This window comes from Agathobaculum sp. NTUH-O15-33, from assembly GCF_033193315.1.
GTDB lineage: Bacteria > Bacillota > Clostridia > Oscillospirales > Butyricicoccaceae > Agathobaculum > Agathobaculum faecihominis_A.
On sequence record NZ_CP136187.1, the window covers coordinates 3,828,593 to 4,005,854 of the forward strand.

A 177,262-nucleotide genomic window follows, 5' to 3' on the forward strand; every position below is an offset into this window, starting at 1 on the left:
CCGGAAACCGAGATCGTCGTCGACAGCGAGGGCAAGCCGGTCGATCTGCAATACCGTGAGCGCGGTCAATCCGAACGGCTGATCGAGGAATTCATGCTGCAAGCGAACGAAGCCGTGGCCGAATACATGGTGCGGCGCGAGCGGCCCACCGTTTACCGCGTGCACGAAAACCCGGACCCTGAAAAGCTGCGCGTATTCGCAACCTTTGCGCGGCCGTTCGGCTACCGGGTCGATCCCTCCAAGCCGCAGGACACCGCCCAGCTGCAAGCCGTATTGAACGGCGCCAAGGGCGATCCCAAGCAGCGCATCCTGCCCATGCTGCTGCTGCGCAGTCTGGCACGCGCGCGCTATTCCGAGGAATGCATCGGCCACTACGGCCTGAAAGCCAAGTACTATCTGCACTTTACCTCGCCTATCCGCCGCTATCCCGATCTGATCGCCCACCGTATGCTGCAAAAGAGCCTTTTGGGCGAAGAAATAACGCCCGCGGATGAAACGATGTGCGAGGACGCGGCTCAGCAATCGACGGCGCGCGAATTCGCGGCCGATACCTGCGAACGCGACATCGACAAGCTGTACACCGCCGCCTATATGAAGCAGTTTATCGGCGAGACCTTTGAGGGCGAGGTATCCGGCGTCGCGCCGTTCGGCCTGTTTATCGCGCTGGAAAACGGGTGCGAGGGCCTTGTGCGCGTCGAGCTGCTGGAGGGCGACTATTATGAATACGACGAGCAGCACATGAGCATGCAGGGACGGCATACCGGCAAGCGCTTTACAATCGGCACGCCGCTCACCGTGACGCTGCTCGCCGCGAGCGAGGTCACCGGCCAGATCGACTTCGGCCCGGCGGAGGGCGTGCTGCCTGCTTCCGACAAGGCGCGTCAGCCCGCCGAGCGGCCGCCGTACCGCACCGGCCCCACAGGCAAGGGGGCCGGTAAGGGATCGTCCGGCGCGCACCACAGAAAGCGCCGTCCCGCGAAGCGGGGGCGTCGGTGACCCAAACGCCCTACCACATATCCTTGGAGGTCTTTGTCTTATGCCCGGACTGGTTTTAGAGGGCGGCACGTTCCGCCCGGTGTTTTCGTGCGGCGTGATGGACGCGCTGCTCGACCATGATCTGATGTTTGACTATGTGATCGGCGTTTCCGCCGGCATCACCTACGCGTTTTCCTATCTTTCACGCCAGCGCGGACGCAACCTTGAGGTGCTGCGCCGCTATCGGAACGATAAGCGCTATATGGGCCCCCGTAACCTTGTGCACGATCACAGCATCTTCGGCGTTGATTTTGTGTTCAGCACCATCCCGAACGAACTGATCCCCTATGATTGGGACACGTTCCACGCCTATCGGGGGCGGGTCAAGGTGGGGGTGACGAACGCCCGCACCGGCAAGGCCGAATTTCTCAACGGCATGGAGCTTGACAAGCCGAGCACCATGCTGCGCGCGACCTGCGCCATTCCGGGCTATTTCCCGCCCGTTTCCATCGGCGGGGAAATGTATTATGACGGCGGCTTGGCCGATCCGATCCCGATCGTTCAAAGTCTTCACGACGGCAACCGTAAAAATTTGATCGTGCTGACCCAACCGGCAGAATACCGGAAAACGCTGACGCGCGGCAGCGCCCTTGCCTCTCGCGCGCTGCGCCGCAAATATCCGCAGCTCGCGGATACCATGGAAAGCCGGCCGAAGCGGTATAACGACACGGTTTGCTTTTGCCATCGGCTCACCGAAAAACGGCCCGCCGATACCGTGCTGCTTCAGCCATCCGCCAAGCTCGAAAGTTTTGAAAAGGATGTTAATAAGCTTACTTGGGGCTATCAAATGGGGTACGACGCGGCAAGCGCCCGCATGGATGAAATAAAGCGTCTGTTCACAAATAAAGAGGAAATTTAATCCCGGCAAAATAAAAGAAAAGAAGGGGTATAAAGAGCATGCATTCCAATCGAATTATTCAGGTGGAGGACCGGGTGCCCGCGAAGCTGCTGATTCCGCTGTCCATCCAGCACATGTTCGCTATGTTCGGCGCGTCGGTTTTGGTACCATTCATTTTCCACATCAACCCGGCGATCGTGCTGTTTATGAACGGCGTGGGCACGCTTTTGTTCATTTTCATCACCAAGGGCAAAGCGCCCGCGTACCTCGGTTCTTCCTTCGCCTTCCTCGCGCCCGGCCTGCTGGTCATTGATAAATGGGGGTATTCCTACGCGCTCGGCGGGTTCGTTGTGGTGGGCGCGGTCGGCTGTCTGCTCGCTTTCATTATTTACAAATGCGGCACCAAGTGGATCGACGTGGTGCTGCCGCCCGCGGCCATGGGCCCGGTCGTCGCGCTGATCGGTTTAGAGCTTGCGGGGAACGCGGCGGAGACCGGCAAGGTCGTCGGCCCCGAAATGACCACGGCGACCGTCATCACCTTCTGCGTGACGCTGGGCGTGGCGGTTTTGGGCAGCGTGCTGTTTCGTAAGTTCCTGTCCGTCATCCCGATCCTGATCGCCATTATCTGCGGTTATGGGGCCGCCCTTCTTACGAAGGTGGTAACGGTGGGCCAGATCATGGACGCGTTTCGCCAGCCGCTGTTCCAGCTGCCGAATTTTCAAACGCCGAAGTTTAATCTGGAAGCCATCCTGATCATTCTGCCCGTCATTCTGGTTATCGCCAACGAACATATCGGCCACCAGCTCGTGACCAGCAAGATCGTGGGCCGCGACCTTTTGAAGGACCCCGGCTTGCACCGCTCGCTGTTTGCGGACAACTTTTCCACCATGGTCTCCGGCCTGATCGGCTCGGTGCCGACCACGACCTACGGCGAAAACATCGGCGTGATGGCGATCACCAAGGTGTATTCGGTGCGCGTCATCGGCGGCGCGGCGATTCTGTCGCTCGTTTGCTCGTTCATCGGCCCGTTCGCGGCGCTCATTCAAACCATCCCCGGCCCGGTGATCGGGGGCATCTCGTTCCTGCTGTACGGCATGATCGGCACCTCCGGCCTGCGCATTTTAGTGGACAACCATGTGGATTATGGCCGCAACCGCAACATGATCCTGACCTCGGTCATCTTTGTCACCGGCTTGTCGGGCGTAACCCTACAGCTCGGCAATGTATCCCTTTCCGGTATGACGCTGGCCGCCATCGTCGGCATGCTGCTCAGCCTGCTGCTCTACGCGTTCGATAAGCTCAAGATCTCCAACGATCTCGCGGAAACGTAAGAGTAAAAAAACTGTTGCAAAATAGAAGAGTATCCAAATGTCATTCTGAACGAAGTGAAGAATCTCGCGCGAACGCGCGTTCGCGCGAGATTCTTCGTCGCTTCGCTCCTCAGAATGACAAAATTGGTAGCATTCTTCGCTTTGCAACAGTTTTCTATTTATTTGTGGAAACTTATTTTACAGCCCCTTTTATTTGCTGCATTAACAAGTAATATGCGCCCGCCATGCCGGCGTCGTTTCCAAGTTCCGCGAAGGAAAGGGTGGTATGCGCTAAAATGTAGGGGTTGGCGTACCGCTGCAAATACTCCATCAGCCGGGGCCGTAAGAACGCGGCCTGCGCCATGACGCCGCCGCCCAGCACGACCATGCCGGGATCGAGCACGCACAGGCAGTTTGCAATGCCCTGCGCCAGCACGGCGCACATGGTATCGATCGCTTGGTTACAGGCCGCGTCGCCCTGCCGCGCGCGCTGAAAGATCTGCCTGCCGTCCAGCGATTGTCCGGTCGCCTGCGCCACCTGCCGTATCAGCGCGGAGGTAGCCGCCTGATCCTGAAACGGCTTGCCGTTCACCAGCATATAGCCGATTTCGCCCGCAGAATACGCATGGCCGTGCCAGATCTCGCCGTTCAGCACGGCGGCGCCGCCAATGCCGGTGCCGACCGTCAGGCACAGCATACTGCCGCGCCCCCGGCCCGCGCCGTAGGCGTACTCGCCCAGCGCGGCGGCGTTCACATCGTTTTCGACCGCGCAGGGCAGATGGACCGCCCGCTCGACCGCCGCCTTCACATTGCAGCCGGTGTAGCCGGGAATGTTCTCATTGGCGTACACGATCTTGCCAGACGCGGGATCGACCATGCCCGCGGTCGATACCGCGACGCCGCGCAGCTCCTGTCGGCCGCTTAACGCGGCGGTCAGCTCGACGATTTTGCGCTCGATGCCCGGGCCGCGCAAACGCGCCGCTTCGGTGGGTATTTCCCAGCGCTCCGCGAAGCGGATTTCATTGCCCGGGTCATACGCCAGCCCGTATTTGATCGATGTACCGCCGATATCGAAGCATAGGACCATCTCACTCACCCGCGAGCAGCTTTAAAAACGCTTCCGGCGAAGGCGCTGCGCACAGCTTTTTCCAGCCGGCCGTCGTCCATCAGCACGTCGGCCAGCTCGCCCAATAGGTCGAGGTGGCTGTCGTTATCGGTCGCGGCCAGCGTGATAATCAGGCGCACCGGGTCGTTATCGCCCGCGCCGAACGCAACGCCGGGTTCCAGCGTGGTGAACTGCAACGCCAAGCGGTTAACGCCGCATTCCGGCCTTGCGTGCGCGAGCGCGAGCCCCTTGGACAGCACATAGTACGGCCCGTTTTTATGCACCGATTCCACCATCGCGTCGATGTAGCTCTGTTCGATCGCGCCGTTCTCCAGAAGAGGGGCCGCGGCTTTGCGGATCGCGTTCTCCCAGCCCTCGGCCCGGACGCCGATCCGTATGTCCTTTTCCGTGATATTTTCCAGCATTTCCGGTTCCTCCAAGCCTTAAAACTCAGCCATCAGCGCGTTAAAATCCACTTGCGCGAGAGAATCGCACACACGAAGATCGCCTTCAAATTTGCAGTGCTTTGTCACATCGTTCGGCACGACCAACACGCGCATGCCCGCGTTCTGTCCCGCCTTTAACCCATTGAGCGAATCCTCCACGACCAGACATTCGACCGGCGAAAGCGCCAGCTTGGACGCGGCGGTCAGGAACAGGTCGGGGAAGGGCTTGATCCGGGTCACGTCCTCCGCCGTGACGAACAAATCAAAATCCTCCAGCAGACCGAGACGGCGCAGGTGCGTTTCCGGCTTTTTGCGCCCGGAGGAGGTCGCGAGCGCGACCTTAACCCCGTTGTCCCGCGCCGCGTGGATAAAGTCGGCCACGCCGTCCTTGGCGGGCAATGCGCCGCTTTCCTCGATGAAGCGCTGCTGGGTATCGCGGACAAAGGCATCGCGGTCCACATGGATGCCCTGCCTGTCGAGCTTTTGGAAAAGCTCCTCCGCGTTGGAGCCGACGCAGGTCAGGAATTCCTCTACCGACATATCGTAGTTTTTATGCTTTTTAAACCATTCGACGTAAATATGGTACCATACGACCTCGGTATCCACGATCAGGCCGTCGAAATCCATTATAATCGCTTTCAGCATACGTACATCCTATTCTCTACAGGTAAGGGGGAAGGCCGGCCATCGTGCGCGGCCTTCCCCTTGCGTTTTTTTATTTGCCCTTTGCAGCCTTGACCTTTGCGATCAGCTCGTCGTATTCCGGCGCGTTCAGGAAATCGGTCACCGCGATGCAGTACGCATCGGGCTGCGCGCCCTTGACGCGGTCGAGCAGCAATTCCTGCGTGACGACGACCTGACAATCCGTCGGCAGGTTTTCCACCGCGATATGGAACACCTCCACATCGCCGAGACCGGCGGCCTTGAACTTCTTCTGCAAAACGGTGGCGCCCATGGCGGAAGAGCCGATGCCGGCGTCGCACGCATAGGCGACGCGGGTGACGGAAGCAAAATCAAACGCAGCGCCGTCGCCTTCAAACACGGCGGAGATGCGGCTCTTCTTGCCCTTGAGCTCGTTCATGGTCTTAGCGGCTTCCTTGAGGGAGGAATCGTCGCCGCCGCCCGCGCGCTTGACCAGCGGGATCGAAAGCAGAAACGTGACCGCGCAGGCCGCCGCGACGGCCAGACAGATCTTGAAATGATCGCCGGGGGAGGACATGATCATGATCGAGATGATGGAGCCCGGGGACGCCACGCCGACCAGACCGACGCCGAGCAGGTTGAACAGGAAGGTGCCGACCGCGCCGCCGAGGATCAGCGGCAGGATCAGGATCGGGTTCATCAAAACAAACGGGAAATAGATCTCATGGATGCCGCCGAACAAGTGGATGATCGAAGCGCCCCAAGCGGACGATTTCGAGGTGCCCTTGCCGAACAGCATATAGGCGAGCAGCACGCCCATGCCGGGGCCGGGGTTGGATTCGAGCAGGAACAGCACGGATTTGCCCAGCTCGCCGAGCTGCGTCGTGCCCATGGGGGTGAGGATGCCCTGACCGATGGCGTTGTTCAGGAACAGCACCTTGGCGGGCTCGATCAGGATAGCGGTGAGCGGCAGCAGGCCGTTCTTGACCAGAAAATCAACGCCGCCCGCGAACACGGTGGTGAGCGAGGAAATCGCGGGGCCCAGTACGACGCAGCCGAACACGCCGAGAATCGCGCCCAAAATGCCGATCGAATAGTTGTTGACGAGCAATTCAAAGCCCATCGGCACCTTGCCGTCGATCAGCTGATCGAATTTTTTGAGCAGCCACGCGGAAAGCGGGCCAAGGATCATGGCGCCGATAAACATCGTCACGCTGGAACCGATGATGACGCCGATTGTCGCGACCGTGCCGATCACGCCGCCGCGATAGTCGTACACCATCTTGCCGCCCGCAAACGCGATCAAGATGGGGAGCAGGTAGTTGAGCATGGGCGTGATAAAGCTGCGCATCATGTCGTTGTTGATGGCGATGCCCACCGCGGTGAGCAGGCCCCAAGCGATGAACGCACCCAAGTTAGGGATTACCATACTGCTGAGCTTACTGCCGAACTTTTGTATTTGTACTCGTACTGACATCTCTTTTACCCTCCTTCAAAACAGCCCTTCTCTATCTTTTGTGCGGGGCCGCGCCCCGCGGGATCACAGGGATACTTCGACGCCCTCGGCGATCGACCGCTCGATCGCATCCACCACGCGCAGCGAGCCGAGCGCGTCCTCCGGCGTGATGATGGACTTGGTGCCGTTCACGATGTTGCCGATAAAGGCCATGATCTCCTCGGACAGGTCGCCGGACGGCGCGCCGTTGACGTTGTACCAGTGGCGGGAATCCGGGTAGCAAACGCGCTGGCCGGTGACGAACCGCACGCCGTTATCGCACGCGTCCACATAGACCGTGCCCTTGGTGCCGACCAGCTCGACCTTGTCGTCGATGATCGTGGGCGAATTTTCCGGCAGCACCCAGCAGGCTTCCATGCACGCGATCGCGCCGTTTTCATAGGTCACAAGGGCGTAGATCACATCGTCCATGCCGTGCTCCTTGAGCATGACGCTGCGCGCCTTGGCATACACCTTGACCGGCTTGCAGCCCATGAACCAGTTGATGTAATCGATATCGTGGATCATCACGTGCATCGACAGGTCGGACGCGCCGATATAACGGCGGGGCCCGACAATCGGGCTGTTGCGGCGGCAGTATAAATGGATGATATCGCCCAGCTCGCCCGCGTCCAGCGACTGCTTGATGAGGTTGAAGCGCGGATCGAAGCGAAGCAGGAAGCCGACGGTGAAAACCTTGTCATAATCCTTGGTGATCTCGTACATGGCCTCGCCGTCCGCGAGCTCCTTGGCAAGAGGCTTTTCCAGCAGGATGTGCTTGCGGTTTTTCACCGCGATCTCAACCGCCTCGCGGTGCATGTTGTCCGGCAAAACGATCGATACGGCCTCGATCGAGGGATCTTCCAGCAGGTCCTTGTATTCCTTGTAGGTTTTGCAGCCGTATTGCTTTTCCGCCTCGGCGCGCCGCTCGTCGCTATACTCACACACCGCGGCAAGCTTTACGCCCGGCAGCTTGTTGTAAATGCCCGCATGTACCTGACCCATCTGGCCAAAACCGATTACGCCGACCTGAATCTCGTTACTCATGATGAAATCTCCTTTTTATGTGTGATCGTATTTTAAAAGCGCTGCGAAAACGCTTTGTCCGACAGGGAACCATGCTATTTTCCACTTTTCTGTTGCAATCCGGCGCGCCGTATACTATCATGATGTGTAGGGACTGATGAACAGGAGGGTGAACATGGCTGATCTCAGTTTTCAAAACCGGTTGCAGGTCTATGGAAACCGGCTATCCAAGAGCGAACAGCGGATCGCCGCATACATTACCGCCCATCCTGCAGAAGCGGCCGGTATCTCTAGTATGGAACTGGCGCAAGCGACCGGCACCTCGAATTCGACGCTTACCCGGTTTTGCCAGAAGCTTGCTTACCGCAATTATATTGAATTTCAAACGCTTTTATCCGCCGAAGGCGCGCCCATGCAGGCGCCCGAGGAGACCATGCAGCGCATGTGCCACTATTACCAGCGCACGCTGGAAGCCGCGTCCGAACTGGTGACCGCCGCCGACCTCGACCTATTCACCGCGCAAATCCACAGCGCGAAAAAAATCCTGATCTTCGGTCTGGGCAGCTCGGGCCTGACGGCCAACGAATTCAACATGCGGCTGGTGCAAATGGGCTTTACCTCGACCGCGATGACCGACAGCTTCCTGATGATGGTGCAGACCAGCCTGTTCTCGAACCGCGACCTGATCATCGCGGTATCCAACTCCGGCGAAACGCGCGAGGTCGTCAGCGCCTGCGAGATCGCCAAATCGGTGGGCGCGCATGTTTGCGCGCTGACGCAGGCTCGCCGCGCCCCGCTCGCCCGCATCGCGGATACGATCCTGCTGGCCGGCGATATCCGCCAGACCGGGGATGAAAACTTTATCGATTCGCAGCTCCCGCTGCTGTTTTTGATCAACGCCATCACGTACCGGCTGCTTGAGGACCCCAAGTGCCGTGAAAACCGAAAAAAAGCGCTGCAAGCATTATTCAACCGGTAATGCTTGCTTTTTTTCGCTCAGGCCATCGCTTCCACGAACGATCTTGTGATCAGCTGCGGCCGCGTGATCGCTCCGCCCACAACGACGGCGTGCACGCCCAGCTCTAAGCACCGCTTGGCCTTGGCCGGGGTATCGACGTGCCCCTCGGCAATGACCGGCACCCGTACCGCTTGCAAAATCGCTTGCAGGCGGGCAAACTCATTGTCCGCGATATTATGGCCTTCCGATTGCGCGGTATAGCCCATCAGGGTGGTGGAAACGCAGTCGAAACCAAGCGCCTCCGCCTGTACCGCCTCTTCCAGCGTCGCGATATCCGCCATCAGCAGCTTGCCCGGCGCGGTGCGGCGCGCTTCGCTCACAAAGTCCGCCAGACTCTGCCCCGCGTGACGCGGTCGGGCCGTCGCGTCCAGCGCGATCATGGCGCAGGGCGTGGCGGCAAGCTCTTCTATTTCGCACAGGGTGGGCGTAATGTAAATCGGCGTATCCGCATAGTCGCGCTTGACGATGCCGATGATGGGAAGCGCCGTGTTGCGGGCGATCTCCTCGATATCGGCCGCGGTATTCGCCCGGATGCCGACGGCGCCGCCCTCTTCCGCCGCGCGCGCCATGCGTCCCATGATAAACGAGGAGTGCAGCGGCTCCTCCGGCAGCGCCTGACAGGATACGATCAGCCCGCCTTTGACCCGATCCAGCATGTTATGCCTCCTTAATATTTCTGGTACTGTTTTCATCTTTATTATATTTTATGAAAATACTTTCGTCAAGATGGAAACAAGCTGTTCCCTGTACAAATCATCCAGTCGTTTTTGGACATTTTGCACGCGAATTCAGCTAATTGCCTAATTTATGACCCGGAAACCAATACAGGTAGCCCAAAAACCCGTATAAACGCAAAAAACACCCGCTTTCCATATTTGGAAAGCGGGTGTTTGATTATATCACTTAGGCGTTGTCAACAGAAGCCATGTGCTCAATGAGCATCAGCAGCTTGTTGGAATAGCCCCATTCGTTGTCGTACCAGGAAACGACCTTGACGAACGTGTCGGTCAGCGCGATGCCGGCCTTGGCGTCGAAAATGGAGGTGCGCTCGTCGCCCAGAAAGTCGGAGGAAACAACGTCCTCGTCGGTGTAGCCCAGAATGCCCTTCATCTCGCCCTCGGAAGCCTTCTTCATAGCGGCGCAGATCTCGTCGTAGGAAGCGGGCTTGGCCAGATTGCAGGTCAGGTCAACAACGGAAACGTCCAGCGTCGGAACGCGCATGGACATGCCGGTCAGCTTGCCGTTCAGCTTGGGGTAAACCTTGCCGACAGCCTTCGCAGCGCCGGTGGAGGAAGGAATGATGTTGCCGGTAGCCGCACGGCCGCCGCGCCAGTCCTTCTTGGAGGGGCCGTCAACGACCTTCTGGGTGCCGGTAGCGGAGTGAACGGTGGTCATCAGGCCTTCGGTGATGCCGAACGCTTCGTCCAGAACCTTGGCGATCGGAGCGAGGCAGTTGGTGGTGCAGGAAGCGTTGGAAACAAAGGTCATATCCTTGGTGTAGGTATCCTGATTGACGCCCATAACGAACATCGGCGTGTCATCCTTGGACGGAGCGGACATAATAACCTTCTTAGCGCCGCCGTCGATATGCGCCTGCGCCTTTTCCTTGGTCAGGAAAACGCCGGTGGATTCAACAACGTAGTCTGCTTGGGCCTCGCCCCACGGAATATTCTTGGGATCCATCTCGGCGAAGAACAGAACCTTCTTGCCGTCTACGGTGATGGAATTGTCGTCATAAGCGATGGTGCCGTCGTACCGGCCATGCATGGTGTCGTACTTGAGCATGTACGCCATGTAGTCCGGAGTCATGAAGGGGTCGTTAACCGCGACGAACTCGATGTTCGGGTTCTTCAGACCCGCGCGGAAAACCATACGGCCGATACGGCCAAAGCCATTGATACCTACTTTGATAGCCATTTGCAGTGATCCTCCTAAAAAAATACTGATTCTCTGTCGATGTTCTTATTATACACTATCGCCACACTATGCCGCAAGGTGTAATATTTGTGAAAATTTTATCATATCTATGCCGGTTTTTGTTTATTTTTCTTTGCAATACTGTGGTTCGTAGTGGTATAATAAGAGTACGCCACAAAATATAGTATTGCTGCATGGGAACGCCGTTATACACACGAAATTGGCGCTCTCTTATTTTTGGAGGATAAAGATGGCCGAAACTTTCTTTGCCCAGCTCGACAGTGATACGTTGCGCGCGCTGCTCGGACGGACCGCCCTTTCGGATGCGGCTCTCGTCATGGTCGGGCCGACGATGCACATTGAATTTTGCAATCAGGCTGCCGCCCGGCTCACCGGCCTGCACCCGCTTGAACGGGTCGATCAGCTGCTGAGTGAAACCGCCGCCGCCGCGTTGCGGGACTGCATCGAACGAAAAGCTGCGCGAACGGTTTTGGAAGAGCTTGACGGCGCGGAATACCGCTTGGAACTATTGCCGCACCGCGAGGGCGCGCTTCTGGCATTTTTAAAGGACGACCGCGTCCAGTACGATGGAAGCCTGCGTGTGCTGCACATGCAAACCGCGCAGTTCCTTCTTTCCATCCTGCCCGATATCGAGCAGGTGGGCGACCCCGCGCTTGCCCAGCATATGCGGCGGCAGTGCATGCGTATGCTGCGCACCTACAACCACTCCGACACGCTGCACGAACCCTTTTCCACCGAGCAGCTCAACCTGCACTGGGAGGATCTCTCCGTTTTATGCGGCGAGGCGGTGCGCAACACGCAGGAACACACGAACCGCCGCATCGTGCTCAACGCGCCCGCACAGTGCCGCCTGATCGCCGAACCCGACCTGATCCGCCGCGCGGTGTACAACCTGCTGACCAACGCGGTGCAGGCTTCGCCGGCGGACGGCCTGATCGAAGTGACCGTGCACGACGATCCGGCGCGCCCCTCCGTTACCGTGGCCGACCGCGGCCCCGGGCTGGACGCGGCCCTGTTCGACACTTTGCTGAGCGGCTGGCAGCGCCCCTTTTCCTATGAAGAATATCTTGCCCTCGGCCGGGATAACGTAAAGCTCGGCCTTGGCCTGCCGTATGTGCAGCACGTCGCGCGGCTGCACGGCGGTAGCCTGCTGCTTTCGCCGCGCGACGGCGGCGGCAGCGAGCTGCATTTGGTGCTTTCGCATTTGTCGCCGTCGCTTGCCGATACCGAATTGCACGCCCCGCCGATCGTTCCCAGCTTTCCGCCCGAAGTGCTTGAGCTTTCGGTTTTATAAGAACGAAAAAAGCAAGGATTTACGCGCCTGAGCGCGTGAATCCTTGCTTTTTCTATCGGTATTTATGCATTTTACGGCTGTGTCAGCTCGATCTGTTCGTCAAAAAAGGTAATGGATCGGATCGCTTTGTCGTTTATCACATTTTCAAAGGTCTTGATTGTCAGCAGTTCGCCGGATAAGTAATCCGCGTTGGTCAGGCCGTTAAAAATCTTGGTGGTCTCCGTTGTCCCATCCGCATAGTGGATGGTGATGGGGAAATCATCCAGATATTCATTGGGCGCGACCTCCTGCCAGCGGTGGTTTTCCGCGTAGATCTGCCGCAGCGCCGGGCTATCAACCCGCAGCGTGATCGCAATGGGGGATACCGTGACCGAGCGGACCGTCGCCGCCTCGCCCAGCATGGTCATTGCGCGGTTCACCTCGTATTGGGTAGAGCAATCGGTAAAGTCCAGCGGGAACGAAACCTGCCACTCGCCCGCCAGCACGGTTTCAAATTCGCCCGGAAAGGCATCGGCCCCTTGCAGGTCGGAAAGGGTCAGTCGCGCCTTTTGCCCCGCCAAAGAACGGTCTGTCATGATCTCCATGATTAGGCTGATCTGATTGTCCGCGCCGTTCTCGTCCTCCAGTTTGATAAAGCCCGTGCTGCGCATGCCCCGCATGTCCTCGCCCATATCCAGATCAAAGTCCGCGTACCGGTAGCGCGCTTTATCCAAAACCGTGCCCTCGGGCGCGGTCAGCTCCATGAGGATATACACAAGGTTGCTGTCGCCGACGACCTGCTTTATGGTAACGGCCCCGCTTGCGTTTTGGGCCGTTTGGTCTACGAGATAGGCCCCGCTCTCCAGTTGCTGCTTTTGCTCGTCGCTCGATGGATGGAGAAAGCGGACAAACGCGGCGTCCAGCCCCAACTGTACCGCGGCGAACGCGGTTGTCGTAATCAGGCAGCAGGCGATGGCCGCCGCGAGAACCGCCGTGCGCCAGCGTTTGCGCGGCGGCTTGCGCGGTTCTCCACAGGCTGTGTACTGTTCCATGATGCCGCGCAGCATGCGCTGTTTTTGTTCCTCTGTCGGGTCAAGCTTTTTCAACATTCTTTCCATCTGTCAGCCCTCCTAGATCCAGCTTTAATTGGTTGCGGCCCCGTTGCAGCCGGGAACGTACCGTGCTTTCCGTGCTGCCCACCATGGCCGCGATCTCCTTGACGGAATATTGCTCCCAGTAAAAAAGATATAACGCGACGCGGTATTTCCCGGGAAGTACGAAAAGCCGTTCCAGCATCTCGCCTTCCGCCCCGCCGCCGTCCGGCGCGGCGGGTTCGGGCAGCGTTTCCAGATCGACGCGCTGCCGCCGCCACCAAGATTTCAGCATATCGCGGCAGCAGTTTTTTGCCGTTGTAATCAGCCACGCCCGTTCATGCGCGCGGTCCGCAAAGCTTGTGCCCGAACGCAGCAGTTTTAAAAACACCGCCTGTACGGCGTCCTCCGCATCGGCACGGTTTTTGAGATACACATAGCATAGCCGGTATACCGCGTCGACGTTGCGGCCATATATTTCGGTAAAAAGCTGCGCCTCGCCGGGCGGTGCATGGTTTTCCATCTGTCCCACCTCCTTACCTATCAAACGATCGGAGGGCGCAAAAAGTCCCCGCGTGCCCATAAAAATAAGAGGGACGGCTTTTCCTTTGGCAAGGAAGCCGTCCCTCTGTGTATTGGATTTTACCAGCGGCCCGAAACCATCAGCCCCAAAATGGAGCAGTATTCGCGGCAGCGCAAAACGAGGCGCTGGGCCAGATAGGGCGTTTCGGCGGGGATGGCGTAAGGCTCCAGCCCCGCGTGCACCATCAGGCGGCGGGCGCGGGCGCAGTGAAAATCACTGGACACGACCATGGTCGTGTAAGAATCGCCCAGCTCGTCCAGCATGGCCTTGGCGTTTGCAATGTTTTGAATGGTGTTGCGCGAGGCTTCCTCGATCAGCAAGCGATCCTCCGCAACGCCGCTAGCCAGCAGATAGGTCTGCATGGCGCGGGCCTCGGGCAGGGGCTCGTTATCGCCCTGACCGCCGCAGAGCACGGCCTTGGCGGCCGGATACTGCTCTAAATAGTCTTTTGCCCGGTCGAGTCTCGCGACCAACGCGGCCGAGGGACGACCATCCTCATAAACGCGCGCGCCGAGGACGAACAGGTAATCGGCTTCTATCTCGTCGTTCTCCTGCATGCCCTGCTGAATCACGAACTGAATGCCCGCAAAGGAAAGGACAAACAGGGAAAACAACACGGCCCCGGCGATTGCGATCATACGGTACCCCTTATTTTTCCCACGGCGGTGCATAAAGTACGCCTCGCCCGCGCTGCCCACGGCAAGCGCGCCGAAAAACACCGCGCCAAAGCGGGTGGGCGCCCACGGAATGCAAGCGACCGCACAGACGGCGAAGGCGAGCGAAAGCCACGCCCAGCCGTTTACAAAAATCTTTTTCATTGCAGCTCCTCCAGCTCGGTCGACACCGCTTCCCACTCTTCCATTTTCGCGGTGAGCTGCTCGTCGCACTGCTCTTTCTCCGTCATCAGTTCCAAAAGGCGCTGAGAATCGGACGAAGCCTCCACCATCTGTTGTTCCAGCTCGGCGGATTGCCGCTCGAGCTGCGCGATCTCGCGCTCGATGGAGGAAAGCAGCTTTTGCAAATTCTTGGTGCCGCCCGTTTTGCGGGGCTTTGCGGGCGGCGGGGGCACGTCGTCCAGCGTCGGTGCCGACGGCCGTTTGGCCCGCTGCGCCGGTTCGGCCTGCGGCGGCGGGGCGGCGCCCTTGTCGCGGTAATTCAAAAACGCTTCGTAGCTGCCCAGAAAATCGGTAAAGGCGCCGTTTTCCAGATACAACACGCGGGTGGCGAACCGTTCGACGAAATACCGGTCGTGCGAAACGAAGAGCAGCGTGCCGTCGAACGCTTCGACCGCCTGCTCAATCCATTCGCGGGAAGCAAGATCGAGGTGGTTGGTCGGTTCGTCCAGAATGAGCAGGTTGAGCGGATCATACATCAACTCGCACAGGCGCAGGCGGCTTTTTTCGCCGCCGGAGAGCATATCCACCGTTTTATACTGATCCTCGCCGGAGAAATGGAACGCGCCGAGGCGCGACCGCGCGGTCTGCATGGTGACGTTCTTATCGTAGATCAGCGTATCGATCAGGTTGCGGTGCGGGTTTAAAAAGTGCACCTGCTGCGGCAAATAGGCGGGCCGCAGGCCAATGCCCTTGCGCACCGTGCCCGTATCCGCCGTTTCTTCGCCCAGAAGGACGCGCAGCAGGGTCGTTTTGCCCGCGCCGTTCGGCCCCAAAATGGCGACGCGCTCGCGGTTGCGGATGTTGAACGACAGCTCTTTAAAAATCGTGCGTCCCTCGTAGCTTTTGGACAGGTCGCGGATTTTGAGCACTTCCTCGGTCTCGTAATTGGGATCGCCGAAGGAAACGCTCATCTGTTTATCCGTTTTGGGTCGGTCGGTCACCTTCATGCGGGCAATGCGCTTTTCAATGGACGCGGCGCGCTTGGCAAGGTGCTCGGTGCCATGCTCGTGCATTTTGCGGGCCACATCCTCCAGGCGGCGCTTTTCGGCGGCCTCGTTTTCATGGTGGCGGAGCTGTTCCTCGCGGCGGCGCTCGCGCTCGACCGCGTAGAACGAATAGTTGCCCGCGTAAAATTCACAGGTGCAGTCGTGCAGCTCGATGATGCGGTCGCAGCACTGGTCAAGAAAATAGCGGTCGTGCGAAATGGTGAGCACGGTGCCGCGGTAGCTTTCCAGATATTCGCCCAGCCAGTTCACCGCGTCCATGTCGAGGTGGTTGGTCGGTTCGTCGAGCAGCAGGATATCGGTCTTTTCCAAAATGATGCGGGCCAGATTGATGCGCGTCTTTTCGCCGCCCGAAAGCAGGCGGAAGGGCTGGCGGCGCTGCTCGGCGGGAATCTCCAAACCGTTGCAGACGCGGTCTACCTCGTAATCGCGGTTATAGCCGCCGAGCGCGTCCAGCCGGGTCTCTAGCGCGGCGTAGCGCTTGAGCAGCGAAGCGTCCTCCGGCTTGCGGAGCATTTCGTCGGTCGTTTCGTCCATGGCCGCGAGGATCTCATCCGATTCGCGGAACGCCAGACGGAGCACATCCTCCACCAGAGCATTTTCCGGGAAATCCGGCATCTGGTCGATAATGCCCGCCGATTTTCCCGCGCCAAGCGAGACCGAGCCGCCGTCGTACGGTAGGCGGCCGGTCAGAATATTCAGCAGGGTGGTTTTGCCCGTACCGTTCGCGCCGAGGATCGCGACCTTTTCACCGGGCTGGATGTCAAACGTAAGCTCCTTCAGGATCAGGCGGTCGCCGTAGTATTTGGTTAAATTCTGTACGGAAATGTCGGCCATGGGCCGGCCTCCTTTCTTGGGGAATAGAAAATCGCCGCCGGAGCGGCGATTGTTGGTTGCATGACGTTCTTCGCGCCGCAGCGCGCTGTAAAATGTCAAATTGGAGCGAAGCTTCAATTTGACAAAAAACCGGGGGCATGTATCCAATGTCATTTAGTTAAGGGAAACGCATAGGAAAAAACAAGAGAATCACCGAGCTAGTAGGCCAAGAGAAGCTGGTCTGGACCACGCCCTCGGCGCGCCGTCCCGAAGGGACGTAACACTATCTGAGAAACCATGTCCCTTCGCTCGGCTGTACCAGCCTGTTTGATGCTCTCACTAATCCCGGTGCTTCGCTCTCGGCGCGCCGAGGGCGTCGCGCCCTACATTTCCTGTGTTTGCGATACCTTCTTGTCTTGCCTGACGAAGTGCGGCCCAGACTGGCCTCTCTTGGCCTGCGGCCAATTCACCTTCTGCCCAAAGATGTGTTAAAACCGCATCAATGGAATCTGGTGCGGGGTGGCTTCGCCCTCGGGCAGGAGCATGGCGGTCATATCGGGCCGCCCGGTCTCAATGAAATTAACGCCGTCCTTAATCAGCCGCGACAGCGTATCCATATGATCCGTGGGCAAACTCATGGTAAACAAGCCCGCGCGCTTGCAGGCGGAAAGGAGCGGCGCGGTCAGGTCGCTCGGCGCGGCGCGAAGGCCGAAAAGCCCCGTCGTCTGCGCGGCGCGCACCAGCGCGTCGATATTATCGGGCAGCGCGGGCAGCTCGCCCATGATATGCAGCTCCGGGTTGGCGACCGCAAGGCGCGCGGCTTCCACCAGCCCAAGGCCGACGAAGATGGTTTCATCTAAGTACTCCGCGTGGCGCAGCGTCATGCGAAGCTGCGGCAGCAATGTTTGGTTGCGCACCGTGATGGCGATCTTGGCCTGACAGGTCTTGGCCAATTCGATCGCCTGCCCGGCGGGCACCAACTGGGAGGACGCCGTGTGGAGCTCGGCGTAGCTGTAATCGCTGATGGCCATCTGCGTGCCGTCCGCCGCGACGCAGTAGCCGTCGCTCGATAAAACGGCAATGCCGTCCGCCGACATATCGACGGTCAGGCAGCAGCCCTTCGCACCCTCTTCGTTTCCGGCGAGGATGGATTCCAGCCCGTCCCGCTCCGTGCCCATGCAGCCCACCGCGGAAAGCACGAATATATCTTTATTGGTATAATACAATACCGTTCCCCTCTTTCTCCGTTTACAGGGTTTCGGGAGGATCGAACGTAGCGCCCCAAGTTTCCACCGTCACGGTCTTCATGCGCTGATCCTCGCGCGGACGGTCGTTCCAGTCGCGCGCGGTGGACACGATCGCGTCGGCCACTTCCATGCCTTCGATCACCATGCCGAAGGAGGCGTACTGGCCATCCAGATGCGGCGCGTCCGAGGTCATGATAAAGAACTGGCTGCCGGCGGAATCGGGCACCATGGTGCGCGCCATAGATAAAACGCCGCGGCTGTGCTTGAGATCGTTCTGGAAACCGTTGCCGGTGAATTCGCCGCGGATCTCGTAGCCCGGGCCGCCCGCGCCGGTGCCTTCGGGGTCGCCGCCTTGGATCATAAAGCCGGGAATGACGCGGTGGAAGATCACGCCGTCATAAAAGCCCTTTTGGGCCAGAGAAATAAAGTTGCGCACCGTGTTGGGCGCGACTTCGGGATAAAGTTCGGCGCGAATAATGCCGCCGTTTTCCATTTCGATCGTAACGATAGGATTGTTCATGTTCATTTCACTCCGTATTCTGCCGCAATGCTGCGTCGTTTTACACGCATATATATTTATTATATTGTAACAAAGATTCGGGCAAACGGCAATACATGTTTCCATATTGAAACTGCGGTCAGTTACGCGCCGCACCGAAGTTATACACATATCAAGAGAATATTACCCCCGCGCATGGGGATAACTCTGTGCATAAAGTGGATAACTACTTGTATTCTCCCCACCATGCCCACGGAATATGGGGCGCGGCTGTTTACAAATTGTAATATTTGATTTTTTACCATGCACATGCCGCATAAATTCCGTTTTTTTGCGGCACACTTTTGTTAAACGAGCGTTTTATGGGAAAGGGAGAGCGAACGCATGGCGGAAGAATTAGAGAATATAGAAGCACCGGAACAAAATAGTATTGCACAGACCGGCTCCATCACCGCGCACACCTCGCGCGGCACGGTGCACTGCATCACGATTATCGGACAGATCGAGGGACACATGGAGCTGCCCTCGCAGAACAAAACGACCAAATACGAGCACCTGATCCCGCAGATCACGGCGGTGGAGCAGGCGGAAGAGATCGACGGCCTGCTGATTTTGCTGAACACGGTGGGCGGCGACGTGGAGGCCGGGCTGGCGATTGCGGAGCTGATCGCGGGCATGGAAAAGCCCACGGTTTCGCTGGTGCTGGGCGGCGGTCACTCAATCGGCGTGCCGCTCGCGGTGGCGGCGAAAAAAAGCCTGATCGCCTCTTCGGCGGCCATGACCATTCACCCGGTGCGCATGAACGGCACCATTATCGCGGTGCCGCAGGCCTTTGAGTACTTGGCCAAAATTCAGGAGCGGATCGTGGACTTTATCACCTCGCACTCGCACATTTCGGCGAGCGTATTGCAGGACCTGATGCGCGAGACCGGCCAACTGACGAGCGATATCGGTACGGTGATATCGGGCGAACAGGCGGTGCAATTCGGCCTGATCGACGAGGTAGGCACGCTGAAAGACGCGTTGCAAGCGCTTTATGATCAGATAGAGGAAAGAAAAAAAGAGAAGGAAGCCGAAGCCCCTTCTCAGTCATAACGTGCAAAAGGGCGGGGAAACCTTACGGTATCCCCGCCCTTTACCTATACCGAGCAATCATATCTCGATCACTCTGATTTCACGTCCCAAACTGGCCAGCGAAACCTCGCGACGCAGCCGCGCTTCGACGGTTTCTTGCTTCTCCATCGGTATATTCCGGTGCCCCGTTACGCAGCAGGTTTTAAACTCCATGTGTTTGTCGCGGAGCAAGCGCAGCGTAACCCCGGCGTTTGCTTGGAAGCGGCCATTCCCTATCCCAACCGGCTGCATGCAAAAGACGGAAAATTTCAAAACGTATTGCCCCTTTATTTTATAAATCTAACAGCGCGTCCGGCAGATCTATATAGAGCCGGTCAAAAAGCTGATGTAACCCTTGCAAAAAGTCTTGCTTGACCGGATATGCTTGGTCAAAGGCGATGAACTGCGCCACCTCTTGCTCATAACCGGCGATAACGTCCAAATAGCAGCACGAAAGCCTGCGTTTAAGCAAAGCGATTCGATACCGCCGGTTTGTATCCGGGTGTTTGGTAAGCGCGGCGGCGCGGGCAAGTCCCTCCAGCGCGCCACGGCGCCGCGCAGCCATATAATCAGACTGCAAAAATGTGCCCAGCTCGCTGTTTATTTGCGCCATAAGCTGTTCCGGGCTGCTTTGCAGCCCCATATATTCATGCAGCGCGGCGCTCGCGCCCTGATAAAAGAAAAACTGCTGAATATCAGCCAAATAATGAGAGTACTCATAGTGATGGTTTTCAACCTCGATGTAGTCGATCCCCTCATCACAGGTTTCCATCATATCATCCCAAGCGTCGTTCAACTCTTGCAAAAGCTTTACGTATGCAGGAAAGTGCTCGTTCACATATTTGCACACATGATCGAAGGGGTCATAAAGATCATCTTGCTTGTACACAGATATTTCGGTGACTAGGCGGGGGAAAAGGAACTGATTATATTTCATGTTTTAGACCTCCGTTAATGATTTTAAATCCCCATACCGTGCTAACGAATGATTATATACTCATTATCGTTCTAAAGAACGTTTTTTAATGTAAAAAAATAAGATAACATAGAAATAGAGATTTTTAACAAGGTGGTGTTATACGTTGGCAAAAAAATTAGTGCCTGATAATCTTGCGCAGAATATTGGAAAACGTATACGCCAGTGTCGAGATGCAGCCGGATTAACACAGGATCAGTTAGCTGAAATACTTGGCAAAGATGCGAAATACATTTCAGTCATTGAAAATGGAAAAAAGAAGGTTCAAATTGACACCTTCGTAAGTATTTGCAATGCTCTTCAAGTTGATTATACCTATATTATCACAGGGAATCCTACCAATTTTAAAAGCAAAGAGATACAAGATAAGCTTTTACAGCTGACCGAACGACAATTTAATGCTTCTATGGAGATAATTGATACTTTTCTCAGCAAGGATTGATTCTCTTTCATTATATAAAATGTTTTTTATCGTGTAAACTGTTATTTGAAATAATTCTACATTTTCCACCATGCAAGGTAACCGTTTTTATTATGATATAATTTTTATCATAAACGACGTTATGATAGGACATGTTGCTTGTGATTGGCGAAATTTTACAAGAGCTACGAAAGGATCGACACTTAGAACAAGCCGAGCTTGCGGAGGCTTTTGGTGTAAGTCGGTCTACTATTAGCTCATATGAAGTGGGCCGAACAGAACCCCCAATTGAAATATTATGTAAATACGCATCATTTTTTAATGTTTCTCTGGACTATATATGTGAAATGACACGTGACCTTCCTAATACATACTCGGCAGGTACACAATTTGAGCTGGAAAATAAGGAAATCTATCCTTTAAGTGATTTTGTGAAAGCCATGAATTTTCTGTCTTTGCCAAAGCGAAGTCATTTGATTCAACACTTAAACTACTTGACGCAACTAGAGTTGTACGAAAAAAAGAATAAAAAGCCGCCTAAAAGCAAGTAATTTCATGTGCTTTCAGGCGGTTTCATTTGCTTTTAGTCTTAGAAACTTCGCAATACAATAAAAAGGAGATGCCATACAATGTCCAATGAAAAGAAAAAGCTTGCAGTCGAAGTGGGGCAACGAATTGGTTTCCTTCGGCAGAAAGTCGGCATGACGCAGGAGCAACTGGCGGAAAAAATTGAAACAAATGCTAAGTATATTACTGTTCTTGAATCCGGAAATAAAGTTATGCGCATAGATACTTTCGTAAACATTTGTAACGCGCTCAATGCTGATTATTCGTATTTACTCACAGGAAATGAGCTATTACAACAGAGCAAACAGTTACAGCAAAGGCTAGAAAAGCTATCTACAGACGAATATGCGGCGTTAATCGCCTTTCTCGATGCCATTACAAAGGATAGGTAGAATATGTATTGAAGCGTGAAACTCGCTGATTATGATGCAGTCAGGTGATTTTATGAATTATAGCAGATTAAAAGATTTAAGAATATACGAGGATCTATCACAGCAAAAAATTGCTGATATGATACAATGTCATCTTCATTCCTATCGTAACTACGAGAATAAATCATGGGATACTATGCCTTTGTCCAAGGCGCTGGTTTTAGCCAAATTTTATAATGTTTCAATACGCTATTTATTTTGCGAAACAGAGGTATCGGAAAAGTATGCTATTCAGCAAAACGAAATAACAAAACGGATGCGATATATGCGAAAAAAGAATGGATTTAATCAAGAAGAGATGGCTGCTAAGTTATTTTGCAGCACCTTAACTTACAAACGGTATGAAGCAGACGCACTTGATATGCCAATGGGCCCTGTAATATCGCTTGCCCGCATATATCACATCACGCCTGACTTTCTAATTGGGGAAGGAAATATTCTTGAATTTTGAACTGCCACCCTTACATTAGCCTATATCGGTGGCTCGCTTTGCTCGCTCATTAAAAACGCGGCAGTAGCCGCGAGCGGCCGCGTGGGGTCACGCGGCCCTACATGCGCGCGCTTCGCCATGCGTAGGGCAAGGTGACCCCACCAATGTTATTAAGATAAGGGAACAAGGGATTCACCGAGATTGTAGGGCGCGACGCCCTCGGCGCGCCGAGAGCGAAGCACCGGGATAAGTGAGAGCATCAAACAGGCCGGTACGGCCGAGCGAAGGGACATGGTTTCTCAGGAAGTATTACGCCCCTTCGAGACGGCGCGCCGAGGGCGTCGCGCCCTACTAGCCCGGTGATCCCCTTGTTTTTCCTATGCGTTTCCCTTACTAAATGACATTGGTGACCCAACCCTCCGTCCCGCGGCTACTGCCGCGCATTTTATCGCGAGCGCAGCGAGCCACCTGAAATATCGGTGGCTCGCTTTGCTCGCGCATTAAAAACGCGGCAGTAGCCGCGAGTGGCCGCGTGGGGTCACGCGGCCCTACATGCGTGCGCTTCGCCATGCGTAGGGCGGGGTGACCTCACCCCGCCCTCCCGCGGCTACCGCCGCGCATTTTATTGCGAGCGCAGCGAGCCTCCGATCCCGGGTAGGGCGGGGTGACCTCACCCCGCCGCCTCGCGGCTACTGCCGCGCATTTTATTGCGAGCGCAGCGAGCCACCTATTGACAAGCCCCCGTTTGTTCGGTATGCTTGAGTATATCGTGATTGTCGGATTTAGGAATAGAGGGATTGATTTTGATGAATGAAAAGGAATTATTAGCTTCCATTTCCGAGCTATTTGAGCAGCAAAATGAGCGAATAGACAAAAAATTCGACAAGATTGATCGAAGGTTCGAGCAGATCGATCAGAAAGTTGAGCAAATGAACACAGCGCTTTCCAAGCTACAGATCAATCAGGAAGGCATCATCATGCCGCGCCTTGATCTGCTTTTTGAAGGACACACCAGCATATTGGAAAAAATGCAGCACGATACCAGACTGCAACTGATTCAAGACCGTGTCGATACGTTGGAAAGTGCCGTGAAATACCTTTCCACCGAGCTAAAGCATTTAAAAAAAGCGGAATAACTACATAGAAAACGCCTGAGAGCATGTTTATAACTTGCTCTCAGGCGTTTTTTTCATTCTTTAGTCGCTCGCCGCCGCGCGCCGCGCGCCGCCTATCCGTTCCGGCAGCTGCGCCAGAACGATGGCGGCAAACATGAGCACGCACCCAAACAGCTCGCGCACGCTCAGAGTCTGCCCCAAAATCAGCCAACCCGCCAAAACGGAAATCACCGATTCCAGACTCATGATGAGCGAGGCCACGGCCGGGTTCATGCCCTTTTGCCCGACGATCTGCAGCGTATAGCCCACGCCGCTGGACAGCAGGCCCGCGTACAAAACAGGCGCCCACGCCGCGAGGAGCTGCTCCCACGAGGGCTGCTCGAACACCAGCATGCCGACGGCGGCAAAACCCGCGCACACAAAAAACTGGATGCACGACATTTTAACGCAATCCACCTTGGGCGAAAAATGGTCGATGACCAGAATATGCAGCGAAAACAGCAGCGCGCAGATCAGCACCAAGCCGTCCCCCAAGCTGATGGAGAACCCATCCTTGATGCAGAGCAGGTACAGGCCAACGAGCGCCAGCCCCACCCCGCACCACACCTTTGCGCCGCACCGGCGGCCAAACAGCAGGCCGATCAGCGGCACGATCAGGATATAGCACGCGGTTAGAAAGCCCGCTTTGCCTACCGTGGTGTACAAGATGCCGACCTGCTGAAACACGCTGGCAAAGCACAGCACCGCGCCGCAGCACACGCCGCCGAGCAGCAGCGCCCGGCGGGCTTTTCGCCCTTCCTCCCGCGTTTGCTTGGGATTTGTTCCCGTTTGGCGCAGCACGGCGATCACCGGTAAAAGCGCAAGCCCGCCGATGACCGAACGCGCGCACACAAACGTAAACGGGCCGACGTGCTCCATGCCCACGCTCTGCGCCACAAAGGCAACGCCCCAAATGGTGGCGGTCAGTAACAATAACAGTGAATTTTTTAACTTCATAGAGACCCTTTTATTTTACCTTTTCAATCTGCCAGATATCGCGCGCGTATTCCGCGATTGCGCGGTCGGAAGAGAATTTGCCGCACATGCAGATGTTGTGCCAGCCCTTTTTCGCAAAGGCAAGCTCATCCTGCGCGTCGCGGTTGACCTGCTTCTTCGCATCCAGATAGCGGCCAAAGTCCAGCATAAGATAATACTGGTCCGGGCGCTGCCAGTCCGCGCCGTGCAGGATCGAATCGTACAGCTCGCGGAAATCGCCAGAGCCGCCGTCGTTCAGCGTGCCGTTGACGAGCGCGTCCATCACGCGGTGCACGCGGCCGTCGGATTCGTAAATGCCGTGGGGATTGTAATCGTTCGCGCGGTCGTTTATTTCTTCCACATGCGCGCCGAAAATGTAGTTGTTGCTTTCGCCCGCTTCCTCGACGATCTCGACGTTCGCGCCGTCCAGCGTGCCGAGCGTGACCGAGCCGTTCGCCATCAACTTCATGTTGCCGGTGCCGCTGGCTTCGGTGCCCGCGGTGGATATCTGCTCGGAAACATCGGCCGCCGCGACCATATACTCCGCGCAGGAAACATTATAGTTGGGCACAAAGACGACGCGCAGCTTTTGCCGCACCTGCGGATCGTTTTCTATCACGCGGGCCACCTCGCCGATCAGCTTGATAATCGCCTTGGCGCGGCGGTAGCCCGGGGCCGATTTGCCCGCGAAGAAATAGGTGGTGGGCTTAAAATCGTTTAGCTGGCCTTCCTTGATCTCGTAATACAGCTCCAAAACAGCCAAAATGTTCAGGAACTGGCGCTTATACTCATGGATGCGCTTGATCTGCACATCAAACAGGCGGGTCGGGTCGACGGTGATGCCGTGCGTCTTTTGCAGCCAATCGGCAAATTCGCCGCGGCGGGTGCGCTTAATGGCAAGGAATTCGCGCATCACGGCTTCGTCGTTCTCATAACGCGTCAGCTCGGTTAGGGCGGAAAGGTCGGTCAGCCACCGGTCGGAACCGAGCAAGCGGGTGAGCAGCGCGGCGAGTTCCGGGTTGCACAGGGCAAGCCAGCGCCGCTGGGTCACGCCGTTGGTCTTGTTCTGGAAGCGCTCGGGATAGACGGAATACCAATCGCGCAGCACGCGGTTTTTGAGAATCTCGGTATGCAGGCGCGCCACGCCGTTGACATAGCGGCCCGCGAACACGGCCAAATCGGCCATGTGGGCGCAGTTGTCCCGGGTAATAGACAGGCGGCCCACCACATCGCCGGGCACGCCTTTTTCCGAAAGCTCCTGCCGCAGCTTGCCGTCGATCTTCTCAATGATCGGGTACAGGCCGGGCACGGCGCGTTCCAGCAAATGGCGCGGTAAGGTTTCCAGCGCTTCGGGCATAACGGTGTGGTTGGTGTAGGAGAAAACGCCGCGCGTAATCGCGAAGGCGGCTTCAAAATCCAGCCCTTCCTGCATCAGCAGGCGCACCAGTTCGGGAATGGCAAGCACGGGGTGCGTATCGTTGAGCTGTACGGCGTGCAGGGCGGCAAACTGCGAAAAATCGTTTCCGTGCCGCTTCTTATACTGCCGCAGCATATCCTGCAAGGACGCGGAGGAGAAGAAATACTCCTGCTCCAGACGGAGCACCTTGCCCTCGTCACCCGAATCGTTCGGGTAAAGCACGCGGGAGATATCCTCCGCGCGGTTCTTTTCCGCGACCGAGCCGTCGTAATCCTGATTGTTGAAGCGGACAAAATCGAACGGCTCCACCGGCTCGGCCTGCCACAGGCGCAGCGTGCCGATGTGATCCGTGCCGTAGCCCAAAACCGGCATATCATACGGCACGGCGCGCACGGTGCGGCAGCCGTATTCGATCAAAACCGTCTCATCCTCGCGGCGGATCGACCACGGATCGCCGTATTTGGTCCAATCGTCCGGCACTTCCTTTTGGAAGCCGTTATCGATCTGCTGCTTAAACAGGCCGTAACGGTAGCGGATGCCGTAGCCGTCCAGCGGCAGTTCCAGCGTGGCGGCGGAATCCAAATAGCACGCGGCCAAGCGGCCAAGGCCGCCGTTGCCGAGCGCGGCGTCCTCTACCTGTTCCAGATCGGCGAGGGATACGCCCTCGGCCCGCATCATCTCGTCGACCTCTTTCGTCAGGCCGAGGCAGAGCAGGTTATTGAAGATCGCGCGGCCCACCAAAAACTCCGCGGAAAAGTAAAGCGCGTGGCGCGCGTTTAAATGCTGCTCGCGGCTCTTCTGCCAATCATCCGTGATCACGCCCACCAGCGAGCGCGACAGCGCCGTGTGCAGCTCCGCCGGGGTGGCGGTCGCAAGGGTCTTGTGATAATCGGTCTTGAGCGCGAAATTCATCGCTGCCTTTACGGCTTTGGTTCGTTCATTCATCTGTGTGTCCTCCTTATCCTCCAAAAGCGGCAAGCGGCGGTACAGCGCCGTTTCGCGCCGAAGCCGCGCCGCTAATGTTCCATCAAATTGGCCGGCGCAAAGGCGCCAGACCCAGTTGCCCCCGAGCGTCGAAGGCGTGTTCATCCGCGCTTCCGACGATAGGCCGAGTATATCCTGCATGGGCACGATGGCAAGATCGGCCACGCTGGCCCATACCGAGCGCAAAACGCCCCAGTTCAGGCCCTCCCGCTCGTTTAGGCGCAGATAGGCCTTGGCAAAGGCCACGTCCGCGGGCGGCGCGGCGCGCATCCAGCCCATGATCGTATCGTTATCGTGCGTGCCGGGGTAGACCACGCAGTGCTTTTCGTAGTTATGGGGCAGGTAATCGCTGTTTTCGCGGCTGTCAAAGGCGAATTGCAGCACCTTCATGCCGGGGTAGCCGGTCCCGCGCAGCAGGGCGCGCACCGAATCGGTCAGGTAGCCGAGGTCCTCCGCGATCACCGGCAGCGGGCCGAGCGCTTTTTCCGCCGCGCGGAACAGGCGGATGCCCGGCCCCTTGCGCCAGCGGCCGCGTTTTGCGTCTGCATCGCCCGCGGGCACGGCGTAATAGCTGTCAAACCCGCGAAAATGGTCGATACGCAGCCGGTCAAACCGGGAAAGCAGCACGGAAAGCCGCCTGATCCACCAGCGAAAGCCGTCCTTTTCCATCACGTCCCAATCGTACAGCGGGTTGCCCCAAAGCTGCCCGCCGTCCGTAAACCCATCCGGCGGCACGCCCGCGACCTCGCGCGGCAAGCGGTCGCCGTCCAGTTGGAACTGGACCGGGTCGGCCCACACCTCCGCCGAATCGAGCGCGGCATAAATGGGCAGATCGCCGATCAGGCGAACGCCCTTTTGCGCCGCGTATGCGCGCAGCGCGTTCCACTGGCGGAAAAATAAGTACTGCACCGCGCTCCAAAAGGAGGTCTGTTCAGCCAAGTCCCACTCGGCACGCCGCATTGCGGCAGGCTCGCGAAAGCGAAAATCGCGTTCCCACGCCGTCCACGGCGCGCCGCCGTGCGTTTCCTTTAGCGCCATGAACAGCGCGTAAGGCCGCAGCCAGTCGGCGTTTGTTTGCTTAAACCGCCGCAGATCGGCGGGCGGACTTTTCAGCAGGCGGCGAACGGCCTGCCTCAGCACCGGGAACCGGTTTCGATACAAAAGCCCATAGTCGACCCGCGCGGGGTCACATCCCCAGTCTATGCCCCGCAGCTCGGCCGGAGTGAGTAACCCATCCCGGACCAGCTCATCCAGATCGATCAGGTAGGGGTTACCGGCAAGCGCGGAAAAGGACTGGTACGGCGAATCGCCGTAGCCGGTGGGGCAGATGGGCAAAAGCTGCCAGTAGGACTGCCCGGCATCGGCCAAAAAATCGATAAAGCGCCGTGCCTCGCGTCCCATGGCGCCCACGCCGTGGGGCGAGGGGAGAGAGGTCAGATGCAGTAAAATACCGCTTTGGCGCATGCGGTCACCCCCTTTCCAGTGAAAACTCCATAGAGCAAGCATATAACATTTTTCGGTAAAATGCAAGGCGCGGGGCGTGAACAGCGCAAAAAGCTGTTGCAGTTTTCGGGAAAAAGTGGTAAGTTAAAGATACCGAAAGCCGCGCCGTATGGCGGCGCGCCAACCGGTGCAGACTATGTTTTGGAAAAGAGGCGGTTCTTTATGATGGAAAAGTTAAGCGACGACTTAAAGAAGATCTTCTTGGCCGGCGTGGGCGCGGTCAGCGTGACGGCGGAAAAGTCTGGCGAACTCATCGATAAGCTTGTCGAAAAGGGCCAGCTTACCGTGGAGCAGGGCAAGGTGCTCAACGAGGAGCTCAAGCACACCGCCAAGGAAAAGGTGAAAAGCGCGCTCGATATCGACGACAGCGCCGAAGGCATAGCTGCCCGTATGGACAAAATGACGCCCGAGGAGCTTGCCGTCCTGCGCGCAAAGCTCGATGCACTCCAAGGCGGGGACGCATCCAAGGAAGGGTAAAACCTGCCCGCGGCTTTTCCCCAAACGGGAAAGCCGCGGGCGATTTTCTATTGTAAAGTGGAGAAAAAAATGGACGAGAAAAAAACCGGCCGTGGATCGCGCCTCGGCGAGATCCTGTCGGTTCTGCGCCGGAACGACGTCATGCACGGGCTGGACCCCAAAAAGCTGCGCACGATCTTGGAGGAGCTTGGCCCCACCTTTATCAAGCTGGGGCAGATCCTGTCCATGCGCGCCGACCTGATCCCGCGCAAATATTGCGACGAGCTGGAAAACCTGCGCACCGAAGTAACCCCCATGCCCTTTGAAGAGGTGGAGGCCGTGGTGACCGAGGAATACGGCGCCGCGCTTACCGACCTATTTTCCTCGTTCGACGCAAAGGCCTTGGGCTCGGCCTCCATGGCGCAGGTGCACAAGGCCGTGCTGAAAAGCAGCGGCGAAACCGTGGCCGTCAAAGTGCAGCGGCGCGGGATTTTTGAGACCATGCAGCGCGACATGCAGCTGCTGCGCCGCGCCGCGGGCATGCTCAAGGCCGTCACGGGCGAGGGCATGCTGGACGATCTGCTTACGATCTTAAACGAAATGTGGGTCGCCGCGCTGGAGGAAATGGATTTTATCATAGAGGCCGAACATATGGAGCGCTTTGCGCGCGATAACGAGGGCATTGTTTACACCGGCTGCCCGGTGGTAAAGCGCAACCTGACCACGCGGCGCATTCTGGTGATGGAGTATATCGACGGCATTCCGATCAACGATCTGGATGCGCTTAATAGCGCCGGGTACGATCCGGAGGAGATCGGCGCCAAGCTGGCCGAAAGCTATGCCCGGCAGGTGCTGGACAACGGTTTTTTCCACGCCGACCCGCACCCGGGCAACTTATTTGTGCGCGGCGGTAAAATAGAATGGCTCGATCTGGGCATGATGGGCGAACTGACCGGCCGCGACCGGCAGCTGTTCGGCAAGCTGATCTTCGCCTTTGTTTCGGGCGATGTGTACGCCCTCAAGGACGCGGCGCTGCTGCTCGGCGTGCAGCGCGGCGAGATCGACCACGCGGCGCTGTACGGCGATATCGACCTGCTGCTTTCCAAGTACGGCACGGCGGCCTTCGCGGAGATCGATCTGGGCGAAGCCTTGCGCGACCTGACCGATATTTTCAACCGCTACCATCTGGGCCTGTCGCCCGGCCTGAGCATGCTCGCGCGCGGCGTGATGACGATCGAAGGGGTATTGAGCCGCGTCAGCCCGTCGATCAATTTTATTCAGATCTTCTCCGGCCATATGACGGAGGCCGGCTTTGAACGGGAGGGCCTCGCGCACGAGCTGCGCGAGCAGGGCATGCGCCTGCTTCACACGCTGCACAAGGCCGTGGATATCCCTTCTTATATGGCGGATGTGCTGAAAATGACGGTCAAGGGCCAGACCAAGGTCAATCTTGAGCTGACCGGCTCGGAGGAGCCGCTCCGCCGCATTGACCGCATGGTGGACAAGCTGATCCTCGCGATCATCACCACCGGCCTGCTGGTCGGCTCCAGCCTGATCTGCACGACCGATATGAAGGGCAAGCTGTTCGGCATTCCCGCCCTCGGCGCGGTGGGCTATCTGCTCGCCATCCTGCTCGGCCTGCGCCTTTTATACGATATCGCACGGAAACGGTAGAAAGACTAAAAAAAACAAGCCCGATTTGGCGATACCAAATCGGGCTTGTTTTTATGGAGCTGTTGACGAGATTCGAACTCGTGACCTCATCCTTACCAAGGAGAGCAAACTCGCATATTTTCTGGGTTTCGAGGCGTAAAGCAACCAATGTGTAACCAATAACATCGGATTGACTACACTAAACTGGACAAAAAAGATAATATCTTGCTACAATAGAGAAAAAGAATGAAGGAAAATGGCAGCCATCTGCACATCCCAGAAACTTAGCTTTTTCTGACCGGCCCTATGCCGCGTCTTTGTAAATCACCAGCTTGCGGATGATGTAATTATAAAGGAAAACAACACCGGTCGCAATGATTTTTGCAATCATTTGCTCCAGTAAAAACTGTCCTTTCTTAATAGGTAAAAGCTGTTGTGTTTTATCAGTTGCCGTTATATAGTAAAGATAAGATCACTGCGCGAAAGGAGGGCTATTATGTTTTCAACTGTAAAAAAGCCAGAGACCGAGGTCGTACAGAAAAAGCCCATGCCAAATCGAACTGGCATACCAAGCCCCATGAAGCAGCGCTTTGAAGCTGCATCCGGCTTTTCGCTGGATGATGTGCGCGTGCATTACCATTCGGATCAGCCCGCCCGCCTTCATGCGCTGGCCTATACGCGAGGCACCCAAGTACACATCGCCCCCGGACAAGAGCGCCATCTGCCGCACGAGTTAAGCCACGTGGTACAGCAGAAGTCAGGGGTTGTGCAGCCAACCGCATTTATCAATCATATTCCAGTCAACGCAAGTCCCGCATTAGAGCGGCAAGCCGAGCGAGGAATCAGCGGAGTGCATTTTACCTCCAGCGCCGCCAGAACCGGCTGCACCGTTACCCAGCGGCTGGCCATCATGGCGCAGGTTCCACTAAGCGAGGGAGAAAAAGTGCAGTTTGATAAGTTAATAAAGGTCGCGGAGGCTGAACAATGCGGTTCAGGCGCAGTAGATTATGCATCTGTGCGAAGGCTCTTGCATAATGATGCTCCCGAGATATGTGTTAATGATCCCTACGAAATAATCGCTTTTTTGGGCCACGCGGGCCCGGAATTTATTGGATATATGACTCCTGACAGCATTGTGACAACTGTGAAAACAATTTTAGATAACAGTGAACCGCTGCTGAAAAAGGATGAATCGGCGCATAGTGTCGGACCCGCTTCCCCCGATTCCGCAACAAAGATGCAAACCAGCTGGCGCGGAGCGATTTATCTGATGGGCTGTCAAACAGGACGGGCCTACCGGCAAGATGAGTCACAGCCTTTGCCGCCTGATCAGGAGTCTCTCGCGGACAAGGTGAAAAATTGTTATAACAAAAGCATCTCCCCCGATGTCACGGATGTGGTAGGTACATTTTTACGGTTATTTGCAGTATCGGAGGATCCCGATAATGAACCTTTTCACGGAGCCTATATAGACTATACAAGTCAGCCGAATATCACAGCACTTTTCGGCGAGGCATCCGTCAACAATTTGGCACACACCCCCGAACTGGTACAAGTATTACGTCTGATTCATGATATCAATGGCGCGTTTGGTACCATTACTAAGATAGTAAATGTCTATTTACACACAAATGCATCCCAAACGATCTGGCCAATGACAGGCAGTGATTCCAGTAAGATGCGGCAATCAGCTCTCGATTATGCATTCGACAGTCTTCCTGTATTAGTGAATGGCCTTCGCGTTGCGAAGGATAAACTTCCAAAAGGCTTTTCTTCTAATAAAGCCTTATGTTCCGCTATGAATGCAGATATTAAAACAATTGAAGACTGTGTACAACGTTTGCAGGCTGCCCTAACGCAAATTAATGCACTGATCCATGAAATTGCATCAACGAATCATAATCCGTGTGAAAGCACAGATCCGAATTGGCAACCGTCCGAAAAAAATTTAGATGAGTTTATCCAAAATTGCAACTTGGCTCCGATATCATGGCGGGACAGCTTTCCTGTGTTTTTTCATGCTTCTTATCAATATCGTTATAAGCAAGCCGTCGATTCACTCGTAGCCGCTATACCAAAGGATGATTCCCTCATGTACCGAAACTATATGTCTCTGGACCCATCAGATGTTAATTCGTCAATCTCTACAATTTCCATGGAATTTAGTTCAGTAAATGAATCGTACCATACGAAAGAAGCGGCCCTTGGCGCATCCTACCCCAGCACTTGAAATCCAATAGCGATCATTGTGAAGAAATCCCCCTTCCTTGAGCCCAATACGTTATGACCAATAGATTATAGAAAGGCCAGCGCCTCAAAGACGCTGGCCTTTCATTTCGTTCGGGTCTAATATCTTATTGGAGGTAACGTTCCCCCCTCGCTGTATAAAGCCACGGCCGCTGCTTATTTCTTTTCTACCCTTCAGTAGGATCCTTCGGGGCAGGAGTCGGCGCCCGTTCCACCTGAGAAATGAATATCCACGGATTATACTCAATAGGAAACGGTGGAATATTCGCGTAGCTGAGAATTTCTTGAGCCAGCGTATACGCATCCTTTACCGTAAACACGCCTTCATTCGGATCGAAAAAGTATAGCTCGCCCTTTTTATCGCGCCACAAAGCCATTTCGTGAGCAAAACCCGGATACGTATGGTTGTTCGCATCCGTACCGCTTTCATATACAGTTAGCCACAGGAGCATTCCGCAGCCCGGTCGTAGGCTCGTCATGCGCGTGGCGAGAGCATGAACTTGATCCGAGTAAGTGCAATCCACCACTTGCATTTTTTTGTTGCTGCATAGCGAAACATACCAACGATCTACATCTTCCATTATGCTGCCGCCGCTTTGGGGAATATCCGCAATGGATGGATATGGGCTTACTGTTGTCAGTATTGGATAGTTGTACTCATAATCAGCAGAAAACTTGCAGTAATTGTTAGCAATCTGCTTAAAGTACATTAAGTTATTGGTATCTTCAAAATTATTGAAAAAAATGCTGGCGGGATAAACGTCAGGGGTTTCAAACAGGCATCGGAGCCATTCCATGGAAAGCATATAGCAAATACCGCCGCTAATCAGCGCATAGTCTGTAGGCCGTATTGCGTAGCTTGGCTGCAGTTCGTGCAAAAGTATGCTTTGATCGAATACAGATTGCTGAATCTGTGTAGTATATCTGGACATTGTTTTCTCCTCCATTCATCAGTCTTTTGTTTCGCGGCGCTTTAGCCCAATCGCCAGCCACCGCCATGCCCGGAGGATTCGCACTCGTCTATTTCGACCACGCGGCCCGCAAGGGTTATCATGCGATCCACCCGGTTTTGGCGCAAATCCCATTCGTCGAAGGAACAGTTTTTGTTTCCTCCCCAGCCGGTGGAAGCCGCCGCTACCATAGTAAATATTTTGAGTATACCAAAATGCTCCTTTACCGCCTTGCAGACCGCGTTCGAGCCATATACGCCGATTAAATAGTGATTCGGATTTTCCGCCGGGTCCGCAAAGCATGCGCTTACGCCACTGAAATAGGACATGATTTGATTGCGTATTTCATCGGCGTCGGCGTCGAAATCCACAGCGAAGTAAATCGGTGTATCATGCGGTTGCTTTAAGCTTGCTGCCAGTTTGAGCGCCCGTTTTGCCTGTGAAATACCCGTCTGATCGGAAAAGCACTTGGCTTCGTTGTTATACTCCTGATAAAGGGACACCACATACAGGCTGTTATCGGAAATACGTCTGGCTTCCTCATAATGCATTTGCTTCCATCCCCCGTTAATATAACGCGCGACGAATCCATAGTTCTGCTGCTTTAAATCCTGCAACTGCGCGAAGGATAAGCTTTCCGTTGTATCGCAACCTTTGGCCATGTTATTCATCCTCCTTTCCATTTTATAGAGATATTTATATGAAATACACACGGCCGGGCGCGGCGCCTTTCGGCGCCTGCGCTCACGGACCGCGCGTATGGGAAATATAAAAGAAACAGAGATTTGTGCGGTATTGCGGAAAAGACGAGGTTTACTTACTTCTGATCCTCGATCTTAAAGGTATAACCGTCCTCAGCGTTGCCATAGAGGGCAACCGTAACCTCGGAGACGCCTTCCAGATTCTGCTCAAAGAAGGAATCGGAGTTAAGTACAGCGGAGCTAAGCTGATCGCCTTCCTGAATTTCCGAAGCAACGCCCCAGTACAGCTTGGGATGCAGCACGAAGGTTGCCTTTTGGCCATACGCAACGGTCTGCTTGGTCATCATCAGCTTGCCGTCCTTGTACAAATCCACGCTGACACCGTTACCAACATGTACGTTGTTGGATACGTCGATGGAGCGGGTATTGCCCGCGGTGCCGTCGGCCGCGATCGTGATGCCGGTCTCGTCCTCCTCGACGACATAGCGGCTGCCGATGGAGCTGATGAGCGTCTTGGTCTTGCAGGTGTGGTCATTCCACGAAGCAGAAATCATGGTTTCGATCGGGTATGTGATCGCGCAGGAAGAGCCGCGGCCAATCCGGTCGATGACCTTCCATGCCACGCCCTCATGCAGGCAGTCGAACGTGGGGATTTCATTCTTCAGAAACAGAAAGATCTTGGGCATATCACGATTCATGGATTTGTTGACATAGTTGATCTTAATCAGGTTACTCATAGCTAAAACAATCCTTTCAAATTAAATAGTTGTATATTATGATGGGTGGGTTGATCGGCCCTCTGTACCGAAGGCCCCGATACCCATAAACGCGGGTATCCATCAGATCAAACCGCGGTTAAGACTGCGATTCGACCTTGAACATATAGCCGTCCTGCGCATTGCCGTATAGGCCGATCGTCGCCTCGGTAATGCCCTCAAGATTCTGTTCAAAGAAGCTGTCCGAGTTAAGTACGGCGGAGCTAAGATCCTCGCCCTCCTGAATCTCCGAGGCAACGCCCCAGTACAGCTTGGGATGCAGTTCAAATGTGGCCTTCTGACCATAGGCGACGATGCGCTTGCTCATTAAAATGCGGCCGTCCTTGTACAAATCCACGCTGATACCGTCGTGGGTATGGATATCGCTGACCACATCAATAGAGCGCGTGTCCGTTGCAGAGCCGTCCGCCAGCAGGACGATACCCGTATCATCCTCTGTAACGATATAGCGCTGGCCAGTGCACACAGACAGGCTTTTGGTGTTGCAGGTGCCGTTGTCCCAGCTGGCCCTGACCATCGTTTCGATGGGGAAACTGAATGTGCAGGCGGATTCGCGCCCGACCTTATCGATGACCTTCCACGCAATTCCATCTTTCAGAGCGTCAAAGGTAGGCAGCTCGTTTTTGGCAAAGACAAAGATCTTAGGCTTGTCCAAGTTCAGCGAGCGGTTCACGTAGTGGAGCTTTACGGTTGAGTTCATGAAATAACCTCCTAAAAATTTTGATTCGCTAAGGCGACGTCTCCTTCGCGAGTAGAAAAGCGGCAGTGTATGTTTTTCACTGTCCGCCAGTGGCTTAAACCATGATCAAAGTATAGAAGACATTGGGAATATCCGCAAGATACCTAAAAAGGTAGCTTGCTAAAGAAGTACCGTATCCTACCCAAATAGGTCTGTTTCAATCGATCGGTCCAATCTCCTCCAGCCTGATCAGACCCGACTGCAGTGCCTTTACCACAGCGGCGGTACTGGAATTCACTCCGAGGCGCGCAAATAGGGCCTTTTTATGATAATGTATGGCATCGCGGCTTATATGTAAGCCAGCGGCCGCCGCTTGCTCAGTAAGGCCCTTGGCCATACAGAGCAGCACATATCGCTGCTTATCGCGGAGTGCATTCGTTTGCTGCGCTTTTCGTGGTGACGCCTGTAATTCACACTGCACGCAATGCACAAGAAGTCTATGTAGCGCAATATTTTCTCCTGACAGGGTTTTCTGCTCAGTGAGCAATGCCACACATTCCGCATCCGGCGTAAGACGTATCGGCGCCGCGCAGCAGGAGCAACCATTTAGAAAGGCGCAGTAGTGTTGCTGCGCACTGGTTTCCACCGGCTCCAGCACCCGCAAGGAAAGAGCGACAGCGTTTGCGCCGCTGTACCGTTCATCCAGAGAGTCTCCTTCCGTCAGGCAGCAAAAGCTATCTCGTTTGGTATGCAGCCGAAGAATCACACCGTGGCAATCGGTCATCAGGAATGCCGTTCGCGGCGAGAGCGATGGAAGCGCTGCGGCCGCCGACCGATCGAACGCGGCAAGAACTGTCTGATCATGTTCCTGCGCTCGCTCGCGCCGACCGGCTGCCAATGGTGCTCTCAGTTCAGGCGAAAGCCCACTTTTCGCGCATCTTTTCCACGCGAGCAAAAGTTCCTTTTCTAACGTCTGTTTTTTCATTTTTGCATCTCCTTTACATTTGCGGGGTAAGGAGCAAATGTAAAGGTCTGAAAAAGTCAGCGCCGGATACGGGTGATTGGTCCGAGAAACTCTCATAGCGCATCTCCCAGCCGATTCCCGCGATTGAGTGGTCATCAGTCAAACATGCACAAGCCAGCAGCTTTACCGCGAGCAAAGCCGCCTTCGATTAAAAAAATTGACGCTTTAAAAAAAGCGTCGATAAAGCTGCCGGACAACGTGGTTTGTTCCGTTGATTCTATGGTTTCATAGTAATTGATATATGTAAGGCAATCAAGTATTTGGCATAAAAGGTCATTTTTTGGCGTTAAAAGGTCTCTGTAAACAACGGTATGCGCATACTGGTATATCCACACGCCTCTAATTTAATATCCACATAAAAATCGACAGAGGGCAGGAGTATGCATAGCAATACTCCCGCCCTCTGTCATATAAAGCTGCGTCTGCCGCTTATTTATGCGCTCTTCTTCTCAAGTCTACCATCAGTTTTTTGTTCAGCGGCGCTTCAGTCCAATCGCCAGCCACCGCCATGCCCGGGAGCCTCGCACTCGTCTATTTCGACCGCGCGGCCCGCAAGATTTATCATACGGTCCACGCGGTTTTGACGCAAATCCCATTCGTCGAAGGAACAGTTTTTGTTTCCTCCCCAGCCGGTGGAAGCCGCCGCTACCATAGTAAATATTTTGAGTATACCAAAATGCTCCTTTACCGCCTTGCAGACCGCGTTCGAGCCATATACGCCGATTAAATAGTGATTCGGATTTTCCGCCGGGTCCGCAAAGCATGCGCTTATGCTACTGAAATAGGACATGATCTGATTGCGTATTTCATCGGCGTTTGCGTCGAAATCCACAGCAAAGTAAATCGGTGTATCATGCGGCTGCTTGAGACTTGCCGCAAGCTTGAGCGCCTGTTTCGCCTGTGCAATACCCGTCTGATTGGAAAAGCACTTGGCTTCATTGTTGTACTCCTGATAAAGGGACACCACATACAGGCTGTTATCGGAAATACGTCTGGCTTCCTCATAATGCATTTGCTTCCATCCCCCGTTAATATAACGCGCGACGAACCCATAGTTCTGCTGCTTTAGCTCATGCAGCTGCACGAAGGATAAGCTTCCCGTTGTACTTAAGCCCTTTGTCATATCATCAATCCTCCCATAAATTTTATATTAAAACCGAGTATCCTGCAGTGAAGGGATCATTCCGGTGCTTCCACATCTTCATAGTAAGCGATGCATTTGTTGTAATCAAGCGTTTGGCATGATAGGACACTTTTTGGCGTCCAAGAGCTGTTGCAGACAATTTATTTAAGCCTGCCTGTCAGCGGCAGGCAGACCGAAGCGTGAAATTGCGTGCCATCGCCCCAAAGCTTGGCGACACCGTGATATTTTTCGGTTATTTGGCGCACCGATGCCGAACCAATACCCAAGCGGTCACTTTTGCTGGAACGGAGCGTGTCACTGTCCGACAGCGGCTCGCCGGTGTAGCTATTGTCCATCACAATGATCAGCGCGCCGCCTTCCAGACGAATTGCTAAGCGGATAAACCGTTCCGGCCCTGCTTGCCGTTTGCAGGCCTCCACAGCGTTTTCCAGCAGATTGCCGAGTAAAACCACCATATCGGTATCGGGGATACACGCCGATTCCGGGTGCTCTACCTTGGTCTCGAATGGAATGCCCTGCTCGGTCGCGCTTCGCGCATAGTAGGACAGCACGGCGTTGACCGCGGGTTCCCTGCAAAAGAGAAGCGGCTCGTCTGCGGGCAATGCTTCACAATAACGGGCTGTGTATTGCTTGAGGGCCTCCCGGTCATCGCTTTGCAAAAAGGCCTGAATTGCCACCATGCTTTGACGCAAATCGTGCCGCGCACGCCGCGTTTCTTCGATGCGGCTTTGCAGATTTTCGTATTGCAGCGCCTGAAGCGATAGCTGGTAGTTTTCCTGCTTGAGCGTTAAAACCGTATCATTCTCCCATACCAAACGCAGCACCAAAGAAAGCACGAAGCAGAAGCCCGCACTGATCACCATAGCGAATGCGAAATTTCGTGTATCGGCAGAAAAATGGAGATAGCCGCCGGCTGTCAATAGATTATAGTAGAAAAATACACAGAAGGTCGCGGGCACCAACCATAAAAAGCGCCAACTGCCGTCGGTGGTATGTAGGGAGATCAGCGTGGCAAGCCGGTGCGCCATGAAGTAGTGGCAAGGTGGGAAAAAAACAGCCCATACGAGCGCAAGAGACAGGCATGCTTCCATGCCGTACGGCGCGCTGCTAAAGCGGCTGCCAAATAGCTTATCCCCCAAAAAGCTGTACAAAATAGCGACAAGGCTGGCGAAATTCAGTACCGTCAACAAAACAAAAAGGCTTTTGGAAAGCGGCACGCGGTAGACCAGTAGGAACGCTAATACATACAGCACAATCCATAAAACGGAGAGCGGCGCTCCTGTCGCAGGGTGCGCCGCAACCATCAGGCGGCGACCGATGCCCAAAATATACAACACGGCGGCTGCCGCCGCCGTATGGCCGCGCACATGCGGTTCATGACGCAAAGGGGCGGCGGCCAGCAGCGAACAAGGAATGATATCCAGCAGTTCATATACCATAAGCTGAAACAACAGAGACATATTCATAGCGTCTCTGTTCTCGTGCGCACAAACAGATAGTCCGCGTACTTCTGCATCAGCCTTTTGTGCTCCTTCCGGCGGAAGGGCACGCGCTCATCTGTGTCCATCACAAAGTCGTATTCGTCTATTTGCTTTACATGTCCCATATGTAATATACAGCCGCGGTAAGAGGTCAAAAACTGCCGGTATGGCGCGAGCATGACGCTTAACGCGGCAAAGGTCATACGGCTGCGGACGATATGTCCATCGCCCAAATGCAGGCGGCAATAGTGCCCCGCCATATCGCAGTAAACAATATCATCCACCATGACCCGTCTGCCTTCGTCCGTGCAGGGCAACACGATATAATCCGGCCGGCCGCCGGTGCCGCCGAACGCCGCCGTGAACGTGCGGTCAAACCGTTCCTCTGTAAAAGGCTTCACCAGATAGCCCGACGCGCCGACTAAATACCCGTCCACGGCATAGTCCAAACTCGTCGTAATAAATACCAGCTTGGCGTGCCGATCGCATAAGCGCAGCCGTTCGGCGGTCTGCATGCCAGTCAATCCGTTCATGACGCAATCCAAGAGGACCAGATCATAGCGGTTTATTTCAAGCGCTGCCAAAAAGCTTTCGCCGCTTGCGTAGCAGGATAAAAGGGGCGGCTGTTCGCCCTGCTTTTGGCACCAGCGCTGAATACCGGCGGCAATGCGTTCGCGGTCTCCTACTTCGTCGTCCACGACAGCTACCTTCATCAAAACACCATCCTTCCCATATTGACACATCTATTGTAACATATTGTCTATTTTCTGTCACCCTTCGACGCCAAAATGCGTCCTTTAATGCCAAGAACTTGTATCCCAGTAAATGTTATGGTATTTTTATAAAGAGACGGCCGCGCGCGGCCGACAGAGCGAACGCAGTCCGCCGCGTATGACGGCCGATGCAGAAAAGGAGATTGAACATGGAGCAACAATTACACACCGGTGATATCCTTATTTTTCAGGCGGAGGATAAATGGATCAGTAAGCTGATTGCCTGGGGCACGTTTTCCGATGTCAGCCATGCCGCCATGGTAATGGCAAATGGACAAATGGTCGAAATGGGGCTGGACGGCATCATGTTGAACCTGATCGGATCAAACGGCGGCGATCCGGCCTATCAGCTTCGCTTGGATCCCCCACAGGATACTGCGCCGCTGGCCGCGGCGGCGGCGCGGTATCTGGATCAGCGGATCTGCTATGACATACCCGCGCTTATATTGCTCGGCATCGCATTGATCTTCCGGCACCTGCATCCGAGTGGACCTGTTTACAGCCTGCTCGATCAGTTGATCACCGCCGCCTGTGTGGAGCTGGATAAGTTGATCAATAAAATACTGGGCCATCCAGACGCAATGGTCTGTTCCCAGCTTGTCTATCAAATATATCAGGACTGCGGCACTCTCTACCATCTTCAGGTTCGAAACGGCGCGCTGCAAGCGAAAGACAGTGCCGACACGATATGCCTTGCGGATTGCGCCGCCTCGCTACGTATGGAAGATTACAGCGCGGCGAAGCTTCCGCAAAACTCAGTTTCGGACATCGAAAAATTGTCTCGCGAGTTGATGCTCGCACTATATGATGCGGAGGATATAAAGGAATACATGGCTCCGCCGCAGCAGTTGGTCGTACAAACAAAAACCCTTCTAACGCAGTTAGAGAAGCTGGCAAAGCTGACTGACCAGCCGCTGGAATCGCTGCTTGTCATGCCGTCCGACCTTGTCTATCACACGGATAATCTATGCCGTGTGAACACAGTTTCCGTAAAACGGCTGGAACGCCTCCGTTGAACCGGTGTCCAAAAACATTTCCGTACCATGCACTAGCTTTATCAAGCGCCCCTCCGCACCGCAGGCTCTCGGTGCGAAGGGGCTTTCCATATACCCAGACGATCGTCGCCCATAGCGTTTGCGATAAGGCCTCGCCCTGAGTGCCCCCCTGCCCTGCACTGGACACACGCTACATGAAAAGGTATAATATACAGAAAGACTACGTGTTAAAGGGTTGACATTATGCAGCAAATCAATGTAACAATGGATGCTTTCAGTATTGTATTATGTCTGATCCTAATTGGCTGCTCGTACTTTGACCGCAGGAGCGACAGCGCCGCAAGGTATTTTTTCATGATGTGCATTTGCAATTTGGGAATGTTGATTGGCGACCTGCCAAACTGGACCTGCGAAGGCACAACCGCTGTCTTTGCTGTATTGGCGCTGCAATGGGGATCTCTGCTTTATTTTGCTTTTTCAGCGCCGCTGTTGCTGTTCTTTACCGGCTATCTCATTCACTATCTGATATCCAAGGTGCATGTGCGCCCGTTTTATTGGCGCGCGGCCTGCATCCTTTGTATCATGCAGCTGATATGCAGTCTGGTATCGCTGCAAAACGGGATGTATTTTCACATTACCGCAGATAATTATTACCGGCGCGGTGATTGGTTCTGGCTTTCGCAAGCTATTCCCATTGCGCTATTTCTGCTTAACGCAGTACTTATTTATCGCTACCGCGCGCAGCTGCGCCGCCGCGAACTGTTTTTTCTGGCCAGCTATATCCTTCTTCCGATCGCGGCAGAGGCGATTCAGATCCTCTTTTATGGCGTGGCGCTCATGAACACCGCCACCACGCTTGCGCTGCTGCTCGTTTACATCAATATTCAGTTGCAGCGTGAGCTATATCTGGAGCAGCAGGAACGCCGACTCGCGGAATCGCGCATTGACATTATGCTGAGCCAGATTCAGCCCCACTTTCTTTACAATACGCTTACCGCAATTCAACAGCTCTGCGAAACCGATCCACGGCAGGCCAAGCAAGCGACGCTTGATTTCTCCCGTTTTTTGCGAGCCAATATGAATTCGCTGACAAGCAAAGCGCCTATTCCCTTTGCGCAAGAACTAAACCATGTAGAAACATATCTTTCGCTGGAACGCCGCCGCTTTCCCAACCGCTTGCAAGTATGCTATGAAACCAGTGTGAATAACTTTAGCTTGCCGCCGCTGACGCTTCAACCCATTGTGGAAAACGCAGTGCGCCACGGTGTGCTGCGGCGCGAGGAAGGCGGCTGCGTCACGATCCGCACGGAGGAGACCGACCGCGCCTTTCTCATTATCGTTTCGGACGACGGCGTAGGCTTTCAGACCCCGACGGACGATCGGCTGCACGTGGGTATTGAAAACGTACGCAGCCGTCTGGAGGCGCTTTGCGGCGGCGCGCTTTTTATCAACAGCACGCCCGGCGTAGGCACGCGCGTGACCATTACCCTGCCGAAGGAGATAAACCCATGAGATTTCTTGCTGTAGATGATGAAGACCTTGCGCTTCAAAATTTAATGGACGCGATTCGCGACGCGGCGCCTACATGCGAGCTGACAGGCTTTACTTCACCGCGCGGAGCGGCGGCGTATGCACGGGTCAATACGCTGGATGTGGCGTTTCTCGATATTGAGCTGGGCAGCGCCAATGGCCTGACGTTCGCGAAGGAGCTGAAGGAGCAGCAGCCTAACCTACGCATCATCTTTGTCACCAGTTATGATCAATATGCTGTGGATGCATTCGCGGTTCGCGCGACCGGCTATCTGTTAAAACCTGTGACAAGCGAGGATATTCGGCGCGAACTAACCTTTGCATACGGCGCGCCGCCACGGGCGGCGCAGGTACGCGTGCAGACCTTTGGCGGCTTCGACGTATTCGCGGACGGCAAGCCGCTCGTATTTAACCGGGCCAAAGCCAAAGAGCTGCTCGCGTTACTGGTCGACCGGCGCGGCAACGTTGTGACCACACGCGAGGCCTGCGCTGTGCTTTGGGAGGATATACCCTATACGCGCATGCAAAAAAACTATTTTCAGACCGTTGTAAGCGATCTGCGCGCTACCCTACGCGACGCGGGCATGGAGGATATTTTGGTGAAAAGCCGCAACGCGCTTTCTATCGCCCCCGCAAGGCTGGACTGCGACAGCTACCGCTTTCTGGACGGCGAAGTACGCGCCATCAACAGCTACCGGGGCGTCTATATGCGCAGTTATAGTTGGGCAGAGTTCCGCATAGGAGAATTTGAATGGCAGCTTTAGCGGGCATTGAATTTTAAGCTTGCTGCAAAAGACAAACAGGAAATAGAGCCGACAGGCTGTCAAAAAAACTATTTTTGACAGCCTGTCGATCACAAATTCACAGCCACTGCTGTTTCTCACTATAATAGGCCGCTTGTTCAACGTTGCCTGATGCCTGATAATGCTCGATCAGACGGTCTAGGACATTGAGATACGGTACTTCATATAGTAACCCGGTTTCAGTTGTCCATTCGTAATACTCTTGGTGCAAAAGTCCAATTTAATCTTCCCTTTGTTCAGCATGACAATCGGGTATTTTATTTTCTGTTTTGCAACGCGCTCAGTTCGCTTATTTGTTTTCTAAAAACCGCTGCAGGATGGCGGAGACCTCCGCGCGGGTCGCATGACCAAGCGGGTCCAAAATGCCCCCGCCTTTACCATTGATCAGCCCAGCGCCCACAGCCCACTTGACATTTTCTTTTGCCCAGTCGGAGATCTGGTCCGTGTCAGTAAACTGCGACAGGTCTCCGTTTTTTTCGGTTGTTTTACCCTGAAGCTTCGCGTAGCGTTCCAGAATCGCAGCGATCTGCTCTCTGGAGATCTCCTGATTCGGCGCAAAGATTTCATCGGAATAGCCGTTTACTATGCCGTTCTTCCTCGCCCAGTATACCGCTTTGCCATAAAAGCTTTCGGCGTTCACATCAGCAAAGGGATAGCCCCAGTTTTCGTCCGCCATATCGGGACTGCCCGCGGCACGGTACAAAACCGTCACCAGCATGGCGCGCGTCATCGGATTTTGCGGGGCAAATCGGGTCGCTGAAACACCGGCAAAGAGCTTATTCTCATAGACGTACTTCACGCTGTCATAGAACCAGTCGGACGGCTTCACATCCGTGAAGGGGTTGTTCCAAAAGCCTTCGCTCCATTTTGCGTACAGCGTGAAATCAGTCGTTACCTTTCGGCTAAAATCATAAGCCTTGGTGCAACCCTTGTCTGTAAACCAGCCGGCAAAGGTGCGGCCTTCCCAGATTGGGTCCTTGGGTTTAGACAGAAGCGCGTTTTTGTCCACGCGAACGCTGTCAACTTTGCTGCCGCCCTGAGAATCGAAGGTAACGGTATACGAGACGCTTCCGCCGCCGGAACGGTCGGAGACGGTAACCGCGATTTCTTGCGACCGTATCATACTGTCCGGTATGCTTCCGCGCATATCTCCAGTTTTAGTCGTGCCATCCGTCGAGATCGTCACACATTCCATGATTGGCAATGCACAGGCGGTGACCACCGCGCTGCCGCTGCCAACGGCGGTCAAGGTACCATCCGCCGAAACCCTTACGACGCTTTCATCGGAGCTTGCATAAGTCACCCGATTTTTATCCGCCGCGGTTGCCGGCTGTATTTCCGCCTGAAGAAACGCCGTTTCGTTTTTGTTCAGCGCGATACTGCTCTGCGCAACGCTTAGCTGCTCCACCTCGGCGATATCCCGCATAGCGCTTTCGCTGTACGAAATACTGCCCGGAATTTCGAGGCTGTAAAACGGCTCGTTGTTTTCCGCGCCCTCTTCGGTCAGCTCCAGCACCGCGGTGAAGCGGCCTTCCCCGTTTGCGATCTTCTGATACCGCTCCGCGACAGGGACAAGAATTTCCATGGGATATGTTTCAAGCGGGTTGATTTCTCCAAAATCCTCGCGCGTCGCCTCTACTCTGTTGCCCGCGTTGTCCAGCAGATATACCGCGGCCGTGACGCCCGCCGGTATATTGCCGCTGTTGCCTAAATTGCCGGTAAGCACCGCGCTGCTTTTCCCGATGCTGCTGAGTTCAATTTGACCCGCTTCAAAATCGGCCGCCTTCCTTATGGGGAAAGTGTAGCCATACAGCGTTTTACCGTCTTCATCGGTCAGCTCTATCGAAATTTCGGTATTCTCCGCAAGCTTTTCAGGCGTCCATTCGCATACGGCGGACAGACAGTCGCCCGAATTCCACAGCCCGGCTGATGGATAGCTGCCAAGCTCCTCCTTCACCTCGCCGTTTTCCAGCTTTCTGAAGGTTACGGTGTAGTCGCCGCTGACAGCTTTCCACGTAGCATTTCCTTCGCTTGTGTTTTGGGTCTTTACCGCCTTTAGCCCTTCGTTGATAATGTTGGCGGACAGAATAACCGGTTCATTCTCATAGGCGTATTTGGTATTCATAATATTTTCGTTCATATCAAATACCGCCTCGGGCGCGCGCACATGCAGCACGAGCTGCGATTCTTCCGCATCCGCGTCGCGCTTTGCCACAAATACAATCGCGTTGTCACTCAGCATGTTTTGTGCCGTGAACGCGGTGTAATCCCCCTCGTAGGAGGTCATCAGCAAGGGCACGCCCCAGCGCGCGCTGCTCATGCCGGACACCGACCAATCGTCCTCGCCGTCCTCATAAACGCCGTTGTAAACAACGGAATAAAGCTGCACGCTGCTTGTCCCGCTGTCATTTAACGCGCTTTCCGTCCACATGACATACATTCTGCCCGCAATATCGCGGAACACATCGTAATCCTGAACCGTGCCCTCCATCGATATGATATAGTCCGGCTGGTACAGCGCGCCATCCATACCGTTTACATGTACCTCGTAATAGCCCGCCTCTTGATTTTTGACAATGTCATAATCCTGCTTTTCCAGCAGATCGGACAGATTGATAAACGCGATGCCGCCAAGATTTTTCTCGTTCCCGTCCGCGTTAAACGTTTTGATCCGATCCGTTTTGAACATGAGGAACAGCTCCGAGCCGGTATAACAGAATTTCAGATCGTCGTACGCGCCGCTTTCGGGCGTCAGGCATATGGGCATGGACTCATTGGGCAGCTTGATAAAGACCATGCGGTCGTCCGCTGTTTGATAGTTGTTGTCCGTATCCACGATGAATGCCAGGTCGTGGAACGCCTCGCTGATGAAGCCTTCGATATCGGTGACGAGACTCCACTCGCCGTCCACTCGGGTATCCGCAAAGCGCTGGCCATACCATTGCTCGGTAAAGGTGTCTGCATCGGCTCCGCTCTTTTCAATGCGGTTCTCTTCAGCCGTGCCGTATTCATCGGTCCATGCTCCGTTCTCGTACTCCCTGTACGCGATCGCGGATTCCGCTTGGATCAGCTGCTCCGTGCTTGCTGCCTGCTCGCTATACTGCGTTTTTGTGTAGGTGACGCGCATGGAGCCGTCCTCGGTCATCGAAATGGTCGCGTTTGCGTCGCACGCCGTATCGGCTTCGGTCGTTTTCGTCAATTCGACAACATCTTTGAATTCGCGGGATTTCTTGTCAAAAAACGCGCCGTGAAGATTCATGGAATTCAGCATGGCGCTGATGGTCGGAACGGAATTCTTCTGTCCGTCAAAGGTTTTTTCGGCGGTTTCCCATACGACAAACAGCGTGTCATCGCTTATATCATATATCACGGGATTGTTGTCGTAGGTGCCATCGTTCTCGATTGCCGTTGGCGTTGCCCAGCTGCCATCATCGTTGGTGTAGGTATAATAGACGCAGTTTCTGTCGTTTGCGCCGCGAGATGGGTCGTCGTCTGTGTAAACGACAAGCACTTCATCATTGCCGATTGGCGCGGAAACCATCTGGCCGCCGGGCCGGACGCCGCTTTGCAGCAGCCTGTCGAGCAGATTGTCCTCATCGAGCGGTTCGGAATACGCTCTCGACCGTCCGCTGTTTTCTCCTTGCCAGCCGCCGCGCTGAGCCAGATAGCTTCTGTCCGCGGGCTTCACCTGTTCCTCGCCGCCGCTCAGTGCGTTTGCCATCATCGCGGAAACGTCGCCGCCGCTTTGCGCTTCGGTTTTTGGCGCCGTGCCGAGCGGCGTGTCGAGCGGCTCTGCTTCGCCAAATATGTGCCACGGATTTTTATCATTCGCGCTGACGTCGTTATTGTAAACGGAGAAGCCCAGCAGCTCTACACCCACGTTTACATTGTAGTGCAGATCACCGTGCGTTTTTGTTTCCGTATCTCTGTCGCCGAAGGCAAAATCCATGTTGAAATAAAAGCCCGCTTTTACCGTAACCGATACAATGGCCACCTCAACGGTCGCACTCAGCGAAATCACCGGATTCAGCGCGACATACCCCTCGCGCTGCATTCTGTTGTCCACGCTGACGCCAAACATATCAAAGGATGCCGCGGAATACTCCACGAAGTCCTCCCAGTATGGGTCAGTCTCCGCATATTTCGTATGCATATAATAAATCATGGAGACTGAACCGCTTAAATTCGCCTTGAGTATGACGGAGATGCCGACCGGAAAATCAATATCCGCCCTTACGCCGGCGTCAAAATCGATGCCGAGGCCGATCGTCAGCGCTTCAAACGCATAGGCCGTCTTCCCGCTTTCGGTTGTCCGATTGGTTACCAGCAGCTTAAAACTGATTTCCGGCGTAAGCTCATAAGTGTATGTTTTTTGCGTTTTTACCGCGGAGGATTTCTGATTCGACAGGCTGACGCCCTTCGGATCCTCCGGCGGGGCCGAAGGCGTGGTATTCTGCGTCTCCTTGCTGTTGTCCTGATTATCCTTCACGACCGAGTTGGCGGTCTTTACGCTGTCTATCAGAACATCGGATTTAATTTTTTCCGTTGCCATATCGTATGCGGATTCGTTGCGCTTACCGCCCTCGGTAACCTTGTCGCCGTCTCTGGCGGTCACGCCCCCTGCGTTTTCGGCGGAGGCCTTCTTCTCGCCGCCGGCAAACTCATTGCCGTTTTCTATCGTCCGCCCCTGCATGGTATAGCTGTAAAGGATGGCCTCCAAGCCTTTCGAATCTTTGTCCATCTTCGGTGTCGGGATTAGCCCCGCGGTGATATCAAAACCGCTTATGGAACCCATGTTCATATCGAAAATCGGAGACCCCAGCACTTCAAGGGTGCTTGTGGTAACATCCTGCGCGGTTTCGGAACCGAACATGCCGAAGATAAACTGGTCCAGCCTCATGGGCACGTTGAAGTAACAGCCGGTATCCATCGCCATGTGATCGTCCGAATTCTGGTCCGTATACTGCACATAGATCCGGTAGTGCTCCAGCATGTCCTTTGAAGGATTCATCCGCAGGGTCGCCACGCCTTCGACGCCGCCATTTTTCGGCGGCTCATACGCGACGGAATACCCCTTTTTGCCGTTGCAGTCGAACAGCTTGTTTCCGTCGCCGTCCGTGATGAAAAATTTAGTACCCGTGATGTACATCCCGTTGATCTCGTGGCGGACATAGGTCTTCAATACAAGATCCTCATCCCGCACGGCAATATTCCCCGCGACATTCTCCCGCTTGTCGTCATCGATGTAGTAGGCCTCTACAAACCGCCCGCTCGGTTGGAAGGTATCATAGCAGGGAAGCTGAATGTTGGTATTTCCTCCCGTGTTGATATGCGTGACAAATTCGCTGTTGTTTACCGATACCACGGCGCTCATGCGGGCGCTTTTCGGCAGGCCCGCCATGTCCATGGTATAATTGCCTTTTTCATCCGCAATGGCGCTGATTCCGCCTATTTTGATGCCCGCGCCGGGGCACTCGCGAAGCTTCATGCTCGCCGCGTCGTCGCGCCCGTTATATTGCAGCAGGTTCCGCGAGTCTTTTAGTATTTGCGCCGCTCTGATGTTTGTGCCCGCGTCGTCACTCTGTATTACGCGGCTGTCGTCCTTGGTGAAGTATTCAAAGTTATAGTAATATTTAGGGTTCACCTGATTGATCATATAGACCAGCTGGTTGCCGTATATCGGCGTATACAGCGCATCAAATTCGGCCTGCGTCAGGCCCGAAGCGAACTCGTTTTCCAGAATATTGTTCGGGTCATCGTCGCTCATATTTGTGCCATTCTTCCACACGGTAAAGTATCCGCCGTTCGGCGCGAACGGTGAAATTGCGTTGAGCCGCATGACCGAGCCGGTCGTTACGCCCTTCACCTTTATCTCGCCGTTTGCATCGGCGTAAACGCTGCCCGAACCGGCGCCGGTATCCGCGCTCTTTTGACCGGCGTTCTCATCTTTTTCTGTCTGCGGTGCGCTTGACAAATAGACCCTGCCCGTAAAATCAAGCGGCTCTTTTTGAAAATCGTTGCCACCCGGAACGGGAATGCGGTTCCCCTTTCCATCGAAAACATACTGCCAGTCGTTTCCGCCCGGAAGCGGTTTAACCGTAAAAACCTGCTCCTCGGTCTTGGGCGTGATATAAATATCCGTCCAACCGTCCATCTGGTAAGCCGGGATAAAGAATTCTTTATCCATGCCGCTTCCCGTATCGGAATTGGAAAGTCCCAGAAGGGTCGAATCCGATTTGTTGACGTACTCCATAATCAGCTGTTTCGTCACGCCGCCGTCCGCGTTCTTCTTGCCCGCGTACACCTCGTAGCCGACGATCGCCTTGCCCGGCGCCGCAAACCCCTTGCCGTGCAGGATGGTGCCCGTTTTTGCCTGAAACGGTTTTTGATATTGCGCCGCCGCGTTGATATATGTTTTTTTGTTATCCGCCGTTTCAAGGTACACCGTTACATCGTTATTTGTCACTTCATTCGGCAAGTCTATGCTTTTGTAGTACGCATTTAACCCGAGCCCGGATATGGCGGAGCCGTTATATATCTTTTTATCGTGGTATTTCATGACCAGACCATACTTGGTATAAAATCCATTATCCAACTGAACCGTTACCGCAGCGTCCCCGGGATAAATACCCTTGGCCTCCCGGCCCTCGTTGTCGGTATATACGCACGGAGGCGGCTGGATGTTGACCTTCTGGCTGTATAATTGATCGCCCGAGGTATCGAGCTGAATATAGTCCACGGTTTTCACCGGCTTTACCGTTTTGCTGTTAAAGGTATAGCGAGTAGAATTGGTAAGCTGTATTTCATCTATGGTCAACCGAAACGGAACGCCGTACTTGGCGCACCGAATTACAATTTTATCCTCCCTCCCTATCGTACCAAAACGTCTTCTAAACTCCAATTCAGATGTCATGTCCGAGTGGGAACTGTCTACTGGAAATTCCTTTTCTTCATATTTCTCAATTCCATTATAGGTATTGGTTTCCAAGTAGGCAACCGCTTTGTTGGAGCCGCCTTCTGACGTGGCTTCGGTGGTAAGTTTTATTTTTATACTGTCTGCCTGTTTGACCGAATTACCAAGCCTTATTTCAACATAGCTGTAACTATCTCTACGCAAAAACATCGCATCCCCAACGTTGCGGACATCATAATAGTTGTTAATGCTTATGCTGTTTTGATAGTGACGGATGCCGTCTTTTTGGTTATAGTATTTGCTCCCAATATAGCCGTCCCACTGTTCGGCTTCAGATTCCGCCGCCGAAAGCCGTTTTTCGGCCTCCGGCGCGGCTGCCGCGGACGCCGCCGCACCGGAGGCCGCAGCGGGCGTTATCGCCGCTCTGGCCGCCGCCGGGTTAAGGCGCGCGGGCTCCGCCGCGCCCGAAGCCGCCGCGGGCGCCATCGCCGCTCTGGCGGCGGCGGGGCTGATATCCTCTGGCTCCATTCGCGGCGCGGCGGCAATGTGCACGTCCGTTCTGTCGGTCTCGCCGATAACACAGCTGTCATCCGCGATCAGGCGAACGCCAAAATCAGCGTCCTGCGTAAAATCCGTCGCCGTGACTGTTATCGTTTTTTCATTTTCACCGGGCCCGAACTCGATTGCCTGTCCCTCGATCGCCGTGAAGTCCTCGCCCGCTTTCGCGCTGCCCGAATAGGTGGAAGCTGTTACCGTTGTATAATAGTCGCCGCCCGAAGAGCGGATCACGGTAAGCTCCCGCGAGGGTGTTCCCTCGCTAAGCGTTATTTCGCTTTTCGCCATTTCGATGACGGGCGGTACGTATTCCTCATCATCCGTAATGATAACGGAGGATGTGGCGTTTGGCGCAATCGTTCCCGATGAGGCGCCCATGAGTGCAAGCAGCACGATTTTATCCGTACTGCTTTCCGTGTTATCCTTTGGAGCGATCGTAATCGTCTTGCTGCTTTCCCCCGCGTTAAAATGCAGCATTCCGGTCACGCCCGTTAGCGAGGCAAGCTCCTCGTTGAGCTTTTCAATAGATTTCTGCGCCTCACTTTTGGCCTGCGCTTGCTCCGCCGCGTCTTCCGTGCCCAACAGGATATCGCGGGCTTCCAACACCGTGGGCGTGTCCGCCTGCTGCGCGGGGTCGCTTTTCTCCGGCTGCGCGGCGTTCTTTTCCGCCTTTGTATCCTTGCCAAGCAAGCCGTTATATGCCGCGCTCTCCTCCTCGGACAGGGTAATGCCATCTGTCTTTGGGAGTGCGTTGCCGTTGTCATCAAGAATCGTGTAGTCCTCTTCATAGGCGCCGAACACATCGATCGCCTTGAAGATCACATCCGCTTCCGTCTCCGCACTGCCCCGCCGCACAACGGGTATTTCATAAATGTGCTCGGTTTCTGATATAACATACTGTGCCGTCGAAAAATCGAATTCGCACTCGCCTTGCGCTTCCGGTGTTTCCTCTTGTGCCGCGCTGGGTACATCCGTAACAGCAGCCGCTTTCTCCTCCTCGGCAAGCACCGTGGTACCGGTCACCTGAAGGAGCATGGCCGCCGCTAAGAAAAGCGATAAAAATCTTTTCAACATGCTTTTATCCCCCTTTTTATGGCTAGGAAGGTCCTTATTAGAAGATGCGGTACAGCACCTGCGCCGCTTCACACCGCAGCGTGCTGCCGAGCGGGTTGACCTTGCCGCCGGAACCATTGATAACGCCCGCGGCCGACAGCTCCCTGATTGCTGTTTGCGCATACGGCGCGATATCCGCGCTGTCCGTAAAGGTCGTCGGTTCTCCCGCAGCTTGCGGCAGCCTGTCCTCCGCCAGAAGAATACGGTACAGCATGACGCACATATCCTGCCGGGTGATGGAGGCCTCCGGGCGGAACAGATTATTTCCCGTTCCGGTCACATAGTCCAGCGCCTTCGCTTTGGCAAGATAACCGCTATAATAGGCGCTGCCCGCATCGGCAAAGTTATCGGTGCTTGACATATCCGGCTGAATGCCGCTGGCACGCATGATCAACACTAAAAAGTCGGCACGTTTTACCGGCTCATACGGCGCGAAGGAGCCGTCCCCCATTCCTTGGATTACGCCCCTTCGAGCCATTTCTGTGACCGCCGTATAAAACCAGTCCGTAGGAGCTACGTCGCGAAATACCGGCGCGGGCAAAGGCGTCACTTCGGGATCGGTTACCGTGATGCCGCCGTGATTTCCGCCGCCGGACGCCCGCCCCGGCGTTGTGAAGGTGACTGCCGCCAGCCGAACATGATCGGCAATGACGGACAGCTTGTACTGCGTGGCATAGTCCAGCGCGACATTTACCCGATAGGTCGTGTCGTTTACCTTCTCTACGCTGGACAATTCGATTTCTTTGTCATTGGACGAAAGCGAAAAGTCCGCGGCAGTCAGCGACAAAGCCCTGTCAAAAACGACGGTAAAGCCGCTCAGCGAAATATTCTGAACGGTCGCGATCTCTGTCAAAAGCGGCGCGGCGAGTTCGTTCATCGCATAATCCACTATTTGAACGGTCAATTTTTTGGGGTCATAGCCGGTGATATCGAATTTTACGGTGCCGGAAGCATTGTCCACAGCCTGTTCCCAGACGTCTGTCTCCGCCTGCTCTTCAGCGGATAATGCGACCGCCTGCAGACAGTTGTTGTCCGCGGCGGAAACAGAAGCATAGGTTCTTCCGTTTTCCTCCGTGATCTGAACCGCTGTAATTTCGGGCATCTGGGTATCGACTGTCACGGGAATGGTATCGCCAAAGGTGTACGGGTGGGTCTTTTCTTTGTCATAGTAATGGTATCCGCTGCCAGTGACGGTGTAATCTCCGTCCGGCAGGTTTTCAGGCAGATCAAACGGCACTGTGTCAAAAAAGAACTTCGATACATTCTCGTCGTGAGCGGTGGAAACCAACTCGCCAGCCGCGTTGCGCAGTTCCCAGACGATTTCTCCGGCATCGCGCAGCAGGCAGCTATTTACCGCGAGATGATCAAAGATCCCGTCCCCGTTGGGCGAAAACGCGATATGGTCTTTTCCCGTAAGCTCTTTCGTCAGCAGGTTATATCCCAGATCCTGCCACTGGTCTTCGGAAAGATCGGCGCTGAGCCGCGTGCCCTGTATCGTATACTCATCATCGTAAACGGCGGCGTCAAACAGCGGCGCTTTCAGCCAATCCCCATAAAAGCCCATGAACGGAATGTGCACCGGCGGCAGCTTGTTTTCGTTGTCGGACAGCTCTACAAAGCCGTCTATGTAAAAACCGTTCGGGAAATGCTCTAAGTTTTTCTCTAATACCTCTGTGTCCAGAGATATTTCATACTCGAAGTCTACTGTCTGTCCGGACGATACGATAACGTTTCGATCAAATCCCGTATCCAGCAGCTTAACAGTTCCATCCACATAGGTCTCGCCGTCTTTTTCGACATAGCCGTCGGTCATGACATAGACGTGCACCTTATCGTAAGTGGCTTTGTTAGACGAAGTGTTTTCCACCCGAAATTCCACTGGGAAGCTTGCGCCTAATTTGTCCCCTAAGCTCAGCTTGGTTTTGCCGTTGTCCCCCCGAAGGATCACCGGCGATTGGATCGCGTTTTCCAGATTCAAAAGCCCCGCGGACTGCCGCCGGGGGGAATAGGGCACGCCGTTTTCCTGCTTTATGATCGTGGAGGTACTCATCATCAGGTTTTCGATATATTCAGCCCGGTTCCTCCCATCCTTGGGCGCGAGCTTGTTGCCACGGTCCTCACACCATTGGTTCAGCAGCGCGACGGCGCCCGCGATGTGCGGCGTTGCCATAGAGGTTCCGCTGAACGTGATATATTCGTCATGAGAATCGGATGGATAGGAGGAATAAATATATTCGCCGGGCGCCATGATCTCCGGCTTCAGCTCCAGCGATCCGTCCGTTCCCCAAGAGGTGTATGTGTACAGCTTATCGTCCTTGCCGACCGGCACGCTCGCCATGGTCGGATTGGTTTGCAAGGTTCCGCTGCCCCGCGCGCTCATGGTCTTCCCCTGCTCGTTTTGGATGATGCAGGTTGGAATAGTGGACGGCGAAACCGTCATGCCATACTCCAACGGTTTCGTGGTCCAAAAGATACAGCCGATGGCGCCCGCCGTCTCCGCGTTGGCGAACTTTTCCGTACTCATCATTCCCGCGGGCCCGCCCTGCTGAACCAGCGCGATTTTCCCTTGCACATCGACTTTTGCAAAGTCTTCTTCCGTGCCATAGCCCGTGTATACATAATCGTATGGCTTGCCAGCAAATGCATCGACAAATTTTGTTTCACCAGATCCTTCCACAAAGGGAATGTACGTATCTGTGTCCAGCGAAAATTGGTATAGGAATATCGCGCTGTTGGCGGAACCGGCGACGGAGGTTGCCGCGCTGTAGCCGGCCGGCGTGCCTGCTGCGGCATATTCGATGTTTTCGGTAAGTACCGCCCCGTTTTCATATCCTAACGTGGCATTTCCGGAGGCGCAGGCGACGAAGATACCCGCCGCGCGGGCATTTTCAATGGCTCTCTCAAATACCGGATTATCCTCCGACATCGCGTAATCCGCGCCTAAACTCATATTGATCGCGCTGACCCCCAGCTTAGCCGCATCGTCGATCGCCTGAATTATAATAGCCTCTGAAGCGCGTTCGCCGTCAAATACCTTCATGAACACGAGCTGCGCTTCGGGCGCCACGCCGGAAAACGATCTCTCACCGGTCGGATCGGGTCCTCCCTTTCCCGCGACAATACCGCTCACATGGGTTCCATGGATGTTGGAGGTATTATAAACATCCGGGCTGTTCTTGGTATAATCATAGGCAAACGGGATCTTTGCACTTTTGTATACGTCATCTACCTGCCCCTGCAGATTCATGTGCATGTTTTCCTGCGTCAGCAGCTTGGCCATATCCTCTTTGCTGTATTTCGGATTTTGGGGATCTTGCTTAAAAAACGCATGATCCGTATCCAGCTCGCTGTCTATTACAGCGACCACCTGCCCCTCCCCATTGTAGCCCGTTTTCGCCAACTTGTCCGCGCCGATCAACCCAGTGGAGGTCGCTAAGCGCGTGCCGTACGCCGGGTCTGGCTCTTCCTCAACAGGCTCCGGTAGATGAAAGGTTCTGGAGACTGAGACGTTTTTCACGCCGGGAATTGCTTTGATCTTGTCGATCTCTGATAACGAGTCCACTTTAATGGAAAAGCCGTTGAGCACATTGGTGTAAATCTGCTCCGCCTCCGCGGGCACTTCCACCAAGTTTTGGATCTCCTCCTGCACCTGCGCCTGCGTTTGCAGGTTTCGGCGCTGCTGTTCTTCCGCCGCTCTAGCGTTAAAGGTTTGCATACCGTTCGAAGCGGAGACCGGCTCGCCTTCGACCTCAACGATTAATACAATATCCCTTTGCTCCTGCGCCGATTGCGCGGCGGCGTTTTTTTGCATACGGTTCAACAGGCTGTTGGAATATCCCGCCTGTGCGGAAGCGGAGGTGCTAAACAGCAGGACAAGTGCGGTAATCAGAGATAGCGCTCTTCTTTTCAACATTTCAAAGGTCCCCTTTATCGTGTTTGTTTTTTTACAGCCTCCACATCGTCAATCCATATACGTATGGAGAAACGGTTACCAGATCCGTACACGGTCCTCCGGAGCGACATACATGCCGTCCCCCGGCTGAACATCATAAGTTTTATAAAATTCCTCATAGCAGGCAATCGGGTGGTTCACGCGGCCTTTTGCACGGCTGTGTACGTCGGTCGTCACAACCAGCTCCAATCTGGAGCGTTCCGCCGTAAAGCAAGAACCTCTGGCGAAGTTGCGGAAAAAGGCGTCGTAGTCCGGATTTTCCATCCTGCCCAACAGCTCCAGAGAACAGCCGATACCGCCCGTGTCCGCAATATTTTCACCCAGCGTCTGCTGCCCATCCAGCGCGATTCCCGGCGCGATCTCATATCCATCATAATACGCGATCATTTTTTCACACAAGCCGTCAAACGCCGCACGGTCTTCTTCGGTCCACCAGTTGACCGCGTTGCCCTTTTCATCGAACTTGGAACCGCTGTTATCAAACGCATGGGTGATTTCATGACCAATTACAACGCCGACGCCGCCAAGGTTTGTTTCGCGGCTGGCTGACGGGTCATAATAGGGCTGCTGGAGAATCCCGGCCGGGAAATTGATCGAGTTATCGGTCGGTACATAGCCCGCCCCCGCGCGATAGATGGGCATGGGCCAGATATCTTTGTCAGCCATTTCTCCCGCTTGCAACGCGTCTGCTTGATACTGCGCGCGGCGAAGCGCGCAGGCATTCTGAAAGTAACGGTTTTCTTCGTCCGCTGCTCCTAAAATCTCCGCTCCGTCCAAATCAGTGGAATATTGATCGGGATAACCGACATGGATCTTCATGGTGTCCAGTTTTTTGAGTGCCTTTTCCTTGGTCTGCTCACTCATCCAGTCCAATTTTTGAACGCGGCCCCGGTAGGCGGCAATGTACTCTTTCACCATTTCAGTGACGTCCGCCTTGATTTCAGGCGAGCAATATTTCTCCGCATACGCTTCTTCAATATAACCGGACAACTGGCTCATGGTTGCGTCTCTGGCCGCGTCCTCCGGGTCATAGCTCCCCTGCATGCCGTTGTATACCTTTGAAAATTCCCATTCCGCTTCTGCAAATTTCAAACTGAGCTGCTCGCCGGCTTCTGCGGCCAGCGAAGTCTTAAGCTTTGCTTTGAGCGTTTCCAGATTCTGTTCGTTAATTTCCTTTGCAAACGCTTCTATGAGTCCCAAATCCATGATATTAAACTTTGGGGGCGTACGCTCCACGCTGCAGGCCTCCAGCAGGCTTTTCAAATCCGCTGACGGGTAAAGGGCTTCCAGCTCTTCAAAAGTACGGGGATTGTATATTTTATCTACATTATACTGATCTTTTGGAGAAAGCTGCTTTTCCGCCAGCCTCGCGTCCAGATCATAGACTAGCATCGCATGTCTTGCCGCATCCTTTTCTGTCTCGCCAAGATAAATCAGCTGCTTTTCCAGCAGCTGCCGGGAGGCGGTTTGCACCGTTCCGTCTTCCCCCGCTTCATAAAGAGAGTGGGAAAGCGCCGGCGAATTGCAGAGCAGTACCGGAATGCTGCTGTTTGCATCCGCCGCGTCCTTGTTAAACTGAAAATCCAGCAGTGCGGCAATGCCGGTTTCACGCAGGATCGTGTGATGAACCTGAAACAGCTCTTCTACGCTTTGTGCGCGATCCACCAAATCCAGATATTTTTGAATCGGCTGGATATCCAGCCGATCGCGCGTTTCAAAGTCCCGAGCGCTGCTTAGATAATCCGCGATTTTTTGCTGAGGGGTGCCGGGCTTCTGCTCCTGTGAAACGATATCTTCCAGCAGCGTTGTCAGTTTTTCATCGTTGCGCCGGTTCATTTGATCCTGCGCGGATTCCGTATCGAACCCGTCATAAATGACGCTGTTGTCCAGCGTTTCTTTGTTAACCGTGCTGTAGAAATCATCCCTTACATTGCTTCCGAACAGCTGCCATATCCGCTGCAGCATGAATTCCAGCTGTGCTGAGGTGACAGGCTCGTTCGCCTTAAGCGAGCCGCCCTCCGTTCCTGCCAGAATACCGCCTTTGACCAAATTCTCCACATCTTCTATGGCCCAGCTTGGAACGTCCGTGTATACCAGATTGGTAAAGCTTACACGTTTGTCATGACCTTTTGGCTCCGGCAGCGTTCCAAAAGCACGGCTAATCATCACGAAGCATTCCGCACGCGTGACCGGCTGCGTTTCCCTGAGCGCTCCGTCCTCATCCCCGCGCATGATAGTCCCTTCTTCCAACGCCGTTGGTGAATAAGCGTCCGCTGCCGTAAGCAGTCGCTGCAACACTTCCTCCCGCGTCATTTCGTGTGAATCCGCCTTGTCCGCCGCCCACGCCGGCGGCACGGATACAAGCATAGAGATTGCTGTCAAACCCGCTATAACCAGCTTCCTACTGCGTTTCATTTTGTCGAGTCCCCTTTCATACGGCTAGTCTGAGATGTCAACCCCTGATTGAGAACCGGTTCCGAATGACAGTGCGTACGGAAAACGCGGGTGAATTACCATATTGCAACCCGGTCTTCCGGCGCAAGGTACATACCGTCCCTTTCGTCAATCCCAAAGGTCTCATAAAATTCCTTACAATTCGAGAGTATCGGGTTGGTTCTGGACTTTCCAAGGGCGTGAACATCGTTTTGCGTGAGATACTGCGCGAATTCCCTGCTGGTAATCAAAATATCCGATAAGGAAAGGCTATTAAAAAACTCCTTATAATTAGGATTTTTCAAGCCGGACAGGATCTCCATCATACAGGCTACCGAGCCCTGATCCGCCACATTTTCGCTTAATGTACGCGCTCCGTCTATTGCAATACCGGGGGCAAATTCATACCCGTCGTACAGCGCGGCCATTTTATCGCACAGTTTTTGAAACGCCGCGTAATCCTCAGCAGCCCACCAATTTGATACATTTCCGTTTTCATCGAACTTCGCTCCATTAGAATCAAAAGCGTGGGTGATTTCATGCCCAATCGTATAACCGATAGAGCCAAGATTGTATTCGTAGGATTTTTGCGGATCGTATATCGGCGGCTGCAAATACGCCGCCGGGAAGATGATTTCATTTGATTGCGGGTTGTAAAAAGCGTTTACTTCATAGACTTTTGCGATCCATTCTGTCTTGTCCACAGGCTTTCCCTGAAGCGATGCGGTGTACTCCTGCAGCGCTCGGTTGATCGCCGCCCAGTTTGAAAAATAGCTGCCCCCGTCTTTCGTTGATTTGATTTGCACGTTATCCACATAGGTATCCCAGCGATCCGGATAACCAACCTTTATGACCATGGTTTCCAGTTTTTTCAGCGCCTCCCGTTTTGTCGCGTCGCTCATCCAGCTCAACGCCGAAACACGCTTCTTATAAACCTCGATAATGTCCTTTGCCATGTTTGTTACGTCTTCTTTTTGTTCGGCGGAAAAATATTTTTCAGCGTACGCCTTTCCCAAATAGGTACTCATCTTATTCTGCAGGGCTTGTACCGCAAGCTCTTCGTCAGTGAGACCCCCCTCAAGCTCCCAATAGTTATTCTCAAACTGCTCTTTAACGTCGGTAAAGTTTTTGCTTATCAGCCCGCCCATTTTTTTAATAATTTCCAGCTTTGCCTTCGTTTTCAGCACCTTTAAATGATCGTTTGTAAATAAATTCGCGTATTCCTGAGTAAGGGCGGAATCATCAATCAGAATTCTGCCCTCCTTCTTCAGCCCGCTGCACCGCAAAGCCTCCTCTATATCTACCCCGGGAAACATTGCTTCCAGCTGGTCAAAGGAATAGCGGTTATTTATCTTATCAATATCATAATGGTCCTCGGGTGAAAGCATTTTTTCAGCAAGCCTTTTATCAAATTCATAAACTTCTTCCGCGGACGCGGCGTCTTGCGCATCGATCATCGAAAGCCTTTTCCTGACATAATCCAGATAGAGCTGCTTCCTATGCTCATCTGTTCCCATATAAAAGGCCTGCTCCATTTCCGGCTGCGCGGTAGTAAAATATAAGCTATACTTTGAGGAATCGTTATAATCAGGCGTCAGCGAGAAGGACATAAACTGATAACAGCCTGTCTGTTCCATCACCGCGGATTGTGCCCTCAGCAAATCATTGACATTCCGCGCCTTATCGATTGCGTCGAGAAAGGGCTGTATGGGGGCGTAGCCCGCCTGATTTCTGCCTTCCGTATCCATAATGGTTTCATAATAATCCGCCATTTTCTGCTCCGGCGTTCCGGCGGCATGCGGTTTTGCGATAAGCTCCTTTATGATTTCATCGATCTGCCCTATCACATCATCTCTCACGTCATAGGCAACGCCGCCCATACTGCGTCCGGGCTTCATTTCATAGCTATCGAGATATTCTCTGGCTACGGTCGAGTAAAAATCGTCCTTTTCATTGGCGCCGAACAGGGCAAACACCCGGTGGATAAACAACCGCATCTGCTTCATCGTTACAGCTTCATCAGGGGAAAAGGTTCCCGCCGCCGTTCCCGCGACAATACCTGCTTTGAAAACAGGCCCGAGCTCCGTCTTTGCCCAGTCGGGAACATCGGTAAAGGTATCCGCCGGAAAAGCCAGCTTCGCGTTCTGCCCCTTTGGAACCGGCAAGGCGCCAAAGGCACGCTGCAGCATGACAAGCGCTTCCGCTCTGGTAACCGTCTGGTTCTCATGCAGCAGCCCATCCCCGTAGCCTTTTATAATATCACTTTTTGTCACTCCGGAATTGTAGTCATCCGCGGCAATGAGCAGCAACTCCGCCACTTCACCGCGCGTAGCGGCAGCTGTCTCCTCGTTTCCTTGGCCTCCTTGAACCGCTGCGTCCAGCTGCGCCGCAAAGCCAACGGGAACCGCGCTTAAAAGAATACACAGCGAGAGAAACACCAATAAAAGCTTTTTTTTTCATAATCGTTCTGCTCCTCCTGTTCGTTTCACCGTTTCTTCCTGCACGGCGAATTACGGCAGCCCCTTCCTACCGACAGCCATGCTCGGAGGAAGGGGCTGGAATGCGCCGCCCCTTACTTGTTTAGCGTGGAGAGGTACCGCATGAGCATGGCGGCCACCTCCGCGCGGGTGGCATTCCCCTTGGGAGCGAGAACGCCGGCGCCCCTGCCGGTAAGGATGCCTTGCTCTACCGCCCAGCGTATGGCGTTCTGGGCGAAGGCGGAAACCTCGTCGGCGTCGGTGAAGTCCAACGCAGGGTTTGCCGCTGCCGGGGAACCGGCGTAGCGGTAAAGCATGGTGGCAAGCTGCTCACGGGTAAGGGAGCCGTCCAGGTTGGTACCGTCAGAGATGCCCCGCTCCACGGCCCAGCGCATGCCCGCGTCGTACCACTTGCCGCCCGCGGGGGTGGTGGTATCCTGACCGTCCGCACGGGCCAGAACGGTCATCAGCATGGCGCGGGTCATGGGGGCATTGGGACTGAACGCGGTATCCGAAGTGCCGGTGAACAGGCCGTGTTCCACCACATACCGCACCGATTCAAAATACCACGCCCCGGCGTCCAGATCGGTGTACTTGCTCATGTCCGCCGCGGACGGCTCGTCAGGGATTTTCTCAAAGGTGACGACCACCTCGTCGGTGCGTTTCAGGCCGGTGAGCTTGCCGTTTGCCGGGATGTCCACCGAATTGCCGTTCACGGTGATTTTGCCGATCCGGTACCCCTTGTCCGGGGTGATGGTAACGGCGCCGCTGCCGGTGGTCACTTTGCCGCCAGCGCCCTCCACTCTGGCGCTGGGCCGTGCTGCGGCGGACCCACCGCCAGAGCCGCCGGAGCTGTTCCACGTCCACTTGGCGTAGAGCGTCATATCCTCCGTTACCATGTCGGTATCGAAGTTCCAGACCGTCTCGCAGGCACTCTCCTTATACCAGCCGTCGAAAGCATAGCCGCCGCGGGTAGGATCAGTGGGCTTCTCCACTTTGCCGCCCGCCGCCACGGAAACACTCTCCACGGCGGAGCCGCCCTGACTGTCAAAGGCGACGGTGTGCGCAGCGGTTTCAGCAGCCTTTGCGTAAGAGCCGAAAAGCCGTTCATGCGGATTGTTCATCATATCGACCGCATATGCCGCATCAGGGAAGTCACTGTGTATTCCCGTTGTTTCCCAATTTGTGCCGTCCGCGGATACGATGAGAGAACCGTTACCGTCTTCCTTGATGATAACACCTTCATGAATGCGGTCGGTCAAATAGGGAATGAGGAACAGGCTGACAGCTCCTTCGCCGCTGTATACCCACGCTGGCTTGCCCTCCTCATCTAGCACAAAGAGCTGCTCGGGGCCGCCTGTCCGGCTCAAACTATCGGCGGTTACCTTCGCATCCGCCGCGGTAAAGTAGCTTCCAAATACGTTGATATTTCCGCCAAGGTCCAAACTGCCGTTGGCTGTAAAGATGCAGCCTGCCGCATTGGTTATTCCGAGCGAAGTGATGGCGCCGCCGCCGTCAGAATTGGCGCTGTTGTTGGTAAAGGTGGAATAAAGCGCATTGACCGTACCGCCGTTATTATAGACCGCGCCGCTGTTTGAACTGTTTGAAACCACATTGCAGTTCAGCATGGTTACCGCCGCGTCCCCATCCGTGCCGACCGCGCCGCCGTAACCGGCGCTGTTTTGGACAAAGCTGCAATTCAGCAGCAGCATGCTGCCGCCGTTTGAATAGAGCGCGCCGCCCGAAAGACCGCTTGTGTTGTAATACAGCATACATTGCCGGAGCGACACCGTGCCGCCGTTATTTTCTATCGCGCCGCCGTACGCCTTGCCGTATCCACCCGCCAGCATGATTTCTGAGATGGTGAGGTCGCCGGATTGCCCCACACGGAACAGCTGCGCGGTGCCGGGACCGCTGATTGCCGCCCCCTTAGACTGCGAATTCGGGGAAGCGGCCGGACATTCTATGACGATTCTCCCCGTTTCTATGTCAATGGGTTTGTCCAGATAAATAATTTCCCCTTCCGGAATCGTAATCCTGTCGTTTACACCACCGGATTCCGCATATTCCGCCACAGCCTCTCTCAGAGAGGTTTCCCCGTCGTACGGGTCGGTGATATCGTAGGGTGTGGTGACCCCATAGGAAGCTTTTTCCGCGACTTCGAGCGTGCTGATCTGGAATGCGACGGTTCCGGAATCGCTTTCCACCGCAACCACAATGTCATAGCGGCCGGACAGCTCGGCATCCCAGAAAGAAAAGCTGATGGTGTCCGAGCTCTCTCCCTTACGCAGCGTCATTGATTCCGTGCGAAACAGTTCTGTTTGTTCATCGCCCTTTACCGCATAGACCACGGCGCTGCACGTCGCCTGCTCACTGCCATCTGTGGAGTCGTTCCTGATCTGAAAGGCAAACTGCTCGCCCGGATTTAACGCCTTTGCGCCCGTCTTCAGCGGAGTCGGTTCAATGGTATGTTTTTCATCCGTCAGCACTTCAAACTTCTGATAGGCAAGGGGATACGGATCTGAGTAAATTTGCTGAACCGGGGAATCGGCGTCCACCGGATAAATCACAAGCCGGAATTTCACCTGACTGCCCTTGTTATAAATAGTACAGGTATCCGGAGGAGCCTCGTCGCTTACCTCCGCCACTTCCCAATAGGTCCAATCATCACCTATACAATAGCTCCGCATCAGGATATAGTCGGCGGCATCCGGCAAAACGTCCTCCAAACCATCATACGTGAACGACACTTGCGCCTCACCGTCTTTCATGGCTCCCACGGAAGCGTTCATCTTAACCTTTGATATATCATAATCCGCCGGCGAAACTGTGAAATCAAATTGGAATTCATTATTGTAGAAATACGCCTCACCCGGGTTATGGTCTGGATTGACCGTGACCGTGAGCGTATAATCGCCCGCCGGTAAATCAGATAGTTTCGTCTTTTGCGTTTGATACACGTCCGATTCTTCAAATGCCGGAATGGACCCCTTATAGGTGTATTTTTGGGGCTCTACTTTGCCGCCGGTCACGGCTACGGTATAACTGAACGCCTGACTCGAATCCTTGGCGCCGGCATTGTAAAAACGCGGAACCATATAAAGAGTGTCTCCCTCTTTAAAATTGGTACCGGAGAATTGGACGTCCAATGCGTCATTGGTCAGGCTCAGCGAGCTTACCATTAGGTCGGGCGACGTCTTTTTATTTTTCGTGGCAGTTTCGGCGGTTTCGTATGCCACATCATCGCTATAAGGGAGCAGCGTGACAAAATCCTCCAGTACACCCACGTTGCCGTAACCGTCAAATTTCCAGCTGTCGTATTGCCCCTGTTGATAGAGACTCATGTTGAGCACCTGCAACTTATTCGGGGCCGTACGGCGGTTGGGGTCCTTCTGCATGTCCGAGTCGGAGTCGGAAACAATGAGCGCCTGATAATGCCCGCGGTCATCTACGGCAAGGTCGTTGTCGCAGATATACCCCCAACAGGTGATTGCATGTCCGCCTTGCCTGTTTCCGCTTCCATCTATCCATCCGATTCCTATACCCAGACCGCAGCCGTTTTCAAGCTGATGCATCACATCAACGATTTGTTTTGGCTGATCTGTCATGCCCCAATATTTTACTATTTGGTTTGAAGAATACTCCGGTAAATATCCGTCGATCTTGCCGGGTTCCTTTTCCTGCGCCCACCCGGGCAGGTCAGACATTTGATACACCCCATTAAAAAACCATTCAAGGCCATATAGCTGATGGCTGCCGACATCGGTGAAGCTGTCTACAAACAAGTCAAGCAGGTCGTCCGTGCTGGAAAATCCCGCTTTCTTACCCCACCCGGTAAAGGCCAGCGTATTTGCCGTGGATGCCGCCCAGCAGAGCAGATCATCACCGTCCGACGGCAAATCTGTTTTTTCCGCATCGATAAAGTCCAGCGATTCCATTGTGAACTGTGAGTTTTCCAAAACCGCGGTTACTAACTTTTCCTGCACCAGAGCAAGATTTGCATTCGTCAAGCCCGTCAAGAAAGCCTCCGTATGATCCGCCGGAGATAATTCAAATCGAACGGCATAATAGCCGTTCGGAGCCGGAGTTTCGGGAACTCCAATCGCATTTGTATCGCTTGAGGGGATAATATCATTGAGTTCTACGTGGATGATCTGCCGGTCGGCCTGATAAATTTCGTAGGACGCAATGCTGCTTACAACAAAGTTTTCCCCCATGCCCTCGGCGTTTATGACACCCTCAAAGGTATGGACATCCCCCTCTGTATCGGTGATACTGGTATGAAAGCCTTCTGCTTCTTCCATTTTGATAGCCGAAAATCTGTCATCCGAATACGCCGCCGCCGATGTCGCCATAGCGATGGAAAACAACATGCCTGTGACAAGCGTTAATAACATTCTTTTTTTCATTACCGCGCAATCCTCCTGTCCTATTCTGTCACTGATTCGATGAAACTTAATTGGGACACTCTCACAGCTGTTCTCCTATATTGTGCAAGGTCTCTTTGTCCGTGAGCGTCAGGCAGTAATTGTCCACGGCGGACATCGCATCGACGTCCGTCACCATCTCCACGTTCGGATTGAGTTGCTTCAAGCAAATGGATTTACCCTCTTTCCTAATTTTCATGTGTATAAAGATCTTTGAACTTGTCTTAAATTTACATGAAATTGCTCCTATTTTCTCGATAGATTTCCTCTTCAATATTATGATAATTGAACAAAGACAACAAAAGGACAACAAATCAGAGGTCCTATCAATTCTTTTACCTTATTCCTGATTCAAATTAATGGTTGATCACTTCATTTCGCTCTTACTTTGGAGACAAAATGGTCAGTGTGCTTATTGATAGAAACGAGAATAAAAATATATTTCAACAACAATTTTCTTATTACTGTATAAAAACTATGGAGAACTACTTTTCTTGAGTAGTTCTCCATAGTTTTTATACGAGGTTCACGAATTAAATTTTCACTATTTTGCGGCTACTATTAAATCACCCCCAATCCAGTTTAATTGGGAGGTTAGTTTCCTTTTGCTTTGCTATGGTGCAATCCTACATTCCCACATCCGCATGAAACTGCGCATACACAATACTATTAAGAGCCTCTATCCTTGGCTGCGGTATTTGAATAGAAGTATGCGTCTGGAAACAGAAATTGTCCAAGTTTTTTAAATCCTGTTTGATCCCTGATGTTAACAGGCCGCGCGCGGTGACAATAAAATCCTTACCAATCCGCGGACGGCACTTCTGCATATACCATTCAGGTTTTGCGAGTTCTTCCACATCTAACTCGGGAAACCAGCTACGGTTGTGATCAAAAATCGGCGCCATTTTTTGTACTTTCATTGTATCGTATCAAACAGCACGCACGCCAAAATTGCCATAATGCCGATCCGGGTTAAAAATCAGCGCGTCTAGAATGCACATTCTCCTGAATTCGTCTTCGCTACTGATTGAAGTAAAATAGTCAAGCAGTGCTGGAATTCTCCGCTCCCCGCCGAAAATGGCGCTTGCTTTTCAGACGTAAACAGCTTGCATTTGCTCACCAGACTGCCATGGTAATCGCCCAATTCATAACGAACCGTATTGGGGCATAGCTCGACGGCCAGATGAAAGTCAAAAAATTCTAACAGCGATTCCAATTTATAACGTAAGCTGCCGATTTTATAAAGGTAAATATCTTTCTGTTCCCGCAACCAGCGATACTTCGGACCAAGTAAGCGTTGAACCCGGCGCTTGAGTGTCTTCCGTTGCTCCAAGAAAAGTCGTCAAATCGAAATATCCGATTCGTCGAATTGGCGATTGAGCAAATTGGGAATATCCGCTTCGTTGCAACTTTTGCTGTGTGTACGGTCTTTGCTTTTGGAGTAGGCCGACTCCAGTTCCAGCTTGCGCATAAGCTGGCAAATTCGACGGAGGGATATGCGACATCGCTGTTTAGCCAGTGCCTTTTAAATTTTGCGACTCTCATATACTTGATGGCTTTCGTAATAGACCTTACTGATTTTTGCCCCAAGGCCGCTTTCATCTGTTGGTTGCCGTACTTCGTAATAATAGATACTGCGGGCAATGCCGAGACATTTGCATAGCGCTGATATAGAGTATTTGGGAGCATTGCTCCGTATCACTTCTACTTTCGTGCGAATATCAGCGCCGCTTGCTTTAAAACGTCGTTCTCCATTTTTAGCTTTGTATTTTCTTTGCGCAGCCGGAGCAGTTCATTCTGTTCCGGGGTGCGATTATCACATTCTTTGCTAGATCTACTATTGTTTATCCTCTTGACCCATCGGTCAAACGCTGTTGAGATCAAGTCATATTCTCGGATGATCTCTGCTCTGGGCTTCCCTGCATTGTAAAGCTGAACCATCTGGATTTTAATTCTTCGTTGTAGTTTCGTCGTGCTCGCTTTTCTGCCATCGTCTTGCCTTTCTTTTTCTCTATTGTAGCAAGACCTTATCTTTTCTGTCCAGTTTACTGCAGACAACCCACCTTATTGCGTGCGGTCACGAGTCGACGCTCTCAATAAAATGAAAAATGCAGTGCAATCAACTTGCAACAGTTGATTGCACTGCGTTTTTTCGCCCAAATAAGTATTAGCTAATATGTCACTTTTTCACCTTCTGGTGTAATAAAAGAGCCCTCAAATAGGCAGCCGGTAACATGAGCGATTTCTTTTAATTCGTCTACGGTAAAAGTTTCTCGTTTAAGCTTTTGGCTGAATGCCTGAGGACTTTTCCCCAATAGACGTCCCAATTCGGTAATACTAAGATTACGTTTAATGCATAGTATTTTAATTTGCTCTGAAACAGACATATCCACACCTCTTTATTTATCATAAATGTTTTTGTGAAAGATGTCAATTCTAATATTGAATATTTGAACATCTTTATTAAACGTATATATTGATTTATTAAACGAAATAGTTTATAATCAAAACACAAACAATATTTATGTTACGCCCGTACACATATTAAAACAATCAATAAAAATTTAGGAGGAAAAAAATATGACCATTCACGAATTCACAAAGCTCCCTGAGAAATTGGACAATGCCCGCTACATTTGCAGTATTGAGCGCAACGATATTAAGGAAAACAGCGCGCTTTTGTCGTTTCTCGACACACAGGATGCACCATTTTACAACTACGTCCTTTGCGCGCTGGACGACGACATGGGGCTGCTGCCCTTCTATGTCGGCTACACTGCTGATGTGGCGCACCGCATGAGCACGCACGCTGCGCGTGTTTCATTTGATGTGGTTTTTCTATACCATTCGCCAAGCAAAGAAATCGCGCTCGCCAACGAGCAGGCGCTCATGAACCTGCTCGGTACGCGAGACCTGTTTAACGGCAGCCTGTCCCAACTCAGCGGCATTAGCCGCGAGGTGATCCTACAGGCCGTCGCTGGTCTCGATTTGCCTATAGACCGCGTGCATAAATACGCTGAAGCGGATATGATCCGGCGTACCTACTACTTAAACAACGTGCTCATCGCCGCTTTGAAGGCCTACGCCTTCGATCACGACACTGAGGTGTCCGAAACACTGCGCCTGTGCTTGCTGGACGGTATTCCGGAAAAATACCTCGAATCCGCCTACGAAAAGACGCATGGAGGAAAGCAGGCGGCGACATGAGCCGCGCGCGCCGTCCCAAGCAGTGCGCAATCTGCAAGGCCGCAGCATTGCCGGGTATGGGTAATCTGGTGGAGTGTGGAAAAGACATCTATCTGTGCAAGTCCTGCGCAGAAACCGCGCTGCGCTGTTTTTCTGCCAAGCCTGTGCCCACATCGGAGGTAGAATCCGCGTCTGCTTTGCAGACCCCGCGTGAAATTGCCGCCGCGCTGGACGAGTCGGTGATTGGGCAGACGGAAGCGAAAAAGGCACTCTCCGTCGCGATTTGGAAACATGGGCAGCGGCTGCGCGGCAACACCGCCGTGCCGCCCGCGCACGTGCTGCTGTACGGTCCGACCGGTTGCGGCAAGACCTATCTCGCGCAATGCGCAGCAAAGCTGCTGGACGTGCCCTTCGTCCGCGTGGACGCGACAACGTTTTCCGAGACCGGCTACAAGGGCCGCGACGTGCAGGATATCATCTTTGACGTGCTTCACGCGGCAAAAGCGCGCGACAAAGAGCGCAACGCCATCGTATTCGTAGACGAATTTGATAAGCTTGCCGCGTACGGCGGCAGCAATCGGCAGGCCTATCAACGCGGCACACAGCATGCCTTTCTAACCCTGCTTGAGGGCGGCATCGTTACCGCGGAAAATAAATATGAGGTAGCTGAGCTTGACGTTTCCGGTCTGTTATTCGTGTTTGCGGGTGCGTTTTCAGGGCTGGACGAGATGATTTCCAAACGCCTGCACAGCGGCGAGCGGTCGATCGGCTTTGGCAGCAGACCGCGCGACAGAATGCAGGAAAAAGCAAAAAACCTACTCACACAGGCCGTGCCCGCCGATTTCGTTTCCTACGGCATAGAGCCCGAGCTGATCGGCCGCATCCCGGTGCTCGCGCCCATTCTACCGCTGACCGTTTCCGATCTTGTCCGTGTACTGACCGAGGCGGACGGCTCGACAACCGCACAGTACACCGCTTTTTTCAGTCAGCTCGGCATGGATTTCACGCTCGACCCCGCCGCCGCTGCGCAACTCGCTGAACACGCCTATCAGGCCGGCACAGGTGCGCGCGGCTTGCGCAGTCGCTTGGAGCGGCTGATCGCAGATCGGCTTTTCGATCTGCCGGAGGGCGAGGGCATTCACATCACAACAGACGAGCTTGCCGAGAGGAGCGGATCAAATGGACACTAGCTTGATTGAAAGCCGTATGGATCTGGTAAGTCGCCTGTTGTCCAATTTGCGCTGTCACGCGCTTGGTGGCGACGTGCCCTGTGTGCTGCCGCTTATCGAGAGCACGCGCGCCGAACAGGCGGCGCATATCCGCTCGCTCTCAGCACGGCTGACATTTCTGTACGCAGCGGCAAACCCTGCCGCCGCGCCAGACGAGCTGCGCGCCTGCAAGCTGCGGCTTCTCGCCTCCCTGACCTACTTGCAATACGAATGTAACCGCAGCGATCAGACCTTTGGCAGTCTTCTGCGTCTTACCGCACTGGAGAACCGCTGGTTCTGCAGCATAATCGGCTCAGCGGCGCACACGCCGCACCGCCAGCAGCACCTCTACCGCATCCCGGCAGACGGCTCTCTACCCACGCTAAGCATGGAGCGTGCTGTTTTGCTTTTTCTATCTGAGGAGGGGCGGTTGCCGGAGGAAGACGCGCTACGCGGAGTACTGGAGAAGCAGCACAATGAAAATCCCGCGTGATGTGTCGACCCGTCAGAAAACAAACCCAAAGCAGCCTCTATGTAAAGCGTCGCACCTTACTGCAAATCATTTTCATCCGCTTTCGCTGTTCGTTCCGGTAGAGTTTCGGTTATTGCATTTTCAGTACTTTTCTTTCTCGACACTGTTCTGTACCGGCGCTGTTTTCGAAGAATGCGATAAATATTTTTACGTTCTTCATCTAATTTTTCAATCATTTGAGCCTGTCCTTCGTTAATGATAGCTAAACTATTACGAATGGTATGAAAGTCGCCTTCAAAACAATCTCCGCTTTTTATAATAGCAAACGCCATGTGATCCAGTACTTTTCCGAGCCTTGCAACTTCCTCTCCGTAATCTGAAATTGCTTTGTAATTGATATTAATAATCAATTTTTGAATCGCAATTTGTTTGCAATATTCACTCATTGACAGAGTGCATTGTTTAGCGTTTTCCCCAATGAGTTGATACTCTTCGGGCGTCACACGAATGTTGATTTGTGTTCGCGTTGACGCGTTTAGGGGCTTTGTTTTCTTTCTTCGCGTGCCATAATCCGCAAGAAGCCGGGTGCGATCATTGCAAATTTCAGATAACGTTTTTTTCTGAATCGATTGAAATATCTCTTCCATTTGATTTGTAAAGGGCTTTTGTGCTTTGGTCCGGCAATAGCGGTCCAGCGCGTAATACCCCTGCAGCTCAAAGTATTGTGTCCAAATAATTTGGTGTTTTTCAGCTTCTGTTCTTGTCATTTCCCTCGTGGTAAGCGAATACATCAACGGCAGTTCTTTTGTTTCCTTTGCTTCTTCAAACATGCTTTTTGTCGCGCGGTATTTAGTCAAGGTCATATGATCGGTGTATGCGTTATTCATAAATTGCGTCAATGTTTTGCCGATATAGAATTCTTGTTTGTGAGGATGTAAAAGGCAAAACACGGTATATGGTTTGCTTTCTTCTTTTCGTTTTGACATTTCAATTACCACTCCGCTCCTATCAATCTACTGGGGTTTTGGGCACAGCCCAACCCTTAGCGCGCAGCACGTTTGAGCTTTGCTCAACTCGTTTTAGAAAGTTGGCGCATCGCGCGGCTTCCCAAAACGAGGTCACGGGGTCATAGGGGAACTCCCCCTAAAATCGGCTCTTGATATGTCTTATATAGCAAGAGCCAGTGCTTGTTAAGAAAAAAGTGTTGTATAACAGCTGCACGGCACAACTACATTAAAACTTGTTTTGTCTGTCGCGCCGATCTTCCGCTTCTGCAATTTGAATATCAAGCTTAGGCTTCTCTTTCTTTTGGCGGAATCTTTCGGGAATTACATCTGTGAGTTGCGGCGCTTCAGATTTCGTTTCTGCCAGCTCCGCCTTTTTCCGCTCAGCCTCTTCTGCGTCCTCACGCGCATACTCGTCGGCATAGTAGCCGATATTGTTTCTTGCTACCTCAATTTCCATGTCACGAAGAATCTGCCGCCGCGCTACTTCCTGATCATACGCAAGCTCTTCCACCTCTGCCGTCGGTTCGAACCCGTACTCCGCGGGCTGCTCAAAGCATTGCGGCGCAGGGATCGCGCAGACCAGTTCCAGCCATCCGCCGGACATTCTTTCATATGTGCAGAGCCAGCGCCTGCCGGTGCTCATCAGATCATTTTTGTAAAAAGCCTGCGTACTGCAAAGAGGCGTGTAGGATCTGTTCGGCCAGATCTTCAACTTCACGCGCTGTTGATCCTCCGTGAAAAAGTGTCCAAGAATCGCACTGCCCCGCTTTTGATTCTCATAGCAGAGAAATTCCAAGGTTAGAATCTCGGTTCCTGCATTTTTCGGAAAACGAAATGCGAAAGATTTTAGCTTTCTTTGTTTCCACGTAGACACTTCATATTCGTCATCTATCGCCCTTTTTAAAAAGCGTTGACATACGATGGCAGAAAACTCCCGACAGCAGGCAATGCCGGCAAGCACTCTTTTTTCTTTATCCGCAAGCCTGCCCGCTCTCTTCAAGGTTGATTGCTGCTGTTTTTTTATTCTACGCGCATCCAACAGCGCCCGCCGAAGCATCGCGTTCTCTTGCTTCAGTGCCTCGCGTGCCGCGGTCTCCCGCTGCATGGCATCGTGCGCAGCGGAATGCTGGATCTGCGCGGTCAACAACCGAAACCCCTCCGCCTGCGAAACCCCATGCTCTTTGCAAAATGCGCGGAATACATCGGCATCGCGCTTATCAACACGGAAATTTATCTGCACGGGCTCCAGCGTCTTAACGCTGTGCTCCCGCAGGTCGATATTGTCATTTTCCATTGGGGATTCTCCATTCCGCATCATATTGTCCGGCCGGCTTATCGCTGCAAGGCCTCACCGTCCAGATATTGCAGAAACGCCTTCCGTGGAAACCGGCAGCGAGTGCCCACTACGGTGACCGGAAACCCGAGCTGTTCCGGTTTTGTATGCGCTTGCGTGCGCAATGCCTGTGGATCGCACCGAAGAATTTCGGCTATATCAGCGGCTGATACGAAGTCCTCAGTAGATTGCCGCAGCTGGTCATACGTCATAATATCCCTTCTCTCTGCTTATATTTTAAACCAATATTATCACAAAATCAAGTTCTAAATGATATTTATATCAATAATTGATAGATTTATCTTGTAATGCAAGTATCGATATGGTATGCTATATTCAAGAGGAGGAGATGAAATGGAGGACACTACCGGTGCGCGCATCAAAAAGCGCCGTAAAGAACTTGGGTTTTCCGTAGAGGAGCTTGCTGATGATTTCAAGAAGGGGCCTGCCACGCTGTACCGTTACGAGCGTTATGACGTTGATCAGATCCCTGTCGAAATACTTGAATTATACAGTAAAAAATTGAACGTTTCCATTAACTATCTTTTGCGGCTTACTGACGATCCCGACAAGGGGAATATCGACGATGAGAACCTGAAAATCTCCAAAGTACGAGCGGAGATCAAAGCTTTTAAGCGCAGCAACATGTTTATTGGCTCACCGGAAGAAGCGCACCAGCAAATGGTAGCGCAGCATATGAAGCGTATGAGATTCAACCAGCGATTCAATGCATACTTTGAGCAGCTGAGCGATGCGGAGATCGATAGTGTTCTAAACTTCATGGGCTATTTGGTGTCACTGCACAAAACTGAGTCACAAGAATGACTGATACAGCAAATACTTTATGATTGTATAAAAACGAACCCTGCTATTCACAGCCAAGCACTGGGTCAGTAACAGCCCTTTGCAAATCGCTTGCCGTGAAAGAGGTGCGCTATGGGTTCAGCACCAAGGACGGAGAGCGTGCATTTTAAGGAGTAGTCCAATATGGATTGCATCAAATGTCACGCTCATCTGCCGGACGATGCGCTGTACTGCCATCTTTGCGGCAAAAAGCAAACGAAGAGCAAACGTGTGCGCCATACGAAGCGATGCGCGTCTTTAGGTTCAATCACCAAATTACCCGGTCGCCGCGCCAAGCCTTATTGGGCGCGATTGCCGGCAGGATATATAGAATACAGCACAGTACGGCACAGCGTTGGCTGCTATGCCACTTATGCAGGGGCGGATCGAGCGTTGCGGGAAGCATTGCTGAAGCCGCTGCAAATCAAGGCATTACCGTATACGCTGCAAGATATCTATGACCGTTTTATCGAAAGCGAATATTTTGAGCAGCTCGCTGTAACCTCGCAAAACACGCATAAAAGCGCTTGGAAAAATTTAAAGGCATGCGCAAACGTCCCCATAACAGCGGTTACCACAGAAACGTTTCAGAACGCCGTCAATGCCATGAAAGCGCGGAAGCTGAATCGAGAAACGCTTGCCAAGATGCGCAATTTGGCAAGCCTGCTCTGCAAAGAATCAATGAGTCTGGGCCTGCTTACGGTAAACTACGGCCAACTGGTGCAATTGCCGCGACAGGACAAAACGCTGCAGCTTCCGTTTACTGGCGAGCAGCTTAAGCTGCTTTGGAAAGCGGCGGACGGCGCAGATTGTGACGCAATGGCGGTGCTGATTCTTTGCTATACAGGGATGCGACCGGGTGAACTGCTCGGCATGCGCATCGAGCAACATTTACATTTATCTGATGATACCCCCCATATCCAAACAGGCAGCAAGACTGATGCTGGGCGAAATCGCATCATCCCCATTGCACCGTTGATTTTGCCGTTTATACATACGCTAGCAGCATACCGCATCACTGGCCCGCTGATCGCCACTCCGAATGGCAAAGCGTTTAACCTTGCCAACTGGCGCAACCGCTGTTTTAAGCCGCTGATAGAGCGTCTCGGCATCACTGGCCGCACGCCTTATACCTGCCGTCACACCTTTGCCAACCTGCAAAAGCGGCGCAAAGTCGATCCGGAAATTATGATGGAGGTAATGGGCCACGAGGATTACTCGACTACCGTTGAACATTATCACGCTACCACTGACGAAGATGTAGAAACGCTGTATCAGGCTTTTTCTGGTATGACACGACCGGCGTAATCAAAAAGAATCGGCCAGAAGCGATGCGCTCAGGCCGGTTCTTTTTGTCCCAGTTTTCGTCCCATCAGAATCACCAATCTGTAACCATTGCAACGCTATCCGATGCGATTTCCCACAATTTTTCATTTGACAAATGGGTGTACCCGAACTGTAAAAAGGTCCTGAAATACGGCGCTTTCGCGTGTATTTCAGGACCTTTTTATGGAGCTGTTGACGAGATTCGAACTCGTGACCTCATCCTTACCAAGGATGTACTCTGCCTACTGAGCTACAACAGCGTTGGCAGGGGCAGAAGGGATCGAACCCTCGGCACGCGGTTTTGGAGACCGCTGCTCTACCAGCTGAGCTATACCCCTGTGTTGGCTCCTCAAGTTGGACTCGAACCAACGACCCTGCGGTTAACAGCCGCATGCTCTACCAACTGAGCTATTGAGGAATATTAGAAATCTATTTGCTACGTCATGATAGCCTAAATATTATACCGTGGTTTTTGTGGTTTTGTCAATAGCAAAATGAAGGAAAATTCACCCCTTTTTTTGCATTTGAAAACCTCCTCATTCAGACCCGCGCTTTATGTATTTATTGTTTATCAATAAATAATATTTGTAATTCAATATATTCTATGGTAGCATATACCTGTATACACATCCATTATTCATTTAGGAGGCGATTTTATGTCAACCGGTGTTCCGCTCGCGGAGGCGATGCAATATTTTCCGCACATTGTTTTTCTCTATGATATCACGCTCGTCGTGGTGCTTTTATCCATTTACCGCGTCGTACGGAGCAAAGGGTCTTATAACCCAGCGCCCGATATGATCGTGCATGTGCTGCTGATTATCGGCGTCATGCGCGGGCTTATTTTTCAGGGCGTGCTCACCGATATCACGAATAACGGCTATAATCAGTATCTCAACAACCTATTTATCGTGCTGGGTCTGCATATCGTGCTCAATGTGGTTTATTTATTCTTGGTCTACCGCAAATGGAAAAAGGCAAATGCCTAGCGGAATCCTGAAAGCACGCGTCAATTTCCCTCCTTTTTGTTTCGCAAAACTTGTATCCGGTCGCGAAATGCGGTATACTGAATGTTGACAAAACCGGACTTTTGGAGAGAAATACACGAAATGAAACTAAAAAGCATGCTTGCGCTTTGGGTCTGCAAGGCCTCGGGCGCTGTCCTTCGGCGGATGGGCCGCGGCGGCACCAATCTGCCCGGCAAGCTCGCGCTGAAGATGGACCGCGATATTTTGGGCGCGCTGGCGCAGGGCATCCGTGTGACGGTCGTGACCGGCACCAACGGCAAAACGACCACCTCCCGCATGATCGAGCAGGCGTTTGAGGACGCGGGGCTCAAATATTTTTCCAACAAATCGGGCGCCAATCTGCTTACCGGTATCATTGCGGAATTTGCGCGGCATACCTCACTTTCCGGCAAGCGCCTGTATACCCACGCGCTGATCGAATGCGACGAAGCCGCGTTCCGCACGGCCAGCAAATACTTGCCGGTGGAATGTCTGGTGGTAAACAATATATTCCGCGACCAGCTCGACCGCTTTGGCGAGATCACGCACACGCTGAACAGTATCCGCATTGGCGTGAAAAACGTGCCGGGCGCGACCCTTTGCCTAAACGCGGATTGCTCGCTGACCGCTTCGCTTGCGGATGATTGCCCGAACAAGATCGTTTGGTTTGGCGTCAATGTGCCGATCTATGAAAACGCCGCGCACGAGCTGTCGGACGCGCCCTACTGCATCCACTGTAAAACCGAGTATGAATATGACTATATCACCTATGGTCATCTGGGCGGCTTCCACTGCCCGCACTGCGGCTATTGCAGGCACACGCCTGATGTAGCGGTGACCAAGGTTCTCCGCGCCGGGGCCGACGCGTCCGAGATCGAGCTTACGGTTTTTGGAAACGCCCACGAAGTGCGGGTCAACCTGCCCGGCGGCTACAATATCTACAACGCGGCGGGCGCCGCGGCGGCGGCCCATGTCGTCGGGATCACGGACGAAACCGCGGTGGAAGCCCTCGCGAAGTTCGAGTGCGGCTTTGGCCGGGCCGAGCAATTCATGCTGGGCAGCGCGCCCTCGCGGATGATGCTGGTCAAAAACCCGGCGGGCTTTAATCAGGTCATTAACCTGATCGCGCACGGCGACGGCGCGTACCAGCTCGCCTTCCTGCTCAACGACCGGTTCGCGGACGGCACCGATATCAGCTGGATCTGGGACGTCGATTTTGAGACGTTGGCCGCGCAGAAGGAACGGTTTTCACCCATTTACGTTTCCGGCGTGCGGGCGGACGATATGGCGCTGCGCCTGAAATACGCGGGCTTTGACGCCGATACGCTGCACCTACTGCGCGAGAACGACGCGCTGCTGGACGAGATCGGCAAAGCCGAAACGCCCGCCTTTTTAATGCCGACCTACACCGCCATGTTCGACCTGCGGGAAGCGATCGGCAAGCGCACCGCCGTAAAGGCGTTCTACGAATAAGGGGGAATGGAAAAAATGGAGCTCAACCTTTGCCATCTATACCCCGATATTCTGAACCTTTATGGCGACCGGGGCAACATTATCGCCATGCGGCGCAGGCTGGAAGCGCGCGGCGTTACCGTAAACATCAGCGAATGCTCGATCGGCGAACCCATCGATCCGAGCGCCTTTGATATCTTTTTCATCGGCGGCGGGCAGGACTTTGAGCAAGAAGTGCTGCTGCGCGACCTTTCCACCGGTAAAGCGGACGCGATCCGCGCCGCGGTGGAGGACGAGAAGGTCTTTCTCGCCATTTGCGGCGGCTATCAAATGCTGGGCCAATACTACGAGACCTGGGACGGCCACCGGCTGGATTTCATCGGCGCGGTTGATATCCACACCGTGGGGGCAAAGGATCGCATGATTGGCAACTATATGTTCCAAACGCCGCCCGAAAGCGGCGATACCACCGTGGTAGGCTTTGAAAACCATTCGGGCAAGACCTTTTTGGGCGAGGGCGTACGGCCGCTGGGCAAGGTGCTCGCCGGTTTTGGCAACAACGGCGAGGACGGGACCGAGGGCGCGCGCTATAAAAATGTGTTTGCGACCTATTCCCACGGTTCGCTGCTGCCTAAAAACCCGGTTTTGTGCGATTTCCTTCTCAAAACCGCGCTCATTCGCAAATACGGGGAAATAGAACCCTTTATCCCGCTGGACGACGCCATTGAAAACGCCGCGCATGACTACATGCAGCAGCGCTTAACCAAATAAAAAAGACGATATGCTGCATGCTTGTTTGCAGCATATCGTCTCAGGCTGTCAAAAAACTATTTTGCCAGCCTGTCGATCGAAACAAAGCCCCATTTCGATCGAGAATTCCGGCTTCTGCGCGCGCCTTTTAGGCACACTTGAAGTCGGTTTGTATAAAAACCGAGATACATGCTCCCGGTTTTTATGAATTTTGCCGCTAGCGGCAAAATTCTATTTAATGCGCGCTGTGGCGCGAGGGATTCTTTGACACGCTGAGACGATATGCTGCATGCTTGTTTGCAGCATATCGTCTTTTTCTTTATCGATTGTTCCAAAATGTCTATTGCTTACCTGCAAGCCGATCGTTTATACCGGACGGAATATCGTATAATCATCCTTGCCGTGTTTTTTTACCTGATAGAGCGCAAAATCGGCGTTTTGATAGAGCGAATCAAAATCGTCGCCCGCTTCAGGGGACAGCGCGATACCGATGCTGGTCGAGATGTGGCACTGCTTGCCTTCGTTTTTAAAATCATACCGCAGGATTTCCAGCAGGCTTTTTGCTTTTTCTTCCACCCATGCGCGCGACGGGGCGGCGATAAACACAACAAATTCATCCCCGCCGATCCGGCCCACGATATCGCTATCCCGAAACTGCCGGCGAAGCAGCCCGGCAAAATCCTCGATCACCAGATCGCCCATGGTGTGCCCCCATGTGTCGTTCACTTTTTTAAAAAAGTCGATATCGAGCATAAAAAAGGCGTACAGCCGGCCGGGCTCTTCGGTCAGACATCGGCGTATCAGATTTTGTGTGGCGGCTTTGTTATATAAGCCGCTCAGAGAATCCCGGTTTAGCTGTTCCAAAATGCGTTCCTCCTGTTGTTTCTGGGTGTCTATATTCTGCCGGTAAATGAACATACGAATGGATTCATCATCATCCCAATAAAAAATACGGGCAATGATACGCATCCAATAAAAATTCTTTCCGCCGTCGGTCGATATCATAAAATCATATTTTAAGCTCTGTTCGCCGCTGTGATAGGCCCGCAGAACGTTTTCCGGCGAGAAGGTATTCAAATATCCCTGCCTGAACTCTTCCTTGATCTGTTGTCTGGCTATGATGGGAAGCGCTAGATCATATGGCGTGTTGTGCGGCACGCCGAGGCTTTCAAAGTAGCTTTCTGTTTCTTCGCTTGCCGCTCGGTTGTGTGTTACATCAATTTCATAAATGTTTTCATAAAGCTTCTCCGTCGCGCGCTGAAACACCAGCTGGTGCTTTTGCGCGGAGGACGCCGTTTCACCGTATAGCTTTTGAATCAGGCCCAAAACGATCGCTAAAGCCGCCGCGACCGTTGTGACCGCGCAAATAACGCCCACGATCACCTGCTGCGCGATGATGCCCGGCATGATAAAAAGCGCGTGCATTGTCAGGCAGCTGTATAGAATGATTACAAGAAAACCGGACGCAACGACCAGACTGAGAAGCAGGCCGATTTTTCCTATTGATTTTTGCTGCATATCCTTCCTCCCAGCCCTTTTGCTTCAACAACAGAATTGCGGTTCTGTTGTAATCCGCTGTTCCAATCAGCCTGAAAGGCAATAAAATAATCAAATAAGCGTGCTGTGCGATCTAAAATAAAAAATTGCGTACACGAAATAGGCCGATCCGCTATCTTTCCAAGCGAACGGCCTTATTCTGTTGCATATAAATACCATATTGTAATACGCATGGTTGATACTTTCTTGTCAACCTTCCCTCTTTCGTGCTACAATAAGATATACTGTACCGCTATGTACAACAGAACCGCAATTATGTGACGAGAAGGCCCATTCGCTCGATTTGACGCGCGTGTGTGCCGCCGCTTTCCACGGTGTAAATGCGCGTGGTGGAGATACTGGTGTGACCCAGCAGATCGGCCAACCGGGACAGATCCTTTTCCACCGCGTAATAGGTGCGCGCGAAAAGATGACGCAGATTATGCGGAAACACCTTGCCCGGCTGCACGCCCGCGGATTCGCACAACGCTTTCATATCGCGCCAAATGTTCGATCGGTCGAGAGGTTTTCCACACCTTGTGCAAAACACCGCGCCCGACCCGATGCCCCGTCCCTTTGCAAAACGAAGAAGCATGCGGCGCAGCTTTTCCGGCAAAAACACCGTGCGGCGCTTGCCCTTGCAGTTCACTTCGGCCCGGCCCGATCTTGCCGCTTCCAGCGTGATAAATTGCAGTTCGGATACGCGGATGCCGGTCGCGCAAATGGTTTGCAGCAGCAGCGCCAAGCGCTCGTTACCCCGCTGGCCCGCCGCTTGTACCAAGCGAACATACTCGTCGCGCGTCAATTCCTTTTCCACGCGGCAGAACAGATCCCGCTGCATCCGCAGCGGCTTTACCCGCAGTTCGCCCCTTCCACTATAGCTTAAATAGCTGTTTACCGCCGCCAGCATGGCATTTACGCTGGCAGCCGCATAGTTTTCCTGCAAGTTTTCCTTCCAGCTAATCAGCGCCGCCTTTGTAAGCGATTCACCATTTAAAAATACCATAAGCGCACGCAAATCGTGCAGATATTTTTCGATGGTTTGTTCCGCCCGCTCTTGTTCCCGCAGGAACGCTTTAAATTGCGTCAAATCCCATGCCGTCAGGGTGGTCTGCTGCTGTTTGTTCCGCATACCGTTCTCCTCCTTCGTATCCCGTTATTATGTCTGGAACGCAAACGTAATATGCTTATTTATAGCCTATTTTCGCCAATAAAAAAAGTGCCGCAACATATTTGCAGCACTATTTTAATATTTAAAGTGAAAAGCGGACATTCCTTGTCCCATTATCTATGGTATTCTTAAAACATAGACCGGTTATTTCTACTATGGAGGCGTCTGATATGGCTTTTGATTTTAAGAAAGCGTACAAGGAATTTTATATGCCGAAAAACAAGCCCGAGGTTGTCGACGTTCCCGCCGCAAACTATATAGCAGTCCGCGGAAAAGGGGACCCGAATGAGGAAAACGGCGCTTACCAGCGGGCCATCGGTATTTTGTACGCGGTCGCTTATACGCTGAAGATGAGCTATAAAGGCTCGCGCAAGATCGAGGGCTTTTATGAATACGTCGTTCCGCCGCTGGAGGGCTTTTGGTGGCAAGAGGGGATTACCGGCGTAGACTATGCCGACAAAAGCGCCTTTTGCTGGATCTCCGTGATCCGCCTGCCCGATTTTATTTCCCGGGATGATTTTGATTGGGCCGTGGAGGAAGCTTCCAAAAAGAAAAAATTAGACTGTTCCGCCGCGGAATTATTGACCGTGCGCGAGGGACTGTGCGTACAGATCATGCATTTCGGCCCCTACGACGACGAGCCCGCCACCGTCGCCCTGATGGACGACTATTTGCGGCAAAACGGTTACGAAAATGATTTTACTTCCACCCGGCTGCACCACGAAATCTACCTTTCCGACGCGCGCCGTGTCGATCCTGCGAAATGGAAAACCGTTATCAGACACCCTGTGAAAATTAGGAATTAGTAGTTAGTAATTATGGAGTCCGGCAAGGCCGGATATTTTATATTCGCGCTTCGCGCGAAACCTTCATTCCTAATTCCTAATTCCTAATTAATTAAAGCGGTTTCGACCGGATCTTGGCAAAACGGCGCGGATAGGCGGCCGGCGTGGGCGCGATCTTTTCCATGCGGACGACCGCGCGTTCGGCTTCGCTGAAGGGAGGGCGCAACCGGATGATTTCGGGCGGCGCGCTGCCGAGCACCTTAGCGGCGTTAAGGGCGTTTTCGGTCTCCTGCTCACAGTCCGCAGCCTTCATCGCGAGAAACACGCCGCCCATGCGCAGCAGCGGAAGCGCCAGCTCACAGAGCTGGTTCAGCTCCGCCACCGCGCGCGAGGTGACAAAATCAAAGCTTTCACGGTTTTCCGCCGCGAATTCCTCCGCCCGCGCGTGTACCGCGCGGGCATTTTTTATGCCCAGCGCCGCTAGCGTTTCATTTAAAAAATCCACTCGCTTGCGCTGCGCGTCCAGCAGCGTGAATTCCGCCCCGGTCAGCACCGCGAGCGGCACGCCCGGAAAGCCCGCGCCCGTGCCCAGATCGAGCACCCTCGCCCCCTGCGGCAGCATGGGCGCAAGCACCGCGCAATCTAAAAAGTGGCGGGTGACGATCTCGTTCGGCTCGGTGATCGCGGTCAAATTCATATGAAGGTTGGCCTCGCGCAGTCTTTCGGAAAAGGACAATAAATTATCCACAGCCTGTGGAGGATAATCCGGCGCACACCGCTCAAGACCTTCGATCAGCAGTTCCCTTTCGTTCACGGCTTTCCTCCATTCCGTTTTGCGTCAATATAGATCATTAGCGCGGTAATATCCGCGGGGGAAACGCCGGAAATACGCGCCGCCTGCCCAAAGTTCAAGGGTTTTACCGCGTCCAGCTTTTGCCGCGCCTCTAAACGAAGGGTATCGATGCAGCTATAATCCAGATCGGGCGGCAGCTCGCGCGACTGTAAGCGGCGGTATTGTTCAACATCGCGGTATTGCCGCTCGATATAGCCCGCGTATTTCACCCGGATATCCACCTGCTCCCGCACAACGGCGGGCAGCGCGGGCCGCTCGGGGTCAAAAGGCGCGAGCAGCTCATAGCTCAATTCCGGGCGGCGCAGCAAATCGATCAGGCGGCAGCCCGCTTTCAGCGGCGTGCTGCCCTGTCCGGCCAAAAAGCCGTTTAGCCGCTCACTGGGCGCGACCGGCACACTGGACACACGGTCGATCTCCTGCTGCACACGGGCATACTTTTCCCGCACGCGCTCGCCGCGCGCGGACGGATTTAAACCGATACGCACGCCGATTGGCACCAAACGCTCATCCGCGTTGTCTTGGCGCAGCAGCAGGCGGTATTCCGAACGCGAAGTCATCATGCGGTAGGGCTCGTTCGCGCCGCAGGTGACCAGATCGTCGATCAGCGTACCGATGTAGCCGTCCGCGCGGTCGAGGACAAGCGGCTTTTCGCCCTTGATCCCCAGCGCCGCGTTCACACCCGCGACGAGTCCCTGCGCGGCGGCCTCTTCATAGCCGGAGGAACCGCAGAATTGGCCCGCGCCGTAAAGGCCGGTTATTTTTTTGTTTCCAGCGTTGGACGCAACTCCAACGGATCGACGCAGTCGTATTCGATCGCATAAGCCGGTCGCATAATCTCGGCCTGCGAAAGGCCCTTTACTGTGCGCAGCATGTTGCGCTGCACATCGAACGGCATGGAAGAGGAAAAGCCCTGCACGTAAATTTCCTCGGTATCCAGCCCCATGGGCTCCAAAAACAGCTGATGGCGCGGCTTGTCCGCGAAACGTACCACCTTATCCTCAATGGAGGGACAATACCGCGGGCCGATGCCCTCGATCATCCCGCCGTAAAGCGGCGAGCGATCCAGATTTTGCCGAATGACTTCGTGCGTTTCATCCGTCGTATAGGTCAGGTGGCACACGGCCTGATTGGGCGGCGGGCTCTCTGTTTCAAACGAAAAGGGAATGATCTCCTCTTCGCCGCGCTGCTCTTCCAGCCCGGTAAAATCGATAGAACGGCGGTGAATACGGGGCGGCGTGCCGGTTTTGAAGCGCTGTAAACGCAAACCGAGCGACCGGAGCGATTCGGTCAGCTTGGTCGCGGCAAACATGCCGTCCGGCCCGCCTTCTCGCATGAATTCACCGATGATGATGCGGCCGCCGAGAAACGTGCCCGAGCACACAATCGCCGCCTTCACCGAATGGCGCGCGCCGACCGCGGTGACCACGGCGGATACCGCCCCGTTTTCCTGCTCGATGGACACGATCTCATCCTGCATCAGATAAAGACCCTGCTGCTGTTCCAGCGCGTGCTTCATATACGATCTGTATTTAACCCGGTCGGCCTGCGCGCGCAGCGAATGCACGGCAGGGCCCTTGCCCCGGTTCAGCATGCGGTATTGGATGCAGGCGGCGTCCGCCGCGCGCGCCATTTCACCGCCCAGCGCATCGATCTCGCGCACCAAATGCCCCTTTGCCGTGCCGCCGATCGCCGGATTACAGGGCATGTTGCCCACCGCGTCCAGATTGATCGTAAAGCACGCTGTCTTGCAGCCGAGCCGGGCGCACGCCAGCGCGGCTTCAATCCCTGCGTGTCCGGCGCCGATCACGGCGACGTCGAATGTCTCTGCTTCAAAAACCGTCATGTGCAGCCCTCTCTTTCTATTGAAATAATCAGGGAAAACCGATCGAATAAACGGTTTTCTCCTGCTTTTTCTTTCCGATTGCCTGTTGATAACTCTGTGTAAACTTTGGATAACTCACTTTTTTTGCAAATTTTTTCAGTCCAAATAGTAATAAACTTGATGTTATATTACTATTTGTATAAAAATATCACATACCGTAAAACTTTATACACAGCAAGCTGTGTTTTTCATTCATGTTCCATAAAAAGGCCGCTGCCGGAAAGCAGCGGCCTTTTCTCATCGGATAAACCGGCCTTTATTTGCCGACACAAAAATCGCTGAAAATGCGGGATACGACGGCTTCCGTCACCGTTTCACCGGTGATTTCGCCAAGGGCGGCGACCGCGCCCTCCGCATCCATGACGACGGCGTCCGGCGTCATACCGGACTGCGCCGCGTAAAGAGCTGCCTCGCACCGTTCGGCGGCGCGGGCCAAGGCGGCGGCCTGCCGGGCGTTGGTAATCAGCGCGCCGTCAAGCGCGCCGTCCCCAAGGCCCACAAGACGCGGAATAAGGCTCAATAGTTCCTCAAATCCCTCGCCGGTTTTGGCGGAAAGGGAAATGATATGTTCAAAATAAGGCGTGAGTTTCGCGTCGTCGCACGCATGCGGCAGATCGCTTTTGTTTAAAATGGCCACCGCTCGGTGTCCCGCCGTACGGGCAAGCACCAGCATATCCTCCTCGCCAAGGGGGTAGAGCCGTCAAACACCGCAAGGATCAGGGACGAAGCGTTTGCCTCGGCCATCGCGCGGTCAATACCGGCCTGCTCGATCGGATCGTTCGTATCGCGCAAGCCGGCGGTATCGGTCACACGCAGCAAAAGCTGGCCAACCTTGACATTTTCCTCAATCAGGTCGCGCGTCGTACCCGGGATAGGGGTGACGATCGCGCGCTCCCGTCCGAGCAGGGCGTTCAAAAGCGTGCTTTTTCCCGCGTTCGGGCGGCCGAGTATGACACAGGGCACGCCTTCGCGCAAAATACGGCCGCGTTCATAGCTTTCAGCCATACGGTACAGGCGGCTGGTCACACGGTGCAGCAGCGCGGCTGCTTCGTCAAACAGCAGGGGATCAATCTCTTCATCCGGAAAATCGACCACCGCATGGAAATGCGCGATCATGCCGATCAGCTCCTCGCGCATTTCATGCACGGGGGAGCCGACCGCGCCCATCACCTGCGCCGCGGCATTTTGCGCGGCTTCCGCCGTGCGGGCCGTGATCAAATCGTGCACAGCCTCCGCGCCGGATAGATCCATTTTACCGTTCAAAAAAGCGCGGCGGGTAAATTCCCCTGCTTCCGCCTGACGCACCCCCTGCTGAAACAGCGCTTCAAGCGCGAGACGCAGCACCGCGGTCGAGCCGTGGCACTGTAATTCCGCCATCGGCTCGCCGGTATAGGTGTGGGGCATGTGCATCGCCACCGCGTAGCAGCAGTCGATCACCGCGCCCTTCTGGTCGCGCAGAACGCCGTAGACAAGCTTTTGTGCGGGCGCATCCGTCAGCGGCGCGCCGTTTTTTGCTTCAAAAACAGCGCTTACCGCTTCTATCGCCCGTTCGCCCGATACCCGGATCAGTCCGATCGGTCCGCCGGCCGAAGAAATGGCGGCAATGGTATCGTTCATGTTTGCCCTCCCAGCCCGATCAATGGTGGGAGCGGTAACCGTTTTCGGGCGCGATCACAACGCGGCGGCCAGGTTCGGTGCCGGTCGAATAGGTCGTCACGCCGTTAAAATCCTGCAAAGCGGCATGGATAATGCGGCGCTCATAGGGGTTCATCGGTTCCAGCGTCATCGAACGGTGGGATTTTACCACCTTCATGGCCATTTTGCGGGCCAGCCGCTCCAGACTCTCACTGCGTTTCTCACGATAATTTTCGGTATCCACCGACAGGCGGACATGCTCTTCAAGCGCGTTGTTCAGCACCAGAGAGCCGAGATACTGGATCGCGTCCAGCGTATCGCCGCGTCGGCCAATGACCGGGCCCATATCCGGGCCGGCGATATTCAGGCGCAGCTGATCCGCTTCCACCTGAGGCAGTACGGTGATCTCATTTTCGATGCCCATCTTATGGAGAAGGCCGCCTACAAAATTGATCGCAAGCTCCTCTGCCTGCTTCATAGCGGCTTCGGATACCGGAATAATTTCGCGCTCCTTGGGTACGGAGGGCGTGATGGGTCGTTCGATCCGCTCGCGGCGCGGGCGGCTGCCCTCGCGGCGGGGACGGTCGGTACGGGCGGGGCGGTCGGTACGCTCCGTGCGCTCACGGCGCGGGGGACGCTCGCCGTCCAGCTTCTGGGGGACAAAATCCTTGGGCGCGGGCTTTACCAGACGGGGCGTGGTATCTTCCGTTGTGATGGAGAGCTTTTCCGTCGGCGCCGGTCTTGGCGCGGGCTTTTGCACCGGCTTTTCCGCCTTTTTCTCCACAGGAGCGGGAGCGGATTTCTGCACGGGTTCATCCGGCCCTTCATAGGAGACACGCACGCGCGCGGGCGTCGCGCCTATCCCTAAAAAGCCTCGTTTGCCGTTATCGAGCACTTCGACGGATACGTCGTCCCGGTCCATACCGAGCTGGCGCAGCGCGTTTTCAATCGCGGCGTCGCGGTTTTCACCGGTGGCTTCCAAAACTTTCAGCATTTTATTTCTCCCCCTTCTTTTTCTTTGCGTTCTGTTCCGCGTTCAATTCACGCTGTTTTTCTTTCTTTTGCTGTTTTTCGCGCTCTAATTCCGCGGCGGCTTCACTTTCCTTCAGCTGCTGCTTTTTGCGGAAATGGCGGGTCAGGATGATTTCCTGCAAGCAGGTCAGCACGTTGTTCAGAATCCAGTAGATACCGATCGTGCCGGGCAGGATGAAGCCGAAGTAAACGCTCATCAGCGGCATCATCATCATCATGGCCTTCATCGAGCCGTTCTGCTGAACGGCGGTGTTGTTGCCCTGCATCTTCTGCATGATAAAGCTGGACAGGAAAGCTGTCGCGCCCGACAGGATCGGGATGAGCCACATGATGCCGAAGTGCTTAATCGAGGGGATTTCGGCCAGATTAAGGCCTAGGAAGGTGAAATTGATCGGCACCAGCGTACCGCTTGTCCCTTCGACGATCTTCATGATATCCGCCGGGAAATTGCCGTTGGCGTCGATCAACTGGCTGAGCTTGTCGATGATCGTGATCTGGCCGTAGTAGCCGGCGGTCGCCGTGTCGATGCCGACCTTGACGGCGAGCGCGTCGATCACATCCTGACCAAAGCCGAGCATGAACTTCATCGGCTGCTGCACGGCGTAGTACAGACCCATCATGATGGGCAGCTGGATAAACTGCGGCAGGCAGCCCGTCATCGGGTTTACGCCGTGCTTATCGTACAGCTTCTGCACTTCTTCGTTCATTTTAACGCGGTTGTTTGCGTATTTCTTCTGGATCGCCTGCATTTCGGCGTTCATCGCCGTCATAGACATCATGTTCTTTTTGCTTTTAACGCCAAGCGGGATCAGGATCAATTTGATCAGCAGTGCAAACAGCATGACCGCAAGGCCATACGAATGCACCGCGTTGAAGATCGCCATCAGTACGATACCGAAAGGCCGTACGATAACGAGTCCGAATATATCGCCCATATGTTCCTCCAAAAAGTTTTCGGTCAAAAAATCCTATGACCGTTTTCTCGCGCGCAGCGCGCATTAAATGTTAAATGGGAGCTTTGCTTCCATTTAACAAAAAACCGGGAGCATGTATCTCGGTTTTTTAACAAACCGGCGTAGAAGTGTGCCCAAAGGGCGCGCGCCGAAGCCGGAATTTTAAATCGAAACTGTAGTTTCGATTTAATTATGGGACCGGGTCATACGGCTCGTGGTGACTGAACGGGTGACAGCGCATCAGCCGTTTGAACGCGAGCCATCCTCCCTTGAGTGCGCCGTATTTTTCGATCGCTTCGACAGCGTACTGCGAGCAGGTCGGAATATAACGGCAGCAGGGGGATTTTAAAGGCGAGAGATACCGGCGGTAAAAACGAATGGCCGCCAGCATCGCGCGCTTCATGATTTTGTCGCGGCGCTGTTTTGCCCAAGCGTCCGCAGCAGCGATTTTTCAATTTCGTGGTAAGTGGCGCCGACCGCGCGGCTGCGCGCGACGAGCACCAGATCAAATCCCACGCCAAACCGGTCTTCGTTCAGGCGGTATGCCTCTCGAAACAGGCGCTTTACGCGGTTTCTTCCCACCGCGCCGGCAAGCTTAACGCTTACCGTAAGCCCCAGCCGGTTATAGCCGAGATTGTTTTTGCGGCTGTACAGCACGAGATACCGGTCAGCCGTTTGATTCCCCCGGTGATAAAGCCGGCGGAACTCATAATTTTGTTTTAGTGAAACCGTGTGTTTCATAATGTTACTCCCCGTTTTTCCGGTGCCCCCAAAAAAACGAAATCGCTTTGCATCTAGTCGATCTGCAAAGATAGCCGGGTCTTTTTCTGCTCCGCGGCGGCCCGGCCCAAAACCTTTTTTACCGCGCCCTATAAACGGGAAAAAACGGGCCCGCATTTTTCAAAACGGGCCCGTTCTTTGAGGTTTCAAATTAGTGGGTCAAACGTGCGCGACCCTTGGCGCGGCGGCGGGCCAGAACCTTGCGGCCGTTCGACGTGCGCATACGCTTGCGAAAGCCGTGCTCCTTGGAACGCTGACGCTTCTTGGGCTGGTATGTTCTCTTCATTTCGTGCACCTCCTGTTTTTCAAATTTACGGATGGGCACCGGCATAAGTCCGGTACAAATGCGGGCGCATGCCGCTGCCTTTCCGTATACGTTGATACAATGATTATTATCTTATAAAAAGCTCAAAATGTCAAGGTTTTTTTCTTTTTTCAACATCTTGGGGCCTATCTGAATTCAACCACCATTTCTTGCGTTTTATATGCCGTCCGATTGCCCTCCCACCTTGTTCCATACCGGTATTTTTCATTGAAACACGTCATATTTTGTGCTAAAATAGATTTATCTATTTGAAAACGGAATTTAGGAGGCATTTCATGGCCAATAACATATTGGAAATGGCGCTCACATTGCTTGAGCGCGATTTTCCTCCCTCCAGCCTTTCCGCTTGGTTCGACGACGTCACCGTCGTTTCCTTTGCGGAGGGCCATTTAATTCTGCACTCACCCGTGCAGTTTAAACAGGAATTTATCGAACAGAAATTTACCGAGCCGTTGCAAAACGCCATGCAGGAGCTGACGGGCGATCCGGTATCCGTACAGATTGTCACGGGCGAATACAGCGCCCCTTCGGCCACCGCCTCTCCCTATGACGATTACACGTTCGAGCGCTTCATCGTCGGTTCCAGCAATAAATTCGCGCACGCCGCCGCGATCGCGGTATCCAAAAGCCCGGCTGAAATCTACAATCCGCTGTTTATCTACGGCCAATCCGGTCTTGGCAAAACGCACCTGATGTATGCGATTGCGGGCGCGATCCGTATCAGCCATCCGAATTACCGCATCATCTACGTCAAGGGCGAGGATTTCACCAATGAAGTCATCACCGCCATCCAACAGGGCAACATGCAGAATTTCCGCGCCAAGTACCGCATGGCCGATCTGCTCCTGATCGACGATATCCAGTTTATCGCGGGCAAGGAACGCACGCAGGAAGAATTTTTCCATACCTTCAACGCCCTGTACGAAGCCCAGCGCCAGATCGTGCTGACGAGCGACCGTCCCCCGAAGGAGATCAACACGCTGGAGGACCGCCTCAAGACCCGTTTTGAATGGGGCCTGATCGCGGACATTCAGCCGCCCGATTTTGAGACCCGCGTCGCTATCATCCGCGCCAAGGCTGAAAAAATGACCATTGCCCTGCCGGACGAGGTATCCACCTATATCGCGCAGAACATTCAGGCCAACATCCGCCAGCTCGAAGGCGCGGTGAAAAAGATCAAGGCCATGAAGGAGCTTATGGGAGAGACCATCGACGTGGAGCTTGCCCAGCGCGCGATCGAAGCGGTCAAAACCGAAAACCCGGGTCTCAACCCGACGCCCGAACGCATCATGGAAGCGGTCGCGAACTATTTCTACATCCCGGTCGGCCAGCTGCTCTCGCACAACCGCTCCAAGGACGTGGCCTATTCCAGACAGATGGCCATGTACCTGATTCGTCAGGAACTGGAATATTCCTTCCCCGATATCGCCAAAATATTCAACCGCGACCATACCACCGTCATGCACGCGTGCAACAAAATCGATGTGGAACGCCGCCAGTCCGGCGAGACCGAGGAAGTCATCAAAAAGCTGCATAACAACATCCGGGGCGAGTGAAAATTTATCCACAATCCCCCTGTGTATTCCACAGCGGCTCCGCTGTGGACAAACTTTTGCCGGAAATACGCTGTGGAAATGATCCAAACCATGCACAAACTTTTCGCCATGCCATTTCCCCAGTAAAATCGACGGCAAAAATACTTATCCACATGATACACAGCCCTACTACTACGATAAATACCTATCTATTTCTTTTTACTCAAAAAGCGCAGAAAGAGGAGAAACCATGAAATTTTCCTGTGAAAAAGAAACGCTGCTCGGTTTGCTCGGCACCGCATCCCGCGCAGTAACCGGAAAAAGCGCCATGCCGCTGCTTGAAGGATTGCTGATCGAAGCGGAAAATGGCGAGCTCACCATTACCGGCTACGACCTTTCCATGGGCATACGAACCACGGCGGAAGCCGATATTGTGGAACCCGGCCGCATTGTACTGAATGCAAGACTGTTTTTCGATATCGTCCGCAAGCTGCCGACCGACGCGGTCTATCTCGAAACCGACGACAAGCTGCTCACCACAATCAAGTGCGGCCGTTCGGTATTCAACCTGATCGCGACCGAAGCGGACGAATACCCCGCGTTGGCCGAAGTTTCAAACGACACCGGCTTTACCCTGCCGCAGGCGATCCTCAAGAGCATGATCGCGCAAACGATCTTTTCCGTTTCCGATAACGAATCCAAACCGATCCACACCGGCTGCCTGTTTGAACTCGAACCCGGCCAACTAAACGTGGTCGCCGTGGACGGCTATCGGCTCTCCGTGCGGCGCGAGCGCATCGATAGTATTTCCGGGGCCATGAAATTCGTGGTGCCGGGCGCCTCGCTGCGCGAGATCGAACGCATTTTGACCGAGGAGGACGGCACGGTCGACATTTTCCCCGATCGCAAGAACATTTTGTTCCGCATTGGCTCCACCACGCTGATTACCCGCCTGATCGACGGCGAATTTCTCAATTACCGCGCGGCCATCCCCGCGGAATTTGAGCATAACGTGACCGTGGACCGGCACGAGCTGATCACCTGTATCGAACGCGTTTCTCTGATCGTTTCCGAAAAGCTGAAAAACCCTGTCCGCTTCCACTTTGACGGCAGCTTTGTGCAGCTTTCCTGCATCACCGCGATTGGCAAGAGCTATGACGAATGCGCAATAGACGGCGAGGTAAGCGATCTGGAGATCGGTTTCAATAACCGCTACATGCTCGAAGCGCTGCGCGCAGCGGGCGAGGATACCGTGCGCCTGTCGCTCAAAGGCTCGCTCAATCCGGTGGTTGTGACGCCGCTGGAAGGCGACGCTTACACCTATCTGGTCCTTCCGGTGAGGCTGAAAGCCAATGATTGAACTGGAGATCCGTGAAGAGTATATTAAGCTCGATTCGTTTCTAAAGCTGGCAAACCTTGTTTCCTCCGGCGGCGAAGCAAAGATCCGCATCGCCGAAGGCGAGGTGCTGGTCAACGGAACACCCTGCCTACAGCGCGGGAAAAAGCTGCGTCCGGGCGATACGGTATGCATGGACGGTCAGGAAGCCCGTGTGAAAGAGAAAATATGAAGCTGATTACGCTGAATTTGCAAAATTTTCGCAATTATACCGAAGAAAAGTTTGTTTTCGATCCGTCGGTCAATCTGATTTGCGGCGAAAACGGACAGGGAAAGACCAACCTTCTCGAAGCGGTGGCCGCCCTTTCCACGATGCGCCTGTTCCGTACGGCGCAAAAGCGGGAAGGGCTGCGCTTTGACGCGGATTTCGCCAAAATATTGGCCGAAGTAGAGGCGCAGCACCGTGATTTTTCGCTCGATCTGCGCTTTTCCCGCGTAAAACCGATGGAGATCTACAAAAACGGCGTGCGTCAAAAGCGGCAGTCCGATGTGCAAGGACTTTTTAAAACTGTTTTATTCTGCCCGGAGGATCTTTCTTTGGTACGGCAGGGCGCGGCGGCGCGGCGGCGTTTTTTAGATACCGCGCTTTGCCAGCTTCGGCCTAATTACGCGCGCTGTCTGGAAGAATACCACCGCCTGCACGAACATAAAATACGTATTCTGCGGGATAGCGAGCAAAATCCCTCCCTCCTCTCACTGTGGGAGGATTTTTCGCTTCGTATGGCCAAATTCGGCGCGCATATCATCCGTTACCGCGCCTATTATTGCAAGAAATTGCTCGCCGCTTCGGCCGAGCTGCACCGGGCGATTGCGCCGCAGGAGGAGCTATCCGGTGAATATCAGACCGTTAAGACCGTGACCGATCCGTTTGCCACGGCCTCTGTCATCGAGCAGCAGCTGATCGAGCATGTGTTATCCCATAAAACGGCGGAAATCAAGGCGAGAAGCTGTCTTTCCGGACCCCATAAGGACGATCTGGTCATGCTTCTGAACGGCCGCAGCGCGTCGGCTTACGGCTCGCAGGGGCAGGTGCGTACCTGCACGCTGTCGCTCAAGCTGGCCGAGCGTGAATTATTCAACGGAGAGGACGGGGAATACCCGGTTTTGCTGCTGGACGACGTGCTTTCCGAGCTGGACCGTCGCCGGCAGGACTTTGTTTTGAACCATATTTCCGGCGGTCAGGTGCTGATCACCTGCTGTGAGGACGGAATATCTGAAAAACTGCACGCCGGCGCAGTATTTCCCATAGAAAACGGCAAAATTATTTAAGTTTATCCCAGTTTTTTATACACAAGCTGGGGAAAAAGTGGTATAATAAGATTAATTAGAAATTAGGAGTTAGGAATTAGGAGCTGAAGGAAACGCACGGGAGCGCATTTTTAAATTGCCGCTCAGCGGCATACATTATTTTAACTCCTACTTCCTAACTTCTAACTCCTAATTAAAAAATCGGAGATTTTTTAATGTATTTGCATTTGGGTCAGGATTATGTAGTGCCGCTCCGGCAGGTTACCTGTGTGTTCGATATGGACACCGCGACCGCGTCAAAATGGACGCAGAAGCTGGTACGCCGCCTGCAGGAAGAAGGGCGCATCATCGAGCTGTACGAGGATCTGCCCCGTGCGGCCGTTTTGTGTGTGGGAGAGCTTGGCGAGTATCTGTACCTGACCGAGCTTTCTTCGCGCGCCCTGCAACGAAGAGTAGAAAAAAGATTTGCGATCTAACGGATCCCCGCGCCTGCCCCCAGTAGTTTTGCCACCGAAAGGATTTTTATGAGTATGAGTGAAGAAATCAAAGACGAGATGCTTGATCTAACCGTGACCGAAGCATACGACGAAAACCAAATTCAGGTGCTCGAAGGCCTGGAAGCCGTGCGTAAGCGCCCCGGTATGTACATCGGTTCTACCTCGGCGAGAGGTTTGCATCATCTGGTGTACGAGATCGTAGACAACTCGATCGATGAAGCGCTCGCGGGCTATTGTACGCATATCGAAGTAACGATCGAAAAGGGAGATATCATCCGCGTGCAGGATAATGGCCGCGGTATTCCCTGCGGCATCCATCCGCAGATGGGCATTCCCACGCTGGAGGTCGTTTTGACCGTACTGCATGCGGGCGGCAAGTTCGACGGCTCTGGCTACAAGGTATCGGGCGGCTTGCACGGCGTCGGTTCGTCTGTTGTGAACGCGCTGTCCGATTGGATGGAAGCCGAAGTGCGCGACGGCAAGGAAAAGCACTTTATGCGCTTTGAACGCGGCGTTACCGCGAAAAAGATGGAATCCGTGCCCTGCGAAAGCGAAACCGGCACCACCATCCGCTTCCATGCCGATCCTGAAATTTTTGAAACCACCGATTATGATTACGATACGCTGGAAAAGCGGCTGCGCGAGCAGGCGTTTTTAAACGCGGGCATCCGCATCACGCTGCGCGACGAGCGCGACGACGACGTGGTGGAGGACCTGATGCATTACGAGGGCGGTATCCGCCAATTCGTTCAGCATTTGAACCGCACCAAGACCCCGCTGCACGAAGAAGTCATCTATATGGAGGGCAGCCGCGAGGGCTCGATGGCCGAGGTGGCCATGCAATATACGGACAGCTACAGCGAACTGATGCTTTCCTTTGCCAATAACATCAACACGACCGAGGGCGGCACCCATGAGACCGGCTTTAAATCCGCCTTGACCCGTGTGCTGAACGATTATGGCCGTAAATACAGCGTTCTGAAGGAAGGCGAGAGCTTTAAGGGCGAGGACGCCCGCGAAGGGTTGACCGCCATCATCTCGGTCAAGCTGCAAGAAGCACAGTTCGAGGGCCAGACCAAGACCAAGCTGGGCAACAGCGATATGCGCACCTTGGTGGAAACCATGGTGGGCGATAAGCTGATGACCTTTTTTGAGGAAAACCCCGCGGTAGCGCGCACGATCATCGAAAAAGCGCAAACCGCCGCCCGCGCCCGTGAAGCCGCCAAAAAGGCCCGCGAAATGACGCGCCGGAAATCCGCGTTGGATTCCGCTTCTCTGCCCGGCAAGCTGGCCGACTGTATTGAAAAGGACCCCGCCTATACGGAAATCTACATCGTGGAGGGCGATTCCGCGGGCGGCTCGGCCAAGGAAGGGCGCGACCGGCGCTATCAGGCCATTCTGCCGCTCTGGGGCAAGATGCTGAACGTGGAAAAAGCCCGTTTGGACCGCGTATACGGCAACGATAAGCTAACGCCGATGATCACCGCCTTTGGCGCGGGCTTTGGCGACGATTTCGACCCCGCGAGACTGCGCTACGGCAAGATCATCCTCATGGCCGATGCCGACGTGGACGGCAGCCATATCCGCACGCTTCTTTTGACCTTCTTCTTCCGCTTTATGCGTCCGCTGATCGAAAAGGGACACGTATATATCGCCCAGCCGCCGCTTTTCAAGAATGAAAAGGGCAAGGATGTGCGCTATATCTACGATGAGGACCAGCAGCGCGCCTGTATCGAAGAGATGGGCGACGGCGTGCGCGTACAGCGCTACAAAGGTTTGGGCGAGATGGACCCCCAGCAGCTTTGGGAAACCACGATGGACCCCACAAACCGCATTTTGAAGCAGGTGACCATGGACGACGCGGCCGCCGCGGACGAAACCTTTGCCCTGCTGATGGGCGAAAAGGTAGAACCGCGCCGCGAATTCATTGAGAAAAACGCCAAGTATGTTATGAATTTGGATGTTTGATATCCGGTTTGTCTGTTATATGGGGTTTCTATATAAGTACAGCCAACTTTTTGGAGGCATAGAATGAGTCAAGAATACGAAGAACAGAAAATCATACAGGTCGATCTGGAACGGGAGATGAAAAAGTCCTATATCGATTACGCAATGAGCGTAATCGTGGGACGCGCCCTGCCCGATGTACGCGATGGCCTAAAGCCCGTCCATCGCCGTATCCTGTATGCAATGTATGAGGACGGGCTGACCTCGGACAAGCCGTACCGCAAGTCGGCAACGACCGTCGGTAACGTGCTTGGCCGTTACCATCCGCACGGCGACGCTTCGGTATACGACGCGCTTGTGCGTATGGCGCAGCCTTTTTCCCTGCACTATCCGCTGATTGACGGCCACGGTAACTTTGGTTCGGTTGACGGCGATCCCCCGGCGGCTTACCGTTATACCGAAGCCCGCATGGCCAGAGTAGCAAATTATATGCTGGCGGATATCAAGAAGGATACGGTCGATTTTGGGCCGAACTTCGATGAAGAGCGCAAGGAACCGCTTGTTCTGCCTTCCCGCTATCCCAATCTGTTGGTCAACGGTTCTTCCGGTATCGCGGTCGGTATGGCGACCAATATCCCGCCGCATAACATGACCGAAGTGATCGACGGCGTTTGCTACGTGATCGATCACCCGGAAGCCGAGCTGGACGAAATTTGTCAGTTCATTAAGGGCCCGGATTTCCCGACCGGCGGCATTATCATGGGCCGCAGCGGCATCCGCGCGGCCTATGCGACCGGCCGCGGCAAGATCAAGCTGCGCGCCAAGGCGGAAATAGAAGAACTGGCGAACGGAAAAAGCCAGATTATCATTACCGAGATTCCGTATATGGTCAACAAGGCCCGTTTGGTGGAATCCATGGCGCAGCTGGTCAAGGACAAGCGCGTGGACGGCATCACCAATATTCAGGACCATTCCTCGCGCGAGGGCATGCGGATTGTCGTCGACGTGCGGCGCGACGCAAACGCGCAGGTCATTTTGAACCAGCTGTACAGCTATACCCAGCTGCAGGATACCATTTCGATGATCCATATCGCGCTGGTGCCGAGCGCGGCGCACCCGGATAAGCCGCAGCCGCGCGTGCTCACCCTGCGCCAGATCATCGACCATTATATCGAGTTTCAGAAAAACGTGGTCGCCCGCCGCACCCGGTTCGACCTGAAAAAGGCGAAGGACCGCGCGCACATTTTGGAAGGTCTGAAGGTCGCGACCGATAATATCGATCGCATCATCCAGATCATCCGCGCTTCCAAAAACGAAGCGGAAGCCAAGCAGAATTTGATGAACGAGCCGTTCTGGATCGATCAGATCGCGCTGCTCGGCATTGTGGACGGCTCCGATCACTTTGAATTCCATATGGACGAATTACAGGCGCAGGCCATCGTCGATATGCGTTTGGGCCGTTTGTCCGGTCTGGAACAGCAGAAGATCGATGAGGAATACTCTGATCTGGAAGGAAAAATCGCGGGATTTGAGGAAGTTTTGTCGTCTGACTATAACATGTTGCAGGTCGTCAAGGAAGAACTGCAAGAGGTAAAGCAGAGATACGGCGACGAGCGCCACACGCGTATTGAAAATGTAGCGGATGAGATCGATATCGAAGATTTGATCGAGGAGCAGGATTGCGCGTATACGCTAACGCATTTCGGCTATATCAAGCGCCAGCCCACCATGGTTTACCGTTCGCAGAAGCGCGGCGGCCGCGGCGTATCGGCAATGAGCACGCGCGAGGAAGACTTTGCGCGCAATATCTTCATCGGCTCCACCCACGATACTATTTTGTTCTTCTCTGATCGCGGCAAGGTCTACAAGCTCAAGGGCTATCAGATCCCGGAGACCGGCCGTTCGGCCAAGGGCATGAATATCGTCAACCTGCTTGAATTGGAGAACGACGAGAAGATCACCGCCATGTTCCCGATCAAGGAATTTGTCGATGATAAATTCCTGTTCTTCGTCACCAGACGCGGCACGGTCAAGCGTATCGTATTGAGCGATCTGCAAAATATCCGCCGCGCCGGCCTGCGTGCGCTCAATCTGAACGAGGACGACGCGCTTGTCGACGTTCGTTTGACCGATGGCAATCAAAATATCCTGATCGCCACCCATCAGGGCCGCGCGATCTGCTTTGATGAAAACGAAGTGCGCGCCATGGGCCGTGTGGCCACAGGCGTGCGCGGCATTCGCCTATCGGATGAGGACTATGTCATCGGCGCGGGCCGCGCCCGTCCCGGCGCGCAGGTGCTGAGCATTACCGAAAACGGCTTTGGTAAGCGCACCCCGGTGGAGGAATACACCGTGCACCACCGTGGCGGCGGCGGCATCACGCTGCATAACCTGACGGAAAAGACCGGTCTTGTCGCGGGCCTGTCCATTGTGGATGAGGATAACGACGTGATGATCATCACGAACGACGGCGTTATCATCCGCACACCGGTAGGGGAGATCCGCCAGTGCGGCCGCGGCAGCCAAGGCGTTATCGTCATGCGCACCGGCGACGATGTAAAGGTTATTTCGATTGCCCGCACCGATCACGAGGAGGAAGAGCCCGAGATCGAGGAAGGCGCGGAAACCGTTTCAGAAGAAGCCGAAGAGACAACGGAAGAATAATCGAAAGGCTCACCGCGGAGTTATCCGCGGTGAGCCTTCAGCTTGTCTAAAGAACTCCCTCGCGCCACAGCGCGCATAAAATAGAATTTTGCCGCTTGCAGCAAAATTCATAAAAACCGGGAGCATGTATCTCGGTTTTTATACAAACCGACTTCAAGTGTGCCTGTAAGGCGCGCGCAGAAGCCGGAATTCTCGATCGAAATGGGGCTTTGTTTCGATCGACAGACTGTCAAAACTTGTTTTTTGACAGTCTGAAGGCTCATCGCGGAGTTATCCGCGGTGAGCCTTTTTTATGATTCGTCTGTGAAGGTGAAGATTTCTTCCACACGAAGCCCAAATACCTTTGCGATATCCATCGCCAGCTTGAGGGAAGGATTATACTGTCCCTTTTCCAGCCGTCCTATGGTCTCGCGGCGCACGCCGACCAGTTCGGCCAGCTGGGCCTGATCCATGCTGTGAGCGGCGCGCAGTTCCTTTATTTTTGTTTGCAGCATAATCAGCGCCCAAAACGTTCATAAAGCAGAAAAATACCGTCGTGCAGCAGGTTCAAAACGGCAAATAGCAAAATGATTTCGCTGCGCGAGAGTGAAATAGCCTGAATATCCAGCCGACTGCTTAGCAGCACAAAAATGGCGAATACAAGGAAAAAGCCATCGTACAGCATGGAATTTGCCTTATAATTGTTTTGCGCCGCGCGTTCATCCGGTTTTTCCACCTTGGAGCCGAGCGTGGTGTAAATAATGGCTACCACGGTCGCAAGAAGAATCACGGTAATGACAATCTTCAATGGGACCGGCAACCCTCTGACCGGAAAAAACAGGGCCATGGATTGAAAAAAGACAACGATAGCCCAAGAAATAACGCTGATCAGCTTGGCGCGCGTCAAAGAAAGCATTGGCAATGTCATAGAAATCAACCTTTCAGATGTGATGTATTTGTATCTTTGTGAGATAAATATATCACATACAGGAGAGGATGTCAAGATTTTTATGAATTTGCTTCACCCCGCCGTTTTGCGGCTTTTACCACTCTAATTCTTTTTCTCTTTTGCTTCTTGAAACCGCGCGCAAGATGGCGTATTTGGTTTGCGGTCCTTTAATCGTGGATGGACGCAGTGTCCGCAAAAAATCTCTTTATAATTTTTCCTCGATTTAATATAGTGTTGGCGAAAATATTTGCAGTCCTTACAGATGCTATCCATAATTTATACCTCCTCATTCACCTACATTATAGTCTAAATTTTTAATTTTTGTTGAAAATACACTTAATCGGATGTAAAAAAGCTTTTAGCATTTTTTTCTTCACCCAATTATGCTATAATAAGAAAAAAACATTTGGGAGATACTATGAAAAACGTGACGATCTATACGGACGGCGCTTGTTCGGGCAACCCGGGACCGGGCGGCTGGGGCGCGGTTATGCAATACGGAAAATTTGAAAAAGAGCTGTCCGGTTCCGAACCCATGACCACCAATAACCGCATGGAGCTGCTCGGCGTGATCACCGCGCTGGAGGCGCTATCCGAGCCGTGCATCGTCGATCTTTATTCGGACAGCAAATATGTGGTGGACGGCATTACCAAGGGCTGGGCCAAAAGCTGGCGCGCCAAAGGGTGGGTTAAGGGAGATAAAAAACCCGCGAAAAATCCGGAGCTGTGGGGAAGGCTTCTTGATTTATTGGACAAACATCAGGTAAAGTTCCATTGGGTCAAGGGTCATGCGGACAATCCCTATAATAACCGCTGTGACGAATTGGCCGTGGGGGAGTACCAAAAATACAAATAAGGGGGCGGACGATACGGAACAGAAAGGCCTGCGCCGTGTAAGAACCGGCACGCTAATCTTTTATTATGTGTTCACGATCTGCGCGGGCATTTTTGCCTTAAAACGCGATGCCGCGATCTATAATATTCTTTTGGTGGCGGCCGCGTTTTTGCTGCCCGCCGTACCGCTGTTGCTGTATCGTGTGTTCCATTTGCGCCCGGTCTATTTGCTGGAAATTATTTTTGATTTGTTCGTTCTGGCGGCCGTATCCTTTGCCAGTTTGTTCGGCGGCTATGAGCTGATCCCGATTTGGGATAAAATCCTGCACTTTTTATCCGGTTTCTTATTCGCAGTATTGGGCACGGTCGTTTATTTTTCCATGAAACCCGGACACCGGCGCGAAAAGGCGGACGCCTTTAACGCTGCCCTTTATACTTGGATGTTTTCCATGATGAGCGCGGTGCTTTGGGAGATATGGGAATATATCGTTTCCTTCACCGGTCCGGATCCACAGCAGGTTGCAACGACCGGCGTCGGCGATACGATGCAGGATATCATCGTTTGCACGATCGGCGGGCTGATCACCGGTATTTCTTGCTGGAAGTATCTGCGGCACATGGGTGAGCAACGTCATGTCGGCCTGATGATGCGTCTGTTTGAATCTTATTATCAACAGAATGTGGATAACTTATAAAAAAGGAAAGCCCGCCTAATCGGCGGGCTTTCCTTGAGGATGTCGAAAAATGAGTTTTTCGACATCCTTCGATCGAAACAAAGCCCCATTTCGATCGAGAATTCCGGCTCTGACGCGCGCCCTTTGGGCACACTTCGCCGCCGGTTTGTTCAGCCCATAGGCCTCTATCCATTTTCCGCCGCCGTGCGGCGATTAAATGAGAGCAAACCGAGTTACATGCTCCCGGTTTTTGGTCAAATTGAAGCAAAGCTTCAATTTTCAATTAGTGCTTTAGCGGTGGCGTATTTGCAGAGCAAATACGGTAAGAACCGCCCGCAATGCGGGTGGGATTCAAGTTTAAACAAAAAAGGACTTCCAAACTGATAAAATGGTGAGTGTTCAAGCCACCAAAGAAACAGAAAGGAAGACCTTTATGGCAAACAGTTTAGCACATACAAAATGGGTATGCAAGTATCACATCGTATTCACACCGAAATATCGAAGGAAAATAATCTATAAGCAGCTGCGAAAAGATATACAGCAAATTATAAAGGATTTGTGCAAGTGGAAGGGTGTGGAAATCATCGAAGGGCATATGATGCCTGACCATATTCATTTACTCGTAAGCGTGCCGCCGAAATACAGTATCTCGCAGTTTATGGGATATTTAAAAGGGAAAAGTGCGATGATGATATTCGAGCGGCATGGGAATTTAAAATATAAATTCGGCAGTCGTAATTTCTGGGCGACTGGATATTATGTGAGCACGGTAGGAATCAATACGGCCACGATTCAAAAATATATCAGGGAGCAAGATAAGCAGGATCAAATCGAAGATAGCTTAAGTAAGAAAGAATATGTTGACCCTTTCAAGGGTAGTAAGTAGTCTTACCATCAGGGCTTGAACGAAGTGAAAGCCAGCGTCTTTTAGGCGCTGGCTTTTTTTTATGCCCTTATAGGGCTTGTTCATGCCACCCCGCTTTGGGGTGGTCATGACTTTATTGCGCGCTGCGGCGCGAGGACTTTTTCGACAAGCTGAAGAAAAGCCCGCCTGATCGGCGGGCTTTCCTTTTGTCTTGTATAGACAAAGAAAGTGAAATATTTTTAGGCAGATGATACAGAGATCAGCCCTCGGTATGAATGACCGAAACAGGGCAGCCACCGGCGGCCTCCTGCGCGCCAGCCTTCTGCGCGTCGTCGTCCGGCTGGTGATAAACCTCGGCAAGACCATCGTCCGCAATGCGGAACACCTCGGGGCAAGTACCCTCGCACAGGCCGCAGGAAATGCAGCCGTCGCGATCGATTTTAACTTCCATCTAAAACAACTCCTTTCTTACCAAAAGTATGCGCGAAAGGAAGACGTTTTATAACAAAAAAGCGCCCGGATTTTTCCGGACGCTTTTTCTTTGGATTGTTAAATTTCGCCGCACATAATGGCGGCGACCGCGTCCACCGTGGTGCGGTGCCCAAGGGAGATCGCGCCCATGGCTTCCGCCCGGCGGCCGACCTCGTATTTATGCAAATTGGTCTCTCCTTCGATACACTGGCTGGTCAAATAGACCTTGGTGCCGCTCATGATAAGCTTTTGCACCACCTTTTCCAGACGCTGCGGGATACCGCCCGAACCAAAGCCTTCGATGATAACCTTGGGATAGCGCGCAAGAAAATCGAAAATAGAGGGATCGAGATCGGGCACCAGCTTCATCAGTACGATGTGCGGATCGACCTGATCGACAAAATACGGCTCGCCGCCAAGCAGCGGAACGATGCTTAACCGTACGTTGCCTTCCTCGTCCACCGTGCCGGCGAGCGGTGCGCCGACGGAACGGAACGCGTCCACCGCGGTGGAGTGCATTTTAACCACATGGTTGCCCCGGATGATCCGGCCGTGCAGCACGGCGGCGACGCCCGTCCAGCCCGAGCAGGCCACGCGGAAGGCGTCCAGCAGATTGCGCTCCGCGTCGGAATCCGGGTCGCCTCCCATGGGCTTCTGCGCGCCGGTCAGGATTACGGGCTTGTTCAGGTTGCGCAGCACGTGGTACAATAGGGCGGAAGTATAGGACAGAGTATCCGTGCCGTGTGTAACGACAAAGCCGTCGTACCGGTCGTAGTTCTGCCAAATACAGGTGGCTATTTTCATGCGGTCTTCCGCGCACATATCGGTGGAATCGATCGTAAGCGGGTTCTCCACAACGACCTTGCATATTTTGCCGATCTCGGGCAGCATTTCAAGCAGTTCTTCTCCGGTGAGAGAGGGGGCGAGACCGCGGCCGGTCTGCCGGCAGGCGATGGTGCCGCCGGTAGCGACCATTAAAATGTGTTTCATCGGTTAGGACCTTCTTATTTTATTGATAGCTTTCTCTTAGGATATCGATGATATCCTCTCGGGAAAGCGGCGCGGGATCAAGGCGGAACAGGCCGCCCATGGTATCGCGCGCGTTGTCGGCGATCTTGCCGAAATCCTCCGGCACGATGCCGTAGCCCGACATACGCAGATGGGCCACTTCGCAGTTTTTCATCAGATCGCCCAAAGCGTCGATAAAATGCTGCGGCTCGGACGCGTCCGTTTTGCCGAGCGCGCGTGCGAGCGCGACGAGCTTGTCGCCGCTGGACTGGAAGAAATGCTTCCAGTAAGCCTTGGAAATCACGATAAGGCCCGCGCCATGCGGCAATTCTGGATGAAACGCGGAAAGCGCGTGCTCAATCGCATGCTCGCCCGTGCAGGAAGAGAGCGATTCAACAAAACCCGCCAGCGTGTTGGCCAGCGCCACGTTGCCGCGCGCTGGCTTATCGCCTCCGTCATGCACGGCGGTGGGCAGCGAAGCGCCGATCAGCTCCACCGCGCGCAGAGAAAACATTTCGCTGATGGGGTTGGCGCAGGTGGCGATATAGCCCTCGCATGCGTGGAACAGCGCGTCAAAGCCCTGATAGGCGGTCAGGTGTGGGGGCACCGTCATCATAAAGTCGGGATCTACGATCGAAAGGAACGGGAAGGTCTTATCCGTTCCGCCGCCGATCTTCTGTTCGCCGTTGGAAATGACGGTGAACGGGTCGGCTTCCGTGCCTGTGCCGGCGGTCGTCGTCACGGCGATTACGGGCAGGCCGTCGTTCTTGATTTTTTGGCCCTTGCCGGTGCCGCCCACGATATAATCCCACCAATCGCCCTCGTTGGTGGCCATGATGGAAACGGCTTTTGCCGTATCGATCGAGGAACCGCCGCCCAGACCGACGATGAAGGAGCAGTTTTCCTCGCGGCAGAGCTTGGCGCATTCGCGCACGCCCTCAATCGTGGGGTTGGGCTGCACCTTATTATAGACCAGTGTATCGTGTCCGCCCTCTCGCAGCGCTTCGGCCACCTTGCCGACATAGCCAAGGCGGGTGGTGGAAGTTCCGCCCGTAATAATCAGGCCTTTGCCTTCCGGCAGCTTGGCGCGCGAAAGCTTTTTCACCGAGCCGGGGCCGAAGAAGATACGGGTGGGCATATAAAATTTAAAGTTATCCATTTTACACCTCCTGTAAAAAAATGGGGGGTCTCCAAAAAACCCCTCAACATACCTATTATATCACTATGAAACAGAAATGAAAATAGGTAAATGGATGAATATTGGAATTGTTTTTTGGTACTTTTTAAGGCGAAAAAAGCGGGAAAAGCGCTTGACGAAGGTGTTTTCCGGTGTTATTATTATGTCACAACAAAGGAAGGGCAAACACCATACCAAAGCAGGGGCTTTGGCAAAGGCGAAACCCAAGAAAAAACTTTGTACCGCTTAATGAGAAAGGGGTGAGTCCAATGGTAACGGAGTTTGAACCCTATCAGTTTGCGGGACTCGCCGCGACGCTGTAACCGAAAGAGTAAAGGTGATTAGCAATAAGCGAGTTCCAGAAAAAATCGGATGTGCAAAAAAGCCTGCGTGTTTTCTAGGATTCAAGTAAAAGCGGCATCCTTCGAGGAAGTTATCCTCATCTCGTGAAGTTTCCATTCCGCAGTCATACACGAACAAAAAGAAAGCCACTATTGCAGGTCACGCACAGAAATCCGAAAATTTCAGCAAAAGCAATTTGAGTGCTTGCGTCGGCGAAAACATCTTAACGATATACCTGTAAAGCCAAAAATAGTGCTCGCCCAATGGCCGATGGGCATACTGATGAGTATGGCGAAGCATAAGCGGATCAGAGAAGAACGCAGCGACGATATCAACGCTTCCTGAAAGTGATCCGGGCAATACGGGAACAGAATCGACCCGCCGAGAAGTAAACGCAGCAAAAAATTGATATAGAATCCCCCGTGCGGATACAAGCGATGTCAGTCAATCGTTTCCGTCAACAAACGAACCGCAGTCGGGCGATTCCCGTAAACGATAGGTGATAAAAATTCCATCCAACCAAAAAGAAAAGGAACCAAATGGAAAATCAGAATACTTAAGGGCCCTGCCGGATGGTGGGGCCTTTAATTTTGTGTTTAAAGCTAAAAAAGGGAGCCGTTAGGCTCCCTTTTTGATTTACTTGGTAATCAGTTTCAGGCCTTCGTAGGCTTTGGCCACAAAGCGCTGTTCCATATTAAACGCGATCTGCGCCATTTCCGCGCGGGTCACGTTGCCCTTGGGGTTAAAGGAGCCGTTCGCGTTGCCGCGCAGCAGATCGTTCGCAATGCAGAAGCGCACGGGCTCTACCGCAAACTTGCTGATCGAAGCGGCGTCCGTAAACTCTTCTATCGCCATGCCGGAGGATGCGTCCGCCGAGGTCGGCACCAGATACTGATAGTAACGCTCTAACACAGCGGCCAGCTCTTCCCGGGTAATATTTGCGTTCGGGTTGATCTTGTGCTGCTCGTCGCCCTTCATAATATCGGAATAATAGCAGAAGGAAACGCCCTGCAGGAAGGGTGCGCTGATCTCATTGTAATCCGCCATTTCTTTCAGCGCGTTGCCCGCGTTCTCCACGTCGCTCACGTTGCGCAGTTTCGCGTCGCGGAAGATTGTTTCCGCAACTTCCTCACGGGTAATGGCAACCTCGGGTTCAAAGTTGACCTTGCCGCCCATAGCGGCGGACAGATCAATCAGATTGTATTTCAGCACATAGTCTACCGCCGCCTTGTACCATGCGGTATCAGCCACATCATCCGGAACGCCGGAAGAAACGGGCGCGGTTTGGTTGGGCGCAATGTCCATCTGGTCATCGGCGGCAAGCGCGGTGGCGCCCATGGACAATGCCATGACAGCGGACAGGCCGGCGGCAAGAATTCTTTTTTTCATCGGTATCGATCTCCTTTTTTGTCAGAGGGAATAAGTTCCCCCATACTTCGACACCATTATACTCTTTTTCAGCCTTGCTGACGAGTAGACCGTACAGAAATATCAGTTTATCACATAAAAAGCAGACTTTAATCCTTATAAAACGCTCCAAAGCCCTTATATGCCATATAAAGGTCCAGCTTGGCGATCAGCTCAAACGGCGCGTGCATGGAGAGAACGGGCACGCCTGCGTCCACCGTATCGATGTTGCGGTTGGCCAGATACATGGCGACCGTGCCGCCGCCGCCCTGATCGACGCGGCCAAGCTGGCCGGTCTGCCAGATGATATCGGACTTATCAAAAATGCAGCGGATACGGGCCATCAGCTCGGCCGTCGCATCCGATGTGCCGGATTTACCGCGCGCGCCCGTGTATTTTACCAGCGCGAAGCCGCAGTTGGCGCGCGCGTCGTTCCGTTTTTCCGAAACTTCCGGGAAATTCGGATCGAAGGCGTTGCACACATCCGCCGAAAGGCAGATAGAGTTTTCATAGCATTCCTCGGGCAATACCTCTTGCGCACGGCAAAGATCAGCCATAAAGGTGTCAAACGCGCGGGACTGCATGCCCGTTACGCCGTCCGAGCCGGTTTCTTCTTTATCCACCAGCAGCGCGACGCAGGTGTGCGCGGGCGTGCCCTTGAGATCGAGCAGCGCGGTCGCAGCCGTATAGGAGCAAACGCGGTCGTCATGACCGTAAGCGCCGATGAACGAACGGTCGAAACCGATATCGCAGGCTTGGAAGGCGGGTACACAGCACAGCTCCGCCGAAAGGAAATCGGCTTCCGTCATGCCGTATTCATGGTTCAAATGCTCCATCACCGCGAGCTTTACCTTTTCGGTCACCTTTTCATCCTCGGTTTCGGACGGGACAGAGCCGATCAGAATGTTCATCCCCTCGCCCTTAACGATCTCGGTGGCTTTTTTGGCCATTTGCTCGCTGGCAAGATGGGGCAGCAGATCGGTAATGACGAATTTCGGATCGTTCGGCCCGCTGCCGACGCGGATATTGACCGTTTTGACGCGGCCATTGTGGCAAACGCAGACAACGCCGCGCAGCTCCAGCGGGATGGCGGTCCACTGGTACTTTTTGATGCCGCCGTAATAATGGGTTTTGAAATAGGCCATGCCGCTGTCTTCATAGAGCGGCACGGTGCGGATATCGACCCGGGGCGCGTCCAAATGCGCGGCAGTCAGCCGCACGCCGTCCTTTAGGCTCTTTTTGCCGATTACGGCAAGCGTTACGCCCTTATTGCGGTTGACGCGGTACAGGCGGTCGCCCGCGGCAACGGCTTCGCCGCGCGTATAGGCGCGAAAGCCCTTGCTTTCCGCCATGCGGACAAGCTCCGTCACAGCGTCGCGTTCGGTTTTGCCTTCGTCCAAAAAGGCTTTGTAACCCTCGGCATAGGTCTGCATGGCGGTCTTGTCGCTTCGGGTCAGGCGGTCAAAACCGGCTTTTTTGTCGTAGAACAGGTCTTCTGCTTTCATATTGCATTCTCCTTTAGTAAGGTGTCGTATAGCTGCTTTGTTTGGCGGCGCAGGTTTTCCAGATCGCCGCTGTTATCGATCAGATAGTCGCAGCGCGCGCGGTAATATGCATCATCCGGCTGGGCGTCGATGCGGGCGCGGGCGGCTGTTTCGGATAATCCGTCGCGCGCCATGATGCGTTCCACGCGGGTTTCCCGCCCTGCGATCACACCGATCACGCGCTCGCACAGTACTTCCGCGCCGGTCTCAAACAGGGTCGGCGCGTCGTACAGCACAATGGGATGGTCTGAAAAGGACTCCAGCGCTTGGATCGAAGCGGCGCGGATATAGGGCGTGGTGATATCGTTGAGCAGCGCCAACTGATCCGGGTCGGCAAAGACGATACGCGCGAGAGCGGGGCGGTCGAGCGCGCCGTTTGGCAACAAAATATCGCCAAAGGCGGATTGCAGCGCGTCCAGCATGGCGGTATCCGATTCACACAGACGGCGATAAACCGCGTCCGCGTCCACCGAGGCGGCGCCCAGCTCGCAGAGCAGACCGGCAACCGTGCCCTTTCCCGTACCGCTTCCGCCTGTTAAGCCTATTATTTTCATTGTAACCAGTCCTTTTAGGGATATGCGGAACAAAAATTTAAAGCTCGATGATATGGAAGCCGGCGGCTTTTTTGATGCGGTTGGAAACCGCGAGTCCCAAGCCCTCGTCCGATGGGCACTGTGCCCAGATCGTATGTACATCGGTTTCATCAAACGCACGCAGCGCGTCAAAAACCTCGCGCGCCTGCGTGGGCAGATCGTCCGACCGGCCGAAGGAAACAACGAAAAGTCCTGCAAATGCGGCCGCGCATTCGTCAAAGCATAATACGCCGTCCGCCCGCGCCGCATGCGCGAGAATATAGGCGGCGCTTTCCGCCGGCGCGCCGCGCACAGCGGTCACAGGCGCTTTGGGCGCGTAATGACGGTATTTCATGCCCGGCGCGGAAACGCGCGTATCATCGCTTATTTTTTCGTAAAGCGCGCGGTCCACTTCCACTTCGCCCAGCACGGTCTCCAACTGTTCAAGCGTTATGCCGCCCGGACGGAGCAAGCGCGGCTTTTCTCCCGCGAGCGAAACAACGGTCGATTCCACGCCGACGCCGCAAGCGCCGCCGTCCAAAATGGCGGCAATCTTTCCGTCCATATCGTTCAAAACATGCTCCGCCGTTGTGGTGGAGGGCCGCCCCGAGGTATTGGCGCTGGGCGCGGCCAGCGGAACGCCCGCCGCGCGGATCAATTCGCGCGCCATTGGGTGCGAGGGCAGGCGGATACCCACCGTGTCCAGCCCGCAGGAGACCTCGTTCGGGATACAATCCCCCTTGGGCACGATCATGGTCAGCGGGCCGGGCCAAAAGGCCTCCGCCAAACGGGCCGCGCTATCAGGCACATGGGGGCACAGATCGTAGATCTGCTGAAAATCCGCGATATGGACGATCAGCGGATTATCCTGCGGCCGGCCTTTGGCGCGGAAGATTTTTTCCACTGCCGCGCCATTCAGCGCGTTTGCCGCCAGTCCATACACCGTTTCCGTGGGCATACCCACCACTTCGCCCGCTTTTATCAGAGTAGCGGCGGTTTGCATTGCGGTTTTATCGGATTGTGGGGAAAGTATAACGGTTTTCATTGAATTTACACTTCCAAATTATAATTAATGGGGTGATAATGCGGATTAAGTGGAGAACCGCCCCCTTTGTCTTGGCGCTCTTGTCTTGCTCTTGTTTTCCCTTTATCCCTCGCCCTGCGCGCGCAGCTTTTCGGCGGTGTCGGCGGCAATCAGCGCGTCCAGCACCTCGTCCATGTCGCCGTTCAAAAACTGATCGAGCTTATAAAGCGTCAGCTTAATGCGGTGATCGCTCACGCGATTCTCCGGGAAATTATAGGTACGGATACGCTCGGACCGGTCGCCCGTGCCGACCTGACTTTTGCGGTCAGCCGCGATGGCGGCGTTTTGCTTTTCCACCTCGGCTTCATACAGCCGGGAACGGAGCACACGCATGGCCTTGTCCCGGTTTTTATGCTGGCTGCGCTCATCCTGACATTCGACCACGGTGTTGGTCGGGATGTGGGTGATGCGGATGGCCGAGCTTGTTTTATTGATATGCTGGCCGCCCGCGCCGCTGGAACGGAAGGTATCGACGCGCAGATCGCCCGGATCGAGATAAAAGTCCACCTCTTCGGCTTCGGGCAGCACGGCCACCGTCGTGGTGGAGGTGTGCACGCGGCCTTGGCTTTCGGTTTCGGGCACGCGCTGCACACGGTGCACGCCGGATTCAAATTTCAGCCGCGAATAGACTTTTTCACCCGCGACCCGGAAAATGATCTCCTTATAGCCGCCAAGCTCGGTCTCGTTCGCGCTCATGATCTCGGTTTCCCAGCCGCGCCGCGCCGCGTACATGGTGTACATACGGTACAGGTCGCCCGCGAACAGGGCGGATTCCTCACCGCCCGCGCCGCCGCGGATCTCAACGAAAATATTCTTTTCATCGTTCGGGTCGCGCGGCAATAACAGCAGTTTCAGCTCGTTTTCCAGCAGGGCCACGTCATTTTTCGCGGTAGCCAGTTCTTCCTGAGCCAGCTCCCTCATATCGGGGTCGTTCAGCAGCTCGGTCGCTTCCTCTATGGCTGTGTGCGCGGCCTGATATTTTCGGTACGCGGTCACGATGGGTTCCAGATCGCCGCGTTCCTTGAGGAGCTTCGCGGCCCGCGCCGGGTCGTCGTACAGGTCAGGCGCGGAAAGGCGCGCCTCGAGCTCGTCGAGTCGCGCCGCAAGGGCTTCTATTTTTTCAAACATGGTTTTTTCCTCTCTAAAAAGGGGATATGAGCCGCCGGAGGGGAAGCGTTTACTCCTCCACCTTGCCCAGCAGCTTATTGAAGAATTTACGCCATCCGGTGGGTTCGGGTGCGCTTCGTTCGGGCTGGTTGTGCGCGTTTTCCATGGCTTCACGCATGAGTTGGACCTGCGCGCTCGTCGGACCAAGGGAAGTAGCGGGCTTTTTGATATAGCTGCCGTCCGGCTGGAGCAGGCGGGCCTTGACGGTGTCCTCGCGCATGGCGCGCAGAACGCCGTGCAGACGGGCGCGTACCTCGGGCGAATCGATGGGGCAGGCGATTTCGACGCGGCGCTCGGTGTTGCGGGTCATCAAATCGGCGGAGGAAATATACATTTTCTCCGCGTCGTCGCGGCCGAATACAAAGATGCGCGAATGCTCCAAATAACGGCCCACGATGCTGGTCACGGTGATGCGGTCGGTCTTGCCGGGCACGCCGGGCAGCAGACAGCAGATGCCGCGCACGATCATTTCCACGGTTACGCCCGCGCACGAGGCTTCCCGCAGCTTGGCGATGATGTCGATATCGGTCAGCGAATTGAACTTTAAGAGAATATAGCCGTCGCCGCCGCGCGCGATCTGTTCGTCGATCAGCCCCAGAATGCGCGGTTTAAAGCCGTTCGGCGCGACAAGCAGGCGGTCATACCGCCCTTCCAGATTGCCGAGCGCCATATTGTTGAAAAACGTGTTCGCATCCACGCCGATGGATTCGGACGAGGTGACGAGGGACACATCGGTATAGAGCGTCGCGGTTTTTTCGTTGTAGTTGCCCGTGCCGACCTGCGTGATATAACGGACCCCGCCTTTTTCGCGCCGGGTGATCAGGCATATTTTAGAGTGTACCTTGTAATCCTCAAAGCCATAGATGATTTTGCAGCCGGCTTCCTCCAAGCGCTCGGACCAGTCGATATTGTTTTGTTCGTCAAACCGGGCGCGCAGCTCGATCAGCGCGGTCACGTCCTTGCCGTTTTCAGCGGCGGCGCACAGGTATTCGACCAGCTTTGCCTTGCGCGCGATGCGGTAGATCGTAATGCGGATGGAAACAACGGCGGGATCGTTCGCGGCCTCGCGGATCATCTGCAAAAACGGCTCCATCGATTCATAGGGATAGGAAAGCAGGATATCGCGCCGGAGCGCCTGCTTTAAAAGGCTTTGGCCCGCGGGCAGCATGGCGGGCTGCTGGGGCGAAAACGGCGGATCGGACAGGGCGGCGCGGCGCGTGGAGGACAGGCAGTCACCCAGCGTATCGGCATAATCCATTTTCAGCGGCGCGGTGCGCGAAATGAAGATCTGGTTATCCGTCACATCCAACCGGCGGCGGAAATACTCGGTAAAATGGTCGCTGATGGGACGTGAAATCTCGACCCGGACCACCGCAAGGCGGCGGCGCTGGCGCAGCAGCTTCTCCATTTTTTTGCGAAAATCCGTTTCGTATTCAAAGGCTTCGTCGTCCGGGTTGATATCGGCGTTGCGGGTGACGCAGAACACGGTTTTTTCCAGCACATCGTACATTTCAAACACATGGCCGGCGTATTCAAGCAAAATAGCTTCGATCGGCACGTAACGGGTCTTGCTGTCCGGCATAAACACCAGCGTGGGCAGCGAGGCGGGCACGGGCAGCAGGCCAAGCACCTCGTTCTTTTTACGGCTGAGCAGCGCGCCGATATGCAGCACCTTGCCTTCCAGATGGGGGAAGGGATGGTGCCCGTCAACGATCTGCGGGGACAGAACGGGCGCGACCACATTTTTAAAGTACTGCTTGATAAACTTCTGCTCGTGCGGCGCAAGGTCGGCGATATCAAGGCGTTCCAGCCCTTCGTCCCGCAAACGTGTCTCAACGTCGGCAAACGCGCGGTCGCGCCGTTCGTACAGCGGGGGTACGGCGGCGTAAATACGGCGTAGCTGCTCCTTGGCGGTCATACCGGATTTATTATCGATCCCGTTTTTGTCCACAGCGGCCATGTCGCATAGGCTGCCGACGCGGATCATAAAAAATTCATCCAGATTGCTGGTGAAAATCGCAAGAAATTTGACCCGCTCAAGCAGCGGCACGGTCTCATCTTCCGCCTCGGCGAGTACGCGCGCGTTGAACTGCAGCCAAGAGAGCTCGCGGTTCTGCGTGAAGCCCTGATCCCATATCACATCCGGCATGTCTGATCCCCCTCTATGCAGCGGTATATCTTTATTATACCACAGCGGCTGAGAAAAAAAAAGGTCCCATCAGCCCATTGGGCGCCGCTGGTTGTAAAATTTTATACGCCATCATAATAGCTGTCTTACGGATATTATATCGCATTTCTCCATGGTAACAATGAGTTTTTTGTAAAAAGAACGGAAAAACCTTTTTGCCAGCTCTATTGCGGCGGCAGTTAGAATCTGCTAAACTAGGCTTACCAGAGAAAGAAGAAGGGAATGAAACGCATGCGAAACATTTGGCACGACATCGATCCCCGCTATGTGACGCCCGATAAATTCGTGGCCGTCATCGAGATCCCCGCATACAGCAAAAAGAAGTATGAGCTGGATAAGGAAACCGGGCTGCTGCGGCTCGACCGTATCCTCTATACCTCGACCCATTATCCTGCCAATTACGGCTTTATTCCCCGCACCTACGCGGACGACGGCGATCCGCTCGATGTGCTGGTGCTCTGTTCGGAAACGCTCGATCCGCTGATCGAAGTGACCTGTTACCCAATCGGGGTCATTCGCATGATCGATTCCGACGAGGTGGACGATAAGATCATCGCCATCCCCTGTGAGGACCCAAACTGGAACTATTATCATGATATCGATCAGCTGCCGCCCCATTACGCCAACGAGATCGCGCACTTTTTCGAGGTGTACAAGGGTCTGGAGCACAAGCAGACCACCACCTCGGACGCGCTGCCCCGCGACGACGCGGTCAAGGTGATCGAGGATTGCCTTGAGCGCTATCAGGTGCATTTTTGCGGCAAGCGCCCGGAAAGAGACTGAAAAAGAGCCTATCGCTTGTAAAAAGGCGATAGGTTCTTTGTTTGCAAAATTTTTTTGGATTGCGTGGGAAATATCGGGCCTGTCAAACGTGTTGTAGGTGAAAGGAGTTGAGCATGTGTGTTCGTCTGGTACCAATGAATACATTTGCCGCATCGTCGACCGGTATAGCCGTATGCTGCATAAGCTGGCCCTTACGCGGCTTTCACCCACGGATGCGGAGGACGTTGTGCAAGAAGTTCTGATCAAGCTGATGACAACGCTTCCCAAGTTCCGCGATGAGGAGCATGAAAAGGCATGGCTGATCCGTGCGACGATGAACCGCGCCTGCGATTTTCGCCGCGCGGCGGCCAAAGCCACCGTTCCGATCGACCAGCTTGAACTGCCGGCCCGGGAAGACGAAGCCCAGCTTCTTTCCGCTGTGCGCACCTTGCCCGGCAAATACAGCGCTGTCATCCATCTGTACTATTACGAAGGCTATTCCATTAAGGAAATAGCGAAATTATTGAGACTGCCTGCATCAACCGTGGGGTCCCGCTTGGCACGAGGCCGGGCCAGACTGAAAGAAATCATAAAGGAGGACTTCGAATGAACCGCGAAAAATACCGCGCCGCCCTGAACGCCACAGAGCTGAGGGAGGACTTTCGTAAGGAAACCATTGAGAAGCTCACACGTGTGACAGGCGGGCGAACGGAAAAGGAGATCGAATTGATGAAAACCAGACGTTCTTTAAAGCATACCATCGCGGCCACCGCGGCGGCGGCCGCCCTAATCGTTTCGGCAGCGGCGGCGGCGACGCTGCTCAGTCCGAATCAGGTAGCGGGGGAGCTGTCCGATTCCACACTGCAATCGGCATTTGATAGCGTGGGCGCGACCCGGATCGACCAAAGCGTGCAATCAGAGGGATATACCTTTACGCTTGCCGGCATGGTGAGCGGCGCGGGCCTATCAGATTATGCACAGGAGGTGGACGAGGAGCGCACGTATGTGGTAGCCTCGATCGCGCGTACGGACGGCACGGCGATGGGCGATCCTGCAAATAATCTAAACACGGTATTCACGCCGCTGGTCTCGGGCTATTTGCCGTGGCAGGTCAACGCATGGACGCTGGGCGGCTCCGCCGCGTCCTTTACAAAGGACGGCGTGGCGTATTATCTGTTTGACTGCGCAAATCTGGAGGTTTTTGCCGACCACACCGTGTATCTGGCCGCATATGAGGGTGATGCGCCCTCCAACAAGGAATTTCAAATGCATGAGGACGGGACCATTTCGTTCACAAATGATATCAAGGGCCCGCACGCCCTGTTCACGATCCCGCTGGACCCGGCCAAAGCCGACCCGGCGGCGGCCGAGCAAATGCTGCGCGAGATTGGACTCGTGGAATAAGCACGTGATAACAAAAAAAGCGCCTATTGCTTCCAATAAGCAATAGGCGCTTTTCTATATTATTCTCTCGTCCACTGCGTGCCTTGGCGGGTGTCCTTAATGGTAACGCCCATATCGGACAGTTCGCCGCGGATGCGGTCGGCTTCGGCAAAATCCTTATTTTTCTTTGCTTCCGCGCGCGCGGCGATCAGCGCTTCGATCTTCTCCGCGTCCGGGTCGGCGGCGGCGTCCTCGCGCTTTTGCGCAATGTTCAGTACGCCGGTCAGCTCCATAAACAGGGCGTGCGCGGCCTGCAAAAACGCGCGGGTGGCGTCCTGATGCGCGCCCGTGTAGGCGTTGATCTCGCGCGTGAGTTCAAATACGGCGGAAAGCGCGTCGGCCGTGTTCAGGTCGTCGTCCATCGCATCGATAAACTTTTGCTTGTAGGCGGAAAGCGCGGTCAGCTTTTCGGTTTCATCGGCGGTCATGGCGTCTCCGGCGGCTTTTTGGATGCGGAACTCCAAATTATTCCGCGCTTCGTACAGGCGGGCGAGCGAGGCCTTGTTCATATTCAGCGAATCGACCGAATAGTTCAGCGGCGTACGGTAGTGGGCGGAAAGCATGAACATGCGGATGGTCTCATAGCCAAATTCCTTCGCGGCGTCGCGCACCATAAAGAAGTTGCCCTTGGATTTGGACATTTTCTCATTATCGATGGTCAGGAAGCCGTTGTGCAGCCAGTAGCGCGCAAAATCGCAGCCGTTGGCGCATTCGGACTGGGCAATCTCGTTTTCATGGTGCGGGAAGATCAGGTCAAGCCCGCCGGAGTGGATGTCGATCGTCGGGCCGAGGTACTTGGTCGCCATGGCCGAGCATTCGATATGCCAGCCCGGACGGCCCTTGGAGCCCCACGGCGTGTCCCACGCGGGCTCGCCGGGCTTGGCGGCCTTCCAGACCGCGAAATCCATGGGGTCTTCCTTGGTTTCGCCAACCGAGATACGCGCGCCGGCCTGTAAGTCCTCCATCGGCTGGTGGCACAGCTTGCCGTAGCCGGGATCGGATTTCACGCGGAAGTATACATCGCCGTTATCGGCCAGATAGGCGTGGCCGTTATCCAGCAGTTTCTGTACGATGTCGATGATCGCGTCCATGGTCTCGGTCGCGCGCGGGTGGTAGGTCGCGCGGCCAATGCCGAGGCCCTCCGCGTCCACGTAGTATTCCTTGATATACCGCTCCGCGATGGTGTTGAAATCAACGCCTTCCTCATTGGCCTTATTGATGACCTTGTCGTCGATATCGGTAAAATTCTGCACAAAATCCACCTTGTAGCCGCGGTATTCAAAATAGCGGCGCAGGATATCGAACACAATGAACGGTCTGGCGTTGCCGACATGGAAATAGTTGTACACCGTCGGGCCGCAGGAGTACATTTTAACCTCGCCCGGGGTAAGCGGCACAAACTCCTCCTTTTGGCGCGTCAGGGTATTGAATAGTTTCATAGCGGTTCTCCTTACTTGATTCTTTATTTTATATCAATTTTTACAGTTTAATAAACATGCCGCCTCTCAAGGTTTCCCTTAAGAGGCGGCAAACATCCGTTTTCCGCGGTTCCACTCCCAGTTTCTCGCTTTTTGCCCGCTGTAACGGGCGAGACCCGCGGGGCATTGCCCCCGATGCTCGGGGACGCACGTTCGCCGTTCCCCCGCAGGGCCTTTGCAGCAAGACGGCCCCTCTCTGAAGCGGGCGAAAACGGGTACTCTTTCCCTTCTTCGCAACGATACGCTATTTTTTATTGTGAAACCAGTATAGCAAGCGCGAAGCGCAAAGTCAAGTGGGCCCATTGCCGTTATTAGGCAGGCCGCTTTGCGCGCTGATTGAACGGACGAGCCGCACGAGCTCCTCCGGCACCAAGGGCGGCTCGAACGCCGGGCGCGCAAGAAAATAGCCCTGCACATAATCCACGCCCATGCGGATGACCGTTTCCAGCTCGGCCTTCGTTTCCACGCCCTCCGCCACCAGGCGGATGCCGCGCTCACTGGCGTAGGAGATCAGGTTGCCGACGATTTTTTGTTTATCGCGGTCGATATCGATATCGCGCACAAGCGACATATCGATCTTGACGTATTCTGGCGCGAGCGTCAGCAGCACATATTCGCTGTTGTATCCGCTGCCGTAATCATCCAGCGCAAAGGCGGCGTTCCAGCGCCGGTTCCAGCGGCGCTTTTCCTCCAACACGCCCTCGCGCACGCGCTCGTTTTCCGTGATCTCCACCACAAAGCGGGGCAGATAATCGGCAAAGCGCGTTTCAAACTGCTCGGAATCCTCCTGCGTGAGCAGTTGGTTGGGGATGGAGTTGATAAAGGCGCGCACGCCCGGCGCGATGCGCCCGTTTTCACAGTGCGAAACAAAGCTGCCCATGGCGCTGAACAGCGTCATGGATTCAATGCGGTTGAGCTGGCTTTCCTGCTGCGCGATCTCCAAAATGTCCTTGGGCATTTTCAGCGTTTCAAGGTCGGAGCGCATCAGCGCTTCATACGCAAAGATATCGCCGGTGCGGGTGCTGATAATCGGCTGCCAGTAATAAATCAAATGATCGCCGCCAAGCAGCAGGTTGAATTCCTCCCGGCACTTCTGCAGCCGGGTGGCCGAGCGGTAGGAAAGCATGTCGAAATCATAAAGGTCGCCCTTGCCGTTGCGTTTTACCTCGTACATGGCAAAGTCGGCATATCGCACCAGCTCGGTAAAGTCGGTCGTGTTGCGCGGATATCAAGGCGATGCCGCCCGACGCGCTGATCGGAAATTTACCGCCGTCCGGCAAGGGCACGCTCTGCGTATTCAGGTTTTGCTTGAGCGCGCGGATGAGGTTGCGGATCTTTTGCTCGGAATCATAGCCGTAGAAGAAAACGAACATTTCATCGCCCGACTGGCGGCAGACCAGCGTGCCGGGCGGCGCGGAATGGATTAGGCTGTCCGCCAGACAGCGGATGTACTTATCGCCGTAATCGTGGCCGTAGGTATCGTTGATGAACTTGAGATTGTCCAGATCGACCATCAAAAGCGCGGCGATGCCGAGCGATTCCGGATGGAATGTGAACAAATCGTTCATGACGCGGTGGAACGCGCGGCGGCTGAGCAGCCCGGTCAGCAAATCGTGGTCGCGTTCATGCTCCACCTTTTGCCGTTCCAGCGTGGCGGCGGTGATATCCTCGGCCAGACCGATGACGCGTTCCTCCGATTCAATGCAGCGCAGGCGCACATACACGCTGCGCGGCGTGCCCGGCATACAGAAAACGCTTTCCGTGGCGCCGTCCGACAAGGTTTCGTGCTGCTCGACATAATCGCGCAGCGAATCGAGCTTATCTCCAAATTCGTTGACGGAAAACGTGTGCGCGTCGATGTTCGGCAGGCCGAACACCATGAAGAAATCATCCGTCACGAAAAGCGCGCCGGTCTTTTTGTTGATCTCAAACCCGCCGATGCGGATACTGGCCATTTCAAGGATCTTGGTGAATTTCAGCGAGGTTTCAAACACATCGTCGCTGAGCGACTCGATCTTGCTGGTCAGCAGGTCGATCTCCTTGATATGGGTCTTTTGAAAGCGAAGGGGCTTATCCTTCGCCGCGCGTTCCAGATCGCGCGTCAGCGTGGTGACGGGTTCGGAGATCGCATAGCTGACCACGCAGACCACGGAAAGGCCCAAAACGAGCAGGATCACGCCGAGAGACAGCACGGTGCGCTGCACCGAACGGGAAAACTGGAAAATATGGTGGCTGTCCGCTATGCCGATCAAGGCCCAGCGCGTGCCGGAAAACGGCGCGTTGGAGTTATAAAGGGATAAGTACTGCACGGCCGCGTAAAGCTTTTCCGAATCGCTTTCCACACGGAACGTGTTGTTTTTGCTTTCGCCGTAAAGCGTGAGCGCGGCCGCCGCGCCGTTGACGCCTTGCGACTGGTAGGGGCCGCTTGCAAACACTGTGCGGAAATGCTCGCCGTCCTCGGTCACGGCCAGCAGATAAGAGCCGTTGGAACCGTCCAGCAGTTCGCGGTTGGGGATGACCTTGCTCAAATAGTCGAGCGTCAGCTCGATGCCGACGACCCCGTACAGGGTACCGTCCGCAAGGCGAAGCGGGACCGAATAGGAGATCGCGGAACGGCTGTCGTCCGGCAGGCGGTAGGCTTCGCTCCAATAGCCAAGATCGGACCAGCCAAGCTCCGGGTGGGAAACGGCGGTGCGGTAGGGCAGGTAAAACAGATCGTCATATTTATTTTGCTGCTCAAAGGTGAATTTTGTTCGCCAATCGCTGTCCGTCGCGATACCGAGCTTGTCCACCAGCGCGGTCGGCGCGCGCTTGAGCAGCAGGTCGCGGTTATCGTCCGAAGCGCTCGACACGGGGTCCAGATCGCGCAGATACAGGCCGCATTTGTCCTGTACGTCGTCCTCCGAAAGGTCGTCTGTGTTTAAAATCAGAAAAGCGCCCGTGACCGAGTTTTTGCGGATCACGCTGATCAGATCATCCGCTACCGCGCCGAGCATGACGTTATAGCTGGCTTCATCCGTGCCGATATGGGCAAGGTCTATCTGCTTGCCGTCCCGCAGCTGCTCCACCTTGCCGTTGATGGAATCAATGGTAAGGCCCAGATCGGTCCAGCCGGAGACCATTTCATTTTCCAGATATCCCTTGCGGTTTTTGACCTGCTCGCCCAAAATATCGAGCGCGTTTTGGTCAAGCTGGCGCAGCACGCCCCCAAAGAAAAGCACGCTTACCATGGCGACGATCAGGACGAGCAACAGGATACTGAGCGGGCGAAACAGCTTTTGCACAATCGAGCCGCTGCGCCGGACACGCTGTTTATGGTTGTTCATGGGAGCTGTCTCACCTGTCTTTCCCGGGGAAATACGTTATTGCACCAACGCTTCCAGCTCGGTTTTGGTGGCCTGATACCATTCTTCAAAGCGTTCATCCGTGGTAAAGCGGGCGGCGGCCTGCGCGCGCGGCGTGCCCGCGTCCACCAGCTTTTGCACCTCGGCGGCATCGGCCGCGGCGGCGTCCGTTATGGCGTATTCCAGTACATTGCGCGCTTCGGTGCCGTTTGCAAATGCCTTGGGGGTATATAGCTTATTTCCGTTTACCGTGTCGATCGCGACCGATACGATGCGGTCGACGATATCGCCGTCGCTTGTCGCACCCTGTTCGCGTATGTATTCGATGTCGTTTGCTTCCTTTTTGACCGGCAAATAGCCGGATTCGATCGAAAATTTACTGTTTCGCTGTTTATCGGTAAACCACTTGAGGAAAAGGACGGAGGCGTATTCCTCGCTCTCCTCCGCCTGCGTGACGACCATGCCCGCGCCCTGCTGCACCGCGGTGGGCTGTCCGCCCTCGAACTGCGGCGCGGGGAGCACCTCTACCTCGATCGGATACTGGTGATCGTCGTCTATGATGACGCTGCTGGGGAAAAAGGTCGCGCCGGAGGACGAACCCACAAACGAAATGACCTTGCCGGTCTTGACGTCGTCCGAGCGGAAGCGTCCGTTTGCTGCGAAATAGCCGCGCACAAACGGCACGTAGTAGTTATCCCACAGCTTGCGCACGATGTCTTCGTCAAAATGCAGGGCGGGCTTGCCGTCCTTCTGCGCGAAGAGCTCCATGCCGAGCTGTTCCGCGCCGATCAGGAAGTAGTTGGCGATCGCGTCGCGGCCGAAAAAGGCCTTGCCGTCGTCCGGTTTTTCGGTCTGGCTGTCGGTCCAGTTGTAATACTGCTCCGCCAGCTCGGTCACGCCCTCGATGGTCTCGCACTGGCTCAGTTCGGCGCCGGTGGCCTTGGCGAACGCGTCCCAATCGGTCTTGTTGAGCATGAAAATTTCCGTGGATTTTGCAATCGGAAAAATCTTCAGGCTGTCGTCGGTGCTGAAACGCCCTTCCTCGATGTAGCCGTCCACATATTCGTTCAGCTCATCCTTGGTAAAATAGGGGTTCAGGTCGGCCGCGAGGCCAAGGCCGTCCACCGCGTAGGCGGTATCGGCGTAGGCCGCGAAAATATTGGGCATTTCGGCGGCACCCACCTTTTTATTGGCGGAATCCAGCACGCTCGTTTGCAGATCGACAACGGAACCAAGGCTGGACGCTTCGACGATAATGCCTTGGTCGAGCCCTTCGGTATGGTTGAATTCCGTCACCAGCTGGTCGAACGCTTCCTGTTGGGTGCCGTTATAATAGTGCCACACGGTAACGGTGACCGGATTGTTCGGATCGAGCCGCGCGGTTTTAACCTTGTCCTTGCCGCAGCCGCTCAGCAGCAGCCCCGCGCAAAGGAGCGCGGCCAAAGCCCGTATTTTAAAACGATGAGTCATACCCTTCCTCCTCAAGAATCACCGATGGCCTTAAGAATCGATGATGATATTTTTCGATCGAAACAAAGCCCCATTTCGATCGAGCATTCCGGCTTCGGCGCGCGCCTTTCAGGCACGCTTCTCCGCCGGTTTTTCGTCAAATTGAAGCTTTGCTTCAATTCCCCATTTAATGGCGCGCTCCGGCGCGGGGGTTCTCCAATTCTAGATGATACCTTATCATTATAACATGCTCATGGGTGGTGGGCAAATCTTTCCACGTGATTTTGGTTATCAGGTGTGTATGGAAACGGCTTTCTCGACTGTTTCGGCATAGCGTTCGACCAGCTCGCCCGCCATTTCGATCGGCACCTCGCCCTTTTCCAGACGCAGGGAGACATAGGGGGTCGACCCCGCGTTGAGCAGCAGCCGCCCGCGGTAGGTCTTATCGCCGCACAGGGCGGACAGGCGGCGGAAATCCGCGTCCGCAAAGGTCATGAGCAGCCGTCCGTCCGCCTGCTTGATCTCGGAAATGCCCTGCTCCGAAGCCTTGGCGCGCAATAGCGCGATATCGAGCAGCGCGACCGCTTGCTCCGGCGGCTCGCCAAAGCGGTCGATCATTTCGTCCAGCATGTCGCTCTTCTGTTCCTCGGTGCGGATAAGCGCGATGCGGCGGTACAGGTCGACACGCTGGCCCGCGTCCGGCACATAGTCCGCGGGAAGGTTTGCCGAAAGCAGCAGCTCCGCCGCGCAGTCGACGCGGGCGCGCGGGGTCTCGCCCTTTTCCTCGGTCACGGCTTCTTCCAGCAGCTTGAGGTACAGATCGTAGCCCACGCTCATCATGTGGCCCGATTGCTCCGGCCCCAGTACGTTGCCCGCGCCGCGTATCTCCAGATCGCGCATGGCGATCTTGAAGCCCGAGCCAAAGGCCGCGTATTCGCGAATGGCGGAAAGGCGTTTCTGCGCGATCTCGCTGAGGGCCTTGCCGCGCCGGTAAGTCAGGTAGGCATAGGCGTGGCGGCTGGAACGGCCGACGCGGCCGCGGATCTGGTGCAGCTGCGCCAGACCCATGGCGTCCGCGTTTTCAATGATCAGCGTGTTGGCGTTGGGAATGTCGATGCCGGTCTCGATGATCGTGGTGCAGACAAGGATGTCGGTCTCGCCGTCCGCCATGGCGTTCATGGCCGAGGCAATTTCCTTTTGCGTCATTTTGCCGTGCACGATACCGACCTCGGCGTCCGGCAGGTGCTGCTTTAGGCGCAGCGCGCACCGCGCGATGGATTCAACATGGTTGTGCAGATAGTACACCTGCCCGCCGCGCGAAAGCTCGCGGCGCATCGCGTCCAACAGCACGCCTTCGTTCTGTTCCAAAACAAAGGTTTGCACGGGGTGGCGGTTTAAAGGCGGCTCTTCGATGGCCGACATATCGCGGATGCCGGAAAGCGCCATATTGAGCGTGCGCGGAATGGGCGTGGCCGAAAGCGTCAGCACGTCCACCTGCTTGGACATTTCCTTGAGCGTTTCCTTATGGCTCACGCCGAAGCGCTGCTCCTCATCCACAACCAGCAGGCCAAGGTCTTTGAATTTCAGATCCTTGCGGAACAGCTTATGCGTGCCGATGACCAGATCGATCGAACCGGCTTCCAGCTTTTGCAGAATCTTTTTCTGTTCGGAGGTCGTTTTATACCGCGTCAGCAGTTCGATGGTGATCGGATGCCCCTGAAAGCGCTGCAAAGCGGTCAGAAAATGCTGGCGGGCCAGTACGGTGGTCGGCACCAAGATAGCGGCCTGCTTGCCCGCGAGGATGCACTTCATCACCGCGCGCAGCGCGACCTCGGTCTTGCCAAAGCCAACGTCGCCGCAGAGCAGGCGGTCCATCGGCCGGTCGGATTCCATATCGCTTTTAATCTCCGCGATGCAGCGCAGCTGGTCCTCGGTCTCCTCGTAGGGGAAGGCGTCCTCAAATTCGCGCTGCCACTCGTCGTCCGGCGGGAAGGAGAACCCCTTTAGCTTGGCGCGCGCGGCGTATAGCTGGATCAGCCCCTCGGCCAGTTCCTTGGCGGCGGCCTTGGCCCGCGCCTTGGCGCGCGACCAATCCGCGCCGCCCAGCTTGTTCAGCCGGGTGCGCTCGGAATCGCCGCCGCCGATATATTTGGAGATCAGGTCTAGGCTGGTCGCGGGCACATAGAGAAAATCCGTGCCCGCGAAAGCGATCTTGATAAAATCGCGGTCGGCTCCGTCCACCTCCATGCGCTCCATGCCGACAAAGCGGCCGATGCCGTGGTGCTCGTGCACGACAAGGTCGCCCGGCGTCAAATCGGTATAGCTTTTTACCCTGTCGCGGCCCCCGCGACGGGGCGCCACCTTTTTGCGGCGGGCCAATACCTGCCCTTCGGTCATGACGACAAGGCCGGTTTCCGGGTATTCAAAGCCGGCGGATAGCGTGCCCTCTAAAATAGCGACTTGCTTGGGCTTGGGCAACAGATCGCTCAGCGCCGCCTTGACGCCCGCGCCGGAAAGCGCGTCCAGCATGTTTTTGCACCGAAGCTCGCTGCCGCACACAACGGCAACCGCTTTGCCCTGCTGGATAAAGCCCGCGATATCGGCCGCGGCCAGATCGAGGTTGCCGCCGTAGGCGTTCATTTGGCTGGCCGTAAAATTTTGCAGAACGGCCGGGGCCAGCTCGGGCACCGTGTTTAAAAAGCTGTCCAGCCGCACGATGGGGCGGCGCAGACGGCACAGACCCGCGAAATCAAGCGTGAAATCGCCGGGGTCGGGCGGCATTTCGCCGCGTTCCAAAAGGGCCGTGATATCGTCGCCCACGCGCGCGTCAAAATCCCGCGCGGCTTCATGCAGGCGGGGCGTGTCCTCAATCAGCAAAACCGCGTTTTCGGGCAGATAATCGAGCGCGGTCGTCATTTCCGGGTAAATAAGCGGCAGATATTTATCCGCGCTGGGCAGCGAGCCGGTCTCGCGCAGGCGTTCGGCGTCCCGCGCGATATGAGCGGCCAGATCGGGGTGCTTTTTGCGGCGCGTTTTCAGCAGCTGCTCGATCGCGTCCGCCAGCCCGTTCGCGCCGCCCGGGGCCAGATGCACCAGCGTTTCCATGCGCGGCAGGCAGGTAAGAGAGGAAACGTTGTCCAACCGCCGCTGGCTGCCCACATCGAAGGTGGAGATCGAATCGATCTCGTCGTCCCAAAATTCAACGCGGAAGGGGTGCTCGGCGTTTGCCGGGAATACGTCCAAAATACCGCCGCGCACGGAGAATTGGCCCGTGCCCTCCACCTGAATGCAGCGCTCGTAGCCCGCCTCGGTCAGGCGGGCGGTCAGGCCTTCCAAAGGCGCGGTTTGCCCGGCCTCCAGCGTGAGCGTTGCGCGGCGCAGGATATCGGGCGGCAGCGTGCGCTGCAACGCAGCCGGCGCGGAGAGCACCGACAGCGGCGCATCGGCTAGGCGGCAGAGCGCCGCGATCCGTTTTTGCTCATAGCCGCGCGAAACGCCCGCCACGTTTACCATCACGAGGTCGCGGTAGGAAACGGTAAGCACGTCCCGTTCGGCAAAACCCGCGATATCCGCGGCCATGCGTGTCGCGCCCGATTCGTCCGCGGTCAGCACGGCCACCGGGCGGTTCAGGTCGAGCTGAAGGGCCGCCGCGATATGCGCCTTATGGATCGGCGAAAGACCCACCGCGAGCACCGGCGTTTGCCCGGCCTTGATCGCCGCGCGGACCTCGCGGTATTCGGCAAGCGCCGATATGCTTTTTGTTATTTCGATCATGTGTTCACCATCCCTACTGTGCGATAAGAAATAATTTGAAATATTTACTAATTCATGCTATACTGTGTTTGCCCGTTTGGGAAATTGAAAGGAACGAAGGAGATCATAACTATGCAGAAAACCATGAAGCGGCTGGCTGCCGCACTCACCGCCGCACTTCTCACCCTGAGCCTTGCCGCGTGCGGCGGCGACGCCTCAAGCAGCGCTTCGGACGCGCCGGACGTCGCCGCGCTGACCGCCTATGACGCGCCGAGCGGTACATTTTCGGTATCCATGCCCGAGATCGAGGGCGGCTGGACCACGACCGACGGCGGCAATGAGTACCATCTGGTGCTGGACAACAGCGATCGAAGCTTTACCGTGATGATCCAAGCGCTGCCGATGGAGCAGGCGCAAACCACGATCAAAGATTTGGACGGCCTGATCGATCTGTACCGTCAAACCACGCTCGGCTCGTTTGGAGACCCGACCGCCGCGGAGGTCGTTATCGGCGATCCCGCGATCGAGGGCGTCAAGTCGGACGCTTATGAAGTGGAGCAGAGCGGCCAGAAGGCCAAGGCGCTTGTCAGCTATTTCGGCACGGATAAGGCCTACTACGTGTGCATCCTGACCGGTACGGCGGACGCGTATGATGCAAACGTCAGCGCCGTACAGGCCGCGTTGACCACCTTCACCGAAAAGCAAGCATAAACCGTCCCCCATCCACGCGCTGCAAAAGACAGGCTTCGGCCTGTCTTTTTTTATGGGCGCATGCCAAAAGGGCAGATTTTGCAATCTGCCCTACTGGTATATGAATTTTTCTTGGATTTAATGCTCGTGATGATCATGCGCGTGGCACGCGGCACAGTCCATGCTGCAGCCGAGCAGCTCGGTCGGGTCCTTGCCCTGCCGCTTATAGTAGTCCGCGATCGCGGAGCGAAGCGCTTCCTCGGCCAATACCGAGCAGTGCATTTTGACCGGCGGCAGGCCGTCGAGCGCTTCGGCGACCGCCTTGTTGGTCAGCTTCAGCGCTTCCTCAAGCGTCTTGCCCTTGACCATTTCGGTCGCCATGGAGCTGGTGGCGATTGCCGCGCCGCAGCCGAAGGTCTTGAACTTGACGTCCTCGATCACGCCGTCGTCCGATACCTTGAGGTAGATCTTCATGATGTCGCCGCACTTGGCGTTGCCGACCTCGCCCACACCGTTGGCGTTTTCAATTTCACCCACGTTGCGCGGGTTGGTGAAATGGTCGAGTACCTTTTCGCTGTATTGCATACTTTTCTATCTCCTTTAATCAGTGCGCGTGCAAATCGCTTGCCGCGGTGAGATTGGGTTTGCCGTTTTCCCAAACCGGACTCATCGAACGCAGCGTGGCAATGACCTTTGTTACAGCCGCGATGATATAGTCGACGTCCTCTTCGGTGTTCTGCTCGCCAAGGGTCAGGCGCAGCGAGCCGTGGGCGATCTCGTGCTTCAGGCCGATTGCCATCAGCACGTGGCTGGGGTCCAAGGAGCCGGTCGAGCAGGCCGAGCCGGTCGAGCCGCACACGCCCTCGTTATCCAGCAAAAGAATCAGGCCTTCGCCCTCAATCGCCTCGAACACGAACGAAGCCGTGCCCGGCAGACGGTTCACCGGGTCGCCGGTAAAGTGGGTATAGGGGATTTTCATGATGCCGTCCTTCAGCCGGTCGGTCAGCCCGCGGACGTAGCGCATCTTTTCCTCCATGCCGTCAATCGCGTCGGTAATCGCGGCGGCAAGGCCGATGCAGCCCGCCGTGTTTTCCGTGCCCGATACAAGTCCGCGCTCCTGACCGCCGCCGTAGACCAGCGGCGCCAAGGCGATGCCCTTTTTCAGGTACAGCGCGCCCACGCCGCGCGGGCCGCGGAACTTATGCGCCGAAAGAGAGAGCATGTCGATGCCCATCTCCTGCACGTCGATCTTCATATGGCCAACGGCCTGCACCGCGTCCGTATGGAACACAGCGCCCGCCGCGTGCGTCAGCTCGGCGATCTCGCGCAAGGGCTGGATCGTGCCGATCTCGTTGTTTGCCGCCATAATGGTGACAAGCGCGGTATCCTTGGAAAGCGCGTTTTTCAGCTGCTCCAAATCGATATGGCCCTCGCTGTCCACATCGAGGTAGGTCACGGTGAAGCCTTCCTTTTCAAGCGCCTCGCAGGTGTATAAAACGGCGTGATGCTCGATCTTGGAGGTGATCAGGTGTTTTCTTCCCTTGGCGCCGGGGCCGTGCATGAAGCCGCGGATGGCAAGGTTGTCCGCCTGCGAACCGCCGCCGGTGAAGATGATCTCGCCGGGGGCGAAATCATTTTGCTCATTGACCGGGAAGGCCGCGTTCAGCGCCCGGCCGACCTGTACGCGCGCTTCATTCAGCGCTTCCTTGGCCGCGCGGCCGATGCGGTAAAGCGAAGAGGGGTTGCCGTAATATTCGGTCAGCCACGGCTTCATCGCTTCAAAGGCGTGCGTGGAGAGCGGCGTGGTTGCCGCGTTATCTGCATAAACAAATTTTTTCATGGCGTTTCTGCCTTTCTAACACTAAAAAAGCTTGGTTTTTTACCTCTTTAAATATACACCCGGAGCGGGCAGTTTAGCAAGCGAAAAACTGCCAAAACGGATGGGCTCAAATATATTCTTTTCCATCATTTTGTGCATTTTATGTGTATTTAACCGCGCTTCTTCGTTTGTACGTGTTTTTTCAGCTTTTGAAGCACGTCGTCATACTGCGCCGAACGGGCCGTCGGGTTGCCGCGCAGCAGGCTTTTCCGGGTGCGTTTCAGGCCTTCCGCGCGTTCGTCAAAGCGGGCGCGCACCTCGTCCAGCCGGGCAAGGATCTCTTCTTTGGCGTCCGTGGCTTTTTCCATCGCGTCGTCTAGGCGCTCGTTCAGCTCGCCGCGCGCTTCGTCCACGCGGTAGGATAGGTTGGTCAGCTTGACCATAGCGGTTTCGGAAAGCTGCTCACGCAGCTCTTCGCCCTGCTGACGCAGCTTGTCGAGCTCTTCCAGCACCTTGGCCAGATCGAGCGCGGTGCGCACGGAAACAGCCACATCGGAAGCAAACATCGCGGTCAGCGCCACACAGACCAAGATCAGCGTCAGCTGCGGCAGCCAAATGACGAGGGTCTCGATCGGCGGGTGGATGAACCGGGCGAGAATAAGCCCCATAAAGCCCCAGCAGATCGAGCTTTGCAGACAAATGCGTCCCTGAAACTGGAACCGGTGCTCGGAATAATCCCAGTACTTTACCTTAAACATGGTCTCCATCAGCCAGCCGACAAGGTATTCAAAAATCGTCGCGGCGATCATGCTCCAAAGGAAAAGCGCGATCGGGCGGTCATGCAGAGGCAGCGAGATATGCAGAAGCATGGTCGCGCCAAAGCCGTAGATCGGCAGCATGGGCCCCCGCAAAAAGCCGCGGTTGACCGCGTGCCGCTGCTGGACCGAAACGACCGTCGATTCAAAACACCAGCCGAGGAAACAATAAATATAAAATATCAAAAGCCATTGCAAAAAGGAATACTCGTACACAGTAATCAATGCCCGCTCTTTCTTTGAAAATAGTGCCTCTTTATTGTATCGGATATTTTGACTTTTGGCAAGTACATGGGTATAATACAAAGTAATACAGAAGCTATTGGCGACGAAAGATGAAGGGGTGGAACATAACATGCAAAATTTTACGCTTAAGCTGCCGACGGAGATCGTATTTGGCCGGGCAATCGAGGACCAGATTGGAGAAAAGCTGGGGGCGCTTGGCGCGCGGCGCGTCATGGTGCACTTTGGCGGTTCCAGCGCGCGCGGAAGCGGCCTGCTGGGCCGCGTCGAGGAAAGCCTTGGCCGCGCGGGCTTAACGTTTATTGAGCTTGGCGGCGTTTCACCCAACCCGAAGCTTTCGCTTGTGCGCGAGGGGATCGAAATAGCAAAGCGCGAAGGGGTCGATTTTATTCTGGCCGTGGGCGGCGGCTCGGTCATCGACTCGGCGAAGGGCATCGGCATGGGCGTCGCCACCGGGCGCGACCCGTGGGAATTTGCCTGCGCCGGCACCGCGCCCGATTCCACCCTGCCCATCGGCACCGTGCTCACGCTTGCGGCGGCGGGCAGCGAAATGAGCAACTCCTGCGTGCTCACCAATGAGGAAACCATGGAGAAGCGCGGCATCACCAGCCAGACCAACCGTCCGTGCATCAGCTTTTTAAATCCGGAGAATACCTACACCGTTTCTAAATTCCAAACGGGCTGCGGCGTGGTCGATATTATGATGCATACGTTCGAGCGTTATTTTATGCCGGGCAACGCGGATACCGATCTGACCGACCGTCTGGCCGAAGGACTGCTCATCGCCGTGCGCGACGCGGGCCGGCGCGCCATCGCGAACCCGCGCGATTATGAAGCGCGCGCCACGCTGATGTGGGCGGGCAGCCTATCCCACAACAACCTGACCGAGCTGGGTCGCGTCAATAAGTTCTTCCCGGTTCACAAGATCGAACATGAATTTTCCGCCCTGCACGATGAGATCGCGCACGGCGCGGGCCTGTCGGTACTATTCCCCGCGTGGGCTAAATTCGTCATGCCGCACGATGTGAACCGGTTTGCGCAGCTTGCGAACCGTGTTTTCGGTGTGGAAATGGATTTTGACCGCCCGGAACGCACCGCGGCCGAAGGCATCGAAACGATCAAGCGCTTTTTTGAAGAGATCGACATGCCGGTGCACATGTCCCAGCTTGGAATTGTTCCCGGGGAATATGAGAAATTGGCTGAAAACGCCATGCATACCGTGGGTGGTCCGGTCAAGAGCCATATCCCGCTAGGCAAGGACGAACTGACCCAAATCTTCAAGCTTGCGGAATAAGTATGAAGAGCAGAGTACGTTGCTTATCAAAGTGGCGTGCCCTGCTCTTTTTTATTGTTGTCGGACAAAGCGATCCGAAAAAATGTCATTCAGATAAGATCAGGCAAGACAAAAAGGTAACGCAAACACAGAAAAAGTAGGGCGCGACGCCCTCGGCGCGCCGAGAACGAAGCACCGGGATAAGTGAGAGCATCAAACAGGCCGGTACGGCCGAGCGAAGGGACATGGGTTTTCAGGAAGTGTTACATCCCTTCGAGACGGCGCGCCGAGGCGTGGTCCAGACCAGCTTCTTTTGGCCTTCGGCCAATTCACCTTCTCGCGCCCTACGATCTCGGTGAATCCCTTGTTTCTCCTATGCGTTTCCCTTAACTAAATGACATTGGCTGTTTACACAATATATTTCTTTAGTGGCGGCAGGGGTTATGCTATAATAAGGGCAGTGAAAGCGGGAGGTACATAGCGATGACCGAATTTGATCAGCAGCTCCATCTATTAAGCGGGCAGATCGCGCGGCAAAAGAAACTGCGCGCCATGCTGCAGGATCTTTACAGCCAACAGCGCGAGCTGGAAGCGCGGGAAACCGAGCTTGCGGCCCGCCGGGCCGAGGAACAGAAGGATGTGGACCGTTTAGAGGGCCGCAGTCTGGCCGCGTTTTTTTACGGTATGCTGGGCAAGAAGGAGGAAAAGCTCGATCAGGAGCAGCGGGAAGCCTATGCGGCTGCCGTCAAGCACGACAGCGTGGTGCGGGAGCTTGCGGCGGTAAAGCAGGATATCCGTTCGTGGGAGAATGAGCTTGCCGCGCTGAACGGTTGTGAAAAGCAGTATCAGGACGTGCTGGCTGCAAAGACCGAAGCGCTGAAACACAGCGACCCGGTGCGCGGGGAACAGATCTTGCAGCTGGAACGGCGCATTGCGGCGTGCAGCAGCCAACTGAAAGAGATCCGCGAAGCGGCCGACGCCGGGCAGTACGCGCTTTCCACCGCAAACGGCATTGCGTCCAGCCTGAACAGCGCCGAAAGCTGGGGCACTTGGGATATACTGGGCGGCGGCCTTGTTACCGACATGGTCAAGCACAGCCATTTGGACGAAGCGCAAACAAAGGTGGAAGAACTGCAAATGCAGCTTCGCCGCTTCAAAACCGAGCTGAGCGATGTGACGATTTACGCGGATATGCAGATACAGATCGACGGTTTTCTGCGCTTTGCCGATTACTTTTTCGATAATCTGTTTACCGATTGGGCGGTGTTGGACCATATCCATGCCTCACAGGGACAAATAAACGGTGTGATCGCCCAGATTCAAACCGTGCTCAACCAACTGAACGAAATGAAAAGCGCCTGCGAAGCATCCCGCGAGCAGGCCCAAACCGAGCTGGACGCGTTTATCGTTCAAGCGTAAATACAAGGACCCGTGTTCCTGCCACCAAAGCAGGAACACGGGTCTGTTTGATATGCAGTAAAAGGTATGCTCAGAACACTCGTGGGTATTTTTCACGCAAAGCTGGAATATCATCCTGATCGATCCACTCTTCGCTGTAGCCGCAATCACAGCAAACCAACCTGTGAATCGGTACGGCGGAGAAAAGCGTAACGCCAACCGGGATATAGCATTGCCTGTATTTTGTGGGATCGAGTGTTACGTCAATAATAGTTTCACCAGAGCATTTGGGACACTTTTTAGTATGTTTCATCTGACAAAGCTCCTTTCAAACATACGATGCCGATTACTCTGCGATACGGCCTTTCGTTATCTGTGTAAATGTTACAGCCAGTGTCCGGTTTGAAATGATATACTATTTTCAATAAAGTGACTTGCTTGATTAGATTTTCGTACATACCATCTTCACTGATTATATATTGTAGACCGTTCATATTAGGACCATTTACGATAAATGACGGCCGTCCATCACTAAAAAGATATATGCGGATTAATGCCGCGCAGCATGACAGGATAGTTGCCGTTTTCGCGTTTTTGTCTAGTCACTTTGGGCATAAAATCACCCCACTCGCACCATAGCATACGAATGGGGTGATTGTCAACACGGAAGAACCGTTCCTGTGTGCACGAGTAATTTAATTGGCATAATTCACTTTTATACACTCCGTAAATCCAGACGGATCACCCGACTTTGCTTTGTCGATATTATCACGAAGATATTGACGGGTTGCATCGTCACAGCGATCTGCGCCCATATAGGGCATATCAAACGCTTTTTCCAATTCTTCCAATGCTTTTTCTGCACGTTTTGGATCAGTGTTATAGGTGTCCAGCCATTCTTTCATCCAGTAGTATTCCCAAAGGTTTGAAGCTCTTGTATCGCCATAGCCAATCTGGAAAGACGCGCCGGTATCTTCTCCTTCCAGTTTTTCCGGCAAAGTGACACCTTCCGGCCAGTTCAAATTGTCGATGGATTGCAGATATTCGGCTTCTATATGTTCAAAGTCGGTAAAATCTTTCGCATCCGAGTTGGAATGGGAACACCCTGCCATCACCAGACAGGCAAGCAGCATGATATCCATAAGAATTTGTTTTGCACCATTGGCTTTCTTACTCATTTTTTTCATGTTATAAATCCTCCTTGAATGATACTGATAAGTGCTAGGGCCGGCAATGACCCGCCGAGCAGTGCCGTGGCGGCGAATGCCGCAATCGTAAATGGTTGCTACGAATTTTATATTTTGAAAAAGTAGAAATAAAAAAGGCTCCTACTCTGATGTTTTCATTGTATCAGAATAGGAGTCTTTATTTCTTTGTTTGTACACAAGAGAATCCTCTTTTATACTACGGAATTTCTTACGATTTTCCTACGAAAGAGGGAGGGTCACGGTAAATTTGATTTTTTCATTCTCGCTTTCTGCAATAATGGTTCCTTTGTGGAGGTCTACAATTTGTTTGGCAATGGCAAGGCCCAAACCAGCGCCGCCGCTTGTGCTCCTTGCTGTATCAAGGCGATAAAACTGTTCAAATACCTGCGACAGCTTTTCCTTTGGGATCGTATTACCGCAATTTTCAAATGCAATGATCATCCTTTCTTCCTGCTGCGCCGCTGTAATCGTAATGGTTGTATCGTGGAAGCTATAAATAACCGCATTGCGAAGAAGATTATCAAACACACGTTGTATTTTATCTGCGTCACAGCGAAGGGTTACACTTTTCGGGGCACAAAGATCACATTGCAGGTTTTTATCTTTTAACATGGGATTGAATTCGTATATAAGCTGCTCAAGCAAGCGCGTCAAGTCTATTTCCGTATATTGCAAAGTGATATTAGATAAATTGAATCTTGTAATTTCAAAAAATTCATTGATTAGGTCTTCAAGCCGTTCCGCTTTATTGAGAGAGATAGAAAGATATTTCGTCCTAAGTTCTTCTGAAATTTTCGGTTCATCGCGCAATAGCATTAAATAGCCCATTACAGAAGAAAGCGGGGTTTTTAGATCGTGTGCAAGGTACATGATCAAATCGTTTTTTCGTTGTTCGTTCTCTTTTGCCAGTCTTGCATTATTTTGAGACTCTTGTTTTAAGTGGTTGATCTTTAACGCGATCTCGCTAAGCTCCGGCGATAGTTCAATGTAATCTACGTCTTTATCAAATAATTTGCCTGTGGCCTGCTGCAATTCATCCACATAAGCGACCACTTTCTTTAGTAGCCGGTATGTAAGAATGATGATGCACACAGCCCATAGTATAGTAGCCGCGGCTCCTAAATAGAGGGAACGGTAAACCATATAATACTGCGGAACATATTTGCTAAGCACCCATTGTAAACCCATGCCCAACAAATTAGAAGCGATTAGGATAATTGCAGATATAATTCCGCACTGGATGATATAGCTTTTGAAAAGGGTTTTCAGCAGATTATTTTTCTCCCCTTTATTCGATTTCATAGCCTACACCCCAAACCGTTTTTATAAATCTTGGCTTTTTTGGTGGTTCGTTCAGCTTTTCTCTAAGGCGACCAATGTGCGCCATTACGGTGCTGTTATTGTTCAGATATTTTTCTTTCCATACGGCTTCAAACAATTCTTCTGAAGGTATGACTTTACCCTGATGTTCGCACAGATACCAAAGAATCGAAAACTCAATGGGAGTCAGCGACAATTCCTTTCCATACAAAAAGCATTTGTGGCTATCTTTATTGATCACAAGACCTCTGATGTCAAATTCCGTCTTTTCAGCAGATTGTTTTAAAACAGAGGTATTATATTTGGAACAACGTCTTAATTGTGTTTTTACCCTTGCAACAACCTCCAATGGGTTAAACGGCTTGGTCATATAATCGTCTGCCCCAATGGTTAATCCCATGATCTTATCGCTGTCCTTAATTTTAGCGGTTAGCATAATAACAGGAAAATAGAAATTTTCCCTTATTTTTTGGCAGATACGAAACCCGTCCGTATCCGGTAACATAATGTCTATTATCGCCAAATCAATTTCCGTTTCTTGCATACATTGTAAAGCATCAGTCCCATTATAAAACTTGTATACGGTATAATTGTCATTCGTCAAATAGACTTCAAGCAGATCGGCAATCTCTTTTTCATCATCTACAACAAGAATTTTCTCATTCATCGTCATTGCTCCTTATATTTAAACACAACACACAGGGACGGTTCTTTTGTGTTATCCATTGCTGACGATACCTAGGGGTCAACCGGTTAAACGGATGATCGTTCTGCCGAAGGGATGCGCCATTTTGTTTAAGCGCGCGGATGGGGACAAGTCTTGCAGTGCGGCGGGATTATCTGTGCCGCCTGATAAGATAGTTGCTTTTGTATAGGCGCTCTGGGCATAAAATCACCCCACTCGCACCATAGCATACGAATGGGGTGATTGTCAACACGGTAGAACTGTGCCTATGCGCATAATTATTCTATCTTGTTTATATTATGAATTATTTTCAAAAGATACTTGAGGAAAAGATAAATACAAATTATGTTTAGAATTAAGGGCAATATGTCAATTTTGTAGTTGGAATAATTTAAGTCCTTTAACAGGGAAATTATATTAACTTCATCGGTTGAGTAATAATATTCAAAAAAGGTGAATGGAAATCCGCCTGAGTACGTATTGAATCCACTACCTTGCTGAGAATTCATATGAATTCCATTGAAAAACACCGTAAAAAGAGCAATCAGTAAAGAAACTATTAAACCTTTAAATGAAAATTTTAGTTTCATGATAGTACGCCTCAGCTTATATAGTATTCACCCTTGCACACATGCACACAGAAGAACCGTCCCTGTGTGCACGCCAATGCGCTTGAAAATCTGTTCAAGTGAATCAGCGTTCGGCATGGTTTGCAGAAGTAGATGAATGTGGTTGCTCATCAAACAATAGGCATATAAATGAAAGCCGCTGATCGCTTTGCAATCACAGAGTATTTGCAGAAATTTTTCGCGATCTTCATCGGTTTCAAAAATGTTTTGCTGATTCACGCCGCGCAGCATGATATGGTAGTTGCCGCTTTCACTTTTTTGTCTAGGTCCTCTAGGCATAAAATCACCCCACTCGCACCATAGCATACGAATGGGGTGATTGTCAACACAGAAGAACCGTCCCTGTGTGCACTGTGTGCATGGAAAATCCCCCTTTCTTGAATGATAGAGAGGGGCGGCAGCACTCCTTGCTGTCGCCCCTTGATTGCCCACCAGCAAGGACAGGCGGGGCTGTCAACGGCGGGTGCAGCCCGTTCATCTTGACCGTTGACCGGCTCGATTGGCTTTGCTATATTTACGACTTTTTTCTTCCGTCCTGTGTGATACTGATACTCTCTTTCAAATATAAATTTTCGTCTAAAATAAGTTCTACCGCCAGTTTGACAAGAGCGGGAATAGTTGTAATATAACCTTTTGCCGGCTCGCCTTTTACGGATAACACAAAATTATCTTCTGCTCCCTCTTTCAAATATCCCGGACGGATAACTGTATAATTCAGATTGCTTGTTTCAACAATGTCAACAGCTTGGCGATTTGGTAACTGCGCAGGTTCATTGTCAAGATTATCTTCGCCGTCTATTTCATCCGGAATTTCGTTATAAATCCCAACTGCTCCCATAAAAATAAGACGTTTTATGTTACATTCAGACATTGCCACGACAATATTTTCTGCAATCTGCGGTAATGCTTCTCCAGATATAGCGCAATATACAACGTCCTGCTCGTGCATTGCTTTTTTCAAATCCTCAATATTTTCCGCGTTACCGTTGATAACGGTTGTGCGAGGACTATCAGAAAACATGTTCCCCGCATGACGGGCAAACAGAGTAACATGAGTATCTGTATCTGACAGTAGTTTTTTTGTAATGGCACTTCCGGCTGTACCAGTCGCGCCTAATAATAAAATGTTTTTCATAATGTATTTTCTCCTTTTACCATTTCATAGCAGCTTCTACCATAGTAGGATTTTCTGGATTTCCAATCATTGGAGCCGCTATATCCATATTTACAAGTTGTTCCATTTCTGCTGCATTTAATTCAAAATCTAATATGCTCAAATTTTCCTTTATACGTTGCTCATGGACTGACTTCGGTATAATAATAATGTTACTCTGCATAAGAAAACGTAATGCAATCTGGGCGGGTGTTCTTCCATAAGCATTTGCAATCCTCATTAAGACAGGATTTTCAAACATTTCATTTTTTCGTCCCTGTCCCAATGGTGCATATGCCATGTGCTGAACATGATATTTTTCTAGCCAATCATGTTCTGCTCGACGCTGACAAAGTAAATGGGTTTCTATCTGATTGACAGCGGGGACAACATTGTTAAATTCAATCAAATCAATCAAACGGTCTGGGGTAAAGTTTGAAACACCGATAGCCCGGATTTTCCCCTCTTGATATAGCTTTTCTAGCTGTCGCCATGCAGCATAATAATTGCCAAAGGGCCAGTGAAGCAATACAAGGTCAAGATAGTCGGTTTTCAGTTTTTTAAGTGACATTTCCACGGTTTCACAAGTACTCTCATAAGAGCGGAAATTTACTTTTGTGACAATAAACAATTCCTTACGGGAAATGCCGCTTTTTACAATCGCATTTCCAACCGCTGTCTCATTTCCGTATGCCTCTGCTGTATCAATCATACGGTAGCCACTACAGAGTGCGGTCAAAACGCTTTCTTCACACTCTGCACCGCTCATCAGAAAAGTACCGAAGCCGAGCATAGGCATTTGAATATCATTGTTCAAAGTAATCTTATTCATATCAATTCCTCCGTTTATTCTTGTTGTCGCACTTGAGAAGCTAATTTTCTTGTGATACAATCATCATAGCAAGTTTGGGTAACTCGAAGTCAATACTTTTTTTGATTTTGGAAAGGAAAATGAAATGGCAATTACAATAAACATTTATTACAGCGGTAGGAACGGAAACGCAAGAAAATATGCTGAAGAAATGGTCGCAAGCGGTATTGTAAATGAGATTCGTACAGAAACAGGTAATCTCCGATATGAATACTTTTTCCCTATGGAAGATAAAGAAACAATACTTTTGATTGATACGTGGACTGACCAACAGTCGATTGACCTTCACCATGCCTCCCCCATGATGTCGAAGATTACAGAACTGCGTGAAAAATATGACTTACACATGAAAGTGGAGCGATACTTGTCGGATGAAGTTGCTATTCCAACAGCGGATAAAAAATTTATAAGAGGGTGAAATCCATGACCTATACGTTAAAGCAGTTTGCGGAGATGTTCCACACAACAGAGCATACCCTCCGATATTATACCGACATCAATCTTTTGCCCTGTCAACGTGACAAAAGAAACCGCCGGATTTTCAACGAAGAATCTGTCAACTGGATGCAGGGAATTTCCTGCCTAAAAGGCTGCGGAGCGTCCATAGAGGATATTAAAGAATACTGCGAATTGTGCCACTTGCCGGAATCAAGGGAAACGCTTTATGCAAGGTATCAAATCATTCTCTGTCAACGAGAACAAGCATATAAGCGGATAGAGGAAGCCAAAACAACAGCGGCTTATATGGACAAAAAAGTAAAGCATTATGAACAGATTTTGTCTGGGATTATCCCAGATGATAGCAATCCGGAAACATGGACAGAAGATACAAGACCTGAAAAGCATTAAAATTACGGAATAGTGGGCTGCTGCCTTTCAAATACTTATTTGCTACTTTACCGCACATGAGCCTTTGGGCAGGTGGGTATCATGCGGATTCTCACTTTAGCTGTTTTTTCTGTTTTCTCGGTATTTTCGGTGCGGCATTCGCTGTTACGCTGCTGCTGCCGCAAACCATCTGGAAAGCGGCAGCTATTGCAGCGTCGGTAATCAGCTTGTGCCTGATCCTTACACTGGCCCCATTAGCGCATCCCAACAAAAGGGTGAATGAGCGAAAGGGGCAAAGGAATAGAAAACGAAGTTTCATGCTAGCCATACTTTACTTAATACTTGCAATCACTTGGCTATTATTGCCCTCCGCGCCCGTTACATGGATATTCCATTTGTTTTTAGGCGAGTTTTTTGCCGCTCTTTCGCTTGCGGCGGGAAAAATAAAAAATTTAAGAAGGTCTTCCCCATGAAAAAGCTCTACGGATTATTTCTGAAAAGCGCAAGTGCTCTTGCCGCGCTGACACTGGTGATTGCCACGGTAGCAAATGGTTCCACCTGCTGGTTTACTTCTTATCAGCCGGAAGAGCCTGATATGGATTGAAGAAGCAATGTAACATAAAATGACAAACCCGCCCCCAGATTCGGCTGTCAGCCGTTCAGGGGGCGGGTTAATTTGGTACACTTCCTTAGCTCACATCATACGCAAGCAAAAGCACAAGAAACAAGATGTACAGACCGCCGACCAGCCATGGTTTGGAAAACACCACATCACGGGTGGGCTCGCCGGTTTCGTCTACTTGGAGCGCCGTTTGCCATGCGGGGTTGTGCAGTTTACGCTTGCAGATTTCTCCCCAACGGCGGCCGGATTGCGCTTTTGATCGCTCGGCGCCGACTAGCAGCAACACGAGGAGCAGAGACAGCGGCACCCATTTCGGCGCGAGACCTTTGCCGCGCTGAACGATATTTGCGCCCATGGCAATATCCAAAGCTTCCGCCGCATTCGGCGGTACGGGCCGCTGAACGGATGCGTGCTGATTGTCCAGCCAAGCGGACTTCTGCGAAGCATAGGTTTCATTAACGCCGCCGCTTGTATTGAGCAATGCGCCGTTTTGCCAAATCCCTTGCAGCAGAACAATTCCCTTGCGGTCCTCTACCGTGATGGCTTGCCCGTTCTGTTCGATCAAAAACGTCTGGGGTGCGTTCCATTCATAGGTAATGGTAACGGTGCTGCCGGAATCTGTTTGCAAGACGGAAATAGTGCCGTCACTGGCGGCATAGCGTGTTTCGTCGTCATTTACCTGTGTTTGGTAATACGCGCCCCGGTACTGAAAAACCGGCGAGGTGTAAAGGCGGTAGTAGAAAACGGCAAATACAGTGGCTGCCGCAAGCGCTAAGATGCTGAGAGTGATTTTGCAAAACCGTTTCTGCATGAATGCAGCTCCTTCTGAAAAACCCGGACGCGCCGAAGCGCGCCCGGGTTTCATTTACTTAACGATTTCCTTTGCGGCGGAAACGAGGGCGGCGACCTTATCGGCGGCGTCGGCCTTGCTCGCGCCCTTGGCCATGATGTAGACCTTTACCTTGGGCTCTGTGCCGGATGGGCGGATGATGAAGATCGTGCCGCCCGAAAGCTCATAGTACAGCACGTTTTGGCCTTGCAGCTCCATGGGCTCGGTCTTGCCGTCCGCAAGAGAAGTGCGTGTGCCGGGCTGATAGTCGCGGATGAATTCGACCTTGTCCGGGCCGACCTGCTGCAGCGGGGTCTGGCGCAGCTCCTCCATCAGCTCCTTCATGCGCTGCAAACCGGATACGCCGGGCATGGTGATGGAGATGGTCTGTTCGCAATAATAGCCGTACTTTTCGTACATTTCCTCCATCGCGTCGTACAGGGTCTTGCCCTGCGTGCGGTAGTAGGCAGCCATTTCTGCGATCAGCATGGAGGCGGTGACGGCATCCTTGTCGCGCGCGTAGTCGCCGCACAGGTAGCCGTAGGATTCCTCGAACGCGAAGATATACTCGTGCGAACCGGTGTTTTCAAATTCCTTGATCTTTTCAGCGAGGAACTTAAAGCCGGTGAACGTTTCAAAGCAGGCGACGCCGTTCTGTTCGGCGGCGGCGCGCGCCATTTCGGTGGTGACGATGCTCTTGAGCACCGCCGGGTGGCGCGGCATGGTGCCGGTCAGCTTCTTGGCGGTGATGATGTAATCCGTCAGCAGTACGCCGACCTGATTGCCCGAAAGGGAAATATATTCGCCGGTCTTATCCTTTAATACAATGCCGGTGCGGTCGGCGTCCGGGTCGGTGCCGATGATCAGATCAACGCCGTTTTCCTTCGCCAGCTCGATCGCAAGGTTGAAGCCCTCCTTATTTTCCGGGTTGGGGCTCTTGACCGTCGGGAAATCGCCGTCAATCACCATTTGGTGCGGCTCGCAGATGATGTGCTTGTAGCCAAGGCGCTGCAAAATTTCGGGCACCAGACGGTAGCCCGCGCCGTGGAACGGGGTGTAAACAAGCTTGAATTCGTCCGCGACCTGCTTTACGCAGTCCGGATTAACCGCTACCTTAAGCACTTCACTGAGGTAAGCCTCGTCCGTTTCTTTGCTGAGGATGCGGATCATGCCGCTCTTGACGAATTCGTCATAATCGCCGGTGCGCACGCCGGTGAACAGATCAGTCGCGGCCATTTCGCGGGCGACCATGTCGGCTTCCTGCGGGGGCAACTGCGCGCCGTCCTCCCAGTAGACCTTATAGCCGTTGTATTCCTTGGGGTTATGGCTGGCCGTGATATTGATGCCCGCGATGCAGCCATAGTGCCGGATGGCAAAGGACAGCTCGGGCGTGGGGCGCAGTTCATCAAACAGCAGGGTCTTGATGCCGCTTGCCGCGAGAATGCAGGCGGATTGCTGCGCAAATTCGGGCGAGAAGTGGCGGCTGTCGAACGCAATGGCGACGCCGCGCTCCATCTGCTGTTTGCCGCCCGCGACGACCAGATTGGCAAGGCCCTGCGTTGCCTGACCGACGGTAAAGCGGTTCATGCGGTATAGGCCCACGCCAAGTACGCCGCGCAAACCGGCGGTGCCGAACGAAAGCGGCGCGAAGAACCTGCTTTCGATCTCTTCCTTATTATCTTTGATGGCCGTGAGCTCAGCGCGTTCCTCCGCCGTCAGCTCCGGACGGCTCAGCCAGCGGCTGTATTCCGACATATAATCCATGTGCTGTTCACCTCATCCATTTATTTGGCGCAATGCCACTATGTAAATTATACAATATCTGTGTGTCAATGCAAGGGGTTTTGCGCGAGTTTGTGAGATTGACCGAACAGAAGCGGAATATTGCATAAATAGGACCAGCGTTTTTTGGGCAGTAAGTAAAAATGCCAATAGGGACGCTGAAAAAATACCTTTGTCCGTGCGATAAATTAGGCTATTTATGCTACAATTAATTTTGTCACGTTCGACAAAAAACAACATAAAGTGAGGTAAAATGACAACATGGACAAAGTAAAAATTTATGAGGAGGATGGCTGTATCCACTTCGTTCTGCGCCCTGAGGAGCTGATGCGTTTGCGGTATTCCGAGGAATCAAGCACAATGCTGGTCACTTTTTTTGACCGGTGGCTGACGCTGATGGAAACGCAGGTGCGCGAAAATACGATGGATGGGTACCGTTATATTTATCAAAAACACATTCTACCGTTTTTCGGCGCGCGTAAGGTGACGCTTGCCACCGCGCGGCCGGCGGATTTTCAGGAATTCGTCAATCAGAAATTTGCGGAGGGGCTTTCGCCGACCTCGATCGTCAAGTTTCATTCGATCCTGCACAAGTGTATGAAATATGCGGTATCGCTTCAAATTATCCCGCTGAATCCGGCGGATAACGTGATGCTGCCCAAGCGCCGCGCGTTCCGGGGACAGGTGTACAACCGCACGCAGATCAACGTGTTTATCGCGGCGGCGCTGCATTCCCCGGCGGAGGCGGCGTTTGTGCTTGCCGCAACCTATGGACTGCGGCGAAGCGAAGCCGCGGGTTTGCGGTGGAGCGCGGTCGACCTGCGCGCGCGCACGATGATCATCAACCACACGGCGGTGCAGTCGGGCGGGCGCGTGATCTATGCCGATAATGTAAAGACCAAATCAAGCTACCGCACCCTGCCGCTTTCGGATTCGCTTAAGCGGTATTTGAGCGACCTGCGGCGGCGGCAGAATGAAAACCGGCGCAGGCTGGGCAAGGCTTACCACAAAAGCGATTACGTTTGCTGCCACGAAAACGGCGTGCCGCTCCGGCCCGATTATATCACCCGGGAATTTGAGCGGGTGTGCCGCGGGGCCGCGCTGCCGCGCATTCGCTTTCACGATTTGCGGCATTCGGTGGCGACCATTTTGCTGCAACAGGGCTTTTCGCTGAAACAAATACAAGATTGGCTGGGGCATTCGGATATTTCCACCACGGCAAACGTATACGCCCACGTGCCCTATATCGAAAAGGTATCCATTGCCAAGGGGGCCACGCCGGTCATCGGCGTGATGTGAACAGAGCGCGGAACGGGGCGGCCCACACACTGAATTTGTGAACAAACAATTAAATTTATTGGACATTAAAATAATGGATTGAAAATGCTTTTGAAATATGTTAGTGTTAGATCGTTAGTTAATTAACAATTAAACCGATGGACCGAACGACTGAATAGGAGCGTAAAAGTATGGCGAGATTTACATTACCGAGAGACCTGTATCACGGCAAAGACGCGCTGGAAGCGCTGAAGACGCTTTCCGGCAAAAAGGCGATCGTCGTAGTGGGCGGCGGCTCTATGAAGCGCTTTGGATTTCTGCAAAAGGTAGAGGATTACTTAAAAGAAGCCGGTATGGAAGTAAAGCTGTTTGAGGGCGTGGAGCCCGATCCTTCCGTGGAAACCGTGATGAAGGGCGCGGCCGCGATGCGCGCGTTCGAGCCGGATTGGATCGTTTCCATCGGCGGCGGCTCTCCGATCGACGCGGCCAAGGCCATGTGGGCGTTTTACGAGTATCCGGACGTAACGTTCGAGGATCTTTGCATCCCCTTCAACTTCCCGACGCTTCGCACCAAGGCAAAGTTCTGCGCGATCTCGTCCACCTCCGGCACAGCGACCGAGGTGACCGCGTTCTCCGTCATCACCGATTATCAGAAGGGCATCAAGTACCCGCTGGCCGACTTTAATATCACGCCCGACGTTGCCATCGTCGATCCCTCGCTGGCCGAGACCATGCCCAAAAAGCTGACCGCGCACACCGGCATGGACGCAATGACGCACGCGATCGAAGCCTATGTATCCACGCTGCACTGTGATTTTACCGATCCGCTGGCGCTGCACGCCATCGAAATGGTGAGCGACGATCTGATCGCCTCCTTTAACGGCGATATGGAAGCCAGAGACCGTATGCATAACGCACAGTGCTTGGCCGGTATGGCGTTCTCCAACGCGCTGCTCGGCATTGTGCATTCAATGGCGCACAAGACCGGCGCGGCCTACTCGGGCGGCCATATCGTGCACGGCTGCGCGAACGCGATGTACCTGCCCAAGGTGATCAAGTTCAACGCCAAGGAGCCCGCCGCGGCCGAGCGCTTTGCGAAGATCGCAAAGTTTTTAGGCCTTGCCGGTGGTTCGACGGATGAACTGGTGGACGCGCTGATCGCGCACCTGAAAAAGATGAATCAGGCGCTTGAAATTCCGTCCTGCATCCGCGATTATGAGGGCGGCATCATCGACGAGAAGGAATTTCTCGACAAGCTGCCCACCGTGGCGCAGCTCGCCGTGGACGATGCGTGCACCGGTTCCAACCCGCGCGGCATCGATGCGGAGCAGATGGCAAAGCTGCTCAAGTGCTGCTTCTACGATGAAGAAGTAGACTTCTAAAGTTCAATAAATAGCCAAAGCGCTCCTCAAGTTTTTTGAGGAGCGCTTTTTGGCAAACGGTTGGCGCGCACGAAGCAATATGTTAGAATGGGCTTAGGAAAAAAACCAAAGGAGAAGCTTTGATGAAAAAACGCTGTGTATTGGTAATGGCCTTAGGGCTGCTGCTCCTTTGCGCGGGCTGCACCAAGGAACAAAAGCAGAAAAGTGATGTGTTGACGCTGGACCGGGTGACCGAACTGGCTGAAAAGGGAAGCAACCTTTCGTGGGACGATTTCGCGGCATATGAAAGCGAAGAGATTGGCAGCGGGCTTTACATCCTGCATTATGCGATCGATGATGATTTCTACTTGCTGATCGGCGGCGGCAGTCAAACAGAGGCGCCCATGTACATTCGTTTGGTGCGTACGAGCGATAATGAAAGCTACATCGATATCCGAACGGATGACGTGCAGGCATTTCTCAATGAAGCATAACGCCAAAAGGGGCTGTAAAAAACTGTTGCAAAATAGAAGAGTACCCAAATGTCATTCTGAACGAAGTGAAGAATCTCGCGCGAACGCGCGGAATTACGCTGGGAACGCGCGTTCGCGCGAGATTCGCACTCATTAAAATGCCGCTAAGCGGCAGATTAAGGATAGCAGACTACGGTCTCGTCGCTTCGCTTCTCAGAATGACAAAATTGGTAGCATTCTTCGCTTTGCAACAGTTTTCTATTCATTTGTGAGAACTTATTTTACAGCCCCTTTTGTGTTTGACGACATAAAATTTAGCAGTTGACCGGCTTTGTATAGTCAGCGGCATGGCCGGATCTTTGCGCGGCCACCCCTTCGGGCGTATGGTTGTTCAGGTGGCGCACGATATACACGGAAAGCGCCGCCGCGGCGATAAAGGAAACGATATCCGCCACCGGCGCGGAGTAGAGCGTGCCATAAACGCCGAAAACGCGCGGCAGCAACAGCACGAGGGGCACACTTAAAACAAAATCGCGCAGCAGGGAAAGGCCCATGGACAGCAGCGGCTTGCCCAGCGATTGCAGAAAGATGCTGATCGATTTTTGAATGCAGCACAGAACGATGGTGCACAGGTAAACGCGGAACGCCAGCACGGCGAATTCGTTATACAATCCATCCTCGCTGCCGAAAATGCCGATGATCTGCATCGGGAAGCATTCAAAACACAGCATGGCGACCGCGCCGACAATGATCTCGGCCGCCAGCATGGTGCGGAACAACTGCTTGACGCGCTTGCCGTAGCCCGCGCCGTAGTTATAGCCCACGATCGGCTGGCAACCCGCCGCGATGCCGACCACGATGGCGATCACGATTTGGAAGATCTTCATCACAATACCTACCACGGTGAGCGGGATATCCGCGCCGTACTTGGACTGCGCGCCGTAAATGACCAGCATGTTGTTCATCGCCGCCATGATTATGACAATGGAAATCTGCGTGAGCAGACTGCTGATGCCGAGGGGCAGGAAATGCCCCATCATACGGCCGGAGGGACGGAAGCTGGATCTTTTCAGCCGGAACGCCTTGGTGTGGCGCAAATAGTAGACCGCCAGCAACGCGGAAACGATCTGCCCCGCGACCGTGGCAAGCGCCGCGCCCCGCATGCCCCAATGCAATACGAAAATAGCGATCGGGTCCAAAACGACGTTGATTAAACAGCCCGCCAACGTGGACAGCATGGCAAAGCGCGGGCTGCCATCCGAACGGATGAGCGAGTTCATGGCATTGCCGAACATGAAAAAGGGAATGCCGATTAAAATATAATCGTAGTACTCGCTTGCATAGGCAAGATTGTTTTCTGTGGCGCCGAAGCTTTGCAGCACGCCCTGCTTGCAAACAGCCAGCAACACCGTGAGCAGCACACTGGCCGCGACGATAACGACCACCGCGTTGCCCGCGCATTTATGCGCGCCCTCCGCGTCCTGCCTGCCTTGGCAGATGCTGAGAAAGGCCGCGCAGCCGTCGCCCACCAGCAGGGCAAGCGCCAGCGCGATGACCGTGACCGGGAAAACGACGTTGGTAGCGCCGTTGCCCAGATAGCCCACGCCCCAGCCGATGAAGATCTGATCGACGATGTTGTAAAGCGACGAGACCAGCAGCGACAGAATGCAGGGAATGGAAAACCGAAGCATCAGCTTGCCGATCCGTTCGGTTGCCAAATAGCCATTGGTATTTTGATTCATTTGTACCTCCTAAAAGTGCCGGGCATAGCGCCCGGGCGATATCCTCTCTTCTATATTTTACCGCGCTTTTTCTTGCAAGGGAAATTCAAATGCGTTATCATTAATAAAGAAAATGAATTAATAACAGGAGGGCCGACAATGAATACCGTTCAGTTGGAATGCTTTTTGGCCGTGGCCGAGCATTTGAATTTTGCGCGCGCCGCGGAAGCGCTGCATATCACACAGCCTGCTGTGACGCACCAGATCCGTTCGCTGGAAAGCGAGCTGGGAGCCGAACTGTTTCACCGCACGACCCGCAGCGTCGAACTGACGGAAGAGGGGTATCTGTTCATTGGCGACGCCAGAAGCATACTGGGCATATCGCAGGCGGCGAGAATGCGGCTGAGGCACCGGTCCGAAAAAGAGACGCTGCCCTTTATCCTCGGTTGCCGTACGCCGGGGGAAACGCGGTTTTTACCCGCGGTATTGCGGCGGCTGATGCGGGCGTATCCCAACCTGCACCCGGTATTGAAAAATGATCCCGTATCGGTCATGCGCAGCCATTTGGAGGACGGTTCGGTGGATGCGGTGCTGGGCTGGAAGGAAAAGAACGCCGCGTGCCGTTTTAGCGAATTAGCCCGCACCGAAGCGGCGCTGGTCGTATCGCCGGAGCACCCGCTCGCGGAACGTGCGCAAGCCACGTTTGCGGATATCCATGAAGGCTGCGTGATCCTGTTCGATCCCCGCCGCAATCCGCAGGCCATGTCCGCTTTGCAGCACGAAGCCGCCGGGGCGCGCCCCGCTTCGCAGGTGTATTTTTGCGAGGATAATGAGTGCGCTATGACATTGGTAAAGGCGGGCGTTGGATGCACGCTCCTGCCCGATCTGCCGCAGCTGCGCGATCCCGCGCTGCGCTATATTCCGTTTGAAAAGAAAAACCCGGTATCCTTTGGTGTATATTACAAAAGTTTGGGACAGCACCCGGCGCTTAAAACGTTTATCGAACTCGCCCGCGAAGCGCTCGCGCCGGGCGCTGTGAAATAATATAAAAATCCGTCGGTGTAGTTGTTACATCGACGGATTTTTTTTGTTTTTTATTTAAAATAACCGTAATCTTCTGTATGTTGTCCAGTTTCCAGTAAAGTGACATTTTTATAGGCCTCTAAACTTATCTGCAGACGATAACTATACCCATGAGCTACAGGCCATGTTTTGGTCGTAATACGTGTTGAACGAGCATCAGCCTCAGTTGACCAAGTTTTCAAAGTAACCCATGAACCGTTTTTTAATTGTTGTAACGATGCATAAAGCTTAACGTTATCCACCCCTATGGTTGCAGCACTTCCGTCGGCCGATACGCTTGCTGTTCCGCCAGATGATATATCGATAGAACCACCTACACTAGTCACATAGTTCCAATAAGGAACTATCTTATTTGCCGCAGCATAACTCATTGCCGTAGCAAATACCAAAATGGCAACTACCAATATCTTGTTCTTTTTTTTCATTTTAAAACCTCCCTAATTTATTCTATTAAAATAAACGAAATATAGGAAGGAAAAATTACAATGTATTAAGAGAAATCTATACTTTCTAAGATTTTGACTGCTTCATCTTTGGATATATATCCAGTTAAATGATACATATGTTCATTAATACCCCAAGTAATCGCAATACGATTATCCTTTTCAGTAATTAATGCCGGTGTTCCTTGTATTGTAAACTCTTGGACATATGCATTTTCAGTATCTATGGAAGCATTTGACTGTTGTAATTTAAATTGCAATATATAAAACTGTCCTTCATCATTGACATATTCAATATCAATTCCATCATTTTTATACTCTTGCACTGATGAAACAGCAAATCCGTTTGGTACATAGGTAGGGAGATAATGATTAAATTCATTTGATATAGATGGCACAGACTTTTGTACTTCAACTTTAGAATGAGTATCATCTAATTGCAAGAAAAATGAGAGGAAAGAGATACGGAATGCATCTACATTGGCGATAGTGACTCCTCCAATTGTTATAAGTATTACCAAGCATACTGTGAGCCGCTTAAATACACTTCTATGTTTAACCCACCAAATTCTGCGTTGCTCGCTATGAATTAATCGTTTCATCTGCTTTTCAAACTTTAAAGAAAAAACATGTGGCTTTATGTTATTCGCCCGCAGTTCTTCTTCTGTTTTTAATTCACAATTCTCGTCCAATTCCACATATTCGTCTAATGCAATTTCAATTAACTTGTCAAAACTATCTTTATCAGACATCGCCGCATGCGCTCCCTTCTTCCAGTAATTTCAATAGCTTGGCTTTTGCACGAGCAAGATGTTGGTTTACTGTATTTGCTGGAATGCCAAGCAAGTTACCGGTCTCCTCTGCGGTATGCTGATATAGGCAACGTAATTTGATCACGTCGCGGTACTTGGGGGGCAATTTATCTATCGCATTTACTATTTCTAAATACCCAAGTTTTCCAAGCACTATATCTTCGACAGTTACAACTTCTGAAACTGCTTCCACAAAGTCTATTGGAATCGCTTCTTGATGGCGACGGCGGTAAACATCTATAGCTGTATTCCTCACTATAATAACGAGATAATCACGCCTTTTGTTACAAGATAGTTGCGATATCATTTTTATATTTTTTGCTACTTTTATAAAAGTCTCAGCTACTACATCCTCAGAAAGTTGTACATCATGCAAAATGCCATATGCAATTTGAAAGAGTCCTGCTCGAAATTGTTTATAAATCTGTTCAAATACACTAATATCATGTGCATCCTCTACTAAAGCATATAAATACAGCATGACCCCCTCCTTTAAACCATTAAATTATAGCATAATTTGATATGCTATGCCAAGCCAAAAACATATTTTGGAGATTAAGCCTACTAATAATTGTGAAGTTACCTTTTTAATGAACGGAACGTTAATGTGTGTATAAATATTACAGTTTTATTTAACAAACGTTTTCGCACAAGTTCTTATATTTCAGCAATATACCATCTTGTTGGAATATGCTATTATTCTCCTATAAAAACTTTATTTGAGAGGGGATGTTAACTTTATTTGCATATGATAAGGAACTAGATATATGGCTGTTTCAACAGCAGAAAGAGAGGTTACGCAATGAAAAAATCAATTGCAGTATTAATGTGTTTTATAATGCTATTTACTTCAGCAGGTGCTAGCCAAATATCCTGTGGATATTTGGGTATTACAGAATATACAAATATGGATAACGTACTTCTGGACGGCATTATGTGGTAAATTTGAATTATGAATTGGTTTATGCTTTTGATATTGTAAGCGCTTTTATTGATAAGGATTCGTCAGCTACTAAGAGCCGATTTGGTTCGCGAGCAAACAGCAACACTGCTCAAACTTTATTTGCATGGTCTGGACATGGCTATACTGGCCCTGATGGAGGACCAGTTCTTTATGATGGAGTGTATAAAAAAACTGATTGCAAGTTTAAGCATCTATATGTTGTGATGCATACATGCAACTGGCTAACCAATGGAGGCAGTACAGAAAACCAAAGGGCAATCTACAATACATTTAACGGATGCCGATTGCAAATGGGTTTTGGGAGTCAAATGTATCTAGATTCTCGTGAAGCTGTAGCGTTTGTTGATAGGCTAAAAACACAAACTGTTGGCAGTGCTTATGTCAACGCAGCAAGAATTTATCAAGTTCAAAAAGTAAATGGCGATTCTATTGTTAAAGTTGCTGGCTATAAAGATGCTCGCATGGATTATCTAAATAGTGGTAAGTCGGCAGCTCCGGCATACAGCAGTTCAAGTGCGTCTTCATTTGTAGAGCATTTTAACGTAACGATCCCAGCTACTGGGGAGGTGGTTTAATCATGATGAAAACAACTAAATTTCGCGGTAAATTGTTGGTTTTAACATTATTTATTTTGGTTGCTGGCATTATGATATCTGTTTTTAGCGTTCAAAGGTTGAAGCAGACAGATACGGGTTTTCCCAAGCTTCAGTTACCCAAAGCCGCAAATCAAATTGAGGTCAAAGACCTTTTAAATTTGGATTCGCTAAAAATAGAACCTGATGAAACCGCGCCTGTATATAAGCTGAAAACAGTTAACGCCGTTCAGGAGCAGGAAAAAATAAAAAAGGCACTTAATATAAGAAGTGATGCGGTTTTTGGTACATTATCTGATCCGGCAAGCATTTCTCAAACACAGTATATCGGGTATGATGATTTGAGCGGACGTTGGTTTTATCAAACCGATATGGCGTTTGACACAGCAGAAAACGTACCAGACAAGCAGGAGTCCATTCGGATCGCAAATGCTTTTATTGAAAACAATAAATTATATCCTATGGACTCATTAGGCGAGCCAATCGCCGTTGCTGATCAGAGTGGTGATGGTATTTTTGAACCGCAAACAACCCTACGTTGGAATATTTTTTATTATCCAACTGTAGAAGGAAAGCCCGTATACGGTGTTTTTCGGATTTGCATTGCCGTAGGAGCTAACGGAGAGATTGTTGGAGTTGAAAAACTAGCAAATGAATATGAAAAGGTAGCGGACGTTCCACTCATAACGGTGCAGCAAGTAAGTGAAGAAGTTGCGGCTGACCGATTCATGTATATTGGAGAAGACGATCTGGAGCAAAGTACCTTATCAGAAGTCCAAATATCTTTGTATGCGGACGTAGAAAGTGAATTTGTTCAACCGGTATATGAAATTGCAAGTAACGATGGGTCGGCACGTATTCTAATTGATGCGCAGTATCGTAGTCGAGAGGAAGACTCAATTCATCAAAATCGTTTTTCTCTTGAAAACGATAAGTAAATTTATATCTAACAGGCCAGTATTTAAAACAAATAAAAAACCGATGTCTTTTGGGTTTATATAACCAAAAGACATCGGTTTTGCGTTTTTTCACAATTAATACAGCTAGGGCCGGTCCCTATGATGTACTGCCCCCAAAATGAATGCCGGATTATACATGTGGTGGAGTGGGTCTTATCTCTATGGGACACCGCATTATTCTTCCTTCTCCCGGAACGCGAAAAAACGCTGGCCGAGGTAGTTGAAGCCGGTGAACAGGCACATGCCCACGAACATGGAAACATTATCGCGCACGGCGGTGCCGGTCCCGGCGAGCAGGTACAGGGTAAGCGGCTTGGCAATGCCATAGGCGAGCACATAGCAGACCGCGATATTGAGCGCAAAGCGCACAACCTGAGACACGCTGTTTTCCCGGTTGCCAAAGGTAAAATACTTATTGAGGAAAAAGCTTAAAATACTGGTTAGGATATAATTGGCGGCGGAAGAGACCCAGTAGGAGCAGTGCGCCAGATTATAAAGCCCAAACATGATTGCCGTGCCGACCAGCGTATTGACCACGCCGACGAGCAGGAATTTCAAAAGCTTTTTGTCGATCAGTTTGTTCATTTCACGCCCTCTTCTGTTTCACGCACCAGATAGACCGGACGCTTCTTGGTTTCCAAATAGGTTTTTGCCAGATATTGTCCCAGAATGCCCATGCAGAAAAGCTGAATGCCGCCCAAAAACAGGATGATGCAAATCATGCTGGGCCAGCCGCCCACCGGGTCGCCCCAAAGCATCGTGCGGATGACGATGAACACAATGAGCACGAACGCGATCAAGCACATCAGAAAGCCCGCGACCGAGGCAATGGCCAACGGAGCGGTGGAAAAAGCGATGATCCCTTCCAGCGAATAAAGAAACAGCTTCCAGAACGACCACTTGGTTTCGCCCGCCACACGTTCGACATTGACAAAGGGGATCCACTTGGTTTTAAAACCCACCCAGCCGAATATTCCCTTGGAAAAGCGGTTGTATTCGCGCATGGAGAGGATCGCGTCCACCACGGTGCGGCGCATCATCCGGTAATCGCGCGCACCGTCCACAATGTCCGCGTCAGAGATCTTATTGATGAGCTTATAAAACCGACGCGCGAAAAACGAGCGGATAGGCGGCTCGCCCTTGCGGGTGGTGCGCCGGGTGGCGGCGCAGTCGTACCCTTCCTCGCGCACCGCTTTTAGCAGGGCGGGCAGCAGGGCGGGCGGGTCTTGCAGATCGGCGTCCATCAGGGCGACATAGTCGCCCTTTGCCGCTTCCAAACCGGCCAGCATGCCCGCTTCCTTGCCGAAGTTGCGTGAAAAAGAAACGAAGCGCACGCGCGAATCCTGCGCCGCGAGCGCACGAAGGATGGATAGGGTATCGTCCTTCGAGCCGTCGTCGATAAAGACGAATTCAAAATCAGCCTCGCTCATATCATGGGTGACGCGGCTGGTTTCCTGATAAAAAAGCGGCAGCGCGTCCTGCTCGTTATAACAGGGGACGACAAGCGAGATCAAGGGCTTTTTTTCATCCATGTTTTTTCACACCTTTCATGAGTGCGTCCAGACCGCCCGCCGCCGCGAGGAAGAGAAACAACTGCGGCAGATACGCGTAGCGCGGCTGGATCTCGACCAGCAACAGCGCCGAAAACGCGGCGAAAACGATAAAATAGGGTAAAAGCTCGTCCGCCGAGCGCCGCCCCCGGCGCAGCAGACCGATAAGCGACAGGGTGAAGGCGAGATAAAACAGCGCCCGATCCGCCTGCCGGGTCAAGATCGCCGCCGGATACTGATACCATGTGAGCTGCGGCTGGGTGAGAAACGGCCCAAGCATCCAAACCAGACCGTCGCCTACCCAAAGGCGATTGATCTTATGATAGACAAGCTTGATCAGCGTTTTGGGCGAAGCGGTGAGCCGGTCGTAGATCAACTGCTTTTCAAGCCGCTCGGTTTCCTCGGTGGGTGCGCCTTCCTGCATCGTGCCTTCGAGCAGGGCCCAGTCGCTGTCGGAATAGGCGCCGTCTGTTTCCGGGTTGAGACCCGTTACCACCTTCCATAGGGGATTGCCGTTGTGCAGGCCATTGCGGTTGAGCCCGCTTTCACGGATCGCGGCGTCAGCCGCCGCGTGCGCCGCGCCATAAACGGCCAGCAGCGCGAGCATGCCGCAAAGGATTTGTTTGGTCAGTTCCGCACGGTTTCGCGTGAGCAGCCGAAACACCGCCCAAGCAAGCACCGCGACAAGCAGGATCATGCCTTCCGGCCGGAGCAGATTGCCGCATTGCAGCGCGAGCCCGGCGAGCGGGTAGCGCCAAAAGCCAAGGCGCGTGCAGTCCCGCCCGGTCAGCAGCCAAGCGGCAAGCACAAGGAAAAAGGCGGATGCGATTTGGTTGCTCAGTACGGTGGGCAGCAGCAGCGCGCCGGGAAACAGCGTGAGCAGCAGGGCCGCCGCGCGCGCCGCTTCCGCGCGCACCCGATCGAGCGCCAGCCGGTAGAGGAATACCACGGTACCGGCGGAAAGCACACAGTTGACCAGCTTGATACACATTGGATCGTTCCACAGGCGCAGAAAAAGGGACTGCCACGCGACAAAGCCGCTTTGATACGCCCACATGGAGAAATACGGCTGGGTCTGGAACGAAAAATCGCCCGCCGCCGCCTGCGATGCGGCGGCGTAGAGCGCTGAAAAATCCGATTCGATCGGCGGGCGCAGCAGCAGCACGATGCAAACGCGAAGCAGAACGCCGCCGCCAAGCAAAAACAGCGTAAAATGCGGGATCTCCCATTTGCGGCAGGCATAGAAAAGCCCAACAGCCGCCGCCAACGCGAGCACCGCGCCGTTTTGCAGAATAATGGACGCCGCCGCCAGCGTAAACAGCACGAGAAATAGCCGCCTTAGCGTTTTTTCTGTCTTTTCCATGCGGCCCGCCTCCCCTCCATCGGCCTGATAGTCAATATATTCTAGCATAGTATTCTGGTAAAGTAAAGCCGGGCAAAGTCCTTAAAAGGGCGCTGCATGTGTCACCATTGTTACACTTTTTGCAATTCTATTGTAGCCGGACGGGCGAAAGGATATAATTTTGATATACATACAAGATATACAATATTGACCCAAGGATGGATACGGAAATGTTGAAGAAATTAATTGCCGCCTGCGCGGCAATGCTGACGATGGTCGTTTGCGCATCGGCCGCGGGGTCGGTCTTTCCCGCCGCCCGCACGGATATGGACGGCGTTACGCGTTACGGCTATCTGGACGAAGCCGGGCAAACGGTGCTGCCCTTTGCCTACAACGCGGCGGGGGATTTCGCGGAATGCGGCCTAGCCGCCGTAGAGGACAACAAATGGCAGACCGCGCTGATCGACCGCACGGGCCGTCTGGTCGTGCCCTACACCGCGTCGCCGGTATCGGTGGAGTTTTCGGCGGACGCCGCCGCCTACCGTTATAGCGACCGCAGCGTCTATTACACCGTAGAGGGCAAGGAGATCGGCACCTATGTCGGCGCGGAGGGCTTCTTTGCCGACGGTCTTTTAAAATGCAAGAGCCCGGCTTCCGGCCTTTACCGTTATGTGAAGGAAGATGGGGAAGAAGCGTTTGAGGGCGCTTACAAGAAGGCGGGCGTCTTTTCAGAGGGCCGCGCGCTGGTGCAAACAGAGGACAACGCCTATATCGTGATCGACACGACCGGCGCGGAGATCGCCCGCCTGCCCGCCGAGATCACGCCGACCTATATGTCGATCTACGGAACCGATACGATCGTGGTATCCGGCGGCACAACATACGCGCTCTACTCGCTTTCCAAAGGATATTTGACCGATTTCCTGTACGCTGAAATTTCCGAATTTCACGAGGGCGCGGCCATGGTGCGCCAGATCAACCGCTGGGGCATGATCGACGTGAACGGCAAGCTCAAGACCGAGCCCACCTATTACTACCTATCCTATATGGGCGAGGGCCTGTACGCCGCCCGCAGTCAGGACGGCTCCGCCGCCGCGGTGGACGCGGACGGCAATGTGGCGTACCGCACCGCGTCCTATGTGGGCGGGTTCAAGGAACTGCGCTACGGCTTATCGTGGCACGGTATGGCGGATGGCGGCCTGATATTCTTCCGTAAAAGCGGCGGCTACTTTGCAAGCCTGAAAAACGCGGAGGACCCGCTTTTGCTTTCCGACAAGGTCGTCCGCGTAACGCAGGACGGCGAAGTGCGCTACATCAATTTGGAGACCGAGCAAGTGCTGTTCACCCCGCCCACCTCGTTTGAACTGGGGCAGGGTTTGGTGGCCAAGACCGTGCACTATGAGAAATTCATGGGCTATCAGGCGGACGGCAGCGAGCACGGCTGGAATGTTTCCTTCCCGGAAATAGACGGCCTGCCCGATGCGGCTATGCAGAAAAAGATTAACACCGCCATACGCGATTTCTTCCTCAAGGGCCCTTCGGTGACGGCGGAATATGACGCGCTGGAAGGCACCTACGGCGTTTCGCTGGAAGGAACCGTGCTGGTCGTTTCGGCCAACTGTGTCAGCGGCAAGGGCGAAGGCTCCTCGATCTGGAACAACTCCCTTGCGTTTGACCTGAACACCGGCGGGCAGTACAAAATTTCCGACTTGCTGATCGGCGATTATAGCGACATGGTGCGCGATCTGCTGCCGGATGATCACCCGATCTACCTATACAGCTATCCGCGAATGAGCGCCAAGGGCGTGACTTACTATTATAATGAATACCAAAGCGACACGCGCCGCGCTTACACGGAAACCTACTTGCTTACCTTTGAACAGCTGGCGGATGTGGTCGACCGCGAGGGCGAATGCTGGGTGGCCCTGCAAACGCCTTACCGCCGGCCGGATCAGCCGCGCTTCTCCGACGTGCCAAAGACTCACTGGGCATCCGCTGTTGTGGACGAGGTGGTGGACCGCGGCCTGATGCAGGGCGCGAACGGAACGTTCAAGCCGGATCAGCCGCTCACTTACGCGGAGATGTGCGCGACGGTCGTGCGGCTGGAGAAGCTGGAAACGCCGAAGGAACTGCTGCCCACGCTGAAAGCCGATGCGTGGTATGCGGACGAAGTGACCGCGGTATCGAACGCGGGCCTGCTTACCGGACTGGAAGAGGGCTTTACGCCGGACGCTTCGGTTACCCGGGCGGACGCGATGCAGATGTTTGCAAACCTGCTGCTCAAAAGAGAAATTAAGGCGCCCGAGGCGAACGAGGTCGATGCGATTCTCACGCCGTTTACGGACGCGGCCGACCTTTCCGCGGAGCGCCGCGCGGCTGCCGCGCTCTGTGTCCGGGAAGAGCTGATCGCGGGCTCCGGCGGCAAGCTGACGCCGAACGCCGTGCTCACCCGCGCCGAGTTCGCCAAGCTGTTGCTGGGGACCGCGGATAAAGGGCAAACCACTGAATAAGCACAAATCACTTTTCACTACAATGCCGGAGCCGCTGAAGCTTAACGTTTCAGCGGCTTCGGTATTTATTCTTGCGGATCGGTTAGGGTATCCGCGCGTTCCTCTATGTATTGCAGCGCGGCGCGGTAGAGCGCGAGCAAGGCGACCGAGAGCAGAACGCCCGCCGCAATATCGGTAAACCAGTGCACGCCGGACAGCAGCCTGCCCACGACCGTTATGACGATCACCAACGCGGAAACGGTCTCCGCGGCCAAGAGCCATCCTTTCCTGTTGCGCAGAACATGCTGAAATTGCAGCATGGCCGCGCCCATCAAACAAACGACGACCATGGTGTGGGAGGATGGATAAGAAGCCTCAAGCGCTTGCGACAGCAGGACCGGCCGGTAATTGACGACGCAAAGCTCAAAAAACACATAGAACGCCAGCACGGCAACATAAAACGCGCTGAGCAGCAAAATGCGGGGATCGACTTTTTTGATGCTTTTGCGCCGGATGAGCTGCGCCAGCCCGCATACCGCAAAGCCAAGCGCGGTGGCGATGGCCGCGATACCCAGATAGTCGGTCGCGTCATACCACAGTCGGTTCACACCGAAAAACGAAAACACGGCTTGGTTGACGGTGGCAAGCCCTACCGTGGACTGCTGCGGGCCGATCGGCTGCACGTCGACCGTGGCGACGATCACGGTAAATAGGGTGAAGCACAAAAATAGTACGCTGGCAAGGATGAAATATTTTGTATATCTCTTTTGCATAATGGATATTCCTTTCTTTTAGCGGCATGAAACGACTTGCAAGTACTGCTCCCATTATGGTGGCGCGGCAGGGGAAAAGGCAAGAAACGTGCCGTCACAATCCTCAAAAGGCCCTGACACGTTTTGTGTCAGGGCCTTTTGACAGGAATTCAGGATGATTTGATTTGGGTTTGCTTCCACAATATCCATGCCTTCGCGGCAAAAAACGCGAACAGCAGAAGGGTGACATAGGGCTCTCGGGTCGCGGCAAAAAGGCAGATGGCAACGGCGTGAAACGCGATGGAGCATTTGGCCGCGCGCCCCCGCCAAACGGGCCGCTCCCAATAGGCAAAGGCCAACTGCGCCAGCCCAAGGCCGATCAGGATCAAAAAGACGGCCCAATAAATGACCAGAAATGTGCCCGTGGTTCCGGCGAAGGAAAGCAGATTGACGGCGTAAATATAGCCGCCGTAAGGCTTGCCGTAGAGCGGCAGAAAAATAAAGCAAAGCGCCATTACGTCCAATATGCCGCGGATTAAGCCATATACTTTTTCAAGGTTCGATCGGTTTTCACAAACGGCAAGCGTGATCAGCTCGTCGCTCGAAAGCAGCTCGTCGATGGTAACGGAAAAGAGCTTGGAGATGCATTTGAGCGATTCGATATTCGGGTAGCCCTTTCCGCTTTCCCATTTGGAGACAGCCGTGCGGGATACATAGAGCTGTTCGGCGAGCTGTTCCTGCGTGAGGTTTCGCTGCTTTCTAAGCTGTTGCAGCTTTTCGTTAAACTCCATTGCAAAGGCGCCTCACGCGGATGTATGCCATAACAGCATATTGTTTTGGAACGAGGCGGCGAGCCGTCCGCTGTCCTTCAGCCACGCGAGGAAGGAGCGCACGGTGCTGCCCACGAGCGCGTACTGTTCAAAATTCATGGTGAGACCGTAGTGCGCAAACGCCTGCTGCAAAATTTCTTCAAAGCAGAGCGGCGTACCGCAGATCGATCGCAGCGTTTCGCCGATCTCCAGCACCTTGGCGCGGTTGTAGCGGACAAGTTCCCTGACATCGCTGGTCGCCTCCGCGTGGGCGGGCACGAATAGAGGGGCCTCCAGCGCTTCCACTTGGTCGAGCGTTTGCAGATAGGCGGCCACGTCGTAAATAAACGGGACGCCGTATTTGTCCAGCGTGTCGCGGCTGCTGATGCAGTCCGCCAGAAAGACCGTGCCGTCCGGCGTGCGAAAACCGACCATGTCAAAGAAATGACCGGGAAGGGGAAGGGTCTCGAAGCCCTGCGGCAGATGGGCTTCCGCAAGATCGGTCACGTCGCTTTCCTGTGCAAGCAGGAACTTATGGCGCAGCTCCTTGCAGGGAAAGCCGCCGTACAGAAAGGATGGTTCGAGAATGGGAAATCGTGTAAAGGCCGCTTCGATACCCGGCGCGTAAACGGTGCAATGCGTCTGCGCCTGCAAATAATGGTTGCCGCCGATGTGATCGGCATTGGAGTGTGTATTGAGTATGGCCTGCAAGCGCCAGCCCTGCCGTTCCATGATTTGGCGCACCTTGCGCCCGGCGTCCTTATCGCTGCCGCTGTCGATCAAATAGACCGCGTCCGGATCGGCCGCGTAAACGCCGATCTTGGCGGGGCAGTTGATATAGTAGCTATGCGCGCCGGCCTGTATCAGTTCATACATGGTTGCTTCCTCGCTTTCGATGGAGAGATAGGGATATTGTACACCCGGAACGGCGCTCTGTCGAGTGTGCACGCTTTTTCGCAAACAATTTACATTTAGTAATGGAAATACAAGATGTTATATTTTGTCCGAAAATGTGTGGGAATGTGAGATATAGCGCTGAAAATAGCAGATATACGTCGAAAAAGGCGAATCGTGCGGTCGATTTTTCTTTACATTATGGTATAAAATGGTAATCTATTACCAGAAGGAAATATAGGAGGGAATTACATGATGTCTGTTTTGACTTTAGTAACCGGCAAGGAAGACCGTACGCTCCGCCGTGTGCGCATCAGCGATATCGCACGCAACCCGAACCAACCGCGCAAATACTTTGATCCCGAAGCCATTGCACAGCTGGCCGAAAGCATCCGGCAGTATGGCGTACTTAATCCGCTCACCGTGCGGCGCGGACCCAACGGCGGCTATGAATTGGTGGCGGGGGAGCGCCGGTTGCGCGCGGCCCGTGTCGCGGGACTGAACGACGTGCCCTGCCTTGTCATTTCCGCGGATTCCAGGGACTCCTCGGCGATCGCGCTGGTGGAGAATTTGCAGCGGCGCGATTTGGACTTTTTTGAAGAGGCGAGCGGTTTTAAGCGTTTGATTGAGCAATATGGCTTGACACAGGAGGAGGCTGCCCGCAAGGTGGGCAAGACCCAATCCGCGGTGGCCAACAAGCTGCGGCTGCTGCGCTTGTCGCCGCAGAATGTAGAATTGATTCGCTCCGCAAGCTTGACCGAACGCCATGCCAGAAGCCTGCTGCGCTTGGAGAAGGAAGAGGATCGCATCAATGCGACCCATTATATTATTGAGCATGATTTGAACGTAAGCCGTACCGAGCAGTATATCGATCATCTGCTGACAGAGGAGACCGAAGTGCCGGCGGGGAGCGAAAAGAAAATTGTTCGACTGATTAAGGATGTGCGGTTTTTCCTGAATACCGTGAACCGGGCCATTGGCGTGATGGTTGATTCCGGCGTGGGCGCTACGGTGGATCAGCAGGAAACGGACGATGGTTTGACGCTGACAATTAATATCCCCAACGCGCGAAGCTGAGGAATGGACACCCCTTCAATGTTTCACGTGAAACAAACTTTTTCGTTTGTTTCACGTGAAACATTTTCTTTTTGTCCCAAACTTCTTTGCATTTATCAAACGGTATGCTATAATAAGTCTGGTAAATAAAACGCTTTCGTACGGAACCAAGACAGAAGCCCTTCAAAAGGGCAATTCTGTCGAGATAAAAGGAATACGAAAACGAAAGCTTAACAGAAAAGAAGGGAAGAATACATGGGGAAGATCATTGCGTTCGCCAATCAAAAGGGCGGCGTCGGCAAAACGACGACCGCGATCAATCTGGCGGCGGCGCTCAGCGACCGCGGCAAGCGTGTGCTGCTTTGCGATTTTGACCCGCAGGGCAACGCGACAAGCGGCTTCGGCATCGACCCGCGTGAGCTAAAGACTTCGATCTACGACCTAGTCGTCGCGGATGAGCCGGATGTAAAGAGCGCTATCGTTTCCACGAAGTGGGTCGACCTGATCGGCGCCAATGTCAATTTGGCCGGCGCGGAGCTGGACCTCATCGTGATGGAGAATCGTGAATTTCGCCTGAAAAACGTATTGCAGAAGGTGAGCGACCAGTACGACTATGTGTTTATCGACTGCCCGCCGTCGCTCGGTCTGCTTACGCTGAACTGCCTGTGCGCGTCGGACAGCTTTTTGGTACCGCTGCAGTGCGAATACTATGCGCTGGAGGGCCTGTCCCAGCTGATGACCACCGTGCGCATGGTTAAGAAAAATATGAACCCCGCGCTGACGCTGGAAGGCGTGCTGCTGACCATGTTTGATGGACGCACCAACCTTTCCATTCAGGTGGTGGAAGAGGTGAAAAAGCACTTCCCCGGCGAGGTGTTCAGCTCGGTCGTGCCGCGCAACGTGCGTCTCAGCGAGGCGCCCAGCCATGGAAAGCCCATTACCGATTACGACCGCTTCTGCCGCGGCGCCGAAGCCTATTTGGCCCTCGCGGATGAGATCCTGAAGAAAAACAAACGCGGAAAGGGGAAGTAACGCATGCCCACATCCAAAAAAGGGCTGGGCGGCGGCCTGTCCAATCTTTTCGGCGGCGATGTGGCCGATCTATCGGCCGCGGGCGCGGCCGATGGCGTATCGTCGATCGACCTGTCCAAAGTAGAGCCTAACCCGGGGCAGCCGCGCAAAAATTTTGACGCGGAAGCGCTGGAAGCGCTGGCGGAAAGCATTCGTCAGCACGGTGTGATCACGCCGATCACGGTACGGCATGGTATAAAAACCGGATATTACCAGATAATCGCGGGCGAGCGCCGGTGGCGCGCCGCCCGTTTGGCTGGGCTCAAAAAAATACCCGCCATGGTGATCGAAGCGGACGAGGGCAAGGTCATGGAGATGGCCTTGATCGAGAACCTGCAGCGGCAGGACCTGAATCCGATCGAAGAAGCCGAAGGCTATGATCTTTTGATGCGGGAATTCGGTCTGACGCAGGACGAAGTGTCCAAGCGCGTCGTTAAATCCCGTCCCGCCGTTGCAAACGCGCTGCGCCTGCTGGCGTTGCCGGACGAAGTGCGCGGCATGGTCGCGGCAGGCAAGCTTTCCGGCGGACACGCCCGGGCCGTGCTCGCCGTGGCGGATGAAGAGCAGCGCGGTGCGGCGGCCGAGCAGATGGTCGGCCTTTCGGTGCGGCAAGCCGAGGCGCTTGCCAAGCGGCTGAATAAGAAACCCGCACATAAGGAGCAAAAACAAGCCTTTTCCGTGGACTATGTGGCCGAAGTAGAAAAGGAACTGGAAAGCACGCTTGGCCGCAAGGTCACCATTGCGCAAGGCAAAACAAGCGGCACGCTCTCACTGGAATATTACGGGGCGGATGACCTCGAACGATTGCTCGACGCGCTGCGCGGGCTTCGTGTATAAGGGAGGTACGCATGGAAGACAATAAAACGCCGCAGGGCGAGGAAAACGAAGCACAGCTGCCTGTGGAGGGCGACGGACACGAAATGCAGCCGGAAAAAAAGCTAAGCCGCACAACGCTTACCTTTTATATCATCGGTCTGTTTTTGGTCGCCATCGCGCTGATCTTGGTCAGCTATATCTCACAGGTGCGCAGCAATAAACAGCTGCAAAACCTGAATACGCAGCTCAGCGATCAGCAAAAGGTGGCGCAGGGTGCAACCCAAAAAATGGAAGATTTGCAAAAGCAGCTCACAGCGCAGTCGGAGGAACTTTCCGCCGTGCGTAAGGCGCTCGGCATAGAGGGCACGGAGATCGATACCGCGAAGGCCGTACAGGCCCAGCAGCAAGCGCTGGACGCCGTTTATCAGCTGCTGCGCGCCGAGGACGCGCTGCGCGCGGGCGACCGCACGGCAGCAAAGGCCCAAATCGATAAGCTGACCGGCGTCTACGGGGCCGACCGGCTGGGCGCCACGGATGATCAGGCGCTGCTCAGCGCGGAAGGCGCCGCGATTTATAAAAAACTGACGCAGGAACTGGCTGAATAAAGAAACATCTGGAGGAGAAGAAAAACATGCTCGATATCAAATTTGTCCGCGCGAATCCGGACGCGGTAAAGGAAAACATCAAAAAGAAGTTTCAGGACGAAAAGCTCGTTCTGGTGGACGAGGTGCTGGAATTTGACGCCAAATACCGCGCGGCGCGCACCCGCGCCGACGAGCTGCGCAGCCAGCGCAACCAGAAATCCAAGCAGATCGGCATGCTGATGGGGCAGGGCAAGAAGGACGAAGCCGAGGCGGTCAAGGCCGAAGTCAAGGCCATGGCCGATGAGATGGAGCAGCTTTCCGAGGATGAGAAGACCTATCAGGAGGAAGTCCGCACCCGTATGATGGTCATTCCGAACATCATCGATCCCTCGGTGCCGATCGGCAAGGACGATTCCGAAAACGTAGAGATCCAAAAGTACGGCGACCCGGTCGTGCCGGACTACGAGATCCCGTACCACGTGGACATCATGGAAAAGCTCGCCGGTATCGATCTGGACGCGGCGCGCCGCACCTCGGGCAACGGCTTTTATTATTTGAAGGGCAACATCGCCCGCCTGCATTCGTCCATTCTAAGCTACGCGCGCGATTTCATGATCGACCGAGGCTTCACCTACTATATCCCGCCCTATATGATCCACGGCGACGTGGTCAAGGGCGTCATGTCCTTCAAGGAAATGGAGAACATGATGTACAAGATCGAGGGCGAGGACCTGTACCTGATCGGCACCTCCGAGCACTCGATGATCGGCAAGTTCATCGATACCATCAACGATGAAGACGATATGCCGCAGACGCTGACCAGCTATTCGCCCTGCTTCCGCAAGGAAGTCGGCGCGCACGGCATCGAGGAGCGCGGCGTTTACCGCATCCACCAGTTTGAAAAGCAGGAAATGGTCGTCGTCTGCAAGCCGGAGGAAAGCCCCCTGTGGTACGAGAAGCTGTGGCAGAACACGGTGGACTTTTTCCGCACGCTGGATGTTCCGGTGCGCACGCTGGAATGCTGCTCTGGCGATCTGGCCGATCTGAAGGTCAAGTCCTGCGACGTGGAGGCGTGGTCGCCGCGCCAGAAGAAGTATTTTGAAGTCGGCTCGTGCTCCAATTTGGGCGACGCGCAGGCGCGCCGTCTGGGCATCCGCATCCGCCCGAAAGAGGGCAAGGAGCTGTACTTTGCCCACACGCTCAATAACACCGTGGTCGCGCCGCCGCGCATGCTGATCGCCTTTTTGGAAAACAACCTGCGTCAGGACGGCTCGGTCGCGATCCCGAAGCCGTTGCAGCCTTACATGGGCGGCATGACAGAGATCAGATAAGGAGTGCTCAATATGGAAATCGGAATCAAGGGCGAGCGCCGCTTTACGGTGACCGAAGCGCAGCTCGCGTCAAATGTTGGCAGCGGCCTTGTCGCGGTGTTCGCCACCCCCATGATGATCGCCGCGATCGAAGGTACGGCGGCGGGCAGCGTTGCGCCTGAACTGGCCGAAGGCAAGACCACGGTCGGCACGCAGATCAACGTCAGCCATGTGGCCGCCACGCCGGAGGGCATGGAAGTGCGTATCGAGACCGAGCTGGCCGAGATCAGCCCGAACGGTAAAATGTTCACCTTTAAGGTCGCGGCTTATGATGAAGCCGGCCTGATCGGCGAGGGCACGCACCAGCGCGCCGTGGTGGACAAGGCGCGGTTCGAGCAAAAGGCGATTGCGAAAAAAGGGGAGTGAGCGCGCCGCTCATTTCCCGGGCAAGGGCGTTGCGTTGATGCAGCGCCCTTTTTCGATAAGGAGGCGGGGAAATGGCTTATTTTGCATACGGTGAAAAAGAAACGGACTATTTGCGGCGGGCCGATCCGGCGCTCGGCGCGGCGATCGACCGGCTGGGACATATTAACCGGGAGGTCGTCGACGATCTGTTTCAGGCGCTCGTCAATTCGATCGCCGGGCAGCAGATTTCGGGCAAGGCGCTTGTGACGATATGGGCCCGCATTTGCGCCGCGTTTGAACCGTTCACGCCGGAGACCGTGCTGCGGGGCGGGGAACAACGGCTGCGCGCCTGTGGCCTGTCGGGCCGCAAGGCGGGTTATATCCTGTCGGCCGCCACGGCGGCGCAAGAGGGCGTGCTGGACCCACAAGCGATCGCCGCCATGGAGGACGAAGCGATCATCGAGCGCCTGACCGTGCTGCCCGGCGTAGGCAGGTGGACGGCGGAAATGCTGCTCATCTTCTCGCTCCGGCGGCCGGATGTGATGGCCTTTGACGATCTGGGCATCCGCCGCGGCCTGTGCCGCCTGTGCGGCGCTGCCGAGATGACGCGCGAATTGTTTGCGCAATACCGCGCGCGGTTTTCGCCGTACGGCACGGTCGCCAGCCTGTACCTCTGGGCGCTGGCCGCGGAAAAATAAAAATGAGAAGTGCTGCCCGGATTGATTCCGGGCAGCACTTTTTAGGGGAGGGGGCATATTATTTTTGATCCTCTAGAAAGCGGATCAACTGCTCCTGCGACATCGGGCGGGCATAATAAAAACCTTGAATGAAATGCACGCCCGACGCGGAGATGATCGACTGTTCCTCCATCGTTTCCACGCCCTCGGCGACGATGGCGAGAGAATTGATCTCCGCCATCTCGACAATGGAGCGCAGAAGCGCGTGCTGCTTTGGGTTTGTGAGAATCTGCTGGGTGAGCGACCGGTCAATCTTGATGACGTCCACCGGCAGGTTGGAAAGGTAGTTCAGGCTGCTGTAGCCCACGCCGAAATCGTCCAGCGCGATATGGACGCCGGTATCCCGCAGCCGGTCCAGCGTCGCGCAGGCGCGCTCAATGGACTGGATCAGCACGCTTTCCGTGATCTCCAAGGTAATCAGCTTGGGATCAACGCCGGAGGTGTGGATCAGCCTTAGTATATGGTCCGCGCTGTTTCTCACCAACAGCTGCTGCACGGATAGGTTAATGCCCGTGCGTAGCAGGCCCAGCGCCTTGCCCTGCATATGCATAAAACGGCACGCATGGGTGAGCACATAGTCGCCAAGCTGTTCCACCATGCCGCTGCGCTCGGCCAGCGAAATGACCAGTCCGGCGGGGAAATACCCGCCCTTGCCGTTTGGCAGGCGCGTGAGCGCCTCCACGGCGGTGTAGCGCCGGTTTTCCAAATTCATGATCGGCTGGCACCAGATCTCCAGCGTTTTTTCTTCGATGCTGGCCTTGAGCAAACGCAGGATTTCAGCCTCGGTTCGGATCATAGCGTCCAGCTCGTCATGATAGATCATGATATGCTGGTTTGATTCCTTGGAAAAGCGCAGCGCGGCTTGGATGCGGTCCAGCAGCACTTCCGGGGTATCCCCGTGCGTGGGATAGCGGCATACCGCGATGCGTACCTGAAGCGCAAACGAGGCGTTGCCGGCTAAGACCGGCTTGGTAAGCAGCTGCTGCAAACGGGATGCAAAGACTTGCTCGCTCTCGTTGGAACGGGAAATGCCTAAAAAGACGTCGCCGTTGATACGATACAGGTATGTGCCAAAGGGACGCGACAGGCGGCGCAGAACCTCGCGCAAGATCTGGTCGCCGATATCGGCGCTGAATAACTCGTTATACTGGCTAAACGCGCAAATATCAACACAAAACAGACTGAACTGGCGCTTCTTATCGTAGGAAATGAGCATGTTGGCGTCCCGCAGATATTTGGGGCGGTTGCCCACATTGAATACCGGGTCAAAGTAGGCGAGCTGCTCGACCTGCTTGCGGTATTGGTTAAAGGTCTTACTCAGCTCCATCATTTCCAGATCGGTGTATTCCTCGAAAACCACGTTGCTTTGTCCCTCGATCAGCTGCCGGCACTTTTGTGTGAGCATGCGCGCAGGGGACTCCTTGGAACGGTAGGCATAATACGAGCGGATCAGCGTGGCGATGATATCCGCCGCCTGTCCGTTTGGCGGACAGGGCGCGTATTGATAGCGCGCGGTCAAAAAGCTCTTCTCGCCGTTCAGACGGATCTTAAGCAACAATTCAAGCGAAAGCCCTCTGGCGAAATCCTTCCGTTGGCTCTCGTTCATATCCTCGCGCACCGCGATCGCGAAATTACCGGCTTGCAGCCGCCCCGCGAGAAAAGGGCTTTCAATGTATTCGGTCAAACGCCGCGGAATGCTTTGCAGGAAAGCGGCCTCCGCTTCCGGGCCGATCAGTTGGGCCACCTCGTTGTAGCCCTCAAACACGAAATAAAAAAGGACGATCGGCCCGCGCTGCTCGGCAAGGCACCGGTCAAGCGCCGTTGTAAAACCGGCCTGATTATAAAGGCCGGTCTGCCGGTCGGTCAAAGAAGCGTTTTTAAGTTTTTTTGCCTGCGTGCGCAAACGGGATAGGGTATAGCACAGGCCCAACAAAAGCAAAGCGGCCAGCGCGCAGACCAGGATGATCGTCATGCTGTTCTCGCGGCTGATCCAACCGTCCATGGGCTGGATGCTCAGATTCCACTGCGTCGGCAGGTTAAAAGATGTCTTGGCCGCGTGAGAGAAATCGACGCCGCTCCCGGAGGTTGAGACGACCTCCTTGTCGCCGCTTTGCGGATTGACGCGCCAAAGCTCGTAATCGTACCCCTGCTCGGTCAGATAGCGCAGACCCATCTGTTCCAGTACATAATCGCGGTCAAGGGCGACGCCGACCTCGCCCAGATAAGCGTTATCCGATACAAAGGGCTGTAGGAAAAGAAAGACTTCTTGCTTCGCATCACCGCTCCCGATGGTGATAGGGCCCTCTACAACCAATTCTTTGACCACCTTGGCCAGCGTGTAAGTATAGGAAAAATCCTTTAAATCATGCCCTACCTGATCGCCGTACTGTTCCGCGGGAAGCGCGCTGACCATCGTATCGCCGTCGATCAGGCATACATAGCGGATCTCCTCCTGCGAGAGAAGGGAGCAAGCCGCCTTCTCGAACCACGCGGTATCCTGATCACCGATGATGCGCGCCGTTTGCGCCAGTGTGTCCGCTTGGTTCAGCGCGCCGCGCATTTGCAGCATGATATTTTCACTGTAATAAAGCAGGATGTTGTCCGCTTCCTGCTGGCGGATCTCCATAAAGCTGCGGCGCATCGTAAGGCCGAATCCGGCTGCCATTGCGATGATCAACAGTGCCGCGAGTAGGAGAGGCAACCGCCGTTCATTCCATTTCTTCATACGCCTCCGCCGTCCTAACGAATTTTATAATAGCCTTTTCCGTTTTCCTTGACGAAATACAGCGCTTCATCCGCCTGCGCGATCACCTGCTCCAACTCCGCGTCCGGGCGGCAAACAGCTACGCCCACGCTGCACTGCACCGGAATGCGCTGGCCAGCCGAACCGATCTCGGAATGCAGGCGGAGCACCAGCTCGTCCAGTACGCTGCGCAGCTCGGCTTCGTCGTCCAGATCGGTCAGCAGCAACACGAATTCGTCGCCGCCGTACCGGCCCACCACGCCGTCGTATTTCTTTTCATATTCGCGCAGAATGTAGCCCACGCTTTTCAGCGCGACGTCGCCGCCGCTGTGGCCATAGGTATCGTTGATGTATTTTAGGTTATCCATATCCACAAAGCAAAGGGCGCTTACTCGGTCGGGATCAGCCTTCTTGAGCTGCGCGGAAGCCTGATTAAAGAAGACCGAGCGGGTGACGACGCCGGTCAGACTGTCCGAAAGGCCGGTGCTCGTCAGGCGGATGATCTCGTTGAAATCCATGTCATCGGGGCGCTCGTTTTGATAAATCTTTTTTTCCAGCTCTTCAACGGAATGCACCAGCACGTCCACGACCTTCATTTGTCCCGCGATATAGTGCCGCAGCAGGAGCATGAGGCCGATGCACAGGATAACGGTCAGACCGCTCACCAGCAGCAGGCTGGGTAAAATGTCCGCGAACACCGTTGCAAGCTTGACCGTGCACAGCACGTCCCAGCCGGTGTTTTCCACGCGCTGATACACGGTATAAGCCGGGCTGCCATCCGTTAAGCTCCAAAAATCGCCGGATATGGCGGCCAGAAGCTGTTCTTGCAGCTTATCCGAAGTCGTGCCGAACAGATGCGTATCGCGCAGCTCATTCATGATGGGGTCGCCGTAGGGCATGTCCGTGGTGGTGGACATGATCTGGCCCTTGGAACCGATCAGTGTGGCGTCCGATCCGTTGATGCCGGCGGATTGCTCCAAAATATCGACGACTTCGTCGAAATAGATGGAGCAGAACAAGCAGCCCGTGATGTTGCCCTGCGGGGTGCGCAGCGGCACGGCAACGGTGTAGTTGAGCGTTACCCCGTCCGCTCCGGCGGCAAAGCTGTCCGTCACCTGATTTTCACCGGTGGAGAAAAGCTGCTGCATATAGTCGCGGCTGGCAAGGCTGGCCGGCTCGGACCCGTCGGAATAAACGGTGATGTCCGAATCGACATAGCAGATCATCAGATAGCCGAAGTACGGGCTCATCTGGTCCAGTTTTTTGACCTTATCGATCGCCGGGACCGCGGGGTCGTAAAATTCCGGCAGGCTGGCGAGCGATTCGAGCAGCGTAATGGATTCCTTCACACGCTGCGAGGTCTGCGCGTGCACGCTGGCAAGCGAAGCCTGCGCGTCCTTTTTCATTTGGCCGGCCGACAGCACCGCGCCGCCCGCCAATATAACGGCCAGCGTGAGCAGGCAAAAAATCGCGCTGTAACGCAGCAGCGGGGAGAAGGAGATCGCCCAGCTGTTGTTTTTATTTTTTGGGGTTTTCTTATTCATATTTCGCTCTTTCCTTTGTCTGTATGGGCAAACGAAGACGGGCGAACGCCCGAACGACTTGGTATCTATGACAAATTAAGTATATCAGCAACAACGCTGTAAAGCAATAAAAAGGAGAGGAAAAACCCGCGTTTTTCCTCTCCTAAAGTATTATTTTGTACGAATAATGAATTGGTTTTTGGCGTTTGGCGCGACCGATTGGCGCTGGATCAATTCGGTGCCGACGGTCGACTTGATAATGTCGCCCGCGCCCTCCTCGATCATTTGGATCAGGCGCTCGGTCGCCAGCCGCGCCATGCCTACGAAATTGGCCCGCACGGTGGTCAAGTAGGGGGTCAAAATGGTGCAGACCTTGGAATCGTCGAACCCGATGATGGAGATATCGTCCGGCACGCGTAGGCCCGCCCGCTGGAACGCTTGAATGGCCGAGACCGCGATGATATCGTTATCCGCGATAAAGGCGGTGGGGATGGTTTCCGAGGTTTTCAGGAAGTATTCGACCTCCTTCTGGATCACCTCGGACTCCTGACTGACCTCGATCACATACTGCGGCTCCAGCGTCAGGCCCAACTCGTTCATGGAGGAGCACACGCAGTTTTTGCGGTCGCGCAGGCAGCCGAACTCGATCGAGCTTTTCAGATAGCCGATCTTGGGGTGGCCGTTGTCCAGCAGACATTTCACCGCCTGATGGACGCCGTAGCTGTTATCGATGTTGATTGTGCTGAGCGGATACTCGGGGAAAAAGCCGTCCAGCACGACGAGCGGCACGGACAGCGAGAAAAAAGCGTCCCGCGGCGGCTGGTAATACTCCGTGCCCAGCAAAATGACGCCGCTGTACGTTTCCGGCGCGGCGGCGAGCAAAATATCGTCCAGCGTGCGCGGCGTGGCGTTGGCCACGGAAAAGGTAAAGCGCTTTTCCAGACAGACCGACTCGATCCCCGCGAGGATGGAGGACATCGTATCATCCCCGCGCGCGGCAAGGTAGTCCGTGCTTTTATAATATACAAACAGGATACGGCCCTGACTCGCCTTGCTGTCCTTGATGCTGTAGCCGTTTTCAATGAGCGTGTCGCGGATCTTTTGCCGCAGTTCGCTGCGTACGCCGGGCTTGTTGTTCAGCACCACGGATACGGTGGACGGCGCCACGCCCAAGGATTCTGCAATTTGCCGGATGGTCACAAAATCTCCTCCTACCTGATACAGATCAGCCTGAATCGGTTAATCTTACCAATCTATTATAGTATAAAATTTTCTTCCGCGCAACGGCAAGCCGGGGACAATGGGCTATCGGCTTGGCAACGGTTGTTTGTTGTTTTCAGTATATCCTGTTTCTGCCTGTTTGTCAAAACAAAATTAATTTGTTTTTATAATGTTTTGTATATTGTTCCGATTATGAAGTGATTTTCTTGTTAAATACGACAAAGTTGTTTTGTTGACATCGATTTTTTTTTGATTTATAATGCATATATCAAAAACAAATCAAAACATAAAACAAAATTAAAGCCGAACAAGTTTGCGTTTGTTCGCGGATCGAAAGGGAAGGTGCAGAACATGAAGTTACAGGGAAAAATCGCAATGGTGACCGGCGCGGCGCAGGGAATCGGGAAAGGCGTGGCCTTGGAGTACGCGAAAAACGGCTGTGATCTGGCGATCCTCGACATCAACGGAGAACGGCTGGCCGAAACGGCGGAAGCGATCCGCGCGCTCGGCAGGGACTGCCTGACAGCCATAGGCGATGTATCGAACAGCGAGACCGTTCAGGGTTTCGTATCCTCCGCCGTCGACCATTTCGGCCGGATCGATATTCTGACGCACGCGGCCGGTATCCTACGTTCGTGCGCGATCGTCGATCAGGAGGAAAAGGATTGGGACGCGGTGATCGCGGTCAATTTGCGCAGCACCTTCTTGTTCAGCAAATATGTGGGCAGGCAGATGAAGGCGCAGCGCGCGGGCGCAATGGTGCTGATCGACTCGTGCGCCTCCAAAACAGCCGAAGCGTTCAACGCCGTCTACTGCGCATCCAAGGCGGGCGTGCGGCTGTTGGCGCAGTCGCTGGCGCTGGAGCTTGCCGAATACGGCGTGCGCGTCAACTCCATCGCGCCCGGCACCATCAACACCGATATGATCCAGCGCTGCCTGACCGACCGCGCGCCGCTGTACGGCCTGACCTTTGAAGAATACTTAAAGGAATTCAACGAAGCCACGCCGCTGAAGCGTATGGGCGAGCCCGAGGAGATCGGCAAGCTGTGCGTATTCCTCGCCAGCGAGGATTCCGCGTTCATCACCGGCTCCTCCTTCAATATTTCGGGCGGGCGCGAGTGCCACTGACACACGGTAAACCGGTTATGAAGGGAGTAAGGACCGTATGGCATATCAAATCGGCATCGTCGAATGGGCTTTTCCGTTTCCCGGCCCGCATGGGCTGAAAATCGCCGAAGAGCTTGGCCTCGATGGCATGGAGCTGGATTTCGGCGATTATGAGACCGGCTTTCCGCTGTCCAACCCGCGCATCCAGCAGGCCTATCTGGAATGCGGCGAAAAGTATCACATCGCCTTTCCCTCGATGGCGCTCAACGCGCTCAACGCGCACGGCATGTCGCACGACCGCGACAGCTTCGAGGGCCTGATTGCGATCGAGACCATCCGCGCCGGCCTGAAAGCCGCGCACGATATGGGCATTCCGGTGGTGCAGCTGCCCAGCTTCGACAGCGGCGATATCCGCACCGAGCGGGATTTTTACAACACCTGCGAAAAAATGCGTCTGGCCTGCGATCTGGCCGAAAGTCTGGATCTGACGATCGCGGCGGAAAACGTACTGAGCGTGGAGCACACCAAAAAGCTGTTGCGGGAAGTAAACAGCCCGCGCCTGAAGATCATGTACGACACGCAAAACTACTATCTGGACCGCGGCTATTCGCAGATGGATATCCTGTGCGGCCTGCAAAAGCACATCGTACAGATCCATATCAAGGACGGCTATAACGGCACTATTTCGTCCGCCCTGCTGGGCCGGGGCGACGTGGGCTTTGCCGAGACCGCGGCGGCCATCAAGCGAGCGGGCTGCACCGAGTGGCTGCTGCTGGAAAACTATTATAACAAAAAGCCGCTCAGCCTGCTGGACAGCGACCCGTTTACGCTGTTATCCAGAGATATCAAGACCGTTCGCGCCCTGTTCTCCTGACCGGAGAAAAAACGGGCGGCAAAGGGAGGGGAGGAGTCTCCGCATGAATCAACCGCTTTTGGAAATGACTGCGATCAATAAGCACTATCCCGGCGTACACGCGCTCAAGGACGTGGATTTTGCATTGGAACCCGGCGAGGTCTGCGCCATACTCGGTGAAAACGGCGCGGGCAAGTCGACGCTGATGAACGTGCTCGGCGGCGTTGTGCCGCATGATACGGGCGCGATCACGCTGAACGGCAAAACGGTCGCCATACGCGGCACCAAGGACGCCGAAAGGCTGGGCATCGCCTTTATCCATCAGGAGCTTTCCCTGTTCCCGAAGATGGATATCGCCTCCAACATTTTCATTCAGGACATTCCCGCGCGCGGCGGTTTTCTGCGCACACGCAAGCTGAAAAGCGATACCGAAGCCATACTCAAGCGTGTGCGGCTGGACCACTGCCGCCCGGAGCAGCTGGTGGGCGACCTGAAGATCGGCGAGCAGCAGCTTGTCGAGATCGGGCGAACGCTGACGCGCGGCATCAAAATTTTGATTTTGGACGAACCAACCTCGTCCCTGACCTCGTCCGAGGTGGATATTTTATTTCAGATCGTGCGCGAGCTCAAGGAGCAGGGCACGGCGGTCGTATTCATCACGCACCATATGGATGAGATCTATGAAATCTGCGACACGCTGATGATCATGCGGGACGGCGAGCGCATTCTCAAATGCGGCGTGCACGAGATATCCCGCACCGAGGTCGTCGGCAAAATGCTCGGCCATACGGCCGAAGAGCAGTACAGCCACCCGGCCCGCAGGTATGGGAAAGAGGTGCTGTCCGTCAAAGGGCTGACGCGGCGCGGCAAGCTGCGCGATATCAACTTTACCGTGCGGCAAGGGGAGATGGTGGGCCTGTACGGTCTGCTCGGCTCGGGCCGCACCGAGGTGCTGCGCAGCATTTTCGGTCTGGACAAATACGACGCGGGCGAGATCGCAATTAACGGCGACGCGGCGGCCGTTCGCGACCCGCGCGAAGCCATCCGCCGGGGCGTTGCCATGGTAACCGAGGACCGGCATCTGGAAGGTCTGGTTTTAGACGAATCGGTCAAATTCAATATGACGCTGGCCAATTTAAAGGCGATCAAGGGCGCGGTCTTTGTCGATCCGAAAAAAGAGCTTTCGATCAGCCAAAAGGGCGTAACGGATCTGGGGGTCAAAACGCCGTCGGTCGCGCGGGCGGTCAAGTATCTGTCCGGCGGCAATCAGCAAAAGGTGGTGCTCGCCAAATGGCTGGCGACCGCGCCAAAGCTGCTGCTGCTCGACGAGCCGACGCGCGGCATCGATATCGGCGCCAAGCAGGAGATCTACGCGATCGTCGAGCGGCTGCTCGCGCAGGGCGTGGCGGTCGTCATGGTGTCCTCCGAGGTGCCCGAGGTGCTCGGCACCTGCGACCGGGTGATCGTGCTGAAAAACGGCGAGCAGGTGTGCGAGCTGCAAAACGACAGTTCTTTGCAGCCAGCAGCGCTTCTCGAAGCGGCCATGGGAGGGGAATGATATGAGTAAACGCGCGAAAACGCCGGGCGGCACGCAGAGCCGGCCGGTGCAGATCGGCCTGAAATACGGCATTTATTTGTTATTTCTGTTCGTTATTTTGCTGCTGGCGATCACCTGTCCCAGCTTCCGCACCATGGCGAACGCATCTAACGTCTTTTTGCAGGTCACGACCTATGCGGTGCTCGGCATCGGCATGACGTTCGTCATCATGACGGGCGGCATCGACGTATCGATCGGCGGCATCATGGTGTGCTGCGGCAGCGTGTATTCCATTCTGGCGCAAAGCGGCGTGTCCGAGCCGCTGGCGATCGGGGCCATGTTCGTGATCGCGCTGCTGGTCGGCACGGTAAACGGCGTATCGGTCGCTTATCTGGGCATGCCCGCGTTTTTGGCCACGCTGGCCACGCAGTGCATGTGCCGGGGCATGTCGCTCGTGCTAACGGGCGGCGTATCCTTCCGCAAGCTTGGCGCGAGCTTTACCTTTTTCGGCAAAACCAAGCTGCTCGGCGTACCGATCCAGATCTGGGTCATCGTCGTTCTGTTCTTGCTTGGCTACCTGCTGCTGCACAAGACCGTGTACGGCAGGGAGCTGACCGCTGTTGGCGGCAACCTGAACGCGGCGCGCGTGTCCGGCATCAACGATAAGCTGATCACCTGCAGCGCCTATATTCTCATGGGCCTGATCAGCGGCATCGCGGGCTATCTGAACATGGCGCGTCTGGGCAGCTATTACGCCGCCATGGGCGACGGTATTGAATTCATGGTCATCGCGGCGGTCGTGATCGGCGGCACCAGCATGGTCGGCGGCTCGGGCAGCATGATTGGCACGCTGGTCGGCACGCTGCTGATCGGCGTGATCAACAACGCGCTGAATCTATTCTCTGTCGCGGCGGAGTGGCAGAACGTGGCCAAGGGCTTCATCATCTTTTTGGCCGTGCTGTTCGATGCGGTCAAGAACCGCATGAAGCAGGCCGATTAATCCCTTATGTATGCGGGCATAGGGCCCGATACACATAAAACAGGAGGAGGAAAAATAAATGAAAAAGAGCATTCTTCGGCGAGGCAGTCTGTTCCTGACGGCGACGATGCTGCTGGGCGTGCTGGCGGGCTGCGGTTCCACCCCCGCGCCGGCCGACGGCGGGGACGCGGCAAACGCCCCGGCGGGCGATACCGGCGGCGAAAAGAAATCCATGGCGATCATGATGCACTCGGTAGCGGATGAATTTATCTACTCGGTCGGCAAGAAGGCGCAGGAATACGCCGAATCCGAAGGGTACGAGGTAAGCTTTTACAACGCGGATAACGAAGCGGACACACAGGCCTCGCAGATCAACGATGTGATCGCGGCGGGCGTGGACTGCATCGTGCTCGCCCCGGTCGACGCGGACGCAATGGCCGATTCCGTCACCGCGATCAACGAGGCGAACATCCCGGTCACGCTGATCGATCGAACGGTCACCGAGGGCAAGTTTGTTTCCGTCAACCAAGCGGATAACGTGCAGTGCGGCTATCAGGGCGCTACCGCGCTGGTCAATCAGGCCAAGGAGCAGGGGATCGACATCAAGGATTTGAAGGTGCTTGAGCTGATGGGCGATCAGGCCAGCACCTCGGGTTTGGAGCGTTCGCAGGGCTTCCAGCAGGCGGCGAAGGAACTGGGCTTTACCATCGTTTCCTCCCTGCCCACCTACTGGCAGTCGGATACGGCGTATAACGATACGCTCGACGCGTTTCAGGCCGACCCGAATATCAACGCGATCTACTGCGCGTCGGACGGCGTTATGGCGGATTCCGTCATCAACGCGCTCGATCAGATGCAGCTGCTGAAAAAGAAGGGCGAGGATGGACACATCATCATCACCACCGTGGACGGCACGCCCGGCGTGATCGACTACATCAAGGACGGCTATATCGACGCGGCTTGCGCGCAGCCCGCGTTCCAGATGGCGACCGACGCGGTCGATTATCTGGGCAAGGCGCTCGACGGCACGGAGAAGATGGACGGCTGCTTTAACAACGCGCTCGCGCCGGTGATTATCACCACCGAGAACGCGGACAGCTCCGAGCTTTGGGGCAATAACGTTTAAAAGCCGGATGGAGAAAGCGAGGCGCATGCATTTTGGCAAATATGTTGGCGGCAGTGTTCAAGGGAAACGGCGTGCTGGAGCTCGAACAGGTACCGGTACCGCAGGTGCGGGAAAAACGCGACGTACTGCTCAAAATACGCGCCGCTAGCATTTGCGGCAGCGATTTGCACGGACTGAGCGTGCCGCCGGGGCAGCATATCGATCCCGGCGTGATCATGGGGCACGAGTTTTGCGGCACCGTGGAAGCGGTGGGCGAGGGCGTTACCGAGTACCGCCCCGGCGACGAGGTCGCTGTCAATCCCTGCCTGCCGTGCGGCGCGTGCTGGGAATGCAAGAACGGTTTCAGCAATCTTTGCGTGCGCCCGCATCATTACGGACAGACCTGCGACGGCGGCTTTGCCCAATACGCGGTGGTGGACGCGGGCCAGCTTTACCGACTGCCGGAGGGCGCGGACCCGGCCGAAGCCGCCCAGACCGAACCGCTCGCCTGTGTGATGAGCGGCATGAAAACAATAAAACCCCTGCCGACCGAGCGCGTGCTGCTGTACGGCGCCGGGCCAATCGGACTGACCTTTATCAAAGTGCTGAGGATATTCGGGGTGCGGCAGCTCGCCGTCGTGGCGAAGGGAGAAAAACGCATCGAACAGGCCCTTCGCTGCGGCGCGGATGTCGTGATCGATTCGCAGCGCGAACAGGTGCGGGACGCGCTAATGCGCCACTGGGACACGCTGGCCGACGTTGTGATCGACGCGGTGGGCACGGGCGCGATCCTGACCGAGGCCGTGCGGCTGCTGAACAGCCGGGGGCGTCTGCTGCTCTTCGGCCTTAACCACAACGCAATAGGCGAAGTGCCGCCCGCCGTTTTTACGCAAAAAGAACTGCAAATGATGGGCGTTTTAAGCAAATCCTTTCCGGAGGCGCTCGCCCTGTTGGGCGACGAGCGGCTGCGGCTGACCGATCTGATCTCGCACCGGTTGCCCTTGGCGGAGATCGAACGCGCCTTCTCGCTTTTGCGGGCAAAGGAGGCCTCGCGGGTCATTCTGTACCCGAACGGCGGCCTTCCCACATAACCAATCGACCTCTTCTTCTCTTCCTCTTTCCCTCTGAAAGCAGAGGGGCGATAAAAAGACGCGCTGTAATACACAGCGCGTCTTTTTTGCTTGCGGCGTTTCCCGTTTTTGCAGATATGAAAATAGTTTTAAAAATGTTTTTTAAGAGAACGGATTAAAATCAGGCGCGGCCCCCTGGCTTTTTAGGCGCGTTTTTGATATAATATAGAAAGACAAGATTGGAACGGAGAAATTAGGAATGCCTACTTATGTTGATCTATTTGCAGGGGCCGGAGGATTTAGCGAAGGTTTTTTGCAAGCCGAAGAGAACCAAAAGTATTTTGACTTTCTTTTGGCCAGTGATATCAATCCGACCTGCGAAGTGACGCATAGGATGCGATACAACCATCAACTGGGTCTAAAGACAGAGTTTTTAACAAAGGATATCACCTCGCCCGATTTTATAGAAGAACTATGTGGAAAAGTCTATCATAGCTTCGGGAAGATTGATGTGGACGTACTGACGGGGGGCCCCCGTGCCAGTCCTTCAGCCTAGCCGGGGAACGCAGGAAGAACGATAAAAAGGACGACCTCTTCTCGTATTATTTAAAAGTGATCGCCGCGCTCCATCCCAAGTATTTTGTGATGGAGAACGTTTCCGGCATCCTCACAAAAGACAAGGGCAAGGTAAGGGAGCGTATTTTAAGAGAGATCAGAAATATTATGGACTATCGGGCGCTGGCGTTGCTGATCGAAGCGTGCCAAGCGTTACCCGCCAAAAAATCATCCGGCATGGGGGCGCGGCAAACCGAATTTGATTACGCGGTGC

The 177,262-nt window shown here is 54.0% G+C and carries 155 protein-coding genes, 3 tRNA genes and 3 pseudogenes (1 of these 161 only partly in view); 69 read left to right on the forward strand and 92 right to left on the reverse strand.

All coding sequences use genetic code 11. The annotated features are described in order from the left end of the window. The 3 genes in view from rnr to uraA are tightly spaced (at most 40 nt apart) and all read left to right on the forward strand, a layout consistent with a single transcriptional unit that may run on beyond the window. A protein-coding gene (gene rnr, locus RWV98_RS18530; RefSeq protein WP_317862724.1) for a ribonuclease R crosses the window boundary here: on the forward strand, window positions 1-996 show its 3' portion. It extends 1,251 nt beyond the left edge of the window; 996 of the gene's 2,247 nt are visible here — the last part of the coding sequence; the start codon falls outside the window, past its left edge; the stop codon is at window positions 994-996. A 40-nt stretch (window positions 997-1,036) separates the two neighbouring features. Continuing rightward, on the forward strand, window positions 1,037-1,894 hold the full coding sequence (locus tag RWV98_RS18535; RefSeq protein WP_317862726.1) for a patatin-like phospholipase family protein: 858 nt from the start codon (window positions 1,037-1,039) through the stop codon (window positions 1,892-1,894). Window positions 1,895-1,932: 38 nt separating this feature from the next. After that, a complete protein-coding gene (uraA, locus tag RWV98_RS18540) occupies window positions 1,933-3,204 on the forward strand; it encodes a uracil permease (RefSeq protein WP_317862727.1) in 1,272 nt (423 codons plus the stop codon). 172 nt (window positions 3,205-3,376) lie between these two features. On the opposite strand, the gene RWV98_RS18545 is transcribed toward uraA, so the two are convergent. The 5 genes from RWV98_RS18545 to RWV98_RS18565 form a co-directional block, all read right to left on the reverse strand. Continuing rightward, window positions 3,377-4,270 (reverse strand): ROK family protein, encoded by an 894-nt coding sequence (locus tag RWV98_RS18545; RefSeq protein WP_317865795.1) that lies wholly within the window; start codon window positions 4,268-4,270, stop codon window positions 3,377-3,379. A 5-nt stretch (window positions 4,271-4,275) separates the two neighbouring features. Further along, entirely contained in the window at window positions 4,276-4,713 is a 438-nt protein-coding gene (locus RWV98_RS18550) for a PTS sugar transporter subunit IIA (protein ID WP_317862729.1), read from the reverse strand. A gap of 18 nt (window positions 4,714-4,731) precedes the next feature. Continuing rightward, window positions 4,732-5,379, reverse strand: coding sequence for an HAD family hydrolase (locus tag RWV98_RS18555; RefSeq protein WP_317862730.1), 648 nt, complete (start codon window positions 5,377-5,379; stop codon window positions 4,732-4,734). A gap of 70 nt (window positions 5,380-5,449) precedes the next feature. After that, on the reverse strand, window positions 5,450-6,853 hold the full coding sequence (locus RWV98_RS18560) for a PTS mannitol transporter subunit IICB (RefSeq protein WP_280963674.1): 1,404 nt from the start codon (window positions 6,851-6,853) through the stop codon (window positions 5,450-5,452). A gap of 63 nt (window positions 6,854-6,916) precedes the next feature. Then, window positions 6,917-7,918 carry a Gfo/Idh/MocA family protein gene (locus RWV98_RS18565; RefSeq protein WP_280963675.1) on the reverse strand — a complete coding sequence of 334 codons (1,002 nt, stop codon included), beginning with the start codon at window positions 7,916-7,918 and terminating at the stop codon, window positions 6,917-6,919. A 154-nt stretch (window positions 7,919-8,072) separates the two neighbouring features. Between RWV98_RS18565 and RWV98_RS18570 the strand changes: the two genes are divergently transcribed. After that, on the forward strand, window positions 8,073-8,876 hold the full coding sequence (locus RWV98_RS18570) for a MurR/RpiR family transcriptional regulator (RefSeq protein ID WP_280963676.1): 804 nt from the start codon (window positions 8,073-8,075) through the stop codon (window positions 8,874-8,876). Window positions 8,877-8,893: 17 nt separating this feature from the next. Here RWV98_RS18570 and RWV98_RS18575 read toward each other — a convergent pair whose 3' ends face one another. After that, entirely contained in the window at window positions 8,894-9,571 is a 678-nt protein-coding gene (locus tag RWV98_RS18575; protein WP_317862733.1) for an N-acetylmannosamine-6-phosphate 2-epimerase, read from the reverse strand. Window positions 9,572-9,818: 247 nt separating this feature from the next. Beyond that, entirely contained in the window at window positions 9,819-10,832 is a 1,014-nt protein-coding gene (gene gap, locus RWV98_RS18580) for a type I glyceraldehyde-3-phosphate dehydrogenase (protein WP_280963678.1), read from the reverse strand. 250 nt (window positions 10,833-11,082) lie between these two features. Between gap and RWV98_RS18585 the strand changes: the two genes are divergently transcribed. Beyond that, window positions 11,083-12,147: a sensor histidine kinase gene (locus tag RWV98_RS18585; protein WP_280963679.1), complete on the forward strand. Its 1,065-nt coding sequence runs from the start codon at window positions 11,083-11,085 to the stop codon at window positions 12,145-12,147. A gap of 71 nt (window positions 12,148-12,218) precedes the next feature. Here RWV98_RS18585 and RWV98_RS18590 read toward each other — a convergent pair whose 3' ends face one another. The 6 genes from RWV98_RS18590 to RWV98_RS18615 all read right to left on the reverse strand — a co-directional run bounded on the left by RWV98_RS18590 (window position 12,219) and on the right by RWV98_RS18615 (window position 18,283). Further along, window positions 12,219-13,244, reverse strand: a complete 1,026-nt coding sequence (locus tag RWV98_RS18590) for a DUF4179 domain-containing protein (protein ID WP_317862735.1) — start codon at window positions 13,242-13,244, stop codon at window positions 12,219-12,221. After that, window positions 13,219-13,740 (reverse strand): RNA polymerase sigma factor, encoded by a 522-nt coding sequence (locus RWV98_RS18595; protein ID WP_317862737.1) that lies wholly within the window; start codon window positions 13,738-13,740, stop codon window positions 13,219-13,221. Before RWV98_RS18595 ends, RWV98_RS18590 begins: the two co-directional genes overlap by 26 nt. Window positions 13,741-13,859: 119 nt before the next feature. After that, window positions 13,860-14,618, reverse strand: coding sequence for a YdcF family protein (locus tag RWV98_RS18600; protein WP_280963682.1), 759 nt, complete (start codon window positions 14,616-14,618; stop codon window positions 13,860-13,862). After that, entirely contained in the window at window positions 14,615-16,537 is a 1,923-nt protein-coding gene (locus RWV98_RS18605; protein ID WP_280963683.1) for an ABC-F family ATP-binding cassette domain-containing protein, read from the reverse strand. The genes RWV98_RS18600 and RWV98_RS18605 overlap by 4 nt, the downstream gene beginning before the upstream one ends. 467 nt (window positions 16,538-17,004) lie before the next feature. Then, complete coding sequence (locus RWV98_RS18610) at window positions 17,005-17,742, reverse strand: hypothetical protein (protein ID WP_280961708.1); 738 nt, start codon at window positions 17,740-17,742, stop codon at window positions 17,005-17,007. 22 nt (window positions 17,743-17,764) lie between these two features. After that, window positions 17,765-18,283: a peptidylprolyl isomerase gene (locus tag RWV98_RS18615; protein ID WP_280961709.1), complete on the reverse strand. Its 519-nt coding sequence runs from the start codon at window positions 18,281-18,283 to the stop codon at window positions 17,765-17,767. A gap of 363 nt (window positions 18,284-18,646) precedes the next feature. Here RWV98_RS18615 and RWV98_RS18620 point away from each other — a divergent pair, with 363 nt between their 5' ends. Further along, on the forward strand, window positions 18,647-19,357 hold the full coding sequence (locus tag RWV98_RS18620) for a ClpP family protease (RefSeq protein ID WP_280961710.1): 711 nt from the start codon (window positions 18,647-18,649) through the stop codon (window positions 19,355-19,357). Between the two features lie 57 nt (window positions 19,358-19,414). Here the strand turns inward: RWV98_RS18620 and RWV98_RS18625 are convergent, their stop codons facing one another. Further along, window positions 19,415-19,648 (reverse strand): hypothetical protein, encoded by a 234-nt coding sequence (locus RWV98_RS18625; protein WP_317862741.1) that lies wholly within the window; start codon window positions 19,646-19,648, stop codon window positions 19,415-19,417. 19 nt (window positions 19,649-19,667) lie between these two features. After that, window positions 19,668-20,312 (reverse strand): hypothetical protein, encoded by a 645-nt coding sequence (locus RWV98_RS18630; RefSeq protein WP_317862743.1) that lies wholly within the window; start codon window positions 20,310-20,312, stop codon window positions 19,668-19,670. 145 nt (window positions 20,313-20,457) lie between these two features. On the opposite strand from RWV98_RS18630, the gene RWV98_RS18635 reads away from it, so the two are divergent. The 5 genes from RWV98_RS18635 to RWV98_RS18655 all read left to right on the forward strand — a co-directional run bounded on the left by RWV98_RS18635 (window position 20,458) and on the right by RWV98_RS18655 (window position 23,336). Then, entirely contained in the window at window positions 20,458-20,793 is a 336-nt protein-coding gene (locus RWV98_RS18635; RefSeq protein ID WP_280961713.1) for a helix-turn-helix domain-containing protein, read from the forward strand. 140 nt (window positions 20,794-20,933) lie between these two features. Continuing rightward, window positions 20,934-21,323 carry a helix-turn-helix domain-containing protein gene (locus RWV98_RS18640; protein ID WP_317862746.1) on the forward strand — a complete coding sequence of 130 codons (390 nt, stop codon included), beginning with the start codon at window positions 20,934-20,936 and terminating at the stop codon, window positions 21,321-21,323. A 78-nt stretch (window positions 21,324-21,401) separates the two neighbouring features. Further along, complete coding sequence (locus tag RWV98_RS18645; protein WP_317862747.1) at window positions 21,402-21,731, forward strand: helix-turn-helix domain-containing protein; 330 nt, start codon at window positions 21,402-21,404, stop codon at window positions 21,729-21,731. A gap of 52 nt (window positions 21,732-21,783) precedes the next feature. Next, the gene (locus RWV98_RS18650; RefSeq protein ID WP_317862749.1) at window positions 21,784-22,221 is read left to right on the forward strand and encodes a helix-turn-helix transcriptional regulator; all 438 of its coding nucleotides are present in this window, start codon (window positions 21,784-21,786) and stop codon (window positions 22,219-22,221) included. A 785-nt stretch (window positions 22,222-23,006) separates the two neighbouring features. Further along, entirely contained in the window at window positions 23,007-23,336 is a 330-nt protein-coding gene (locus RWV98_RS18655; protein WP_317862751.1) for a hypothetical protein, read from the forward strand. Between the two features lie 60 nt (window positions 23,337-23,396). Here RWV98_RS18655 and RWV98_RS18660 read toward each other — a convergent pair whose 3' ends face one another. The 3 genes and pseudogenes from RWV98_RS18660 to malQ form a co-directional block, all read right to left on the reverse strand. After that, window positions 23,397-24,311: a DMT family transporter gene (locus RWV98_RS18660; RefSeq protein ID WP_317862753.1), complete on the reverse strand. Its 915-nt coding sequence runs from the start codon at window positions 24,309-24,311 to the stop codon at window positions 23,397-23,399. 10 nt (window positions 24,312-24,321) lie between these two features. Then, window positions 24,322-26,691, reverse strand: a complete 2,370-nt coding sequence (locus RWV98_RS19530) for a glycogen/starch/alpha-glucan phosphorylase (protein ID WP_442872126.1) — start codon at window positions 26,689-26,691, stop codon at window positions 24,322-24,324. Window positions 26,692-26,736: 45 nt separating this feature from the next. Next, a pseudogene (gene malQ / locus RWV98_RS19535) lies at window positions 26,737-28,236 on the reverse strand (4-alpha-glucanotransferase); the annotation flags it as partial. Window positions 28,237-28,395: 159 nt separating this feature from the next. Here malQ and RWV98_RS18670 point away from each other — a divergent pair. From RWV98_RS18670 to RWV98_RS18680, 3 genes are all read left to right on the forward strand, one after another. Beyond that, on the forward strand, window positions 28,396-28,710 hold the full coding sequence (locus RWV98_RS18670) for a phasin family protein (RefSeq protein WP_280961719.1): 315 nt from the start codon (window positions 28,396-28,398) through the stop codon (window positions 28,708-28,710). 69 nt (window positions 28,711-28,779) lie between these two features. Beyond that, the gene (locus RWV98_RS18675; protein WP_280961720.1) at window positions 28,780-30,363 is read left to right on the forward strand and encodes an ABC1 kinase family protein; all 1,584 of its coding nucleotides are present in this window, start codon (window positions 28,780-28,782) and stop codon (window positions 30,361-30,363) included. Window positions 30,364-30,838: 475 nt separating this feature from the next. Further along, the gene (locus RWV98_RS18680) at window positions 30,839-32,572 is read left to right on the forward strand and encodes an eCIS core domain-containing protein (RefSeq protein WP_317862760.1); all 1,734 of its coding nucleotides are present in this window, start codon (window positions 30,839-30,841) and stop codon (window positions 32,570-32,572) included. Between the two features lie 184 nt (window positions 32,573-32,756). On the opposite strand, the gene RWV98_RS18685 is transcribed toward RWV98_RS18680, so the two are convergent. The 8 genes from RWV98_RS18685 to RWV98_RS18720 form a co-directional block, all read right to left on the reverse strand. Next, a complete protein-coding gene (locus RWV98_RS18685) occupies window positions 32,757-33,521 on the reverse strand; it encodes a hypothetical protein (protein WP_317862761.1) in 765 nt (254 codons plus the stop codon). 41 nt (window positions 33,522-33,562) lie between these two features. After that, window positions 33,563-34,201, reverse strand: a complete 639-nt coding sequence (locus tag RWV98_RS18690; RefSeq protein WP_317862763.1) for a glycoside hydrolase domain-containing protein — start codon at window positions 34,199-34,201, stop codon at window positions 33,563-33,565. 155 nt (window positions 34,202-34,356) lie between these two features. After that, window positions 34,357-34,977, reverse strand: coding sequence for a hypothetical protein (locus RWV98_RS18695; protein WP_317862765.1), 621 nt, complete (start codon window positions 34,975-34,977; stop codon window positions 34,357-34,359). Window positions 34,978-35,095: 118 nt separating this feature from the next. After that, a complete protein-coding gene (locus RWV98_RS18700; protein ID WP_317862766.1) occupies window positions 35,096-35,716 on the reverse strand; it encodes a hypothetical protein in 621 nt (206 codons plus the stop codon). Window positions 35,717-35,912: 196 nt separating this feature from the next. Next, window positions 35,913-36,680, reverse strand: a complete 768-nt coding sequence (locus RWV98_RS18705) for a LuxR family transcriptional regulator (protein ID WP_317862767.1) — start codon at window positions 36,678-36,680, stop codon at window positions 35,913-35,915. Window positions 36,681-37,203: 523 nt separating this feature from the next. Continuing rightward, window positions 37,204-37,842 (reverse strand): DUF1906 domain-containing protein, encoded by a 639-nt coding sequence (locus RWV98_RS18710; protein ID WP_317862768.1) that lies wholly within the window; start codon window positions 37,840-37,842, stop codon window positions 37,204-37,206. A gap of 161 nt (window positions 37,843-38,003) precedes the next feature. Further along, window positions 38,004-39,329: a GHKL domain-containing protein gene (locus tag RWV98_RS18715; RefSeq protein ID WP_317862770.1), complete on the reverse strand. Its 1,326-nt coding sequence runs from the start codon at window positions 39,327-39,329 to the stop codon at window positions 38,004-38,006. Then, a complete protein-coding gene (locus RWV98_RS18720) occupies window positions 39,326-40,057 on the reverse strand; it encodes a LytR/AlgR family response regulator transcription factor (RefSeq protein WP_317862772.1) in 732 nt (243 codons plus the stop codon). Before RWV98_RS18720 ends, RWV98_RS18715 begins: the two co-directional genes overlap by 4 nt. A 209-nt stretch (window positions 40,058-40,266) precedes the next feature. On the opposite strand from RWV98_RS18720, the gene RWV98_RS18725 reads away from it, so the two are divergent. The 3 genes from RWV98_RS18725 to RWV98_RS18735 all read left to right on the forward strand — a co-directional run bounded on the left by RWV98_RS18725 (window position 40,267) and on the right by RWV98_RS18735 (window position 43,406). Then, window positions 40,267-41,133 (forward strand): hypothetical protein, encoded by an 867-nt coding sequence (locus tag RWV98_RS18725; RefSeq protein ID WP_317862774.1) that lies wholly within the window; start codon window positions 40,267-40,269, stop codon window positions 41,131-41,133. 222 nt (window positions 41,134-41,355) lie between these two features. Then, window positions 41,356-42,624 (forward strand): sensor histidine kinase, encoded by a 1,269-nt coding sequence (locus RWV98_RS18730; protein ID WP_317862776.1) that lies wholly within the window; start codon window positions 41,356-41,358, stop codon window positions 42,622-42,624. Then, a complete protein-coding gene (locus tag RWV98_RS18735; RefSeq protein WP_317862778.1) occupies window positions 42,621-43,406 on the forward strand; it encodes a response regulator in 786 nt (261 codons plus the stop codon). Before RWV98_RS18730 ends, RWV98_RS18735 begins: the two co-directional genes overlap by 4 nt. Window positions 43,407-43,734: 328 nt before the next feature. On the opposite strand, the gene RWV98_RS18740 is transcribed toward RWV98_RS18735, so the two are convergent. From RWV98_RS18740 to RWV98_RS18780, 9 genes are all read right to left on the reverse strand, one after another. After that, entirely contained in the window at window positions 43,735-51,987 is an 8,253-nt protein-coding gene (locus RWV98_RS18740; RefSeq protein WP_317862780.1) for an S-layer homology domain-containing protein, read from the reverse strand. 37 nt (window positions 51,988-52,024) lie between these two features. After that, on the reverse strand, window positions 52,025-55,939 hold the full coding sequence (locus RWV98_RS18745) for a S8 family serine peptidase (protein WP_317862782.1): 3,915 nt from the start codon (window positions 55,937-55,939) through the stop codon (window positions 52,025-52,027). A gap of 75 nt (window positions 55,940-56,014) precedes the next feature. After that, window positions 56,015-58,393 (reverse strand): M13-type metalloendopeptidase, encoded by a 2,379-nt coding sequence (locus RWV98_RS18750; protein WP_317862784.1) that lies wholly within the window; start codon window positions 58,391-58,393, stop codon window positions 56,015-56,017. Window positions 58,394-58,488: 95 nt separating this feature from the next. Next, window positions 58,489-60,849, reverse strand: a complete 2,361-nt coding sequence (locus tag RWV98_RS18755) for a M13-type metalloendopeptidase (RefSeq protein WP_317862785.1) — start codon at window positions 60,847-60,849, stop codon at window positions 58,489-58,491. A gap of 134 nt (window positions 60,850-60,983) precedes the next feature. Further along, a complete protein-coding gene (locus RWV98_RS18760; RefSeq protein WP_317862787.1) occupies window positions 60,984-65,297 on the reverse strand; it encodes an S-layer homology domain-containing protein in 4,314 nt (1,437 codons plus the stop codon). 61 nt (window positions 65,298-65,358) lie between these two features. Further along, window positions 65,359-65,481, reverse strand: a complete 123-nt coding sequence (locus RWV98_RS18765) for a hypothetical protein (protein ID WP_317862789.1) — start codon at window positions 65,479-65,481, stop codon at window positions 65,359-65,361. A gap of 460 nt (window positions 65,482-65,941) precedes the next feature. Continuing rightward, window positions 65,942-66,235 carry a hypothetical protein gene (locus tag RWV98_RS18770; RefSeq protein WP_317862791.1) on the reverse strand — a complete coding sequence of 98 codons (294 nt, stop codon included), beginning with the start codon at window positions 66,233-66,235 and terminating at the stop codon, window positions 65,942-65,944. Window positions 66,236-66,303: 68 nt separating this feature from the next. After that, the gene (locus RWV98_RS18775; RefSeq protein WP_317862793.1) at window positions 66,304-66,648 is read right to left on the reverse strand and encodes a hypothetical protein; all 345 of its coding nucleotides are present in this window, start codon (window positions 66,646-66,648) and stop codon (window positions 66,304-66,306) included. A gap of 838 nt (window positions 66,649-67,486) precedes the next feature. Then, window positions 67,487-67,702 carry a helix-turn-helix domain-containing protein gene (locus tag RWV98_RS18780; protein WP_317862794.1) on the reverse strand — a complete coding sequence of 72 codons (216 nt, stop codon included), beginning with the start codon at window positions 67,700-67,702 and terminating at the stop codon, window positions 67,487-67,489. Window positions 67,703-67,895: 193 nt separating this feature from the next. Here RWV98_RS18780 and RWV98_RS18785 point away from each other — a divergent pair, with 193 nt between their 5' ends. Genes RWV98_RS18785 through RWV98_RS18795 form a run of 3 tightly spaced genes read left to right on the forward strand, consistent with a single transcriptional unit; the run spans window position 67,896 to window position 70,202 of the window. Next, complete coding sequence (locus RWV98_RS18785) at window positions 67,896-68,522, forward strand: hypothetical protein (protein WP_317862796.1); 627 nt, start codon at window positions 67,896-67,898, stop codon at window positions 68,520-68,522. Next, a complete protein-coding gene (locus tag RWV98_RS18790; protein ID WP_317862798.1) occupies window positions 68,519-69,691 on the forward strand; it encodes an AAA family ATPase in 1,173 nt (390 codons plus the stop codon). The genes RWV98_RS18785 and RWV98_RS18790 overlap by 4 nt, the downstream gene beginning before the upstream one ends. After that, window positions 69,681-70,202, forward strand: coding sequence for a hypothetical protein (locus RWV98_RS18795; RefSeq protein ID WP_317862799.1), 522 nt, complete (start codon window positions 69,681-69,683; stop codon window positions 70,200-70,202). The genes RWV98_RS18790 and RWV98_RS18795 overlap by 11 nt, the downstream gene beginning before the upstream one ends. 56 nt (window positions 70,203-70,258) lie before the next feature. Here the strand turns inward: RWV98_RS18795 and RWV98_RS18800 are convergent, their stop codons facing one another. Both RWV98_RS18800 and RWV98_RS18805 read right to left on the reverse strand, forming a co-directional pair. Beyond that, complete coding sequence (locus tag RWV98_RS18800; RefSeq protein WP_317862801.1) at window positions 70,259-71,167, reverse strand: plasmid mobilization protein; 909 nt, start codon at window positions 71,165-71,167, stop codon at window positions 70,259-70,261. Between the two features lie 247 nt (window positions 71,168-71,414). Further along, window positions 71,415-72,482, reverse strand: a complete 1,068-nt coding sequence (locus RWV98_RS18805) for a hypothetical protein (protein WP_317862802.1) — start codon at window positions 72,480-72,482, stop codon at window positions 71,415-71,417. Between the two features lie 393 nt (window positions 72,483-72,875). On the opposite strand from RWV98_RS18805, the gene RWV98_RS18810 reads away from it, so the two are divergent. Then, a complete protein-coding gene (locus RWV98_RS18810) occupies window positions 72,876-73,346 on the forward strand; it encodes a helix-turn-helix domain-containing protein (protein WP_317862804.1) in 471 nt (156 codons plus the stop codon). Window positions 73,347-73,508: 162 nt separating this feature from the next. Continuing rightward, window positions 73,509-74,672 carry a tyrosine-type recombinase/integrase gene (locus tag RWV98_RS18815; protein ID WP_317862806.1) on the forward strand — a complete coding sequence of 388 codons (1,164 nt, stop codon included), beginning with the start codon at window positions 73,509-73,511 and terminating at the stop codon, window positions 74,670-74,672. A 202-nt stretch (window positions 74,673-74,874) separates the two neighbouring features. On the opposite strand, the gene RWV98_RS18820 is transcribed toward RWV98_RS18815, so the two are convergent. The 3 genes from RWV98_RS18820 to RWV98_RS18830 all read right to left on the reverse strand — a co-directional run bounded on the left by RWV98_RS18820 (window position 74,875) and on the right by RWV98_RS18830 (window position 75,108). Next, window positions 74,875-74,950, reverse strand: a tRNA-Thr gene (locus tag RWV98_RS18820). A gap of 2 nt (window positions 74,951-74,952) precedes the next feature. Further along, a tRNA-Trp gene (locus tag RWV98_RS18825) sits at window positions 74,953-75,028 on the reverse strand. Window positions 75,029-75,032: 4 nt separating this feature from the next. Then, a tRNA-Asn gene (locus tag RWV98_RS18830) sits at window positions 75,033-75,108 on the reverse strand. Window positions 75,109-75,346: 238 nt separating this feature from the next. Here RWV98_RS18830 and RWV98_RS18835 point away from each other — a divergent pair. The 3 genes from RWV98_RS18835 (at window position 75,347) to RWV98_RS18845 (ending at window position 77,920) form a co-directional block, all read left to right on the forward strand. Further along, the gene (locus RWV98_RS18835; protein WP_280961728.1) at window positions 75,347-75,679 is read left to right on the forward strand and encodes a hypothetical protein; all 333 of its coding nucleotides are present in this window, start codon (window positions 75,347-75,349) and stop codon (window positions 75,677-75,679) included. 120 nt (window positions 75,680-75,799) lie between these two features. Then, a complete protein-coding gene (locus tag RWV98_RS18840; RefSeq protein WP_317862809.1) occupies window positions 75,800-77,170 on the forward strand; it encodes a MurT ligase domain-containing protein in 1,371 nt (456 codons plus the stop codon). 15 nt (window positions 77,171-77,185) lie between these two features. Next, complete coding sequence (locus RWV98_RS18845; RefSeq protein ID WP_317862811.1) at window positions 77,186-77,920, forward strand: type 1 glutamine amidotransferase; 735 nt, start codon at window positions 77,186-77,188, stop codon at window positions 77,918-77,920. A gap of 345 nt (window positions 77,921-78,265) precedes the next feature. Here RWV98_RS18845 and RWV98_RS18850 read toward each other — a convergent pair whose 3' ends face one another. Continuing rightward, window positions 78,266-79,417 (reverse strand): GGDEF domain-containing protein, encoded by a 1,152-nt coding sequence (locus RWV98_RS18850; RefSeq protein WP_317862813.1) that lies wholly within the window; start codon window positions 79,415-79,417, stop codon window positions 78,266-78,268. A 292-nt stretch (window positions 79,418-79,709) separates the two neighbouring features. Further along, the gene (locus RWV98_RS18855) at window positions 79,710-80,567 is read right to left on the reverse strand and encodes a tyrosine-type recombinase/integrase (protein ID WP_317862814.1); all 858 of its coding nucleotides are present in this window, start codon (window positions 80,565-80,567) and stop codon (window positions 79,710-79,712) included. A 209-nt stretch (window positions 80,568-80,776) separates the two neighbouring features. Here RWV98_RS18855 and RWV98_RS18860 point away from each other — a divergent pair, with 209 nt between their 5' ends. Then, window positions 80,777-81,412, forward strand: coding sequence for a GyrI-like domain-containing protein (locus RWV98_RS18860; RefSeq protein WP_317862815.1), 636 nt, complete (start codon window positions 80,777-80,779; stop codon window positions 81,410-81,412). A gap of 91 nt (window positions 81,413-81,503) precedes the next feature. Here RWV98_RS18860 and rsmG read toward each other — a convergent pair whose 3' ends face one another. The 9 genes and pseudogenes from rsmG to rpmH all read right to left on the reverse strand — a co-directional run bounded on the left by rsmG (window position 81,504) and on the right by rpmH (window position 88,812). Further along, a complete protein-coding gene (gene rsmG, locus RWV98_RS18865; protein ID WP_317862817.1) occupies window positions 81,504-82,205 on the reverse strand; it encodes a 16S rRNA (guanine(527)-N(7))-methyltransferase RsmG in 702 nt (233 codons plus the stop codon). Beyond that, window positions 82,202-84,087: pseudogene (gene mnmG / locus RWV98_RS18870) on the reverse strand (tRNA uridine-5-carboxymethylaminomethyl(34) synthesis enzyme MnmG). Before mnmG ends, rsmG begins: the two are co-directional and overlap by 4 nt. Before the next feature lie 295 nt (window positions 84,088-84,382). Next, window positions 84,383-84,793, reverse strand: coding sequence for a hypothetical protein (locus RWV98_RS18875; RefSeq protein WP_317862819.1), 411 nt, complete (start codon window positions 84,791-84,793; stop codon window positions 84,383-84,385). Next, window positions 84,751-85,743 carry a tRNA uridine-5-carboxymethylaminomethyl(34) synthesis GTPase MnmE gene (gene mnmE / locus RWV98_RS18880; protein ID WP_317862821.1) on the reverse strand — a complete coding sequence of 331 codons (993 nt, stop codon included), beginning with the start codon at window positions 85,741-85,743 and terminating at the stop codon, window positions 84,751-84,753. Before mnmE ends, RWV98_RS18875 begins: the two co-directional genes overlap by 43 nt. A 19-nt stretch (window positions 85,744-85,762) precedes the next feature. Next, window positions 85,763-86,755, reverse strand: a complete 993-nt coding sequence (gene jag, locus RWV98_RS18885; protein WP_317862823.1) for an RNA-binding cell elongation regulator Jag/EloR — start codon at window positions 86,753-86,755, stop codon at window positions 85,763-85,765. Between the two features lies 1 nt (window position 86,756). After that, a complete protein-coding gene (yidC, locus tag RWV98_RS18890; protein ID WP_280961738.1) occupies window positions 86,757-87,728 on the reverse strand; it encodes a membrane protein insertase YidC in 972 nt (323 codons plus the stop codon). A gap of 208 nt (window positions 87,729-87,936) precedes the next feature. Beyond that, complete coding sequence (gene yidD, locus RWV98_RS18895; protein WP_280961739.1) at window positions 87,937-88,149, reverse strand: membrane protein insertion efficiency factor YidD; 213 nt, start codon at window positions 88,147-88,149, stop codon at window positions 87,937-87,939. Further along, window positions 88,146-88,487, reverse strand: a complete 342-nt coding sequence (rnpA, locus tag RWV98_RS18900; RefSeq protein ID WP_317862826.1) for a ribonuclease P protein component — start codon at window positions 88,485-88,487, stop codon at window positions 88,146-88,148. Before rnpA ends, yidD begins: the two co-directional genes overlap by 4 nt. A 190-nt stretch (window positions 88,488-88,677) precedes the next feature. Continuing rightward, window positions 88,678-88,812, reverse strand: coding sequence for a 50S ribosomal protein L34 (gene rpmH, locus RWV98_RS18905; RefSeq protein WP_125116087.1), 135 nt, complete (start codon window positions 88,810-88,812; stop codon window positions 88,678-88,680). A 314-nt stretch (window positions 88,813-89,126) separates the two neighbouring features. Here rpmH and dnaA point away from each other — a divergent pair, with 314 nt between their 5' ends. The 7 genes from dnaA to gyrA all read left to right on the forward strand — a co-directional run bounded on the left by dnaA (window position 89,127) and on the right by gyrA (window position 98,138). Continuing rightward, on the forward strand, window positions 89,127-90,407 hold the full coding sequence (dnaA, locus tag RWV98_RS18910) for a chromosomal replication initiator protein DnaA (RefSeq protein ID WP_280961741.1): 1,281 nt from the start codon (window positions 89,127-89,129) through the stop codon (window positions 90,405-90,407). Between the two features lie 229 nt (window positions 90,408-90,636). Further along, entirely contained in the window at window positions 90,637-91,746 is a 1,110-nt protein-coding gene (gene dnaN, locus RWV98_RS18915) for a DNA polymerase III subunit beta (RefSeq protein ID WP_280961742.1), read from the forward strand. Beyond that, window positions 91,739-91,954: an RNA-binding S4 domain-containing protein gene (locus RWV98_RS18920; RefSeq protein ID WP_280961743.1), complete on the forward strand. Its 216-nt coding sequence runs from the start codon at window positions 91,739-91,741 to the stop codon at window positions 91,952-91,954. The genes dnaN and RWV98_RS18920 overlap by 8 nt, the downstream gene beginning before the upstream one ends. Next, window positions 91,951-93,051 carry a DNA replication/repair protein RecF gene (gene recF / locus RWV98_RS18925; protein WP_317862830.1) on the forward strand — a complete coding sequence of 367 codons (1,101 nt, stop codon included), beginning with the start codon at window positions 91,951-91,953 and terminating at the stop codon, window positions 93,049-93,051. The genes RWV98_RS18920 and recF overlap by 4 nt, the downstream gene beginning before the upstream one ends. Before the next feature lie 194 nt (window positions 93,052-93,245). Further along, window positions 93,246-93,506 (forward strand): extracellular matrix regulator RemB, encoded by a 261-nt coding sequence (remB, locus tag RWV98_RS18930; protein WP_317862831.1) that lies wholly within the window; start codon window positions 93,246-93,248, stop codon window positions 93,504-93,506. 54 nt (window positions 93,507-93,560) lie between these two features. Beyond that, window positions 93,561-95,495 carry a DNA topoisomerase (ATP-hydrolyzing) subunit B gene (gene gyrB, locus RWV98_RS18935; RefSeq protein WP_280961746.1) on the forward strand — a complete coding sequence of 645 codons (1,935 nt, stop codon included), beginning with the start codon at window positions 93,561-93,563 and terminating at the stop codon, window positions 95,493-95,495. A 63-nt stretch (window positions 95,496-95,558) separates the two neighbouring features. Beyond that, window positions 95,559-98,138 (forward strand): DNA gyrase subunit A, encoded by a 2,580-nt coding sequence (gene gyrA / locus RWV98_RS18940; RefSeq protein ID WP_317862832.1) that lies wholly within the window; start codon window positions 95,559-95,561, stop codon window positions 98,136-98,138. A gap of 290 nt (window positions 98,139-98,428) precedes the next feature. On the opposite strand, the gene RWV98_RS18945 is transcribed toward gyrA, so the two are convergent. Continuing rightward, on the reverse strand, window positions 98,429-98,632 hold the full coding sequence (locus tag RWV98_RS18945) for a helix-turn-helix transcriptional regulator (protein WP_280961749.1): 204 nt from the start codon (window positions 98,630-98,632) through the stop codon (window positions 98,429-98,431). A 2-nt stretch (window positions 98,633-98,634) separates the two neighbouring features. Continuing rightward, entirely contained in the window at window positions 98,635-99,045 is a 411-nt protein-coding gene (locus RWV98_RS18950; protein ID WP_317862833.1) for a hypothetical protein, read from the reverse strand. 439 nt (window positions 99,046-99,484) lie between these two features. Between RWV98_RS18950 and rnhA the strand changes: the two genes are divergently transcribed. Genes rnhA through tnpA form a run of 4 tightly spaced genes read left to right on the forward strand, consistent with a single transcriptional unit; the run spans window position 99,485 to window position 101,460 of the window. Then, the gene (gene rnhA, locus RWV98_RS18955) at window positions 99,485-99,922 is read left to right on the forward strand and encodes a ribonuclease HI (RefSeq protein ID WP_280961751.1); all 438 of its coding nucleotides are present in this window, start codon (window positions 99,485-99,487) and stop codon (window positions 99,920-99,922) included. Next, window positions 99,882-100,595: a hypothetical protein gene (locus tag RWV98_RS18960; RefSeq protein WP_280961752.1), complete on the forward strand. Its 714-nt coding sequence runs from the start codon at window positions 99,882-99,884 to the stop codon at window positions 100,593-100,595. The genes rnhA and RWV98_RS18960 overlap by 41 nt, the downstream gene beginning before the upstream one ends. 33 nt (window positions 100,596-100,628) lie before the next feature. Next, complete coding sequence (locus RWV98_RS18965) at window positions 100,629-100,958, forward strand: hypothetical protein (protein ID WP_317862834.1); 330 nt, start codon at window positions 100,629-100,631, stop codon at window positions 100,956-100,958. Window positions 100,959-101,007: 49 nt separating this feature from the next. Next, a complete protein-coding gene (gene tnpA, locus RWV98_RS18970; protein ID WP_317861216.1) occupies window positions 101,008-101,460 on the forward strand; it encodes an IS200/IS605 family transposase in 453 nt (150 codons plus the stop codon). A gap of 238 nt (window positions 101,461-101,698) precedes the next feature. On the opposite strand, the gene RWV98_RS18975 is transcribed toward tnpA, so the two are convergent. The 3 genes from RWV98_RS18975 to RWV98_RS18985 form a co-directional block, all read right to left on the reverse strand. Further along, window positions 101,699-101,890: a ferredoxin gene (locus RWV98_RS18975; protein WP_280961784.1), complete on the reverse strand. Its 192-nt coding sequence runs from the start codon at window positions 101,888-101,890 to the stop codon at window positions 101,699-101,701. A 98-nt stretch (window positions 101,891-101,988) separates the two neighbouring features. Beyond that, window positions 101,989-102,900, reverse strand: a complete 912-nt coding sequence (locus RWV98_RS18980) for an asparaginase (RefSeq protein WP_317862836.1) — start codon at window positions 102,898-102,900, stop codon at window positions 101,989-101,991. Window positions 102,901-102,919: 19 nt separating this feature from the next. Next, window positions 102,920-104,077 (reverse strand): iron-containing alcohol dehydrogenase, encoded by a 1,158-nt coding sequence (locus RWV98_RS18985; RefSeq protein WP_317862838.1) that lies wholly within the window; start codon window positions 104,075-104,077, stop codon window positions 102,920-102,922. A gap of 90 nt (window positions 104,078-104,167) precedes the next feature. On the opposite strand from RWV98_RS18985, the gene RWV98_RS18990 reads away from it, so the two are divergent. Then, on the forward strand, window positions 104,168-104,359 hold the full coding sequence (locus RWV98_RS18990) for a hypothetical protein (RefSeq protein WP_317862840.1): 192 nt from the start codon (window positions 104,168-104,170) through the stop codon (window positions 104,357-104,359). A gap of 714 nt (window positions 104,360-105,073) precedes the next feature. On the opposite strand, the gene RWV98_RS18995 is transcribed toward RWV98_RS18990, so the two are convergent. From RWV98_RS18995 to ppk1, 6 genes are all read right to left on the reverse strand, one after another. Next, window positions 105,074-105,826 (reverse strand): S-layer homology domain-containing protein, encoded by a 753-nt coding sequence (locus tag RWV98_RS18995; RefSeq protein ID WP_317862842.1) that lies wholly within the window; start codon window positions 105,824-105,826, stop codon window positions 105,074-105,076. A gap of 128 nt (window positions 105,827-105,954) precedes the next feature. Next, window positions 105,955-107,349 (reverse strand): aminopeptidase, encoded by a 1,395-nt coding sequence (locus RWV98_RS19000; protein ID WP_317862844.1) that lies wholly within the window; start codon window positions 107,347-107,349, stop codon window positions 105,955-105,957. Further along, window positions 107,346-107,942: a dephospho-CoA kinase gene (gene coaE / locus RWV98_RS19005; RefSeq protein WP_280962182.1), complete on the reverse strand. Its 597-nt coding sequence runs from the start codon at window positions 107,940-107,942 to the stop codon at window positions 107,346-107,348. Before coaE ends, RWV98_RS19000 begins: the two co-directional genes overlap by 4 nt. 37 nt (window positions 107,943-107,979) lie before the next feature. Continuing rightward, entirely contained in the window at window positions 107,980-109,005 is a 1,026-nt protein-coding gene (locus RWV98_RS19010; protein WP_317862847.1) for an L-threonylcarbamoyladenylate synthase, read from the reverse strand. A 102-nt stretch (window positions 109,006-109,107) separates the two neighbouring features. Then, complete coding sequence (gene prfA, locus RWV98_RS19015; RefSeq protein ID WP_317862849.1) at window positions 109,108-110,172, reverse strand: peptide chain release factor 1; 1,065 nt, start codon at window positions 110,170-110,172, stop codon at window positions 109,108-109,110. 49 nt (window positions 110,173-110,221) lie between these two features. Further along, window positions 110,222-112,360 carry a polyphosphate kinase 1 gene (ppk1, locus tag RWV98_RS19020; protein WP_317862851.1) on the reverse strand — a complete coding sequence of 713 codons (2,139 nt, stop codon included), beginning with the start codon at window positions 112,358-112,360 and terminating at the stop codon, window positions 110,222-110,224. A 270-nt stretch (window positions 112,361-112,630) separates the two neighbouring features. On the opposite strand from ppk1, the gene RWV98_RS19025 reads away from it, so the two are divergent. The 3 genes from RWV98_RS19025 to RWV98_RS19035 all read left to right on the forward strand — a co-directional run bounded on the left by RWV98_RS19025 (window position 112,631) and on the right by RWV98_RS19035 (window position 114,565). Further along, complete coding sequence (locus RWV98_RS19025) at window positions 112,631-113,182, forward strand: inorganic diphosphatase (RefSeq protein ID WP_280962248.1); 552 nt, start codon at window positions 112,631-112,633, stop codon at window positions 113,180-113,182. A 115-nt stretch (window positions 113,183-113,297) separates the two neighbouring features. Further along, window positions 113,298-113,771, forward strand: a complete 474-nt coding sequence (locus RWV98_RS19030; RefSeq protein ID WP_280962187.1) for an RNA polymerase sigma factor — start codon at window positions 113,298-113,300, stop codon at window positions 113,769-113,771. Then, window positions 113,768-114,565 (forward strand): hypothetical protein, encoded by a 798-nt coding sequence (locus tag RWV98_RS19035; RefSeq protein ID WP_317862853.1) that lies wholly within the window; start codon window positions 113,768-113,770, stop codon window positions 114,563-114,565. Before RWV98_RS19030 ends, RWV98_RS19035 begins: the two co-directional genes overlap by 4 nt. A 59-nt stretch (window positions 114,566-114,624) precedes the next feature. On the opposite strand, the gene cysS is transcribed toward RWV98_RS19035, so the two are convergent. The 5 genes from cysS to mfd all read right to left on the reverse strand — a co-directional run bounded on the left by cysS (window position 114,625) and on the right by mfd (window position 124,649). Further along, window positions 114,625-116,043 carry a cysteine--tRNA ligase gene (gene cysS, locus RWV98_RS19040; protein ID WP_280962189.1) on the reverse strand — a complete coding sequence of 473 codons (1,419 nt, stop codon included), beginning with the start codon at window positions 116,041-116,043 and terminating at the stop codon, window positions 114,625-114,627. A 328-nt stretch (window positions 116,044-116,371) separates the two neighbouring features. Beyond that, a complete protein-coding gene (locus RWV98_RS19045) occupies window positions 116,372-117,256 on the reverse strand; it encodes an EAL domain-containing protein (RefSeq protein ID WP_317862856.1) in 885 nt (294 codons plus the stop codon). After that, complete coding sequence (locus tag RWV98_RS19050) at window positions 117,216-119,408, reverse strand: sensor domain-containing diguanylate cyclase (RefSeq protein WP_317862858.1); 2,193 nt, start codon at window positions 119,406-119,408, stop codon at window positions 117,216-117,218. Before RWV98_RS19050 ends, RWV98_RS19045 begins: the two co-directional genes overlap by 41 nt. Window positions 119,409-119,444: 36 nt before the next feature. Further along, window positions 119,445-120,896 (reverse strand): extracellular solute-binding protein, encoded by a 1,452-nt coding sequence (locus tag RWV98_RS19055; RefSeq protein ID WP_317862860.1) that lies wholly within the window; start codon window positions 120,894-120,896, stop codon window positions 119,445-119,447. Between the two features lie 270 nt (window positions 120,897-121,166). Beyond that, window positions 121,167-124,649, reverse strand: a complete 3,483-nt coding sequence (gene mfd / locus RWV98_RS19060) for a transcription-repair coupling factor (protein WP_317862861.1) — start codon at window positions 124,647-124,649, stop codon at window positions 121,167-121,169. Between the two features lie 111 nt (window positions 124,650-124,760). Between mfd and RWV98_RS19065 the strand changes: the two genes are divergently transcribed. Further along, on the forward strand, window positions 124,761-125,339 hold the full coding sequence (locus tag RWV98_RS19065) for a hypothetical protein (RefSeq protein ID WP_280962193.1): 579 nt from the start codon (window positions 124,761-124,763) through the stop codon (window positions 125,337-125,339). A 117-nt stretch (window positions 125,340-125,456) separates the two neighbouring features. Here the strand turns inward: RWV98_RS19065 and nifU are convergent, their stop codons facing one another. The 3 genes from nifU to RWV98_RS19080 form a co-directional block, all read right to left on the reverse strand. After that, window positions 125,457-125,903, reverse strand: coding sequence for a Fe-S cluster assembly scaffold protein NifU (gene nifU / locus RWV98_RS19070; protein WP_280962194.1), 447 nt, complete (start codon window positions 125,901-125,903; stop codon window positions 125,457-125,459). A 19-nt stretch (window positions 125,904-125,922) separates the two neighbouring features. Continuing rightward, entirely contained in the window at window positions 125,923-127,158 is a 1,236-nt protein-coding gene (locus tag RWV98_RS19075) for a cysteine desulfurase family protein (RefSeq protein WP_317862862.1), read from the reverse strand. A gap of 149 nt (window positions 127,159-127,307) precedes the next feature. Further along, complete coding sequence (locus RWV98_RS19080) at window positions 127,308-128,168, reverse strand: putative ABC transporter permease (RefSeq protein WP_317865798.1); 861 nt, start codon at window positions 128,166-128,168, stop codon at window positions 127,308-127,310. A 139-nt stretch (window positions 128,169-128,307) separates the two neighbouring features. Between RWV98_RS19080 and RWV98_RS19085 the strand changes: the two genes are divergently transcribed. Both RWV98_RS19085 and RWV98_RS19090 read left to right on the forward strand, forming a co-directional pair. Beyond that, the gene (locus tag RWV98_RS19085; protein WP_317862863.1) at window positions 128,308-129,489 is read left to right on the forward strand and encodes an iron-containing alcohol dehydrogenase; all 1,182 of its coding nucleotides are present in this window, start codon (window positions 128,308-128,310) and stop codon (window positions 129,487-129,489) included. Window positions 129,490-129,951: 462 nt separating this feature from the next. Then, the gene (locus tag RWV98_RS19090) at window positions 129,952-130,887 is read left to right on the forward strand and encodes a hypothetical protein (RefSeq protein ID WP_317862864.1); all 936 of its coding nucleotides are present in this window, start codon (window positions 129,952-129,954) and stop codon (window positions 130,885-130,887) included. A 70-nt stretch (window positions 130,888-130,957) separates the two neighbouring features. On the opposite strand, the gene RWV98_RS19095 is transcribed toward RWV98_RS19090, so the two are convergent. The 7 genes from RWV98_RS19095 to RWV98_RS19125 form a co-directional block, all read right to left on the reverse strand. Then, window positions 130,958-131,179 carry a hypothetical protein gene (locus RWV98_RS19095; protein WP_317862866.1) on the reverse strand — a complete coding sequence of 74 codons (222 nt, stop codon included), beginning with the start codon at window positions 131,177-131,179 and terminating at the stop codon, window positions 130,958-130,960. A gap of 382 nt (window positions 131,180-131,561) precedes the next feature. Beyond that, on the reverse strand, window positions 131,562-132,053 hold the full coding sequence (locus tag RWV98_RS19100; RefSeq protein ID WP_317862867.1) for a hypothetical protein: 492 nt from the start codon (window positions 132,051-132,053) through the stop codon (window positions 131,562-131,564). A gap of 240 nt (window positions 132,054-132,293) precedes the next feature. Next, window positions 132,294-133,376: a sensor histidine kinase gene (locus tag RWV98_RS19105; RefSeq protein WP_317862868.1), complete on the reverse strand. Its 1,083-nt coding sequence runs from the start codon at window positions 133,374-133,376 to the stop codon at window positions 132,294-132,296. Further along, window positions 133,363-134,061: a VanR-ABDEGLN family response regulator transcription factor gene (gene vanR / locus RWV98_RS19110; RefSeq protein ID WP_317862869.1), complete on the reverse strand. Its 699-nt coding sequence runs from the start codon at window positions 134,059-134,061 to the stop codon at window positions 133,363-133,365. The genes RWV98_RS19105 and vanR overlap by 14 nt, the downstream gene beginning before the upstream one ends. Before the next feature lie 635 nt (window positions 134,062-134,696). Further along, the gene (locus tag RWV98_RS19115; RefSeq protein ID WP_317862871.1) at window positions 134,697-134,987 is read right to left on the reverse strand and encodes a transposase; all 291 of its coding nucleotides are present in this window, start codon (window positions 134,985-134,987) and stop codon (window positions 134,697-134,699) included. Window positions 134,988-135,222: 235 nt separating this feature from the next. Continuing rightward, entirely contained in the window at window positions 135,223-135,843 is a 621-nt protein-coding gene (locus RWV98_RS19120; RefSeq protein WP_317862872.1) for an NAD(P)H-binding protein, read from the reverse strand. Window positions 135,844-135,859: 16 nt separating this feature from the next. Continuing rightward, window positions 135,860-136,693, reverse strand: coding sequence for an aldo/keto reductase (locus RWV98_RS19125; RefSeq protein ID WP_317862873.1), 834 nt, complete (start codon window positions 136,691-136,693; stop codon window positions 135,860-135,862). Between the two features lie 124 nt (window positions 136,694-136,817). On the opposite strand from RWV98_RS19125, the gene RWV98_RS19130 reads away from it, so the two are divergent. The 4 genes from RWV98_RS19130 to RWV98_RS19140 are packed head-to-tail and all read left to right on the forward strand — an operon-like array spanning window position 136,818 to window position 138,164. Then, window positions 136,818-137,150 (forward strand): antibiotic biosynthesis monooxygenase family protein, encoded by a 333-nt coding sequence (locus RWV98_RS19130; RefSeq protein WP_317862875.1) that lies wholly within the window; start codon window positions 136,818-136,820, stop codon window positions 137,148-137,150. 5 nt (window positions 137,151-137,155) lie between these two features. Next, window positions 137,156-137,581, forward strand: a complete 426-nt coding sequence (locus RWV98_RS19135; RefSeq protein WP_317862877.1) for a MerR family transcriptional regulator — start codon at window positions 137,156-137,158, stop codon at window positions 137,579-137,581. A 56-nt stretch (window positions 137,582-137,637) separates the two neighbouring features. Continuing rightward, window positions 137,638-138,033, forward strand: a complete 396-nt coding sequence (locus RWV98_RS19540; RefSeq protein WP_442872085.1) for an accessory gene regulator B family protein — start codon at window positions 137,638-137,640, stop codon at window positions 138,031-138,033. Beyond that, entirely contained in the window at window positions 138,030-138,164 is a 135-nt protein-coding gene (locus RWV98_RS19140; RefSeq protein WP_317862879.1) for a cyclic lactone autoinducer peptide, read from the forward strand. The genes RWV98_RS19540 and RWV98_RS19140 overlap by 4 nt, the downstream gene beginning before the upstream one ends. Window positions 138,165-138,249: 85 nt before the next feature. Here the strand turns inward: RWV98_RS19140 and RWV98_RS19145 are convergent, their stop codons facing one another. After that, complete coding sequence (locus tag RWV98_RS19145; protein ID WP_317862881.1) at window positions 138,250-138,993, reverse strand: hypothetical protein; 744 nt, start codon at window positions 138,991-138,993, stop codon at window positions 138,250-138,252. A gap of 54 nt (window positions 138,994-139,047) precedes the next feature. After that, the gene (locus RWV98_RS19150; protein ID WP_317862883.1) at window positions 139,048-140,775 is read right to left on the reverse strand and encodes a phospho-sugar mutase; all 1,728 of its coding nucleotides are present in this window, start codon (window positions 140,773-140,775) and stop codon (window positions 139,048-139,050) included. A gap of 279 nt (window positions 140,776-141,054) precedes the next feature. On the opposite strand from RWV98_RS19150, the gene RWV98_RS19155 reads away from it, so the two are divergent. The 3 genes from RWV98_RS19155 (at window position 141,055) to RWV98_RS19165 (ending at window position 143,926) form a co-directional block, all read left to right on the forward strand. Next, a complete protein-coding gene (locus tag RWV98_RS19155) occupies window positions 141,055-142,092 on the forward strand; it encodes a tyrosine-type recombinase/integrase (RefSeq protein WP_280962214.1) in 1,038 nt (345 codons plus the stop codon). 170 nt (window positions 142,093-142,262) lie between these two features. Then, complete coding sequence (locus RWV98_RS19160) at window positions 142,263-143,453, forward strand: iron-containing alcohol dehydrogenase (RefSeq protein ID WP_317862886.1); 1,191 nt, start codon at window positions 142,263-142,265, stop codon at window positions 143,451-143,453. A 122-nt stretch (window positions 143,454-143,575) separates the two neighbouring features. Beyond that, window positions 143,576-143,926, forward strand: a complete 351-nt coding sequence (locus tag RWV98_RS19165; protein ID WP_280962216.1) for a hypothetical protein — start codon at window positions 143,576-143,578, stop codon at window positions 143,924-143,926. A 293-nt stretch (window positions 143,927-144,219) separates the two neighbouring features. Here RWV98_RS19165 and RWV98_RS19170 read toward each other — a convergent pair whose 3' ends face one another. Beyond that, the gene (locus RWV98_RS19170) at window positions 144,220-145,647 is read right to left on the reverse strand and encodes an MATE family efflux transporter (RefSeq protein ID WP_280962217.1); all 1,428 of its coding nucleotides are present in this window, start codon (window positions 145,645-145,647) and stop codon (window positions 144,220-144,222) included. A 138-nt stretch (window positions 145,648-145,785) separates the two neighbouring features. Between RWV98_RS19170 and RWV98_RS19175 the strand changes: the two genes are divergently transcribed. Continuing rightward, a complete protein-coding gene (locus tag RWV98_RS19175; protein WP_317862888.1) occupies window positions 145,786-146,670 on the forward strand; it encodes a LysR family transcriptional regulator in 885 nt (294 codons plus the stop codon). 50 nt (window positions 146,671-146,720) lie between these two features. Here the strand turns inward: RWV98_RS19175 and RWV98_RS19180 are convergent, their stop codons facing one another. The 3 genes from RWV98_RS19180 to RWV98_RS19190 all read right to left on the reverse strand — a co-directional run bounded on the left by RWV98_RS19180 (window position 146,721) and on the right by RWV98_RS19190 (window position 148,445). Beyond that, window positions 146,721-147,134 (reverse strand): hypothetical protein, encoded by a 414-nt coding sequence (locus RWV98_RS19180; protein ID WP_317862890.1) that lies wholly within the window; start codon window positions 147,132-147,134, stop codon window positions 146,721-146,723. A 65-nt stretch (window positions 147,135-147,199) separates the two neighbouring features. Further along, window positions 147,200-147,904 carry a DUF4367 domain-containing protein gene (locus RWV98_RS19185; protein WP_317862892.1) on the reverse strand — a complete coding sequence of 235 codons (705 nt, stop codon included), beginning with the start codon at window positions 147,902-147,904 and terminating at the stop codon, window positions 147,200-147,202. Then, the gene (locus RWV98_RS19190; RefSeq protein WP_317862893.1) at window positions 147,897-148,445 is read right to left on the reverse strand and encodes an RNA polymerase sigma factor; all 549 of its coding nucleotides are present in this window, start codon (window positions 148,443-148,445) and stop codon (window positions 147,897-147,899) included. The genes RWV98_RS19185 and RWV98_RS19190 overlap by 8 nt, the downstream gene beginning before the upstream one ends. 455 nt (window positions 148,446-148,900) lie before the next feature. Between RWV98_RS19190 and RWV98_RS19195 the strand changes: the two genes are divergently transcribed. Next, entirely contained in the window at window positions 148,901-149,503 is a 603-nt protein-coding gene (locus tag RWV98_RS19195; RefSeq protein WP_317862895.1) for a DUF6345 domain-containing protein, read from the forward strand. 2 nt (window positions 149,504-149,505) lie between these two features. Continuing rightward, window positions 149,506-150,459: a hypothetical protein gene (locus RWV98_RS19200; protein ID WP_317862897.1), complete on the forward strand. Its 954-nt coding sequence runs from the start codon at window positions 149,506-149,508 to the stop codon at window positions 150,457-150,459. Window positions 150,460-150,654: 195 nt separating this feature from the next. On the opposite strand, the gene RWV98_RS19205 is transcribed toward RWV98_RS19200, so the two are convergent. The 3 genes from RWV98_RS19205 to RWV98_RS19215 are packed head-to-tail and all read right to left on the reverse strand — an operon-like array spanning window position 150,655 to window position 153,393. Beyond that, window positions 150,655-151,065 carry a GtrA family protein gene (locus RWV98_RS19205; RefSeq protein ID WP_317862899.1) on the reverse strand — a complete coding sequence of 137 codons (411 nt, stop codon included), beginning with the start codon at window positions 151,063-151,065 and terminating at the stop codon, window positions 150,655-150,657. Next, window positions 151,062-152,012: a glycosyltransferase family 2 protein gene (locus tag RWV98_RS19210; protein WP_280962225.1), complete on the reverse strand. Its 951-nt coding sequence runs from the start codon at window positions 152,010-152,012 to the stop codon at window positions 151,062-151,064. Before RWV98_RS19210 ends, RWV98_RS19205 begins: the two co-directional genes overlap by 4 nt. After that, window positions 152,005-153,393 carry a glycosyltransferase family 39 protein gene (locus RWV98_RS19215; protein ID WP_317862901.1) on the reverse strand — a complete coding sequence of 463 codons (1,389 nt, stop codon included), beginning with the start codon at window positions 153,391-153,393 and terminating at the stop codon, window positions 152,005-152,007. The genes RWV98_RS19210 and RWV98_RS19215 overlap by 8 nt, the downstream gene beginning before the upstream one ends. A 209-nt stretch (window positions 153,394-153,602) precedes the next feature. Between RWV98_RS19215 and RWV98_RS19220 the strand changes: the two genes are divergently transcribed. After that, the gene (locus tag RWV98_RS19220) at window positions 153,603-155,882 is read left to right on the forward strand and encodes an S-layer homology domain-containing protein (protein ID WP_317862903.1); all 2,280 of its coding nucleotides are present in this window, start codon (window positions 153,603-153,605) and stop codon (window positions 155,880-155,882) included. Window positions 155,883-155,947: 65 nt separating this feature from the next. Here RWV98_RS19220 and RWV98_RS19225 read toward each other — a convergent pair whose 3' ends face one another. The 3 genes from RWV98_RS19225 to RWV98_RS19235 form a co-directional block, all read right to left on the reverse strand. After that, window positions 155,948-156,634, reverse strand: coding sequence for a phosphatase PAP2 family protein (locus RWV98_RS19225; protein ID WP_317862905.1), 687 nt, complete (start codon window positions 156,632-156,634; stop codon window positions 155,948-155,950). Between the two features lie 149 nt (window positions 156,635-156,783). Continuing rightward, window positions 156,784-157,404 (reverse strand): helix-turn-helix domain-containing protein, encoded by a 621-nt coding sequence (locus RWV98_RS19230; RefSeq protein WP_317862907.1) that lies wholly within the window; start codon window positions 157,402-157,404, stop codon window positions 156,784-156,786. Window positions 157,405-157,416: 12 nt separating this feature from the next. Next, entirely contained in the window at window positions 157,417-158,298 is an 882-nt protein-coding gene (locus RWV98_RS19235) for an MBL fold metallo-hydrolase (protein WP_317862908.1), read from the reverse strand. A 270-nt stretch (window positions 158,299-158,568) separates the two neighbouring features. Here RWV98_RS19235 and RWV98_RS19240 point away from each other — a divergent pair, with 270 nt between their 5' ends. The 7 genes from RWV98_RS19240 (at window position 158,569) to RWV98_RS19270 (ending at window position 164,256) form a co-directional block, all read left to right on the forward strand. Then, window positions 158,569-159,393, forward strand: coding sequence for a ParB/RepB/Spo0J family partition protein (locus RWV98_RS19240; protein WP_317862909.1), 825 nt, complete (start codon window positions 158,569-158,571; stop codon window positions 159,391-159,393). A 234-nt stretch (window positions 159,394-159,627) separates the two neighbouring features. After that, window positions 159,628-160,404 (forward strand): ParA family protein, encoded by a 777-nt coding sequence (locus RWV98_RS19245; protein ID WP_280962232.1) that lies wholly within the window; start codon window positions 159,628-159,630, stop codon window positions 160,402-160,404. 3 nt (window positions 160,405-160,407) lie between these two features. Beyond that, window positions 160,408-161,280: a ParB/RepB/Spo0J family partition protein gene (locus RWV98_RS19250; RefSeq protein WP_280962233.1), complete on the forward strand. Its 873-nt coding sequence runs from the start codon at window positions 160,408-160,410 to the stop codon at window positions 161,278-161,280. Window positions 161,281-161,291: 11 nt separating this feature from the next. Further along, on the forward strand, window positions 161,292-161,864 hold the full coding sequence (locus tag RWV98_RS19255) for a hypothetical protein (protein ID WP_317862912.1): 573 nt from the start codon (window positions 161,292-161,294) through the stop codon (window positions 161,862-161,864). 26 nt (window positions 161,865-161,890) lie between these two features. Continuing rightward, window positions 161,891-163,174, forward strand: coding sequence for a serine--tRNA ligase (serS, locus tag RWV98_RS19260; RefSeq protein ID WP_280962235.1), 1,284 nt, complete (start codon window positions 161,891-161,893; stop codon window positions 163,172-163,174). A gap of 12 nt (window positions 163,175-163,186) precedes the next feature. Beyond that, the gene (locus RWV98_RS19265; protein WP_317862914.1) at window positions 163,187-163,579 is read left to right on the forward strand and encodes a thioesterase family protein; all 393 of its coding nucleotides are present in this window, start codon (window positions 163,187-163,189) and stop codon (window positions 163,577-163,579) included. A gap of 71 nt (window positions 163,580-163,650) precedes the next feature. Beyond that, window positions 163,651-164,256, forward strand: a complete 606-nt coding sequence (locus tag RWV98_RS19270) for a DNA-3-methyladenine glycosylase family protein (protein WP_317862916.1) — start codon at window positions 163,651-163,653, stop codon at window positions 164,254-164,256. Window positions 164,257-164,314: 58 nt separating this feature from the next. On the opposite strand, the gene RWV98_RS19275 is transcribed toward RWV98_RS19270, so the two are convergent. From RWV98_RS19275 to RWV98_RS19285, 3 genes are all read right to left on the reverse strand, one after another. After that, window positions 164,315-167,020: an EAL domain-containing protein gene (locus RWV98_RS19275; protein WP_317862918.1), complete on the reverse strand. Its 2,706-nt coding sequence runs from the start codon at window positions 167,018-167,020 to the stop codon at window positions 164,315-164,317. A gap of 14 nt (window positions 167,021-167,034) precedes the next feature. Next, on the reverse strand, window positions 167,035-168,582 hold the full coding sequence (locus tag RWV98_RS19280; RefSeq protein ID WP_317862920.1) for a sensor domain-containing diguanylate cyclase: 1,548 nt from the start codon (window positions 168,580-168,582) through the stop codon (window positions 167,035-167,037). A 150-nt stretch (window positions 168,583-168,732) separates the two neighbouring features. Further along, window positions 168,733-169,761, reverse strand: coding sequence for a LacI family DNA-binding transcriptional regulator (locus RWV98_RS19285; RefSeq protein WP_280962241.1), 1,029 nt, complete (start codon window positions 169,759-169,761; stop codon window positions 168,733-168,735). A 372-nt stretch (window positions 169,762-170,133) separates the two neighbouring features. Here RWV98_RS19285 and RWV98_RS19290 point away from each other — a divergent pair, with 372 nt between their 5' ends. The 7 genes and pseudogenes from RWV98_RS19290 to RWV98_RS19320 form a co-directional block, all read left to right on the forward strand. Then, window positions 170,134-170,910, forward strand: a complete 777-nt coding sequence (locus RWV98_RS19290; RefSeq protein WP_280962242.1) for an SDR family NAD(P)-dependent oxidoreductase — start codon at window positions 170,134-170,136, stop codon at window positions 170,908-170,910. Between the two features lie 37 nt (window positions 170,911-170,947). Continuing rightward, the gene (locus RWV98_RS19295; RefSeq protein WP_280962243.1) at window positions 170,948-171,763 is read left to right on the forward strand and encodes a sugar phosphate isomerase/epimerase family protein; all 816 of its coding nucleotides are present in this window, start codon (window positions 170,948-170,950) and stop codon (window positions 171,761-171,763) included. Window positions 171,764-171,806: 43 nt separating this feature from the next. After that, complete coding sequence (locus tag RWV98_RS19300; protein ID WP_317862921.1) at window positions 171,807-173,300, forward strand: sugar ABC transporter ATP-binding protein; 1,494 nt, start codon at window positions 171,807-171,809, stop codon at window positions 173,298-173,300. 1 nt (window position 173,301) lies between these two features. Further along, window positions 173,302-174,279 carry an ABC transporter permease gene (locus RWV98_RS19305; protein ID WP_280962245.1) on the forward strand — a complete coding sequence of 326 codons (978 nt, stop codon included), beginning with the start codon at window positions 173,302-173,304 and terminating at the stop codon, window positions 174,277-174,279. Window positions 174,280-174,337: 58 nt separating this feature from the next. Then, entirely contained in the window at window positions 174,338-175,384 is a 1,047-nt protein-coding gene (locus tag RWV98_RS19310; protein ID WP_317862923.1) for a sugar ABC transporter substrate-binding protein, read from the forward strand. Between the two features lie 41 nt (window positions 175,385-175,425). After that, window positions 175,426-176,454, forward strand: coding sequence for a zinc-dependent alcohol dehydrogenase (locus RWV98_RS19315; RefSeq protein WP_317865800.1), 1,029 nt, complete (start codon window positions 175,426-175,428; stop codon window positions 176,452-176,454). A gap of 238 nt (window positions 176,455-176,692) precedes the next feature. After that, a pseudogene (locus tag RWV98_RS19320) lies at window positions 176,693-177,126 on the forward strand (DNA cytosine methyltransferase); the annotation flags it as partial. Between the last annotated feature and the right edge of the window lie 136 nt (window positions 177,127-177,262).

Excerpts from the sequence above, each read along its gene's own strand:
- RWV98_RS18535 (WP_317862726.1), top strand. The coding sequence starts at position 1,037 with ATGCCCGGACTGGTTTTAGAGGGCGGCACGTTCCGCCCGGTGTTTTCG.
- uraA (WP_317862727.1), top strand. The coding sequence starts at position 1,933 with ATGCATTCCAATCGAATTATTCAGGTGGAGGACCGGGTGCCCGCGAAG.
- RWV98_RS18545 (WP_317865795.1), bottom strand. The coding sequence starts at position 4,270 with ATGGTCCTATGCTTCGATATCGGCGGTACATCGATCAAATACGGGCTG.
- RWV98_RS18550 (WP_317862729.1), bottom strand. The coding sequence starts at position 4,713 with ATGCTGGAAAATATCACGGAAAAGGACATACGGATCGGCGTCCGGGCC.
- RWV98_RS18555 (WP_317862730.1), bottom strand. The coding sequence starts at position 5,379 with ATGCTGAAAGCGATTATAATGGATTTCGACGGCCTGATCGTGGATACC.
- RWV98_RS18560 (WP_280963674.1), bottom strand. The coding sequence starts at position 6,853 with ATGTCAGTACGAGTACAAATACAAAAGTTCGGCAGTAAGCTCAGCAGT.
- RWV98_RS18565 (WP_280963675.1), bottom strand. The coding sequence starts at position 7,918 with ATGAGTAACGAGATTCAGGTCGGCGTAATCGGTTTTGGCCAGATGGGT.
- RWV98_RS18570 (WP_280963676.1), top strand. The coding sequence starts at position 8,073 with ATGGCTGATCTCAGTTTTCAAAACCGGTTGCAGGTCTATGGAAACCGG.
- RWV98_RS18575 (WP_317862733.1), bottom strand. The coding sequence starts at position 9,571 with ATGCTGGATCGGGTCAAAGGCGGGCTGATCGTATCCTGTCAGGCGCTG.
- gap (WP_280963678.1), bottom strand. The coding sequence starts at position 10,832 with ATGGCTATCAAAGTAGGTATCAATGGCTTTGGCCGTATCGGCCGTATG.
- RWV98_RS18585 (WP_280963679.1), top strand. The coding sequence starts at position 11,083 with ATGGCCGAAACTTTCTTTGCCCAGCTCGACAGTGATACGTTGCGCGCG.
- RWV98_RS18590 (WP_317862735.1), bottom strand. The coding sequence starts at position 13,244 with ATGGAAAGAATGTTGAAAAAGCTTGACCCGACAGAGGAACAAAAACAG.
- RWV98_RS18595 (WP_317862737.1), bottom strand. The coding sequence starts at position 13,740 with ATGGAAAACCATGCACCGCCCGGCGAGGCGCAGCTTTTTACCGAAATA.
- RWV98_RS18600 (WP_280963682.1), bottom strand. The coding sequence starts at position 14,618 with ATGAAAAAGATTTTTGTAAACGGCTGGGCGTGGCTTTCGCTCGCCTTC.
- RWV98_RS18605 (WP_280963683.1), bottom strand. The coding sequence starts at position 16,537 with ATGGCCGACATTTCCGTACAGAATTTAACCAAATACTACGGCGACCGC.
- RWV98_RS18615 (WP_280961709.1), bottom strand. The coding sequence starts at position 18,283 with ATGAACAATCCTATCGTTACGATCGAAATGGAAAACGGCGGCATTATT.
- RWV98_RS18620 (WP_280961710.1), top strand. The coding sequence starts at position 18,647 with ATGGCGGAAGAATTAGAGAATATAGAAGCACCGGAACAAAATAGTATT.
- RWV98_RS18630 (WP_317862743.1), bottom strand. The coding sequence starts at position 20,312 with ATGAAATATAATCAGTTCCTTTTCCCCCGCCTAGTCACCGAAATATCT.
- RWV98_RS18645 (WP_317862747.1), top strand. The coding sequence starts at position 21,402 with ATGTCCAATGAAAAGAAAAAGCTTGCAGTCGAAGTGGGGCAACGAATT.
- RWV98_RS18650 (WP_317862749.1), top strand. The coding sequence starts at position 21,784 with ATGAATTATAGCAGATTAAAAGATTTAAGAATATACGAGGATCTATCA.
- RWV98_RS18655 (WP_317862751.1), top strand. The coding sequence starts at position 23,007 with ATGAATGAAAAGGAATTATTAGCTTCCATTTCCGAGCTATTTGAGCAG.
- RWV98_RS18660 (WP_317862753.1), bottom strand. The coding sequence starts at position 24,311 with ATGAAGTTAAAAAATTCACTGTTATTGTTACTGACCGCCACCATTTGG.
- RWV98_RS19530 (WP_442872126.1), bottom strand. The coding sequence starts at position 26,691 with ATGAATGAACGAACCAAAGCCGTAAAGGCAGCGATGAATTTCGCGCTC.
- RWV98_RS18670 (WP_280961719.1), top strand. The coding sequence starts at position 28,396 with ATGATGGAAAAGTTAAGCGACGACTTAAAGAAGATCTTCTTGGCCGGC.
- RWV98_RS18675 (WP_280961720.1), top strand. The coding sequence starts at position 28,780 with ATGGACGAGAAAAAAACCGGCCGTGGATCGCGCCTCGGCGAGATCCTG.
- RWV98_RS18680 (WP_317862760.1), top strand. The coding sequence starts at position 30,839 with ATGTTTTCAACTGTAAAAAAGCCAGAGACCGAGGTCGTACAGAAAAAG.
- RWV98_RS18685 (WP_317862761.1), bottom strand. The coding sequence starts at position 33,521 with ATGTCCAGATATACTACACAGATTCAGCAATCTGTATTCGATCAAAGC.
- RWV98_RS18690 (WP_317862763.1), bottom strand. The coding sequence starts at position 34,201 with ATGGCCAAAGGTTGCGATACAACGGAAAGCTTATCCTTCGCGCAGTTG.
- RWV98_RS18695 (WP_317862765.1), bottom strand. The coding sequence starts at position 34,977 with ATGAGTAACCTGATTAAGATCAACTATGTCAACAAATCCATGAATCGT.
- RWV98_RS18700 (WP_317862766.1), bottom strand. The coding sequence starts at position 35,716 with ATGAACTCAACCGTAAAGCTCCACTACGTGAACCGCTCGCTGAACTTG.
- RWV98_RS18705 (WP_317862767.1), bottom strand. The coding sequence starts at position 36,680 with ATGAAAAAACAGACGTTAGAAAAGGAACTTTTGCTCGCGTGGAAAAGA.
- RWV98_RS18710 (WP_317862768.1), bottom strand. The coding sequence starts at position 37,842 with ATGACAAAGGGCTTAAGTACAACGGGAAGCTTATCCTTCGTGCAGCTG.
- RWV98_RS18715 (WP_317862770.1), bottom strand. The coding sequence starts at position 39,329 with ATGAATATGTCTCTGTTGTTTCAGCTTATGGTATATGAACTGCTGGAT.
- RWV98_RS18720 (WP_317862772.1), bottom strand. The coding sequence starts at position 40,057 with ATGAAGGTAGCTGTCGTGGACGACGAAGTAGGAGACCGCGAACGCATT.
- RWV98_RS18725 (WP_317862774.1), top strand. The coding sequence starts at position 40,267 with ATGGAGCAACAATTACACACCGGTGATATCCTTATTTTTCAGGCGGAG.
- RWV98_RS18730 (WP_317862776.1), top strand. The coding sequence starts at position 41,356 with ATGCAGCAAATCAATGTAACAATGGATGCTTTCAGTATTGTATTATGT.
- RWV98_RS18735 (WP_317862778.1), top strand. The coding sequence starts at position 42,621 with ATGAGATTTCTTGCTGTAGATGATGAAGACCTTGCGCTTCAAAATTTA.
- RWV98_RS18740 (WP_317862780.1), bottom strand. The coding sequence starts at position 51,987 with ATGTTGAAAAGATTTTTATCGCTTTTCTTAGCGGCGGCCATGCTCCTT.
- RWV98_RS18745 (WP_317862782.1), bottom strand. The coding sequence starts at position 55,939 with ATGTTGAAAAGAAGAGCGCTATCTCTGATTACCGCACTTGTCCTGCTG.
- RWV98_RS18750 (WP_317862784.1), bottom strand. The coding sequence starts at position 58,393 with ATGAAACGCAGTAGGAAGCTGGTTATAGCGGGTTTGACAGCAATCTCT.
- RWV98_RS18760 (WP_317862787.1), bottom strand. The coding sequence starts at position 65,297 with ATGAAAAAAAGAATGTTATTAACGCTTGTCACAGGCATGTTGTTTTCC.
- RWV98_RS18770 (WP_317862791.1), bottom strand. The coding sequence starts at position 66,235 with ATGAAAGTACAAAAAATGGCGCCGATTTTTGATCACAACCGTAGCTGG.
- RWV98_RS18780 (WP_317862794.1), bottom strand. The coding sequence starts at position 67,702 with ATGTCTGTTTCAGAGCAAATTAAAATACTATGCATTAAACGTAATCTT.
- RWV98_RS18785 (WP_317862796.1), top strand. The coding sequence starts at position 67,896 with ATGACCATTCACGAATTCACAAAGCTCCCTGAGAAATTGGACAATGCC.
- RWV98_RS18790 (WP_317862798.1), top strand. The coding sequence starts at position 68,519 with ATGAGCCGCGCGCGCCGTCCCAAGCAGTGCGCAATCTGCAAGGCCGCA.
- RWV98_RS18795 (WP_317862799.1), top strand. The coding sequence starts at position 69,681 with ATGGACACTAGCTTGATTGAAAGCCGTATGGATCTGGTAAGTCGCCTG.
- RWV98_RS18800 (WP_317862801.1), bottom strand. The coding sequence starts at position 71,167 with ATGTCAAAACGAAAAGAAGAAAGCAAACCATATACCGTGTTTTGCCTT.
- RWV98_RS18805 (WP_317862802.1), bottom strand. The coding sequence starts at position 72,482 with ATGGAAAATGACAATATCGACCTGCGGGAGCACAGCGTTAAGACGCTG.
- RWV98_RS18810 (WP_317862804.1), top strand. The coding sequence starts at position 72,876 with ATGGAGGACACTACCGGTGCGCGCATCAAAAAGCGCCGTAAAGAACTT.
- RWV98_RS18815 (WP_317862806.1), top strand. The coding sequence starts at position 73,509 with ATGGATTGCATCAAATGTCACGCTCATCTGCCGGACGATGCGCTGTAC.
- RWV98_RS18835 (WP_280961728.1), top strand. The coding sequence starts at position 75,347 with ATGTCAACCGGTGTTCCGCTCGCGGAGGCGATGCAATATTTTCCGCAC.
- RWV98_RS18840 (WP_317862809.1), top strand. The coding sequence starts at position 75,800 with ATGAAACTAAAAAGCATGCTTGCGCTTTGGGTCTGCAAGGCCTCGGGC.
- RWV98_RS18845 (WP_317862811.1), top strand. The coding sequence starts at position 77,186 with ATGGAGCTCAACCTTTGCCATCTATACCCCGATATTCTGAACCTTTAT.
- RWV98_RS18850 (WP_317862813.1), bottom strand. The coding sequence starts at position 79,417 with ATGCAGCAAAAATCAATAGGAAAAATCGGCCTGCTTCTCAGTCTGGTC.
- RWV98_RS18855 (WP_317862814.1), bottom strand. The coding sequence starts at position 80,567 with ATGCGGAACAAACAGCAGCAGACCACCCTGACGGCATGGGATTTGACG.
- RWV98_RS18860 (WP_317862815.1), top strand. The coding sequence starts at position 80,777 with ATGGCTTTTGATTTTAAGAAAGCGTACAAGGAATTTTATATGCCGAAA.
- mnmE (WP_317862821.1), bottom strand. The coding sequence starts at position 85,743 with ATGAACGATACCATTGCCGCCATTTCTTCGGCCGGCGGACCGATCGGA.
- jag (WP_317862823.1), bottom strand. The coding sequence starts at position 86,755 with ATGCTGAAAGTTTTGGAAGCCACCGGTGAAAACCGCGACGCCGCGATT.
- yidC (WP_280961738.1), bottom strand. The coding sequence starts at position 87,728 with ATGGGCGATATATTCGGACTCGTTATCGTACGGCCTTTCGGTATCGTA.
- yidD (WP_280961739.1), bottom strand. The coding sequence starts at position 88,149 with ATGAAGCGCGCGATGCTGGCGGCCATTCGTTTTTACCGCCGGTATCTC.
- rnpA (WP_317862826.1), bottom strand. The coding sequence starts at position 88,487 with ATGAAACACACGGTTTCACTAAAACAAAATTATGAGTTCCGCCGGCTT.
- rpmH (WP_125116087.1), bottom strand. The coding sequence starts at position 88,812 with ATGAAGAGAACATACCAGCCCAAGAAGCGTCAGCGTTCCAAGGAGCAC.
- dnaA (WP_280961741.1), top strand. The coding sequence starts at position 89,127 with ATGGCCAATAACATATTGGAAATGGCGCTCACATTGCTTGAGCGCGAT.
- dnaN (WP_280961742.1), top strand. The coding sequence starts at position 90,637 with ATGAAATTTTCCTGTGAAAAAGAAACGCTGCTCGGTTTGCTCGGCACC.
- RWV98_RS18920 (WP_280961743.1), top strand. The coding sequence starts at position 91,739 with ATGATTGAACTGGAGATCCGTGAAGAGTATATTAAGCTCGATTCGTTT.
- recF (WP_317862830.1), top strand. The coding sequence starts at position 91,951 with ATGAAGCTGATTACGCTGAATTTGCAAAATTTTCGCAATTATACCGAA.
- remB (WP_317862831.1), top strand. The coding sequence starts at position 93,246 with ATGTATTTGCATTTGGGTCAGGATTATGTAGTGCCGCTCCGGCAGGTT.
- gyrB (WP_280961746.1), top strand. The coding sequence starts at position 93,561 with ATGAGTGAAGAAATCAAAGACGAGATGCTTGATCTAACCGTGACCGAA.
- gyrA (WP_317862832.1), top strand. The coding sequence starts at position 95,559 with ATGAGTCAAGAATACGAAGAACAGAAAATCATACAGGTCGATCTGGAA.
- RWV98_RS18945 (WP_280961749.1), bottom strand. The coding sequence starts at position 98,632 with ATGCTGCAAACAAAAATAAAGGAACTGCGCGCCGCTCACAGCATGGAT.
- RWV98_RS18950 (WP_317862833.1), bottom strand. The coding sequence starts at position 99,045 with ATGACATTGCCAATGCTTTCTTTGACGCGCGCCAAGCTGATCAGCGTT.
- rnhA (WP_280961751.1), top strand. The coding sequence starts at position 99,485 with ATGAAAAACGTGACGATCTATACGGACGGCGCTTGTTCGGGCAACCCG.
- tnpA (WP_317861216.1), top strand. The coding sequence starts at position 101,008 with ATGGCAAACAGTTTAGCACATACAAAATGGGTATGCAAGTATCACATC.
- RWV98_RS18975 (WP_280961784.1), bottom strand. The coding sequence starts at position 101,890 with ATGGAAGTTAAAATCGATCGCGACGGCTGCATTTCCTGCGGCCTGTGC.
- RWV98_RS18980 (WP_317862836.1), bottom strand. The coding sequence starts at position 102,900 with ATGAAACACATTTTAATGGTCGCTACCGGCGGCACCATCGCCTGCCGG.
- RWV98_RS18985 (WP_317862838.1), bottom strand. The coding sequence starts at position 104,077 with ATGGATAACTTTAAATTTTATATGCCCACCCGTATCTTCTTCGGCCCC.
- RWV98_RS18990 (WP_317862840.1), top strand. The coding sequence starts at position 104,168 with ATGGATGAATATTGGAATTGTTTTTTGGTACTTTTTAAGGCGAAAAAA.
- RWV98_RS18995 (WP_317862842.1), bottom strand. The coding sequence starts at position 105,826 with ATGAAAAAAAGAATTCTTGCCGCCGGCCTGTCCGCTGTCATGGCATTG.
- RWV98_RS19000 (WP_317862844.1), bottom strand. The coding sequence starts at position 107,349 with ATGAAAGCAGAAGACCTGTTCTACGACAAAAAAGCCGGTTTTGACCGC.
- coaE (WP_280962182.1), bottom strand. The coding sequence starts at position 107,942 with ATGAAAATAATAGGCTTAACAGGCGGAAGCGGTACGGGAAAGGGCACG.
- RWV98_RS19010 (WP_317862847.1), bottom strand. The coding sequence starts at position 109,005 with ATGAAAACCGTTATACTTTCCCCACAATCCGATAAAACCGCAATGCAA.
- prfA (WP_317862849.1), bottom strand. The coding sequence starts at position 110,172 with ATGTTTGAAAAAATAGAAGCCCTTGCGGCGCGACTCGACGAGCTCGAG.
- ppk1 (WP_317862851.1), bottom strand. The coding sequence starts at position 112,360 with ATGCCGGATGTGATATGGGATCAGGGCTTCACGCAGAACCGCGAGCTC.
- RWV98_RS19025 (WP_280962248.1), top strand. The coding sequence starts at position 112,631 with ATGCGAAACATTTGGCACGACATCGATCCCCGCTATGTGACGCCCGAT.
- RWV98_RS19035 (WP_317862853.1), top strand. The coding sequence starts at position 113,768 with ATGAACCGCGAAAAATACCGCGCCGCCCTGAACGCCACAGAGCTGAGG.
- cysS (WP_280962189.1), bottom strand. The coding sequence starts at position 116,043 with ATGAAACTATTCAATACCCTGACGCGCCAAAAGGAGGAGTTTGTGCCG.
- RWV98_RS19045 (WP_317862856.1), bottom strand. The coding sequence starts at position 117,256 with ATGTACGAGGTAAAACGCAACGGCAAGGGCGACCTTTATGATTTCGAC.
- RWV98_RS19050 (WP_317862858.1), bottom strand. The coding sequence starts at position 119,408 with ATGAACAACCATAAACAGCGTGTCCGGCGCAGCGGCTCGATTGTGCAA.
- RWV98_RS19055 (WP_317862860.1), bottom strand. The coding sequence starts at position 120,896 with ATGACTCATCGTTTTAAAATACGGGCTTTGGCCGCGCTCCTTTGCGCG.
- mfd (WP_317862861.1), bottom strand. The coding sequence starts at position 124,649 with ATGATCGAAATAACAAAAAGCATATCGGCGCTTGCCGAATACCGCGAG.
- RWV98_RS19065 (WP_280962193.1), top strand. The coding sequence starts at position 124,761 with ATGCAGAAAACCATGAAGCGGCTGGCTGCCGCACTCACCGCCGCACTT.
- nifU (WP_280962194.1), bottom strand. The coding sequence starts at position 125,903 with ATGCAATACAGCGAAAAGGTACTCGACCATTTCACCAACCCGCGCAAC.
- RWV98_RS19075 (WP_317862862.1), bottom strand. The coding sequence starts at position 127,158 with ATGAAAAAATTTGTTTATGCAGATAACGCGGCAACCACGCCGCTCTCC.
- RWV98_RS19085 (WP_317862863.1), top strand. The coding sequence starts at position 128,308 with ATGCAAAATTTTACGCTTAAGCTGCCGACGGAGATCGTATTTGGCCGG.
- RWV98_RS19090 (WP_317862864.1), top strand. The coding sequence starts at position 129,952 with ATGACCGAATTTGATCAGCAGCTCCATCTATTAAGCGGGCAGATCGCG.
- RWV98_RS19095 (WP_317862866.1), bottom strand. The coding sequence starts at position 131,179 with ATGAAACATACTAAAAAGTGTCCCAAATGCTCTGGTGAAACTATTATT.
- RWV98_RS19100 (WP_317862867.1), bottom strand. The coding sequence starts at position 132,053 with ATGAAAAAAATGAGTAAGAAAGCCAATGGTGCAAAACAAATTCTTATG.
- RWV98_RS19105 (WP_317862868.1), bottom strand. The coding sequence starts at position 133,376 with ATGAAATCGAATAAAGGGGAGAAAAATAATCTGCTGAAAACCCTTTTC.
- vanR (WP_317862869.1), bottom strand. The coding sequence starts at position 134,061 with ATGAATGAGAAAATTCTTGTTGTAGATGATGAAAAAGAGATTGCCGAT.
- RWV98_RS19115 (WP_317862871.1), bottom strand. The coding sequence starts at position 134,987 with ATGCCTAGAGGACCTAGACAAAAAAGTGAAAGCGGCAACTACCATATC.
- RWV98_RS19120 (WP_317862872.1), bottom strand. The coding sequence starts at position 135,843 with ATGAAAAACATTTTATTATTAGGCGCGACTGGTACAGCCGGAAGTGCC.
- RWV98_RS19125 (WP_317862873.1), bottom strand. The coding sequence starts at position 136,693 with ATGAATAAGATTACTTTGAACAATGATATTCAAATGCCTATGCTCGGC.
- RWV98_RS19130 (WP_317862875.1), top strand. The coding sequence starts at position 136,818 with ATGGCAATTACAATAAACATTTATTACAGCGGTAGGAACGGAAACGCA.
- RWV98_RS19135 (WP_317862877.1), top strand. The coding sequence starts at position 137,156 with ATGACCTATACGTTAAAGCAGTTTGCGGAGATGTTCCACACAACAGAG.
- RWV98_RS19540 (WP_442872085.1), top strand. The coding sequence starts at position 137,638 with ATGAGCCTTTGGGCAGGTGGGTATCATGCGGATTCTCACTTTAGCTGT.
- RWV98_RS19140 (WP_317862879.1), top strand. The coding sequence starts at position 138,030 with ATGAAAAAGCTCTACGGATTATTTCTGAAAAGCGCAAGTGCTCTTGCC.
- RWV98_RS19145 (WP_317862881.1), bottom strand. The coding sequence starts at position 138,993 with ATGCAGAAACGGTTTTGCAAAATCACTCTCAGCATCTTAGCGCTTGCG.
- RWV98_RS19150 (WP_317862883.1), bottom strand. The coding sequence starts at position 140,775 with ATGGATTATATGTCGGAATACAGCCGCTGGCTGAGCCGTCCGGAGCTG.
- RWV98_RS19155 (WP_280962214.1), top strand. The coding sequence starts at position 141,055 with ATGGACAAAGTAAAAATTTATGAGGAGGATGGCTGTATCCACTTCGTT.
- RWV98_RS19160 (WP_317862886.1), top strand. The coding sequence starts at position 142,263 with ATGGCGAGATTTACATTACCGAGAGACCTGTATCACGGCAAAGACGCG.
- RWV98_RS19165 (WP_280962216.1), top strand. The coding sequence starts at position 143,576 with ATGAAAAAACGCTGTGTATTGGTAATGGCCTTAGGGCTGCTGCTCCTT.
- RWV98_RS19170 (WP_280962217.1), bottom strand. The coding sequence starts at position 145,647 with ATGAATCAAAATACCAATGGCTATTTGGCAACCGAACGGATCGGCAAG.
- RWV98_RS19175 (WP_317862888.1), top strand. The coding sequence starts at position 145,786 with ATGAATACCGTTCAGTTGGAATGCTTTTTGGCCGTGGCCGAGCATTTG.
- RWV98_RS19180 (WP_317862890.1), bottom strand. The coding sequence starts at position 147,134 with ATGAAAAAAAAGAACAAGATATTGGTAGTTGCCATTTTGGTATTTGCT.
- RWV98_RS19185 (WP_317862892.1), bottom strand. The coding sequence starts at position 147,904 with ATGTCTGATAAAGATAGTTTTGACAAGTTAATTGAAATTGCATTAGAC.
- RWV98_RS19190 (WP_317862893.1), bottom strand. The coding sequence starts at position 148,445 with ATGCTGTATTTATATGCTTTAGTAGAGGATGCACATGATATTAGTGTA.
- RWV98_RS19200 (WP_317862897.1), top strand. The coding sequence starts at position 149,506 with ATGATGAAAACAACTAAATTTCGCGGTAAATTGTTGGTTTTAACATTA.
- RWV98_RS19205 (WP_317862899.1), bottom strand. The coding sequence starts at position 151,065 with ATGAACAAACTGATCGACAAAAAGCTTTTGAAATTCCTGCTCGTCGGC.
- RWV98_RS19210 (WP_280962225.1), bottom strand. The coding sequence starts at position 152,012 with ATGGATGAAAAAAAGCCCTTGATCTCGCTTGTCGTCCCCTGTTATAAC.
- RWV98_RS19215 (WP_317862901.1), bottom strand. The coding sequence starts at position 153,393 with ATGGAAAAGACAGAAAAAACGCTAAGGCGGCTATTTCTCGTGCTGTTT.
- RWV98_RS19220 (WP_317862903.1), top strand. The coding sequence starts at position 153,603 with ATGTTGAAGAAATTAATTGCCGCCTGCGCGGCAATGCTGACGATGGTC.
- RWV98_RS19225 (WP_317862905.1), bottom strand. The coding sequence starts at position 156,634 with ATGCAAAAGAGATATACAAAATATTTCATCCTTGCCAGCGTACTATTT.
- RWV98_RS19230 (WP_317862907.1), bottom strand. The coding sequence starts at position 157,404 with ATGGAGTTTAACGAAAAGCTGCAACAGCTTAGAAAGCAGCGAAACCTC.
- RWV98_RS19235 (WP_317862908.1), bottom strand. The coding sequence starts at position 158,298 with ATGTATGAACTGATACAGGCCGGCGCGCATAGCTACTATATCAACTGC.
- RWV98_RS19240 (WP_317862909.1), top strand. The coding sequence starts at position 158,569 with ATGATGTCTGTTTTGACTTTAGTAACCGGCAAGGAAGACCGTACGCTC.
- RWV98_RS19245 (WP_280962232.1), top strand. The coding sequence starts at position 159,628 with ATGGGGAAGATCATTGCGTTCGCCAATCAAAAGGGCGGCGTCGGCAAA.
- RWV98_RS19250 (WP_280962233.1), top strand. The coding sequence starts at position 160,408 with ATGCCCACATCCAAAAAAGGGCTGGGCGGCGGCCTGTCCAATCTTTTC.
- RWV98_RS19255 (WP_317862912.1), top strand. The coding sequence starts at position 161,292 with ATGGAAGACAATAAAACGCCGCAGGGCGAGGAAAACGAAGCACAGCTG.
- serS (WP_280962235.1), top strand. The coding sequence starts at position 161,891 with ATGCTCGATATCAAATTTGTCCGCGCGAATCCGGACGCGGTAAAGGAA.
- RWV98_RS19265 (WP_317862914.1), top strand. The coding sequence starts at position 163,187 with ATGGAAATCGGAATCAAGGGCGAGCGCCGCTTTACGGTGACCGAAGCG.
- RWV98_RS19270 (WP_317862916.1), top strand. The coding sequence starts at position 163,651 with ATGGCTTATTTTGCATACGGTGAAAAAGAAACGGACTATTTGCGGCGG.
- RWV98_RS19275 (WP_317862918.1), bottom strand. The coding sequence starts at position 167,020 with ATGAAGAAATGGAATGAACGGCGGTTGCCTCTCCTACTCGCGGCACTG.
- RWV98_RS19280 (WP_317862920.1), bottom strand. The coding sequence starts at position 168,582 with ATGAATAAGAAAACCCCAAAAAATAAAAACAACAGCTGGGCGATCTCC.
- RWV98_RS19290 (WP_280962242.1), top strand. The coding sequence starts at position 170,134 with ATGAAGTTACAGGGAAAAATCGCAATGGTGACCGGCGCGGCGCAGGGA.
- RWV98_RS19295 (WP_280962243.1), top strand. The coding sequence starts at position 170,948 with ATGGCATATCAAATCGGCATCGTCGAATGGGCTTTTCCGTTTCCCGGC.
- RWV98_RS19300 (WP_317862921.1), top strand. The coding sequence starts at position 171,807 with ATGAATCAACCGCTTTTGGAAATGACTGCGATCAATAAGCACTATCCC.
- RWV98_RS19305 (WP_280962245.1), top strand. The coding sequence starts at position 173,302 with ATGAGTAAACGCGCGAAAACGCCGGGCGGCACGCAGAGCCGGCCGGTG.
- RWV98_RS19310 (WP_317862923.1), top strand. The coding sequence starts at position 174,338 with ATGAAAAAGAGCATTCTTCGGCGAGGCAGTCTGTTCCTGACGGCGACG.
- RWV98_RS19315 (WP_317865800.1), top strand. The coding sequence starts at position 175,426 with ATGTTGGCGGCAGTGTTCAAGGGAAACGGCGTGCTGGAGCTCGAACAG.